Raw genomic sequence first — 230,008 nt, 5'->3', positions numbered from 1 at the left:
TAAAAAATGCCCGGCGAAATCTCGCCGGGCATTCTCACCACCGTCCGCTATCGGTTCAGCCGACTTTCACGTAAGCAAATTCGCGCGACACGTTCGGCGGGACATACGCGCCGCTGATCCGCACTCGCGGCGTCAATCGTTTCTTCTGATCCCACCAGCGACGGCGCTGTGCATGTGTCAGGAACCGCAAGTGCTTTCGGTAAGAAAAAATACTCATGTGAACCTCCCGAATCTGACTGCGAAACGAATTTACCCAGAAACAGCAACTGCAAAGCCGGCTTTCGGATGAAACGTCAGTAGAAGAAACGTCAGTAGAACGTGTTCAGAAGATTGTGAGCAGTTTCCAGGCCTACGAGTGCCGCGCCGCCAGATACCTGCCCGCAGCCGCCATATCGCCTGCAAATTGATCAGAGGAAATCGCGTGCCGTGACGCTGCCTGTTGCCGGATGCGCGATACTTCTGCATTCCCGTTCATCGGATATTCCGTCTGGAGCCGGTAATCATGTCCCAGTCCCCTTTGCCGCGCCTCGGTTTTATCGGCGCCGGGCGGCTCGCGCGGTGTCTTGCGCTGAGCTTTTCACGCGCCGGTTACCCGGTCACCGCCGTCGCGAGCCGCTCGGCGGCCTCGGCCAGCCGGCTTGCCAGTCAAATCGGGCATTGCGTGGCATTCGACGATCCACAACAGGTCGTCGACGCCGCTGATGTAGTGTTTTTAGCCGTTCCCGACGACAGCATCGGTACGTCAGCGCACACACTGCGGTTCGGCCCGGACGCCGCTGCGCACGAGCACGGCAAGGCGCTGGTGCACTGCAGTGGCGCGTCGCCGGTCGAACTGCTGGCGCCGGCTCGCGATCAGGGTGTTTCAATCGGTGGTTTCCATCCACTTTACCTGTTTAGCGGCGACCTCGCCGACCTCGACCGAATCGCCGGTTGCTCGGTGACGATCGAGGCCGACGGCGCGTTGAAAGACACGCTGACAGCGCTGGCCACGGCGCTGCGCTGCCATCCGCTGTCGATTCCGGCGGGCGGCCGCATGCTGTATCACGCCGCCGCGCACTATGCCGCAAGTTTCGCGCTGTGCAGCCTGGCCGAATGCGTCGCGTTATGGCGCACACTGGGTTTCGCCGAAGACGACGCGTTGCGCGCGCTGCTGCCGATGCTTTCCGGCACCATCGAAACCGCCCGCGACAAGGGTTTGCCCAACGCGCTGGCGGGTCCGGTGTCACGCGGCGACACAGGCGTGGTCGAAAAACAGTTGACGCTGCTGGAAGGCCTCGGCGGCGATCACGCGGCGCTGTACGGTTTGCTGACCCGCCGCGCGGTCGCACTCGCGGAACGTCGCGCGACACCGCCCTCGGCGATCGGCTCGATCGCGGAAGTGGTGGAAGATTCGCTCGCGCGCGCTCTGAATCAGGCTGCGGCAGGTGCAAGCGTCAAGTAAGCCGTGATAATGTGACGTCCGGCGCCGCGCGAGAATCCGCTGGCGCCGCGCTTCGGGACCAACAGACGAGAACGCACAATGATCAAGGTCAGCATCCTTTATCCGTATCGGGAAAACGGCCACTTCGACGTGGACTATTACTGCGTCACGCATATGCCGCTCGCGGCGAAGCTGTTCGGGCCGTCGCTGAAGGGCTGGTCGGTCGATGTCGGCATCAACGCCGGGCCGCCGGGAACACCGCCGCCTTACGTGGCCGCGGGCCACTTTCTGTTCGATAGCGCAGACGATTTCTACAAGGTGTTCAAGCCGGCGGCCGAGCAACTGACCGCCGATATCCCCAATTACACCGACGGCGGCAACGGAACGATCCTGATCAGCGAGATCAAGATTTCCGTGTGATGTCGCGCGGACAGAAGTGAAAATTCCGGCATGTAATTCAGTTAGCCGCTGACCGGGCCGCACCCCGCTTAGGCGGGACGGCGCGGCGGCCGGCTGATCGAGACGTCGTGTGACGCGCCTTTTCCCGGAAAAGGCGCACGTAACTCAAATGAAACCGCCGGCGCGCACCGATCGGTCACGCCGGCATCCCGCGGCCGGTCGACGGCCGTCATCAGAAGCATAAGGACACGAGATGTTTGGCGATATCGCCCGCTTTCTGCTCAATACCGTTTTCACGCTGTTCGGCGCGGCGCTGCTGCTGCGCGCCTGGCTCCAGGTGGTGCGTATGCCACCGTACAACCCGGTGACGAACGCCGTCCTGCAAGCCACGAACTGGATCGTGCTGCCGCTGCGGCGGATTTTGCCGAGCACCAAGAACATCGACTGGGCGAGCATTGTCGCGGCGTTGCTCGCGGCAATCGTCTATGTCGTGCTGATGGTGATGCTGACCGGCGCCGACCCACGGGCGCTTCTGCCGACGCTGATGATCGTCGCGGTGCTGACGGTCATTAAATGGGCGCTGAATCTGATTATCTGGATGACGATCCTGATGGCGCTGCTGTCATGGCTCAACCCGCGTTCGCCGGCCATGCCGATTCTTTATCAACTGACCGCGCCGTTCCTGAACCCGCTGCGCCGCGTAGTGCCGCAATTGGGCGGCATCGATCTGTCGCCGATTCTGCTGTTCGTGATCGTGCAGGTGCTGCTGATGGTGGTGACGCGCGCCGCTGTTCAACTGACCTACTTCGTGATCTGACGACACTGATCGATGCGTCTGCGGGAAAGCGGCGGGCGGCGTAGTTTGCGCTGTTCGCCCTTTCCCGAGTAGAATCGTGCGTTCTGCGGGCGTCGTATAATGGTAATACCCTAGCTTCCCAAGCTAGAGCCGTGGGTTCGATTCCCATCGCCCGCTCCAGTAACGCTTCCAGCCTCGGCCAATTGAGATTCTTCGGCGGGGTTTGCGAAAGTCGCTGTGCAGATCCCTCCGCTGTCGCCACATTCGCCGCTCCCGCTTTGCTGTACCGGGAAAACCGGCTCGTCGTGCATGTTGCGCGTCCATCTCAAAACAAAACGCCCGTCTGCATCGCTGCAACTGAAAACCGGCGATTAATCCGCAAAAAAACTGGCCAGGATTAGAGAAACGCGACCATTTCCGCCACGCTCCGCGCGGTTGTCCGTCTGGACGCACCCTTTTCGATTGTGCTACCTTACGCGCACTTGCAATGTCCGCTCCACCTTCCGCTGAATCTTGAGCGGATCCAGCATGAGCCGCCTCCATGAAGGCGGCTTTTTTGTAGTGGCGGCGGCCCGGCATAGCGAGTCGCGAGCAAGATGGCCCTGATCGGGTGAATCAACAACCCGATTGACAGCCCGGCCGCACCCACGCGAGCAGGCCGCATCCGGCACCACGCCACGCAAGCCGCAAAGCCCTCACTCATAGCAGCATCGACGATGATCCACGATCCAAACGACACCGGCCTGCCGGACGAACTTCCCGCGCCCTCCAGCGAAGCCGCTGACCAACCCGCCGCCGACGACGCCCCGCAAGGCGATGCCCTCCACCACCGTCGCATCCGCAGCTTCGTCACGCGCGCTGGCCGCGTATCGACCGGCCAGCGCCGCGCGATGGACGAACTCGGCCCCCGTTACGTCGTGCCCTACACGCCGGAGCAGCCCGACTGGAACACGGTGTTCGGCCGCCAGGCGCCCCGCGTGCTGGAAATCGGCTTCGGCATGGGTGCGACCACCGCTGAAATCGCAGGGCACCGTCCCGACGACGACTTTCTGGGCGTCGAAGTCCACGAACCGGGCGTCGGCGCGCTGCTGAAGCTGATGGGCGAGCAGTCGCTGTCGAACATCCGCATCATTCAGCACGACGCGGTCGAAGTGCTCGAACAGATGATCGCGCCGGACAGCCTCGACGGTGTGCACATTTTCTTCCCGGACCCGTGGCACAAGGCGCGCCACCACAAGCGCCGGCTGATCCAGCCGAAGTTCGTCGCGCTGCTGGTGTCGCGTCTGAAGCCGGGTGCGTATTTGCACTGTGCGACCGACTGGCAGAACTACGCCGAGCAGATGCTCGAAGTGCTGGGCGCCGACCCCGCGCTCGACAACACGGCTGACGGCTATGCGCCGCGCCCGGAATATCGTCCGGTGACGAAGTTCGAGCGACGCGGACTGCGGCTCGGCCACGGCGTGTGGGATCTGGTGTTCCGCAAACGCGCGGCGGCATAAGAACGCGCGCGCATCGGCGAATTGATCGCCGGAAGCAAAAAGGTCCGCTAATGCGGACCTTTTTTCATGGTGCGAAAAATCAGAGAGAAGGCCTCAATCGGCCCAGCTCAACGCGCCGCTGTAGCCAACCAGCAGGATCAACAGGCCAAAGCCGATGCGATACCACGCGAACACGGTGAAATCGTGCGACGCGATATACCGCAGCAACCAGCGCACGCAGATAAACGCGCTGACGAACGCCGCCACGAAACCGAGCGCGAAACTGCCGAGCGCGTCGGCGGAAAGCAGGTGCCAGTCTTTGTAAAGCTCGTAAGCGGTCGCGCCGAAGATGATCGGAATTGCGAGAAAGAACGAAAACTCGGTGGCGACCCGCCGCTCGAGTCCGAACAGCATCCCGCCGATAATAGTCGCGCCCGAGCGCGAGGTGCCCGGCACCAGCGCGAAACACTGGGCTAGGCCGACTTTGAGCGCGTCCAGCGGGCTCAGGTCGTCGACGTTGGTCACGCGCGCTTCGGTCTTGCCGCGCGCCCGCTGACGGGCCTCCGCCCACAAAATCACCACGCCGCCGACCACCAGCGCGAGCGCGACCGGCACCGGCGAAAACAGCGCCGCCTTGATGTTTTTTTCGAACAGCAGGCCGAGCACGATGGCCGGAATCGTCGCGATGATGACGTTCAGCGTGAAGCGCCGCGCTTCCGGTCTGGTCGGCAGGCCGATCAGCACCGTGCCGATGCGCCGCCGGAATTCCCAGCACACGGCGAGAATCGCGCCGAGCTGGATAACGACATCGAAAGTTTTTGCGTGCTGGTCGGTGAAATTCAGCAAACTCCCGACCACGATCAGGTGCCCGGTGCTCGACACCGGCAGAAATTCCGTCAGCCCTTCGACGACACCCAGAATCAGCGCCTTGCAAGCCAGTAGCCAGTCCATCCGTGACCCCATCGCGGTAGATTTGTCGGAAACGATCAGGGGTCGACACTCCAGGCGCGGCCCCGACGGCCGCGCACCACGTCATTTTTCGACGATTTGCACGCGTATGCCGTTTGTAAGGATTGTGATTGTACCGGGTTCGTAATTAACTCCGGCAAATTGAAGCTGTTCTGGCTTGAATGTGTAGATCGGGTAGTTGGTCAGCAGCTGCTGCGCGAGCACGGCGGCCGCCGCGTTGATCTGCTGCGTGTAGGCCTGCGCCTCGCCAGTCACGCTGACGTTATCGACATTCGGCGACCTCAGCACGATCGATTTGCTGGTCGCGTCGTACGCGAGTTCGCTCGACAGCGTGAACACGCCGTCGACCGGTTGCGGCATGAACGGGCTCGCAAAACGTGCGTCGAGCTTCACCGACACCCGGTTCGTATCGGGCAGAAAACCCACCACGGGATTCGTCAGCGCGACATTGAACACCTGCGAAACCGTGCGCTGATACGGGAATTTGCGCTGTACCGCGTCCTGCACCTGCTGATGCGAGAACGTGTAGTCCTTAGGAATAAACGGGAACATCGGCGTCGCACATGCCGCGAGCGAGGCGGTAATGCCGAGCGCGCTAAAACTTGTCAGCGCGGCGCGCAGAAAGCGGCGCCGGGTCGGCGCTGCGGGTCGAGTCATGCGGAATCTCCAGTGGAAGATGTTTCGGGCATGCGGTTGCGTTGGGTCATGTCGTTGCGGCGTCGCGTGGTTATGTCGTCGTGAGTGAGTGAATGAATAAGCGCACGCGGCGGCGACAGGTCGATGCGACTCGCGTTACTGGCCGGCTGCGACTTGTCCGGATTGCGGCCGAGTCATCACTTCCAGCTGCGTCAGCCACGCGAGCGCTTCCGTACGGTTCGAGCCGCACATCTCCGTCTGCGGTTGCAGGCCGGAACAGCACGCCGGCCGCTCCGGCTGGCCGAAAATCGCGCAGCGCAGATCGTCGCCGAGTTGCACGCAGCGCACGCCCGCCGGCTTGCCGTGCGGCATGCCCGGAATCGGACTCGAAATCGACGGCGCGATACAGCACGCGCCGCAATCGGGGCGGCACGCGTGATCGGCGGAATCGAATGGAGACGCGCGCTTCGTCACGCGATTCAGGACGCCCTCGGGCACACCCTGTGAACCGCTTTGAATACCGCTTTGGACAACATCACTCACGACATTTTTCCTGAACTCGAAAACAGGCAACGCATTGCCAGACCGGCATTGTGCCATCGCCTGCCTGGCTGATTTTTTGTGCGACCTTTTTACACAATCCGGCCAGCCGCCGCTCACTTAAACTCGAAAGCTCCGAAAGGCCATGTTCAAGAGACGTCTGCGCTGTTCGATCGGGTCCGGGCGATGCCGCCTGCTCTCGCCTCTTCCTCGGTGGCCGACTCATTCGAGCCACTCATGACCACCGCCAACACGCTATTTCGCCCCGACTTGCTCGCCAAGTACAACGCGAACGGTCCACGGTATACGTCCTATCCGACAGCGCTGCAGTTCCGCGAAACCTTCGACCCCGCCGATTATTTACGCGCCGCCGCCGACCCGGGCGAGTACGCAACCGACCTCTCGCTGTACTTCCACATTCCGTTTTGCGACACCGTGTGCTTCTACTGCGGTTGCAACAAGGTCGCCACGAAAAACCGCGCGCACGCGCGTCCGTACCTCGACCGGCTGAAGCGTGAAATGGCGTTGCAGGCCGCATGTTTCGACACACAGCGTCCGGTATCGCAATTGCATTGGGGCGGCGGCACGCCCACTTTTTTGTCGCACGATGAAATGGCCGAATTGATGGCCGCCACGCGCGAGCACTTCACGCTGCTGCCCGACGACGACGCCGAATATTCGATCGAAGTCGATCCGCGCGAAGCGTCGCCCGACACGATTGCGCATTTGCGCGAGTTGGGCTTCAACCGTTTGAGCCTAGGCGTGCAGGACTTCGATCCGGTCGTGCAGAAGGCGATCAACCGTATTCAGCCGCTCGAAATGACGACCTCGGTGATGCAGGCCGCACGCGACACGCACTTTCATTCGATCGGCGTCGACCTGATTTACGGACTGCCGCATCAAACGGTCGACAGCTTCACGCGCACACTCGACACAATGATCGAACTCGCGCCTGATCGTCTGTCGGTATTCGCGTATGCGCACATGCCGCAGCTCTTCAAGATGCAGCGTCAGATGGACCCGGCAACGCTGCCCTCGCCCACCGAACGGCTTGCGCTGCTGCAACGAGTGGTCGAACGTCTGACGGACGCGGGTTATGTGTACATCGGCATGGATCACTTCGCGCTGCCCACCGACGAACTCGCGCGTGCGCAGGCACAGCGCACGTTGCATCGCAATTTTCAGGGCTATAGCACGCGAGCCGAATGCGATCTGATCGGCTTCGGTGCATCGTCGATCGGCAAGGTCGGCGACGTGTACGCGCAAAATGCAAAGGACCTGCCCGCCTACGCCGACGCAATCGACTCGGGGCGCCTCGCGATCACACGCGGCGTGCGTCTTACCGCCGACGACCGTCTGCGCCGCGACGTCATCACGCAACTCATGTGCAACCTGGAATTGCGCTTCGATGAATTCGAAGCCGCGTATGGCATCCACTTCGCCGACACGTTCGCGCCGGAACTGGAGCGCCTGCGCAGCTTCGAGGACGACGGCCTGGTGTCGATTGGCTTCGGCCGTCTCGACGTGCTGATGGCCGGACGCATGCTCGTGCGCAACATCGCGATGGTGTTCGACCGCTACCTCGGACGGCAGACGCTCGAACGGTTTTCCCGTACGGTTTGACCGCTTCGACGGGCCCGAAGCAAAAGACCGGGGCAACTGGCTTGCCCGTCGCCGAATTTTCGGCCATAATCTGCGTCTTCGCTGCGCGCCGTGTTCTAGCGCGTACGCTGCAGGACCTGCCCAGGTGGTGAAATTGGTAGACGCAGGGGACTCAAAATCCCCCGCCGCAAGGCGTGCCGGTTCGATTCCGGCCCTGGGCACCATCAAAAATCTTTCGGACCTTCAACTATCCGGAAGACATCGCAAAATCCCTTCGCATCAAAAAATCTCAGTGGATGTCGCCGGCACCGCTCATGCAAGCCGCCGCACGTGATGAGATTTCCGTCGCCACGACTTCATCGACGGTGAAAAATATCGCGCGACGCAAAGCAGATAAATGATCATCGACGCGACCGTATAAGACACAAACCTCGCTGAGAAAAACAGCAACACCACGGCAACCGCGCCCAGAAGCATCTCCACTTTCAGACCTATCGCCGAAAGCCGCCCGGCTCGCGGCTCGAAAGCGCTCCCCAGCAGAATCAGCAGCGGGATCAGCGCCAGCACCATGTGGATCGATTCGAGTACCGGATACACCATCAACATCGTCATGCAGATGAGCGCGTAGTCCATCCGGCTGTCGCGATGGCGGCGAATTACCAGATACGCGGAAAACAGGCACACGGCCAGCACGAACACCGCGGAAATAATCGCGAGCATGCCGTCGGAGACCGGCATGCCGGCATTCGTCGACAGCGTCTGCAACGCGCCTCGCAACGAGTTGTTGCTCGGCGCGCCGCCCCCGCCCATCGCCATGGTCATGCCGTTCAGACGCGCCATGTCCGACATGAAGTAGTGCCACAAAACGCGCGAGCCCAACTGCGCAGCGGTAAGCAACGTCAGCACCGTGGACACGACGATCGTCACGATCACCACGCGCCATTCGCGGCGCAACAGCAGCAAGCCGGCGACCGCAACGGGCGTCAGTTTGATCGCGATCGCGAAGCCGAGAAAGAGACCGGCGGCATAGCGATTGCCTCGCTCGATCAGGAAAAACGTGGCGACCAGCAGAAAGAACAGCAATTCGTTCGACTGGCCGTCGTAGGTATCTTCGATCAGCGGAAAGCTCAGCAGCGCGATCGCAACCAGCAACACGCCGACACCGCGTTCGGTGCCACGGTAGGCCATTTTCACGAGCATCCACAGCCCGCCTGCAAACAGCAGGACCGATCCGCAGAACCAGACAAGTTTGGCGGCCAGCGGCGTCAGCAACGACAGGGGCGAGAAGAACAGCGCGAACTGCGGCGGGTACGCGTAGAACACGTCGTCGCCCGTGGAGCGCGCGCCGATCTGCTGCAGGAACGTCACGAGGCTGTCGTGATCGTAGAGGCTCGCCGGGTCGTCCAGCACAGCGTTGAATGCGTAGAGATAGAGGTTGAAATCGCTGAACGCATCGGCCGGATTCGCGCGGAACTTCGCGACGATGTGCACGACGTGCAGCGCGAGGCAGGCCACCGCGACCAGAAGCAGCAGCACGGCGCCCGCACTGAGGCTCAATCCCGACTTCGCGCGCACGGCGCTTGCATTGAACATGACGTCCCCTTGTTCGGTACACAGGATAAAACGTGCGAGTGATCGCGACTTCATGCCCGCGCAGGCGCGGGACGTACGGGAAACCGGATGACTGGCATTGGGAAGGCGGCGGCCCGAGCGGCAAGCCCGGCGTCGCATCGCCGGATAGCACGGCAATGCGAAGGGCTGTGCCGACACCCCCGCTTGAGCGTCTCACAACAGGTTTTAAGTATTTTTTGCCACGCCGCCGATGCTCAGGTCCCACGTTCGGACTGAGATTACCGGCTCCGCCAAATCAATCTGTGCGCTCGGGCACATCCACTTCGCCTATCGGGGAAATGCGGAGGGGTTTTCAGGCGCGTTTTCGCAGACTATTGCGCGCAGTCCTGGCCGCGCTTAAGGGGCCGTAAAGTGGCCGTAAACGGAAATCGGCGACATTGCGTCGCCGATAGTGTGATTGCCTGAATAAATGCGTCGGCCTGGGCAGGCCGAACGTAAAACTGCAGAAGCGGTGCATGTAGATGCCGCTTCGCTGCCGGGGGTGAGTGGTCCCGGCTGCCGAAGCCCGGAACCGCCCACACCAGCGCTATCACGCAGACATTTAATGCCCTGCCACGCCCGCGCCGCCGTGCGCGGCCGCGCGCCGGCGCTTGAACACATAGCCTGCCCACATCAGCAGCAGCCACACCGGCACGAGCCATACGGACACCGACAGACCCGGCGTCATCGCCAGAATCACGAGGATCAGCGCCATGAACGCGAGGCAGATCCAGTTGCTGACCGGGAACCAGAACGACTTGAACACGAGCTTCTCGCCCGCCGCGACCATCGCCCTGCGCGACTTCAGATGCGTCAGGCTGATCAGCGCCCAGTTCAACACCAGCGCGGCGACGACCAGCGCCATCAGCAGCCCGAGCGCTTCGGCCGGAATCAGATAGTTGATGATCACGCAGGTGAAGGTAGCCAGCGCCGACAAACCGATCGCCATATACGGTACGCCGCGCCGGTCGACCTTCATCAGCGCGCGCGGCGCATTGCCCTGCTCGGCGAGACCGTAGAGCATGCGGCTATTCGCGTAGACGCCGCTGTTGTAGACCGACAGCGCGGCCGTCAGCACGACCACGTTGAGCACGTTCGCGGTCAGCGTGGAGCCGATCTGCGAGAAGATCATCACGAACGGGCTGCCGCCCGCCGCCACCTGGTTCCACGGATACAACGACAGCAGCACCGCCAGCGAGCAGATGTAAAAAATCAGAATCCGGTAGATCACCTGATTCACGGCCTTCGGAATGCTCTTCTGCGGATCGGCGGCTTCAGCGGCGGTAATGCCGATCAGCTCCAGCCCGCCAAACGAGAACATGATCACCGCGAGCATCATGAACAGACCGTGGAAGCCGTGCGGGAAAAAGCCGCCGTGGCTCCAAAGGTTGGTGATCGACGCTTGCGGGCCGCCGTGTCCGCTAATCAGCAGAAAACCGCCGAACACGATCATGCCGATCACCGCCACGACCTTGATGATCGCGAACCAGAACTCGGTTTCGCCGTAAGCCTTGACGTTCGCGAGGTTGATCGCGTTGATCGCGGCAAAGCACACCAGCGCCGACACCCACGTGGGCACGCCCGGCCACCAGTAGTGAACATAGGTGCCGACTGCCGTCAGCTCGGCCATGCTCACGAGCACGTACAGCACCCAGTAATTCCAGCCCGACAGAAAGCCCGGGAAATCGCCCCAGTATTTGTACGCGAAATGGCTGAACGAACCGGCGACCGGCTCCTGCGCGACCATTTCGCCCAGCTGACGCATGATCATGAACGCGATGATGCCGCCGATCGCGTAGCCGAGAATCATCGACGGACCGGCTGCCTGCAACACGCTGGCCGAGCCGAGAAAGAGGCCCGTGCCGATCGCCCCGCCCAGCGCGATAAGCTGGATGTGGCGATTCTTGAGCCCGCGCTTCAGGCCCTCTTGCTGCTGTGCACTATTCAACTTGCGCCCCAGTGTTTGGATGTCAATCAGCCCGGCAGACTCGGAGGCCGTCCAGGCAAAACCGCAAATTTTACCTTGCCCGGTCATCACCTAAATACTGGGACCAACCCGCGTGAAATAGGGACCTGATTTGCGTTGCATTCCGTTGGTACTGCGCCGCACTTAACGGCGAGGATAGTGATTGTCACCCGGGCGGTGCTTCGGTATGTTGCCCTAGTCGAGAAGTCAGCCCCCGGAGATTCAACATGTCGCCCAAACGCCTGCTTTGCGCCGCTGTCTGGTCTCTGTGTTTCGCGGGGATGAATGCCTTCGCGCAAACCGCGGCTCCCGCAGCGGAACCGGCGGACCAGCCGGGCACCGAGGCCGTCACGCCTGCTGCGCCCGAACCCGTCACGCCGGCAGCGACGCCTGCCACACCCGCCCCCGCTGCCACCGCCGCCTCTCCCGCTAAGCCCGCCGCGACTTTGAGCGGCCCCGTGCGCAATATCGTGCTGGTTCACGGTGCTTTCGTCGACGGATCGAGTTGGAACGGCGTGGTAGCCCGCTTGCAGCAGAAGGGGTATCACGTGAGTTCGGTGCAGAACCCGCTCACCTCGCTCGCCGACGACGTCGCCGCCACGCGCCGCGTGCTCGCCCGTCAGGACGGCCCGACGATGCTGGTCGGTCATTCGTGGGGCGGCGTCGTGATTACCGAAGCGGGCGCCAGCGCGCCGAACGTCGCGGGCCTCGTCTACATTGCGGCGATTGCGCCGGACCTGCACGAATCGACGGTCGATCTGATGAAACGCGGCGCGCAGATGCCTGCGGGCCAGGCGATCAACGCGGACGCAAGCGGCTTCTTATGGCTGGACCGCACCCGCTATCACGCGGATTTCGCGGCGGACGTGCCCGAGAATCTGACGCGCGTGCTGTCGGTTGCACAGGTGCCGATCAGCGGGAAAGCGTTCAGCGAAACGGTGAGCCAGGTCGGCTGGAAGGAAAAGCCGTCGTGGTATGTGCTGACCACAAAAGACCGCGCGGTGTCGCCCGATGTGCAGCGATTCATGGCCGACCGGATGGGCGCGAAAATCGTGCCGATGGCGTCGAGCCACCTCGCGCCGGTATCGCATGCGGGAGCGATTGCCGATGTGATCGACCGTGCCGCGCGTGAATTGAGCCGGCAGCAGTGATCGCGCGCTGGATGATGCGTGAAGGTCGATCACGCATCTTCCAGCGTTGATTCAAAGCTCAGCGCAAATTGGTGGTCGCCAGTTCGACCACCTCGTCACCGCGACCATTCAGCACCGCCTTCAACATATACAGGCTGAAGCCCTTCGCCTGCGCCCACTGGATTTTCGGCGGCATCGCCAGTTCGTGCTTCGCCGTCACCACGTCGATCACCGCCGGGCCCGGATGCGCGAACGCTTCACGCAGCGCCGTTTCGATATTTTCCGAATGCTCGATCCGCACGCCGTAGATCCCCGCGCCGCGCGCGATCGCCGCGAAGTCGGTGGCGGCGAGATCGGTGCCGCTCTCGAGATAACCGCCCGCCTTCATCTCCATCGCGACGAAACCGAGCGTGCCGTTGTTGAACACGACGACCTTGATCGGCAGATCGAGCTGGCGCGCGGTGAGCAGGTCGCCGAGCAGCATCGACAGGCCGCCGTCGCCCGACATCGATATCACCTGACGCCCCGGGTCGGCCGCCTGTGCGCCGAGCGCCTGCGGCATCGCGTTCGCCATCGAGCCGTGATTGAACGAGCCGTGCAGACTGCGCTTGCCGTTCATCGTCAGATAACGTGCGGCCCATAACGTGGGCGTGCCGACATCGGCGCACAGCACCGCGTCTTCATTCGCCACCTTGTCGATGATGCTGGTCAAATACTGCGGATGAATCGCGCGCCCCGGGTCCGACGGCCGCGCGAGATCGTCGAGGCCCTTGCGGGTGTCTGCGTAATGTTTGCGCGCGTTCTCGAGAAAGCGCCGGTCGGTCTTGCGCTTGAGCTTCGGCAGCAGCGCCTGCAAGGTCGCCTTCACATCGCCGACCAGCCCGAGCTTCAACGGCGCGCGCTTGCCGAGCGCGGAGCCGCGCCGGTCGATCTGCACGACGTTGCCGTGCGACGGATAGAAGTTGCGATACGGGAAATCGGTACCGAGCATCACGAGCGTGTCGCACGACATCATCGCGTGATAGCCGGAGCTGAAGCCGATCAGCCCGGTCATGCCGACATCGAACGGGTTGTCCCACTCCACGTACTGCTTGCCGCGCAACGCGTGCACGGTCGGCGCGCCGAGTTGATCGGCGAAGGCGACGACTTCGTCGTGCGCGTCGGCGCAACCGCTGCCGCATAGCAGCGTCACGCCGCCCGCCTGGTTCAGCAGATCGGCGAGACGCTCGAGATCGGCGTCGGACGGCACCACCGTCGAGCGCTCCAGCGTCCCGGCCCACGCGGGCGTTTCTTCGGGCGCTTCGGCGAGCGCGACATCGCCCGGCAAAACGATGACCGCGACGCCGCGTTCTTCGATGGCGGTGCGCATTGCACGGGCCAGCACGCGCGGAAACTGCGACGGGTTCGTCACCAGTTCCACGTAATGGCTGCACTCCTTGAACAATTCCTGCGGATGAGTTTCCTGGAAGTACCCCAGCCCGATTTCCGACGACGGAATATGCGCGGCAATCGCCAGCACCGGCTGATGGTTCCGGTGACAGTCATACAGCCCGTTGATCAGATGCAGATTGCCCGGCCCGCAACTGCCCGCGCACACCGCGAGCTTGCCGGTCGCGGCGGCATCGGCGCCCGCTGCGAAGGCGGCGACTTCTTCGTGACGTGTGTGCATCCAGCGAATCGAGCCGACCCGCTGCAAGCTGTCGGACAGGCCGTTCAGGCTGTCGCCCGTGACGCCCCAGATGCGCTCGACGTCGGCTGCCGCCAGTGTCTTCGCCAGATAATCCGCAATCGTCTGCTTACCCATGCTGTACTCCGCTCAGTGAGAACTCAGTGACAAGGACAGTCGCTCCAGAATGCCAGAGCGTAACGCGTCCTCACTAAACGTGCCGTCTGGGTGCGCGTTTGCGGAGCGAAACGTAAGCGGAGTGAAATGGCCGCGTAGGCTTGGGCCTGGACTTGCGCTAGCCCTAACGCAGCATGAACGACATCGCGGAAAGACAGTTCAGCATCCGCACAGCATGTTCTGCCGATGCCGCGCTAAAGCGCAACGTCACGGCGTCGATGCGTGTGAGCGTCGGCCACTGACAGAACAGATCGGCCAGCGCGCTGGTCTGCACACGCAGTTCACAATCGACGGGCTTCGTTTGCGACAGGCGGACCGCATGCGGCCCGTGACCGCCGGCGATGTGCTGCCGCACCACGTCGCAAGCAGCACTGCGGATCGCCTCGCGCGCATTCGCCGGCGATTGCGTCACGCCGCTCGCGTGCCCGGTCGCACTCTTCGTGACGACAAAGCGTGCATCAGGAAAACGCGGCGCGGTTTCTTCGGCGAAAACGTCGTCGCCGGATAAAAGCGCTACACGTGCGCCATATTCTTCAGCCAGCGCGCCGTACACACCGGCTTCGCCCAACTCGACGCCGTCGAACGCGATCCGTGCGAACGCAAAACTGTTGATCGTGTGCGAGAGGATGCCGCGCGTTTGCGCCATCGCGTGATAGCCGATCATGAAGACCAGCGCCGCGCCGTATTCGAGCCCGGCCATCATGCCGAGCGTACGGGGTTTGCCGAGCACGACCTGCGCGCGCGGATCGAGCAGATCGGGCAGCAGGTTGCGAAAGCCGCCGTGCGAATCGTTGACCCACACTTGCGACGCGCCGCCCGCGAATGCGCCTTCGATTGCCGCGTTGGCTTCGAGCGTCATCCAGCGGCGCGCGGCTTCGTATTCGCCGTTGCCCGCGCGGGTTTGCTCAGGGTGGAATACGCCGGCCACGCCTTCGATATCGGCGGAAATGAGGACTTTCATGATTCGCTAGTCGGTGAGCTTCAGTAGTTGAGCGAGGTCGGGCACGCTGTCGTGCAACGACACACGTCGATGTCCGTCGCGACCCGTTACGGATGTCGCGCTCCACAACGCATCGATAATCGCCTGCTCGACGCTGTCGGCGCACGCGCGGAACAGCGGATCGAGACGCGCATCGGCGACGAGCGGCGGCAGCGTGATCGAATCGGCGTCGTGCGGCACCGTGTAGGCGGTTGAAAACGCCAGCGCGATATCGCCGCTGCCGTGACCGTACACGGAGCCGGTGCGTGCAAGACCGGCTGCCACGCGCAAAGAAAGGCGCTTCAGTTGACGCGCGTCGAGCGGCGCATCGGTGGCGACGATCATGATGATCGAGCCTTGCTCGGGTTTGGCGCTGAGCGCCGCTGCTTCAGACGTTGCTGCTTCAGCCGCGCGTTCGGTCAGCATGCGCCCGAGCGGCGTACCGTCGATCGTCAGCATCGGCAGACGCCCGAAGTTCGCGAGCACGAGCGCGCCGACCGTGTACCGCCGCCCCGCCACCTCGACCACGCGCGACGCGTTGCCGATCCCGCCCTTCAGATCGAAGCACGACATGCCCCGCCCGGCCCCGACCGAGCCACTCGCGACGTTGGTATCGGCGGAATCGAATGCGTCGTTGAAATGCTGTTCGGTGACGGCGAGCGCCTGGATATCGTTCAGGTAGCCGTCATTGCATTCGAACACCAGCGGATTCACCGTCGACCACTCGCGCCCGATCTGCGGATTCGCGCGGATCGCCGCGCGAATCTGCGCCTGCGCCACCGCGCCCACGCCGAACGTATTGGTCAACGCGATCGGTGTTTCCAGCGTGCCGAGTTCTTCAACCTGCACCAGCCCGATGCTCTTGCCGAAGCCGTTGATCACCGACACCGCAGCGGGCACCTTATGAACAAACGGATCGTCGCGATGCGGACGAATGACCGTGACGCCGGTTTGCAACGCATGCTGGTCGATCGTGCAATGACCGACCGTCACGCCGTCGACATCGGCGATCGTACCGAGCGGCCCGCTCGCCAGCGTGCCGATATGCGGTGCGGGGTTCATAGCCGGTCGAGCTTCGGATCGAGCGCGTCGCGCAGACCGTCGCCGAGCAGATTGAACGCCAGCACGGTCAGGAAAATCGCCAGGCTCGGAAACAGCGCGATATGCGGAGCGGTGACCATATCCGCGCGCGCTTCGTTGAGCATCGCGCCCCACTCGGGCGTCGGCGGCTGCGCACCGAGTCCGAGAAACGACAGGCTCGCCGCCGTGATGATCGACGTGCCGATACGCATCGTGAAGTACACCACCACCGACGAAATCGTCCCCGGCAGAATGTGCCGCACGATGATCGTCCAGTCCGACGCGCCGATGCTGCGCGCCGCCTCGATATACGTGAGCTGCTTGAGCATCAGCGTGTTGCCGCGCACCAGCCGCGCGAATGCGGGAATGCTGAAAATCGCCACCGCGCAGATCACGTTGATCATGCCGTTGCCGAGAATCGCCACCACGCCGATTGCCAGAAGAATGCCGGGAAACGCGAACAGCACGTCGGCCACGCGCATCGTGATGCGGTCCCACCAGCCTTCGTAGTAACCGGCGAGCAGGCCGAAGAACGTGCCGATCACCGCGCCGATCGCGACGGACAAAAAGCCCGCCTCAAGCGAGATGCGCGAACCCGCGAGAATGCGGCTGAAAATATCGCGGCCCAGCGAATCGACGCCGAACCAGTGCGCCGCGGACGGCCCCGCATTCAGCGCGTCGTAGTCGAAGAAATTCTCCGGGTCGTACGGCACGATATGCGGCGCGGCAATCGCGACCACGATCAGCAGCAGCACGAAAATGCCGGCGCCGAGCGCCACGTGCTGCTTGCGGAATTTGCGCCAGAACTCGCTCCACGGTGTACGGATCGCGCTTTCCACGATAGCGGCGCGCGCCGCATTCGCCTCGGTTGCAGAGATGCTCATGCGGGCCTCACTTGAAACGGATAGTCGGATTGATCACCGCGTACATCACGTCGACGATCAGATTGATGATGATGAATTCCAGCGAGAACAACAGCACTTCGGCCTGAATCACCGGATAGTCGCGCATCGACACGGCATCCACCAGCAGACGCCCGAGGCCCGGCCAGTTGAACACCACTTCGACCACGATCGAGCCGCCGAGCAGAAAGCCGAACTGCAAACCCATCATCGTGATCACGGGAATCATCGCATTGCGCAGGCAGTGCTTGACGATCACGAGCCGCTCGGGCACGCCCTTGGCGCGCGCCGTGCGTACGAAATCTTCGTGCATCACTTCGACGAACGACGCCCGCGTGAAGCGCGCCATCACCGCCGCGACCGCCGCGCCGAGCGTCAGCGACGGCAGCACGTAACTGCGCCACGAACCGTCGCCGACAATCGGCAGCCAGCCGAGCTTCACCGAGAAAATCTCCATCAGCAGCATGCCGAGCGCGAACGCGGGAAACGAAATGCCCGACACCGCGAGCGTCATGCCGAGCCGGTCGGGCCACCGGTTACGCCAGACCGCCGAGACGATCCCGAGCGCCATCCCGATCACGACCGCCCACACCATGCTGGCGAGCGTGAGCAGCAGCGTCGGCATGAAGCGTTCGGCGATCTCCTGACTCACGGGCCGCTTGCTGCGCGTGGAGATGCCGAAATCGCCGTGCGCGATACGCACGAAGAAATTGACGAACTGCTGCGGCATCGGCTTGTCGAGACCGAGATCCGAGCGCACCAGCGCGACGGTGGCTTCGTCCGCTTCGGGACCGGCGGCGAGACGCGCCGGATCGCCCGGCAGCAGATGCACGAACAGAAACACCAGCACGGCGACGATGAAGAGCGTCGGCAGCAGGCCAAAGAGACGTTTGACGAGGAAGTTCAGCATGAAACCCTATCCTGCAGTGATGCGGATTGCGAAGAATCGCGTGTGACGCCAATGCGGTGACGCGGTCCGCCGCGTTGAATCGTCAACGCAACGGACGCGGCACTCATCGGATTACTTGATCGCGATTTCGTCGAAATTGAACGAGCCGTCCGGCGCGACGTACGCACCCGACAGACGCTTGCTGCGCGCGTACACGACCTTCTCCTTCACGAGGAAGATCCACGGCGCGTCGGTCCAGATGCGCTTTTGCGCGTCGGTGTAGAGCGCGGTCTTCTGCGTGCGGTCGGTGGTTTCGAGCGCCTGCTTCAGATCGCTGTCGACCGTATCGTTTTTGTAGTACGCGGTGTTCATCATCTTCGGCGGGAACGACGCGGACGCGAGCAGCGGCGAAATCGCCCAGTCAGCCTCACCCGTCGACGACGACCAGCCGATGTAGTACATCCGCACCGGCGCCTTCGCCGGGTCCTGCGCGCTTTCCACCTTGGCGACGCGCTGCCCCGCCTCGAGCGCTTCGACCTGCGCCTTCACGCCGACCTGCGCGAGTTGCTGCTGCACGAACTGGATCACCTTCTGCGCGGTCGAGTAGTTATATGCGGACCACAACGTCGTTTCAAAACCGTTCGGATAACCCGCTTCCTTCAGCAGCGCGCGCGCCTTCGCCGGATCGTACGGCCATGGGCCGAGCTTCGTCGCGTAGTCGACGCCTTGCGGCACGACGCCTTCAGCCGGCGTCGCATAACCGGAGAACGCCACCTTGACCAGCGCGTCCTTGTTGATCGCGTAGTTCAGCGCTTCGCGCACCTTCGGGTTGTCGAACGGCTTCTGGTTCACGTTCAGGCTGATATAGCGCTCGATGATCGACGGCGCGGCGACCAGATCGACCTTCGGGTTCGACTGCAATTGCGCGGCCTGTTCGTACGGCACCTGGAACGCGAAGTCCGCTTCGCCGGTGCTCATCAGCGCGGCGCGCGTGTTGTTGTCGACCACCGGCTTCCAGTCGATCGCGTCGATCTTCGGGTAACCCTTCTTCCAGTAACCGGTGAACTTCTTCACTGTCAGATCGCCTGCCGGGTCCCACTTCACGAGTTCGAACGGACCCGTGCCGACCGGATGGAACGCGATGTCCTTGCCGTATTTCTTCATCGCGGCCGGCGAAATCATCACCGCCGACGGATGCGCAAGCACGTTGACGAACGCCGAGAACGGCGTCTTCAGCGTGACCTTTACCGTGTACGGATCGACCACTTCGGTTTTGTCGATACGGCTGAACATGTTGTAGCGCTTGAGCTTGTTCGCCGGATCGGTCACGCGGTCGAAGTTCGCTTTCACGGCCGCCGCGTTGAAGTCGGTGCCGTCCTGGAACTTCACGCCGTGGCGCAGCTTGAACGTAAAGACGCGCGCGTCGGGGCTCGCTTCATAGCTGTCGGCCAGCACGTTGATCAGCTTCATGTCCTTGTCGAAGCCGAACAGCCCTTGATAGAACGATTTGGAAACGGCTTGCGACAGCGTGTCGTTCGCATCGTACGGATCGAGCGTCGTGAAGGTCGACGCGACGGCCATCACGGCCTGGGTGTCGGCGTGCGCCGCATTGCCCGCGAGCATCGCGAACACCACCGCGCCGCCGCTAATCAGCGCGCGCAAACGAAACGGAGAAGACGGGACCAGCAGGTTCATGAGATTGGCTCCAGGCCGCTAGATAAATCAGGTTGAGAGGCTGCGAAAAAATCGTTTTGCTTTGGTTTTTTGCTTCAAGGTGCTTCGGATTGCTTCAGACTGCGTGGCTCGATCCACTTCAGTAAGCGCCGCCAATGCGATGCTGTGCGACGTAGTGATCCGATCCCACCGCGACGAGCGGCGCGACGACCGGCTCGTCGTCCAGTGCGCGAATCGGGCTGGGAATTTCATCCACGGCGAGTTGGCGTTTTGCGTGACGGCGCGCCGGGTCGGCCACCGGCACCGCGCCCATCAGCTTCTTCGTGTACGGATGCTGCGGCGCTTCGAACACCGCGCGACGCGGCCCGATCTCGACGATCTGGCCGAGATACATCACCGCCACGCGATGACTGACGCGCTCGACCACCGCCATATCGTGCGAAATGAACAGGTACGCGACACCGAGCTCGCGCTGCAGATCCAGCATCAGATTGACGATCTGCGCCTGCACGGACACGTCGAGCGCGGACACGGATTCATCGGCGATCACGACTTTCGGATTCAATGCGAGCGCGCGTGCAATCGCGATCCGCTGCCGCTGACCGCCTGAAAATTCATGCGGATAACGACGCGCCGCCTCGCGCGGCAAGCCGACCTTTTCGAGCAGCCATTCGACGCGCGCCTGCGCTTCTTCACCTTGCGCGACGCCGTGCACGAGCAGCGGCTCCATGATCGAGAAGCCGACCGTCAAACGCGGATTCAGCGACGCGAACGGGTCCTGAAAAATAAACTGGATATCGCGACGCAGCGCCTGCAACGCGGGGCCGGTCAGCGAACTGATTTCGCGGCCGTTGAATTCAATCGACCCGCTCTGACTTTCGACCAGCCGCAACAGCGAGCGGCCCGTCGTCGATTTGCCGCAACCCGATTCGCCGACTAGCGCAAGCGTTTCGCCAGGCCGCAAATCGAAGCTGACTTTTTCGACTGCATGCACACGTCCCGTCACGCGGCCGAGCATGCCGCTTCTGACCGGGAAGCGCGTCACGAGATCACGCACGCGCAGAATCGGCGGCGTGGTGTGCAGCACCAGCGGCTGTGCTTCTTTCGCCACCGCGGCGGCGGGGCGCACCGCCTGATCGGTCGTGCCGAGGCTCGCCTGTTCGACGGTGAGAATCGGAAAACGCGCCGGCTGATCGGTGCCCTGCATTGCGCCGAGGCGCGGCACCGCCGCCAGCAAAGCCTTCGTGTACGGATGCGACGGCGCGGCGAATAGCGCGTCCGACGCGCCCTCTTCCACCTTCTCGCCGCGATACATCACGAGCACGCGATCCGCCACTTCGGCGACCACGCCCATGTCGTGCGTGATGAAGATCACGCCCATGTTCATCTCGTCCTGCAAGCCGCGAATCAGTTGCAGGATCTGCGCCTGAATCGTCACGTCGAGCGCGGTGGTCGGTTCATCGGCGATCAGCAACGCGGGTTTGCACGACAGCGCCATCGCGATCATCACGCGCTGCCGCATGCCGCCCGACAGTTGATGCGGAAAGCGCGCCGCCACTCGCCGCGCTTCGGGAATCCGCACGAGTTCCAGCAGACGCAGCGTTTCTGCGTGCGCGGCGCTGCGGCTCTTGCCCTGATGCAGCGCAATCGCCTCGCTGATCTGATCGCCGACAGTGAACACCGGATTGAGCGACGTCATCGGCTCCTGGAAGATCATCGCGATGTCGGCGCCGCGAATCGAACGCATCGTACCGTTCGACGCTTTCGCGAGATCGAGCACGCTGCCGTCGCGGCGCCGGAACATGACGCTGCCGCCGGCAAGGCGCCCACCGCCCTGCTCGATCAGCCGCATCAACGCGAGCGAAGTCACCGATTTACCCGAACCCGATTCACCGACGATCGCCAGCGTCTCGCCGCGCTCGACCGTCAGCGACAGATTGCGCACCGCATTGAAGGTCGCGTCGCCGCGGCGAAACGCGACCGACAGATCGTCGACCGCAAGCACGCGCTGCGGCGGCATGGTGTCGATAGGCGAATGGCTGGTGGGCAATGCTGTAGGCACGGTGGTTCCTTGAATACGGACGCGACTGGCGTGAGCTAACGCGCACTCACGCGATGATTCGTTCGGGCGAGGTTCGATGGAAATGCAGGCAAGGACGCAGGCACGCGCCTCAGCGGTAAATCGCCGTCTCAGGTGTTTCGCCGAGCCGCGCGAAGCCGCGATACATGCCTTCGGTGTTGAACGGCAACGTGACGTTGCCCTGCGCGTCGACGGCGATCAGACCGCCGCGTCCGTCGATTTTCGGCAGCCGGTTCATCACCACGTCGTGCGCGGCGTCCTGCAACGACACCTGGCGATACGCCATCTGCGCGGCGACGTCGTACGCAGCGACCATGCGCATGAACATCTCGCCGGAGCCGGTCGTCGATACCGCGCAGGTGGCGTCGTCCGCGTAGCAGCCTGCGCCGATCAGCGGTGTATCGCCGACCCGGCCGACCTGCTTGTTGGTCACGCCGCCCGTCGACGTCGCAGCCGCGAGGTGTCCGTGAATGTCGAGCGCCACTGCACCCACCGTGCCGAACTTGCGGTTCGGATCGATCGGCTCGTGCGGCGTCGGTTCGTCGTTCGCTGCCGATGACGATGCGCCGGCAGCGAGCGTCGCGCCGTCGTGATCGAGCATTGCGCGTTGCTGACCGCGCGCCAGCATCCACTGACGATGCCGCGCTTCGGTATCGAAATAGGCGGGATCGACGAATTCGAGCCCTTGCGCGGCGGCGAATGCTTCCGCGCCTTCGCCGGTGAACATCACGTGCTCGCTGTGTTCGAGCACGCTGCGCGCCGCCAGAATTGGGTTGCGCACGCGCTTCACACAGCAGACCGCGCCGGCTTCCAGCGTGCTGCCGTCCATGATCGCGGCGTCGAGTTCGTGCGTGCCCGCTGCGGTGTACACCGCGCCGTGTCCCGCGTTGAACAGCGGACAGTCTTCGAGCAGACGCACGGCGACGCTGACGGCGTCGAGTGCGCTGCCGCCGTCGGCGAGCACGCGTTGCCCGGCGCTCAGCACCGCATGCAGCGCGGCGTGGTAGTCAGCTTCGGCGCTGGCCGACATCGACGCGCGCAGGATCGTGCCTGCCCCGCCATGAATGGCAATGACTGCGTTGGAATTCATTATTTCTTGTGGGGAGTGCGAGTTTTACGGGGAGTGGCTTGAGGTGCTGCGATCACCGGTTTATTGGCCGGGGCAGCCGAACCGGCTTGTGAACCGGCTTGTGAATCGACCAGCCACGGCAGCACGAATTCGCTGACTTCGGCAGCCGCCTGGACCGAACGCGTCGCGCGATACGCCACCGCGTCGCACAGCGCTTCGATCACGGCCAACACCGCGGAATCTGCATTCGACGCAAGCCGCCGGTCCGCGCGGATGTATAGCGAAAGGCTCGCGAATTGCGCGAGCGGAGAATGCGGGCCGTCGGTGAGCGCCAGCACGCGCGCACCCCGGCTGGCTGCGCGGCGCGCGAGTTCGATGGTGTCTTCGACATAACGGGGAAACGCAATGCCGATCACGAGATCGTCTTCGTTCGATGCAAACAGACGGCGCGCCGCATGCGTCGGACCGCCCATCAGCGCGAGCGACTGCACGTTGTCGTGATATGGCGTCAGCCCGTGCTCCATCAGCCCGGCGAGAAACGCGCTCGCGCCGTAACCGAGCACGAACACGCGACGAGCCGCGATGATCGCTTCGACGGCGGCATCGGCAGCGGCACGGTCGATCGCTGTGCGCGTCGCGTTCAGATTGCTGGCGGCCTGTTCGAGCGACGCGTCGACCAGATCGTCGCCGGGCGCCAGCGATTCCTGCGCGCTGCGCAAGCGCTCGACCGGTGCGAGCGTCGCTTCGAAACCGCGCACCAGCGCCTCGCGAAACTGCGGATAGCCGTCGAAGCCGAGCGCGCGGGCAAAGCGGTTGGCCGTCGCCACCGACGCGCCGACCACGCTCGCCAGTTCGTCGATCCGCATGGTGGCCGCGCGGAACAGATTGGCCAGCACGTATTCGCCCATGCGCCGGTGAATCGGCGTCAGCGTCGGCATCGCCTTCGCGATGTGCGCGGCGATGGCCTGTTCGGCGGGACTGGAAGCAGCAGACGGGCGATGGTTCATACGAGCGTGGCAGAGCCGTGGCTTGATCTGAATTGGATGAAATTATATTTACATAAAAACTCGTCGGACAAAAATACATTTTCATTTTTGAGGGTTTTCACCTAGCGGTACGAGTCTGGCGAAGCGTTGTCGAAACGCTGCGGGGCGGCGCCTGGCGGTGCCTTAAGCTGCGATCGGCAACACACGCGCCGCATGAAAATCCATTTTCAGCAGACTGCCGCGCCCTCCTCCGGGATGCTGGCAAGCCGCGCCGCCGGTGACGTGAAGATGATCAGCGCCTGCACCAGAAATGCCGCTGCCGCCGCGACCAGACACGCATCGACACTCCAGCGCGCGCTGATGACCGCGCCGAGCAGCGCACCCACCGGCCGCGCGCCGTAGGTGGCGGTGCTGATCAACGCCGACATGCGTCCCATCATCCGTTCGGGGGTGATCGCCTGGCGCAGCGTGGTGCTGCCGACCACCCACAGAATCGGGCCCGCGCCGAGCAGGAAGAAACTCGCCGCCGCTAGCCAGAACGACGGTGCGACGAGCGTCGCCACCATCACGAGCGATGCCAGCAATCCGCACGACGGCCCGATGATCAGCACACGCCCGAACGCCAGCCGTCGCGCGATGGCGGGCGCAGCCAGCGCACCGCACACCATGCCGACACCGTAAGCGCCGAGCGTCACGCCCACCGCCGACGCCGACAGCCCCAGCCGATGCACCGCATACGGCACATACACCGCCTGCAGGATGAAGAAGCCGAGGTTGAAAAACACCGCCGTTGCGAGCATCGGACGCAGTAGTGCGTCGCGCAGCACGAAGCGCGTACCGTCACGCAGTTCGAGCATGAAATGACGACGCGGCGCGACTGCGCGCTGCGGTTCGTGCAGCCCCGCCAGCAGCGCGACGGCCGTCGCCGACATCGCCGCAGCGCAGCCGTACGCCCAACCCGCGCCGATCCAGCCGACCAGTAGTCCGCCGAGCGCCGGTCCCGCCGAATACGCAACACTGCGCGCGAGTTCAAGCCGGCCGTTCGCGCTCGCGAAGGCTTCGCGCGGCACGATCGACGGCACCAGCGAAGGCGCCGCGACGTTGTACGCCACCGTGCCGGTCGCGGCGACAAAGCCGAGCGCGGCGAGCATCGGCAGAGACAGGGCATGGGTGAGCACGAGCAACAGCACGCAGAGCATCGCGACTACGCGCACGCTTTCGGCGAGCGTCATCAGCGTGCGGCGCGAGCGGCGGTCGGCCCATACGCCTAGCGGCAACGAGAGCAACAGGAACGGCAGCGTCTGCGCGGTTTGCAGAAGACCGGTATCGCGCGCATCGGCGCCGAGCGCGAACACGGCGACGAGCGGCGCAGCGGCGAGACTGATCTGCTCGGCGGATTGCGCGGCCAGATTCGACCACGCGAGCCGCCGGAACGCGCGCGGTAAACGGATCCTGGGCGAAGTGGACGAAGACGGCGAAGTCACCTGCATGATGGAATTCCTACGACGGGATGGAGCGACCATCGTCGTCCGTCCTGCGTCGCGGGGCGCCCCGCTTCTTGCGGTGTTATTCTTCGCTCGCCATGAATCTCGAAAGTCTCCTCTTCACCCAAGGTTTCGGCTCGCGACGTCAATGCCGCGCGCTCGTCGCCGGCGCTCGCGTGAGCATCGGCGGCAGCGTCTGCACCGATGCCGACGCCGACCTCCCCACCCTCGACGACGCGTTCCGCTTCAGCGTGGACGGTGTCGAGTGGCCGTTTCGCGAGCATGCGTATCTGCTGCTGAACAAGCCCGCCGGCTACGAATGTTCGCGCGATCCACAGCATCATCTGAGCGTGTTCAGCTTGCTGCCGCCGCAATTCGCCGAGCGCGGCGTGCAATGCGTCGGCCGGCTCGATCAGGACACCACCGGCCTGCTGCTGCTCTCCGACGACGGCAAGTTCGTGCACCTGTTCACGTCGCCGAAACGCAAGGTGCCGAAGGTGTACGTCGCGACCACGCGACACCCGATCGACGACGCGCAATTGCAGGCGTTGCGCGCGGGCGTGATGCTGCACGGCGAGACCAAACCGGTCGCCGCCGTCGACGCCGAAGCACGCGACGATCACTCGCTGGCGCTCACCGTGATGGAGGGCAAATACCACCAGGTCAAGCGGATGATCGCGGCCTCGGGCAACCGCTGCGAAGCGTTGCATCGCGAGCGGGTCGGCGGACTGGCGTTGCCGTCCACATTGGCGCCCGGCGCATGGCAATGGCTCGACGAAAACGACCTCGGTTCTTTACGGAGCGGGTAAACCGGTAGGCCCGCGCCGCGACCTTCGCAACACGTTGATGTGACAGGAAAAGCTTGCTGGTGGCGGCTCTGCGGCTGTCCGCGCGATGCGTCGACTGCTGCTTTGCAACATGCTTCTCCTTACAGCGCGCCCTATACTCATTTCATAAATGACTACAAAGGGTTTCAAGGAGGGGCGCCATGCATATCGACAGCACTACCGCGATCTCGCAGGTGATGATTGCTTTTATTTGTCTTGGACTGCTGCTCGTCGGCGGACTGGCAGTCGTCATGCGGATGCGGCACAAATATCATCCGAACCTGATCGGCGCGCTCATTGGCGGGATGCTGTGTTTCCTGCTGCTGGAATTTTTGCCGACGCTGACCTGAGCTTGAACGGAAGTCTGAGCTTGAGTCAGAGTCGGTAGGCCGTGCGAGGCCAATGCGTTGAAGCAGTGCGACGGGGCCACCAGACTGGACCACCATTAACCGGGTATGGCTCGGGACGCCGGGTTTTGTCGTGCTGATTTTTGCTGTTTCGCGGCGCGCGGGTTCAGCGGCTTCTTTGAGGAAGCAACGCGCCGCCGACCGTCATGGCTAAGACCACGGATATATCGCTGCCGAGCATGTCAGTCCTTGCGCCGGCCCTCGAATCAGCCCTTCCCACACTCGCGCAAAAAATCCTCCACGCTCGGAAACTGCAATTGCACGCGCAATTCGTCTTTCAGACGCCGGTTCGCGAGCCGCCTCGATTCGCGCATGAAAGACAGCAGGTTCGGATCGATCTGCTCCTCGGCCTGCGCGCGCGTGATACGCGGCGGACGCGCGAGGCCGAATGCGTCGGCCACTTCATCGAAGTATTCGCCCATTTTTAGCGACGAATCGTCGGACGCGTGGATCACCCGCGACGGCCTGCCGTGCGTGACGAGGCGCACGAGGATCGCGGCCAGATCGTCGGCATGGATGTGATTGGTGTAGACGTCGTCGGTCTCGCTCAGCGCCGGCGTGCGCTTTTCGAGCCGTGCGAGCGGCAGACGGTTGCGCGCGTAAATGCCGGGAATGCGCGCGATGCTGGCAACGATGCTCCCGCGCGCGGCCGCCCGCCGCAATTGCCGTTCCGCCGACACCCGCCGTTTGGCGCGTCCGTTGGCCGGCTGCACCGTCCGCGTTTCGTCGATCCACGCACCGCCGCAGTCGCCATAGACGCCCGTCGTGCTCGCGTAGACCAGCCTGACCGGTGCTGGCAAAGAGGCGGTCGGATACCCCCTGTCGGGTACAATACCGGCTGTCTCAGATTCCGCCCACGAGGCGCGAAAGTGAGCACGAACATGGCGCAAACGCCCTACCGGCGTGCTCCCGGATGCCGACGAGGCCCGCAACACGCCAGCGCGACGCGCGCCGAGCGTAGCGAGCAACGCACGGGTCCGGTTGTCGTCGTCGCCGGTTTTTTGCGGTGGCGCGAGGTGCAGCACTGTCGGCGCGAGGCCCGCTAGCCGTTTGAGGCTGCGGCGCACGTCGAGATCGCCGACCAGCGGCGTCGCACCCGCCGCGCGTAATTCGGCGCAGCGTGCGGCGTGGCTGGTCAGCGCAAAAACATGCGCGTGTGGCTGGAACAGGGGCACGCAGCGCATGCCGACATCGCCGCAACCTACGATTAACACGCGCGGCCGGCGGAAGTTTCGTGTCGCTTTCATGGTGGACGCATTGTAGCCGTCAGGCTCGCCAGGTATCAGCGCCCCGGGTATCGCGCGATGGATACGACGGCTGCGATGCTCCAATAACGATTCCCGACTTTACGATTTCGAACACTCTATGGCATTTAACGTCACGCTCCGGCAAAGCGGCCGGCAGTTTCAGGTAGAACAGGACGAACCGCTGCTGAGCGCCGCGTTGCGCCAGGGCATCGGCCTGCCGTACGGTTGCAAGAATGGCGCTTGCGGTTCGTGCAAGGGCGCCGTGGTCAGCGGCGAAATCGAACAGGGCGCGCATTCGTCGTCGGCATTGTCGAACGACGAAAAGACGCGCGGCCTCGCGCTGCTGTGCTGCGCGACCGCCTGCTCCGACCTCGAAGTGGACATCCGCGAAGTGGCCGGTGTCGGCGACGTGCAGGTCAAGAAGCTGCCGTGCCGCGTGAACGCGATCGAGCGCAAAGCCGACGACGTTGTGGTCGTGAAGCTGCAACTGCCCGCCAACGAGCGTCTGCAGTATCTGGCCGGCCAGTACCTCGAATTCATCCTGAAAGACGGCAAGCGTCGCAGCTACTCGATGGCGAACGCGCCGCATACCGAAGGCCCGATCGAACTGCATATCCGCCATATGCCGGGTGGCGCATTCACCGACCACGTGTTCAACACGATGAAAGAGCGCGACATCCTGCGCTTCGAAGCACCGCTCGGCACGTTCTTCCTGCGCGAAGATTCGGACAAGCCGATCGTGCTGCTGGCATCGGGCACGGGCTTCGCGCCGCTGAAGGCGATCGTCGAGCACGCGGTGTTCAAGAACCTGAATCGCCCGATGACGTTGTACTGGGGCGCGCGTCGCAAGAAAGACCTGTATCTGCTCGAACTCGCCGAACAATGGGCGCGTGAGATTCCGAACTTCAAGTTCGTGCCGGTGCTGTCGGAACCGGACGCGGGCGACGCATGGACCGGCCGCGTCGGCTTCGTGCATCGCGCGGTGATCGAAGATCTGCCCGATCTGTCGGCGTTTCAGGTGTACGCGTGCGGCGCGCCGGTGATGGTCGAGTCGGCGCAACGCGATTTCACGCAGCACCACCAGCTGCCGGAAGACGAGTTCTACGCGGACTCGTTCACCAGCGCAGCCGATCTCGCGAACGCGGTTTAAGCGCACGGGTCGAGTAAAGATTGCTCGACGCATGATCTTGGCCAGAGCAAAAAACGGCCTGTTCGAAGCACCGGACAGGCCGTTCGCGCAAAACGTGTCAGCCTGACGACAGGCGCGCAAAAATCCGCCCTGTCGCGCTTTTGTGCAAATTCGTGGTTTACACCGGCGCTTTTCTTGTCGTATTCTTTCGCGCATGAACCGCATCCAGTCCGAACTCCGACGTCGCCGCTCGCCGCTCCCCTAGGGACGCCGCTGGCTTCGTCACGGATTCGCGCTACACAAGGCGCAAGCTGTTCGAATCATGAAAGCCACGGCATGCCGTGGCTTTTCTGTTTTTCCGGCCGTTGTTTTTGTTGCAAGGCCAACCCGTCATCTACCCTTCACCCCCGTTGTCTGGAGCTTGCCGTCATGAATTTCAATGAGTATCCGATCGAGTCGCTGATGTACATCACGAACCGGCCCGAAATCGTTTTCACGCACGGCAAGGGCTCGTGGCTTTACGACAATACCGGCAAGCGATATCTGGACTTCATTCAGGGTTGGGCGGTCAATAGCCTCGGCCATTGCAACGACGGCATGATCGAAGCACTGAACACGCAATCGAAGCTGTTGCTGAACCCGTCGCCCGCCTTCTACAACGAGCCGATGGCGAAGCTCGCCGGTCTGCTCACGCAACACAGCTGCTTCGACAAGGTGTTCTTCGCGAACAGCGGCGCCGAAGCCAACGAAGGCGCGATCAAGCTCGCGCGCAAGTGGGGCAAGAAGTTCAAGGACGGCGCGTTCGAAATCATCACGTTCGATCACAGCTTCCACGGCCGCACGATCGCGACGATGTCGGCGAGCGGCAAGCCGGGCTGGGACACGATCTACGCACCGCAAGTGCCGGGTTTCCCGAAGGCGGATCTGAACGACATCGCGTCGGTTGAAAAGCTGATCAACGCGAAGACCGTCGCGGTGATGCTCGAGCCGATCCAGGGCGAAGGCGGCGTGATTCCCGCGACGAAAGAATTCATGCAGCAACTGCGCGAACTGACGAAGAAGCACAACCTGCTGCTGATCGTCGACGAAGTGCAGAGCGGTTGCGGCCGTGCAGGCACCCTGTTCGCCTACGAACTGTCGGGCATCGAGCCGGACATCATGACGCTCGGCAAGGGCATCGGCGGCGGCGTGCCGCTGGCAGCGTTGTTGTCGAAGGCTGAAGTGGCGGTATTCGAAGCGGGCGATCAGGGCGGCACCTACAACGGCAATCCGCTGATGACCGCCGTCGGCTACTCGGTGATCTCGCAACTGACGGCGCCGGGCTTCCTCGAAAGCGTGCGCGCACGTGGCGAGTATCTGCGCTCGAAGCTGCTGGAGTTGTCGGCGGAACGCGGCTTCAAGGGCGAGCGCGGCGAGGGCCTGCTGCGCGCGCTGCTGCTCGACAACGACAACGGTCCGCTGATCGTCGAGAAAGCACGCGACATGCAGCCCGACGGCCTGCTGCTGAACGCGGCGCGTCCGAACCTGCTGCGTTTCATGCCGGCGCTGAACGTCACGAACGAAGAAATCGACCAGATGATGACGATGCTGCGGTCGATCCTCGACTCGCTGTAATCCAACAGGACCACGCGTATGACGACAAACGCGACACTATCGATCCGCCGCTTCGACGCGAGCGACACCGATGCCGTGATCGCGCTGTGGCAACAGGCGTTCCCCGAGTATCGGGACCTGACGCGGCCGCAGCGTAATCCGCATCTGTCGATTGCGAACAAGCTGGCGACCCAGCCTGAACTGTTCTTTGTCGCTGTGTTTGACGAGCGTATCGTCGGCACGGTGATGGGCGGTTACGACGGGCACCGCGGCTGGATGTATTCGCTCGCGGTCGATGAGTCGCTGCGTCGTCATGGCATTGGCACACGTCTCATTGCCCATGTCGAGAAGACGTTGACCGGCCTTGGATGCCCGAAGTTGAACTTGCAGATTTTGTCGGCAAAAACGGATCTGATGGCGTTCTACGAGTCGCTCGGTTATCGCGCCGATCCGGTGGTCAGTCTTGGGAAGCGGCTGGGTGAACTGGCCGATCCGGTGGCGACGACCACGGCCACGGCCACGGCCTGATAAACCGCCGCTCGTACCCAGAAAGAAAAAGCCGCATGCGTTTCACACGCATGCGGCTTTTTTTCGTCAGTACCTCAGTGCAGCAGAACCGGCTTACTCGCCCAGATACGCCGCGCGCACCTTCGGATCGTCGAGCATCTGCTTCGCGTCGCCCGACATCGTGACCAGACCCGAGTCCATCACGTAGCCGCGATTGGCCGCCTGCAACGCGAGACGCGCGTTCTGCTCGACCAGCAGCACGGTCATGCCTTCAGCGGAAATCGCGCGCACCACTTCGAAGATCTTCTCGACCATGATCGGCGACAGACCCATCGACGGCTCGTCGAGCAACAACAGCTTGGGACGCGAGATGATCGCGCGCGCCATCGCCAGCATCTGCTGTTCGCCGCCCGACAACGTGCCCGCGTATTGCGCGGCACGTTCCTTCAGACGCGGGAAGAAACCGAACATGCGGTCGACGTCAGCCTTGATGCCGTCCGTATCCGTACGCAGATAGGCACCCATCTGCATGTTCTCGACGATCGACATCCGCGCGAAGATGCCGCGCCCTTCCGGCACCATCGCCAGGCCCTTCTTCAGCAGCACATGTGGCGGAATGCCCTTGATCGACTGGCCCATGTACTCGATGTCGCCAATCGTGTACGGCTTCAGGCCCGTGATCGCCTTCATCGTCGTGGTCTTGCCCGCGCCGTTCGCGCCGATCAGCGTGACCAGTTCGCCCTGCTCCACCTGCAGATCGATCCCCTTGACGGCCTGAATGCCGCCGTAGTTGACCTGCAGCCCCTTGATCTTGAGCATCGGGGTATTTGCACTCGTTGCCATAGTCGCAGCCATTAATGAACTCCCGCGCCGAGGTAAGCCTCGATCACCTTCGGATCCTTCTGCACGTCTTGCGGCAGACCTTGCGCAATCACCTTGCCGTAGTCGAGCACCGTCATCTGGTTGCACAGACCCATCACCAGCTTCACATCGTGTTCGATCAGCAGAATCGTCTTGCCGTCTGAACGGATCTTGTCGAGCAGCTTGGTCAGCTCGACTTTTTCCGTTGCGTTCATGCCGGCGGCTGGTTCGTCGAGTGCGAGCAGCTTCGGGTCCGTTGCCAATGCACGCGCAATTTCCAGACGACGCTGATGGCCGTACGACAGGTTGCGCGACGTGTAGTCCGCGTACTGCGCGATGCCCACGTAGTCGAGCAGTTCGATTGCGCGTTCCTTGATCTCGCGCTCTTCCTTGCGCTCGGCCGGTGTCTGGAACACCGCGCCGATCAGGCCGTGCTTCGTACGCACGTGACGGCCGACCATCACGTTTTCCAGCGCAGTCATGCCGCCGAACAGACGGATGTTCTGGAACGTCCGCGCAATGCCCGCCTGCGCCACCTGATAAACGGCAGTCGGCGTGTACGGCGTGCCGTCGAGTTTGAACTCGCCCGAATCCGGTACGTACAAGCCGGTAATCACGTTGAAGAAGGTCGTCTTGCCTGCGCCGTTCGGACCGATCAGGCCGTAAATCTGGCCCGACTTGATCTCAAGCCCAACGTCGGACAGAGCTTGCAGACCGCCGAAGCGTTTGTTGACGCCTTTCACCGAAAGTCGAATGTTGTCGCTCATAGTTATTCTCCTTTGGTGCCTTACGCGCGCACCGGCTTCTTGCCGCTGCGCTTCGACAGTTTCGCGATCTTGTCTTCGTGCTTCGGCGACGGCCACAAGCCTTCCGAGCGGTACAGCATGATCAGCACCATCGCGAGTGCGTAGACCAGCTGACGGATCACTTCCGTATCGACGATTTCATGGCCGAAGATCATGTTCTGCAACGGACCCATCGTCGAGCGCAGGAATTCCGGCAGCACCGCGAGCAGCACCGCGCCGAGAATCACGCCCGGGATGTGGCCCATACCGCCCAGCACCACGCAGGCCAGCACCACGATCGATTCCGGCAGCGTGAACGATTCCGGCGACACGAAGCCCTGGAACGAACCGAACATCGCGCCCGACAGACCGCCGAACGACGCGCCCATCGCGAACGCCAGCAACTTCACGTTGCGGGTGTTGATGCCCATCGCCTTCGCGGCGATTTCGTCTTCGCGGATCGCGGCCCATGCACGGCCGATACGCGAGTGCTGCAAACGCGTACAGATCCAGATCACCAGCAACGCGGCGATCACGAACAGGTAGTAGTACGAGTACACCGACGGGAACTGCATGCCGAACAGCGAGTGCGTCTGCGCGAGGCTGAAGTCGCCGACATGCACCGGGTCGATCGCCGTGATCCCCTTCGGGCCGTTGGTGATGTTCACCGGACGGTCGAGGTTGTTCATGAAAATCCGCACGATTTCCCCGAAGCCCAACGTCACGATGGCGAGGTAGTCGCCCCGCAGACGCAGCGTCGGTGCGCCGAGCAGCACGCCGAACAGCGCGGCCACCGCCATCGCGCACGGCACGATGATCAGGAACGGCACATGCAGCCCGTTCGGCGCGAGATGCGCGATCCACTCGAATTGCGTCGACAGATGCGGCGAGCTGAGCAACGCGGCAACGTAAGCGCCGACCGCGTAGAACGCGATGTAGCCCAGGTCCAGCAGGCCGGCGAAGCCGACCACCACGTTCAGGCCGAGCGCGAGCATCACGTACAGCATCGCGAAGTCGAGCACGCGGACCCAGTAGTTGCCGCCTGCCGTGCCGATGATCATCGGCGCCGCGATCACGAAGATCGCGGTGATGATGCCGACGGTCCACGTCTTCGTGCGGTTCTTTTCAGGGATGAGCGTCGTGGACGGCTCGATGGGTTGAATCGAAGTCATGTTTTTTTCTCCCTGGATCAGGCGCGATCCGCCACACGTTCGCCGAGCAGACCCGACGGACGGAACACCAGCACGATGATCAGCACGATGAACGCGAACACGTCCTGATAGTTACTGCCGAACACACCGCCGGTCAGATTGCCGATGTAACCCGCGCCGAGCTGTTCGATCAGGCCGAGCAGCACGCCGCCCACCATCGCGCCGCCGAGGTTGCCGATGCCGCCGAGCACCGCCGCGGTAAAGGCCTTCAGACCGGGGATGAAGCCCATGTAGAAGTGTGCGTTGCCGTATTCGGACGCGATCATCACGCCGGCGAGTGCGGCGAGCGCCGAGCCGATCATGAAGGTAGCCGAGATCACGAAGTTCGGGTTCACGCCCATCAGCGACGCATTGCCCGGGTTCTCGGCGATGGCGCGCATCGCGCGGCCGAGCTTGGTCTTGTGCACGAGCAGCAGCAGACCGCCCATCACGAGGAACGCGACCACGATGATGACGATTTCAGTCATCGAGATCACGGCGCCGGGTGTGGTGTCAGTGGCCTTGATCACGTTCAGCGGATCGGTCGGCAGAAGCTGCGGGAACGGCAGCGGGTTGCGCGACCAGATCATCATGGCCAGCGTCTGCAGCAGGATCGACACACCGATTGCGGTAATCAGCGGCGCGAGACGCGGCGCTTTACGCAACGGCCGGTAGGCCACGCGCTCGATCGTATAGCCGACCGCCGCGCAGACAACCGCCGCGATGATCAGTGCAATGATCAGCGTCGGCACGTTGCCGAGGCCGGGGAAGTGGTTCTGCAGCACGCCTATGGCTGACAGCGCGACCATCGCGCCGACCATCAACACGTCGCCGTGAGCGAAGTTGATGATGCCCAGAATGCCGTAAACCATCGTATAGCCCAGTGCGATGATGGCATAGACGCTGCCTAGCACCAGCCCGTTGAGGACCTGCTGGATGAAGATATCCATTTAATGCTCCTTAGCCCGTGCGACTGGATTCGCGTTCTTCATCAGCCGGTGGGCGGTGATGCTGCACGGAAACTCAATGGCACTGCGGGTACTGATGTAAAAGACCGGTAAGGGTTATCTGCTGCCGGTTTGCCCTGCAACCGTGATGCGATTGCCGGCTCGCCTTAAGCGGATGCAAAAACGGCACCGTTGGGTGGTTTCGGTGCCGTCAGGCTGAACGTTCCGTCATCACATCTTTACCACGTCGAGAACGGATTTCTTGCCGTCCTTGAAGTCGTAAAGCGTAATGGCGCCCTCTTTCAAATCACCCTTGTCGTCGAACGCGATGTGACCGATTACCCCGTTGTAGTCGGTCGACGGCATCGCAGCCAGCACCTTGGGCGCCTCGATCGAATTAGCGCGCTTCATTGCATCGACGATCACGTACACAGCGTCATACGTGAACGGCGCGTAAATCTGCACCGGCGTGTGGAAGCGGTCCTCGTACTTCTTCTCGAAGTCCGCTCCCCGGTCCATTTTCGAAAGCGCAAGTCCTGCCTCCGAACAGACCAGGTTTTGCACGGCGGTTCCCGCCAGCTCACCCACCTTGTCGGTACACACGCCGTCGCCGCCAAGGATTTTTGCCCTGATACCGAGCGCCGCCGCCTGTTTGGTGAACGGCCCGCCCGTCGCGTCCATGCCGCCGAACATGATCACGTCCGGCTGAACACTCTTGATCTTCGTGAGGATGGCCCGGAAATCCGTGGCCTTGTCGTTCGTCGCTTCCCGTGCGACGACTTTCGCTCCGCTAGCTTCTACGGTCTTCGCGAATTCGTCCGCGAGCCCCTTACCGTAGGCGGTTGCATCGTCGACTATCGCGATGCGTTTGGCGCCCAACGCCTTCGTGGCGTAATTGGCGAGCGCCGGTCCCTGTTGCGCGTCGGTCGCGACGACCCGGTAGGTCGTCTTGAATCCCTGTTGTGTATACGCGGGGTTCGTCGACGACGGCGAGATCTGCACGATGCTCGCGTCGCTATAAATCTTCGACGCCGGAATCGACACGCCCGAATTCAGATGCCCGACTACCGCGACCACGTGATCGTCAACGAGCTTCTGCGCGACTGCGGTGCCCGTTTTCGGGTCCGCCGCGTCGTCCTGCGCGTCGAGCTCCAGTTGAATCTTGTGGCCGTCGATCGTCAAACCCTGTTTGTTGATTTCCTCGACCGCGAGACGCGCGCCGTTTTCGTTGTCCTTGCCCAGATGCGCGATACCGCCCGTCAAAGGGGCAGCATGGCCGATCTTCACGATGGTCGCTTCACTCACGGGCGCCGGAGCCGATGCCGCCACCGCCGCCGATGCTCCCGCTCCCGCCTCGCCGTCCTGCTTCTTGCCGCACGCGGTCAACATCGCAACTGCGGCCGCGATCGACACGGCGTAAGCAAATTTGACTCGCATTAAGTAGGTCTCCCGCGCCTTGCAAAATCCATTGTTCGGGACCTTAAGGCCTTGAGAACGCGCGCATTGTAACTCCAATTTTGCGATGGGCAATATTGTTGAAACGACAGGGTTTTCCTGCATTGCAACCTTATTTTGGAAGCTAATTCCTCAAAAAGGCGCAACCGGGTTGCGACTGTTTTTCGTGCATCAGTTGCACCATGGTTGAACCCCGTCACATCAAGTGTTGCAGCGAATTCGCCCAATGCCCGATAACTGCGCGCTTTTTGTTAAGTAATACGTTTGCGGATTTATCGAAGACTACGCACTATCCTAGTGCATCAAAAATCGGTGCGACTTGTTTAGCTTGAATTAAACGGGGACCGACCAATAGAGATTTGATAAAAAGTTGAATGTCGATTCAAAATAATTTGTGCGCAAAGACACCAAAATCGGCACTCCGCCATGATCTGGCACTTTATTTATTATGCTTTTGCCAAATTGCGGACATAAAAAAAGCGCACCCTCAGGTGCGCTTTTCTTTCAGTTACGTTAGCTGATTGTCAGGCAATCAGACTCAGGCTGGCAGACCTAGCCCGCGCGGCAGCGGAAACGCGATGTTTTCCTCGATGCCTTCGAGCGCGCGAACATTACGCACGCCAAGCTCACGCAAACGGGCGATCACCGCCTGCGCCAGCACCTCCGGCGCCGAAGCGCCAGCAGTAACGCCAATACGCCGCTTACCCTCGACCCAGATCGGATCGATCTGATCGGGCGAATCCACCATATAGGCAGGCACGCCGAGTTTTTCAGCGAGTTCGCGCAGACGGTTGGAGTTCGAGCTGTTCGGGCTTCCGACCACGATTACCACATCGCACTGCGGCGCCATGAACTTGACGGCGTCCTGGCGGTTTTGCGTCGCGTAGCAGATGTCCTGCTTTTTCGGCTCGCGGATGGACGGGTACTTGGCCTTCAACGCGCCGATGATCTGCGCGGCGTCGTCGACCGACAGCGTGGTTTGCGTGACGAACGCGATGCGCTCCGGATCGGCCAACTGCAAAGCCTGCACGTCTTCGATGTCTTCGACCAGGTGCATGCCCTCGCCCGCCTGACCCATCGTGCCTTCGACTTCAGGATGACCCTTGTGGCCGATCATGACGATGTCGAAGCCGTCCTGACGCATCTTCGCGACTTCGATATGGACCTTGGTCACCAGCGGACACGTGGCGTCGTACACACGCAAACCGCGCGATTCCGCCTCCGAACGCACGGCCTTCGACACGCCGTGCGCACTGAAAATCACCGTATTGCCGGGCGGCACTTCTTCGAGCCGCTCGATAAAAATCGCCCCCTTCTTGCGCAAGTCTTCGACCACATACGCGTTATGGACGATTTCGTGACGCACGTAGATAGGGGAACCGTGCAGCTTGATGGCGCGCTCGACGATCTCGATAGCCCGATCGACACCGGCGCAGAACCCGCGCGGCTGTGCCAGCAGGATCTCGGTTTCGGCAAGAGTCGTGTCCGTGATGCTCATGTTTACAGAATCCCGATGATTTTCACTTCAAACGCCAGCGCCTGGCCGGCAAGCGGATGGTTGAAATCGAACAGGGCCGACGTCTCGCCGACTTCTTTCAGCACGCCGGCGTAACGGCCGCCACCTGGCGCGTTGAATTCGACCAGATCACCCGGCGAAAAATCCTCTCCGATCATGCTGTTTTCACGCAGCGTAGCCAGCGACACACGCTGGATCAACTCCGGATTACGCGGACCGAACGCCTGACCCGGCTCTAGCTGAAAGGTCGAATGGTGGCCGACCTTCAAACCCAGCAAAATGTCTTCCAGCGGCGGCGCCAGTTGACCGGCGCCGAGCAGCAGCGTGGCCGGCTTGTCGGTGAAAGTGTTGATGACTTCGGCGCCATCGGCAAGGGAAAGCCGGTAGTGAAGCGTCACGTGTGAACCCGGTTTCACTTCGGAAATGTCGATGATGCTCATGCAATGCTCGCTCAGTCGAAGCGCGCTGCACGCGTGCGCCGCTGGCGCAGTCGACGCGTGTGGCAAACCGTCGGGGGTGCCGTGCGCAAAGCGCCTATTGTAAGCCACATAGCGGGCGACGGCTTGGCTCCGTCGCGCGCGTAGGGGCATGTCCGCGGCATTGCGCTGCAGCCATGCCCACAGCGGAGGACTCTATATATATGCACGATCACAGCAGTACGATCGACCAGGCGCCAGCAGATACGGTGTTGCAGCAAGCGTTGCCGCCACAAGCGCCGCCGCCCCACACGCGGGCACAGACGAAGACATCCCTGCTACGCGGGAAATGGCATAAAAACGACATGCCGCGCGAACGGCTGATCAACCAAGGGGCGGGCGTGCTATCGGACACCGAGCTGATCGTGCTGGTCCTTGGCTCGGGACTGCCCGATCACGACGTTTTCAGCATCGCGCAGGTTTTGCTCGACCGTTTCGGCTCGCTGCGCGCCATGCTCGACGCGACTTACACGGATTTCGACGGCATCCGCGGCATGGGGCCAGCGAAAAAGGCGCAACTGCTCGCGATCATGGAAATGGCCCGCCGCTCGCTAGTCGATAAAATGCGCAAACGCGAGTTGATGAATTCGCCTGAAGACGTGGAAAACTACCTGCGCCTGCTAATCGGCGGACGTCCGCAGGAGGTTTTCGTGTCGCTATTTCTCGACGCCCGGCATCGGCTAATCCGGTGCGAGGAAAGCGCACAAGGCTCGCTGACGCGCATGGCGGTGTATCCGCGCGAAATTGTGCGGCGCGCGTTGAGCCTTAATGCGGCCAGCCTGATCGTTGCGCATAATCACCCTTCCGGCGCCGTGCAGCCAAGCGCAAGCGATTGCCGCCTGACGCATACGCTGCGCGACGCGCTTGCGTTGATCGACGTGCAACTGGTCGATCATCTCGTGATTGGAGCCGACGACGTTTACTCGTTCGCCCGCGCCGGCTGGCCTTGACGGGGACAGAACCGGGACCTCGGCTGCGTATCGTCGTATCCGGCATCGCAAATAAGGTTTGATTTTGCGGCTTTTTTTCCGCTATAATTCCGGTTTGCCTATTTCCAACCCCCTGTTCCGAAGCCATTAAGGCGTTCCGGAAAGGTCAAGCGTCTCTAGTTCTCACACTTAAGCGCGGCTCTTTTCGGGAAACTTTCACGGCGTTCGAACTCAGAATTAGCGTATTAGGAGTGCTCTCATGGCACGCGTATGCCAAGTAACTGGGAAAGCGCCGATGAGCGGCAACAACGTTTCCCACGCGAACAACAAAACCAAGCGCCGGTTCCTTCCGAACCTGCAAAGCCGCCGTATTTGGGTGGAAAGCGAAAACCGTTTCGTGCGTCTGCGCATTTCGAACGCCGGTCTGCGCTTGATCGACAAGAACGGTATCGACGCTGTGCTCGCAGATCTGCGCGCACGCGGTGAAGCCTAAGGAGTAAATCATGGCGAAAGGCGCACGCGACAAGATCAAGTTGGAATCGACCGCAGGTACGGGTCACTTCTACACGACGACGAAGAACAAACGCAACATGCCGGAAAAGATGCTGATCAAGAAATTTGATCCGGTCGTCCGTAAGCACGTTGACTACAAGGAAACCAAGATTAAATAATCTTGGCTCCAGCCAGACGAAGGCAAAAGACAACAGAGAAGCCTCGCATTTATGCGAGGCTTTTTTGTTTTCTGCCGGTGTTTGCGTTTCGGCCTCCCCCTTTGCTCTCGCGAATAGTCTTATGCCGTTCGGCCAGCTTTCGCTCGGACCTTGCGACGCGTATCCTTTCTCGTTTTAGCGGCGAGCGCATAGCGCGCCGTCATGGAAAAACGATAGACGGAGATGTGAGTAATGGAATTCGATGTGGCGATTGTCGGAAGCGGTCTGGCTGGCCTGAGCGTCGCGCTCAACCTGGCGGAGACGCGGCGGGTTGCGGTGGTCGCCAAGCGATCGATGACCGAAGGCGCGAGCGACTGGGCGCAAGGCGGCATCGCTGCGGTGCTGGACTCGGCAGACAGCATCGAAAATCACGTTCGCGATACGCTGATTGCCGGTGGCGGCCTGTGCGACGAAGCGGCAACGCGCTTTATCGTCGAGCACGGGCGTGCTGCGATCGAATGGCTGATCGGGCAAGGCGTGCCCTTTACCAAAGACGATGCCGCCGAACTCGGCTTTCATCTGACGCGTGAAGGCGGTCATAGTCATCGCCGGATCATTCATGCCGCGGACGCAACTGGCCACGCCGTGGTCGCCACGCTCAGTGAGCGCGTGCGCCGCCATCCGAACATCACACTCCTCGAAGATCACTACGCGATCGACCTGATCACGTCGGACCGCCTCGGTCTGCCGGGCCGTCGCTGCCATGGGCTTTACGCACTTGACCTGCAAAGCGGTCGTACCGTGACCATCGAAGCGCCGCACACCGTGCTCGCCACTGGCGGTGCGGGCAAGGTCTACCTCTACACCACCAATCCCGACACCGCGACCGGCGACGGCATCGCGATGGCCTGGCGGGCCGGCTGTCGCGTGTCGAACATGGAATTCATCCAGTTCCACCCGACCTGTCTGTTTCATCCGTATGCAGGTTCGTTCCTGATTTCGGAAGCGGTGCGCGGTGAAGGCGGCATCCTGAAGCTGCCCGACGGCACGCGTTTCATGCCGCAGCACGACGAACGCGCCGAGCTGGCACCACGCGACATCGTCGCGCGTGCGATCGATTTCGAGATCAAGAAGCGCGGTATCGATTGCGTGTATCTCGACATCAGCCATCAGTCGCCGGAATTTTTGCACGAGCACTTCCCGACGATTCTGGCGCGCTGCCTGGAATTCGGCATCGACATCACCAAAGAGCCGATCCCGGTTGTGCCGGCTGCGCACTACACGTGCGGCGGCGTCGTCACCGATCTGGCGGGTCGCACCGATCTCGCGGGCTTGTATGCCGTCGGCGAAACTTCGTGCACGGGCTTGCATGGCGCGAACCGGCTCGCCAGCAACTCACTGCTCGAATGCCTGGTGATTGGCCGCTCCGCCGCGCAGGCCATCGAGCAGGAAGGCTTCAGCGCCGCCGTCCACGCGCCGCTGCCGGACTGGGACGAAAGCCGCGTGTCCGACCCAGATGAAGAAGTCGTGGTCGCACACAATTGGGACGAACTGCGTCGGCTCATGTGGAATTACGTCGGCATCGTGCGTACCGACAAGCGGCTGGCGCGCGCAAAACACCGGCTGGCTCTGCTGCGCGACGAGATCCACGAGTATTACGCAAACTTCAAGGTGAGTCGCGACCTGCTTGAATTGCGTAACCTGGTCGATGTAGCGTCGCTGATTGTCGAAAGCGCGCGCTCACGGCGCGAAAGCCGTGGCCTGCACTTTAGCCGTGACTGGCCAGCCACCTTGCCTAAGGCGCTGCCGACGGTTCTATCACCCGAGTACGTACGCAATCGGAACGTGTGAGGCCAGTGAGCTAAAACGAAAAGGCCGTCGCCGAATGGATTCGGCGACGGCCTTTTGATTAACGTTAATCGCGGCCACCTACGGCCTACGGATCAAACGATCCGCATCGAGTAATCCGTAGCTCGCACGTCTTTGGTCAACGCGCCAATCGACACGCGATCGACCCCCGTTTCCGCGATCGTCCGGACCGTGTCGAAATTCACGCCGCCAGACACCTCCAGCACCGCCCGCCCTGCTGTGATGCGAACCGCGTCGCGCATGGCGTCGAACGAAAAATTGTCCAGCAGGATGGATTGCGCGCGATGCGCCAGCGCGATCTCCAGTTGCTCGAGCGTCTCGACTTCGATCTGGATAGACACGCCGGCATTCAACGCCAGCGCCGCGTCCATCGCCGCGCCCACGCCGCCGGCGGCCGCGATATGGTTTTCCTTGATCAGAATCCCGTCGTACAACGCGAGCCGCTGATTCGCCCCGCCGCCCACGCGAACCGCGTATTTCTGCGCGAGCCGCAAACCCGGCAAAGTCTTGCGCGTATCGAGAACGCGCGTTTGCGTATGCGCGATTGCATCGACGTACCGGCGCGTTGCGCTCGCGACGCCCGACAGCAATTGCATGAAATTCAGCGCATTACGTTCAGCGGTCAGCAGCGCGCGCACCGGTCCGCGAAGTTCGCAGACGGGGGTGTCGGCCGTCATCAGGTCGCCTTCGCGATAACGCCACTGCACGTCGATACGCGGATCGACCTCACGCATCACCGCATTGAACCAGGGCACGCCGCACAACACGGCATCCTCACGCACGATGATGCGCGCGTCGCGCACGTCGTCGGCGGGGACGAGGCGGCCTGTCTGGTCGCCTGCGCCAACGTCTTCAGCCAATGCGTCGGCGACGTTGCGCGCCAGAGCCGCGTCGAAGGCCGCTCCATACTGCGCGTGAATTTCAGCGAACAACGGCGAAACCGCGTCGAACTTATCCTGCACTACTGCGTCAACCGCCCCCATCACGCTGCTCCCACGTTCGAATACAGTTGCGCGTCGCGTGCGAGGTCACCGCTTGCCTGCACACGTTTCTTATGACGTGCGGCAAAATCCAGCATCCGGTCAATCGGCAGACGCGCTCGCTCGCCAATCGCGCGATCGACGAAAATCTCGTTGCGGCCTCGTTCGAGCACATCGGCCAGATTCGCGAGGCCGTTCATCGCCATCCACGGACAATGCGCGCAACTCTTGCACGTCGCGCTGTTGCCGGCCGTGGGCGCGGCGATCAGCGTCTTGCCCGGCGCGGCAAGCTGCATTTTGTGGAGAATGCCGAGATCGGTCGCCACAATGAAATGCGTGGCGTCGAGTTTCTGAGCGGCGTCAATCAGTTGCGTGGTCGAGCCGACCACGTCCGCCTGCTCAACCACATTGGCCGGCGACTCCGGATGCACCAGCACTTTCGCGCCGGGATATTCGGCGCGCAGCAGATCGAGTTCGATGCCTTTGAATTCGTCATGAACGAGACATGAGCCCTGCCACAGCAGCATGTCTGCGCCGGTCTTGTTCTGGATATAGCTGCCAAGGTGCCGATCCGGCGCCCAGATGATTTTCTCGCCGCGAGCATGCAGGTCGGCAACGATTTCCAGTCCGATCGACGACGTCACCATCCAGTCCGCGCGCGCCTTCACCGCGGCGCTCGTGTTCGCGTAGACGACCACCGTGCGGTCCGGGTGTGCGTCGCAGAAAGCCGAAAATTCATCGACTGGGCAGCCGAGATCGAGCGAACAGGTCGCATCGAGATCCGGCATCAGAATGCGCTTATTCGGACTGAGAATTTTCGCGGTCTCGCCCATGAAACGTACACCGGCAACGACCAGCGTTTGCGCCGAATGATCGCGCCCGAAACGCGCCATTTCCAGCGAGTCGGCTACACAGCCGCCGGTTTCGTCGGCAAGTTCCTGCAATTCTGCGTCGACATAATAGTGAGCGACAAGCACCGCCTTCTCGCGCTCAAGCAATGCGCGAATACGCGCCTTCAACGCCTGCTTTTCCTCCGCCGACGGCATGTCGGGCACCTTCGCCCACGCCTGCCCGATCCCACAGGACGTGCCCTGCGCTTGCGGCCGGTCGTATTCGACGGTCCTGATCGCCTGCTGATCCATGATCTCCTCTGCCTTCGCTCTGCCGCCGCGGACTGTCAATCGAAAGATGTTGCAGTTTCCGCGGCCCAAAAAGCAAAACCCCGCCAACGCGGGGTTTTGTGACGTAACGAAATTTTAATAGATTTCGCGATCAAGCATAACGGCGCAGGCGCGTCGCAAAGTCTTGAAGTGCCTTGATACCGCTCTGTTCAGCGCGGTGACACCAGTCTTGCAACTGCACCAGCAGCTGGTCGCGCGATGCATTCGAGCGCTCCCACATTGCCGCGAGTTCATTGCGCATGTCGATGTACGTTTTCAGCTTCTGGCTGTTCGCAAAGATCTGCGGCAACTGACGCTTCTGCGGCTCGTCGAGGCCCGCTTCTTCCTTGTGGAACCAGCTACGGGCACCGCGCATGACCAGATACTTTTCGCGCGCGCCGACTTCCTTCAAATGAGCCAATTCCTGACGATAAGCGCGCTTGAGCGCCTTGCCGTAACGGGCCATGACTTCGTAACGGTTAGCCAGCACGGCTTGCAGCGTGTCCTGATCGAGCACCAGCTTGCCGGTAGTCAGACGCGGCGTAGGTGCAACCTTCTTGACCTTGGCCAGACGGAACGCCGACATGATGCGGATATACATCCAGCCGATATCGAACTCGTACCACTTGTTCGACAGCTTGGCTGACGTTGCATACGTGTGGTGATTGTTGTGCAGCTCTTCACCGCCGATGATGATGCCCCACGGGAAGATGTTGGTGCTCGCATCTGTCGAATTGAAGTTGCGATAACCCCAGAAGTGCGCCAGACCGTTGACCACACCCGCTGCCCAGAAGGGAATCCACACCATCTGCACGGCCCAGATCGTCAGGCCCACAACGCCGAACAGTGCGACGTTCAGCACCATCATCAGGCTCACGCCGAGAATCGGGTACTTGGTGTACACGTTGCGTTCCATCCAGTCGTTCGGCGTGCCGTGACTGAACTTGCGCATCGTTTCTTCATTTTTCGCTTCAGCGCGATACAGTTCCGCGCCTTCGAGCAGCACCTTCCAGATGCCGCGCGTCTGCGGGCTGTGCGGATCTTCTTCTGTCTCGCACTTGGCGTGATGCTTACGGTGAATCGCAGCCCATTGGCCGGTCAGCATGCCCGTGGTCATCCACAGCCAGAAACGGAAAAAATGACTGACGACAGGGTGCAGTTCCAGCGCGCGGTGCGCCTGGCAGCGATGCAGATACACCGTGACGCCAATAATCGTAATGTGTGTCACGACCAGCGTGTACACGACGAGTTGCCACCACGAGAAGTGCAACAGACCGTGGGCAAGGAAATCGAGCAAAGAATTCAACAAGGCAATTTACCTGTGGAACGAGAGACACGAGGCACGCGCAAAATGCGCGTGTCAAGAAAGTGAAAGCATACAGCGGGATTGGACGATATTCTACTTGAAGCGTTCCAAGTGTTTGTAACAAATAGGGATTTTTTGTTCGGCATCAAGAGGATAGAGGTCGGCGGCGGCAAATAAAGTGTCCGCCGCCTCTCTCCGGACGCCTGTCAGTGGGCGCTGTCCGCCTGATTGGCCGCTGGAGCGGTCATTGTTACCGGCTGTGGCATTGCGTCACGCACGTTGCCGACAATCCGAACTTCGCGTTGCGCGAACGGGATGGCGATGTCGTGTTCCGAGAACAGTCGCCAGATATTTCGGTTCACGGCCGAGCGCACGCCCGACGTTCCGGTGGCTGCGTCCTCGATCCAGAAGCCGAGTTCAAGGTTGACGCCGTCCGGCCCGAAGCTCGCCAGATAAGGCGTCGGCGCCGGTTCACGCAACACACGCGGTACGCCTTCGGTGGCGCGGGCCAGCAAGGCCATCGCCTGCTCGACATCGCACGAATAGGCGACCTGCACCGCCAGTTTCGCGTAGCCGCGCGTCAGGTAGGACGACTGGTTCTGCACGACATCCGTGATCAGCTTTTCGTTCGGAATCAGCGTTTCGATGCCGTCCAGTCCGCGCACCACTGTGTAGCGCGTGCGGATCTGCGTGACCATGCCTTGCAGGCCGCTCACGTTGATCGTGTCGCCGATCCGCAGCGAGCGGTCGAGCAGAATGATGAAGCCCGACACGTAGTTGCTCGCGATTTTCTGCATGCCGAACCCGAGCCCAACGCCCAGCGCGCCGCCAAAAACGCCCAGCACGGTAATGTCGATACCGACCAGCGACAGGCTAATCAGCACCGCCGCCAGCACGAACGCCGCCCGGCCGACACGCGCCACGACCACCTTCAGATTGGCGTCGAGCGTGGTCGCGCGCATCAGGCGGTCTTCGAAGGTCGAGCCGAGCCACATCGCGACGATCATCGTGATCGCCACCCACAGCAGGCCCGTGGTCAGCGACAGCAGCGTCAGGCGCGCGTTGGCGATCCGGAAATGGACGCTGCCCATCCACGCGATCACGTCGTCCTGAATGCCCATCACGGTAAGCACCATGGCGACCCAGACGACCAGCGAAACGACCTTCTCGACGAGGAAGAGCCACGGGTGCACCTCTCCGTCGCGGCTGAAAACTCGTCGCGCGAAGAAAAATACGATGTAAATCAATGCGATGCCGAACAACGGCACGAGTGCCAGGTTCAGCAGCGCGGTATGCATGAACTGGCCGGTGATGGCTCGGGCGAGCCACACGAGCAGCGCGCCCAGCAGCGGAAACCAAGCGCGATTCAGGCTTTCCGCGCCGAAGCGCAAAGTCTGGTAACGCGTCTCACGGCGCGCGTCCAGCGTACGGCGCACCGCACGCGCAAGCAGCCACGCGATGCCGAGCGTCGCGAGCAGGATGCCGACCTGCCACAACATCACGGGCTGGCCGAAGTCGTGCACAAGGTCGCCGAACATGTGAGAAAAGATGCGTTCTTCCATGATGTTGCCGAAATCGCCGGCCCGCGCTGGTTCAACGAATGAACCCGGCGCGAGCCGGCAAACAGCCAGACGTGATGCTTAGCTCTGACGCTCGAGCACGGCGGCGAAGAAGCCGTCCGTGGCGTGGCGGTGCGGCCACAGCGACAGGTAGTCGCCCATTTCCAGTTCGATCCGCTGCTCGGCCAGCACGTCGCGCGCGGGCACCAGAGCGAAATCCGGGTGATCGGCGAGGAATTTCTGCACGACGCCTTCGTTTTCGGCTTCCAGAATCGAACAGGTCGCATAGACCAGACGGCCGCCCTTCTTCACGAGACGCGCCGCGCTCGCCAGAATCGACGACTGCTTCGGCGCCAGTTCCGCAACCGATTCCGGCGACTGACGCCACTTCAGGTCAGGATTGCGGCGCAGCGTGCCCAAGCCGCTGCAGGGCGCGTCGACCAGCACGCGGTCGATCTTGCCCGCAAGGCGCTTGATCTTCGCGTCATGTTCGCTGTCGATCAGCACCGGATTCACGTTCGACAGCCCGCTGCGCGCGAGGCGCGGCTTGAGCTTGGCGAGACGGCGCTCGGAGATATCGAATGCGTAAAGACGGCCCGTGGAACGCATTGCCGCGCCCAGTGCCAGCGTTTTGCCGCCCGCGCCCGCGCAGAAATCGACGATCATCTCGCCGCGCTTCGGCGCGACCAGCGAGCACAGCAACTGGCTGCCTTCGTCCTGCACTTCGAGCCAGCCGTGCTGGAACGCGTCGAGCTTGGTGAGCGGCGGCTTGCCGACCACACGCACGCCGAACGGCGCGAACGGCGTTGCGCCCGCCTCGATACCGGCCTTCGACAGCGCGTTCAGCACGTCGTCGCGGCTCGCCTTGATCGGGTTCGCGCGCAAATCCAGCGGCGCCGGGTAGTTCAGCGCGGCCGCCAGTTGCGCGAGTTCCGCAGGTTCGAAACGCTGACTCAGCGCCTCGCTGATCCAGCCGGGCAGGTTCAGGCGAATCCGCAACGGCAGGCTTTCCGGGTCGATCATCGCGACCTGTTCGAGCCACTTCGATTCGGCTTCCGTCACGAACGGCTTGAGCGCCGAGCGCCCCGCCGTCTGCATCAGACCCAGCAGCGCCATGCGGCGCGCCTGGCTGCCCGCGCCGCTTTCGGCGAGGTGAGCAAATTCCATCCGGCGACGCAGCACGGCGAAAACCGCCTCGGCGATCACGCCACGCTCGCCGTGCCCGAGCTTCGGATGCGCGCGGAAAAAGCGGCTGGTCGTCGCGTCGGCGGGACCGTTCAGTTTCAGGACTTCAGCCAGCAAAGTCTCAGTTTGTCCAATCAAAAAACCATGTAATCTCATGCGCCCTCTCCGGCGGTGTGACCGGCAAAGAGCCATTGCGGCTCTGACGGCGTAAGCGTGACACGCAGGCCATCAAGGGCAAGACGCCCTTCGACGAACCAGCGCACCGCGCGTGGATAAATAATATGTTCGGTTGCCAGCACGCGTTCAGCGAGCGTGGCGGGGGTGTCGCCCGCGATCACAGGAACCGCCGATTGCGCGACGATCGGCCCGTGATCCAGTTGCGACGTGACAAAATGCACGGACGCGCCATGCAGCCGCACGCCCGCGTCGAGCGCCTGCTGGTGGGTTTTCAGGCCCGGAAAGCTCGGCAGCAGCGACGGATGCACGTTCAGCATGCGCCCGGCGTAGTGATCGACGAAACCGGCCGTGAGCACGCGCATGAAGCCCGCGAGCACGACCAGATCCGGCGCGAAACCATCGATTTGTTCCGCCAGCGCAGCGTCGAAGCTGTCGCGGTCGGCGAACTGGCGGTGATCGACCACCGCCGTCGCAATACCGTGCGACGCCGCGAACGCAAGGCCCGCGGCATCAGGACGGTTGGCAATCACGGCGGCGATTTGCGCCGGCCAGCCTTCGTTCGAGCAGGCCCGAACGATCGCTTCCATGTTGCTTCCCCGCCCGGAAATCAGGATGACGAGTTTTTTCATTTGCGGATTTTATCATTCGGCAACACCTGAATCGCGACGCGCGAGCCGTCTGTTGCGCTGAGCGTTTATAATCGTTTGTTTTGCGGCACCTCAGCCGCCCTACTCCAACCCGCTATCGTGAGAGTCTTCCGCGGTCTTCCCAATGCCGAAAGCCGTGCGCCCTGCGCACTGACCATCGGCAACTTCGACGGTGTCCACCGCGGCCATCAGGCTCTGCTCGCCCATGTGCGCGCAGCAGCGGATGCGCGCGGCCTGCCCGTCTGCGTGATGACCTTCGAGCCGCACCCGCGCGAGTTCTTCAATCCGGCCGGCGCGCCGCCCCGCATCGCGTTGCTGCGCGACAAGCTGGAAGCGTTGCGCGCCAATGGTGTCGATCGGGTGGTGGTCGAGCATTTCAATCACACTTTTGCCAGCCAGTCGCCGGATGCGTTCGTCGAACGGATCATCGTCAACGGGCTGCATGCACGCTGGGTGATGATCGGCGACGATTTCCGCTACGGCGCGAAGCGCGCGGGCGATTTTGCGTCGCTGAAGGCAGCGGGCCAGCAATACGGCTTCGAAGTCGAGCAGATGGCGACGGTTGCCGATCCGACGGGTGCGCGCATTTCCAGCTCCGGCGTACGCGCGGCCCTGGTAGCGGGCGACCTCGACGCGGCCCGCTCTGCGCTGGGCCGCGATTATCTGATCAGCGGCCATGTCGTGCACGGCATGAAACTCGGTCGCGATCTCGGTTTCCCCACGCTCAACCTGCCGATCGCGCACAAGCGCCCGGCGCTCGCCGGCATTTTCGTCGTGCGCGTGCACGGTGTCGCCGCCGAACCGTTGTCGGGTGTCGCAAGCCTCGGCCTGCGTCCCACCGTCGACGATTCCGGCCGCGTGCTGCTCGAAGTGCACCTGCTCGACTGGCACGGCGACGCGTATGGCAAACTCGTGCGCGTCGAATTCCTGAAGAAGCTGCGTGACGAGGAAAAGTATGTCGACCTCGAAACGCTGACCAAAGCGATCGCGCGCGACGTCGTCAATGCGCGCGCGTGGTTCGCGGCCGCCGGCGCGGGTGCGCCGGGCAGCCGCTCCACCGGTTTCGCCACCTCGGCCACCGACCGAATTAGATAGCCGCCGCGGACGAGGCGTGCGTGCCAAACGCCGCCTCGTCCGTCGCTGCGCGCATCGAAAGGCGTCCGTGGATCACGACATGCCTGCCGGGCGCGCCCAACAACGCCCTCGCGCATCGTGCGCAACCCCGCGCCCTGCTGCGCATAGAACGAATTCACCGCGACCACATCATGAGCAACAAGAAAGCCGATTCGAAACCGCAGTCACGCTACCCGGTGAACCTGCTCGACACGCCGTTCCCCATGCGCGGCGATCTGCCCAAGCGCGAGCCGCAATGGGTCAAGGAATGGCAGGAACGCAAGATCTACGAAAAGATCCGCGCCGCCAGCAAAGGCCGCAAGAAGTTCATCCTGCACGACGGCCCTCCGTATGCCAACGGTGACATCCACCTCGGCCACGCGGTGAACAAGATTCTGAAGGACATGATCGTCAAGGCGCGCAACCTGGCGGGCTTCGACGCGGTCTACGTGCCGGGCTGGGACTGCCACGGCATGCCGATCGAAATCCAGATCGAAAAGCAGTTCGGCAAGTCGTTGCCGGCCGCCGAAGTGATGCAGAAGGCGCGCGCCTACGCGACCGAGCAGATCGAGAAGCAGAAGGTCGGCTTCCGCCGTCTCGGCGTGCTCGGCGACTGGGACAATCCGTACAAGACGATGAACTTCACGAACGAAGCCGGCGAAATCCGCGCGCTCGCGAAGATCATGGAAAAGGGCTACGTGTTCCGCGGCCTGAAGCCGGTCAACTGGTGTTTCGACTGCGGCTCGGCCTTGGCTGAAGCGGAAGTCGAGTACAAGGACAAGACCGATCCGACCATCGACGTGCTGTTCAGCTTCGCCGAACCGGAAAAGACCGCACAGGCGTTCGGACTGGCTGCGCTGCCGCGCAATGAAGGCGGCATCGTGATCTGGACCACCACGCCGTGGACCATTCCCGCCAACCAGGCGCTGAACCTGCACCCGGAAATCGTCTACGCGCTGGTCGACACACCGCGCGGCCTGCTGATTCTCGCTCAGGAGCGCGTCGAAGCCTGCCTGAAGCAGTACAAGCTCGAAGGCACGATCATCGCGACCACCACGGGCGAGAAGCTCGTGAATCTGCGCTTCAACCACCCGCTGGCATCCGCGCATCCGTCGTACAAGCGCACGGCGCCGGTCTATCTCGGCGACTACGTGACGACCGAATCCGGCACGGGTGTCGTGCACTCGTCGCCCGCGTACGGCGTGGAAGACTTCGTGTCGTGCAAGGCGCACGGCATGTCCGACTCCGACATCATCAACCCGGTGATGGGCGACGGCCGCTACATCGAATCGCTCGCGCTGTTCGGCGGACTGTCGATCTGGGCGGCGAATCCGCAGATCGTCGAAGCGCTGCAAAGCGCCGGCTCGCTGCTGCACACCGAGAAGTATTTGCACAGCTACATGCACTGCTGGCGCCACAAGACGCCGATCATCTATCGCGCGACGTCGCAGTGGTTCGCCGGCATGGACGTGAAGCCGAACGACACCGACAAGACCCTGCGCGAAACCGCGCTCGAAGGTATCGAAAACACTGCGTTCTATCCGGCGTGGGGCAAGCAGCGTCTGTTCAGCATGATCGCCAACCGCCCGGACTGGACGCTGTCGCGTCAGCGTCAATGGGGCGTGCCGATGGCGTTCTTCGTGCACAAGGAAACCGGCGAACTGCATCCGCGTACGCTTGAATTGCTCGAAGAGGTCGCGCAACGTGTCGAGAAGGCCGGTATCGAAGCATGGCAATCGCTCGATCCGCGTGAACTACTCGGCGACGACGCGAACATGTACGAAAAGAACCGCGACACGCTCGACGTGTGGTTCGATTCGGGCACCACGCACTGGCATGTGCTGCGCGGCTCGCACAAAGACGAGCTGCAATTCCCGGCCGACCTGTATCTGGAAGGTTCGGACCAGCATCGCGGCTGGTTCCATTCGTCGCTCTTGACCGCGTCGATGATCGACGGCCGTCCGCCGTACAACGCGCTGCTGACGCACGGCTTCACCGTCGACGGCGAAGGCCGCAAGATGAGCAAGTCGCTCGGCAACGGTATCGATCCGCATGAAGTGGCGAACCGGCTCGGCGCGGAAATCATCCGTTTGTGGATTGCATCGACCGACTACTCGGGCGAACTCGCGATCTCCGAAGAAATCCTGAAGCGCGTGACGGAAGGCTATCGCCGGATTCGCAACACGCTGCGCTTCCTGATGGCGAACCTGTCGGACTTCGACTTCGCGCAGCACGCGCGTCCGGTCGAAGACTGGCTCGAGATCGATCGCTATGCAGTCGCGTTGTCGGCGAATCTGCAGAACGACATCCTCACGCACTACGACAAGTACGAGTTCCACCCGGTGGTCGCGAAGCTGCAGACGTTCTGCTCGGAAGACCTCGGCGGTTTCTACCTCGACGTGCTGAAAGACCGCCTGTACACCACGGCGGCCGACTCGGTCGCACGCCGTTCGGCACAGACCGCGCTGTACCACATCGCGCACGGCCTGCTGCGTCTGATGGCGCCGTTCCTGTCGTTCACCGCCGAAGAAGCGTGGAAGGTGTTCCAGCCGAACAGCGAAACCATCTTCACCGAGACGTATCACGCATTCCCGGCCGTACCGGACGCAGGCGAACTGCTCGACAAGTGGACGCTCCTGCGCGCGGCACGCAGCGACGTGACGAAGGCGCTGGAAGAAGCGCGCGTCGCGAACCTGATCGGCTCGTCGTTGCAGGCCGAAGTCGAAATCCGCGCGAGCGGCGCGCGTTACGACGCGCTCGCGAGCCTCGCCGACGACCTGAAGTTCGTGCTGATCACGTCGGCGGCTAACGTCGTCAAGGTCGATAGCGAAGCGGACGAAGGCGTCGAAGTGATCGCGTCGAAGTATCTGAAGTGCGAGCGCTGCTGGCACTATCGCGCGGATGTCGGCGCGAACGCGGAACACCCCACGTTGTGCGGCCGCTGCTTCAGCAATCTGTTCGGAAATGGTGAAACGAGGAGCGCGGCATAATGGCGAGAAGCATGTCGAAAAGCCCGTCGAAAACGTCTGCAGCAAGCAGTTCGCTGGCACCCTGGCTGGGCATCGCGCTCATCGTCATCCTGTTCGATCAGTTGACGAAAATCGCGGTCCAGAAGGTGTTCGCGTACGGTGTTCCGCACGAGGTCACGCCGTTTTTCAACCTGATCCTCGTCTACAACCGCGGCGCGGCGTTCAGCTTCCTCGCGATGGCGGGCGGCTGGCAGCGTTGGGCGTTCACCGCGCTCGGCGTGGTAGCCGCTATCGTGATCTGCTATCTGCTCAAGCGGCATAGCGGGCAGAAAATGTTCTGCACGGCGCTCTCGCTGATTCTCGGCGGCGCGCTCGGCAATGTGATCGACCGGCTCGCGTACGGCCACGTCATCGACTTTCTCGATTTCCACCTGCGCGGTTCGCACTGGCCGGCGTTCAATCTCGCCGACAGCGCGATCACGATCGGCGCGATCCTGCTCGTGCTCGACGAATTGCGGCGCGTACGCGGCTCATCACGCTGACGCCGTTGGCTTGAGGCGGTGCGGTGCCTTTTCGGGTCCAGCCGCGCTTACGCCCTGGTTTGAAACACGCAGCGGCGCGGGGTGCATCATCGATACCCCGCCCCGCTGCCCGCCACCACGCTTTGTCGGAGGCTTTCGTTGGCAACCGCAGAACTCGCAGGAAAACACCTCGTCCTCGGCATGTCGGGCGGGATTGCCTGCTACAAGATCGCCGAACTCACGCGCCTCCTGACCAAGGCGGCCGCAACGGTCCAGGTCGTCATGACCGAAGCGGCCACGCAGTTCATCACCCCCGTCACCATGCAGGCGCTCTCGGGCCGTCCGGTCTACACGAGCCAGTGGGACGGACGCGTACCGAACAACATGGCGCATATCGATCTGTCACGTGAAGCGGACGCGATCGTGATCGCGCCCGCCTCCACCGATTTCCTCGCCAAACTTGCGCACGGCATGGCCGACGATCTGCTGTCGACGATGTGCGTCGCGCGCGATTGCCCACTGCTCGTCGTTCCGGCGATGAACCGTCAAATGTGGCAGAACCCGGCGACCCAGCGCAACGTCACGCAATTGCGCGCGGATGGCGTCGAAGTGCTCGGTCCCGATTCGGGCCCGCAGGCGTGCGGCGAAATCGGCGATGGCCGTATGCTCGAAGCAGCGGCGACCTACGAAGCGATCGCGTCGTTCTTCTCGCCGAAGATTCTGTCGGGCAAGCGTGTGTTGTTGACCGCCGGCCCGACTTTCGAGCCGCTCGATCCGGTGCGCGGCATCACCAATCGTTCGAGCGGGAAGATGGGGTTCGCGTTGGCGCGCGCCGCTCAACAGGCGGGCGCGGACGTGCATCTGATCGCTGGTCCCGTCGCGCTCGAAACGCCATGGGGCGTGTTCCGCGAAAACGTGCAAACCGCGCAGCAGATGCACGACGCGGTAATGCGCTCGGTGTCCGACGCCGACATCTTCATTGGCGTGGCCGCGGTGGCTGACTGGCGCGTCGATCACGTCAGCGAGCACAAGATCAAGAAGGCCGCCGACCGCGCGTTGCCGACCTTCTCGTTCGTCGAGAACCCGGATATTTTGGCCTCGGTCGCGAGGTTGCCGCATCCGCCGTTCGCGGTGGGTTTTGCAGCAGAAAGCGGCGACCTCGAAGTCCACGGCGAAGAAAAGCGTGTCCGGAAAAACGTGCCGCTGCTAATCGGCAACCTCGGCCCACTGACCTTCGGTCTCGACGATAACGAAGTGATTCTGTTCGAAGCAGCTGGTGCCACCAAGCTGCCACGCGCCGACAAGCAGACGCTCGCGCGCGCACTGATCGCGGAAATTGCGAAGCGTCTGCCCGATACGAGTCTGATTCGCTAAAGCCGCCGCTACGTGAAAAGCGTGTGCGTCAGTCCGCGCACGCTCAGCGAATTGAATCCTCAGGAGCAGTACTGACATGACGCTACTTTCCGTGCTCGATCAAACGCCCGTGATCGCCGGGCACTCGGTGGCGGACGCCATCGCCGCCACCGTCGAACTCGCACAACTCGCCGACAACCTCGGCTACACCCGCTACTGGTGCGCCGAACATCACGGCTTGCGCGGGGTCTCGAACCCATGTCCCGAAGTGATGCTCGCGCGCCTGGGCAGCGTGACCCGGCGCATCCGACTCGGCTCCGGCGGCGTGATGCTGCCGTACTACAGCCCGTTCAAGGTCGCCGAGCAATTCATGATGCTCGAGGCGCTGTTCCCGAATCGCATCGATCTCGGCGTGGGACGCGCGCCGGGCGGCGACATCCGCACGGCCCAAGCGGTTGCGGCCGGCGACTACAATCGCGGCGACATTTTTCCGCAGCAAGTGGCCGATCTGGTCGGCCTCATGCACGGCACGTTGCCGCCCGATCACATCGCGCAAGGCGTTTTGCTGCAGCCACAAATCGAAACGCGTCCGCAATTGTGGATGCTCGGTTCCAGCGAATTCGGCGGCTTGCTCGCCGCGCAACTCGGTATTCGCTTCGCGTTCGCGCATTTCATCAATGCGCATTTCGGGCACCAGGTGGCGCTCGCTTATCGCGAGCGCTTCAAGGCGAGCCAGGAATCGCAGCAGCCGTATCTGGCCGCCGCTGTTTTCGTCATTTGCGCGGACACGGAACAGGAAGCCGCTGACCTGGAAAAAGCCGTCGATCTGCGTCGTGTGCAAATGGCATATGGACTCAACGAGCCGATTCCGTCGATTGAACAAGGCGTTGCGCAGGAATACGGCGAGCGAGAAAAACTCGTGATCGCGCGCGAGAAACCCCGCAGCATCGTCGGCACGCCTGAAACGGTCACCGAACGGCTACATGCTTTGCAGGAACAGTTCCAGGCCGACGAATTGATGGTGCTGACGGTTGCCGGCAGCTACCGCGCGCGCTTGCGCTCCTACGAACTTCTCGCCGACGCGTTCCAGCTCGGCTCGAACACCACTCAGCCCTAACCCTCAAAAACATTTCCAATCTGCATGAAACTCGACCTGAAGATTCTCGATGCGCGCATGCGCGATCAACTCCCCGCCTACGCGACGACCGGCAGCGCGGGCCTCGACCTGCGCGCGTGTCTCGACGAACCGCTGACGCTGAAACCCGGCGAAACCGCACTGGTGCCGACGGGTCTCGCGATTCACGTCGGCGATCCGGGTTATGCGGCGCTGATCCTGCCGCGTTCGGGTTTGGGCCATAAGCACGGGATCGTGCTCGGCAACCTGGTCGGCCTGATCGACTCGGACTACCAGGGTCAACTGATGATCTCGACCTGGAATCGCGGTGAAACGACGTTCGTGCTGAATCCGATGGAGCGTCTCGCTCAACTGGTGATCGTGCCGGTCGTGCAGGCCGAGTTCAATATCGTCGACGACTTCGAGCAGAGCGAGCGCGGCGCGGGCGGGTTTGGCAGCACGGGCAAGCACTAAGCTATTGCTGCTTCGGCATCGTTCTTCGAACGACGCCGAAGCTTCCAAACCGGAGCGCAAAAAAAAAACGGCGCGGGTTTTTCAACCCGTGCCGTTTTGCTTTCTGGCGCAACCTGAGACGGCTTAAGCCTTACTCGACTTCCACCGCTTCCGGATTTGGATTGCGCGGCGCCGGATGTTCGTCGAAGGTCAACTGAACCTTGTCTTCCGCATCGACGTCGACCGTGACACGGCCGCCGTTCATCAGCTTGCCGAACAGCAGTTCGTCGGCCAGCGCACGACGGATCGTGTCCTGGATCAGACGCTGCATCGGCCGCGCTCCCATCAGCGGATCGAAACCGTGCTTGGCGAGATGCTTGCGCAACGCGTCGGTGAAGAGCGCGTCGACCTTCTTCTCGTGCAACTGATCTTCCAGTTGCATCAGGAACTTGTCGACCACACGCATGATGATTTCTTCATCGAGCGAACGGAAGCTGATCGTCGCGTCCAGACGGTTACGGAACTCAGGCGTGAACATGCGCTTGATGTCGACCATTTCGTCGCCGGTTTCCCGACGATTCGTGAAGCCGATCACCGACTTGCCCATTGCCTCAGCGCCCGCATTCGTCGTCATAATGATGATGACGTTACGGAAATCTGCCTTGCGACCGTTGTTGTCTGTCAGCGTGCCATGGTCCATGACCTGCAGCAGCACGTTGTAGATGTCCGGATGCGCCTTCTCGATTTCGTCGAGCAGCAGCACGCAATGCGGCTTCTTCGTGACAGCTTCGGTCAGCAGACCGCCCTGGTCAAAACCGACGTAGCCCGGAGGCGCGCCGATCAACCGGCTAACAGCGTGACGCTCCATGTATTCCGACATGTCGAAGCGGATCAACTCGATACCCAGCGTGAACGCCAGTTGCTTCGCCACTTCGGTCTTGCCGACACCGGTCGGGCCGGAGAACAGGAATGCGCCAATCGGTTTGTCCAGCTTGCCGAGGCCAGCACGCGCCATCTTGATCGCAGCCGACAGCGCGTCGATGGCCGGATCTTGTCCGAACACCACGCTCTTCAGATCGCGATCCAGCGTTTGCAGCTTGCTGCGGTCGTCTTGCGACACGCTTTGCGGCGGGACACGAGCGATCTTCGAGATGATTTCCTCGATCTCGTTCTTGCCGATGGTTTTTTTCTGCTTCGACTTCGGCAGGATGCGTTGCGCCGCGCCCGCTTCGTCGATCACGTCGATCGCCTTGTCCGGCAGATGACGATCCGTGATGAAGCGTGCCGACAACTCAGCCGCCGCCGACAGCGCACCCGACGAGTACTTCACGCCGTGATGCTCTTCGAAACGCGACTTCAGACCACGCAGGATCGCCACGGTCTGCTCGACGGTCGGCTCGGTCACATCGACCTTCTGGAAACGACGCGACAGGGCCGCGTCTTTTTCGAAGATGCCGCGATACTCGGTGAACGTGGTCGCGCCGATGCACTTCAGCGTGCCCGACGACAGTGCCGGCTTCAGCAGATTCGACGCGTCCAGCGTGCCACCCGACGCAGCGCCTGCGCCGATCAGCGTATGAATTTCGTCGATGAACAGGATAGCGTGCGGACGTTCCTTCAATTCCTTGAGAACCGTCTTCAGGCGCTGTTCAAAGTCGCCGCGATACTTGGTGCCGGCGAGCAGCGCGCCCATGTCGAGCGAATACACCTGCGCATCCGCCAGAATATCGGGCACTTCGCCGCGCGTAATTCGCCACGCCAAGCCTTCGGCGATCGCCGTCTTACCGACGCCCGCCTCGCCGACCAGCAGCGGATTGTTCTTGCGCCGACGGCACAGCACCTGGACCACGCGCTCGACTTCCGACTCTCGCCCGATCAGCGGGTCGATGCGGCCGTCTTTCGCCATCTGGTTCAGGTTCTGCGTGAACTGGGCGAGCGGCGTTTCTTTCTGCGCGGCGGCCTCGTCGGACTCGGCATTCGCGTCGCTCGCTTTCGCGGCGTCGGTGCTGCTCGTCTTGGCGATGCCATGCGAGATGAAATTGACCACGTCCAGACGCGTCACGCCCTGCTGTTGCAGGTAGTACACCGCGTGCGAATCCTTCTCGCCGAAGATCGCGACCAGCACATTCGCGCCGGTCACTTCCTTCTTGCCATTCGAGGTGGACTGAACATGCATGATCGCGCGCTGGATCACACGCTGGAAACCCAGCGTGGGCTGCGTGTCGACGTCGTCCGTGCCAGGCACGGTCGGCGTGTTGTCATGAATGAAGTTGCGCAGGTTCTGGCGCAGATCCTCGATATTGGCCGCGCATGCACGCAACACTTCCGCCGCCGTTGGGTTGTCCAACAGTGCCAGCAAAAGATGTTCGACCGTTATGAACTCGTGCCGCGCCTGGCGTGCTTCCATGAACGCCATGTGCAGGCTGACTTCCAGTTCCTGGGCAATCATGCTTCCTCCATCACACACTGCAGCGGATGCCCGGCCTGCCGTGCGTGGGTAACGACTTGCTCGACTTTGGTCGACGCGATGTCCCGCGTATAGACCCCACAAACTCCCCTGCCCTCGCGATGCACCTTCAACATTACCTGTGTTGCGGTTTCACGATCTTTATTGAAGTATTCCTGCACGATCATCACGACAAATTCCATTGGCGTGAAGTCGTCGTTCAACAGCACCACCTTGTACATGGCTGGCGGCTTGAGCTTCTTCTCCTGCCGCTCCAGTACGGTGCCGTCCTGCTTGTCCGGGATAATCGCCATACACCCATTCTAAACAACTAGGACAGGCCCGCAATCCTGTCAAAACCCGGCCAACCGGCCGATGAGCCCGTTCGCTACCGCCTGATGGGTGAAACTCCGTCATGCGTGCGATTCGACGAGCCGATTGCGGAGCCGGCCCCTATCCTGATGCAGCGCGGCCGTGTTGCACCGCAGTCGGATCGAGTATCGCACAACCTGCCGGAGCCGGTTGGGACGCTCGTCAAAGCCAGACCAGCCCGGCTGACCCTTAGCACAGCATGTGAGTCGATTATGCGACTTTTCAAGCGGTCCCGCTTGCGCAACCGCACATAACGGAAGCGGTAAAAACCCTGGAAACTGGCCTGTTTGCAACGCGACAACGGCATCTCAAAATTTTCTTGACACTCGAATAAAGAGCCTCAACAATCAAGCTGGCACTTTTTTCACTGAGCCATAATTCGAAAAAATGCCGATGGTGAGCTTGTGAGGAGGGAGTGGCTGCATAACGCGGTCACGGAGCTTTTCGAGGGCTCGTGGTAGTGACATGAGTTACAGGGGAAGTTGGAATGGCAACTGGTACGGTCAAATGGTTCAATGACGCAAAAGGTTTCGGATTTATCACGCCTGATGAAGGCGGCGAAGATCTGTTTGCACACTTCTCGGCCATCCAGATGAATGGGTTCAAAACCCTCAAGGAAGGCCAAAAGGTAACCTTCGAGGTCGTGCAAGGCCCGAAAGGCAAGCAGGCATCGAACATTCAGGCTCCCGCCTAAAACTGTTCGTTACCTGTCCTTTGAAACCCGGCTTCGTGCCGGGTTTCTTTTTTGGAGAAACGTTTCTAATTGCCGCCGATTTTTATCGACCGAACGCGACTCCCAATTATTGGGCACAGCTACGTCTAATACTCATTGCGCGATTTAAAATCGGTCGTAGAAACTACTACAACGCGCAAACAGCACCTGCATTAAAGACGGGTAAATACGTAGGCAAATCGGTGGACAAAAAAATAACCCCGCCGCCTTCCGACGCCGGGGTTATTTATGCGCAATAGATTAATTCAGCGCACAAGCCTTACATGTTTTCAATCATGACCTGACCGAATGCCGAACACGACACCTGAGTGGCGCCTTCCATCAGGCGCGCAAAGTCGTATGTGACGCGTTTTTGCAGAATCGATTTTTCCATCGACTCGATGATCAGGTCGGCCGCCTCGAACCAGCCGAGGTGGCGCAGCATCATTTCCGCCGACAGAATCTCCGAACCCGGATTCACATAGTCCTTGCCCGCGTACTTCGGCGCGGTGCCGTGCGTGGCTTCGAACATCGCGACCGAATCCGACAGATTCGCACCCGGCGCAATCCCGATCCCGCCGACCTGCGCCGCCAGCGCGTCCGAAACGTAGTCGCCGTTCAGGTTCAGCGTCGCGATCACGTCGTATTCGGCCGGGCGCAACAGAATCTGCTGCAGGAACGCATCGGCAATCACGTCTTTCACGACCACGTCGCCGCCCGTCCGCGGATTCTTGACCTTCATCCACGGACCGCCGTCGATCAGCTCCGCGTTGAATTCCTTCTGCGCCAGCGCATAACCGTAGTCGCGGAACGCGCCTTCGGTGTACTTCATGATGTTGCCTTTGTGCACCAGCGTGACCGAGCGGCGATCATTGTCGATCGCATATTGAATCGCCTTGCGCACCAGCCGCTCCGTGCCTTCGCGCGACACCGGCTTGACCCCGATCCCCGACGAGTCCGGAAAACGGATCTTCTTCACGCCCATCTCGTCCTGCAGGAACTTGATGATTTTCTTCGCCTGCTCGGATCCGGCCGGCCATTCGATACCCGCGTAGATGTCTTCCGAGTTCTCGCGGAAAATCACCATGTCGGTCTTCTCGGGTTCGCGCATCGGCGACGGCACGCCTTTGAAATAGCGCACCGGCCGCAGGCATACATACAGATCGAGTTCCTGGCGCAGCGCGACGTTCAGTGAACGGATACCACCGCCGACCGGCGTCGTAAGCGGTCCCTTGATCGACACGATGTATTCCTTGACCACCTGCAGCGTTTCTTCCGGCAGCCACACGTCCGGCCCGTACACCCTGGTCGCCTTCTCGCCCGCGTAGATTTCCATCCAGTGGATTTTCTTCTTGCCCGCGTAGGCTTTCTCGACCGCGGCGTCCACCACCTTGATCATCACGGGCGTGATGTCGATACCCGTGCCATCGCCTTCGATAAACGGAATGATCGGCTGGTCGGAAACGTTGAGCGAGAAATCGGCGTTGACAGTGATCTTGTCACCACCGGTCGGAACCTTGATGTGCTGATACGACATGATCGGACTCCAGTGAAGGCTATGCAGAAAGCTGATGGAAGACTGCGAAAATGGGTGCTCCTCGCTAAGCGCAATGCCGGACTGCCGCAAGCAGCTTGGCCGCTATTCTAGCCCACGCTCCCGCAGCGGCGCGGCCACGGCGGCTCGGGGTTTTCCAACATGGACCGGGGTCGGCGGAGGCGCGGCTCGCATCTTATGTTCTATATAAGAGTCAGGATTGGCCCGAATCGCGAATGCTTTATGATTCCGGCGTCCGCTTTTCGCTCAGCAGACGGCGCGGCACGTTCTGAACGACATCGGAGCGCTGCGCGCCGCGAGCGTTTTTCGCATCACTTCTATCCGTTTCTCTTATGCGCCTTCTCGCTCTGAACAAACCGTTCGGCACCATCTGCCAATTCTCGCCGCACGAGACGCGCGCGTCGCTGGCCGACTGGGTCAAGGTGCCGGATGTTTATCCTGCGGGCCGGCTCGATTCCGACAGCGAAGGCCTGCTCCTTCTCACCGACGACGGTGCCCTGCAAGCGCGCATCGCCGAGCCGCGTCACAAACTGGTCAAACGTTATTGGGCACAAGTCGAAGGCGCGGTCGATCAGGCCACGCTGAAAAAACTCGCGCGCGGTGTCGATCTCGGCGACTACGTGACACGGCCGTGTCGCGCGGAATTTGTCGAGCCAGGCGAATCGCTGTGGGCCCGCACACCGCCCATCCGTTTTCGCGCCGCGATACCGACGACGTGGATCGAACTGTCGATCACCGAGGGCAAGAATCGCCAGGTGCGTCGCATGACGGCAGCAGTCGGCTTTCCGACGCTGCGGCTCGTGCGTGTCGGTGTGGGCGCGCTCGATATTTTTTCGCTTGGACTTCAGCCTGGAGAAAGCGTCGAGTTGTCGTCGAAAGCACCTTGGGAAGGTGTCGTCTAACACTCCCTTACATTTAAAAACAATGCGACGGCCGCCCGGCCCGTCACGCACGAATAGTCACTACGTGTACGCGTTTTCTCTTCGCGACACGACCTAACCCGTTGTATCCGCAAACAAAAACACGCGTGAAACGAAGGTAAAAAAACGTGAAACACGAGCGCGCGCGATAAGCCTCGGGACGCTCATTCGCAGCGCATCGCCGTCTTATGAATTTTCCACAAAAATTACGTCAACCGCCGCGCAAGCTCACGCGTTATTCGACGCAGATGCCGCCCGAAGCTATCCGGCATTCAGCCTTAAGGGCCTTTGCACAAGCCGTTCTTGCGGTACGAGCAGGGAGTCTGAGCGCTAAACAGACGCACCGAAAATTTGTTCGATGCGGCTGTCAACCGAAAGGTGGATGGCACGTTTACCGACATGACTCTACATATAACCGGGTCATTTGGTTAATCAACTAAAGCTGAGGATTTACAAAATGAACAAACTGATCGCCGCTCTGGTCGCTGGCCTCTTCGCAACGGCAGCATTCGCACAAGCTTCGGCACCGGAAGCAGCTTCGGCAGCTCCGGCTGCAGCAGCTTCGTCGGCAAAGAAGACCACGAAGAAGGCTCACAAGAAGTCGCACAAGAAGGCAGCAGCTGCTGCAGCAGCTTCGGCAGCTTCGGAATAAGTTTGTAAAAACGCAGTCAAGAACTAGCTTCATTGCCGTTCTTACGGCGTTGAAAGGCAGATCACCGAAAGGCGATCTGCCTTTTTGTTTTTGACGCGCTCGCGTAACATTCGCTGATTAAATTCCAAGCAAGGAGTCTTGCCGTGCGATTTCCCCTGCGCTCGTTGATTGCGCGTTTCGCTGTTGCCGTTGCATTGCCGCTCGCTGCGTTGTCGTTCGTTGCAACTACTGCTGCTCCCGCTCACGCGCAGCAGATGCCGCCTGGCGCGAAGCAGCCCAGCGAATTCCCGCGCGTGAAGCTGACCGCCGGCATGTTCGTGATCGACGCCGCCGTTGCCGCGAACGATGCGGATCGCGAACAAGGTTTGATGTATCGCACGAATCTCGGTCCGAACGAAGGCATGCTGTTCGTGTTCAACGAACATGCCGTGCATTGCTTCTGGATGAAGAACACGTTGATCCCGCTGTCCATCGCGTTCATGCGCGCGGACGGCACGATCACCGACATCGACGAGATGCAGGCCGAGACAACCGACAATCACTGCCCGAAGAACAACGGCGAGTTTGCGCTGGAAATGCCGAAGGGCTGGTTCACGTCGAAGGGCATCAAACCGGGCATGAAGATTCAGGGTCTGCCGCCGCTGCAACAGCAATAAGCCGATCCGGTTTCAGCGGTCACGGAAAAAGCCGGTGCCTTTTGCGAGGCGCCGGCTTTTTTGCATTCGCGCGCCGCGGCAACGCGTGTTGCGGGATCAGGCGAAGTGCGCGCATCGCGTCATCGCGCGCCAGGTCAGCCCAACGCGGCCGCGTAGCCAAACCCCCGCCAGCAGGCGCTTGCGCCCCGCTGGCAAGATTCCTGCAAAAGACTAGCCGACGCGCTATCCTAGTAATCTTAGTAAAGCAGCACCCAGGCTCGCCGGGTAGCACAAACTGCCGTCCGGCCAGCGTTTCAGGCGCGCCATTCCAAGGAGGTTCACGTGCCCCGCAAGACTCCCATCGAGCGCTACCGGAATATCGGCATCAGCGCTCACATCGATGCCGGCAAAACCACCACCACTGAACGCATCCTGTTCTACACCGGCGTGACCCACAAGATCGGCGAGGTTCACGACGGTGCGGCGACGATGGACTGGATGGAACAGGAGCAGGAGCGCGGCATCACCATCACGTCGGCGGCGACTACCGCCTTCTGGAAGGGCATGGCCGGCAACTACCCCGAACATCGGATCAACATCATCGACACCCCGGGCCACGTCGACTTCACGATTGAAGTCGAGCGCTCGATGCGCGTGCTCGACGGCGCATGCATGGTGTACGACTCGGTCGGCGGCGTGCAGCCGCAATCCGAAACCGTGTGGCGTCAGGCGAACAAGTACAAGGTGCCGCGCATTGCGTTCGTCAACAAGATGGACCGCGTAGGCGCCGACTTTTTCCGCGTGCAGCGGCAGATCGGCGATCGTCTGAAAGGTGTCGCGGTGCCGATCCAGATTCCAATCGGCGCGGAAGAACACTTCCAGGGCGTGGTCGATCTGGTCAAGATGAAGGCGATCTACTGGGAAGAAGAGAACCAGGGCATCAAGTTCGAATATCGCGATATTCCAGCGGAACTCGCGGCTACCGCGAAGGAATGGCACGACAAGATGGTCGAAGCCGCCGCCGAAGCAAACGAGGAACTGCTCGACAAATACCTCGGCGGCGAAGCGCTGAGCGAAGAAGAAATCAAGCACGGCATTCGCGCGCGCTGCATTGCGAACGAGATCGTGCCGATGCTGTGCGGCAGCGCGTTCAAGAACAAGGGCGTGCAGGCGATGCTCGACGCGGTGATCGACTATCTGCCGTCGCCGGTCGACGTGCCCGCGATTACCGGTCACGACGAGCACGACAAGGAGATCGAGCGTCATCCGAACGACACCGATCCGTTCTCCGCGCTCGCGTTCAAGATCATGACCGACCCGTTCGTCGGCCAGCTGATTTTCTTCCGCGTCTATTCGGGCGTGGTGAATTCGGGCGACACCGTCTACAACGCGATCAAGGAAAAGAAGGAGCGCCTCGGCCGCATCCTGCAGATGCACGCGAACGAGCGCAAGGAAATCAAGGAAGTCTACGCGGGCGATATCGCCGCAGCAGTCGGCCTGAAAGAAGCGACGACCGGCGACACGCTGTGCGATCCGAACAACGTGATCATCCTCGAAAAGATGATCTTCCCGGAGCCGGTCATTTCGCAGGCCGTCGAGCCGAAGACCAAGGTCGACCAGGAAAAGATGGGCATTGCGCTGAACCGCCTTGCTCAGGAAGACCCGTCGTTCCGCGTGCAGACCGATGAAGAATCCGGCCAGACGATCATCTCCGGGATGGGCGAGTTGCACCTGGAAATTCTGGTCGACCGGATGAAGCGCGAATTCGGCGTCGAGGCCACGGTCGGCAAGCCGCAGGTCGCATATCGCGAAACGGTGCGCAACAAGGTCGAGGACGTCGAAGGCAAGTTCGTCAAGCAGTCGGGCGGTCGCGGTCAGTACGGTCACGCGGTCATTACGCTCGAACCGGCAGCGCAGGGCAAAGGCTACGAATTCGTCGACGCGATCAAGGGCGGCGTGATTCCGCGCGAATACATTCCGGCGGTGGACAAGGGCATCGTGGAAACGCTGAAGGCCGGCGTGCTCGCGGGCTATCCGGTGGTCGACGTGAAGGTGACGCTGACCTTCGGTTCGTACCACGACGTGGACTCGAACGAAAACGCGTTCCGCATGGCCGGTTCGATGGCCTTCAAGGAAGCGATGCGCAAGGCCAAGCCGGTACTGCTCGAACCGATGATGGCAGTCGAAGTGGAAACGCCGGAAGACTTCATGGGCAACGTGATGGGCGATCTGTCGAGCCGTCGCGGGCTCGTGCAGGGCATGGAAGACATCGCCGGCGGTGGCGGCAAGCTGGTGCGCGCCGAAGTGCCGCTCGCGGAGATGTTCGGCTACTCGACATCGCTGCGCTCGGCCACGCAGGGCCGCGCCACGTACACGATGGAGTTCAAGCACTACGCTGAAACGCCGAACAACGTCGCCGAAGCCGTGATCAACGCGAAGCAGAAGTAAGCCGCGGTCGAAGCATCGACGTTGCAATGCAGCGCAACGTCGATGCATCAGCACGGCGACCCCAAGCCCGTTCCTTGCGAACGGGCTTTTTTTCGTCCCTACGACCGCCGCCGCGCCTTATCCACACAGCACTTTTTGAACATGCAAAAATGCCAGACGGCGCCGACCTGAACACAGGAAGCGCCGAACAATGCCGGGACCGCCAGGAACCATGCTTGGGAGGAGACACCATGAGCCAGGATCACGAACACCCGCATTACCGCGACGATCAGCCCGCAGCGCCGGTCGACTGGCGTGAGCACGGCGTGAAGGTCATCAAGGGCGATCAGCTCGACAGCAATACCGCGCAGACGCCGGGCATGAACCGCGCGGCCGCGATCAACGCCGCGCGGGTCGGCGCGCAGAAAATCTGGGCCGGTACCGTGACGATCCACCCGAACGCGAAGACCGGCGCGCATCATCACGGCGCGCTCGAAAGCGTGATCTACGTGGTGCGCGGCCAGGCGCGCATGCGCTGGGGCGAGCATCTGGAATTCACCGCAGAAGCCGGTCCGGGCGACTTTATTTTCGTGCCGCCGTATGTGCCGCATCAGGAGATCAATGCGAGCACCGACGACCCGCTCGAATGCGTGCTGGTGCGCAGCGACAACGAAGCGGTGGTGGTCAACCTGAACATCGACGCGGTGGAGGCGCCCGAAACCGTGTTCTGGGTCGATCCGATTCACAAGCATCCGCACGACCATTAACTCCTTGCCACGCGACTCATGACGCCAACCGCTTCGCTGCGCCCTCGCCTGTTCACGCTGTATGCCGTGCTGATCGCCGCCAATCTCGGCGCCTGGGCATGGGCGTTGATCGCGTTTCGCCATTACCCGCTGCTGCTGGGCACCGCGCTGCTCGCTTATGGTTTTGGCCTGCGCCATGCCGTCGACGCGGATCACATCGCGGCTATCGACGCCGTCACGCGCAAACTGATGCAAACCGGCAAGAAGCCGCTCGGCGTGGGGCTGTCGTTTTCGCTGGGGCATTCGACCATCGTGATTCTCGCGACGATCGGCATTGCGTGGACCACGCATTCGCTGCATGGCCGCTTCGAGACTTTCAAGGCCGTGGGTGGCACGATCGGCACGCTGGTGTCGGCCACGTTTCTGCTGGTGCTGGCGGCCGTCAATCTGGTGATTCTGCGTGACGTGTGGCGTCGTTATCGCCATGTTCAACATGACGTCGAAACCGCTGTTCAGGCACCGGACGATGCGATCGCGCCCGCTGGCCTGCTGTCGCGTGCATTGCGCCCGCTGTTCCGGCTCGTGACGAAAAGCTGGCACATGTACCCGGTTGGCGTGCTGTTCGGCCTCGGCTTCGACACCGCCTCCGAAATCGGCTTGCTGGCGATCGCCGCGTCGCAGGCGGGCACGGGTCTGCCGCTGTATTCGATCCTCGTATTTCCCGCCCTCTTCACGGCAGGCATGACGCTGGTCGATTCGACCGACAACGTACTGATGGTCCACGCGTACGGCTGGGCCATGGACGACCCGAAACGCAAGCTGTACTACAACGCGAGCATCACGTTCGTGTCGGCGGTGGTGGCAATCGTGATCGGCGGCGTCGAGGCATTGGGATTGCTGTCGGACAAATTCGGCCTGAACGGCGGCCTCTGGGATGCGGTCGCCAGCGTCAACGACCGCTTCGGCGCGCTCGGTTACGGCATTGTCGCGGCGTTCATGGCGTGCTGGATCGGCTCGGTGCTGTTCCATCGCTGGCGTCGTCCGGATGCGCTCGTGCGGTAATTTCAACGCGTGATCATGCAGTGCCGCGCGGCGTAACCGGTAAGGATGCCAGCGGCGCGTGCGTGCAGTCGTCATGACCGCAAGACTCGCGTGGATCGTCGAGCCGCAACCGTTGTGATGGCGATACACAGCGGCTCTTTTATCCGCCAATCGACAATCGGTCGACGCTGCGAGCGTGCCGCATCGCAAGGCAATCGCTTACACTGAAGCGGCTTTGCGCAGGCTTTGATTTTTCGATGTCGCATGCCGACGTCGCCATTGCACTCGCGTTCGTCGCATGGCGTATTTTGCGTCGGCGACGCGACGCTTCAGAACCGGCAACAGAACGGACTGGACACTCCATCGATGAAAACTCCCGCGGACCGACTTCTCGCACTCGACGCAGCCCGCCTTGCTGCCGATGCTCACGGCACCCACGGCCACCACGCCATCGACGAATTCCTTGCCGGCCGCATCACGCGCCGCGAGCTGCTGCGCTATGCGAGCGTGATCGGTTTGTCGCTGGCGGGCGGCGGTTTGCTGAACGTGCCGCGCGCGCAGGCTCAGGCCGCGGCGGGTGCAGGCAACCAGACGATCCGCGTGGCTCATCTGACGCCTGCGGGCGCGGTCGATCCCCTCACCGTGACAGACGCCGCGAGTCTCGCGCTGCTGAACCAGACCGGCGAGTTCCTGATTGACGACGACGGCGAAAAGCTGATGCTGAAGCCCGCGCTCGCGTTGTCCTGGAAGCCGAACGACAAAGGCGACGTGTGGACCTTCACGCTGCGCCAGAACGTCAAGTTTCACGACGGCCAGCCGTTCGGCGCGAAGGATGTGGTCGCCACCTTCGACCGCCTCGCCGATCCTGCGAGCGGCTCGGCGGCGCTCTCCGTGCTCAAGGGCGTGCTGTCCAAAGGCGGCGCGAAAGTCGTGGACGAGCACACGGTCGCCTTCCATCTGGATGCGCCGAACGGCAACTTCCCGTACTACGTTTCCTCGGACAATTACAACGCCGTGATCCTGCCCGCGAACTACGCGGGCGGTTATGAAAAGACCTTCATCGGCACCGGTCCGTTCAGGTTCGAGAAGTATCAGCCGAAGGTCGGCGCGTCGTTCGTGCGCAATCCCGATTACTGGGGCGAGAAAGCGTTACCGCAACGCGTACAGTTCTCGTTCTACGCCGACGAACAGGCGCAATTGCTCGCGCTGCAGGGCCATCAGGCCGACGTGATGGGCACCTTCACCGTGCAGGGCGGCGCAGGCATTCTGAACAACCCGGAATACAAGGCCGTGGGAGTGAAGTCGAGCGCGCACCGGCAGATTCATATGCGCAACGACAATCCGCTGTTCAAGGACAAACGCGTACGCCAGGCGCTGGCGTTGTCGATCGATCGCGATGTGCTGGTGCGCGGCCTCTTCAAAGGCCGCGCGCAACTCGGCAACGACAGTCCGTTTGCGCCGGTGTTTCCGTCATCCGATGCAGGCGTCGCTCAGCGCAAGATCGATATCGCGAAGGCGAAGCAACTGCTCGCGCAAGCCGGTGTGCCGAACGGTTTCGACGTTACGCTCACCACCGAAAAGTACATGGAGATTCCCGATCTCGCGGTGGTCGTGCAGAACGCGGCCAAAGCCATCGGCGTGCGCATCAATCTGAAAATCGAGAGTCAGTCGCTGTATTACGGCGCCGGCACGCCGGGCAAATCCGACTGGCTCGACTCGCCGCTCGGCATTACCGATTACGGTCATCGCGGCGTGCCGAACGTGTTCCTGAACGCGCCGCTCACCAGCACCGGCACATGGAACGCCGCGCACTTCAAGAATCCGCAATACGATCAACTGGTCGCGCAATTCGTTGCGGCAATCGATCTGCCCTCGCAGAAGAAAATCTCCGGGCAGATTCAAACGCTGTTGCTCGACGAGACGCCCGTCATCATTCCGTTCTTCTACGATCAACTGATCGCGATGCGTAAAGGCGTGAACGGCGTGCGCTTCACCGCGCTCGCGCAACTGTATTTCGACCGCGCGGTGCTCAGCGCGTAAGCGCAGGCGATGCCTGGCAGGAGATCACGATGTCGTCCACGGTGACCCCTTCCACTTCCCGTCCGTCGAATGGCCATGCGGGCCGCGCCGTGCGTTTTCTGGCGACGCGCGTCGGACTGTCGTTGATCACGTTGTGGCTACTGTCGGTGATCGTGTTCGCGGGCGGTCAGCTGCTGCCTGGCGATATCGGCCGCGCGGTACTCGGTCCGCTCGCCGATGCGCGCGCGGTCGCCGCGCTCAATCATCAACTCGGCGCGGATCGTCCGTTGCTCACGCAGTACGTCGACTGGATTTCGCATTTCTTGCGCGGCGATATGGGGCTTTCGTATGCGTACCGCGAACCGGTTGGGCCGTTTATTGCCGCCGCGCTTGGCGCTTCGGCGAAGCTCGGCCTGCTCGCGTTTATCGTCGTGGTGCCGCTTGGGATTGCGGGCGGCGTGTGGTCGGCGATGCACGCGGGACGCTGGCTCGATCGCACGATCAGCATTGCCGGATTGTCGGCCACGGTGGTGCCGGAATTCGTGTCGTCGATCGTGCTGATTCTGGTGTTCGGCGTGTGGCTGCAATGGCTGCCGATCGAAGCGTCGTATCCACCCGAAGCCAGCGTGTTCGAACAACTCAGGCATCTGATTCTGCCGATACTGCCGCTGGTGTTCGTCTTCTTCGGCTATATCGCGCGGATGGCGCGGGCGGGCACCGTCGAGGCGCTCGATGCCGACTACACGCGCACCGCGATCCTCAAAGGCCTGCCGCGGCACATCGTGATCTGGCGACACGTACTGCGTAATGCGTTGCTGCCGACCATCACGGTCGCCGCAACTCAACTCGGCTATATGATCGGCGGACTCGTGGTGGTGGAGACGCTGTTCCACTATCAGGGCATCGGCTCGCTGATCTACAACGCCGCGAAGGCCAAGGATTTCCCGATGCTCGAAGCGGGCGTGCTGACTATCGGCGTGGTCTACACCGTCGCCAATCTCGTGGCCGATGCGCTGCATGTGCTGCTCAATCCGCGTCTGCGTGTGAGGAGCGCCGAATGAGCGCGACCACTCCGCAAGCCGCGCCGCCGGCTCAGGCTGCTTCGACAGAACCGCGCTTCGCGCAGTTGCGCGAATTGCTGCGCTCGCCCACATTCGTCGTGGGCGCACTCATCGTGTTGTGGTGGATCGTGTGCGCGCTTGGCGGCCAATGGATCGTGCGCATCGATCCTTACGCATCCGATCCGCTCAACTCGTTGACGCCGCCCGATCACACACACTGGTTCGGCACAGACCAATTGGGCCGCGACGTGTTCTCGCGCGTGATCGTCGGCGCGCGCGACATCCTGACCATTGCACCGCTGGCGACCGTGCTCGGCACGGCGGCGGGCACCGCCCTCGGGTTGATCGTCGGCTACTTCGAAGGCCGGGTCGACAGCATCGTGGGGCGCGTGATCGACGCCGTGCTTGCACTGCCGCTCGTGATCGTCGCGCTGCTCGCGCTGGCGGCGGTCGGTGCGTCGAACCTCACGGTGATTCTCGTGATCGGCATCACGTTCACGCCGATCACCGCGCGCACCGTGCGTGCCGCCGTGTTCGCCGAACGGCATCTGGACTACGTCGCCGCTGCGCAACTGCGCGGTGAGCACGCGCTGTACATCATGTTCGTCGAGATTCTGCCGAACGTATTGCCGCCGATCGTCGTCGAAGCCACCGTGCGGCTCGGCTACGCGATCTTCGCGGTCGCCACATTGTCGTTTCTCGGCTTCGGCATTCAACCGCCGTCCGCCGACTGGGGACTCGCGTTATCCGAGTCGTACACGCTGATGGCGGGCGGCGCATGGTGGACCGTGGTGTTCTCGGCGGCCGCAATTGCTTCACTGGTGGTCGGCGTGAATCTGATCGCCGACAGCGTGCAAGGCGTACTCGACCGATGAGCCAACCGACGCCCTCCTCTTCAGCCGCGTTCGCCGCCTTCGACGTATCGAAGAGCGACCGCACGGACGCACTGACCGTCGTGGGCCTGACCGTTACGTACCGGATTCGCGGACGCGACCGCGAAGTGCTTCAGGACATCTCGTTTCGCGTCCGACGCGGCGAAGCGTACGGACTGGTCGGCGAATCGGGTTGCGGCAAATCGACCGTCGCGATGGCGGCTGTGCGCTATCTGCCGCGCAACGGCAAGGTGAAGGCCGGCAAGATCCTCATCGCTGGCGACGACGTGCAGAAGCTCGATGCCGACGCGCTGCGCCATATGCGCGCGAATACGACGTCGATGGTCTATCAGGACCCGGGGCGCGCGCTGAATCCATCGCTGACTGTCGCGCGGCAGGTGTCCGAGGCGTTCGAAGCGACCGGCATCGCGCACGACGAAGCGTTGCAGCGCACGCTCGACATGCTCAAGCGGGTTCGCATCGCCGCGCCCGAGCGCGTGATGGACAGCTATCCTCATCAACTATCGGGCGGCATGCAGCAACGCGTGGTGATCGCGATGGCGCTGGCATCGAACCCGGCGCTGCTGATTCTCGACGAGCCGACGACCGGGCTCGACGCGACCGTCGAAGCGGAAGTGCTCGATCTGGTGGCGCAGTTGCGCGAGGAACTCGGCACCGCCGTGCTGTTCATCAGCCATAACCTTGCGGTGATCGGGCGAATGTGCGAGCGCGTCGGCGTGCTTTACGCCGGCAAGCTGGTCGAAGAAGGCGCGACTGAAGATGTGTTCGCGCGGCCGCGTCATCCGTACACGGTTGGGCTGTTGCGCTGTTTGCCGACCACCGGGCGCAGCAAGGACAGCGAGCGGCTCGACACGATTGCGGGCAGCCTGCCGTTGCCGGGTTCGGTCACGCAAGGCTGCATTTACGCGGACCGCTGCCGTCTCGCCGACGACCGGTGCCGTCGCGACGCGCCGCCGCCGCATCGTTTGAATGCGGCGCATGGCGATCAGATGTCGCGCTGCCACTACCACGAACGCGCGATCGAATTACCGCGCGCGACGCCGCAAGCGTTGCCTGTCCATGACGCTGCGGCTTTTGCTGCGGGCAAACCTGGCGAGCCGTTACGCCCCGTGCTGCGCGCGCAGAAACTCTCGAAGACATTCCACGTAGGCGGCACACCGCTCCTCGCCCTCGACGACATTTCAATCGATCTTGCCAGCGGCGAGACGCTCGGCCTCGTCGGCGAATCGGGCAGCGGCAAGACGACGCTCGCGAAGCTGATGCTCGGCCTGCTCACGCCCGACGCGGGCAGCGTGCTCGAACTCGACGGCGCGCCGCTCGCCGCGCGCGTCACGCGACGCAACGACGAACAGATCAAGTCAATGCAGATCGTGTTCCAGAATCCCGACTCGGCGCTCAATCGCGCGCATTCGGTGAAGCGCCTGATTGGCCGCGCGTTGAAGCGGCTCACGCCGTTGCGCGGCGCCGCCGTCGACGAACGGCTCGGCACGTTGACCGAGGCCGTGCGTTTGCCCGAACGTTATCTCGACTCGCGCACGCGGCAGTTGTCCGGCGGACTCAAGCAGCGCGTCGCGATCGCGCGCGCGTTTGCAGGCGAGCCGCGCGTGGTGGTCTGCGACGAGCCGACTTCCGCGCTCGACGTCTCCGTGCAGGCTGCGATCCTCAATCTGCTCGCCGATCTGCAACGAGAACGCGGCGTCAGTTACGTGTTCATCTCGCACGATCTGCATGTGGTGCGCTATCTGTCGGACCGGATCGCGGTGCTCTATCTCGGCAGATTGCTGGAAATCGGCCCGGCGGCAGCGGTGTTCGACGGACCGCATCATCCTTATACCGAGGCGCTGCTGTCGTCGGCTCCGGCGCTCGACGGCGAGAACAGGCAGGCGCGCATCCGTCTGTCCGGCGACCTGCCGAGCGCGGTCTCGCCGCCTTCCGGCTGCGTCTTTCATACGCGCTGTCCGCGCAAGATCGGCGCGATCTGCGAGCAGGAACCCCCGCCTTTCGTCGATGCCGATGGCGATGGCGATGGCGATGCCGTGCATCGAATCCGCTGCCATATTCCGGTGGAAGAATTGCGCGCGCTTAAGCGCGTCTCGCGTAAAAGCGCGAGTGGCGATGCGTCCGGGATCGTGTCCACGATGGCATCCAGGGCCGGCAAGGGTAACGAGTAGCGCGGTTCGTCCCAGCCCCGCGCCAGGCGATTCACGCGGCTTTCTGGCCGCGCGTTTCATCGCCGAAACGTTTTCATGCGTTTTTTCATCGTGCGCATCGCACATGCTCATCCGGTACCTGTCGCCGCAAGGCTTTGCGGCCAGTGGCATGGTTATCGCTAAGTATCGTCCAGACATTTGAAGCCGGACAGCGCGGAAGATCCGCGGCGGCATGCGTTTGTGCGCGTGCCGTTCAGCGCCACGCGATGCGGTAAAAGAGTCGGAAATCGTAGCGGTAAAAGAGGTAACGCAGGACTGACGCGCCGGGGCGCGCGTCGGCGAATCAGGCACCGTTTGGGTTGGCAGCAGTGAGCGAACAGACCCAAACGACCCGGGGGCGGCGAGGCCCGCAGTCAGACAGGTCCGCCGCTGCGGAATCAGCGTGAGAGAGGACGGTAACGAGGCACCGTTGTTCCCTCGGGAGAGACGTGATGAAGACCAGAAAATCCAATCGATATTATTTCGGGATCCTTCGGAGTACAGCTGTCGCGGCTGGCGTGATTGCGCTGGCGACGGGCGTGGCGTATCCGGCATCGACGGAGGTGATCCCCGAGTGGATGCTGCTCGCCGACACGCCGTTGCCTGGCGGCAGCCAGCAGGGCTCGACACAAGCCGCACCGGACAACGGCGCCGCGCCCGACGCGGTGGCCACGGGCGCGGCGCCCGGCGACACCACCGCCGCCGACGATGCCGCTGCACTATTCGCGCCGCGCGACTGCAATAGCGTCAACATCGGCGGATGCGCTCACCATGGCGGCGGCAGCGGCAGTAACGGCGCGGCGAGCGCGGGCGCGAGCGGCAACAGCGGCGGCGGAGCGGGTGCTGGGAACGGCGGCGGCAGCTCCGGTGCGGGAGCAGGAGCGGGAGCAGGCGCAGGCGGGAAAGGAAATAGCGGTGGCGGTAATGGGGGGAGTAGTGGAAGCAGTGGAAGTAGCGGAAGTAGCGGAAGTAGCGGCAGCAGTGGCAGCAGCGGAAGCAGCGGCAGCAGTGGCAGCAGCGGAAGCAGCGGAAGCAGCGGAAGTAGCGGAAGTAGCGGCAGCAGCGGAAGTAGCAGCGGCAGCAGTGGTAGCGCAGGCTGCGGTTGTGGCTCCAGCGGCGGCCCGGGCGGTGGCAAGAGCGGTGGCAAGAGCGGTGGCTTCGGTGGTGGTTTTGGCAGTGGCAAAGGCGGTGGTTTTGGCGGAGGCTTCGGTGGCGGCTTCGGCGGTGGCTTTGGCGGAGGCTTCGGCGGCGGTCACGGAGGTAAGGGTGGCGGCGGTAACGGCAGTGGCAATGGCGGAGGAAACGGGCACTAACAGTTGCCCGGTCTCCTGGCAGGGTGCCCCCGCGCCCTGCTCTCGCCGGCAACATGCCCGGCACTACCGTTCGCGATCCGCTGGCATCGGCGGTGATGTCTCGATCCCCCGGTCGAGCATCACCGCCCGAGGCCGGTCCGAGGTCCAGCGAGCATCCCGATTCGGGAATCCCCTTAAGCGCGCGGCAGCCGGCCTCCGGTAAGCTGTCGAACAGGCAATACGCGCAGGCGAAGCGGGCTCTCCAGCACTCACAAAACCGTCACATACCCCCCGCTCGCGAACAGCTGGAATACAAATCAACCGGTCGCGCACAACTGTTGTGGAACCAATCTGAGGCGACGAGCCTCATATCACATTCAACGTTCGATATGAGGGCCCACCACATGCAACGAAATGTCTCCCCGTCCGCAGCACGCGTGGCCAGCGGCCTGTTCATGACTGCCGCGCTGGGCCTGACCTTGGGCCTGACTTCGCTGGCTCAGGCGCAAACCCCGGCGCAACCTATGCAGCCCACCATGTCGCAAGCGGCTCCGCCCGTCGACCCCACCTTCTCCGCTTACTGGCTCGCCCAAACCTGTCAGAAGAAAAACGACAACGTCGCGCAAGGCCAATGTGTCGGCGCAATTCGCGGCATCATCCACGGTTATCAGTATGGGGTGCTGTTCCTCGGTCAGCGCGGCACGCTGCCGCCCAATGAAACACAGCGCGTGTCGCTGTGCCTGCCCAACACTCAAGTCTCGTCGATCATCGACGACTTCCTCGCAGACGCCGCCCAGGTCGACCCCGACGCACTCAAGCACACGTCGGCGGAAGTCGCGGTGCTCGGTTCCGTGCACCTCCACCACGCCTGTACCTGATCAGGTCGCGGCACAGCGAAATCACTGTGCCGTCGCTGTGCCTTCAACCCGCAGCTAACGCGGCGCTTACAGCATTTCGAGCGCCCGCTTGCTGCGCGGCGGCTTGAAGTACGTGTCGAGAGCCGCCAGTTCATCAGCCTGCAGCCGCAATTGCAACGCGCGATGGTTGTCGCGCACATGCTCGACGCTCCCCGCCTTCGGAATCGCGCACACGCCGGGTCTGAGCAACACCCACGCAAGCGCCACCTGAAACACCGACACGCCACGTGCATCGGCGATATCGTCGAGCGGCGAGCGTTTCGGCAAACGGGCGTGGTCGACCGGGCTGTAAGCCATGGCCGGCATCTTGCGCCCGGCCATCCACGGCAGCAGATCGAACTCCGGGCCGCGACGCGCGACGTTATAAAGAATCTGGTTGGTCGCGCACGCTTCGCCGCCGGGCATCGCGACGAGTTCTTCCATGTCGCCGGTGTCGAAATTGCTGACGCCCCAATGCCGGATCTTGCCCGCGTCGCGTAACGCTTCGAAAGCTTCGACGGTTTCCGCGAGCGACACCGAGCCTGGCCAATGCAGCAAATAGAGGTCGAGCCGATCCGTCTTCAGACGCTTCAGGCTGCGTTCACACGCTGCGATCGCGCCGCGCCGGCTGGCGTTATGCGGATACACCTTGCTCACGAGAAAGACCTGATCGCGCAAACCGGCGAGCGCTTCGCCGAGCAGCGATTCGGTCGCGCCGTCGCCGTACATTTCCGCCGTGTCGATCAGCGTCATGCCGAGTTCGATACCGCAGCGCAGTGCGTCGATTTCGGCCGCGCGCCGCGCCGGGTTTTCGCCCATCTCCCACGTGCCCTGCCCCAATGCGGGAACGCGCTCGCCGTCGGGCAGGCTCACGCCTGCGATATCGCTTGTCATGCTGACTCCTCGAAATGGCTCGATGCAAAACGACGCCGCGCGGAGCCTGTCCAGATGTTCTGGAACGTCCCGATAACCCGTCGCGCGGCGAAAATCATCACGAGGAGTTTAGTCGCTCGACGAGCATTCGACGGGGCACCTGGCAAAAGCCCGCTATAACGTGGCACGCCGATGTCATAGAATTGCCGCTTGCCCATCTTGCGTGAGCCCCATGACCTCTGCCTCGGAAGACCGTTGGCGCGATCTGCGCCCGGACCCGGAAAACGACACGCCGCTTTACCTGCAACTTGCTCGCAAGCTCGGCTCCGCCATCCACGAAAACCGCTGGAATGCCGGCGAAGCGCTGCCCTCGGAACGCGTGCTGTCCGAAGCGCTCGGCGTTTCGCGGATCACCTCGCGCAAGGCAATCGCATTGCTCGTCGAGCAAGGTTTGATTCGACGCACCCAGGGCGCAGGCAGTTTCATCACGCCGCGTTATGAAGACCCGCTGTCGCGCCTGTCGAGCTTCAGCGAAATGCTGCGGCGGCGTGGCTTCACGCCAAGTTCGAAGTGGTTGTCGCGCGAGATTTCGCCGGCCAATCGCGACGAGGTGATCCAGCTGGGCTTGTCGCCCGCGGCGGCGGTGACGCGGCTGCGTCGCTTGCGGCTGGCCGACGGCATCGTGATGGCGGTGGAAAATTCCACGTTTCCGTCTGCGGTGATTCCCGATCCGCAGGCCATTGGCGATTCGCTTTATACGTATCTGGAGAATCGCGGTCTTTCGATTGTTCGCGCGTTGCAGCATTTTCGCGCGGTCAACGCGAACGAGGAAATCGCGCAGCAGATGAGCATTGCGCCGAACGAGGCGCTGCTGCTGATCACGCGCGTCGGCTACACCGCCGACCAGCGGGCGATCGAATTGACGGATACATACTGCCGCAATGATTACTACGATTTTGTGGCGGAGTTGAGGAAGTAGTAGCGGTTGGCGCTGGCGACGCGGATGCAGGCGCGCAGAGGTTTGCAGAGGATGCGCGGCCTGCTTACGCGCGCTGGCGCATCCTGTCTCCGCTCAACAGCTAACGTGTAAGAGCCGCGCCGCCTCGAATCGTCACCACCACCTGGCCTCGTGCGCCCCCACCCTCGCCGGCGGCAACGAAAAGTACGCAGGCGTCTCACTGAGTTCCTCCGCAGGCTTCACCCCTGACACGCGCCCGAATTCGGAATCGACGGTCATGAGACAGTCACGCACGTCGTCGAGGGTGACATCCGGAGTTTGCCAGCCGTCAGGCATCGTTCCAAAAGACTGCAACCAGCGCCCGGTCTGCGCAAGCGACACGCGCACATGCCAGCTTCCGCCCTCGGTCGCGCGTCGCGCCAATGCGGCCATTGCGCCGAAAGCGGCCAGATAGCCGGTCGCGTGATCCAGCGCCTGACACGGTAAATGCCTCGGCGCGTCGCCGCCCGCCGCCTGCCGTTCGGTGAAAGCAATCCCGCTCGCCGACTGCACGAGGCTGTCGAATCCGCGCCGCTGCGCCCACGGCCCCTCGTATCCATACGCGCAGACCGACACATACACGATCCCCGGCCTGATCCGCGCCAGTTCCTCGGGACCCAAGCCGCGCGCCGCCAGCGCGCCTGGCCGATAAGCCTGCAAGAACACGTCGGCGCGTTCGGCCAGCCCGCGCAACGTCTCGCGCCCGCCTGCATCGCGCAGATCGACCACCGCCGAGCGCTTGCCGCGCCCGTTATCGATCACCAGCGGCGCAATGTTCGGCAGATGCGGACCGTTGATCATCAACACGTCCGCGCCATGCTGGGCGAGCGCACGTCCTGCCACCGGCCCCGCGATGATGCGGGACAGATCGAGCACACGCACGCCTTCGAGCGGCCGTTCTGCACCTGCCTGGCGCGGCGCCTCCGGCGGCGCATCGCCGATGCGTTCGATTTCGAACAGCGGCAAGCCCGCAATCGCCTGCGCCTGATCCAGCGCGGCCCATTCGTCGGGCGTGCGAATCAGCGCCGCGCAGAGGCCCGCATCGGCCAGCGTCTGGTCAAGCGTCGCGCCGTCCCATCCGCGAATGGCTTTGGCTACCGCAGCAGGATCGTTGTCGCAGCCAAGCACCTGCAGAACCCCGTGCAGATGATGCGCAAAATTCGTATGCAATTGAATCCAGCGGCCGTCGCGCGTCTCGTAAAAGCCGGTCACCGGATCGCGCAACACAGGCGGCGGCCCACCGTCGATCCGCAGATAACGCTCGCTGCGAAACGACGCCAGCGCGCGCCGCGTCTGCACCGTGACGTGTTGCCGGCGACCCGTGCGCAAGCGATGAAATTCGGCGGCCGCCAGCCCGGTCGCGGCGATCGTCGCCGAGGCCAGGTTGCCGACCTGATAGACCGACGGCAAGCCCGGATCGGCGCCGGAGAGCGTGACGGATCTCAGCGCAGTCGGGTCGCATCCGGCGACAGTCCAGATATGTTTGAGGGCAAGTTCAGGCGTCATGGCGATGATGTCGGCACAGGAGGAAAGTGAACCGAGTCTAGAATTCCGTTCAGCGCCAATCAATCTTGATTATGATAATCAACATATATTGATTTCTTCGGTTCTTAAGCGTTTTCATGCCAACTGCAAACTTCATGAACGCCACTGAAGCTGCCGCCGCGCTCGGCATCAGCCTGCCGACTCTGTACGCGTACGTGAGTCGCGGCATGCTGAGTTCGTCGGCGGATAGTCAGGGCAAGCACCGGCTCTACGATGCCGCCGAAGTGCGGCGTCTCGCGCGACGCAAGCAGGACGGCAAGCGCGCCGGCAAGGTCGCGCAAAAGGTGCTGGACTGGGGCGTGCCCGTGCTCGAATCGTCGATCACGCTGGTGGCGAAGGGGCGTCTGCTGTATCGCGGGCACGACGCGATGACGTTGGCGCGCACGGCTTCGCTGGAAGAGATCGCCGCGTTGCTGTGGGATTGCAGCGCACGCCGGATCGCCGATGCGCCCGCCGCGCCGCTCGCCGCCGCGCAATGGGCAGCTTGGCTCAAGCTGTGGAGCGACAGCACGCCGCTCGATCGCGCGCTCGTGCTGTTGCCTGCCGCGGCGGCGCACATGCCGCGGGTCTGGGCGCTCGGCCGCGATGCGCAACTCGATACCGCTTGCGCCGTCATGCGGCTGCTGGCGGCGGCGATGATCTCGGCGGCGCCGTCGAACGAACCGCTGCATCGGCAACTGGCTGCGGCGTGGAATGTGCGCAACCGCCAGCAAATCAGCCTATTGCGCGCGGCGCTGGTCGCGTGCGCGGATCACGAACTGAACGCATCGACCTTTACGGTTCGCTGCATTACGTCGACGGGAACGCATCTGTTCGGCGCGGTGGCGGGAGGGCTGGCCGCACTGGCCGGTCCGAAACACGGCGGCGAGACGACGCGCATTGCCGCGCTGTTCGACGAAGCGTCACGCGCGCCCGATCTCGATCGCTATCTGGCAAACCGTCTCGCGCTGCACGAACAGGGCTCTTATGGACCGGGGCTGTCGGGATTCGGCCATCCGCTTTATCCGGACGGCGACCCGCGCGCGCGGCTCCTGCTCGACCTGCTCGCGGACTGTGCGCCCGCGCGCTCGCCGATGGCCGAAGTCACGAAGCTCGCGCGCGCCGTGCACGACACGACCGGCGCGGAGCCGACCGTCGATTACGCGCTGGCGGCGATCGAACGCGTGCTTGGACTGCCGACCGGGGCCGCATTCACACTGTTCGCGGTGGGACGGGTGGTCGGCTGGATTGCGCATGCGATGGAACAGGCGAGCGATGGACGTTTGATCCGGCCGCGCGCGAGGTACATCGGGGAATACGAAGCGGACACTGACGGCTGACCGCGTGCTGCGCTTTGGCGTTATCTGGTCAGGTCAGGCGACGCCGAGCCAGCGCGGCAGCCGGCTCAGAGTCGACAATCCGAACATCGGCTTCGGCATCGTGCGCTCGGAACCGCTCGCCAACGCAAACCGCGCGCCGCATTGACTCGCGCTGATCCACGCAACCGATCCGCGCGGCAACTCGATCGATTCACCGGTACGCAGCCAGTGATCCTCGCTGCCACCCTCGACGGTCAGCCAGATCTCGCCCGAGATCACCTTGAAGGTTGACGGACGCGCGACACGCCAGGCCGCCACCGGCTCACCCTGTTCCAATTCGAAAATCCGGACTTCACGCATCGCTGTTCTCCTTCAAGGAATTTTCTTCTGTTGCAGGAATTATTGACGTGCGATGATCGGATACCCATGCACACTTCCGAACACTTTCATCGGAACTGTTCAGTCAAAAAAACGGACAGTTGGCGTGGGCAGGCGTCGTTGGGTGAAGGAAGGACAGGAAGGAACAAGCAGCATGAAACTCGAAATCCAGCTTGATCGTGAAAACGGCGTGCCGCTGACCGAGCAGATCGTCACAGGCGTCATGGGCTGGATCCGGTCTCGCGCGACACATCCGGGTTCGAAGCTGCCATCCATTCGCCAGTTCGCCGCCGATTTCAACGTGAGCCGTTTCCCCGTGATCGAGGCTTATGACCGGCTCGTGTCGCTGGGTTATGTCGATTCGCGCCACGGTTCGGGCTTCTATGTGGCCGACCGTCAGCCGGTTGGCCCGCACTGTCAGGGCACCTCGGACCCGCGCCGCGCCGAGGACGAATCGGGACATCTGCTGCAGCAGTTCAACCATCCGGGCGAGACGCTCAAGCTGTGCAGCGGGTTTATCCCCGAAGGCTGGCGTGACATGGAGAGCATTGCGCAGGCCATTCGTCACGTGTCGCGCACCGATCCGGCGAGCATGGTCGATTACGCTACGCCGCTGGGCAATCTGACGTTGCGCGAACACCTGCAAAGCCGCATCGGCCTGCTGGGAATTCAGGCCGACACCTCGCAGATTCTGATCACCAATGGCGCAAGCCAGGCGTTCGATCTGCTGATGCGCTACATGCTCAAGGCCGGCGACACGATCTTTGTCGAAGACCCTGGTTACTACAATCTGTACGGGCTGTTCAAGCTGCACGGCGTGAATCTGATCGGCATTCCGCGCACACGGAACGGTCCTGATCTCGATGTGCTGCAGACGCAACTCAAGCTGCACCGGCCCAAGCTACTGTTCATCAACACGGTGTTCCACAATCCGACCGGCACGACGGTCGCTCCGCAGGTGGCGTTCCGCATCCTGCAACTGGCGCGCGAGCATGGTTTCGCGATCATCGAAGACGATATCTACGCCGATTTCCAGACCGAACTCACCGACCGGCTCGCGACGCTCGACCAGCTCGAGCATGTGATTTACGTGGGCGGGTTGTCGAAGACGCTGTCGTCGTCGCTGCGAATCGGCTGCGTGGTCGCGAGCCACGCGATCATCAAGGATCTGGTCGACATCAAGATGCTGACCAGCATTGGCGGCTCGCGCTTTGCCGAAGCAGTGGCCGTGGCGATGCTGGAGCGCGGCGCCTATCGCAAATATCTGGAGCGCCTGCGACGCCGGATGCGCGACGCGCTGGGCTCGACCATCCGCACGCTCGAAGATGCCGGCTGGGAGATTTTCGACAAGCCGGTGGGCGGCAAGTTTGTGTGGGCGCGGGTGCCCCATGTCGGCAATGCTGAGCGGCTGGTGGAATGCGGTGCCCCCATGGGCGTGACCGTGGTGCCGGGCAGCCACTTTCGGCCGAACATGGAAGTCAGCCCCTGGATCAGGATTCATGTGGCGTTTGGGAATGATCCCAAGGCGCAAGCGTTTTTTCGCGCGGCGGCGGAGTTGGAAGGCGATTGACGCCAGTAGTTAACGTAGCTTGATTGAGCCGCAAGTCGGGCAAGCGGCCGAACCTGATCTGATGCGCGGCTTGTGTGGCCGGGGATTGACCCGGTTGGCATGGAATACCCTCCCCCACGCTGCGCGGCACCGCACTTTTCCCTAGAATACGAATCCCAGCCTGCCCGCACGCGCCCCGCGCCCTCCATGTCCACGCCGACTCCGCCTGCCGCCGCTTCCTCCGCCCCTCCGGCCCGCTCGCTCAGCGTGATGCTGTGGGTTGTCGCCACGGGCTTCTTCATGCAGACGCTCGATTCGACCATCGTCAACACCGCCCTGCCCGCGATGGCGACGAGCCTCGGCGAATTGCCGCTGCGTATGCAATCGGTGGTGATCGCCTATTCGCTGACGATGGCGGTCATGATTCCGGTGTCTGGCTGGCTCGCCGACAAACTCGGCACCCGGCGCGTATTCATGAGCGCGATCCTCGTGTTCACGGTCGGCTCGCTGCTGTGCGCAAACGCGCACACGCTGAACCAGCTGGTGATTTTCCGCATCGCGCAAGGCGTGGGAGGCGCGATGCTGTTGCCGGTGGGACGGCTCGCGGTGCTGCGCACCTTTCCGGCCGAACGCTATTTGCCCGCGTTGTCGTTCGTTGCGATACCTGGTTTGATCGGACCACTGATTGGCCCGACGCTCGGCGGCTGGCTGGTGAAAATCGCATCGTGGCACTGGATTTTTCTGATTAACGTGCCGGTGGGCATTATCGGCTGCATCGCGACGTTTATTTTTATGCCGGACAGCCGCAACGAGGACACCGGCAAGTTCGACCTGAAGGGTTACCTGCTGCTGATTGTCGGCATGATCGCGATCTCGTTTGCGCTCGACGGCCGCACGGAATTCGGTATTCAACACGCCACCGTGCTGGTACTGCTGATTCTGAGTCTCGGCTGCTTCGTCGCGTACGGTCTGCATGCACAACGCGAGCCCTCACCGATTTTCTCGCTGGATCTCTTCAAGATTCACACGTTCAGCGTCGGGCTGCTGGGCAATCTGTTCGCGCGAATCGGCAGCGGCTCGATGCCTTATCTGATTCCTCTGCTATTGCAGGTGAGTCTCGGCTATAGCGCGTTCGAAGCCGGCCTGATGATGCTGCCCGTCGCCGCCGCCGGCATGGCGTCCAAACGACTCGTGACGAAGTTGATCATTAAGTACAGCTACCGCAGCGTGTTGATCGTCAACACGGTACTGGTCGGCGTCGCCATGGCGAGTTTCGCGCTCACGAGCGCAAATCAGCCGCTGTGGCTGCGGCTGGTGCAACTCGCGCTGTTCGGCGCCGTCAACTCGATCCAGTTCACCGCGATGAACACGTTGACGCTCAAAGACCTGGGCACCGGAGGCGCCAGCAGCGGCAATAGCCTGTTTTCGCTGGTCCAGATGCTGTCGATGAGTCTCGGCGTGACTGTCGCAGGCGCGTTGCTCGCAACCTTCACGGGCCTGCTCCAGCGAGTGACGGCGATCAATTCTCTGCCTGCATTTCATGCGACCTTTTTGTGCGTTGGGATTATCACGGCGGGCTCGTCGTGGATCTTTGCGCAGTTGTCGCCGGATATCCGCACGCCGGTGAGGAAGACGGATCCGTCGGAGCGGACTTGAGGGGTGGGGGCCTGCTGGTTTGGGGTGACTGCTTCGAGGGGTGCCTTCAAGGGTTGCTGCTTCAAAGGTTGCTGCTTCAGGGCGGCTGGTTCCGGAGTGCTGGTTTGGGATGGCTGGTTTGGGGTTGCATTCGGGAGTTGCCTTCGAGGGTTATTGCTTCAAGGGGTGCTGCTTGAGGGTGCTGGTTCCGGGTCGAGTGGCGGACAGCCTAGGGCGTCACGCGCTTTCGCACCGCGCGCTCGACCCGTTTTCAAGCGACCTTCAGTCCACCCTGAGCGCTGCCCTTTGATCTGCGCGTTCGAACCGCCCTTTTAAACTCCCTTTTCTAGCGGCATCGTCCAGTCGCGCTTTCGCCCCGAACCTCCTCCCACTTCGACCCGCAACGGGGCGGGAACCGCACCAGCAAAGTGCGAACCTACTCCTCCTTGCCCACGCTCGCGCGCAATCGTCGTATCAGACTGCGGAACTTGCACGCTATGTTGTGTTTCCCGCTCGCGCACAGTTCTTGCTCGGCTATCCTGTAAACTCACGTTTTGCGCGTGCCGATCTGTGTCGAGCATGCAACCGCGCAGCACTTCCACACGACTGACATGATGAGCATGATCGAACTCGATCCTCCCGGCTTTCAGCCGCCGCGCCCGGTAGCAGGCGACGAAGGCTCCCGGCGCACCGTTCTATACGGCGGCTACACCGTATTCAGCGTGTTTCAGCCGGTTTTTTCGGTGTCGCACCGGCGTGCGATCGGGTACCACGCGTCGCTGCGCGCCCACGACGAACATGCGCAGCAGGTGCCGTCGCACGAAGTTTTCACGCAGGCCGCCCGACGCGGTGACCTGCTGGAACTCGGCCGGCTGGCCGAATCGCTGCATCTCGGCAATTTCAACGCCTTCGACAGCCACGACGAATGGCTCTTTCTGAGCCTGCACCCAGCGGCGCTGATGGACACGAGCTACGGCGATGCGCTGCTTGCCGGCCTCAAAGCCCTCGGCTTGCCGCCTCAGCGCGTGGTGCTGGAGGTGTCCGAACAGGCAGGTGGTGAAACCACGCGCTTCGCCGAAATCATCGATGCGCTGCGCAAATCCGGCTTTCTGATCGCGCTCGACGGCTTTGGCGCGAAGCATTCGAACATTGACCGCGTGTGGAATCTGCGGCCGGACATCGTCACACTCGATCGCTGCATTCTCGCGCAAGCCAGCGAACACTCGCATATCGAACGCGTGCTGCCTGGCCTCGTTTCGCTGCTGCACGAATCCGGACAACTTGTGCTGATGGGCGGCCTCACCACCGAGCGCGACGCGCTAATCGCGCTCGAATGCAACGTGGACTTTGTCCAGGGCGCATTCTTTGCGGGTCCGAGTGTCGAGCCGGTTAAACCGCAAGCGGCGGCCGGTTTGATGGACTCGCTTTCCGCAGCACTTCGCGAACGGGTCACCGCACGCGAACGCGCACAATCCACGCGACTCGCACCCTACGTCACCGCACTTGAAACCGCAGCCGCACAATTGGTTGCCGGGGACTCGATTTCAGCAGCAACCGCACCGCTACTTACGCTCGGCGAAACAGCCCGCTGCTTCGTACTGGACGGGTCAGGCCGCCAAATCGGCGATAACGTACTGCCACCGGGGCGCACTTCACAACGCGCCAAACGCTTCCGCCCGCTGCTGCATTCGGAAGGTGCGAGTTGGGAACGTCGACCGTACTTTATTCAGGCGATGCGCGTGCCCGGCCAGGTGCATCTCACTCCCCCCTATCTGTCGATCAATGAGGCCCACCTGTGCGTGACAGCTTCGATCGCGGCCCACACGCCGCACGGCACACAGGTGCTATGCGTAGACATCAACTGGGAAGTCGCCGCTCACCGGAATTGACGGAGCGGGATTTTGCTGGATTCGTGTGAGCAGTTGCGTGACTGCCGCACGACCCACCACGCGATTTAGCGCTTGCAGACGCTCCTCGCCGGTCACGATGCGCAACGAGATTATCTTCGTCGACCCCACCACGCCGTCTGTCCACACGTCGAGCAGACCGACCACGTCGCCTTCGAAGAACAGCACGACGCACATCGCTCCCTGCACAGATACCACCTCGGCCGTGTTCGCCTGCCGCGCAAGCGACGTAACGGTGTCCACCCACCCTGCCGAAGCCGGCTCGCGCGCGGACATAGCGGCGCAAACGGGCGCGTCGCTGACAATTTCAGGCGAGTCGCTAAAGAGCCGCAACAGATCTGTTCGATCCCGCGCCTCCAGCGCTGTGCGCAGCCGCTCTACGATCTGTGCATGCGCGGCAGGATCAGGGCGTTGTGACGGTGCACCCGCGCGTTGCAGACGCGCTTTGGCCCGATGGACGATCTGCCGGCAAGCGCCCGGCGTGCGCTCAAGAATGCTCGCAATCTCTGCGTAATCGCAGTCGAAAGCTTCATGCAGCACGAACGCAGCGCGTTCGTCGGGCTTAAGACGTTCGAGCAGCAGCATCACGCCATAAGACATCTCCGCCGCCCGCAAAGCCAACTCTTCCGCCGACGGCGCAACCTCATCGAGCCACGGCTCAGGTAGCCAACCCGAAGCCTGAGACGCGCGTTCGCGCTGCGCCTGCCGCAAACGGTCGATTGCCGTACGGGTGGTAAGCGTGGTGAGCCAAGCAGCGGGAGTTTGCACCGCTCGTGTATCGGCCAGATGCCACTTGAGCCAGACGTCCTGAACTACGTCTTCCGCTTCGGCGCGGCTGCCGAGCATTCGGTACGCCAGCGCAATCAGGCGGGCGCGCGCTGCCTCGAAACTGGATGCCTTGTCGTTTCCCTGTTCCATCATGCGTAGATCTCCAGATTCGTGGTGGTGAAAAATGCTGCCCGCTTGATTCGGTGCCGTCCTTTTGTTTCTGACTTTTGATGTTCTACCCAGCTTGACGATCTGGCTAGCGACGATGTGACAACAAACGAAAAAAATATTTCTGTCACATCGCAGCCCTCTCCTTCGTCAAATGAGCAATAACCGGCGCATGGGGCGCGTGGTTTCAAATCGGCCGCTGCTATCAGGCATTCGCGTCGCGCCGCTTATAACGAGGCACCTATGCATTCCAGCCATTCCTTTATCACCGGTCTCGGCCTTGTACCTACCGTGATCGAACAATCCGGCCGCGGCGAACGTGCGTACGACATTTATTCCCGTCTGCTGCGCGAACGCATCGTGTTTCTGGTCGGCCCGGTGAATGATCAATCGGCTAGTCTGATTGTCGCGCAACTGCTGTTTCTGGAATCGGAAAACCCCGACAAGGATATTTCCTTTTATATCAACTCGCCGGGCGGCTCGGTGTACGACGGCCTTGCCATTTACGACACCATGCAATTCATCAAGCCTGAAGTATCGACACTTTGCACAGGCTTCGCTGCGAGCATGGGCACCTTCTTGCTGACCGCGGGCCAACGCGGCAAGCGCTATGCATTGCCGAACGCCCGCATCATGATTCACCAGCCATCCGGCGGCAGCCAGGGCACGGCGGCAGACATCGAAATTCAGGCGAAAGAAGTGCTTTATCTGCGAGAGCGGTTGAATGCAATAACCGCCGAGCGCGCCGGGCGCAGCGTCGAAGAAGTAGCGCGAGACTCCGATCGCGACAACTTTATGTCCGCGCACGAGGCCAAGGAATATGGCTTGATCGACGACGTGCTGGAAACACGCGCTGCGCTCGGCGACCCCAGTCGTTATCGGGATATGTAGGGTTGGTGAGTCGCCGCGTCATGCCATGAAACTTGCGACAGTCAAGGAACGATGCTCACCGGCAGCACTGAAATTTCCACATGCTTTTGCTGAACCTGTCGGTGCGCAAGTGCCACAAATTCTGCTCACCTTCGCGGGAATCGCTATCATGGTCGCGATTCGTCGAGTTCGACGATCGCTTCAATGGAGATATACATGGCGTCATCCAACGAAACCGTCAGCATGGCGCTATTCTGCGACTTCGAAAATGTCGCGCTAGGCGTGCGCGACGCGAAGTACGACAAGTTCGATATCAAGCTGGTGCTCGAACGTCTGTTGCTCAAGGGCAGCATTGTCGTGAAAAAAGCCTACTGCGACTGGGACCGCTACAAAAGTTTTAAAGGCGCGATGCACGAGGCCAATTTCGAATTGATCGAAATTCCGCACGTTCGCCAATCGGGCAAGAATTCCGCCGACATCCGGCTCGTGGTCGATGCACTCGACCTCTGCTACACGAAGTCTCACGTCAATACGTTCGTGATTATCAGCGGCGATTCGGACTTTTCGCCGCTGGTGTCGAAGCTTCGCGAAAACGCCAAACAGGTGATCGGCGTGGGCGTGCAGCAATCCACGTCGGATCTGCTGATCGCGAATTGCGACGAATTCTTTTTTTACGACGACCTCGTGCGCGAAAGCCAGCGGGCGGTCGCCAAACGGGAATCCACGCGTCCGCCCAAAGATGCTCAGCAGGCGGCCAAACGCACGCCGGGCGAGGAGAAGCCCCGTCACAAAGACGACCTGGAAAAGCGGCGCACCAAAGCGGTCGAAATTGCAGTTCAAACATTCGACGCGCTTGCGTCGGAGCGCGGCGACAGCGGCAAGATCTGGGCGTCGGTGCTGAAGAACGCGATCAAGCGTCGGAAGCCGGACTTCAACGAGACGTACTACGGTTTCCGCGCGTTCGGCAATCTGCTCGAAGAAGCGCACGCGCGTGGGCTGCTCGAATTTGGCCGTGATGAGAAGTCGGGTGCGTATGTGTATCGGAGTAACGCTGCGAGTGCTGCGGGCGAGAATATGAATGAGCCGGTCGAGGCCGAATCGACCGAGCAGTTGTATGAAACGCAGGTTGCTGAGGCAGTGGTGGCCGAGACAGTTGCCAAGCATGAGCCTCGGCGCCGTGGCCGTGGCAATCGCAAGCAAGGCCGTGGCCAGCAGGAAGCCGTTCACGACGAGCGGACCATCGCCGAGCAGGCGATCGACGTTCAACCGGGGGAAAGCGAACGGTATGAGCAGGATTGGTCTACCAGCGAGCCTGTTTTCGAACAACCGGATGCGGCTTCGGTAGCGTCGGAAGCCTCTTCATTCGCGCCAGAACGAGGCGCGGTTGAATCGGAGAACGCCATCGCCGGAGCGCTCCCCGCTGGGAGCGAAGAGCACCAGGAAGCAGACGACAAGCCCGCTGAACGTCGCAAAACAAGAGCACCGCGCAAAACAGCCGCGAAGAAAGCGAAGAAAAGCGCGCCGCGATCAATCGATGAAATACCCGAGATCGCCGTGCCTGCTGAGCCGACCGCGCCGTCGAACGATGTGCAGGAGGCTCCGGTTGCCGCAAAGAAGGCCGCGCGAAAAGCCGCGCCGCGAAGCCGGCGTCCGCGCAAGGCAGCCACAGCGAGCGACTCATAGTAAAGCGGCTCACATTGCGTGATTTATGTCGACAGCAAGAGAAAGTCAGCGGCGGTCGTCGCAATGTGAGTGCGGAACTAGGGGCGGCATCAATAGGTAAGGCCCCATTCGCAATGAAGAGGGCTTGTACGGTCGGCCAAGGTGACGTGGGTCGTTGCTGAGTAAGCCGAACGGCATAACGGCTGGCGCTCGTGCGCTGCCCACCAGACCTTAGAAAACGTGGCAGCGAAGCATGTTTGCTTCGCCACCTCTGGCCTGCGCATCACCTGCTTGATGCTCATGTTGCGCGGTCCGGGCGACCAACTCCCTGCCCTCTCCCACCCGCTGCGATCCACTCCCGCCCTACAACCCTCACAACAATCCAAACACCGCCACCCCATTGGTCGCGCCCACATAAACCTTTCCTCGCGCGATCATCGGCGTAATGAATTTATTGCCCGCACCCCACTGATCCCGCGTTCCGGCCTGGTTGCTGTTGTACAACTCGCGTGCGAGATTGCTCGCTTCGTAAGCATGCAAAGCGCCGGTTGTGCCGTTTTCTGCGGCCCACACGATTGCGTTGCTCGCGCCGTTCGCCGACACCGCCGGCGTCGCACCGGGGTAGGCAAACGTCGTCGGACTTTTCGACGCGGCGGTCGTCGCCAACAGCGCCCCCGTGACCGGCAACGCCTTCAGGTTGTCGTTCAAGCCACCGTAATACACCACGCCCGCGTAGTAAGCCGGTGATCCCCAGATACCGCCCGCCAGCGTACCGATCAACTCCTGCCAGATATTGTTGGTGGTCGGATTGAATTTGCCCATCGAATCGCGATCGACAACATAGATCAGGTTGTCTTTACCCGCCGCCACCGCGAGATGTTTTACGACACCGTTCGCGGTCGTCTGATCCGGCAGCAACATCACGCCACCCGAGCCGAAGTCATTGTCGGCGGCGGCCTCGGCGACGACGTTGTCCATCGCGAAATAATCGGTCACCTGCAAATTGCTCAATGACAGCTTCATCAGCGAGTTGCCGTAGTCGCCATCGACGGGAAATCCTTGCGCATTCAGCGTGGTGCCGAACGTGCCGTTGCCGTCCACGACGTAGAGCGAGGTGCCATCCGATGCCATCCCCGAGCCCGCCATCCAGACCGATCCCTGGCTGCCGTTCGGCGCCACGTTCAGCACACTGGTCTGTTTGAGCGTGTCGGCGCTATATCCCATCAGCCAGCCGTTATATGCGCCCGACATACAGTGCGCCGTCCAGCCCATATAAACGGTTCCTCCGACCAGCGTGAGCGCGGCGCGCACCGAATGCAGCGACGGATTGAACGTGATCACACCGTTGACACTTCCCGCGCCATTGCCGGGGAAAGTGGCCGCGATTTCCGTCGGACCGCCAAGCACCTCGGCGCCGGTGGCGAGATCGAGCGCATGGAGTCGGTGGTGGTAGCCGCCGCTAGCGTCCTTCGTCATCGCGACGGCATAGAGCACGCCATTCGTGCCGCGATTGCGGTCGATCACCGGCGTCGACGTAATGCCGATTTCAGGCGTGATGTCCTGGCAGCCCCGGTCGTCACTCGGTGTTTCGCCGCTGCCGACCAGCGAGACCTTCCATAGCTGCGCGAAGGTGCTGGCGTCGTATGCGTAGACGCTATCGTGCTCGGTGACGACGTAGACCACATCGTGCGACGCACCGCCAATCGACAGACTGGTGACGAACAGCGGCTGTCCGTCGACCTTGCCGTCGGCGGCAAGAAACGCGACTTTACCGAAGCTGGCGGAATTGACGTTGGTAGGAGTCAGTGATGTCTCGGCGAGCATCTGACCGGTGCGTGCGAGATCGTTGTGATGCGTCAGAACATCGGTGGCAAAAACGATCGTTGACGTGGATGATCCGCCCGAACCGCCAGCGCTTCCGGAAGAACCGGTGCCAGTGCCGCTGCCCGTGCCGGTAGTCGTCCCGCTACCGCTGCGGCCGGAGCCCGTCGACGAGGTTCCTGTGCCGCTGGTCGACCCACCAGTGGGATTGCTGGCTCCGCTGCCACCTCCCGAACCCGACGACGAGCCGGCCGAACCGCCAGAACCCGAGCCGCCCCCGCACGACACGAACACTGAGACGATCAACGCTATGGACAGCCACGCGCACACCCGCGTCGCCACACTCGGATCAGATGTGCCGGTTCTGGGTCTCCACATAATCGCCTCGTTTTTTTGCACCGTGCCGGGCGCGCTCCGCGTCGAGTGGCGGAGTAAAAACGTCGCGTGCAGGCAGGGATAAGCTGGATGTTGCTGACCGTGCAAGACCGCCGACCAGCGGCGGTCACACACTCCATCCAAACCTACGCCCTTTGCTGACGGCGCTGTCGCCATCCTGTCGCGTGTTTACGCCAGAGATGACGGAATCTTTACAGCGCGTTGCCGGGCTTTCGAAACGGCGTACAGCGAAGCGAATATGCAGATCTTTCCGCTGACTAATTGCCAACTAATGCCGACAAATGCGGATCAATGCAGATTTAGTACGGATACGGCGCGTACATGACCGGCGGCGGCGGAGCGTAATACGGCTGCGGCGCAACATAAACCGGTTGCGGCGCGGCGTAGTAACCGCGCGGCTGGATCGTCTCACCCTTCGACGTCATGCATTGTGCGTAAGCGGTGTCGTAGCGGGATTGCAAGCCCGCTGCGGAATATTGCGCGCTGTTGGCGCCGTTCGAGCCGCCGATCAGCAAGCCGCTGCCTGCGCCGATTGCCGCTCCCGCACCCGCGTTGCCAGCGGCAGCGCCGATCAGCGCGCCGATTGCCGCGCCGCCGAGCGTACCGAGTGCCGCGCTGTTGACGCTGTTGGTGGTGGCTGCCTGCGACGCCGTGCCGTTCGGGTCCGTCGAGCGGTTCGCGTAGTCGCGGCATGCATAGTCGTTCTGCTGGAACTGGCCGAGCGTCTCGCCGCTGTGCGGCAGCGCGACAATGCTCGGACCGCTGGGCGGTGCCACCGCGCAGCCGCCGAGCGCGAGCGCAACGATGACGGCCGGTATCGCAAGACTGATGGATTTAGTGCTGGAAATCATACTGGTGCGCTTCAGAGGATCGGAATTCAAACGTTAGGCCAATCGGCCCGGTTCGTGGTTACTGGATCGTTACAGAAAGTTTATTGCTGCACCGCGCACGTGGGCCGCACGAGCCGCGAGCATACCCGAATCGCCGACGCTCTCGTTTGCGTTATATCGGGTAACGCTTGTAAGTGCGGCGGCAATCAAATTCTGCATCAGGCCGCCTAAACTCGCTGCGAGCCAGGTGGCAAAAAATGCTGCACGAACCGCTCGCCGCGACGCGCGAAACCCGATTTCCGACGACCTGTGCCATAAGCCGCCCATGCGTGTTGCGCCCCACGTCGGCGGCCGTCAACGAAACAAAGGATGACTCAATGAACCGGCTAGTTTTCGCTGTACGCGCGGCTTGCGTCGCGTCCTTGTCCTCCTTGATCTGTGCCTCGCCGGCTTTCGCCCAAGCGGATCAGGCCGTCCAGAGCGACGTGATCCAGCATCCGGCCACGAACTTCTCCAGCACCACCGCCGCCATCTCGGACAATTTCCAGTACATCAACCATCCGCCTGCACCCGCCGTGGCAGCAAGCTCGCCAAAGTCGAACGGCGGAGGCCGGGGGCATCGGCATGGAAAAATGTCGGGGACTCAGGATTCGGACGGCACGGCGTCTACGCAGCCCTGAACCGGCCAGACAGTACGCCTGCATAAACGGCCCCAAGCGCAAACAGCCAACCACGACTGCGGACGAATGGCTCAGTTACCAACTGTGACAAACTTTTGGTCAGGTGCAGGTCTGACGACACCGCCGCGCCCACACGTCGCGATACACCTTCTCCACATGCTCAGCAAAGCGCATGCCGTTCATCAACGGCGACGCTTCGAGGCGTGCGCGCAAGCCCGCTCGTAGTCCGCTCAATCGAGTTAGATCCCGCGCCAGTCCAACTGCGATCTCGACAAACCGTTCATCGCTTTCGGCAACCAGATCCCGCAGTCCCATATTTGCCGATTGGCTCAGCCCGGCGCGCCCGGCCGCCGTTTCGCCTACCCGCGTAACGACCGGCACGCCCATCCAGTACGAATCGAGGCTGGTCGTATGGCCGTTGTACGGGAACGTGTCGAGGCCGACATCGATCCGGTGATAGGTGCGCAGATACTCTGCGCGGCGCTGGAAGGGAGTGAAAGAGATTCGTCCGGCATCGATTCCCATTGCGCCGAGCCGCTCGATCAGACGCACGCGAGCCGGGCCATCCGGCGCCATCAGCAGCAGTCGCGCGTCCTTCACTTCGCGCATCACACCGCCCCACATCCTGAACGTCGCGTCGCTCAGCTTGCAGGGGTTGTTCAGACAGCCGAACGTCGGATACCCATTGGTTAGCGCGGGTAACGCGTTGACCGTCGGCGTGTCCGTCAGCGGGTCGTAGCACCAGAACGAATCAGGCAGACGGATCGAAGTTTCGCTGTACTGGTCATCCGTTCCGGTGGGATCGAGCCACGGATCGGTCAGCCGGTAATCGATTGAGCGCATGCCGGTCGTTCCAGGATAGGCCAGCCACGCAATCTGCACCGGCGCGGGTTTCCGCGCGAACAGCAACGGCCGGCCGTCCGCCATATGCATGGTCAGATCGATCAGGATGTCGATGCAGTCATCGCGGATAACTTGCGCGAGCCGCGCGTCGTCGAGTTCGCGCACATCGCGCCAAACGTCGGCGTGCGACGCGACGCGCTGTGTCAGATCGTCGGGCCGCGTCACGCTGGCATAACAGTAGATCTCGAATTGCGCGTGATCGTGATGCGACAGCAGCGGCAACGTGAACAACGTCTGACAATGGTCGCGGAAATCCGGCGACACGTAGCCGATACGCAAACGCCGCGACGGCGTTGCATCGTTCGCATGCGGTTGATGGGTGTCGAGATAACGCATCTCATGTTGCTCGGACCAGCGTAGGCATTCGTCCAGCACAGCCTGCGGATGCTCCGCCTGAAAACTCAGCCCATACGCGAGATTGCTGTGCGCGATCACGTTGTCCGGGTCGCTCGCGAGCGCTAGCCGATAGCTGTCGATACCATCGTCGAGCCGCCCCTGGTCCTTCAGCACATTGCCCAGATTGTTATGCGTGACGGAGTGCGTGGGATCGACACTCAACGCTTCTCGCAGATGAGCCTCGGCTTCAGCAACATGCCCAAGCGTGCGCTTGAGCGTCGCGGCATTGTTGAGCGCCGCCACGAAGCCGGGACGCAAGCGGATCGCCGTATCGAACGCGCGCTCCGCCTCGTCGTGCGCGCCCGATTCCTGATAGACGATGCCCAGATTGTTATGGGCATCCGCGTGCGTGGGTGTTTGCGCGATCGCCTTTTGATAGTGAAGCGCGGCTTCACGCCGCCTGCCGAGCGCGTGCAGCGCGTTGGCCAGGTTGTAGGCCGCTTCGGGAACCGCCGGGTCCAACTCCAACGCACGCGTGAGCAGTCCGGCAGCCTCTGCGGGGTCGCCCCGCTGCTGAAGCGCGACGCCAAGATTCACCAGCGCGTAAGCCGACGCGGGAGCCGCACGCACCGCCGCTTCCAGCAATGCAAGCGCTTCCTCCTGACGATCGCCTGATTCGAGCAGCGTACCAAGATTGGTGAGCGCATTGGCGTCGTCGGGATGCAATTCAAGCGCACGTCGATACGCAGCTTCAGCGGCCTTCGTGTCGCCCTGCTGACGGTGACAGTTGGCCAGATTGTTGAGCGCGTCGGCGTGCGCGGGTTCGAGTGCGAGCGCTGCCGTATAGGCTTCGATGGCGGCAGGATAGTCGGCGCTCGACTGCAACGCCGACGCCAATGCGCACAGCACGTCGGCGGAAGCCGGGTCGACTGCGAGCGATTGCCGGTACGCGCCAATCGCTTCGTCCAGACGTTGCGCAGCGGTCAGCACATGGCCGCGAACGAAGTGGTATTTCGCGTTATCGGGAACGAGCTTACACGCCTGGTCGAGCCAGCGGAGCGCGCTGTCGTGGGCACCCGTCTGCATGTCGAGCACGCCGAGACGGAACATCACATTGGCGTCGCCCGGTTCGATGGCGAGCGCGTTTTCGTACAGTTCGCGCGCTTCGCCGAACGCGCCCGCGAGGTGCCGTGCCATCGCGAGTTCCAGAATCTGATTGCGGTCCATCGTGTCCCTGACTGTGTTGCTATTAATCGACCAGGCGTCGCGCTACGGTTGACTCATCCAGCCATTATCGCGGACCAGAAAAACAGAAAGCCCTCACATGTGAGGGCTTTCTGTCGTACTACTGCTGTTGCCAGCCGTTGGCGCCTGCGTGAAAGTCAGCCGTCACGCGAGACACGCAACCGTCGATCTCACGCGAAGTTCTTCGACGCGAATTCCCAGTTGACGATGTTCCAGTACGCTTCAACAAACTTCGGACGCGCATTGCGATAGTCGATGTAGTACGCGTGTTCCCACACGTCGATCGTCAGCAGTGCCTTTGCGTCGGTGGTCAGCGGCGTAGCAGCGTTGCTCGTCGACACCAGGTCGAGCGAACCGTCAGCCTTCTTCACCAGCCATGCCCAGCCCGAGCCGAACGTGCCGACTGCGGTCTTGGCGAATTCTTCCTTGAACTTGTCGAACGAACCCCACTTGGCGTTGATCGCGTCAGCCAGTGCGCCGGTCGGAGCACCGCCACCTTGCGGCGACAGGCTGTTCCAGAAGAACGTGTGGTTCCACACTTGAGCCGAGTTGTTGAACACGCCACCCGACGACTTCTTGACGATCTCTTCGAGCGACAGGTTTTCGAACTCCGTGCCCTTGATCAGATTGTTCAGGTTGGTCACATAGGTCTGGTGGTGCTTGCCATAGTGAAACTCGAGCGTCTCTTCCGACATGTGCGGGACGAGAGCGTTTTTCGCGAACGGCAGCGGCGGGAGCGTATGTTCCATGGTGCTTTCCTTGTGTCTGTATCTGTTGTGGGGGAGTTTGCGGATAACGCTTTTGAGCACTCGATTGTAGGCGAGTTGGAATAACCCCGCAAACCAACGGACTTTATGCCCGGCATCGGTAAACGAGCCGTGCATGAAGCGTATTCGAGGGTATCCGCACGTCGTGTGCCTGCTTTGTCACGTGTGCGGATCGGGCGTGCTCAGGTCGTCGGCAAAGTGTCAGAAACCGTCGGTAAGACGCGCTTGCACGTCGGCCAGTGCGATGTCGGCCGAGCCCTCGGCGAGATGCACGGTCAGGCGCCGCCCCGGCTTCAACGACGACGGCGCGCGCACCGCGCGGCCGTTTTGCGCATCGAGCACGGCGGCGTAACCGCGCTCCAGCGTCCGCTGCGGACTCAGCACTTCAAGCCGTGCAGCAAGCGAGTCGACACGTGCAAGCTGACGTTCATGCTGGCGTAACAATGCCGCGTCGAGACGTTGCGCGAGATTGCCGAGCTTCGCCCGATGCGCGGCGAGATCGGGACGCCAGCGTTGCCAGCGCATCTGCAGCAGCGAAAACCGCGCTCTTGCATCGCGCACGGGACGCGCGCCGGCGGACCCGAGCCGCACGCTCAGTTGCTGCAAATGCGTGCGTTGTCGCGCGAGACGTTCCGCGGGCGACACGAGCCGGCGCGCAAGCCAGTCGAGTTGCTGCGCGCGCCGCTCCATCATTCGACCGAAACCGCGCGCGAGCGTGGCGTGCCGCTGGTCGAGTTCGCGCAACAGCAGCACGCGTTGCGGGCTGACGAGTTCGGCCGCGCCGGTCGGTGTCGGCGCGCGCACGTCGGCGGCAAAGTCGGCGATCGTGAAATCGGTTTCGTGACCGACGCCGCTCACTACCGGAATCGCACTCTCCGCAATCGCCCGCGCCAGCACTTCTTCGTTGAATGCCCATAAGTCTTCGATCGAGCCACCGCCACGGCATACGATCAGCACGTCGACTTCACGCCGCGCATTGGCTGCGTCGACCATCGCCGCGAGCTTGCCGCTGACGCCTACGCCCTGCACGGGCGCCGGATAAACGATCACCGGAATATGCGGCGCGCGGCGCGACAGCGTGGTCAGCACGTCGCGCAGCGCGGCGGCCTGCAGCGACGTGACAATGCCAATCGCTCGCGGATGCGTCGGCAGCGCGCGCTTGCGCTCGGCGGCAAAAAGCCCCTCGGCTTCGAGCTGCGCCTTCAGCCGCAGGAACGCTTCGTAAAGACGCCCTTGGCCCGTACGGCGCACCGCTTCCACATTCAGTTGCAATTCGCCGCGCGGCTCGTACATCGTGACCAGCGCGCGCACTTCGATGCGGTCGCCTTCGCGCGGCGTGAATTCGGCGTATTGCGCTCGTCCGCGGAACATCACGCAACGCATTTGCGCCTGCGCGTCCTTGATCGAGAAATACCAGTGACCGCTCGCGGCGCGCGTGAAATTGGACACTTCGCCCGCCACCCACACGAGCGGAAACGAGCGTTCGAGCATCGAGCCGATTGCGCGGTTGAGCGCGGAAACGGGAACGACGACTTCACCGCCGGGCGCGGCCGACGAAGCAAAAGGGCTTTCGGGATTCATGCGAGGGAGTATCTGTGACTGGCCGGACAGACGATAGACCGAGCGGCCATCCGCGTCCAGCTTGTCCGCTGAATTGTTAAAAGTGTCCACATGGCGGGAGTCGCCAGGCGAAGTCCGCCAAATCGCCCGCCAGGGCGCATGAATTCGAAGCATCCCATTGATTTATATGGAGTTTATATTCCGCCAATGAGAAGCCTTACCGATCCGGAGCGCCCGGAACGGCCCTCTCGGCCCCTCGAATGGGAGGTTCTCCACAAAGTTATCCACAGGCTGCGGTTAGCGCGGACAGTCCCGAAGCGCCGCGCCTCCTCTGTGCCACGACTTGCCGGGCCGGACGCCCGCGCGCTAGAGTGGCGGGTTCCACGGCATGCCAGACGCCCGCGAAACCTGCCATTGCGGCACACTGCATGCGAGCGTCGGGCGTCAAAATACCGACGTCCTCGTTCAAGCCCTGGTTGCCTCATTTTTCGCCCTACTTTTCGATTGTCCGGAGAACCGCGTTGATGCAGACCCCGCGTATTGCGCATGGCGCCTCCACGCCGGCGAGTTGTCCTTCTGTTTCGGCCCGAGTATCGGCCCGAAGTGCGCCGTCTGTTCGCATGGCTCGCCCATGAGCGAATTCAACGACCGCCTCGAAGCACGCCTCGCGCGTGAATGGCAACAGCGCGGACCGCTCGCGTGGGCGTTGTCGCCGCTCGCGTGTGTGTTCGGTACGATTGCCGCCGCGCGCCGCGCCGCGTTTTCGTTGGGCTGGCTGAAATCGGTGCGCGTTGGCGTGCCGGTGGTGGTGGTCGGCAACGTGACAGTCGGTGGCACCGGCAAGACGCCGACCGTGATCGCGCTGGTCGAGGCGTTGCGCGCCGCGGGCTTCACGCCCGGCGTGGTGTCGCGCGGCTACGGCGCGCGCGTGAAGGGGCCGACACCGGTCACGGCGACGTCGGCGGCGACCGTCGGCGGCGACGAACCCTTGCTGATCGCGCGGCGCACCGGCGCGCCTGTGTGGGTCTGCCCGGACCGCGTGGCCGCTGCACAGGCGCTACGCGCCAGGCATCGCGACGTCGACGTGATCGTCAGCGACGACGGCCTGCAACACTACCGCCTCGCGCGCGACGCTGAGCTGGTGGTGTTCGATCACCGGCTCGGCGGCAACGGTTTTCTGCTGCCGGCGGGTCCGTTGCGCGAGCCGCTGTCGCGCCGCCGCGACGCGACGCTGATCAACGATCCCTACGCGCGCTCGCTGCCCGCCTGGCCGAATACGTTCGCGCTGCAACTCGCGCCCGCCGAGGCGTGGCATCTGGATAACCCGGCGCTGCGCCGTCCGCTTGCGCAATTCAGCGGCGACCGAGTGCTAGCCGCGGCCGGCATCGGCTCGCCAGAGCGCTTTTTCGCGACGCTGCGCGCTGCCGGCCTCACCCCCGCTACGCGCGCGCTGCCCGACCACTACGCGTTCGAGCGCAATCCTTTCACCGACGTGGACGCCGACGCGATCCTGATAACGGAAAAGGATGCGGTAAAATTAGGGTCCTGGCACGATGCGCGCATCTGGGTTGTCCCGGTCGAAGCCGCGCTCGATCATCGCCTCATCGCATTAGTTGTGGAGAAAGTCCGTGGACGCTCGCCTGCTTGAAATTCTCGTCTGCCCGATCTGCAAGGGCCCGCTCAGCTACGACCGTTCCGCCCAGGAGCTGATCTGCAACGCCGACAAGCTCGCATATCCGATCCGCGACGGCATTCCCGTCATGCTCGTCGACGAAGCGCGGCAGACTGTCGAAGGCACGCCGGTCGACCTGAATCCGGGCTCGGTGGCCTGAGCCGGTCGATACGCGAGGCGATACGAAACGGCGTTCGCAGAAATGACGCGACGCCTCTTTCGCTTCGTTAAGCCGCGTGCGTTGATCCACCGTTCGTTTCTCCGTCGTTTGCCGTCGTAGCCGTACGCGCCCGCGCTGTCTGCCGGGTCGTTTGACACGGCTTCACCGCGATCCGTCTTTCCGCCGTTCTTCCCGATCACCTCCCTGCTCATCTCGCCGATGACTCAAGCCAACTCCACCACCGCCCCCCCGTTCATCGCCGTCGTACCGGCCCGGCTCGCTTCGACGCGTCTGCCTAACAAGCCGCTCGCGGACCTTGGCGGCAAGCCGATGGTGGTGCGGGTCGCCGAACGCGCACGCGAATCGGGCGCACAGCAGGTGCTGGTCGCGTCCGACGCGCAAGAAGTGCTCGACGCCGCCCGCGACCACGGCTTCGAAGCCGTGTTGACGCGCGCCGATCACCCGTCGGGCACCGACCGTCTCGCGGAAGTCGCCGCGCAGTTCGGCTGGAGCGACGACACGATCGTCGTCAACGTGCAGGGCGACGAACCGCTGATCGACCCGGCCCTCGTATGCGGCGTGGCGTCGCACCTTGCAGCCAGCAGCGGTTGCGCGATCGCTACCGCCGCGCACCCGATCGTCGACCCCGCCGAAATCTTCAACCCGAATGTCGTCAAGGTCGTGCTGGACGCTCGCGGCGTAGCGCTGTATTTCTCGCGCGCGCCGATTCCCTGGGCTCGCGACGCTTATCAGCCGCACTGGCCCAATGTCGCGTCGATGCCCGCGCCGCCTGCTCCGGCGGTGGTTCACCGGCACATCGGGCTGTATGCGTATCGTGCGCAATTTCTGCGCACGTACCCCACTCTCGCAATCTCGCCGATCGAGCAGGTCGAAGCGCTCGAACAGTTGCGCGCGATGTGGCATGGCGAGCGAATTGCCGTGCTTGTCACCCAGGACGTGCCGCTCCCTGGCGTCGACACCCCCGCCGATCTCGCGCGCGTAAGGGCTTTATTCGGGTCTTGACCGCAAAAACCCATGGCATAATCGGACGGTTGTGCGCGCCTCCTACAACAAGCGAGCGTCAGGGTTTGCCCCGGTCGCGCCGGTTTTCTCCTGCAGCGCCGTCGTGTTTCGACGTGCAGCGCGAGAGTCGAACGGCAGTCGATGCGGGTCCCTCGGCGAATCGCCGGATGGCTGCAGCGTCTTCAAAGAATTCACATAGATCTGGAGATATCACATGCGTTTGATCCTTTTGGGTGCACCCGGCGCGGGTAAGGGCACTCAGGCAAACTTCATCAAGGAAAAATTCGGTATTCCGCAGATTTCCACCGGTGACATGCTGCGCGCGGCCGTCAAGGCAGGCACGCCGCTGGGCCTCGAAGCCAAGCGTTTTATGGACGCCGGCGAGCTGGTCACGGACGAACTCATCATCAACCTGGTGAAGGAACGTCTGCAGCAGGCCGATTGCGCGAACGGTTATCTGTTCGACGGTTTCCCGCGCACCATTCCGCAAGCGGAAGCGATGAAGCAGGCGGGCGTTGCGATCGATTACGTGCTGGAAATCGACGTTCCGTTTGACGAAATCATCGTGCGTATGAGCGGTCGCCGCTCGCACGCAGCGTCGGGCCGCACGTACCACGTCAAGTTCAATCCGCCGAAAGTCGAAGGCGTTGACGACGTGACCGGCGAGCCGCTGATCCAGCGCGACGACGACAAGGAAGAAACGGTCAAGAAACGCCTGCAAGTCTATGAAGCGCAAACCAAGCCGCTGATCGACTACTACAACGGCTGGGCAAAGAACGGCGATACGGCGACTTCGTTGAAAGCACCGCAATACCGTCGCATTTCGGGCCTCGGCAGCGTCGACGAAATTCGTGAACGCGCTTTCGACGCGCTGAAGTAATCCCTCCGGTTTTGTTCGACAAAAAAACCCGCCCATGCTGGCGGGTTTTTTTATTGCCGCATGCGACAGGCGATGCACCTCAAATGCACGTGCCGCCATTTTTTGACGCCATAAGCTCAACTTTAATTAGACCTCCGTATCGGCAGCGCTCCGCATTCCGCGCTCCGATCGCTCGCTTTCTGCATCGCAACACAGCCGCTACAATCGACTATCGAAAAAATATTCGATCTGGCCACGACTGAACAACCGTAGCAAAGGAGAAGAGATGGAGATTCGTGACAATGTGTTCCTGATCACCGGCGGTGCATCGGGTCTCGGCGCCGCCACAGCTCGCCTGTTCGTCGAGAACGGCGGCAAGGTGGTGCTGGCCGACCTGAATCAGGACGCTGGCGAGGCGCTCGCGAAGGAACTCGGTGGCGTGTTCGTCAAATGCGACGTGAGCCGCGAAGACGACGCAACCCAGGCCGTGGAAGCCGCCGTCAAGCTCGGCACACTGCGCGGGCTGATCAATTGCGCGGGCATTGCGCCCGCGGTCAAGACGGTCGGCAAAGACGGCCCGCATCCGCTCGACTCGTTCGTGCGCACCATCTCGATCAATCTGATCGGCACCTTCAACATGATCCGGCTCGCCGCCGCGGCCATGTCGAAGAACGAGCCGAATGCGAACGGCGAGCGCGGCGTGATCGTCAACACGGCGTCGGTGGCGGCCTATGACGGGCAGATCGGCCAGGCGGCCTACGCGGCATCCAAAGGCGGCGTGGTCGGCATGACGTTGCCGATTGCACGCGACCTGTCGCGCAACGCGATCCGCGTGATGACGATCGCCCCTGGCATCTTCGAAACACCGATGCTGCTCGGCATGCCGCAGGAAGTGCAGGACGCTCTCGGGGCAATGGTGCCGTTCCCGCCGCGCCTAGGCAAACCAGCCGAATACGCAATGCTGGCCAAGCAGATTTTCGACAACCCGATGCTGAACGGCGAAGTGATTCGTCTGGACGGGGCGATACGGATGCAGCCAAAGTAATTGCCGTGCCCGCTCGGCTCGGCTCATAAGGCGCCAATGCAAAAACGCCTGCTCATGAATCGATCATGAGCAGGCGTTTCATTTTGGTGCGTGCGCGGCTTTGCGCGTTGAAAGCCTCGCGCGACTAGTCGCGATCGTCCTGCTGGGTCCGCTGACGCAACTCGTGCAATTGCGACTCCACCACCATCGCGTCTTCCGCATCGGGACGGTCGCCGAGATAGTTTTCGAGGTCTTCGAGCGCGGGCCGCAGATAATCGAGGCGCGCATACGCAAAACCACGATCGCGCACTTCTTCGATATTGTCCGGCAACAGAATTACGAGACGCTGCTGAACAGCCAGCAGGCGCTGCCACCGCTCGGTCTCGAGATAGGTCGCCTTGAGATTACCCAACATCCGCGTGAGGATTTCGCGACTCGTGGCCGGTTGCAGCAGCATCCGCAGCGCCCTGCTCACCGACTCCCCCGCCGACGCCACATACGGCTCCAGCATGTCGACCATCTCCGACTCGGACAGCGAATGACCGCTGGTCGGGTCGAGCATCACGTCGCCGTCGGGCGTCGTGACGCGCAACAGGAAATGCCCGGGGAACGACACGCCGCGTACCGGAATGCCGATCTGCTCGGCCATCTCCAGATACAACACCGCCAGCGAAATCGGAATGCCGCGACGACGCTTGAGCACGACATTCAGATGACTGTTATCGGGGTCGAAATAGTCGTTGAGATTGCTGGCAAAACCCAGCTCGCGGAAGAAGAACCGGTTCAGAATGCCGACCTTCTGCCTGGGATCGGCGTTCTCCGGGATGCGTCGTTGCAGGCGCAGCACGAGTTCGTCGATCTCGGCCAGCGTGGCTTGCAGATCGAGATCGGGATAAGCGTCCTGTGCGAGCGAAAGCGCCGCTTCGGTCAACGGCAGACTTTCGTCTTCGGCCACGAGCGTGCTGAAATAGTCGAGAACTCGCGTCATCGTGATCACTTCACTCGCCTTTTGAAATACGCGTACTTGAAGCCCATCAGCCAAAGCATACCGAAATATAGCGCGGCGAACAGCACGAGGCACGCGCCCAGCAGCACGATCCGGTTGAGCGGCTGATCGTGCATGGCGATCCAGTCAAAACTGATTGCCAGCCACCTCATCACGCCCGCCAGCACTAGACAGGCGCCCAGCAACTGCACGAAGAATTTCAGCCAGCCATTCGACGGCATATAGATGCCGCGCTTGCGCAGACCAAGAAACAGCAGCAACGCGTTGACGCAAGCGCCGAGCCCGACGCTCAGCGTCAAGCCCGCGTGCGCGAACATCGGCACGAACGCGTAGTTGCTCAACTGCGTCACGATCAGCACGCCGATGCCGATCTTCACCGGCGTCTTGATGTCCTGCTTCGCGTAGAAGCCCGGCGCGAGAATCTTGATCAGGATCAGGCCGATCAGCCCGACGCCGTAGGCGGCCAACGCGCGGCTTACCATCACGACCGAATGGCCGTCGAATTTGCCGTAGTGGAACAGCACGGCCGTTAGCGGCTCGGCAAAGAAGAACAGCGCGACCGCGCTCGGCGCGGCCAGCAGGAACGTCACCCGCAGCCCCCAGTCGAGCAGCGACGAATATTCGTGCGGATCGGCGTCGACGTGCGCCTTGGCCAGACTCGGCAGCAGGATCGTACCGAGCGCGACACCCAGCAGCGCGGTCGGGAATTCCATCAGACGGTCGGCGTAGTTAATCCACGAGACCGCGCCGGGGCCGATGCGCGACGCGATATTCGTGTTGATGATCAGGCTGATCTGCGCAACCGACACGGCGAACATGGCCGGCACCATCTTCGACAGCACCCGCTTGACGCCGCGATGCGCGAGCGCCCGCAAGGGATTCCAGCCGATGCGCGGCACCATGTCGATCTTCTTCAGCCCCGGCAACTGCACCAGAAACTGCAACAGCCCGCCGACGATCACCGCCCACGCGAGCGCGTAGACCGGCGTTTGCAGACGCGGCGCGACGAACACCGCAGCGAGGATGAACGCCACGTTCAGCAGCACCGGCGCGAACGCGGGCAACGAGAAGCTCTTGTACGTATTCAGCACGCTCGACGCCAGCGACGTCAGCGAAATGAAAATGATGTACGGGAACATGATGCGCGTCATCGTGACGGCGAGCGCGTACGCGTGGCCTTCATGCGCGAGCCCCGAGGCCACGATGAACACCACGCCGGACGCGCCCAGCACGCCGATCACCGACAGCACGGCCAGCGCCCAGGCCAGCACGGTCGAGGTGGCGTCGACGAGTGCCTTGGTGGCGTCATGACCCTGCTGGTTCTTGAACTCGGCGAGGATCGGCACGAAGGCCTGCGAGAACGCGCCCTCGGCGGAAATACGGCGCAGCAGATTGGGAATACGGAAGGCGACGTAGAACGCGTCAGTAAATTGACTGGCGCCGAACGCACGAGCGATCAGCGTTTCGCGGGCCAGTCCGGTCACGCGCGACAGCAGCGTGAAGCCGCTGACCGTCAGCAAGGCTCGGAGTAGATTCATGGGGCGCTTATTATACGGGTGCCGCAAGTGCGGACGACGAGCCGGGACGCGATTCGGACCGATTTGCTGCACAGACGTTCGATTGGATTTACGGTCTACGCCGTTTTTTGCGGCTTTTCGGGGATTGCCTCGGCAAGCGTACCAACCCAACCAGTGCTTGGGGGCATGATCAGCGCCTCGCCCGCACCACAGCGGCTCCCCACTCCTCTTGCACGTCGCTGGACCTCGCGCTACACGGGCGACGGAGCGGTCATCAAGCTTTCCCGTTGCCACGTGCCTGATTTTGTTGCTATAATCGTCGGCTTCGAAGAGCTCGCTCAATTTTCGGGCGGTGTTTTATGACATCGCGGACACCGCGGGTTGGCACCACGCCCCCTGCTAAATACCGTCCGGCACCAAGAAAATCCGAGCCCGCCTTCGCGTAGTTCGATCGATTTTTCGACACTTTTTGCGCTCTTGGGCAATCGCTTCCAAGAGTTCGGATCTAAAAGCAGCACCTCACCACTTGAAGGTCAGGTACTGGAAACAGGAACAGGATAAGGAACCGTCATGGCAAACTCCGCACAAGCACGCAAGCGCGCCCGCCAGGCCGCCAAGGCAAACTCGCACAACTCGGCACTGCGCTCGAAGTTCCGCACGGCTATCAAGGCTGTTCGCAAGGCGATCGACGCCGGCGACAAGGCTAAGGCCGCTGAAATCTTCCAGGCATCGTCGAAGACCATCGACATCATTGCCGACAAGAACATCGTTCACAAGAACAAGGCAGCTCGCCATAAGAGCCGCCTCGCTGCAGCCATCAAGGGTCTGCAAGCGGCCGCAGCTCAGTAATTCCGGTCGGCCCGCTTCGGTGGGCTAACTCCTGTTTCCGCTGCACAGAAAGGCCCGCCTCGGCGGGCTTTTTTGCTTGGGACTTTGCGCCCGCCTGGTCCACGAGACCAGTGGATTGCAGCTCAACAGACCGCCCACCTGGAGCCCTCGCTCCGGGCACAAAAAAACCCGCTTCTGGCGGGTTTTTGCTTTTGCAGATCCAACCGGGCGGACCCGGTTTAGATCACATGCCGCTTTTCCCGCGGCGCGACGTGCTCGAGCTCCAGCTCACACGCCTCGGTTACGACGAGGTCGTTGTCTTTTGCAAAATTGAGGACGAAATCGAAAGCCATGGGCTCGATATCGCGCAGGCGCGAATCGAGGATCACACACTTCAGGTCGCCGATCATGGTGGGCCGCACGTACAACGAATACTGCATGTAGGCGTTCGGCCCCTTTCTCGCGCCGGGACCAAAACACGCCATCACGCCCGCGAGCCGCTCCGACCAGTCGCTCGGCCGAAACTTTTTTCCTTTCGACGTGATGCCCTGAATGAAATATTCGGTTGGTGCTTCGGCCATGTAGGAATACCTGTGTGACTGCCCAGCGGATGACGGCAAAGCCGGCGGCAAGCCGGTTCAACTGCCTGAACTCGCCGCATACGCCACGATGGCGAATCGTGCCGCCAGAAACCGCCCGAGGCCAGCGGAACGCCGCCCCGGCGTTTGTCATGACGGCGCACCGCGAGCAGACTTTCCGAACCGCGCGAGCCGTGTCCCGCAAGCAAAATAGCTGCCTGCCGGGCTTTGAGATAACCGGCAGATTATAGCGCAGCGGACCCTTTTCCGCAGCGCACACAAGCCCCGGCCGACACACTTCCGAGGCTTTCACCCTGCTTACCCGGCCTTTTGGCCGACTCGTCAAACGGGGCAAAATCCTTTATGCTGCATTGAGTTACCACAAACGACGGCGGCGCCGTCCGGCAATCCTGCCGGGTGAGACCGCCGTATTTGTTTCATGACCGCCAAGAAAATTCGCCACTATCTGCAGTTCAAGGATTTCTCGCTGGAAGACTACGAATACGTGCTGGAACGAGCACGCATTCTCAAGCGCAAGTTTAAAAACTACGAGACCTACCACCCGCTGCACGACCGCACGCTGGCGATGATCTTCGAGAAAAATTCGACTCGCACACGCCTGTCGTTCGAAGCCGGCATCTTCCAGCTCGGCGGTCACGCCGTCTTCATGAGCACGCGCGACACGCAACTCGGCCGCGGCGAACCGATCGAAGACGCTGCGCAAGTCATTTCGCGCATGGTCGACATCATCATGATCCGCACGTATGGGCAGGACATCATCGAGCGCTTCGCCGAGAACTCGCGCGTGCCGGTCATTAACGGGCTGACCAACGAATATCATCCCTGCCAGGTGCTCGCGGACATCTTCACGTTCTTCGAACATCGCGGCCCGATTCGCGGCAAAACGGTCGCGTGGGTCGGCGACGCCAACAACATGCTGTACACGTGGATCGAAGCTGCGCAAATTCTCGGCTTCAAACTGCGCCTGTCCACGCCCCCGGGCTACAAGCTCGACCGCGCGATGGTCGCCGCCGAGAGCGCGCCGTTCTACGAAGAGTTCGACGATCCGAACGAGGCCTGCGCGGGCGCCGACCTCGTCACGACGGACGTCTGGACCAGCATGGGCTTCGAAGCCGAAAACGAAGCACGCAAGAAAGCCTTCGCAGACTGGTGCGTCGACGCCGACATGATGGCGCGCGCCAATTCCGACGCGCTCTTCATGCATTGCCTGCCCGCCCATCGCGGCGAGGAAGTCAGCGCTGAAGTGATCGACGGTCCGCAGAGCGTCGTGTGGGACGAAGCGGAAAACCGTCTGCACGTGCAAAAGGCGTTGCTGGAATTCCTGCTGCTCGGCAAGCTGAATCACTGAGCGAGCCCTTCCAGCACCTGCGTGAAGCGCGACGGGGCCTTGGTTACGAGGCAAGCGTCCACGTCAGCGCCATGCAGCGAGCCGGAGTCCACGGTTGCCAGTGAACCCGGCTTGCATCACCGCACTGTCCCAAAAACGCGGGCACCCGGCGGTTTAGTGTCAAAATAGCGTTTTTCCGCGCTCCGGACCCGCCGGTGCGCCTGATTTCCCGCTTTTTCCAGCTACGAGTTCACCATGAGCGATATCAAGAAAGTCGTGCTCGCCTATTCGGGCGGCCTCGACACCTCCGTCATCCTGAAGTGGTTGCAGGACAACTACGACGCCGAAGTCGTCACGTTCACGGCCGACATCGGCCAGGGCGAAGAGCTGGAGCCGGCGCGCAAGAAAGCCCTGCAACTCGGCATCAAGCAGGAAAACATTTTCATCGAAGACCTGCGCGAAGAATTCGTGCGCGACTACGTGTTCCCCATGTTCCGCGCGAACACGATTTACGAAGGCGAATACCTGCTGGGCACGTCGATCGCACGTCCGCTGATCGCGAAGCGCCAGATCGAAATCGCCCGCGCAACCGGCGCGCAAGCGGTGTCGCACGGCGCAACCGGCAAGGGTAACGACCAGGTTCGCTTCGAACTCGGCTACTACGCACTCGAACCCGGCATCAAGGTGATCGCACCGTGGCGCGAATGGGATCTGCTGTCGCGCGAAAAACTGCTCGCGTATGCAGAAAAGGCCGGCATTCCTATCGAAATGAAGCACAAGCAAGGCGGCGCGCCGTATTCGATGGACGCGAACCTGCTGCACATCTCGTTCGAAGGCCGTCACCTGGAAGACCCGAAGGCCGAGGCCGAAGCCGATATGTGGCGTTGGACCGTGTCGCCGGAACAGGCGCCGGACCAGGCTGAATACCTCGACATCGAGTACGAACACGGCGATCCGGTTGCGATCAACGGCAAGCGTCTGTCGGCAGCTGAAATGCTGACCGAACTGAACCGTTTGGGCGGCAAGCACGGCATTGGCCGTCTGGATCTGGTCGAAAACCGTTACGTCGGCATGAAGTCGCGCGGCTGCTATGAAACGCCGGGCGGCACGATCATGCTGAAGGCGCACCGCGGCATCGAGTCGATCACGCTCGACCGTGAAGTGGCTCACCTGAAGGACGACCTGATGGCCCGCTACGCGTCGCTGATTTACAACGGCTACTGGTGGAGCCCGGAGCGTCGCGCGATTCAGGTGCTGATCGACCACACGCAAGAAAAGGTCAACGGCTGGGTGCGTGTGAAGCTGTACAAGGGCAGCGTGTCGGTCGTGGCGCGTGATTCGAAGGAAACGCTGTTCGACAAGACGATCGCTACGTTCGACGACGACGGCGGCGCTTACAACCAGGCTGACGCTGGCGGGTTCATCAAGCTGAACGCGCTGCGTATGCGGATTGCTGAGAACGCACGCCGTCAGCGTGACTAAAGAAGTTGGTTTGAGATTGGGCTAACGTTGCGCGGCTGATCTCGAACGACAACGTGAAAAAGGCGCCGGGAGGAAACTCCCGGCGCCTTTTTCATTGCCGCCGCACAAATGTCTGGTCGGGAGCGGGCGGCTGCATGCCGATGCAGGCGCGCTGAGTCAGCATGCTCCCTCCGCTCTGCGAGGCACCGTTGTTAGCGACAACAAGGATCAGAACGACCACTGGGCGTCGCAGCGCCCGTTGGCACCGATTTCGTGCCTCTTGTATTCGGAACGCACATCACGGCGTCACCCATCGCGGCACAAAAGCGGCGTTGACACCCAAGCTCGAAGCCCCGCGCGCGCCGCCGGTTCGTTCCACGCCGCCCGCGCTGCAACTCACAAACAGACCGGCTCGGCTTCCAGCTCGACCCCAAATCGCGCCAGCACATCGCGCTGGACCGCTTTCGCAAGCGCCAAAACCTCCGCGCCGCTCGCGCCGCCGCGATTCACCAGCACCAGCGCCTGACGCTCATGCACCGCCGCCGCGCCCATCGCAAGGCCTTTCCAACCGCACCGGTCGACCAACCAGCCCGCCGCGAGCTTCACCCGGCCGTCCGGCTGAGGATAAGACACGACCTCCGGCTCCCGGAGCTTCAGCGCGTCGAACTGCGCGGCATCCACGACCGGGTTTTTGAAGAAACTCCCGGCATTGCCAAGCTCCAGCGGATCAGGCAGTTTCGCGCGACGCACGGCTACCACCGCATCGAAAATAGCCTGCGCGGTCGGCAGCGCGTCATCTGAACCCGGCGCAGCAGAGGCTGAAGCGCCTGCCGCCAGTGCTCGCGCCAGATCCGCATACCCGGCGCGTGGCTGCCAGACCTTTAGCAAGCGGAACGTCACTGACGTGATCACGAAGCGCTCGCGCCCTTCCCGCTTGAAGAAACTGTCACGGTAACCGAACTGGCAAGCCTGCGCGTCGAGTTCGACGACCTCGCCGGTGGCCAACTCCACGGCCCGCAGCGACGCGAACCGCTCGCACATTTCCAGCCCATATGCGCCGATATTCTGGATCGGCGCGGCGCCGACCGTTCCGGGGATCAGCGCAAGGTTTTCCAGGCCGGGCATGCCCTGCGACAAAGTCCACGCGACGAACTCGTGCCACGGCTCGCCGCCGGCTGCCTCGACGTACCACGCGTCGTCGTCCTCGCGTACGACCTCGCGGCCGCGCATCGCCATCAGCAGCACCAGCCCGCCGAAGTCGCCGGTCAGCACGACATTGCTGCCGCCGCCCAGCACGAGGCGCGGCAGGCCGGCGGCGCGCGGATCGCGCACGGCGACCATCAATTGCTCTTCGCGTTCGATCCGGCACGCAAACTGCGCACGGACATCGAAGCCGAAGGTGTTGTGCGCCTTCAGCGGATAGCCGGCAATGAACGCGGCGGAATCGGATTGGGACATCGGAATAAGAGCAATGAAACGACGAAAGAGACCACGAACGAGGCCAGGTCAGCCCTCGCCCGCGCGGCATTGCGCGGCGGTCTTGGGCAAAAGGGAGTGGCGTCGGTAAAATGACGTCCGGTCCGTGATTATAGCGAGTGCCCCGTGAGCAGCCGACCGGCCGCCTCACGCATCGCAGCACTATTGGGAGAATGCAATGCCATCGTTTGACGTCGTCTGCGAAGCAGACATGATCGAAGTCAAGAATGCGATCGAACAGTCCAACAAGGAAATCTCAACGCGCTTCGACTTCAAAGGGTCGGACGCGCGCGTCGAGCACAAGGAAAGCGAAATCACCGCATACGCGGACGACGATTTCAAGCTCGGTCAGGTAAAGGACGTACTGCTGTCGAAAATGGCCAAGCGCAACGTGGACGTGCGCTTCCTCGACTACGGCAAGATCGAGAAGATCGGCGGCGACAAGGTCAAGCAGGTCATCAAGATCAAGAAAGGCGTGTCGGGCGATCTGTCGAAGAAAATCGTGCGCCTCGTGAAGGACAGCAAGATCAAGGTCCAGGCGAGCATTCAGGGCGACGCGGTGCGGATTACCGGCGGCAAGCGCGACGATCTGCAAAGCGTGATCGCGATGCTGCGCAAGGACGTGACCGATACGCCGCTCGACTTCAATAACTTCCGCGACTGAGTCTGCGAGTTCTGCTGTATCTGCAACTGACAACGAGGGGCGCGCGGCGCCCCTCTACCGTCACAGATCGTTGCCTGCCGCTGGGGCGCTCGCCTTCTTTTTATCGCCGATCCGGCTTTCCTGCCCGCGCGCCAGCTTTGCAATGTTGCCGCGATGGCGCCAAACGAGCAGCGAACTCATCGCCACGATAGCCAGCGCGATGATGTGCGGACCAAACAGAAAGGCATCGAAAATCGGCGCAAACACGGCGGCAGCCAGCGCGGCCAGCGACGAATAACGCGTGAAGAACGCGACGATCAGCCAGGTCAGCAACGTAGCGACGCCGAGAATCGGGTTGATCGCGAGCAGCACGCCCGCCGCGGTCGCCACGCCCTTGCCGCCCTTGAAGCGGAAGAAAATCGGGTACAGGTGGCCCAGAAACACTGCGATTGCCGCAATCGCGACCGACGTGTCGTCGAGCCCGTAACGCGCGCCGAAGTGCACGACGAACCACACGGGCAGCCAGCCTTTGAACGCGTCGCCGAGCAGCGTCAGGATCGCCGCTTTCTTGCTGCCGCTGCGCAGCACGTTGGTGGCGCCGGGGTTGCCCGAGCCGTACGAGCGCGGGTCGTCGAGGCCCATCGCAGCGCTTACGACGACGGCGAACGAAATCGAACCGATCAGGTAGGCAACGACAGCAACGATCAGGTTTTGCATCTGGGGACTCTTATAAGGATCGGCGGTCCGACATTCGGAGAATCCCGACACGTCGACCGCAAAGGAAACGCCGACAGACAACAGGGCGCAAAGCGGCGCACATTCTACCCAACGTGCGCGCCCGGAAAACATTCAGACAAACGTCAATCGACGCTCGCGCACTGAACCGCCTTCGCCGCCAGCAGGTCGGTCAGCACCTTCGGCTGGATGCTGACCAGAAAGCCGCGCCGCCCGCCGTTCAGCCAGATCTTGTCCATCTCCAGAATGGTCGACTCGACATACACCGGCATTTGCTTGCGCGTGCCGAACGGCGAGGTGCCGCCGATCAGATACCCTGAGTGTCGGTTCGCGACCTCGGGCTTGCACGGCTCGACGCGTTTCGCGCCGATCTGCCGCGCGAGGTTCTTGGTGCTGACGGTACGGTCGCCGTGCATCAGCACGATTAACGGCTTGGCGTGCTCGTCTTCCATCACGAGGGTCTTGACCACATGATGTTCGTCCACGCCGAGCTGGCGCGCCGATTCCCCGGTGCCGCCGTGCTCGACATACTCGTAAGGATGCTCGCCGAAAGTGACGCCGTGACGGCGCAGGAACTGCGTGGCGGGCGTTTCGGAGACGTGTCTGGATTTGCTCATCGGCGCATTGTAATGGCGAGTTTGCGCAACGGCTATTTGCCGAACGGCCAATTGTGCGGGGTGGGCGCTTGTGGCACGATCGTTCGATAAATTTTCCGGCGCACTGTATGCCGGTATCGAATCGTAGCCGGAGAGGACCCGAGTAAGCGCTAAAGCGCTAACTCTGGGTCGACCGCCGGGGCATGGGACCCGAGTAAGCGCTAAAGCGCTAACTCTGGGTCGACCGCCAAGGGCATGGGACCCGAGTAAGCGCTAAAGCGCTAACTCGGGTCGACAAGGAGACAGCATTGAAGATTGATTCACGAACCCGTTCCACCATCGACATCCCCGCGCTGCTGGCCGGTCTGCCCGCGCGCATCGCAGACATTCCGGCATTCGCCGCCGCACGCGATCCGCAACACGTCGCGCTGATCGAGGACGCGCGCCGCCTGACCAGCGCGCAACTGCTGCAAGCCGTCGACGCCGCCACCGCGCTGCTGCGCGAATGGGGCGTGCGCGGCGGCGATCGCGTGATGATCGTCGCGGAAAACAGCATCGTGCAGATCGTGTTGCTGTTCGCGACCGCGCGGCTCGATGCATGGGCGCTGGTGTCGAACGCACGGCTTTCCGCAGCCGAACTCGATTCGATCCGGGCGCACGCACAACCTCGCGTGGTCGCGTATGCGGTGGAAAGCTCCGTCGATGCCCAGCAGCACGCGCAACGCCATCAGGCAACTCAAGCGCCCGCCATCACGCCGGACATCGGCGCATGGTCGTATTCGGTGGACGACGCCGTGCAGGCCGAGCCCGTCGAAGCCGCGAACGACCGCCAGTGCGCCGCGCTCATCTACACCACCGGCACCACCGGCGCGCCGAAAGGCGTGATGCTGTCGCACCGCAATCTGCTGTACATCGCGGCCGTGTCGAGCCGTCTGCGCAAAGTCGGTCCCGACGATGTCGTCTACGCGGTGCTGCCCATCTCGCACGTGTACGGCTTTGCATCGGTGTGCCTGGGCAGCCTGCATGCGGGCGCGACCTTGCGGCTGGCGCCGCGCTTCTCGCCGGAAGCCGTGCGCCGCGCGCTCGCAGACGAACGCGTGTCGATCTTCCAGGGCGTGCCGGCCATGCACGCCAAGCTGCTCGAACATCTGCAGACGCACGGCCACGCGTGGTCCGCGCCGCAGTTGCGCTTTGCGTACTCGGGCGGCTCACCGCTCGACGCCGCGCTGAAAGCGCAGGTCGAATCCGTCTACGGTCTGACGCTGCACAACGGCTACGGAATGACCGAGAGCAGTCCCACGGTTTCTCATACGATGCTCGACGCACCGCGCAGCGATTGCTCGGTCGGCGAAGTGATTCCTGGCGTCGACGTGAAGTTTGTCGGACTCGACGGTGTCGAAGCTGCGCCGGGCGAGATCGGCGAATTATGGGTGCGCGGTCCGAATGTGATGCTCGGCTACTACCGCAGTCCTGAGCAGACACGCGCGGCCGTAACCGAAGACGGCTGGCTGAAAACCGGCGACCTCGCGCGGCAGGATGCCGACGGCGCGCTGCATATCGTCGGACGTAGCAAGGAGTTGATCATCCGCTCGGGGTTCAACGTGTATCCGGCCGAAGTCGAACATGTGCTGAACGCGCATCCGCAAGTGGTGCAATCGGCAGTGATCGGGCGCGCGGTCGAGGGTAACGAAGAAGTGCTCGCGTTCGTCGAGTTGACCGCCGGGGCGACAGTCACGCCTGCTGAGTTGATCGCGTGGTGCGGCGAGCGGCTTGCACCGTACAAGCGGCCCGCCGAACTGAAGGTGCTTGCCGCGTTGCCGGCTGCGTCGACGGGAAAGATTCTCAAGCACCGGCTGCGCGAATTTATCTGAAGCCTGCGTCTGGAAGTGCGCGCATCATCCTCGCGGATGATGCATCGCATGCAGCGACTTCAGCCGCTCCCGCGCCACATGCGTGTAAATCTGCGTAGTCGAAATATCGGTGTGACCGAGCAGCAGTTGCACGACGCGCAAGTCGGCACCGTGATTCAGCAGATGCGTCGCGAACGCATGCCGCAACGTGTGCGGCGACAACGGCGCATGCACGTCGGCGGCCACCGCGTGTCGCTTGATGATGTTCCAGAACTGCTGACGCGTCATACCCTCGGCGCGGCTCGTCACGAACAGCGCATCGGTCGAACGCGCGCCGAGCAGCGCCGGGCGAGCCTCGCGCAGATAGCGTTCGATCCACCCGTGCGCTTCTTCGCCGAACGGAATCAGCCGCTCCTTCGAGCCCTTGCCCATCACACGCACTACGCCTTCGTTCAGGCCGACCTCCACCGTCTTCAGCGTGACGAGTTCGGTCACCCGCAGGCCGCTCGCGTACATCAACTCGAGCATCGTCCGGTCTCGCAGACCCAGCGGCGTGGAGATATCCGGCGCACCGAGCAACGCTTCGACTTGCGCTTCCGATAACGTCGACGGAAAACGCATGGGCTGTTTGGCCGAGCGGATGCGCAGCGTCGGATCGGCCTGCGCGCGATGCTCGCGCACCGCCCAACCGTAGTAGCGGCGAAACACCGAGAGCCGCCGGTTCGACGACGTCGATTTGTCGGCGTGCCGCGCGGCGGCATAGGCGTTGAGATCGGCTTCGCTGGCGGTGTCGAGCGACGCATTGCGGGTCTGCGCAAGCCATTCGCAAAAGAGCCGGAGGTCGCGGCGATACGCGTCGAGCGTGTTGCGCGACAGGCCGTGCTCGAGCCACAGCGCGTCGCAGAACGCATCGATCGAGGCGGCGCTTGCCAGATAAAGAGGAGACGCGACGACGCTCGTGTCGTCGGCCAGGGAATCGGTCGTGCCCATGCTCGTGCTCATGCGTACGGAATGCCTTCGTGCGCCAATAGCCAGCGCTTGACGTTGCGGAAAAAGCCGTCATCGCCGTGATGCGCGAATCCGCCGATGCCGCTCGAACTCACCACGCGATGACAGGGAATCACAATCGGGAAAAAATTGGCGCCGCACGCCTGACCGACCGCGCGCGGCGCGCTGCCGAGCTGCCTTGCCACCTGTCCGTAGGTCAGCACGACGCCCGTCGGAATATCGCAGATCGCCTGCCACACGCGCTGCTGGAATGCCGTGCCGACCGGCGCCAGCGGCAACTCGAATGTCGCGGACGCCCGCTCGAAATATCGCTCGATCTGCGCGGCGGCCTGCTTCGCCAGCGGCGAGTCGGGCGCAACGCTCGCCATCGAGTCCGGCAGATAGACGATCTCGCGCACTGCTTCGCCTTCGAGACGAATGCCGACCTTGCCGAACGGCGCGTGGATCACTGCATTGAACATGATGGCCTGCTCCTTACTATCGTGGCGGCTCGGTTGTGCGAGATGGCACCGCAGCATGCAGTGCTATTGCCTGCTCAACTTTACGCCGCTTCCAGCGCCCATTGCACGTGCTCGCGTACCAAGTCCGAAGCGTCGTCGGCGCGCTGTCGCAACGCGTGCACGATGGCGTCGCGCGCCTGCGTATTCAAACTCTCCGGCGATGCACGCAACGCATTGCCCATCCCCACTGCGAGATTGCGCAACCAGCTTTCGTAGCCGATGCGGCGAATCGCACTGCCCTGCATTCGCGTATCGAACTCGTCGGCGGTCCATGCGAACAGATCGACCAGCGACGCGCGATCGAGTCCGTGCCGCACGTCGAAATCGGCGACCGGCGCGGCCTGCGCAAACTTGTTCCACGGACACACGAGCTGACAGTCGTCGCAGCCATACACACGATTGCCGATCAGCGGCCGCATCTCGAGCGGAATGCTGCCCTTCAGTTCGATGGTGAGATAAGAAATGCACAGCCGCGCATCGACCTTATAAGGTGCGACGATCGCGCCGGTCGGACACGCGCCGATGCAACGCGTACAACTTCCGCAATGCGAGCCCGGCGTTTCAGGCGCGATGTCGGGCGACGTTTCGGCATCGGTCGGCAACGGTACATCGACGTAAATTTCGCCGAGGAAAAACAGCGAACCGGCGTCGCGTTGCAACAGCAACGTGTGCTTGCCGCGCCAGCCGATGCCCGCCTTCTGCGCAAGTTCTACCTCCAGCACCGGCGCCGAATCGGTAAATACGCGGTAGCCGAATGCACCGATCTCCGCTTCGATTTTCTCGGCGAGATGTTGCAGGCGATTACGCATCACCTTGTGATAATCGCGGCCGCGCGCATAGACCGACACCACCGCCGCCGACGGGTCTGCGATCCGCGCATACTCGGCTGAGCGCCAGTCTTGCGCGCTCAGGCCGCCGCCCGAGCCGCTTTCGTGCGCCGCTCCGTTCAACGTTTCGGCGGGCAAATAGGCGATGCGCGCGGTAATCACACGTCGCGTGCCGGCCACAAGCTCAGCGGGCCTCGCGCGTTTCATGCCGTGTTTCGCCATATAATCCATCTCGCCGTGGCACCCCGCTTCCAGCCAGGCTGCAAGCGGCGCTTCGGCCGCGGAGAGATCGGTATCGCTAATGCCGATCGCCCCGAATCCCAGTTCACGGCCCCAGCTTTTGATGTTCAGCGCGAGCGCATTCAGCGCTGCGTCATCGTAATGACGAGCGCTCTCCGCAGCGTTCGTCGCGATGGACGAATGCGCGCTGGTGACAGTGGACTCAGGGGACTCCGGACTTCGGTTCATCACGCCATTTTACGAGAATGCCTGCCAATCCCGATCACGCGATTCTGCCGTCCGCCAATCTTCTGCTCGAACGCAGCTTTGCGCTCGCAGACGAAGCCGCCACGCACGCGTTCGGCGAGCGCTTCGCACAGGCGATCGAAAGCGTTCGCGACGCTGCGCAGCATTCCCAACACGCGCCGGACGCGAACGGCGGCACGGCATTCCACGGGCTGCAAGTCCAACTCATCGGCGACCTCGGCGCCGGCAAAACCACCCTCGTGCGCGCGACCTTGCGCGGCCTCGGTCACACTGGCCGCGTGCGCAGTCCCACGTACACGCTCGTCGAACCTTATGCGCTAGAACGCCCTGCTGGGGAACTCGCGCTGTATCACTTCGATCTCTATAGATTCACCGATCCGGCCGAATGGGCCGATGCGGGCTTTCGCGAATACTTCGACAGCGGCGCTATCTGCCTCGTCGAGTGGCCGCAGCGCGCAGGGCCCCTTCTGGGAGTGCCGGATCTCGTCTTCTCACTCGATCTGGACAGCGAGAACGACGGACGCGTGCTCGTCGCACGGGCATACAGCGAATCAGGAAAGGCATGTCTCGAAAGATGTTGATCAAACCGTTCCGCTCGATCGAATCCGCGGCTACCGCCACGCATAACTGGCGGCGTCGGCAGATTCTGCGGGCGGGAGCGTCCACGCTCGTACTCGGACTCGTCGCGCCGCGTCTGGCCCTGGCCAGTTCGGTGCTCGGCGTGCGGGTCTGGCCCGCGCGCGACTACACCCGGGTGACGATCGAATCCGATCAGCCGCTGCAAAACACGCAGCAGCTGTTGCAGGCGCCAGACCGTCTGGTGGTCGATCTGAGCGGCCTCGATCTGGATCAGGCGCTGAAAGACCTGGTATCGAAGATCACGCCGAACGATCCGCAGATTTCGGCGGTGCGGGTCGGACAGAATCAGCCGCACGTGGTGCGCATGGTGTTCGATCTGAAGGGCTCGGTGAAGCCGCAGGTGTTCACGTTGCCGCCGGTCGGCGCGTACAAGTACCGGCTGGTGTTCGACCTGTATCCCGCAGTCGCGCCCGATCCGCTGATGGATCTGCTCGCGCAAACCGAACACAAGCAGCAGACTTTCAACGAAGAGAACGGCGTGCCGCCCGCCACGCTGAGCGGTCCCGGCACGACGCCGCCCGCCGCGGATAACAGCGAGGCTTTCTTCGAGCGTTACGCGCAGAACGGCAACGGCGGCGCTAACAGCGGCTCAGCACCTGCGCCGGGCGTGCCACGTCCACCCGTGCATGTCGCTCCCACGCCTTCGGCACCGATCATTGCCGGCAAGCCGGCTGTTCCGCTCTCGCCGCCCGCCGCGATTGCGCGCAACAAAGGCAGCAGCAAGCCGAACAACCTGGGCGGCGACAACGACGACAGCAGCGACGACACCTACGCGTTCTCCACGCCGAAGTCCGGCAAGAGCAACACGGTGCGCCTGCTGACCGTCGCGATCGATCCGGGTCATGGCGGCGAAGACCCCGGCGCGATTGGCGGCGGCGGAACTTATGAGAAGCACGTCGCTCTCGACATCGCGAAGAAGCTGCGCGCGAAGATCGACGCCCAGCCCAACATGCGCTCGATGATGACCCGCGACGCCGACTTCTTCGTGCCGCTGAACGTGCGCGTGCAGAAAGCGCGGCGCGTCGGCGCGGACCTGTTCGTGTCGATCCACGCCGATGCGTTCACGACGCCCGAGGCGAAGGGGTCGTCGGTGTTCGCGTTGTCGGACCATGGCGCGTCGAGCGCGGCGGCTCGCTGGATGGCGAACAAGGAGAACTCGTCGGATCAGATTGGCGGGATCAACATCAAGTCCGCCGATGCGACCGTCAACCGCGCGCTGTTCGACATGTCGACCACGGCGCAGATTCGCGACTCGATGCGCTACGGCAACTTCGTGCTGAAGGAAATCGGCGGCATCAACAAGCTGCACAAGGGCTCGGTCGAGCAGGCGGGATTCGCGGTGCTGAAGGCGCCGGACATTCCGTCGATCCTCGTGGAAACCGCGTTCATCAGCAACCCGGACGAGGAGCGACGCCTGAACGACGACGCCTATCGCGACAAGATGGCCGACGCGATCATGAACGGCATCAAGCGTTATTTCGCGGCAAATCCGCCGCTGGCGAAAAACCGGATGACTTGAAGCCGGCTTCTGATAACGCACGAGGCAAAGAAAAAACGGCCGCTCATCAGTGATGATGCGGCCGTTTTTTGTCGATGCGCGCTGCGGCATGATGCGCACGTCGCACATTGCAAGTTGCAAGCTGCACATCGCACGTTGCTCGCTACATGCTGCGCAGCAAAAAACTCAGCGTGCCGGTGTCAGCCTCTGCACGACCCATCCGCCGAACACGTTCACCGCCAGCCCCGCCATCACCAGCAACGCACCGCCGACCTGCGCCATCGACAATTGCTCACCCAGCAGCAACGACGCCGACGCCAGCCCGACAATCGGCACCAGCAGCGAAAACGGCGCGACCTGGCTCGCCGGATAGCGCGACAACAGACGGCTCCACAATCCATAGCCGATCAGCGTCGCGATAAACGCCAGATAGACGATCGCGAATATCGACATCGCGCTGATGCCGGACAAAGCGGCGGCGATCCGCTGCGGCCCCTCGAACGCATACGACGCCGCGAAAAACGGCAGCGGCGGAATCAGACTCCCCCACACCACCAGTCCGACGAGATCGACCTTGCCGACCTTCTTCGTGACGATGTTGCCGAGTGCCCACGAACACGCCGCGCACAAGGTCAGCGCAAAGCCTGCGGCGGTCATCGCGTGACCGCCTTGCAAACCGATTACAGCGAGACCGGCTGCCGCGATCAGCAGACCCACGAGGTTCGGCAAACGGAAGCGCTCGTGCAGGAAGATCGCCGCGAAAATCAGCGTGAAAAACGCCTGCGCCTGCAACACCAGCGAAGCAAGCCCCGCCGGCATGCCGACGTACATCGCCGAAAACAGGAACGCGAACTGGCCAAACGAAATCGTCGCGCCGTACGCGAACAACCAGCGCCATGGCAGATTAGGCTTCTTCACAAAAAACACCGCGGGCACAGCGGCGAGCGTAAAGCGCAGCGCGCCGAGCAGCATCGGCGGCACGCCATGCAGACCCACCTTGATCACGACGAAATTGACGCCCCACGCGATCACGACGATCAGCGCGAGCAGCAGATCCCTGGGCGACATCCCGGTCTCCATCCGATTGTTGAATCCGGCAGTTTAACGGAGCCTTACATCGGCGGTCATCGCCGTTGCCATCGATTCCGGAGCGCGGGCGCGGAGCGAGGCGTCGGCATTGTGCGCTGCGCAGTAGAATCGTCCATTCAGCAAGATTTCCACCCACCATTTCAGCCGAGCCTGCCATGTCCTCCTCGATCAAAGCCGTCCTCAAACCGCATCTGCGCGACGTCGGCAGCCTGACCGTGCGGCGCGTGCTGCCCGCCATGGCCGCGCGTCTGATCGGCCCGTTCATCTTCTTCGACCACATGGGCCCCGCCACCCTCGAACCCGGCGTCGGACTCGACGTGCGGCCGCATCCGCATATCGGCCTCGCGACCGTCACGTATCTGTTCGAAGGCTCGATCATGCATCGCGACAGCCTCGGCTCGGAGCAGAAAATCGTCCCCGGCGACGTCAACTGGATGACGGCCGGACGCGGCATCGTCCATTCGGAACGCACGCCCGCCGAAGATCGCGCGAGCGGGCTGACCATGCACGGCATCCAGACCTGGGTCGCGCTGCCGCTCGACGACGAAGAAGTCGAGCCGTCGTTCGCGCATCACGCTGCCCACACGTTGCCGGTGGTCGAGCGCAACGGCGTCACGCTGCGCGTGATCGCGGGCACGGCGTTCGGCGTGGAGTCGCCGGTCACGACGTTCTCCGGCACGCTGTACGTCGCCGCCGAATTCGCGCCGGGCGGTGCATTCGCGCTCGAACCGGAACACGAGGAACGCGGCGTCTATCTGGTGGACGGCGATCTGGAAATCGACGGCACGCCGCTCGAAGTCGGCCAGATGGCCGTGCTCGCGCTCGACGAAACCGTCACGCTGGCAAGCACGAACGGCGCGCGCGCGATGCTGCTGGGCGGTGAAAAACTGGACGGCGAGCGCTTTATCGAGTGGAATTTCGTCGCGAGTTCACGCGAGAAAATCGAAGCCGCGAAGCTCGCGTGGACCCATCAGGAAATGGGCCAGGTGACGGGCGAAACCGAATGGATTCCGCTGCCGGAGCGTAAATAACGAACCCGGGCACGAATCGCGCCGATTAACCCCGACGCTCGCGTGGGCAAGCGTGCGACGCATTGAACCCGCGCTGTTCGGCCCCATTTAGTGACAAACCGTTTTATCGACGAGGACGCAATGGACACCACTCTGGCCACTTTTGAACAGGACGTCATCGCGGCGTCGACACTGGCCCCCGTGCTGGTCGATTTCTGGGCGCCGTGGTGCGGCCCGTGCAAAAACCTGGGCCCGATGCTCGAAAAGCTCGAGGCCGAAGCCGCCGGCAAATGGAAGCTGGTGAAAGTGAACGTGGACGAAAATCAGGAACTGGCCGCGCACTTCCAGGTACGCAGCATTCCGCACGTGATGGCGTTTGCCGACGGCCGCCCGGTCGACCAGTTTGTCGGCGTGCTGCCGGAAGGCCAGTTGCGCGAATTCATCGAGCGGCTCGTGCCGCAAGGTGCAGATGCCGCGCGCCTCGAAGCGCAGACCGCATTGGCCGAAGGCCGTCGCGACGATGCGTACGACGCGCTGCAAGCCGCCCTCGCCTACGACCCGGGCTTCGACGAAGCGCGCCTGGATCGCATCGAACTGCTGCTCGAAGACAATCGTATCGACGAAGTCCGCAACGAAGTCGATCTGCTGTCGCCGAAAACGACGCAGGGTATCGACGCACGTTTCAACGCGATCAAAACGCGCCTCGACGCGCTGGATGCCGCCGCCGACCTGCCGCCCACGGACGCGCTCGAAGCCAGAGTCGCCGCCGCGCCCGACGATCTCGAAGCCCGCTTCGATCTCGCCAGCGCGCTGATCGCCCGACTCAAGTATTCGGAAGCACTCGAACATCTGCTGGCAATCGTGCAACGCGACCGCACGTTCCGCGACGATATCGGCCGCAAGACGATGTTGTCCGTGTTCGATCTGGCCGCGCATCAGCCGGAACTGGTGTCGCAATGGCGGCGCAAGTTGAGCGCATCGCTGTATTGATTCGCGTGCGGTCTGTCGGGAAGCGATAGCACGTAAAAAAGGCGGTGAAAGCGACATCATGTCGCTTTCACCGCCTTTTGCTTTTCATGGTCGCTTCGCTTGAAACGCCGGTTGGAACTTCGGCCGAACCGTCAACCGGCCGCCTGCTTCGCCAACGCCCGCAACACATGCGCGGCCGCGGCAAAGCCGAAACTCGCCGTCACGCACACGCTCGAACCAAACCCCGCGCAATTCAGACCGACCGGCCCCGTGTGTCCCGGCGACGTGCTCACGTGCTCCGCTTCTTCGTCGATATCGCAGACGGCCACTTCGGGGTAGATCAACGGCTCGTCGGAATACACCGCGCTCACCTTGAACTTCGCCTTCGGCCCGCGCGGAAAACCATGCTGCTTGCGCAACTGTCCGCGCACTTTCGACAGCAACGGATCCTGGATCGTCAGCGCGAGATCGTCGATGCGAATGCGCGTCGGGTCGAGTTGACCACCTGCTCCGCCCACTGTGATCAACGGCTGCTTGCGCTCGACACACCATGCGATCAGCGCGGTCTTGGTCCGCACGCTGTCGATGGCGTCGATCACATAATCGAAACCGCCGCCTAAGGTCGCGTCGAAATTATCCGCCTCGACGAAATCTTCGATCAGCCGCACGTCGCAGTACGGGTTGATCATCTTGATGCGCTCGGCCATGGCTTCGACTTTCGGTTTCCCGTAGCTGCCGTCGAGCGCGTGAATCTGCCGGTTCGTGTTGCTCTCGGCCACGTTGTCGAGATCGATCAGCGTCAGCGTGCCAACGGCGCTGCGCGCCAATGCTTCCGCCACCCACGACCCCACTCCGCCGATGCCGATCACCGCCACATGTGCGCCTTCGAACGCGGCGAGCGCGGGCGCGCCGTACAGGCGCGCAATGCCGCCGAAACGCCGCGCGTGGTCGGCGCTTTCACTCGCGTCGAGGCTGGTAGTAATATCGGCATACGCGTCGGACTGCGCGTCGGATTGCGCGGTGGTGCTGGACATGGTGGCGGGACTCGTTGAAGACTGGCAAAACGGAAATTGGCGGCGTCCGGGTCGATTCTGAATCGCCCCAAAACGCACTCAGACCGTATTTTGCCTGAACGCGCCGAGCCGCATCGCCGTACACGTTGCGGCGCACGAATCGGCGATCATCATCGGAGTACGCAGTATCCGTTCGTGCAAAGCGCAAGCGCTTGACCTGCCTGCGCGCAAAGAATTTTCTCCTTAGCTATACTTGCCTGACTGTAGCGTTCGCATAAGAACATGACCTCACTCGCCGAACTTCGAAAAAACTATTCGCTGGGTTCTTTGGACGTTGCCGATGTCGACCGCGATCCATTTCGCCAGTTCGACACCTGGTTTGAACAGGCGGTAGACGCCAAACTGCCCGAACCGAATACGATGACGCTGGCTACCGTCGACTCGCGTGGCCGGCCATCGGCGCGCATCGTGCTGATCAAGGGTGTCGACGAACGCGGCTTTGTGTTCTTCACCAATTACGAAAGCCGCAAGGGCCGCGAACTCGCAGCCAATCCGTATGCGAGCCTGCTGTTCTACTGGATCGAACTCGAGCGCCAGGTGCGAGTCGAGGGGCGCATCGTTAAAACCAGTGCAGAAGAAAGCGATACGTATTTCGCGTCGCGTCCGCTCGGTTCGCGTATCGGTGCGTGGGCATCGAATCAAAGTCAGGTAATTGAAAGCCGTTCGCAGCTCGAAACACGTGAACGCGAAATCAGCCTGCAATACGGCGACCAGCCACCGCGTCCATCGCACTGGGGCGGCTATCGTTTGGTCCCCGAAGCAATCGAATTCTGGCAGGGCCGGCCGTCGCGTCTGCACGACCGTCTGCTCTATACGCGCGAAACTGAAAACGGCGACTGGCAAATCTCCCGCCTATCGCCTTGAATCGGAATATAACGTCGGCAGCGCGCCGCCAACGCAGCAGCGCGCACCGGCAGGATTGCGTCTGCGGCATAGGAGTCGAGCCGCGCTGAGTCGCGATCCGCACAAGCTTTGCTTTAATTCAACGGACACGGAGAGATCACATGTTCTGGGAGAAGAAGCTGGCGCAGTGGGTAGAAGATGTAAAGACCAAGGCTAACCTGCCTGCACGACTCGTGCTGTGGGACGGTCAGCAACATGACTTTGGGCAGTTCGCCGCGCCTCAGGTCACGCTACACGTCAAAAGTGCGACGGCGCTGCCGTATCTGCTCGAACCGAGCCTCGACAATCTCGGCGAGGCTTACGTGCAGGGCAAGATCGACATTGAAGGCAAACTGTCGGACATCATCAATATCGGCTATCAGCTGGCGCGCAATACCGTCACCAGCGCGAGCAAGCTGGCGCGCGTGCGGCGCTACTTTCATCATTCGAAGGCGTCGGACAAGAAGGCCATCCAGTATCACTACGATGTCTCGAACGAGTTCTACAAGCTGTGGCTCGACGAGAACATGGTGTACTCGTGCGCCTACTTCGAGAACGGCGAAGAAGATCTCGCGACCGCGCAGATCAAGAAGATCGATCACATCCTCACGAAAATCCAGTTGCAACCGGGGCAGCGTCTGCTCGATATCGGCTGCGGCTGGGGTGCGCTCGTGCTGCGCGCGGCGCAGAAATTCGGCGCGAAATGCGTGGGCGTGACGCTGTCGCAGAACCAGTTCGATCTCGCCACCGCTCGCGTGAAAGCAGCAGGCCTCGAAGGCCAGATTGAAATTCGTCTGCAGGATTATCGCGATGTTCAAGGGCAATTCGACCGCATTACCAGCGTCGGCATGTTCGAACACGTGGGCCGCAAGAATCTGCCGGGCTACTTCGAAAAGATCCACGATTTGCTGGTCGATGACGGCGTGGCGATGAACCACGGCATCACATCGAGCGATTCGGACAGCGGCGAAACCGCACTCGGCGGCGGCGAGTTTATCGACCGTTATGTGTTTCCCGATGGCGAGCTGCCGCACATCAGCCTCGCGCTCGAAGCGATGCAGCGCGGCGGACTGGAAGCGGTCGACGTCGAAAGCCTGCGCCGTCACTACGCGCACACGCTGGATATCTGGGCGGAAAACTTCGAGGCGAACGCGGAAAAAGCCCGCTCGCTCGTCGACGACGAAAAATTCCGCATCTGGCGCGTGTACCTCGCCGGTTGCGCGTACGCGTTCGAAACCGACGACGTGTCGATCTATCAGGTGGTCTGCCGCAAAGCCGGCCGCAGCGCGAAAACCTTGCCGTGGTCGCGCCGCTATATGTACGAGAAGGCGCTGTGATACGGTTGCGCCGTCGTCGCGAACCGAGTGGGTGAAGCGGCGACATGGCGCAATCTTTTGAACAGCAGGTCGGATAGAGATGGATCAGAGCGGGGCAAACGAAACTGACGGGCCGCAAGGCGGCGATGGCGATGCTGTCGACGCCGGGCATGAGGCTGTGCAGGTCGATCTGTTTGGGATGCCGGTGGAGCGGGCGGAGGTGGCGGCCAGGCCGGCGACGGTGACGACGGTGACCGTGAAGCCGCAGCACGCGACATCTGTCGAGGCTAAAGCCGGAGGCCGTGCGGGGATTGTGGCGGCGGCCTCCGCCGACGCCGACGCGCAATCCACGGTTGCCGCGTCGACGCAGCCTGAAGCACGGCGTCAATCACGCGCAAAACCTGCCGCAGCGGCATCGCTCTGGCAGGAAGACGAAAGCGCCGCCACTGGAACCGAAGCACTCCCCTCTCCCGCCGATTCCCCGAAAAAGCGCCGCACGCGCGAAATCCTCGCTGCCCCGCCCTCGCCCGAACTGCTCGCGCTCGCCGCCGAACTGCCACCGCAAGTCCACCTCGGCACGTCGACCTGGTCGTTTCCAGGCTGGAACGGCATCGTCTACGGCGACGAATACAGCAACAGCAAACTGTCGCGTGAAGGCCTCACGGCTTATGGCGCGCATCCGCTGCTGAAGACCGTCAGCATCGACAGGTCGTTTTATCAGGCGCTGTCGGTCACCGAGTATTTGCGCTACGCGCAGCAGGTCCCGGAGCACTTCCGCTTCATCGTCAAGGCGCCCATGTCGATCACCGACGCGACCGTGCGCGCCGAACGCGGCGAGCCGGTATCGCTGAATCCATGCTTTCTGGACGCTCAGATGGCGATCGACGAGTTCGTCACGCCCTGCATCGAGGGACTCGGCGCGAAAGCGGGCGCGTTGGTGTTCCAGTTGTCGCCGCTACCGGATCAGATGCTCGCGCAGCCGGCAGTATTCATCGAACGGCTGGGCGAATTTCTGATGGCGCTGCCGACGCTGCCCAACGACACCCGCTACGCGATCGAAATCCGCGATGCGAGCCTGCTGACGCCGCGTTTTATCCGCACGCTGAAAGCGGCGGGCGTGCGCTATTGCGTGGGCATTCACGCGCGGATGCCGGATCCGCAGCGCCAGGCGGCGGCGCTCGCGCTGCTGGACGGCGAACCGGCGGCCGGCGATCCGGCGGCCGGCGCCCCGGCCGGACCGCTGATCGTGCGCTGGAGTCTGCACGGCGGCTTCAAATACGAGCAGGCGAAAGCCAAGTACGAACCGTTCAACCAGTTGATCGATCAGGACCCGGCCACGCGCGCGGCGTTGGCCGAACTCGCCGCGCGCTATGCGCTGGCTGGCCAGCCGGTGGTGATCGCGATCAACAATAAGGCGGAAGGATCGGCGCCGTTAAGCTGTCTGGAGCTGGCGCGCGCGATTATCGATGCGTATGCGCGGCTGGTTCGAGAGCGGGAGCAGGCTGAGGGGCGGCCGCAACAGGAAGACGCTGGCGACCGGGAAAGTGATGGAGAGCCCGGTGACGAACCGGAGTAAAGCGGAGCGGGACACGCGTTAAGGCAGGTTGCTGTGCGGCGGGCGCGATCATGTGCGATCGGATCGCGCCCGCCGCTTTGCGAGTGGGTGCTCGCGTCGTGTTTCGAGGACGGCGGGTGCCGTGCAGACAGCCGGGGGCGCCCACCATCGGCTTTTACCAAGGCTCATCCCATGCACGCCCTCGTCGTAGCGATCAGCGCCAGAATCGCACGCTGAAACCTACAACCCCAACCCCTACGCCTTAATCCGATGCGCGAACTTCTGACGAAACTTCGCCACTTTCGGCGCCACCACGAACGAGCAGTACCCCTGATTCGGATGCTGCGCAAAATAGTTCTGGTGATACGCCTCCGCCGGCCAGTAGTTGCCATCGAGCGGCAACACCTGCGTCACGATCTGACCGTCGTAAATGCGCTGCTCGCCAACTTCGCGGATTGCCTGTAACGCGGTCTCACGCTGCGCGTCGGAGTTCGTGAAAATCACCGAGCGATACTGCGTGCCCACGTCGTTGCCCTGCCGGTTCAACTGGGTCGGATCGTGGAGCGCGAAGAAAATGTCGAGAATCTCGCGGTAACTGATCTTCGACGGATCGAAGTCGACATTCACCACTTCGGCGTGGCCAGTCACGCCGTCACAGACCTGTTCGTAGGTCGGGTTCTGCGTCTGGCCGCCCGCATAGCCCGATTGCACCGAATTCACGCCATCGACGCTCAGATACACCGCTTCGAGGCACCAGAAACATCCGCCACCGAGGGTGGCGATTTCGCCTGTCTGACTCATGCTGCCTGCTCCTTGATCTTTGATAGTCGGCCATGCCGGTCCTGCTTTGCCGCAACGCTCGTGCCATCGGCAGGATTTTGCAGCTTAACGGGTTTCCCCTTCTCCGGCTGGGGTCACGGCCTGCGCGCCGCGATTGCAGTTAAAATTGGGGCTAATCGACGATTTTCACTATGACTTTCGAATCATTTGTTTTCAACCGCGCGCGCGGTGGGTTCAGCCCCGGTTTCACCCGACTGGCGCCAGGAACCTCCCCCCGATGAAGCACGCCAGCCCGCCCAATTTCGACCAGCCCGCCTTCAAACAGGCGCTCAGTCAGTTCGCCACCGGCGTCACCGTTATTACAACGCGTTCGGCATCCGGCCAGTTGATCGGCATCACCGCCAGTTCATTTAACTCGGTTTCGCTGAATCCGCCGCTGGTGCTGTGGAGTCTCGCCACCCGCTCGGCGTCGATGCCGGTGTTCCGCACCAATAGTCACTACGTGATCAACGTGCTGGCGGCGACGCAGCTCGATCTGTGCAAGCGCTTCGCGACCCTGAAGGGCGACCGTTTCGAAGGTGTGTCGCACGCGGAAGGCGATACCGGTATGCCCGTGCTCGATGGTGCGCTCGCGTGGTTCGAATGCCATAACCGCAGCCGTTATGAAGAAGGCGACCACGTGATTTTCGTCGGCGAAGTGGAGCGCTGCGGCGTGCATGAGAATGCCGCGGAGATTGCGCCGCTCGTGTTTCAGAACGGACAGTTTCACGGGCTTAAAACGCTGTGAAGGCGTTTGCGGGTGCCGCGTAATAGCGGGCACCCGTCAGTTCAGTGGCATGAGTCGCATCGGCGGCATTGGGATACTTGCGTCCAGCGAGGCTAGCCGCCCGCCGAGGCGCCCGCCTTCTCGGCCGGCGACGCCCACCCTCATCGATCGTTATGCGCCGCGCTATGCCCGCCGGTTTTCGCCACTAGCGACACCGGCACGCCAGAATCTTCCTTCAGCGTCTGCAGCACGATATTCGAACGGATATCCATCACGCCGGGCGCTTTATACAGCCGCTGCAGCACGAAATCAGAATAGTGTTTGAGGTTGTGTGCGAGCACGCGCAGCAAATAATGGCTCTCGCCAGTGACGACAAACGCGCCGGCCACTTCCGGCCAGTCACGCACTGCCTCTGCAAAGCGCTCGTGCCAGTTTTCCTGGTCGTTGCGCATCGACACCTGCACAAACGCTTCCAGTTCGAAACCCAGAACTTCGCGGTTCAGACACGCGCGGTAATGTTCGATGACGCCCTGCTCTTCCAGCAAACGCAGGCGCCGCAGACAGGCTGATGGCGAGAGCGAGATGCGCTCTGCGAGGTCGAGATTGCTGATCCGTCCTTCTTGCTGAAGCACCGTCAAGATACGGCAATCGGTGGCGTCGAGCGAGATCGCGTTCATATTCGGTCTCCCTTTCCGGTTTGAATCAAATTATGTTCCAAGACAGGGCTCAGAAGGTGATTTTTTCGCAATCACATTTCACGGCAAGACACCTATCATTCCCGGATAGACATATTCCGCAGATGGAGACATGCAAACACTCTGGGACATCACCCCCGCCGTCGATACCGCGACACCCGTCTGGCCAGGCGACACGCCGGTCACGATCGACCGCGTATGGCGCATGGAGGCGGGCTCGCCCGTCAACGTCGCGCGGCTGACGCTGTCGCCGCACACCGGCGCGCACACCGACGCACCGCTGCATTACGACGCAGAAGGCGCGGCAATCGGCGAGGTGCCGCTCGATATTTATCTCGGTTTATGCAGGGTGATTCACTGCATAGGGGTATCTCCTGTTGTGATGCCACAACACCTCGCCGGGTCGCTCGAGAACCTGCCGCCGCGCGTCTTACTGCGGACTTACAGAAATGCGCCGACTGCCGCCTGGGATAGCGCGTTTTGCGCGGTCGCGCCCGAGACGATCGACCTGTTCGCGTCGAAGGGAGTGAAGCTGGTCGGCATCGATACGCCGTCGCTCGATCCGCAGGAATCGAAGACGATGGACGCTCATCATCGAATCCGCGCGCACAACATGGCGATTCTCGAAGGCATCGTGCTCGATGCGGTCGCGCCCGGCGACTATGAGTTGATCGCGCTGCCGCTGAAGCTGACCACGCTCGACGCGAGTCCGGTGCGGGCGGTTTTACGCGCGTTGCCTGGGGCGCGGGCCGAGGCGCCGCCGGGGGCTTAGTGCCCGTGTTTAGGTCTGGGGCTTCGATCTGAGACTTAGGTCAGGGGCTTAGGTCGGAGGCCTGGCCCCGACGCTTAAGCCCGGCACGTCGCCCCGAAACGTATCAAGCGCCGCGCGCGCATTCCCAATCGAACTTTTCACCGAATCTGAACGAATTCACCCACGGAACCGCCATGAACCATCGTGACGAAGCACTGGCGCTCGATAGCGCCGATCCGCTCGCGCCGCTGCGCGCCCAATTTGCGCTGTCGCCGACCACCATCTATCTCGACGGCAACTCGCTCGGCGTGCCGCCTGCCGCCGCCGCGCAACGCGCGCAGACCGTGATCGCCGCCGAATGGGGCGAAGGCCTGATCCGCAGCTGGAATAACGCCGGCTGGTTCGAACTGCCGCGCCGTCTGGGCAACAAGCTCGCGCCGCTGATCGGTGCCGACGACGGCGAAGTGGTCGTCACCGATACGATTTCGATCAACCTGTTCAAGCTGCTCTCCGCAGCCGTACGGGTCGCGAATGCGCGCGATCCGAAGCGTCGCGTGATCGTGTCCGAGCGCTCGAATTTCCCGACCGATCTGTACATCGCGCAAGGCCTGATCGAGCAGCTCGACCGGGGCTACGAATTGCGTCTGGTCGACGATCCTTCCGAGTTGCCTGCCGCCATCGGCGACGACACGGCCATCGCGATGATCACGCATGTGAACTACCGCACCGGCTACATGCACGACATGGCCGCGCTGACCCAACTGATCCACGACAAGGGCGCACTCGCGCTGTGGGACCTCGCGCATTCGGCGGGCGCGGTGCCGGTCGATCTCAACGGCGTCAACGCGGATTACGCGGTCGGCTGCACGTATAAGTATCTGAACGGCGGACCGGGTTCGCCCGCGTTCGTGTGGGTGCCGAAGCGGCATCAAAACGATTTCGCGCAGCCGCTGTCCGGGTGGTGGGGACATCGCGCGCCGTTCAGGATGGAACCGGCGTATCAACCGGACGACGGCATCGGCCGCTTTCTTTGCGGCACGCAGCCGATGGTGTCGATGTCGCTGGTCGAATGCGGGCTCGACGTGTTCCTGCAAACCGACATGCAGGCGATTCGCCAGAAGTCGCTCGCGTTGACCAATCTGTTTATCGAACTGGTCGAAGCGCGTTGTAGCGAGTTTCCGTTGAAGCTGGTCACGCCGCGTGAGCATGCGCAACGCGGCTCGCATGCGAGCTTCGAACATCCGCATGGCTATGAGGTGATGCAGGCGTTGATCGCGCGTGGTGTGATCGGCGATTATCGCGAGCCGCATGTGTTGCGATTCGGTTTTACGCCGCTCTATACGCGCTTTGTCGATGTGTGGGATGCGGTTGAAACCTTGCGCGAAGTGCTCACGCAGGAAACCTGGCGTGCGCCTGAATTCGCCGCGCGCGGTGCGGTGACTTGAGGAGCCTGTCATGACCGATCACATGCAAACGCCGGGTTTGCCGGAAGAAAAAGCTGCGCAAGGCTGTCCGTTTGGACATGGACGTGAGGCAACGGCCGCCGACTCCTCTACCCGTTCAGTTGACGATGCCACTTCCGGCGATGGCTGGCACGACGCGCAACTCGATTTCTCGGAGTCGATGAGTTACGGCGATTATCTGTCGCTCGGGACGGTGCTGGATGCGCAGCATCCGTTGTCGCCGGATCACAACGAGATGCTGTTCATCATTCAGCATCAGACGAGCGAGTTGTGGATGAAGCTCGCGCTGTACGAGTTGCGTGCCGCGTTGAAGGCGGTGCATCGCGACGAGTTGCCGCCCGCGTTCAAGATGCTTGCGCGCGTGTCGCGGATCATGGAGCAACTCGTTCAGGCGTGGAGTGTACTCGCAACGATGACGCCGTCCGAATACACGGCCATGCGGCCTTATCTGGGAAGTTCTTCCGGGTTTCAGTCTTATCAATATCGGCAGATCGAGTTTCTGCTCGGCAATAAGAACGCGCAGATGTTGAAACCGCATGCGCATCGGGCGGATGTGTTTGCTGAGGTTAAGGCTTCGCTCGAAGCGCCGTCTTTTTATGATGAAGTGGTGAGGTTGCTGGCGCGGCGCGGGTTCGCGATTTCAGCCTCGCGGCTGGAGAGGGACTGGACGCAGCCTACTGTGCATGATGCTTCGGTTGAAGCGGCGTGGCTGGAGGTTTATCGGAATCCTTCGCAGCATTGGGAGTTGTATGAGATGGCCGAGGAACTTGTCGATCTCGAGGATGCTTTTCGGCAGTGGCGGTTCAGGCATGTCACTACCGTTGAAAGGATTATCGGATTTAAGCAGGGGACTGGCGGGACGAACGGCGCGGTTTATCTTCGGAAGATGCTGGATGTGGTTTTGTTTCCTGAGCTTTGGCAGGTTAGGACGATGTTGTAGGTTGGGTTCGCCTCGTGCGGTGGGTTCTGGTTTTGAATGTGGTGTTGGTGGTGTTGGCCTTTTCTTGTGATCACGGTGGTCTATTTGCACTGCCCCTGTGCGGGGCGGGGGCTGAGCTTTTTTGGGCTGCGCCCTTTGGTGGTGTGCTTCGTGGTGTTGGCCTTTCCTTGATATCACGGTGGTCTATTAGCGCTGCCCCTGTGCGGGGCGGCACTCACTTTCTTTGCCGCCGCAAAGAAAGTAAGCAAAGAAAGCGGGCTCACACCGTTAGCCTTGAAGCGGGTCCCCTGGCTTGGAGGGGGCAGTGGTGCATCTGGAATCAGTGCTTCCGCACACTCCGCCTTCGTGACAAAGCAGTCATTGTTCCGGCGGCGCTTCGCGCGCCGTCGCGGTAGTTATCAAACCCCCGCGCTCATGCTTCGTGCAACCTCGTTCTGAGGGCACGCTATCCAATTGAATTGTGGTTTATGCGCCCCCGCGTTTCGGCACGGGCGCACTGCGTTCCTGATCGAACAAGCATTCGGCAGAGCATCACGAGGCAACCCGATTGCACACCAACCAACGCGGGGACCGACCATTCCGGCGAGCACGTAGTGCGAGTCGGGAAGCATGACTGCCTTGTCACGAACGCGGAGTGTGCGAAGGCACCGATTCCAGATGCACCACTGCCCCCTCCAAGCCAGGGGACCCGCTTAATGGTTAGCGGTGTGAGCCCGCTTTCTTTGCTTACTTTCTTTGCGGCGGCAAAGAAAGTAAGTGCCGCCCCGCACAGGGGCAGTGCTAATAGACCACCGTGATCACAAGGAAAGGCCAACGCCACGAAGCACACCGCCAAAGGGCGCAGCCCAAAAAAGCTCAGCCCCGCCCCGCACAGGGGCAACGCTAATAGACCACCGTGACCACAAGGCCAACACCACAAAGAACCTACCCAAAACAAAAAACAAAAAATCACCTCGCCGTATACCCCCCATCAACCGGCAAAGCCACCCCACTCACCATCGAAGCTGCCTCACTCAACAAAAACAGAATCACCGCAGCCACCTCAGCCGACTCGGCAAACCGCCGCAAAGGAATCGCCGCCAAAGCAGGATCCCGCTTAACCGGATCACTCCACGCAAGCACCGCCATCGGCGTCAACGTAACCGTAGGATTAACGCTATTCACGCGAATCCCGAACGGCCCCAACTCGATACAAAGCGCGCGCGTCACCGCGTCCATAGCCGCCTTGGAAGCCGAATAACTCAAATGATCGTCCAGCGCGACAAGCGCGGCCTGACTCGACACGTTCACGATACTGCCCGCGCGCTTAGCTTCGATCATCCCGCGCGCGACATGCTTGGCAACCAGCACCGCGCCGCGCGTATTCACCGCCATCACCCGATCGAAACTCGCAGCCGTCGTATCCACCGCACGCTCCAGCAACGCAATGCCCGCGCAATTCACCAGGCCGTCGAATGCATCGAGCGAACCCAACGCATCGTCGATTGCAGCCTCGTCGCCGACGTCCAGCACCAGCGGCTCGCAACCGGTTTCCTCCGCGAGTCGTGCGAGTTCGTTCACGTTACGCGCTGCCGCCACGACATTCGCGCCCGCAGCGCACAGCGCTTCGACAGTCGCGCGGCCGATACCGCTCGATGCACCCGTCACGAGAATCGAGCGGCCAGAAAAATCGAAAGTAGCATTCATGATGATTGCAACCGATGCATGACCGGCTTCAACGCCGGATAGAGGTCCGTATAAACGCCAAAGCGCTGCTCGTATAACGTCATTCGCACAGCATCGGGTTGCGCGCGTTCGACCAACGTCACCCAGCCGCGCTGCGCGTCTTCACGCGAAACAAGGCCGACGCCTACCGCTGCAAGTAACGCCGCGCCCATCGCCGCTTCGACATCCTGCTCGATCGTGTAGACCGGATAGCCGGTGATGTCCCCGATAATCTGCATCCACAAATCGGAATGCGCGGCGCCGCCGACGACGATCAGTTTGTCATCGAGCGATTGCGCGCCTTTGCGCCCTGCCTCGATGTTGTGCTTCAACGCAAACGACACGCCCTCCAGCACCGCGCGGTACAGATGCGCGCGCGTATGAAAGAGGCTCAGGCCAACGAACGCGCCGCTCGCCTTTGCGTCCCACACAGGACTGCGTTCGCCCATCAGATACGGCAGAAACATCACGCCGTCCGAACCGGCCGGCACCTTGCCTGCGGACTCTTCCAGCAAACGATGCGCGTCGCCATGCGGCATCGCGCGCGCGGCTTCGATCTCGGCCTGGCAGAACTGCTCGCGATACCAGGTGACCGACGCGCCCGCCGTAATCGCACCGCCGAATACGTAGATATCGTGCTGGCCGTTGAAGACGTGCGGCATGCTGATCAACCCATGACGCGCATCGACGGATTGATTGATGTAGCCCCAGCACATGCTCGTGCCGATCATCGCGACATGCTGCCCTGCCCGCGTGACGCCGGCCGCAAACGTGGCCATCGCGGCATCCACGCCGCCCGCGACGATCGCCGTGCCCGTGTCGAGTCCGAGTTGCTCCGTCCACTGCGATAACAGGCCACCCACCACGTCCGATGAATCGACCAGTCGCTCCGGCATCATCGTCGCGGGAATGCCGAGCATGTCGAGCGCTTCGTCGGACCAGTCGCGTTTCGCGATGTCGTAGACGCCGCCGATGTTGCCCGCCGAACTATGATCGACCGCGACCTCGCCCGTCAGCATGTAGATCACGTACGCGTTCGGCGGCAGGAAATAGCGCGTTTTCGCCCATACGTCCGGCTCGTGATCGCGCAGCCACAACATCTTCGTATAGCCGTAGTAGCTGTCCACGCCGTTGCCGGTAATCGTGTAGAGCCGTTCGAGATCGACGTTTGCGCGCACCCACTCGACCTCGCGCGTCGCACGCCGATCCATCCAGATCAGACACGGCGCGAGCGGCCGCATTTCGTTATCGACCGGAATACCCGAGCCGCCGTACAGACTGCTCACGCACACCGCCTTGATCGACTTCGCCGCGACGCCCGCCTGCTTCGCTTTGCCCACGCAAGCGGCGATGCATTCCACCACCGCCTTCAACCACACGGCCGGCCATTGTTCAGCCCACAGCGGCTTGGGCGTATCCGGCTGATAGCCCGACGCATGTTGCGCGACGATCGTGCCATGCTGATCGACCAGCAGCGCCTTGGTGCTCTGCGTGCCGATGTCGATGCCGATCACGTAGTTCATACAGTCTCCGTTTTATAGTCCGCTGGTGCACGCGCTTTGTACCGCGCAAAAACTCACGCGCGCGGTTTCAGCAGCACCTTGATCGAATCGAGCGAATTCGCAATCCTGATCGCGTCGTCCCACTCTTCCAGCGAAAAGCCGTGCGTGACAATGCCTTTCGACGTGACGAGTCCGCGCGCCAGCAGATCGATTGCGATCGGATAGCAGTACGGCCCCAGATGCGCGCCGCGTACGTCGAGTTCCTTGCGGTCGCCGATCACCGACCAGTCCAGCGTCGTATCCGCACCGAACACTGAAAACTCCACGAAACGCCCGAGCTTGCGAATCAGGTCCATCCCCTGGTTGACGCCGATCGGCGCACCGGTCGTTTCAATATACACATCGCAGCCGTAGCCGTCCGTCAGCGAATGGATGATCGCGAGCGCATCCTGCTCTTTCGGATTGATCGTCACGTCCGCACCGTATTCGCGTGCCAGCGCGAGGCGCTCTTCCACCAGATCGATCACCACCAGTTTCTTCGGTGTCTTCAGATGCGCGACTTGCGTCATCATCAATCCGAGCGGACCGGCGCCTGCGATCACCACCACATCGTCGAGTTGCAGATCGCCGCGATTGACCGTGTGAATCGCGCACGCCAACGGCTCGATGATCGCGGCGTCTTCGAGAGAAATGCCGTCGGGAATCTTATGAACAATCGCGGTCGGCGGAATGCGCATGTATTCGGCCATGCCGCCATCCGCGACTTCGCGCTGGAAACCGAAAATGTTGTGCACTTCGCACATCCAGTACTTGCCGGATTTGCAATAACGGCACTTGCCACAAGGCACAATCTGTTCGGCGATCACGCGGTCACCCGGTTCGACGCCGAAATGGTCGGCTGCGCCTTCGCCGATTTCTTCGACATAGCCAAAGAATTCGTGCCCCGGAATCACCGGCGCTTTTACCCACGGGCTCGGGCCACCCCAGAACATTTTCGCGCCGGAATGGCATTTGCAATCGCTCGCGCAAATGCCGCACGCTGCAATGCGGATCACCAGTTCGTGCGTGCCGGCCTTCGGTTTCGACACCTGTTCGACGCGATAATCTTTCGGCGCGTGACAGACGATGGCGGTCATGTTCTCTTTGTCGGATTGTGTCGTCATTGCATGGTCCTGCTAAAAGGAGTCGAGGGGAATTTACTTTCTACGGTCGCGGCTAATGTAGATCGCGAGCAGAATGATTCCGCCCTTGATCACGTTCTGCACATACGGATTCACGCCGACCATGTTCAGGCCGTTGTTCAGCACGCCGAGCAGCAGCGCGCCGATCAACGTGCCGATGATCGAACCGCGCCCACCGGATATCGACGTGCCGCCCATCACCACAGCGGCAATCGCATCGAGTTCGAAGCCGACGCCCGCGTTCGGCTGGCCGCTCATCAAACGCGCGGTCAGAACGATGGACGCGAACGCGGACGTCAAACCCGCTATCGTGTAGACGATCAGCTTTACGCGCGCCACGCGTACGCCGGACAAACGCGTGGCCTGTTCATTGCCACCAATCGCGTAGACGTAGCGGCCGAACGGCATGCGTTCGAGCAGCACCCACGCGATCACGTAGATCACCGCCATGATCACGACGGGCGCCTGAATGCCGAGAATCTTGCCGCTGCCGAAGAAGCTGACCCAGTCGGGCAAGCCGTCAATTGGATAACCGCCGGTGTAGATCAGCGCAAGCCCGCGAGCGATGCCCATGGTCGCCAGCGTGACGATGATCGGCGGCATGCCCGCGAACGCGACGAAGAAGCCGTTGGCCGCGCCGAATCCCAATCCGACCGCGATGCCCACTGCCAGCGCGGCGACGGCGTTCATGCCGGCGACCATCAAACCCGCGGCGAGCGTGCCCGCCAATGCCATCACCGAGCCCACCGAGAGGTCGATGCCGCCGGTGAGAATCACGCACGTCATGCCGACCGCAATGATCGCGTTGATCGATACCTGGCGCAGCACGTTCTCGATGTTCGCCGCGGAGAGAAAGCTGTCGCTGGCAAAGACCATCACGATGCACACGACCAGCAATCCGATGAACGGATAGAACAACGTGGAGCGTTTCAACGCGGCCCAGGTGAAGCGCACAGGCGCACCCGGTGTGTCGCTACTCACCGTGGAAGTCTTCGGCGAAGAAGAAGGATTAGGCGTGTTCATGGGGTGCTCCAAGGGCGCCGGCAGTGGCATAAGTCATCACGGCGTTCGAGTCGATCGCGTCGCCTTCGAGCATCGCTTCGATGCGTCCCTGCCGGAACACGGCGACGCGGTCGCACATGCCGACGATCTCCGGCAATTCGGATGAGATCATGATGATCGAGTAGCCACGCCCGGTGAGTTCGCGCATCAGCAGATAGATTTCGGCTTTGGCGCCGACGTCGATGCCGCGCGTCGGTTCGTCGAAGATCAGGATGTTGGTGTGGTGATTCAGCCAGCGCGCAATCACGACTTTCTGCTGATTGCCGCCGGAGAGCGTTGCGACTTCGGTGTGCATCGTCGGCGCTTTCACGCCGACGCGTTTCATGATGTCGGCGGTCGCGCGCGCTTCACTGCGCTGGTCGATGAAAAACCGCATCGATCGATATTTGCCGAGGTTGTTGATCGAGATGTTCTGCTTGATCGAGAAGTCGGTAATCAACCCCTCGGTCTTGCGGCTTTCCGGCAGGATGCCGACGCCCGCACGCAAAGCGTCGGCGGGGTCGGACAACTTCGCGGACTCGCCGTTGATGCGAATCTCCTTCACGTAGGCCGGATCCGCGCCGATCACCGCGAGCGCGGTTTCCGTGCGGCCCGAACCGACGAGTCCCGCGAAGCCGAGAATTTCGCCTTCACGCAGCGTGAAACTCAACTCGGGGCTGTCCTTCAGTAATTGCAGCTTCTGAACATCCAGCACGATCTTCGCATCGGCCCGCAACGGCGGCTTCGGCGGAAAGCTGCTTTCGATCCGGCGTCCCACCATCATCTGCACGAGACGTCCCACGTCGGACTCCGCCACCTCGGTCATGCCGACATACTGGCCGTCGCGCAACACAGTAATGCGGTCGCACACTTCGAAAATTTCTTCGAGATGGTGCGAGATAAAAATCATCGCGACACCCTGCTTTTTCAGGTCGCGCATGATCGCGAACAGATGCTCCGCTTCGGCAGGCGTGAGCGTCGCGGTCGGCTCATCGAGAATCAGAATGCGCGCTTCCAGCGACAACGCCTTGCCGATTTCGACAAACTGCTGCTGCGCGACCGACAGCTCGCGAATCGGTACCGACAGATCGATCGCCACGCCGAGCCGCTGAAAAATCGCCGCCGCCGCGCGCCGCATCTTGCCGCGTTCTAGCAGACCCAAACCGTTCTTCATTTCGCGGCCGAGAAACATGTTCTCCACTGCGTTCAGATACGGAATCAGGCTGAACTCCTGAAACACGATGCCGACGCCCGCAGCGACTGCGTCGTGATAGTTCGTGAAGTGACGCGCCTCGCCTTCGATCGTGATCGTGCCTTCGTCCGGCTGATAAATACCGCACAGGATTTTCATCAGCGTCGATTTGCCCGCGCCGTTTTCACCGAGCAGTGCGTGAATCTCGCCGCGCGCGATTTCCAGGTGAATGCCTTGCAGCGCCTTCACACCCGGAAAGCTTTTGGTGATGTTGTCGAGTTTAAGAATGGTGTCCATCGGGTCCTCCTTTGCCGCCGGTTGCCATGCGTCAAACGACGCGCGGCAACCGGACTTCGCGTTACCAGCTAAAACCCTTGGCATTGCTCTTGTCGATCATCTTCACGTCGACGGGAATCGCTTTCGGCACATTGGCGCCCCACTTCTTCGCGAGCGCAATGCCGAGTGCAATACGCACCTGGTCAGCCGGAAATTGCGCGGACGTCTCGATGAATTTTGAATTCGGCTTCTGGATCGCGGCGATTGCTTCCGGCGCTCCGTCGACGCTCGTCAGCTTGATGTCCTTACCGGACGATTCGATTGCCGACAACGCGCCCATCGAGCCGCCGTCGTTCACGCTGAAAATACCCTTCAGATTAGGATGCGCCTGAATCATGTTCTCGGTGACGGACAACGCGGTCGCACGCTCCTGCTTGCCGTTTTGCGTATCCACGAGTTTCACGCCTGGCGCTTTCGCGAGCGCCGCTTTGCAACCGCGTACGCGTTCGAGAATCGGCACCACCGGAATGCCGTCGAGAATCGCGACTTCACCGCTGCCGCCAATCGATTTCGCGAGGTAATCGCAGGCCATTTCGCCCGCATCGTAGTTCTTCGAACCGACGAACGAATCGACCGGGCCGTTCGCGTTTGCGTCGACGGCAACCACAACCACGCCCGCTTTCTTCGCCGACGTCACCGCCGATTGAATGCCGGTCGTGTCGGTCGGATTCACGAGCAGAATGTCGATCTTCTTTTGCAGCATGTCTTCGACATCGCTGACCTGTTTGCTGACATCGTGATGCGCATCGGTGACGACCACCGTCGCACCGATCGATGCGGCCGCGTCGTTCAACGCCTTCTGCATCGTCACGAAATACGGGTTATTCAACTCCTGGAACGTCATGCCGATTTTCAGCGGCGCGGCTTGCGCAGCGGGCGCGGCGATCAACGAGAGGCCGAATGCGAGCGTCGCGAAAGCCGCCGTGTTGCGCGCGAAGCTCGTCAACGTGGCCCGCTGTGAAGGCAGTTGAGGGAATTGCGTCATGGTTTGTCTCCGTTATTAAGGTTGAACGCGTCCCTCACGCTGTCGTGGGACAGCGCGATACGTGTCGAACGCGAGGTGAGATAAAGCGCTTCGGCTACGGGCCAGACGCGCGAACTACGTGGACTACATGAATCAGTTAGTCGCCCGCTGCGCGCCCGTGGCGCGCTTCAGCGGCGGATACGCAGCGGCAACCGTGGGCGGCAGGCCGGGTGCGAGCACGATGGCCGGTGCATCGTCGATACCCGCGCCGCGCGCGGCGGCTTCTTCGGATGCATCCCGGCTCGCGTCGTTCAGTTGCTGATAGCGACGGAATTTCGACGGCGCCATCCCCTTCACCGCAAGGAACTGCCGGTTGAAATTGGACAGGTTATTGAAGCCCGCCTTGAAGCAGATATCGGTGACGCTGAGTTCGTCGTCGGTGAGCAACTGACACGCGAGATTGATGCGCATCCGGTTCACGTATTGCACGAACGGCAGACCGGTATGCCGCCGGAAATATCGCGAGAAAGCGCTCACGCTCTGGCCCGCGAGTTGCGCAAGATCGGACTCGCGCAGTTCATTCGCGAGATTCTTGCCGATATAGGAAAGCGCATGATTGATACGGGTCGATGCAAAGCCCGTCGGGTCCGCCTGATAAGCGGGGCTCGCCAGCGTCTCGCGGTCTTCCGCGTTCATCAGGATGTCGAGCATCGTCATGAACAGCGTGAGACGGCGCAATCCGCGCGCGGCCAGCAACTCGTGGAACAGCGGCAGGATCGCCGCGCTGGTCTGCGTGCCGAACGACAGCCCGCGCCGTGAATCCGCGAGCAGGGTGTCGACCTGCCGCCACTCGGGAAAGCTGTCGATACAGCTCGACACGAACTCCTGCCCGAATTGCACGACCAGATTGCGCTGCGCAATCGACTCGCCTTCCGGCACGTCGCTGACCCAGTTGTGCGGCAGGTTCGGGCCCATCAGCACGAGATTGCCCGGCGCGAAATTGCTGATGTGATCGCCGACGAACATCTTGCCGGTGGTCGCCACGATCAGATGAATTTCGTATTCCGGATGAAAATGCCAGCGCACCGTCCGGTACGGATAACCATGCGACCACACTTTGAATGATTCGTCGCGGCGTACGGCCACGATCTCGAGATCGGGTTGCACTGTCTGCCTCCATGATGCGGTTCGCCGGGGCGCCGCTGAGCTTCATCTTGTAGAGCGAAAAGTAACCTTCAAACGCGCGATCCACCACTAGAAATGAGACCGCGGACCAATACTTTTTTGCATTCGGGTTACTCCCGACGCGTCCAATGTCAATTTTGGTGCAATGCAATACGCTTAAATGCGCCCGTCGATGTACGCCCCATCTGGCGACCGGCGTCGCCGAACCCCGCTGCAAACCCCGCCACGCCGCGCTGCGCCACAAAAAAGCCCATGCACTCGCCTTGACATTCGTTTCAGCGGGTACGATCATTCGCTCACATGCAGAGCAAATGCTCCATCTTAAGAAAAAACGCACGCTCCGTGTCGTGCGAGACATTCAGGAGACGAACATGAACAGCGGGCAAAGCAGCGGCACGGCCGCCCACGTGATCCTGCACATCGGCGCGGGATCGTTTCATCGCGCGCACCAGGCGTGGTATCTGCATCGGCTGAACGAGGCGAAGGTGGCGGGCGAGCCGCACTGGTCGCTCACGGTCGGCAATATTCGCGGCGACATGAACGCCGTGCTCGACGCGCTCGCTGCGCAAAACGGCGTCTATACGCTCGAGACCGTCACGCCTCAGGGCGAGCGCGCTTACGAGACAATCCGCTCGATCGAACGCGTGGTTCCATGGACAGAAAGCCTCGACGGGCTGATCGAAGCCGGCGCCGATCCGGCCTGCAAGATCATTGCGTTCACGGTCACCGAAGGCGGTTATTACCTCGACGAGGAAGACGAACTCGATACCGCGAATGCCGACCTTGCCGCCGATCTGCAAGGCGGCCACACGACGATTTACGGTGCACTCGCGGCGATTCTCGACGCGCGCATGAAGCGCGGCGCGGGTCCGGTCACGCTGCAAACCTGCGACAACCTGCGCAGCAACGGCGAGCGTTTTCACGCGGGCATGAGCGAGTTTCTGGAGCGGCGCGGTGCTGACGAACTCGCGCAATGGTTCGACGACAACACCGCGTGCCCGAGTTCGATGGTCGACCGCATCACGCCGCGCCCTACGCCCGACGTGAGCGAGCGCGTGAAGGCCGCGACCGGTGTCGACGACGCGTGTCCGGTGATGGGCGAAGCGTTTATCCAGTGGGTGATCGAAGACCGTTTTATCGCTGGACGCCCCGCGTGGGAAAAGGTCGGCGCGGAACTGGTCGACTCGGTGATGCCGTACGAGGAAGCGAAAATCCGCATCCTGAACGCGACGCATAGCTGCATTGCGTGGGCCGGCACGCTGGTCGGGCTGAACTACATCCACGAAGGCACGCTCGACACCGACATCCAGAAATTCGCCTACGACTACGTGAGCGAAGACGTGATCCCGTGCCTCACACCGAGTCCGCTTGATCTCGAGCGTTATCGCGACGTGGTGCTGGAACGCTTCGGCAATCCTTATATCCAGGACACGAATCAGCGCGTCGCGGCGGACGGCTTTTCGAAGCTGCCTGGTTTCATCGCGCCGACGCTGTCCGAATGTTTCGAACGCGGCGTCACACCCGCTGCGACAGCGATGCTGCCCGCGCTGTTCTTCCGCTTTCTCGAACGCTGGCATCACGGCAAGCTGCCGTACAAGTATCAGGACGGCGTGATGGACGACAGCGTCGCGCACGCTTTCTTCGCGGCGCCCGATCCGCTGAAAGCTTTCGCCGCCGACCGGTCGCTGTGGGGCAGCATGGCGCAGACGCCCGAACTGGAATCCGCATTGGCGGGCGCGCTCGCGCGCGTCGACGTGTGGCTCGCCAAACGCGGCGCAGCCTGAGCGCGGCGCTTCAATTCACCTTGATTCACGCGCGCTGCCAGGCTTAATGCGCATGGCACCGCGCGTCATGTGCGGCTAAAGTAGTGCATCTCTAACGACGAAGGTTCCGCGCCCATGTATCTCGGCATCGACCTCGGCACGTCCGAAGTAAAAGTCCTGCTGCTAGCGTCCGATGGACGCGTGATCGGCACCGCAGGCTCCCCTTTTACCGTTTCGCGTCCGCATCAGCGCTGGGCCGAGCAGAATCCCGAAGACTGGTGGACCGGCACGCGCGCGGCGCTCGCCGCATTGCGCGCGAAGCATCCCGATGAGTTCGCGCAGATTCGCGGCATCGGCCTGTCCGGGCAGATGCACGGCGCCGTGCTGCTCGATTCGCAGGACCGCGTGCTGCGCCCTGCGATTCTGTGGAACGACATGCGCAGCGACAAGGAATGCGCCGAGCTGACCGAACGCGCGCCCGATCTGCACAGTGTGGCCGGTAATCTGGCGATGCCGGGTTTCACCGCGCCGAAGCTGTTGTGGGTCGCGCGTCACGAGCCGGAGATTTTTGCGCAGACCGCGTGCGTGCTGTTGCCGAAGGACTATCTGCGTCTGCAACTGACCGGCGGCAAGGTGTCCGATCCGTCCGACGCAGCCGGTACGTTGTGGCTCGACGTCGCTAAGCGCGACTGGTCCGACTCGCTGCTCGCCGCGTGCAACATGACGCGCGCGCAGATGCCGAGCCTCGCCGAAGGCAGCGCGCCGTCGGGCACATTGCTGCCCTCGGTCGCGCGCGAATTCGGTTTGAGCGACGGCGTGATCGTCGCGGCCGGCGGCGGCGACAACGCGACCAGCGCGATCGGCATCGGCGCGACGCAGCCGGGCGACGGCTTCGTGTCGCTCGGCACGTCGGGCGTGCTGTGCGTGGTCGGCGACAGCTTCAGGCCGAATCCGGCGTCCGCTGTGCACGCGTTCTGTCACGCGATTCCCGACCGCTGGCATCAGATGAGCGTGGTGTTGTCGGCGGCGAGCTGTTTGCGCTGGGTCTGCAAGCTCACGTCCACCGACGAACCCACGTTGCTCGCCGAAATCGAGGCGCTTCCCGCCGATGCGTTGACCACCGCGCCGCTGTTCCTGCCGTATCTGTCGGGTGAGCGCACGCCGCACAACGACCCGTACGCGCAAGGCGTGTTCTTCGGCATGAATCACGCGACCGACCGCGCCTTACTCGGCTACGCGGTGCTCGAAGGCGTGACGCTCGCGCTCACCGACGGCCTCGACGCGTTACGCGCCGCCGGCACCGAAGCGAAGGCGCTGTCGCTGCTCGGCGGCGGTGCGCGCAGCGACTACTGGGCGCAATTGCTGGCCGACGCGCTCGACACCGCCACCCGCAAACACGGCGGCGGCGAAACCGGCGCAGCACTCGGCGCGGCGCGTCTCGGCTGGCTGGCAGCGGGCGGCGATCCGGCCACCGTGCTGACCAAACCGCCCATCGAAAAGGAGTTCACGCCGAATCCGCGCCGTCATGCGGAATTGCGCACGCGGCTCGAAGCGTATCGCGCGCTTTATCGCCACGTGCGTCCGTTATTCGACCCGGCGCGAGCCCCGCTCGCCTGACCGGTCAGCGCAGCCGGCCCCGTTGAGAGTCGGGACCGGCTGCTATCATCGGCGCACTTCAAGCGAACCGTTACCGTGCCCAAGTCCACAGAAAAACTAGATCTTGCAACCCGTGCGGCGTGGCTTTACTACGTCGCCGGCAATACCCAGAACGAAATCGCCGAGAAGCTGCAGGTGTCGCGCCCGGTCGCACAACGGCTGGTCGCATTCGCCGTCGAAAAGAACCTGATCCGCGTGCGGGTCGATCACAAACTCGCCGACTGCCTCGCACTCGCCGATCAACTGTCGAAGCGCTACGGCCTCACCATGTGCGAAGTCGTGCCGATCGACGGCGATGCCGCCGAAGAGGTCGACCGCAAGCTGGCCGTGGCCGGCGCGCAGGTGATGGAGCGCTACCTCGGCGCGGAAAAACCGATGGTGGTCGCCGTGAGCAGCGGCCGGACGCTGAAGGCCGCCGTCGATCAGATCGCGCAACTGGACCGTCCGCAGCACCGGTTGGTATCAATGGTCGGGGCGATCGCCCAGGACGGCTCCTCGAACCGCTACGACGTCGCGCTGCACATTTCCGAGAAGACCGGCGGCAAGCATTTTCTGCTGCCCGCGCCGCTGCTCGCCGATAACGAGGCCGAGCGCGCGCAATGGTGCAATCACCGGCTGTACCGGATCGTCGAATCGCTGTCGGCAGAGGCCGATGTCGCGTTCGTCGGGATCGGCAATATCGGGCCGAAATGTCCGCTGCACGAAGACGGCTTCATCACGTCGGCGGAAGTGAAGGAGTTGATGCAGAACGGCGCGGTGGCCGAAATGCTTGGCCTGCCGATCGACTCGGCGGGCGCGCATGTCGAATCGCCTACAGGCCGCCGCGTGACGAGCATTGCGCTCGACACGCCGCCGCGCCGTCCGACGATTGGTTTTGCTGGTGGACAGCGCAAGCGCGAAGCGTTGATCGCCGTGCTGAAAGGCGGCTGGCTGTCGGGGCTGGTGACCGATGAACTGTGCGCGCGGGCCGCGCTGGAAGCCTGAGCCACGCGCCGGGTGTGAAACCCTAAACCAGCGGCAACCCTTCGGTGATGATGATCCGGTAATCGCCGCCCTGCAGCCGCGTCTGACTCACCTGCTGATACGCGGGACTGCGATACCAGGCGAGCGCCTCGTCATAGCCGGTGAATTCGAGAATCAGAATCTCCTCGATGGCCGGCCCTTCCACCACTTCCTTGCGCCCGTGGCTCGCGAGCATCATCACCGGATGTTGTTCGAACACAGCGGGCGCGACCTGTTTGTACTCTTCGAGCTTGGCGGGATCGAGCGTCTTCTCGCGCGTAATGACGACGTAGGCGGGCATGAGCGTTTCCTGAGCATGATGTGGAGGAAAGCTAAACAGAAAGCTGCGTGCCCGCCGCCTGGTTCATCGTTACGCGGCCAGCACCTCGACGATCTTACGCTGGAATGCTTTCCCTTCGCTGTCGAACAAATGGCAGTGTTCGGGCGTGGCGCCGAGCTTTTGCGTCTCGCCTTTGGTATGACGTTCGAGCGGCGGAATCCGCGCGATCAGACCGTCCGGCGCAACGCCCGATTCCGCGTACAGATACGCTGCATCGCCAAGCGATTCGATCGCCATCGTGCGCGCCGAAATGCCGTCGTCGGTCGTGCCCACATGCAGATGCTCGGGGCGAATCCCCACCGTCACCTTGTCGCCCTGCTTGACCGCGCCGGGTTCCACCGCGACGCGCTGCGTCTCGCCGGTTTCGTAGCGCACCGTCACGCCGTCGTGCGTGACCGACTGCACCACGCCTTCCATGAAGTTCATTTTCGGCGAACCGATGAAACCCGCGACGAAGCGATTGGCCGGCGCGTGATACAGCATCGTCGGGCTACCCACCTGTTCGAGATTGCCCGCCGACAACACGACGATCTTGTCGGCCAGCGTCATCGCTTCGACTTGATCGTGCGTGACGTAGATCATCGTGGTCTTCAGTTCGTCATGCAGACGCGCGAATTCGAGGCGCATTTTCACGCGCAAAGCAGCGTCGAGATTCGACAGCGGTTCGTCGAACAGGAACACCTTCGGCTTACGCGTAATCGCGCGGCCGATCGCCACGCGCTGACGCTGCCCGCCTGACAGCTGCTTCGGCTTGCGGTCGAGCAGATGGTCGATGTGCAGAATCTTCGCGGCATTGCGCACCGCCGCGTCGATCTCCGGCTTCTTGGTGCCCGCGAGTTTGAGGCCGAACGCCATGTTGTCGTACAGCGTCATGTGCGGATACAGCGCGTACGACTGGAACACCATCGCGATGCCGCGCTTGGCGGGTGCAACGTCGTTCACGCGCACGCCGTCGATGGTCAGATCGCCGCCGCTGATGTCTTCGAGGCCGGCAATCATCCGCATCAAGGTCGATTTACCGCAACCGCTCGGGCCCACGAACACGACGAATTCGCCGTCCGCGATGTCGAGGTTGATGTCGCGCATCACTTCGTTGTCGTCGTAAGCCTTCCTGATGTTGCGCAGAGTTACGCTTGCCATGATGTGTCTCCGTATGTTGCTCTGTACTGTGCTTTGCTGAGTGCTGCTTCTGAGTGCTGCCTGCCAGATGCTTCAGCGATATGAACTGCTTATGTGCTTATGTTGGCCCCGCCACCCACTTCGATGCGCCTACTTGTGTCGCCGCACTCACCGCGTTCACGGCGCGGCGGCCGCCGTGCTCAACGTCCATTGCGCGACGAGATCCGGCAACTGGCGCATATCGTCGAAGACGTGGCGTGCGCCTGCTGCATGCAGCTTATCGATCTGCGCGTCGCTCGCATGACCACCGCCGATAAAACCCAGCACCGTCATACCCGCAGCCGTCGCTGCCGTCACGCCCGTCACGCTGTCTTCGACGACGAGGCACAAGGCCGGCGCGAGGCCGAGACCCTGTGCCGCCGCGAGATAGACATCGGGCGCAGGCTTTGGATTCGGCACGGCATCCGCGCAAAACAGCCGGTCATCGAAAAACTGCACGAGGCCGGTGCGCTTCAGCACAGTCTCCACGTACGGCCGAAAGCTGTTGCTCGCGCAGCCTTTCACCAGCGGCACCTGGGCAAGCGCGGCCTCGATGCCGTCTACCGTCGGCGCTTGCATCGCGGCGGCTTCCACCGCGCGGCGGATCGCGTCGATATCGTCGGCGCTGAGGCTCTTGCCGAGTTGCGCCGCCGTGCCCTGCAACACCATTTCGATGCGCAGGCCAAGCAGCGGCAGCACGACCGGCTCGACATCGGTGTCGGGCCAGCGTGCTTCCAGTTCATGCACCAGCATGCGCGCTGCCACGGCTTCGCTGTCGATCAGCACGCCGTCGCAATCGCAGATCAGCGCGAGGTTGCGTGCATTCGTCCCTGCGGTCATTTCACCGCCCCGAATGTAAGGCCGCGCACCAGTTGCTTCTGCGACAGCCAGCCGACGATCAGGATGGGCGCGACCGCCAGCAGCGAAGCCGCCGACAGCTTGGCCCAGAACAACCCTTCAGGACTCGAATACGACGCGATGAACACGGTCAGCGGCGCGGCGTTCGAACTCGATAGGTTGATGCTCCAGAACGCTTCGTTCCACGACAGGATCACCAGCAGCAGCGCGGTGGATGCAAGCCCCGGCAGCGACATCGGCATCAGCAGATAGACGATTTCCTGCCACGTCGCCGCACCGTCGATGCGCCCCGCTTCGAGAATATCGCGTGGAATTTCGGCGAAGTACGTGAACGACATCCACACCGCAATCGGCAGATTGATCAGCGTGTAGACGATCACCAGACCCGACACCGTGTCGAGCAGCCCGCTGTTTTTCCACAGCAGATAGATCGGCACCAGCACGCCGACCGACGGCATCATCTTGGTGGACAGCATCCACAGCAACACTTTCTGCGTGCGGCGCGTCGGGAAGAACGCCATCGCGTAGGCAGCGGGCACGGCGAGAATCAGGCACAGCACCGTAACGCCCACGGAAATCAGAATCGAGTTCCACGCGAACGAAAAGTAGTTACTGCGCGCGAACACTTCGCGGAAGCTATCGAGCGTTGGAATAAAAAACAGCGACGATGAATAGGCCTGCTGCTCGGTCTTGAATGCGGTGATCGTCATCCAGAAGATCGGGAAAAACAGCAGCAGCGCGACGAGCCACGCAATCACGCCAGGAATGCCACGGCGGATCACATCGAACGGCGACTTGGCCGGCACGGTCATGGGCGTCGTCGACGACGCCGGAGTGGAGGCAACGTGGCTCATTTTTCGTACTCCCCTTTGAGGTTCTTCGCGAGCATCCGCACGAGGAAGAACGACACGATGTTAGCCAGCACGACAGCGAGAATGCCGCCCGCCGACGCAAGACCGACGTCGAACTGTTGCAGGCCCAGCGAGAAAATCAGGTACGACAGATTGGTGGTCGCGGTGCCCGGACCGCCGCCCGTGGTCGTGTAGATTTCGGCGAAGATCGACAGCAGGAAAATCGTTTCCATCATCACCACCACGGCGATCGCGCGCTTCAGGTGCGGCAGCGTGATGTAGAAGAACATCGAGAACGGCCCCGCGCCGTCGATCTTCGCAGCTTCCTTCTGCTCCTGGTCGAGCGACTGGATCGCCGTGAACAGGATCAGGAACGCGAACGGCAGCCACTGCCACGCGACGATCATGATGACCGCGATCAGCGGGTAGTCGGCGAACCAGTCGATCGGCTGCATGCCCATCGCGCGCATGCCCTGCGCGATCAGGCCATACACCGGGTGCAGGATCATGTTCTTCCAGATCAACGCGCTGACGGTCGGCATCACGAAGAACGGCGCGATGGCGAGCAGCCGCGCAACGCCCTGGCCGTAAAACTTGCGGTCGAACAGAATCGACATCAGCACGCCGCCGACCACCGTGATCACCAGCACGGAGATGATCAGTTCGAGCGTATGCGCGATCGACGGGAGAAACGAAGGATCGGTGGCAAGGAACCGGTAGTTGTCGAAGCCGGCAAAACCGCGAATATCCGGATTCAGCAGGTTGTAGCGCGAGAACGAAAACCAGATCGTCATCGCGAGCGGGATCGCCATCCACAACACCAGCACGGCGACCGACGGCGTGGCTAGCCAGCGTGCTGAATTGGCCTTGCGGGCTTCACGTTCTTTTTCTGTCTGGGGATGGGCATGCATGAGAGGTAGGCGCAAAGGACGCATGATTGACCACCTGTTCGGTAATGCGCGGACTGTTTGCATCGGCCGCGCGAACTGCTGCGGCATCTGGCGACGCCACAACGTCCGCACGCGGCGGAACAGGTCCGCTGTGCTGCGTGGGCCGGCTGACGGGCGTCAGCCGGCGCGTGCCACATTAACCGTGTGGCGGGTTTCCCGATCCGGGCGGCTTACTTCTGATAGCCGGCCTGCTTGACCGCGCGATCCGCGGTGGCGTTGCCTGCTGCCAGCGCCTGATCGACCGTCATCTGACCGGCAATCGCACCGGAGATGCTCTGACCGACCACGGTGCCGAACGACTGGAACTCAGGAATCCCGACGAACTGCACACCGGTGTACGGCACCGGCTTGAGCGTCGGATGATCCGGGTCCGCTGTTTCGATCGCCTTCAGCACGAATGCGCCGAACGGTGCGGCCTTCTGGTACTCGGGGCGCGCGTAAGTCGACTGACGCGTTCCCGGCGGCACCGAGGCCCAGCCTTCGTCCTTCGCGACCAGTTCGATGTATTCCTTCGAGGTCGCCCACGTGATGAACTTCTTCGCCGAATCAGCCTGCTTCGACGACTTCGGAATCGCGAGCGCCCAGGCCCACAACCAGTGCGAACCCTTCGGCGTGACCGCGATCGGCGCGGCCGCGAAGCCGACCTTGTCCGCAATCTGCGACTGGTTCTTGTTGTAGAGCATGCCCGCTGCAACCGTCGCGTCGATCCACATCGCGCACTTGCCCGACGACATCAGCGTGAGGTTTTCGTTGAAGCCATTCGAGCTGGCTCCCGGAGGGCCGTCCTTGCGCAGCAGATCGACGTAGAACGTCATCGCCTTCTTCCATTCCGGCGACGTGAGCTGCGCATTCCACTTCTCGTCGAACCAGCGTCCGCCGAACGTGTTCACGACCGTCGTGCCATACGCCATGTTTTCGCCCCAGCCCGCCTTGCCGCGCAGGCAGATGCCGTACTGGCCGTTGGCCTTGTCGGTGAGCTTGTCGGCGAATTGTGCGATCTGGTCGTAGGTCGGCTGATCCGGCATCTTGAGGCCGGCCTTGTCGAACAGGTCCTTGCGGTAATACGTCATCGAGCTTTCGACGTAGAACGGCAGCGCGTACAACTGACCACCGCTAGACAAGCCGTCGCGGGCCGTCTTCACGACGTCGTTCAGATCGTAATCGGCGGGGAGATTCGTGAGCGGCGTGAGCCAGCCGCGCTTGCCCCATTGCGGCGTTTCGTACGCGCCGATCGTCATCACGTCGAACTGGCCGCTGCCAGTGGTGATGTCGGTCGTCGCGCGTTGACGCAACACGTTTTCTTCGAGAATCACCCAGTTCAGCTTGATGTCCGGATTCGCTTTTTCGAATGCGGGCGAGAGCTTTTTCAGCTCGATCATGTCCGGGTTGTTCAACGTGGCGATGGTCACCGTCGCCGCGGATGCGCTCAACGCGAAGCACGCGACAGCGCCGGCACTCGCCGCTTTCAGCGCGGATTTGAAGGCTGGTTTCATGTGATGTCTCCTTTTTCTCGTACGTTATGTGGTGCTGCGTCTGTTTTACGAAAATGACGGTGAAATGAGCAAGGCTCGCGCCTGCAATCAACTCATCCAGTTACCGCCGTCGACGTTCAAGGTTTGTGCGGTGATGTAATCAGCGTCCGCCGATGCGAGGAACAATGCAGCGCCGGTCAGATCGTCGGGCACACCCATGCGCCCGAGCGGCACCGCTTCGCCGACCAGGCGTTTCTTCTCGCCGAGCGGCCGGTTTTCATACTGCGCGAACAGCGCGTCGACCTCTTTCCACATCGGCGTATCGACGACGCCCGGCGCAATGCCGTTCACGTTGATCTTGTGCGGCGCGAGCGCCAGTGCCGCCGACTGCGTATAGCTGAGCACGGCGGCCTTGGTCGCGCAGTAGTGCGACACGAGCGCCTCGCCGCGCCGCCCGGCTTGCGATGACATATTGATGATCTTGCCGCCATGTCCCTGCTCGACCATTTTTCGCGCGACGGTTTGCATCAGGAAGAACATGCCCTTCACGTTGACCGCGAACAGGCGGTCGAACACGTCCCAGGATTCGTCGAGGATCGGGCGCATGTCGAACAGCGCCGCGTTGTTGAACAGAATGTCGACCTGACCGAAACGCTCCAGCGTGCTCGCCAGAATGCGTTCGATATCGTCGCGGCGCGTGACGTCAGCGCTGACGGTCAGCACGCGGTCGCCGTGAGCGGCACGCAGCGCGTCGCCGAAACTGTCGGCCGGTTTCACGTCGACCAGCACGCAACGCGCGCCTTCGTCCAGATACCGTTTGGCCACCGCCTCGCCGATTCCGCTTGCCGCGCCCGTCAGAATCGCCACCTTGTCTTGCAATCGTGCCGCCACTGCCTGTCTCCGGTTCGTTCTGCTTGTCGAGATTCTTGAGTCGCGGTGAGCGAACGCTCATTGCGCGAACAATTGCTCTGCTTGTGGTCGAATGATCGGATACGGACCGGGTCATGTCAAGGCGCTCTGACAGATTTCGATGGTGCAGCGCGGAAGGCCTCCTACGCGCATTGCATGCCCTCAGCCAAATTAGTACGAGAAATCGCGGACTGCCAATCCGCATTTCTGCGCGACCCGCTGACAAAAAATCGAGATACGTTATATCATTCCGACCTTGCTTCGATTGGGCAGCCAGCGAAGCGTCCGTTGCTCACTCATTGCCGCTTGCCGGGGAGGCCCACGCCGATGGCCATGTCGATTGCAGAACACCGCGCCGTGCGGCTCGCGCACGCCGAAGCGCACGCCGCGTTGCATGGGCTCGCGCTGACGCCGCTGCGTCGTCAGGTATACGCGGCGATCGTGGCGAGCGAGCGGCCCATCGGCGCCTACGAATTGATGGACACGCTCGAACCGCAGCGCGGCCGGATGCCGCCCACCACGGTGTATCGCGCGCTCGAGTTTCTGCTCGCGCACGGCTTCGTCCACCGGATCGAGTCGAAGAATGCGTTCGTGGCCTGTTGCGAGATCGGCGTGCCGCATCGCAGCCAGTTTCTGATGTGCGACGGTTGTGGCGCGACCGTCGAGATTCCCGGCGACGACCTCGCCGATCAGTTGTCGCATAGCGAACCCGCGCATGGATTCGAGGTACGCCGGCAGGTGATCGAACTGAGCGGTTTGTGTGCGCTGTGCGCGCGGGCGGAACGGGCTGCGGGGGCGTCGGCATGACGGGAACGTGGCGAAAAATGACGCGCCCGGCGGTCTGCATCGCGGCACGCTCGGCAGCGAGCCTGAACGAAGGGCCGCCGCCGCTTTGGGCGGCCACTACCGCGCACAAAACCGCGCGTCGATCCACGCACCCGGACCGCGCAATCGCCCGCCTTCGCCGCGGCCCGGGCGCCCCATTTCAACCTCTGTGATTCATTCAACTCTCACGCAGCAGGAAACAACGATGAAAAAGATCGGCTCGAAGTGGATCGGGGCGCACCGTGCGCTGAAACTGTCGAAGTATCTGGCCGCAGGCGCGGCGGTGTTCGCGCTCGCTCACAGCGCGTTCGCGGCGGACCCGAAAATCCCGGTGGTCGCCGCGGAAAACTTCTATGGCGACGTGGTCCAGCAACTGGGCGGCGATCGCGTGGACGTGACGAGCATCCTCAGCAACCCCGACCAGGACCCGCATCTGTTCGAAGCCAGCCCGAAGACCGCGCGCGCGTTGCAGCATGCGAGCCTTGTGGTCTACAACGGCGCCGACTACGATCCGTGGATGGCAAAATTGCTGGCCGCGTCGAAGGGAGCGAAGCGCACGGTCATCGTCGCCGCCGACCTCACCGGCAGGAAAGGCGGCGATAATCCGCACCTCTGGTACGACCCGGCGACCATGCCGAAAGTGGCGCGCGCGGTGAGCGACGCACTGGTCGCGGCTGACCCGGCGCACAAGTCGGCGTACGATGCGAACCTCGCGAAGTTTCTCGACTCGCTGAAGCCGATCGACGCCAAAGTCGCTGATCTGCATGGCCGCTATGCGGGCCTGCCGGTCACGGCGACCGAACCGGTGTTCGGCTACATGTCGGACGCGATCGGGCTGAGCATGCGCAACCAGCGCTTCCAGCTCGCGGCGATGAACGACACCGAAGCCAGCGCGAGCGATATCGCCGCGTTCGAACGCGATCTGCGCGAGAAGCAGGTGCGCGTTCTGATCTATAACAGCCAGGCAACCGAGGCCCTGACCCAACGTATGTTGAAGCTCGCGCAGCAATCGAAGGTGCCGACGATGAGCGTCACCGAAACCCAGCCGGCCGGCAAGACCTATCAGACGTGGATGCTCTCGCAGCTCGACGCGCTGGGCACGGCGCTGGCTGCGGGCGACGCGAACGGTGCAAAAGCGGCGGCCACGGCTCCGGGCGTAAAAGGAAAAACCCAATGACTTCGACTGGCCGCATCGCGCCAGCTAATCCGGCAGCCAGCGCGGCCGCCAATGCGCCTACGGGCGCAGCAGACCGGGCTTCCAGCGGAGCGCCCGTGCTCGAACTCGACCACGTGACCCTCGAACTCGGCGACCGCACGATCTTGCGCGACACTGGCTTCTCGGTGAATCAGGGCGAATTTATCGGCGTACTCGGGCCGAACGGCGCGGGCAAGACCACGCTGATGCGCGCCGTGCTCGGCCTCGTGCCGGCAGCGCACGGCTCGATCCGCGTGCTCGGTCAGCCGGTGGAGCGCGGCAACGCGTCGATCGGCTATATGCCGCAAACGCGCAGCGCGCTCGCGGGACGGCGCGTGCGCGGCCGCGATTTCGTCGCGATGGCCGCCGACGGTCATCGCTGGGGCCTGCCGCACGCCGACGCGACGACCCGCGCGGACGTCGAGCGCGTGCTGGATCTGGTGGGTGGTCTGAAGCTGGCCGAACGGCCTCTGTCGGAACTGTCGGGCGGCGAACGTCAGCGGCTGCTGCTCGCGCAGTGTCTGCTCGGCAATCCCAAGCTGCTGCTTCTGGACGAACCGCTGATCAGCCTCGACCCGCATCATCAGAAGAGCGTGGTCGAACTGGTGCGGCGCGTGCAGCGGGAACTCGGCATTGCCGTGCTGTTTTCCGCACATGAACTGAATCCGCTGCTGAACTCGCTCGACCGCGTGCTGTATCTCGGCAGCGGCGTGGCGGCGCTCGGCACCGTCGACGAGGTGATCACGCGTCCCGTGCTGTCGCGCCTCTACGGCTCGCCGATCGACGTGATGCGCGTGAACGGCCGCATCTTCGTGATGTCGGGCGACGTCGAAGTGGAAAAACACGATCACGAGCACGAACACGACGAAGCCGGCGGCCACTCGCATTCACATTCCCACGGGCATTCGCACGACCACGGCCAGTCGCACGGCCACTCACACCACGACTCACGCGACGGACACAAGCACGATGTTTGAATACGATTTCATGGTGAACGCATTCGCGGCGTCGGGGATCGTCGCGGTGCTGGCGGGCGTGGTCGGCTATTTTCTGGTGATGCGCGGACAGACCTTCGCGGGCCACGCGCTGTCGCACGTCGGCTTCACCGGCGCGACCGGCGCAGTGCTGATCGGCATCTCCCCGATCTGGGGGATGATCGGCTTCACGCTCGCGGCGGGCATCGGCATGGGCGCGCTCGGCGAGCGTCTCGCGGGGCGCGACGTGGCGATCGGCGTGATCCTGTCGCTGTCGCTCGGCTTCGGCTTGCTGTTTCTGCACTTCTTCACCGCGTACGCGACCCAGGTCACGGCGCTGCTGTTCGGCAACGTGCTCGGCGTGAATTCGTCGACGCTGGTCGTGCTCGCGGCGTTGGGCGTGGTCAGCCTGGGCGCGCTGGCCGTGATCATGCGGCCCTTGCTGTTCGCGTCGTTGCAGCCGGAACTGGCCGAGGCCAAAGGCGTGTCGCTGCGCCGCGTGTCGGTGCTGTTTCTCGCGATCGCCGCGCTGGCTGTCGCCGCCTGTACGCAGATCGTCGGCGTGTTGCTGGTGTTCACGCTGATGGTCGGCCCAGCTGCGGCCGCACAGAACATGACGACGCGTTTGTCGACCGGCCTCGTGCTTGCTGCGGTATTCGCGCTGGTGCAGGCGTGGCTGGGTCTGACGCTGGCTTTCTATACCGACTGGCCGACGAGCTTCTGGATCACCGTGCTGTCGGCGGTGGTGTATGGCGGGAGTTTGTTGCGGCGGCGCTAGGCCGCGAGTGAGGTTTTCCGATAACGGCGGCTGATGCATCTGCGCGCCGCCGTCGTCGGTCTACCCGGTCCTAGAGCAGCACCTTCGCGTGATGCGCGAGGTGATCCTCGATGAACGTCGAGATGAAGTAATAGCCGTGGTCGTAACCCGCGTGACGCCGTAACGTCAGCGGCTGACCGGCGGCCTGGCAAGCGGCTTCGAACACATCCGGATTCAGTTGCTCGGCGAGGAATTGATCCGCGAGACCCTGATCCACCAGAATCCCTTCTGCGAACTTGCGCGACGCGCGCGCGACCAGTTCGCTCGCGTCGTACTGCTTCCACGCTTCGCGGTCGTCACCCAGATAACCGCCGAACGCCTTCTCGCCCCATGGGCAGCGCGTCGGCGCGGCAATCGGCGCGAATGCCGACACCGACCGGTAAATCTCCGGATTCTTCAGCGCCAGCATCAACGCGCCGTGACCGCCCATCGAATGCCCGAAGATGCCGAGCCGCGCGCCGTCCACCGGCAGATTCGCGAGCACCGTTTCGCGCAGTTCGTCCCGCACGTAGGAGTACATCCGGTAGTGCTTCGACCAAGGTTCCTGCGTGGCATCGACATAGAAACCCGCGCCCACGCCGAAGTCCCACGCCGCGCTTTCGCCCGGCACGCCCGCACCGCGCGGACTCGTGTCCGGCGCGATCAGCGCGATGCCGTGCTGCGCGGCGAAGCGCTGCGCGCCGCCCTTCATCGGAAAGGTTTCTTCGGTGCAGGTCAAACCCGCGAGGTAGAACAGCGCGGGCACGTTCGCGTTCGGCTGCAAAGCCTGCGGCGGCAGGTACACCGAGAAACGCATCGGCAGACCGATGGTCTGCGATGCGTGCCGGTAGAAGCGCTGCTCGCCGCCGTGGCTCGCGTGCGACGACAATAATTCAAGCATCGCTACGCTCCTGGTTTAGTACAGCACGACCGAGCGGATCGACTCGCCCTTCTTCATCAGATCGAAGCCTTCGTTGATGCGTTCGAGCGGCAGACGGTGCGTGATCAGATCGTCGATATTGATCTTGCCTTCCATGTACCAGTCGACGATCTTCGGCACGTCGGTGCGGCCACGTGCGCCGCCGAATGCGGAGCCCTTCCACTCGCGGCCGGTCACGAGCTGGAACGGACGCGTGCTGATTTCCTCGCCCGCCGCCGCCACGCCGATGATGAACGACTGGCCCCAACCCTTGTGCGTGCATTCGAGCGCCTGACGCATCACCTTCGTGTTGCCGATGCATTCGAACGAGTAGTCCGCGCCGCCATCGGTGAGTTGCACGATATGGTCGACCACGTTCTCGACTTCGTTCGGGTTGATGAAGTGCGTCATGCCGAACTTCTTCGCCAGTTCGACGCGGCCCGGGTTCAGATCGACGCCGATGATCTTGTCCGCGCCGACCATCTTCGCGCCCTGGATCACGTTCAGCCCGATGCCGCCGAGACCGAACACCACCACGTTCGCGCCCGCTTCGACCTTCGCCGAATACACGACCGCGCCGACGCCGGTCGTCACGCCGCAGCCGATGTAGCAGATCTTGTCGAACGGCGCGTCTTCACGCACTTTCGCGACCGCGATTTCCGGCACGACGATGTAGTTCGAAAACGTGGACGTGCCCATGTAGTGAAACAGCGGCTTGCCGTCGAGCGAGAAACGCGAGGTTGCGTCGGGCATCAAGCCCTTGCCTTGCGTCGAACGGATGGCCTGGCACAGGTTGGTCTTGCGCGACAGACAGAACTTGCACTGGCGGCATTCCGGCGTGTACAGCGGAATGACGTGGTCGCCCTTCTTCAACGTGCCGACGCCCGGACCCGTGTCGACGATCACACCGGCGCCTTCGTGGCCGAGAATCGCCGGGAAAATGCCTTCGGGGTCTGCGCCCGACAGCGTGTAGTAGTCGGTATGACAGATGCCCGTTGCCTTCACTTCGATCAGGACTTCACCGGCACGCGGCCCTTCGAGATCGACTTCCTCGATCGTCAACGGGGCGCCGGCTTTCCATGCAATTGCTGCTTTCGTTTTCATCGTGAATGCTCCTGTGAGTCTGTGAATGCAACGCGTCGCGGGCGATTGCCGCGCGGCGCGTGGGTGTCGGGCTGTTGCTGCGTTCTACGTGCGCCTGCTTCGCACGCTGGCATCTGACGCCGGGCTCGCACGCTGTTCGCCGCTCGCGTAAAGCCAGGCGATGACGGCTCAGTGATCGACATAGGCAGCGTACCTCCCCATGCCGCCGATACCTCCGCGCTTCAACTTAACGTGCGAAAAGCGTAATGGTATTGCAAAGTGCGTCACGGCATTGTCCATCCCGGACATTGCGCAGGCTAGCGCGGCGATGTGTCGCCGAACCAGCTTTCTACCCGGCCATAAAGATCGAGGAAACGTGCGTAACGCTCGGCAAGCTGCGCATCGTCTCGCGGACCGGCGACACGCGTCGCGCCTGGCGCAAGCGTGGCGAGATCGTCCGCGTGCCAGTGTCCGCTTGCGAGACCGCCGAGAATGGCAGCGCCGCGTGGCGCGGCATTCGGACAATCCACCGCATATAGCTCGACGTTCAACGCATTGGCGAGCAACTGACGCCAACGGGGATCGACGGAACCGCCGCCCGCGAGCTTCAGCATTGTCACCGACGCGCCGCTCGCGCGGATCGCGTCGAGCCCGGCACGCAGTGAAAATGCGACGCCTTCGAACGCGGCACGCATCATCGTGCCGGGCGTGTGGTCGAGCGCGAGGCCGAGCCAGCCGCCACGCGCGCTCGGGTTGAGCCATGGTGTGCGTTCGCCGGTGAGGTACGGGAGAAAGGTCAGGCTGGCGCTGGCGTCGGCATCGTCGAATGCATCCCGGTAAGCATCAGTCCATTCATACGATAGCCATCCGCGGACACGCTCCAGTGCAATGCCGACGTTCTGCATCGCCGCCATCCGGTACCAGTGATCGCTCGCCGCCCGATAGCGATGCAAGCCGCGCACCGCAGTGGGCGATTGTGCGGACAGCACGACGATCTGGCCGCCAGTGCCGGTGGTCAGCAACGCGTCGCCGTCGTGCGCGAGGCCGCTGCCGAGCGCGGCGCACGGCGTATCCGCGCCGCCGGTCGCGAGCACGATTCCCGCGCGCAGACCCAACGCGCGCGCCGCTTCGTCCGACAACACGCCGCCCGCTGCATAAGATGGCGCCAGCGGCGCGAACCATTCACGCGGAATGTCGAGCCGCCCCAGCAGCGCCGCGTCCCACACGCCGGCGGGATCGGCGAGCGCGGTTGCACAGGCGTCCGACGGATCGGTGGCCACCGCGCCGCCTAACGCGACGCGCAGCCAGTCTTTCGGCTGCAACGCCCAGCGCGTACGGCTCGCCGACTGCGGCTCGTGCAGCACGATCCAGCGCAACAGCGGCCCCGCCATGCCGGGCGCGACCGGATTCGGCTGCGGCTCGGGCCATTGCGCGAGCAGATCCAGAGCGCGCGTGTCGGGCCACAGCATCGCGGGCCGCACTGCTTCGTGCTTTTCATCGATCAATACGACGCCGTGCATCTGCCCGGAGAAACCAATGGCCTGCACGTCGCCGCGCAAATCGTCCGGCAGACGCGCCATCGCATCGCACAACGCGCGCCACCAGGTTTGCACCGATGTCTCGGCCCAACCCGCATGCGGTGTTTCGAGTGCGTACGCGACGCTCGCGACGGCCTGCTCGCGCCCTTGCCGATCGACGATTGCCACTTTGAGGGAACCGGTGCCGAGATCGATGCCGAGAAAACTCATGAGCGATGTGTTGAAAGTGAGGTAAGCGTGAATCAACGAAAACGGAGCGATGAAAGGCCACGCGACAGGCGGAAAATCATGCGTGCCGTCACACGAAAAAACATCGGGAAAATGCCCGCAAAACGCGTCGGTTTTCACATGCGCGCCGCCCTTTGCAAAGTCTCCCGAACGCCCGCCGAAAAAGCAGAATAGCGGGTTAACCCCGTCACCGGACGAGCCACCTCAAAACAGGACTATGCGCTGAGCGGGATACACCTCATTGATTCTCACACATATCCCATCGGCGAGGACATACGGGGCGGCCAACGCTGAATCGCCGCTGCAAGGGGCTGAGCGGGTCGGCGAGATTCACGCACCTTTAAATCCCCTTTCAATCGACGCCCACGCATATCGTCACCGGGAATGCCGGAATAGGCCCCAGTGGTCTTGTTGCACATTTTCGTCCCCGATACCTTGGAGTCATTCCCAAAACAGATTGGTGGAGACAGAGATATGCAATCGAACACGGTTCACCCGTGCGACGAGAGACTGCCCGCAGCCCAGTTGCTCACCCTCGGCATTCAGCACGTTCTGGTGATGTACGCCGGCGCGGTCGCGGTGCCGCTGATCATTGGCGCCGCTCTCAAGTTGCCGAAAGACCAGATCGCGTTCCTGATCAGCGCCGACCTGTTTTCCTGCGGCATCGCCACGTTGATCCAGACCCTCGGGTTGTGGATCTTCGGCATCCGTTTGCCCGTCATCATGGGCTGCACGTTCGCCGCCGTCGGTCCGATGGTCGCGATCGGCACAAATCCTTCGCTCGGCATTCTCGATATCTTCGGCTCGACTATCGCGGCCGGTGTGGTCGGCATCATCCTCGCGCCGATGGTCGGCAAATTGCTGCGCTTCTTCCCGCCGGTGGTGATCGGCGTGGTGATCTCGGTGATCGGTCTGTCGCTGATGGAAGTCGGCATCAACTGGGCGGCGGGCGGTGTGGGCAATCCCGATTACGGCAACCCGATCTACCTCGGTCTGTCGCTGGTCGTGCTGATGCTGATCCTGCTGATCAACAAGTTCGCCAAAGGCTTTCTCGCCAACATCTCGGTACTGCTCGGGATCGTCGCGGGCTTCGTGATTGCGCTCGCGCTCGGCCGCGTCAACATGGACGGCGTCACGCACGCTCCGTGGGTCGGCTTCGTGATGCCGTTCCACTTCGGCCTGCCGCACTTCGACCCGCTGTCGATCGCGACGATGGTCACCGTGATGTTCGTCACCTTCATCGAATCGACCGGCATGTTCCTCGCGGTCGGCGACATGGTCGATCGCCCGGTCGATCAGAAGACGCTTGTGCGCGGCTTGCGTGTTGACGGTCTGGGCACGCTGATCGGCGGCATCTTCAACTCGTTCCCGCATACGTCGTTTTCGCAGAACGTCGGCCTGATCGGCGTGACCGGCGTGAAGAGCCGCTTTGTCTGCGCGATGGGCGGCGTGATTCTGGTGCTGCTCGGCCTGTTCCCGAAGATGGCGCAGGTGGTCGCGTCGGTGCCGGCGTTCGTGCTCGGCGGCGCGGGTATCGTGATGTTCGGGATGGTCGCGGCGAACGGCATCAAGGTGCTGTCCAAGGTCGACTTCGTGAAGAACCACCACAACCTGTTCATCGTCGCGGTGAGTATCGGGCTGGGTCTGGTGCCGGTGGTGTCGCCGCACTTTTTCTCGAAGCTGCCGCCTGCGCTGTCGCCGCTGCTGCATAGCGGGATTCTGCTGGCTTCGGTGTCGGCGGTGGTGCTGAATCTGATCTTCAACGGCGTGAAGAGCGAGAAGAAGGCGCGCTGCGAGATTCGCAGCGCGGGGCATGATTTCGACGGACGTGGAGGGAATGAAGCGCAGGGAGATCAGATGCTGCGCGCGGTGGATTTGCATTAACGACGCACGGTAGCGCCGCTGCGAATTGCGGCGTCACGCATACCCGTATGGCGGCAGAAATAGAAAAAGCCACGGCATGCCGTGGCTTTTTCTATTTCTGCTCCGCTTCAGCTAACTGCGCAGAACGGTTTCGTTAAAACTGAACCCACTCCGCGCAGCCGCCCGCGCAAGACTTACCTTAACTCAACCCGCCGTCGCCGCCGAAGCCGCCACCGGCGCGCTCGCTGCGCCGTAGTCGACCGGTGCATCGGCCGGACGCGGTTGATCGCCGGTATGCTCGATCCACCCGCCGCCCAGCGCCTGGTACAGCGTGACCAGGTTCTGCAGACGTTCCATCCGTGCCGTAATCAGCGACGTCTGCGACGTGTACAGATCGGTCTGCGCCGTCAGCACCGACAGATAGCTGTCGACACCGTTCGTATAGCGCAGATTCGACAGATCGAGGCGACGCTGTTCCGCAAACGTATTGCGCTCCAGCGACTGGATCTGCTGATCGTACGTGCCGCGCGCCGCCAGTCCGTCCGCCACTTCGCGGAAGGCCGTCTGGATCGCCTTTTCATACGTGGCGATCTGGACGTTCTTCTGGATGTTCGCGACGTCGAGGCTGGCCTTCAACTGGCCGCCCTCGAAAATCGGCACCGTGATCGACGGCGCGAAACTCCACGCAGCCGAACCCGGCTTGAACAGACCGCCCAACGTCGGGCTCAACGTACCGACACTGCCCGTCAGCGTGACTTGCGGGAAGAACGCTGCCCGCGCCGCGCCGATATTCGCGTTGGCCGCGAGCAGATTCTCCTCGGCCTCCATGATGTCCGGACGACGCGTCAGCAGATCGGACGGCAGACCCGCCGGAATATCCGTGAGCAGATTCTGGTCGTTCAGCTTCAGACCCGGCGCCAGGTCAGCCGGCAACGGCTCGCCCAGCAGCAGCACCAGCGCGTTCTCGGCCTGAGCCCGCAAACGCGCCTGCGCCTGCAGATTCGCGCCGGCCGTTTCGACCACCGTCTGCGCCTGACGCAGATCGAGTTCCGAACCCGTGCCGTTGTCGAACTGCAGCTTGGTGATGCGGTACGAGTCCTGCGCGGTCTTCAGCGTGTCCTGCGTGACCTTCAGCAGATCGTCGAGCTCGAGCACCGTCAGGTACTGGTTCGCCACCTGCGAGACGAGCGCGATTTCCGCTGCCTTGCGCGCCTGGGTCGTGCCCAGGTAGGTCGCCAACGCCTGATCCTTCAGGCTCTGAACGCGCCCGAAGAAGTCGATTTCCCACGACGCATTCAGACCGACCGAATACGTGCTGGTAATCGTCTCAGGAACCGACGACAGATCCAGCGGCGTACGCTGCCGGGTTCCCGAGCCCGCGGCTTCGAGCGTCGGCAGCAGGCCGGCGCGAACGATCCGGTACTGCGCCTGCGACGCCTGCATGTTCAGCACCGACACACGCAGATCGCGGTTGTTTTTCAGCGCGATCTCGATCAGCTGCTGCATGCGCGGATCGACGAAGAAATCGCGCCAGCCGATGTCGGCGGCGGCCTGACCATTGGCGCTGCGCGCCGTGCTGGTCGAGCCGGGCTGTTGCTGCTGACCCGGCTGGGTCGCGCCCGGCTGCGTGTCGTACACACCGCCGCTCGGGAAGGTCGACGTCACGGGTGCATCGGGGCGCTGGTAGTGCGGCGCCATCGTGCAACCCGTGGCGAACAACGCGACCGCCACTGCAATCAAAGAGTGTTTTTGCATCTCAATGTCCGTCCTTGCCCGAGCCCTCATCAGCCGCCGAGCCGCCAGCTTGCGGATCATGCGGATGGTGCTGGTTGTAGTGTGCGAGCGCCGCATCCGGGTCTTCCTTGTCACCGCCGAATTTCGCGCGGATCACGACGAAGAACATCGGGATCATGAAAATCGCGAGGAAGGTCGCCGTCAACATCCCGCCGATCACGCCGGTACCGATTGCGTGCTGGCTCGCCGAACCTGCGCCGTTACTGATAGCGAGCGGCAACACGCCGAGAATGAACGCGAGCGAGGTCATCAGAATCGGACGCAACCGCAGACGCGCCGCTTCCAGCGCGGCCTCGACCGGCCCCATTCCTTCACCCTGCTGCAGTTCGCGGGCGAATTCCACGATCAGAATCGCGTTCTTCGCCGACAACCCGACCGTCGTCAACAGACCCACCTGGAAGAACACGTCGTTCTCGAGCCCGCGCAGCGTAGCGGCCAGCAGTGCGCCGATCACGCCGAGCGGCACCACCATGATCACCGAGAACGGGATCGACCAGCTTTCATACAGCGCCGCGAGACACAGGAACACGACGAGAATCGAGATGCCGTACAGAATCGGCGCCTGCGAACCCGACTGGCGTTCCTGCAGCGACAGGCCGGTCCATTCGTAGCCGATACCCGCCGGCAGTTTCGCCACGAGCGCTTCCATGGCCGTCATGGCCTGACCGGTCGACTTGCCCGGTGCCGCTGCGCCCTGGATTTCGACCGACGAAATACCGTTGTAGCGCTCGAGCTTCGGCGAACCGTAGATCCACTCCGTGTTGGCGAAAGCCGAGAACGGCACCATCGCGCCCGCGCTGTTACGCACGAACCACGCACTCACGTCTTCCGGTTTCATCCGGAAAGGCGCGTCGCCTTGCAGGTAGACCTTCTTGATCCGGCCGTCGGTATCGAGGAAGTTGTTCACGTACGCCGAGGCCCACGCAATCGAGAACGTCGTGTCGATATCGGACACGGAAACGCCGAGCGCCTGTGCCTTCTCCCGATCGATATTCACCTTGAACTGCGGCGTATCGTTCAGGCCGTTCGGACGCACCTGAGCCAGCGTCGGATCTTTCGCAGCCATGCCCAGCAGCATGTTCCGTGCTTCCATCAGCTTTTCATGGCCGATACCCGCGCGGTCCTGCAACTGGAAGTCGAAGCCCGCTGCCGTGCCGAGTTCAGGAATCGACGGCGGATTGACCGGGAACACGATCGCGTTCTTGTAGCCGGCGAAATGCATGTACAGACGACCCACCAGCGACTGGACCTTCTGGTCCGAGTGCTGACGCTGCGCGTAGTCCTTCATCCGCACGAACACGAGACCCGCATTCTGACCACGACCGGCGAAGCTGAAGCCGTTCACCGTGAAGGTGGATTCGACAATCGACTTCTCGTCGTTGAGCAGGTAGTCGGACACGTCTTTCAGCGCGTGCGCGGTGGTTTCCTGGGTCGAACCCGACGGCGTCTGCACCAGCACGAACATCGTGCCCTGGTCTTCGTCAGGCAGGAACGACTTCGGCAGCTTCACGAACAGCAGACCCACCGCGAAGATCACCACCATGTAGATGATGAGCCAGCGGCCCGAGCGCTTGATCACGTGGTGAACGCCCGAGTGATACTTGTCGCGGCTCTTGTTGAACGTGCGGTTGAACCAGCCGAAAAAGCCGGTGGTCTTTTCCGAGTGCCCCTTCGGAATCGGCTTCAGAATCGTCGCGCACAGTGCCGGCGTCAGAATCAACGCGACCAGCACGGACAACACCATCGCCGCCACGATCGTCAGCGAGAACTGCCGGTAAATGGCGCCGACTGAACCGCCCGAGAACGCCACCGGCACGAACACCGCCGACAGCACGAGCGCCACGCCGACCAGCGCGCCGGTGATCTGGTCCATCGCCTTGCGGGTTGCGTCGCGAGGCGATAAGCCCTCCTCCTGCATCACCCGCTCGACGTTTTCCACCACCACGATCGCGTCGTCCACCAGCAGGCCGATGGCCAGCACCAGCCCGAACATGGACAGCGTGTTGATCGAGAAGCCCACCAGGCCCATGACCGCGAACGTGCCCAGCAGCACCACCGGCACGGCGATCGTCGGGATCAGCGTGGCGCGCAGGTTCTGCAGGAACAGGTACATGACCAGGAACACCAGCACGATACCTTCGAGCAGCGTCTTGACCACTTCTTCGATCGACAGGCGCACGAACGGCGTGGTGTCGTACGGATACTGGACGACCAGGCCGTGCGGGAAGTACTTCGACAGTTCAGCGACCTTCGCGCGTACCGCCTTCGCCGTGGCCAGCGCGTTTGCGCCGGTGGCGAGCTGGATACCGAAGCCGGCCGTCGGCTGCCCGTTGTACTTGGTGTCGAAGTTGTAGTTTTCGCCGCCCAGCTCGATGTGCGACACATCGCGCAGACGCACCTGCGAGCCGTCCGTGTTCACCTTCAGCAGGATGTTGCCGAACTGTTCAGGCGTGTTCAGCAGCGTGGCCTGCGTGATGGTGGCCTGCAGCACCTGACCCGGCACCGACGGCGTGCCGCCGAGCGAACCGCCCGCGACCTGCACGTTCTGCGCGGTCAGTGCGGTTTGCACATCGACAGGCGTCAGGCCGAAGTTATTCAGCTTGTTCGCGTCGAGCCAGATCCGCATCGCGTACTGCGAGCCGAACAGCGTCACCGTACCCACACCGTCGATCCGGCTGACCGGATCCTGGATGTTCGACGCGACGTAGTTGGCCAGGTCGTACTTGCTCATGCTGCCGTCTTCGGACACGAAAGCCATGACCAGCAAGAAGCTGCTGCTCGACTTCGTGACCTTGGTGCCCAACTGCTGCACGGCTTGCGGCAACAGCGGTGTGGCGAGCTGCAGCTTGTTCTGCACCTGCACCTGCGCGATGTCAGGATTGGTGCCGGCCGCGAACGTCAGCGTGATGGTTGCAGTACCCGAGTCGTCCGACGTGGACGCCAGGTACAGCAAGTGGTCGAGACCACTCATCTGCTGCTCGATCACCTGCGTGACGGTGTTTTCCACCGTCTTCGCCGATGCGCCCGGGTACGTTGCGCTGATCTGCACGGCCGGCGGCGCGATGGTCGGGTATTGCGCGATCGGCAACGTAAAGACCGACGCGATACCCGCGAGCATCAGAATAATGGCGATCACCCATGCAAAAATCGGGCGATCAATGAAGAACTTTGCCATGAGGCGGGCTCCCTGTTATTACGCGCCCGATGCAGCAGAGGCGGGTTGAGCCGTCTGCGCAGCACCGCTGGCGGCCGGCGCACCCTGAGCGGCTGCGTCGGAAGCGGGGGTGGCGGGAAGTTGCGCGGCAACTGGCTTGACCTGCATACCCGGGCGTGCCTTGTCGGTGCCCTGAACGATCACGCGCTCACCTGACTTGAGGCCGCTTGCGACCACCCAGTTGTTGCCGTACGTACCGTTGGTCACGAGCTGACGCAGCACCACCTTGTTGTCGTCACCGACGACCAGCGCGGTCGGCTGACCCTTCTGGTCATGCGTGATGCCGATTTGCGGCACGACGATCGCATTCTGGTTGACGCCTTCGTCGATGCGCGCACGCACGAACATGCCCGGCAGCAGCACCTTGTCGGCGTTCTTGAAGATCGCGCGAACCGTGACCGAGCCGGTGCCCTGGTCGACCGTCACGTCGGTGAACTGCAGCTTGCCCTTTTCGGAGTAAGTGCGGCCGTCTTCGAGAATCAGCGAGACTTGCGCGGCGTTCGGACCGGTCGTCTTCAGACGCCCTTCCTGCACTTCACGGCGCAGCTTCAGACCGTCGAGGCTCGATTGCGTCAGGTCGACATAGACCGGATCGAGTTGCTGGACGGTTGCCAGCAGCGTCGCGGCGCTCGCCTGCACGTAAGCGCCCGGCGTGACTTGCGACACGCCGATCTGGCCGGTAACCGGCGAGGTCACGTCGGTATAGCCGAGGTTGATCTGCGCGGTGTCGACGGCTGCCTTGCCCGCTGCGACGTCGGCGACCGCCTGGCCTTGCGAGGCGACGGCGTTGTCGTAGTCCTGCTTGCTGACTGCGTTTGCCGCGACCAGCACCTTATAGCGGTTGGCCTGCGCGGTGACCGACACGAGGTTCGCCTGCGCCTTCGCGAGGGTTGCCTTCGCGTTGTTCAGCGTGGCGATGTACGGCGCCGGGTCGATCTTGTACAGCCGCTGACCGGCCTTGACCTGGCTGCCTTCCGTGAACTCGCGGCGCAGCACGATGCCGTCGACCCGCGCGCGCACTTGCGCCACGAGGAAGGCACTGGTGCGGCCAGGCAGCTCGGTGACCACTGACACCGTGGTCGGCTGGAGAGTGACGACGCCGACTTCGGGCGTTTGTGGCGGCGGGGCAGATTGTTTTTGTCCGCACGCTGCCAGCAATACGGCAGCCGTCGCGGCACTGATTAAGCGGAATGGAACCCGTTCGACGCGCATGGAGCGACCTCTGTCTAAGACTGAGAATGAAAAAGTGCGCGCATCCCTACCCCGGGGACGACAGCGCACACATGCGTCTTGCGACGCTCGACCGGAAGCCCGTGGATGCGAACCGCACCTGCAGGGGCATCCTTATGTGAATGCGCCAAACCGGGAAATGCCGCGCGGCGCCGCCGTTCAGGCACGGCGCAAAGCGTTTGAAAGGCAACAGTGACGGATATTAACCGGTCGTCACGGCTTGGGCTATCCGATCGTGGGCTGCTATTATATATACGTTCATGAATGCACGTAAAAGTGCATTTATTATTCTTGCAGGCGGGGACCCGCAAGATCACAACGCTATTTGCCCATTTAGCAGACAGATTGTCATCGGATTGACTTAATAACGCTCATCCGGCAAAAACCCCACCGTCAGGGCAGGTCTTACCAACATGGTCAGAAGAACCAAAGAAGAGGCGCAGGAGACCCGCGCGAGCATTCTCGATGCGGCCGAACAGGTTTTCTTCGAGAAAGGGGTGTCACGCACCTCGTTAGCCGACATCGCCCAGGCTGCCGGTGTCACGCGCGGCGCCATTTACTGGCATTTCGAGCACAAAAGCGATCTCTTCACCGAAATGTTCGACCGCGTGCTGCTGCCGCTGGACGAACTCAAGGCCGCGTCGCAGGACCCTAACGAGCCCGACCCGCTTGGGCGGTTGATGGAAATCTGCGTGGTGTGTCTGCGCGATACGGCTAACGACCCGCGTCGCCGGCGCGTATTCGACATCCTGTTTCTGAAGTGTGAGCTGGTCGAGGAGATGGGACCGGTGATGGTGCGCTATCAGACCAATATGCGCGAAGGGCTTCTGAAGATCGAAGGGGGTCTGCGCAACGCGATCTCCAGGGGGCAGCTGCCCGCCGATCTCGATACGAAGCTGGCGGCCGCAATGGTGCATGCGTTTGTCAGCGGATCGCTCCGCGACATGCTGTTTCTTCCCGATGCCACCGATTTCGGCGCGCACGCGCAGCAGATGCTGGAAGGGATTTTCGATTCGCTGCGGTTGAGTCCGGCGTTGCGCAGGAAGACGGCGTAGTTGGCTGCGCGGTTTGCCACGCCGTTACCAACAACGCGACGCGTCGTCAGTGCTCGCTGATCCAGCGCGCCACGTACAACAGCAGCGCGACCACGAAGATCATCGCGGCCCACGCCCAGTTCGGCACCGCGCCGGGTCCCGTCGACCGGCGCGACACGCCCGGCAATACACCACGCGAGACACCGTGCGATGCGCTAGCCGTCCGTCCGGCCAGCGCGTTGTCGTGCTCGGTGCGCGAGCGGCGCGCGATGCCGCCCAGCGTGATCGGTCGCAGGAACACATGCTGCCGACGCCCCGCCGATCCACGCGCCCGGTTCGGACCTTGTCCATGCTTGGCCCGCACGACCGCGTTGAATTCGGTGAAAAAATCCTCGGCCAGTTGACGCAGCGCGTTCTCCAGCTGACGCGTCGGGAGTTCGGCAAGCGGCCCGGACGCCGTCGCCCAGACCGTGTACTCGATGCGCGTGCCACGCTCCCGACCCGCGCCGTGCGCGCCCTCTTCCGCGCGCAAACGCATTTCAATCTGACCGCGCAACGCACCGATGCCCTCGGCACGGGCCTTGAAGTTGATCGTGCGGCGCTGCGCATCGGCGGGACCGGAATCCTGACCCGCCACATGAGCGCGCACGTCGTAACGCGCGCGCAGCGGACCGAGCGGCACGGTCATGGTCAGCGTGTATTCGCCGTGGGAAAGACGGGTGAACGACTCGCAATTGTCGAGGCTGGCGCGCAACAGCGCGAGATCCTGCAAAGCCGCCCAGACGTCGGACGGCGCAAGCGGAATCCGTAATACGTCGTTCAGCTCCATACCAGCCTCCCCGATAAACGCGCGACCACGGGATCAGGATGTCTGATCGATGCGGTCGACGCGCGATGAGTAAAACGCGAGATACCCTTTGATTTGCATAGCCGGTTCGAGCGGCGCTTCGTAGCTCCACACGGCGTTTTCGATCAAACCGTCTTCGGTACGCAGATGAAAGTACGACGCGTCGCCTTTGAACGGGCAATGCGACGTATGTGCAGAACGTTCGAGCCGGGCCATGTTCACGTGTTCGCGCGGAAAATAGAACACATCCGGCAGACCGGTTTCGGAAAGCGTCAAACCTGCCTGCGTGTCGGCCATGGTCACGCCGCCGTGTATCACGCGCACCCGGTGACTATTGCCGCTGATCGAGATGGAGTGGCCGCCCGTGCTCGCGCCGGTACTACCGTGAGGGGTCTGGGCATCGCTCATGTCTCGCTCCGTGATGGTGTGCGGCAGGTTGCGTGTGATCCAACAGAAAAGCCACGGGACGCGCCCGTGGCTTCATTATCGGCCAAACTTCCGCCGATTGCGCGGCAGCGCTGCACGGCGTTCCGCGGCGGCCGCAGCGTCGCCGGAACGTTCAGCCGCTTACTTCGCGCCCCAGTAGAACGCGGCCTTGGTGTTGCCGCTGGCCGGGACGGTCACGGATTTCGACTGGTCGCGATCCTTGTATTGCGCGTGCACGGTGTAGTGGCCGGGATGCAGCTTGACCAGCATATAGGGCCCGCGCGACGACGTGTTCAGCACCTCGGTGTTGTGCGCGTCGACCACGCGTACCTTGACGTCGGCGACGAACTCGGAACCCGGTCCGGTGAAGCGCAGCGATAGCGGCCAGTGGCTTTGCGCCTGCTGCAGCGCCTTCGACTCGTCGAGGCCGACGCCGCCCGACACGAACGAGACATCGCCTTGCTGCTGGGTTTGCGGCATGCCGCCGCCGTTGTCGTTGCCCGCGCTGCTTTGGTCGGTGGTGCTGCCGCCAGTCGTGTCGCTTGCCTGTTGTGCATACGCGCCGCCCGCCAGACCGAGCGTGAGCGCTGCGCATACCGCAGCGGCTACGATCCTTCGCTGATTGCGTTGGGTTTTCATCGGTTCGCTCCTTGTTAAGGTCCTTGTCGTCCGGTATGCCTCGATGGGCCCGGATCAAGGCAGACGCAACCTGCATGCCAGGCGGTCTGCGGAACGGGGCGCTGGTTGGAAACGCTGGCGCGTCGCGGCTTGCGGCCAGCGAAGCCGCCGCTGCCCCCGGTTTTCGTCCGCCCAAAAGAAAACGGTCCGTTTGCAGTAAGTGCAAACGGACCGGCAAGCGTTACTTCAATCGCGGGCTGAAACGGGTGATGCGTCGGTCAAACTGCCATTGATGCGGCCGGCCGCACCGCCTGTTCAGCGCGGTGTCATCAGCCGAGATCGACCGGCACGAAGATTTGCGCGTTGTCACGCTGGATCAGCAGCGCGATGCTGTTACCGGCGCTGGAAATCATCTGCTTGAGCTGATCGACGCTCGCGACCGGCCGGCCGTTGACCGCCAGAATCACGTCGCCCGGCTGGATGCCGGCGCTTTCCGCCGCGCCGCCCGACTGCTGCACCAGCAGACCATGCGACACCGACGCGCCGCTCTTCTCTTCCGGCGTCAGCGGACGCACGGCCACGCCGAGACGGCCTTGCAACTGCGTCGGCTCATCGGCCTTGTTCGACGCGACCTTCGCATCCGACAACGAACCGATCGTCACCTTCAGGTCCTTCGTGGCCTTGTCGCGCCACACCTGCACCGTGGCCGAACTGCCCGGAGCCAGACCCGCAACCTGCGCCGGCAGATCCGACGAATCGTTGACCGGATCGCCGTTCACCGACAGGATCACGTCGCCAGGCTGCAAGCCGGCCTTCGCAGCCGGGCCACCCGGATCGACCGAGCTGACCAGCGCGCCGTTCGGCTTCTGCATGCCGAACGAGTTGGCGAGTGTCTGGTTCATCCCCTGCACGGCGACGCCGAGACGGCCGCGGCTCACATGGCCGGTCTTGACGATGTCGTCCTTGACCTTGATCGCTTCGTTGATCGGAATCGCGAACGACAGGCCCTGGAAGCCACCGGTCTGCGAATAGATCATCGAGTTGATGCCGATCACTTCGCCTTGCAGATTGAACAGCGGCCCGCCCGAATTGCCCGGATTCACCGGCACATCGGTCTGGATGAACGGCGTGTAGTTTTCGTTCGGCAGCGAGCGCGATTTCGCGCTGATGATGCCCGAGGTCACGGTGTTGTCGAAGCCGTACGGCGAACCGATCGCGACCACCCACTGACCGACCTTGCTCTGACGCGGATCGCCGATCTTCACGGTCGGCAGATTGCCCGCGTCGATCTTCAGCACGGCGACGTCGGACTGCTTGTCGGCGCCGACCACTTTCGCCTTGAATTCGCGCTTGTCGGTGAGCTTCACGGTGACGACGTTCGCGCCGTCCACCACGTGCGCGTTGGTCAGGATGTAGCCGTCGCTGCTGACGATGAACCCCGAACCCAGGCTCGCGCTCGGCTGATCCTGAGCGTCGCCACCGCCGTCGCCGCCCTGCATGCCCGGTACACCGCCGAAGAAGTGCTTGTAGAACTGATAGAACGGATCGCTCGGATCGATCGGCAACTGGTTGCCGCCAGCGCTCGGGCCGTTACCACCATTGCCGCGCAGCGCCGCCTGTTTGACCACGTGCTTCGCGCTGATGTTGACGACGGCTGGGCCGTACGTTTCGACCAGACCGGAGAAGTCGGGAATACCGGTTTTGGCGGCGGCTTCGGCTGGCATCATGGCGGCCTGCACGGGCGAGATCACCTGCGGCGCGGGCAGATCGCGATGACCCGCCACATAGCCGGCGGAAAGCGCAACGGCAATAGCCACTGCAACAGCGCTGCGGGACAAGGTTTTCGCGTTCATCGTGCACTCCTGACTGGAGAAAAGAGACTTTGGGGATGTCAAGGAGCGTACGTGCTGTCACTTAAAAGAGTCTTAAGCAATCGGAGGAACCTTATTTGCGATAGAGCGTCGCCTTTAATCAAGGTTTTTTACGGCTTTTGCGTGAGAAACAGCATCGTTTTTCAGAAGCGAATGGTGACCTGCAATCCACCCGCCGACGATTCATCGAGCGAGACGGTTGCGTGGTGCTGCGTGGCGATCCGGCGCACGATCGCCAACCCCAGCCCGCTACCGGCAACGTCCGTGCGCGCGCGATTGGCACCCGCGCCCGCACGATAAAACCGGTCGAACACGCGATCGCGGTCGGCGGGTTCGATCCCCGGGCCGCTGTCGGCGATGCGCACCACCGGACGCCCGCCCTCCGCCCGCAGACTGACGTCGACGCGCCCGCCGTGCGGCGTGTACTTGGCGGCGTTATCGACGAGATTATTGAACATCACGCGTAGCGCGTCGGCGTCACCGGTAACGGTCGCGGCGTCGCTCGTCTCGATGCCCAGATCCACTCCGCGATTCTCCGCAAGCGGCGCGTAAGCCACCACGCACTCCTGCAGCAGCGCGCGCAAATCGATCGGGTTGGCTACCGCCAGGCCGTCCGGTTCGGAACGCGCGAGCGCGAGCAACTGCTCGGCAAGCCGCGTGGCCCGCGTGACGCCGGCCTGAAGATCGGCGAGCGCATCGCTACGGGCGGCATCGTCCTTTGCGCGACCGACGAGTTGCGCCTGAATCTGCACGGCGGCAAGCGGCGTGCGCAATTCGTGCGCGGCATCGGCGACAAAGGCTTTCTGGATATCCAACGCGGTCGCGAGCCGATGCAGAAGGCCGTTCAACGCGCGCACCAGCGGCTGCACTTCGAGCGGCAGACGCTGATCCGGCAACGGATCGAGCGCTTCGGGATGACGCGCGTCGAGCGCGCTGGTGACGCGCCGCAACGGCCTGAGCCCGCGCCCGACGATCACCCACACCGCCATGCCCATCAGCGGCAGCAGCACGATCAGCGGCCACAGCGTCCGCAACGCGACGTTGGCCGCGAGCCGGTTGCGCACCGACACCGGCTGCGCAAGCTGCACGACGTTATCGCCGACGATCGCGCCATACACGCGCCACTCGCCGCGTTCGGTATGTTCCGTCGAAAACCCCAGCTCGGCGCGCGGCGCGAGCGGCGCGCTCGGCCGCGAGTAGTACATGAGCACGCCATTGCGATTCCAGATTTGCAGCACGATGCCTTCGTCGCCGGTATCGCGCGAACCGAGCACCTGCGAGAACGGTTCGGACGGCAGCGCGGCGGCGATCTGCTCCAACTGGTAATCGAAGAGTTCGTTGGCTTCGGCGAGCGCCTGCCGGTAAATCAGCCATCCTGCAATGCCGACGCCGAGCAGCACGAGCGCCAGCAACCAGACCAGCAACTGTCGGCGAATCGAACGCATCGGCTCAGGCGTCCTTCGCGATCATGTAGCCCAGGCCGCGCACATTGCGGATCAGTTCCGCGCCGAGTTTTTTGCGCAGCGCGTGAATATAGACTTCGACGGTATTGCTGCCGATCTCCTCGCCCCAGCCATACATTTTTTCTTCGAGCTGGCTTTTCGACAGCACCGCGCCGGGCCGTGCGAGCAGCGCCTCGAGCAACGCGAATTCGCGCGCGGACAACGCGACCGGCGCGCCGTCGAGCGTGACCTGATGCGACGCGGGATCGAGCGTGAGATTGCCGTGGCGGATCGTCGAATCGCTGCGGCCCGACTGACGGCGAATCAGCGCGCGCATCCGCGCACCGAGTTCGTCGAGATCGAAAGGTTTGACGAGGTAATCGTCGGCACCCGCATCGAGCCCTTTGACGCGATCGGCAATCGCGTCGCGCGCGGTGACGATCAGCACCGGCAGCGCATGGCCGCGCGCGCGCAAGGTGCGCAGCACGTCGAGGCCGTCGCGTTTGGGCAGGCCGAGGTCGAGCAGAACCAGATCGTAAGGTTGCCCGGACGCCGCGCGGATCGCCGATTCACCGTCTTCCACCCAGTCGACCGCGAAACCCTCGCCGCGCAACGCCTTGCGCACGCCTTCGGCGATCATCCGGTCGTCTTCGACTAGCAAAATGCGCATGGTTGTCCGTTCCGAAACATTTGATGATGCCGCATTCTAGCGCCCGCCCCCGCCATCCGCGGCGCGTGCTGCTTTTTTCACCTCAGCCTGGCGGCATGTCACTACAATGGGCGCTTTGCGTCGCGCGGCGGCGATTGCGGTTTGCGAGTGCTGCTCGCGTATGCGAAATGCGTCATTTCTTCGACGCGTCGGCGCGTTGGCCAATACCACTTGCGCACGATGCAGCCGCTGAACTGACGCGTCCCGCCATGCGCCGACACAACCCGGATGGCCGCGTGCCCCACGCCCCGACATTTTGCTTGTTCGCCCGTTCATGACGCACGCTTTTCTGTTCTCTATCGCACGCCGCCTGGCGCAGCGTCCACGTCGCTCTTCTGCCTCCACCGTTCCCGCGTCCGCACAGATTGCGCCGCATGCGGCGGCATGGCTGCTCGCCTGCGCCACGCTCACGTCGGGCGCTGTGCTGCCGCTTGCCGCGCAGGCTCGTGTCAAGGCTGTGCATCCCAGCGTCAACGTTACGACGGTGTTGCCGCAACCGGTCATGGCAGGCTTGCAGCGCGCGCATGTGCCGTTGTCGTCGATCAGCGTGGTGGTGGAAAAAGTCGGCGACCGTACGCCGCTGCTCGCGCTGAACGCGGGCAAGCCGATGATGCCCGCGTCGACGATGAAGCTCGTCACCACTTATTCCGGCCTGTCGATTCTCGGCCCCGACTACCGCTGGCGCACCAGCGCGTACGCGGACGGCACGCTCGACGGCAACGGCGTGCTGCACGGCAATCTGTACATTCAGGGCACCGGCGATCCGAAGCTCGTGCCCGAAGAACTGATCGATCTCGTTCAGAAGATCCACAAGGCGGGTATCAACGGAATCGACGGCGCGCTGGTGCTCGACAAGCGCTACTTCGATCCGTCCACTCGCGACCTGCCGCCGTTCGACGACGACGCCACCGCGCCTTACAACGTCGGCCCCGATCCGCTGCTCTACGCGTTTAAATCGCTGTCGTTCACGCTGACGCCGTCGCCCGACGGCAAGGTCACGATCGACGTGCTGCCCGCGCTGTCGCAATTGCAGATCGACAACCAGATGCGCGCAGTCAACGGCCCGTGCCGTGGCGACGCAGCCTCGGTTTCGCCGACCGTGACGCCGCAGCCGAACGGCACCGTGGTCGCATCGTTCACCGGCGACTACTCGATGCGCTGCGATCCGCGCACGATCAACGTGGCGGTGCTCGATCACTCGGCATTTTTTGCAGGCGGTTTCCTCGCGCTGTGGCAGCAGACCGGCGGCACCTTCACCGGCGCGACGCGCGAAGGCGCGGTGCCGTTCGGCGCGAAACTCGTGGCGACGCACGAGGGGCCGGTGCTGTCCGACATCGTTCGCGACATCAACAAGTTCAGCAACAACACGATGGCGCGCAATCTGTTCCTGACGATCGGCGCAGCCGAAGAAAAACCGCCGGCGACGCCGGCCAAATCGGCTCGTGCAATCGAGGCGTTTTTGCGCCGCGATGCCGTCGACATGCAATACCTGTCGCTCGACAACGGCTCGGGTCTGTCGCGCGACGAACACGTCACCGCGCTGTCGCTCGCCGATCTGCTGCAGCGGGCCAACGCGAGCCCGGTCGCGCAGGTATTCGTGGAGTCGCTGCCGATTGCGGGTGTCGACGGCACGATGCGCAACCGCCTGACCAATCGCGGCGCGGGCGGCAATGCGCACATCAAGACCGGCACGTTGCGCGACGTGCGTGCAATTGCAGGCTATGTGGCATCGGCGGACGGTAACAGTTACGTGGTCGTGAGCCTGATCAACGATCCGCATTCGGAAGCCGCGCGCGCCGCGCACGACGCGTTGCTCGAATGGGTCTATGAAGGGCCGTCGCAAGGTTTTACCAAGGTCGCCGATCCCGTCGAAGAGCCGCGCAGCAAGCCCAGGAAAAACCCGCGCAAGCGCGCGAGCCACTGAGGATTCATTCTAGCGAAGGCGCGCGCGGCAACGTCCTGAGCGTGTACGCTGTCGGGCAGTGTTTGACACGCGTGTGAAACGCGCGGCAAACACGCAACATGCAGCATAAGCCGCGCAAACGCAGGGCATCGCGCGGCACACTCGAACGACAACGACACCACCCGCTGCGACCACGCAGCGGTCAGGGACCACGGAGGAAGACACCATGCAATTCGATGCCGAATTGCTGCTGCTCGCCATGGCGCCAGTCTTTCTCGCATGCATCGGCTGGGAGGCGTGGCACCTGCGGCGCACACGGCCGGGCGCGCAGCTTTATAGCTGGCGCGACACGCTGTGCAACGCTGCGCTCGCCCTCATGCAGCAGGCCGCCGACAAGCTCGCGTGGCTCGCCATCATCCCCGTCTACGCTTTCTTCTACGAGCACTACCGCATCCACACATGGCCGGCGACGTGGGTGTCGTTCATCGTGCTGTTCGTTGCGCAAGACCTGCTCTACTACGTGTTCCATCGATGCAGCCATCGGGTGCGCTGGCTGTGGGCCGCACACGTCGTGCATCACTCGTCGGAGCGGATGAATTTTTCGACCGCGTTCCGTCAGAGCCTGATGTATCCGGTCGCCGGCATGTGGCTGTTCTGGATCCCGCTTGCCGTGCTCGGCTTTCCACCGAAGCAGATCGTCGCGATCGTGCTGATCAATCTCGGCTTCCAGTTTTTCGTGCATACGCAGGCCATCGGCAAGCTCGGCTGGCTCGAATACGTGTTCAATACGCCGTCCATTCATCGCGTGCACCACGCGCGCAACGACCGTTATATCGACCGGAACTATGCGGGCGTGCTGGTGCTCTGGGATCGCCTGTTCGGCAGCTATGTCGACGAAGATTCACACGACGCGCCGGTGTACGGCATCGTCGAGCCGCTTCACACCTATAACCCGCTGAAGGCGACGTTTCACGAATGGGCGTCGATGGCCGCCGATTTCGCGAGCGTGCGCGGCTGGCGCAACAAGTGGCGCGCGCTGTTCGCGCCGCCCGCGTGGGCAGCGAATTATCATGCGCGCCGCGCCGCCGGCTCGCCGCTGATGAATCCTGCATCGAGCGACCAAACGGGTGATCAATCCGGCATCGGTGAAAACCATCAAGCTGCGTTTCAAACGCCGCGCAGACCGTGAAAAATTCTGTAAGCTGCGCTCACGCCGCCGACGCGGTGGACGCTGCCTGCAACACATGGCGCAAAGGCCACACATACGAGGAGATGTAGTCAACATGAAGCAAACAGCATCGAAGAAACAGCAATGGTTGCGTGTCAAACAGATCGCCGTGGCAAGCGCCGCGTTCGCGATGCTCGCTGCCTGCGGCGGCGGTAGCGACAACAACAATTCGAGCAGCAGCACGCCGGCAGGGGGCGTCAAATTGCAGGTGGTGTCGTTCGGCGACAGCCTGTCGGACGTCGGCACCTATGCACCGGTGATTCAGGCGAGCTTCGGCGGCGGCCGCTTCACGACCAACCCAGGCGAAGTGTGGACGCAGAAGGTCGCCGAATACTACGGCGACACGCTGACGGCGGCGTACCTCGGCGGCTTCGGTCAGCCGCTGACCGCAACGGGCGGCCTGGGCTACGCGCAGGGCGGCTCGGATGTCGTCAATGCTGAAGGCGAAGGTTGGGCGCCGAACAATGCGGCGGCCACGACGGTGCCGGTCGTGACTCAGGTGCAGAACTACCTGAGCGCGCATACGAGCTTCAATTCGAACCAGCTCGTGCTGATCAACGGCGGCGCGAACGACATCTTCCAGTTTGCCGATACCACCGGAAGCCTGGCTGCCCTCGGCGCAGCGCTGCAGACGCAATACCCGCTGCTGGTGCAGGCCGGCACGTTGCCGAACACGCAGGCAGGTCAGGTGACGTTCATCGCCGGCTACCTGCAGCAATTGGCCAACCCGCAGATCGCGCAAGCCGCTGCCGCGCTCGCTGCGCAAATCAATACCATCGTTGCTTCGGGTGCAACCCACGTGGTGGTGTCGACGGTGCCGGACATCGGCAACACGCCGCTCGGCGTCGCCGCCGAAGCAGCAACGCCTGGCGCGGCTGCGCTGTTGTCAGGGGTCACTGCGGCTTACAACGGCATTCTGATTCAGGCCCTGACGGCCTACGGCCTCCTGGGAACCGGCAAGGTGATCGTCGCCGACGCGTTCACGTGGCTCGATCAGCAGTTGCCGAACTACAAGGCGCTGGGCTTCACGGTGTCGAACACCGGCACGGCATGTAACCTCACCACCATGGTCGCGAACGCAACGGCCTACGGTACGGCGAATCCGGCGGCGACCAACGGTCTTACCCCGGCCGAGTACGGTGCGCAGTTCGGTTCGTCGCTGTTCTGCTCGCCGCAAACCTACACGGTGGCCGGCGCCGACCAGACCTACATGTTCGCCGATACGGTGCACCCGAGCACGCACACGCACGCGCTGTTCGCGCAGTACGTTCAGACGCAGATTGCTGCGAGCGGTTTGGGTAAGTAACGGAATGAGGGACGCGCGCCTGATGGCGCGCAGTACCTGGTGTATCGAAAGCGCCTGGCATAGTTATGCCGGGCGTTTTTTATTGCGGTGGACGGTTAGTGCGAATGTCGCGGGAATGCCTGGTTGCGTGTATGGCCAGTCGGCTACCAGTGGCCCACTAACGACTCATTTGAAAAAACGAATCGCCGCCAGCCATCACGAGCGATGAAACCCAACGCCGTCAGCTCTGCGCCTCGAAAGCCGCTGCCGCACGTCCCAAACGATCGTTCACCGCGATCCATTCGATCGTATCCGGTAACTTCTCGATCAGAATCTGCGTGACGTTCGCTCGATCCAACGCGCGCAGCAAGCCATACAACTCACGCGCGTAGACGTGCGGATCTTCGGGCGCGGCAATGAAATGCACGCCTTCGGCATCGGCCCAATGACCGGCACGCGACGCGCGCGCCACCAGCGCCACGCGCTCGCCCGCATCACGCGCGATCAGCAACGGCTCCAGCGCGTTGAAGGGCAACAGCGCCAACGGCGTGCGCGGCGCGTAATGCGCTTTCAACGTGCCGGAAGCACGCGGTGCGGTTGCATCCGAACCATCGGGTAGACGCGGCGCTTCGCCGAGGACGTCGGCGATATCTTGCGGCGTCACGCGGCCCGGTCTCAATAGCGCGGGAAAACCGCGCGACAAATCGAGAATGGTCGATTCGATGCCGACATCGGACGCGCCGCCGTCGAGCACGTGAATCGAACTGCCGAACTCGTCGCGCACATGCTGCGCCGTGGTCGGGCTCACATGCCCAAAGCGATTCGCCGACGGCGCGGCCACGCCGCCATGTCCGCCGCGCAAAGCACTGAACGCTTCCAGCAGCGCTTGCGCCACCGGGTGCGACGGGCAACGCAGCCCCACGGAATCCTGCCCGCCACTGACCGCTGCCGGAATTCGCGCGGCTCGCTTCAGAATCAACGTCAGCGGGCCGGGCCAGAACGCGTCGATCAGACGCTGCGCTTCAGCGGGCAGATGCTCGACCCAGTAATTCGGATCACCCTGCGGCGCCAGATGCACGATGACGGGATGATTCGCCGGTCTGCCCTTCGCCGCGTAAATGCGCGCGACGGCATCGGGACTCTCGGCGTCGCCGCCGAGTCCGTACACGGTCTCGGTCGGGAATGCGACCAGACCACCCGCGTCGAGCAACGCAGCCGCGTGCTCGATCTGCGCGGCGCTCACAGGCAATGCGCTCGCGGCGCCTTCAGCGGGTTTCTGTTGATCCGGCATGGTGCTCGCGTCAGCTCGTGATGATGTGCAGAAGCCGCGCGCAATCGCGCCCAGCCGTGCGGGCTTCTTCGAGCGATGCCGCCGTGAAGTTGATATGACCCATCTTGCGGCCACAGCGGGCTTCTTCCTTGCCGTATAGATGCAGACGCGCCGCCGGCATCGCCGCGACTTCGTGCCATGGCGGCGTGACCGCCGCGCCCTTCGGGCCGTCCGGGAACCACACGTCGCCGAGAATGTTCAGCATGACTGCCGGCGAGTGCTGACGCGTGTCGCCGAGCGGCATGCCGGTCATCGCGCGAACCTGCTGTTCGAACTGGCTGGTCGCGCAGGCGTCGACGGTGTAATGGCCGGAATTGTGCGGACGCGGCGCCATTTCGTTGGCGACCAGCGAACCGTCTTCGAGGATGAAAAACTCCACGCACAGCACGCCCACGTAGCCAAGCTTCTCGGCGATTTGCAGCGCGGCTTGCTGGGCCTGCTCGACCAGCGTCGGGCTTGCGTCCGGCGCGGGGACGATGGTGTGCGACAGCACACCGTCGCGGTGCGTGTTCTGCGCCAGCGGATACACCACCGACGCGCCGCTCGAAGCGCGCGCGATCAACGCGGACACTTCGAACTTCAGCGGCAGGCGTTTTTCCAGCACGCAGGCAACACCGGCGAGCGACGCATGCGCCTCGCGCACTTCTTCGGCATTGCGTACGCGAATCTGGCCTTTGCCGTCGTAGCCCATGCGGGCCGTTTTGAGGATGCCCGGCAGCACGGCTTCGAGTGCGGCGTCGTCGAGCGCGGCGAGCGCGTCCGACGACTCGATCACTACGTGCGGCGCCACCGTCACGCCCGACGACGCGATAAATCGCTTCTCGGCAATCCGGTCCTGGGCGACGGCCACGCAGCGGCCCGCCGGGCTCACGAACGTGGTCTTCGCGAGAAAGTCGAGGCTCGCGGCCGGCACGTTCTCGAATTCGGTCGACACCGCCGCGCACAGCCGCGCGAGTTCGGTCAACGACGCTTCGTCGTCGTAAGCCGCGCGCAGATGGCGATCGGCGACGGCGCCCGCCGGACTGTTTTCGTCCGGGTCGAGTACGGCGACGCGATAGCCCATGGACTGGGCGGCAAAACAGAACATGCGGCCGAGCTGGCCGCCACCGACCATGCCAAGCCATGCGCCTGGCAGAATCGGTGAAACCGGTGTGTTGTCTGGGTTCATCTTAGTGGTCGGTCGCGGCCGGGTGGGCCTCGAGAAAGCAGGCACCCGGCCGGGGGTCAGACAGGGGACGTCTTATATCAATCAGCCCGCGCGATTACAGCGCCGGCAATACCATTGCGTGAGCCGCTTCGTTCTGGCGCACGCGGAACGCAGCCAGTTTCTCCGCGTATTCGTCGCTCGTGCCGGCGAGCAGCGACACCGCGAACAGCGCAGCATTCGCCGCACCCGCTTCGCCGATCGCAAACGTCGCAACCGGCACGCCCTTCGGCATCTGCACGATGGAGTGCAACGAATCGACGCCCTTCAGATACTTGCTCGCGACCGGCACGCCGAGCACCGGCACCGTGGTCTTCGCGGCCAGCATGCCCGGCAGATGCGCCGCGCCGCCCGCGCCCGCGATGATCGCGCGGATGCCGCGCTCACGCGCACTTTCAGCATAGGCGAACATTTCGTCGGGCATACGGTGCGCCGACACAACCTTCGCTTCGTACGGCACGCCGAATTCCTGCAAAATCGCCACGGCGTTCTTCATGACTTCCCAGTCGGAACTGGAGCCCATCAGCACGCCGACGACCGGCGCGCCATGCGTATGGGCAGTTTGAGCTTCACTCATCTTACGGCTTCCCTGTTTCTCGAACGGTACTGATACGACAAGCGCGTAGTCAGGCGAGCTTCTGACCGGTCAGACGTTCGAGCGCTTCCTGATACTTTTCGCCCGTCTTCGTGACCACGTCGTCCGGCAGCTTCGGCGCCGGCGGTTCTTTCGCCCACGCCTGCGTTTCGAGCCAGTCGCGCACGAACTGCTTGTCGAACGACGGCGGGTTGGTGCCGACCTGATACTGGTCAGCCGGCCAGAAGCGCGACGAGTCGGCGGTCAGCGCTTCGTCCATCAGGTACAGCTTGCCGTGGTTGTCCAGACCGAATTCGAACTTCGTGTCCGCGATGATGATGCCGCGGGTCGCAGCGTAGTCTGCCGCTTCCTTGTACAGCCTGATCGAGATGTCGCGGATCGTCGCCGACAGTTCGGTGCCGATGCGGCGCTCCATGTCGTCGTACGTGATGTTTTCGTCGTGATGGCCCATTTCGGCCTTGGCTGCCGGCGTGAAGATCGGCTCAGGCAGCTTCTGTGCGTTTTGCAGACCCGGCGGCAGTTCGACGCCGCACACCGAACCGGTTGCCTGGTAGTCTTTCCAGCCGCTGCCGGCCAGGTAGCCGCGCACCACCGCTTCGACCAGAATCGGCTCGAGGCGCTTGACGACTACCGCCCGGCCCTTCACCTGCTCGACTTCGTCGGCCGCGACCACGGATTCGGGCGCGACGCCCGTCAGATGGTTCGGCACCACGTGCGCGAGTTTGTCGAACCAGAAGTTCGCCATTTCGTTGAGCACGCGACCCTTATTCGGAATCGGCTCGCCCATGATGACGTCGAACGCCGACAGACGGTCGGTCGTGACGATCAGCAACCGGTCGTTGCCCACCGCATAGTTGTCGCGGACTTTACCGCGGCCGAGCAGCGGCAGCGAGTGGAGCGTAGATTCGTAGAGGGTAGACATCGTCGTGGTTCGCTAAAAGTGAGGCAAAAAGTGTGACCGGAACAAAAGGGAAACGCCGTTCCCCCGATGATGCGGGAACGGCGATCTAACGACAACCTGGCCGGATGGCCAGGTGTAGAGCCTGTTACAGCTTAACGGACGACCTGCGCCAGCTCGCCCGACTTGTACTTCTCCGCGATTTTATCAAGCGAGAGCGGCTTGATCTTGCCAGCCTGGCCTTCGCAGCCGAATTGCATGTAACGGTCGATACAAACCTTCATCGCCGCTTCGCGCGCCGGCTTCAGATAATCGCGCGGATCGAACTTGCCCGGGTTGGTCGCCATGTAGCGGCGGATCGCGCCGGTAATCGCCAGACGCAGGTCGGTGTCGATGTTGACCTTGCGCACGCCGTTACGGATGCCTTCCTGAATTTCTTCGACCGGCACGCCGTAGGTTTCCTTCATATCGCCGCCGAATTCGCGGATTTCAGCCAGCAATTCCTGCGGCACCGACGACGAACCGTGCATCACCAGGTGCGTGTTCGGAATGCGCTGGTGAATTTCCTTGATGCGCTGAATCGACAGAATGTCGCCCGTCGGCTTCTTGCTGAACTTGTACGCGCCGTGCGACGTGCCGATCGCGATGGCCAGTGCGTCGCACTGCGTCAGCTTGACGAAGTCGGCTGCCTGCTCCGGGTCGGTCAGCAATTGCTCGCGGGTCATCTTGCCTTCCGCGCCGTGGCCGTCTTCCTTGTCGCCCTGCATGGTTTCGAGCGAACCGAGCACGCCCAGTTCAGCCTCGACCGTGATGCCGATGGAGTGCGCCGCTTCAACAACCTTGCGCGACACGTCCACGTTGTACTCGTACGATGCCACCGACTTGCCGTCGGCCTCGAGCGAACCGTCCATCATCACGCTGGTGAAACCGCTGCGAATCGCCGCCATACAGACCGCCGGCGACTGCCCGTGGTCCTGGTGCATCACGACCGGAATATGCGGATACGACTCGACCGCTGCTTCGATCAGATGACGCAGGAACGCTTCGCCAGCGTACTTACGTGCGCCCGCGGACGCCTGCATGATGACCGGGGCATTGACCTTGTCGGCCGCTGCCATGATGGCCTGCACCTGCTCCAGATTGTTCACGTTGAATGCCGGAAGGCCATAACCGTTTTCGGCGGCATGGTCCAGCAGTTGACGCATTGATACGAGAGGCATGCTTTAACTCCATAGATTGAAACGAATTCTTGTGCCGTCGGCATCTATTTGGCGATTTTTCCGCGGTGCAAACTGCATGCCCGTCACACGATGGCTTAAAACGTCGAGCGTTCCTGGCGCTTCCAGACGCAATTGAAGCCTGTGTGCCGCCTCTCGCGGGGCATGTCAGTCTGCACCGCTCAATCGACCCTGCGCCGATCAAGCAGTCACTTCTCAATACGGCTCGCCGACCCGCACAATTTTCAGCGTATTGGTGCCGCCAGCCTGACCCATCGGCTCGCCGACGGTCAGCACGACCATGTCGCCGTGCGACGCGTAACCCTTCTTCACCACGGTTTCCAGCGCCTGTTGCAACGCGGTGTCGCGGTCGGTGTTGGTGTCCAGATGCAGCGAAGTCACGTTGCGGTACAGCGCCATAGCCCGCTCACTGCCGATTCGCGGCGTGAGCGCGAAGATCGGCACGTGGGTCCAGTGACGCGACATCCACAACGCGGTCGAGCCGGATTCGGTCAACGCGACAATCGCCTTCGCGCCGAGGTGGAACGCCGTGAACAGCGCGCCCATCGCGATCGACTGGTCGATGCGGGTGAACGTGCGGTCGAGGAAATCCTTGTCCAGTTCCGACTGTTCCGACTTCTCGGCTTCGACGCAGATCGCCGCCATCGTCTCGATGGTCTGCACCGGGTATTTGCCCGCCGCCGATTCCGCCGACAGCATCACCGCGTCCGTGCCGTCGAGCACCGCGTTCGCGACGTCCGACACTTCGGCGCGGGTCGGCACCGGCGCGTAGATCATCGACTCCATCATCTGGGTCGCGGTGATCACGAACTTGTTCGACTCGCGCGCCATGCGGATCATCCGCTTTTGCAGCGCCGGCACTGCGGCATTGCCCACTTCCACCGCCAGATCGCCGCGCGCGACCATGATGCCGTCCGACGCGTCGAGAATGCCTTGCAGCGCCGGAATCGCTTCGGCGCGCTCGATCTTCGCGATCATCTTCGGCTTGATGCCGTACGGCGCACCGGCGATGTTCGCCAGTTGCCGGGCCATTTCCATGTCGGTCGCGTTCTTCGGGAACGACACGGCCACGTAATCGACACCGAGCGACATCGCCGTGCGGATGTCTTCCATGTCTTTCGCGGTCAGCGCGGGGGCCGTCAAACCGCCACCCTGACGGTTGATGCCCTTGTTGTTCGACAGCTCGCCACCGATCTTCACGATCGTGTGAATCTCGCTGCCAATTACGCGTGCGACGTTCAGGACGATCAGGCCGTCGTTGAGCAACAGCACGTCGCCTGCTTTCAGATCGCGCGGCAGGTCCTTGTAATCGAGACCGACGCGTTGTTCGTTGCCGAGTTCGCATTCGGCGTCGAGGATGAACGGCTCGCCGGCAACGAGCATGATCTTGCCGTTTTCAAATTTGCCGACCCGGATTTTCGGGCCCTGCAGGTCCGCCATGATGGCGACTTCGCGGCCGGCCTGACGGGCCGCCTCGCGCACGAATTCGGCGCGTTGGCGGTGGTCGTCGGCGGTGCCGTGCGAGAAATTGAGCCGCACCACGTCCGCTCCTGCCTGAATCATTTGCAGCAGGACTTCCGGCGTGCTGGAAGCCGGTCCGATGGTAGCGACAATCTTGGTAGCGCGATGCATGAGTCTCCTCGTCTGGATGGGATCGCTGGGAAAAGCGCTGCGAGTCGGATGCGGAGGCTGCGCACCGAAAGATGATGCGAGGGGTTGCGCGCCGGTTGAAACCAGCGTCGCTTTATTGGTAAAGGCGGTGTTCGAGACCAGCACGGGGGGTGCCGGTGGGGGCGCGAGCTCTGCGTGTTCGTGCGGGAGTTCAGCCTGCGACGGCGCGTTCTGCGCAACAGGGTCAGCGGACGATTCCGCTGCTTCGTCGATGGTGGCCGTGGTCAACTCCGCGAGCGCGAGAGACGAGCCGGATTGTTCTGCTTCAACTGACGCTGCAGACGCCGCCGGAGTGGCGGCGGAGCGCACTGCGCGCTCCCCTGCCGTCGTTGCTGCGGTGCCGCGCGCCGGTTTGGCGCCGCGCGTTTTAGCAGACTTTGTCGAGGGGGAGCGCGTCGTCACGTTAAGCCCGCGATTCCAGGATTTCGACAGCCGGCAACTTCTTGCCTTCGAGGAACTCGAGGAAGGCGCCGCCGCCCGTCGAGATGTAGCTGATTTTTTCCTGGATGCCGTACTTGGCGATGGCCGCGAGCGTGTCGCCGCCGCCTGCAATCGAGAACGCGCCCGACTTGGCGATCGCGTCTGCCAGCGTCTTCGTGCCGTTGCCGAACTGGTCGAATTCGAACACGCCGACCGGTCCGTTCCACACGATCGTGCCGGCCTTTTCGAGCTGCGAGGCGAGCGTTTTCGCGGTTTCCGGTCCGATGTCGAGGATCATGTCGTCGTCTTGAACATCGGCGACTGCCTTGATTTCGGCCTTGGCGGTGGGCGAAAACTCTTTCGCAGTCACCACGTCGACGGGGATCGGCACCGAGGCGCCACGGGCCTTCGCGGATTCGATAATGGCTTTGGCTTCTTCGAGCAGATCGGCTTCGGCCAGCGACTTGCCGATCTTCAGGCCGGCAGCCAGCATGAACGTATTGGCAATGCCGCCGCCGACGATCAACTGATCCACCTTGTCGGCGAGCGACTTCAGAATGGTCAGCTTGGTCGACACCTTCGAGCCGGCGACGATCGCCACCAGCGGACGCTTCGGCGCGCCGAGCGCCTTGCCGAGCGCTTCGAGTTCAGCCGCGAGCAGCGGACCGGCGCAAGCGACCGGCGCGTACTTCGCGATGCCGTGGGTGGTGGCTTCGGCGCGGTGTGCGGTGCCGAACGCGTCGTTCACGTAGATGTCGCAGAGCTTCGCCATTTTCTGCGCGAGCTCGTCGGAATCTTTCTTTTCGCCCTTGTTGACGCGGCAGTTTTCCAGCAGCACGACCGAACCCGGCGCCACGTTCACGCCGTTTTCGACCCAGTTCGCCACCAGCGGCACGTCGCGGCCGAGCAGGTCGGCGAGGCGCCTGGCGACCGGTGCGAGCGAGTCTTCCGGCTTGAAATCGCCCTCGGTCGGGCGGCCCAGGTGCGAGGTGACCATCACGGCCGCGCCTGCGTCGAGCGCCGCCTTGATAGCCGGCACGGAGGCGCGGATACGGGTGTCTTCGGTGATGTTGCCTTGATCGTCCTGCGGCACGTTCAGATCGGCGCGGATAAACACGCGTTTGCCGGACAACTTGCCTTCGGCGATCAGATCGGAGAGACGCAATACCTTGTTCATGGGCGTGTGTGTGCGAGTTGATGAGAAGGCGGTGACGGGCGACGCGCGCGCTTCAAGCGCGGCAGACTCCAGCGCTTTTGCACAACGGCGGCTCCACAGGATCGGGCGCGGGCGGCATGGCCGCAGTTCTCGCGCCCTGCACCGGCGCGCTCAACCCGGAAACGAGCATTTTAACCGATCCAAACTGCCTTCTGACCCGCAACTGGGCGAATGACGCGTATTTGAAGATAAGCCTGCCGTGGTGCGACGCAACATTTTCAATCGTTCCAATTACATGAAGACGCGCAACAGAGTGAACACGACCATTCCGGTGACAATCGTGCCGAGCATGGTGCGCCGCCACAAAAACCAGCCGAGACCAGCCAGCGTCGCGTAAAACTCGTGATTGGACGGCGCGAACGACAGGCCGTCGGGCGTCGCCAGCACGTCGGGCAACACCACGGCGGCCAGCGCCGCGGCCGGGGCGTAGCGCAGCATCCGTTGCACACGGCCCGGCAAAACCGTGCGCTCGCCGCCGATTAGAAACATCGCGCGTGTCAAAGCGGTGACGAAGGTCATGCCGAAAATGGCGAGCCAGATTTGCGTGGATGTCATCGGGAATCTCCGGCGCTGTTGCGGATGCGGCGCAGATCGGCGCGCTCGACCATCAGGTCGGCGGCGCTGCCGGCCACGATCGCCGCAATCACCGCAAGCGGCAGCGCGAGCCGGTACGGCAGGTCGAAAGCGAGCAGCGAGACGACGCCCGCAATCGCGACCGCCACCAGCGTGGAACGCGTCGCGATCGCCGACACCATGATGGGCAGCAAGGCCAGCGTGCCCGCCAGCGCCAGCCCCCAGTTATCGGGGATCAGGCTCGCGAGCAGGATGCCCGCAATCGACGACACCTGCCACGACAGCCAGCTCGACAGCGCCATGCCCCAGTAGTAAGCCTCCTTGCCCGGCACGTAGCCCGGCGCGAAGCTCTTCTTCTGGAACAGCAGATAGATGACGTCGCCGTTGAAATAGCCGAGCACGATGCGCCGCCACATCGGCAAATAGGAGAAATGCGGCGCGAGGCCGACGCTGAAAATGACGAAACGCGTGTTGACCATGGCCGCTGTGAGCAGCACGGTCCAGATCGGCAGTTTGGCGGCGAGCAGCGGCAGCACCGCCAATTGCGACGAGCCGGCGTAGCACAGCAGCGACATGGTGAGCGACTGCGGCAGCGTCAGCACCGACTTGCTCATCGCGATGCCGGTGACCAGCCCCCACGAGAAAATCGCCATCAGCGTGGGTGCGTAGTCGCGCGCGCCCTGACGGAAGGCACGGCGATCGAGATCTGACAGACGAGCAGGCATCAGGCGTGGCGCGCCCGCGCAAGGCGCGGCAACGAAGGGAGGTCGACGCCAGGAAAGTCAGACACCCGCTGGCGTATCCGGATTTGATTTATGCGTGCGCCGGATTATAGCGCCGGGCCTGCGGCCAAATGCCCGTTCCGTGTGCAAAAGACGCTAAAATAACGCTCTTGATTAGGCCCCGAAGAAAGTCTCCCTTGGGCAGCACGCCGCACGGGAAACCAACGGGCCACCCCGGTTTTCTTGCTCCACGGGGAGCCTGCGCGCAGCGTCAGGTCTGAGGGCACTCATAACGCACTGCTGGAGAATCGTATGTCAATGGCCGACCGCGACGGCAAGATCTGGATGGATGGCAAGCTCATCGACTGGCGCGATGCCAAGGTCCACGTGCTTACCCACACGCTGCACTACGGCATGGGCGTCTTTGAGGGCGTGCGCGCCTACAAGACGGCCGACGGCGGCACCGCGATCTTCCGTCTGCAGGAGCACACCAAGCGTCTGCTGAACTCGGCCAAGATTTTCCAGATGGACGTGCCGTTCGACCACGAAACGCTCGCCGCCGCGCAGTGCGAAGTGGTCCGCGAAAACAAGCTCGAATCGTGCTATCTGCGTCCGATCATCTGGGTCGGCTCGGAAAAGCTCGGCGTGTCGGCCAAAGGCAACACCATTCACGTGGCAATCGCCGCGTGGCCGTGGGGCGCTTACCTCGGTGAAGACGGCATCGCGAAGGGCATCCGCGTGAAGACGTCGTCGTTCACGCGCCATCACGTGAACGTGTCGATGGTCCGCGCGAAGGCGTCGGGCTGGTACGTGAACTCGATCCTCGCCAACCAGGAAGCCATCGCCGACGGCTACGACGAAGCGCTGCTGCTCGACGTCGACGGCTACGTGTCGGAAGGTTCGGGCGAGAACTTCTTCCTCGTGAATAACGGCAAGCTGTACACGCCGGACCTGTCGTCGTGCCTCGACGGCATCACGCGCGACACGGTCATCACGCTGGCGCGCGACGCGGGCATCCAGGTCATCGAAAAACGCATCACGCGCGACGAGGTTTATACCTGCGACGAAGCGTTCTTCACCGGCACTGCTGCCGAAGTCACGCCGATCCGCGAACTCGACAACCGTACTATCGGCTCGGGCTCGCGCGGTCCGATCACCGAGAAGCTGCAGTCGGGCTTCTTCGACATCGTGAACGGCAAGAGCGACAAGTACGCGCACTGGCTCACCAAGATCTAACGCGCGCTGCGCCGGTTTTTCTGCCTGGCCTCACGGCTGGTGCCGGATCCCGGCGCAACGCCCGCACCCTGCATACAACGAGAAAGTCCCATGAGCGAAATCAAGGAAATGCCGCTGGTCGAACTGTCGGCAAAAGACCTTCCGGCCTACTGCCCGAACCCGAACATGCCGCGTTGGAGCGCACATCCGCGCGTCTTTATCGACGTCACGCACGGCGAAGCGAAGTGCCCGTATTGCAGCACGCGGTACAAACTGCGCGACGGCGAAGTGGTCCGGGGTCACTGAACCCGGCTCATCGTGCGTTGTGACTGGCGGCGCTGTTTGTCGAGCGGTGAGGTTTCGGCCTCGATTTGAAGTGCGTGGGTTGTCAGGTCGGCGGGTTACTGCCGGATGAGCGGAGCGATGTCTGGTTCGACATTGACTTCGTAGTTCGTGTCGTCGCCCGTCTGTTCCGTTGTCCGATTCAGCTTTATACGAATCGGCCTCGAACACGCCCCGACCGCCGGCACGCCCACGCTAGAACACACTCGACGTCACGCGCACCACAGCAGCAAAGCCGCAGTCGCGGTGCCACCGGCATGGCCGGAATGGCATCACGCGGCAAGCGGTTTTTCCCCTTTTACCTATCCGAACGCCACGCGCACTGCGCGCGCAGCGTTTCGTTTCGACACCGGACACTCACTCTGATGCGTCGCGCGTTGGTTATCGCACCGAACTGGATCGGTGACGCATTGATGGCGCAGCCGCTGTTTGCGCGCCTCGTGAAATTGCATCCCCGCATCGTCATCGACGCGGTCGCGCCCTCGTGGGTCGCGCCCGTGCTCGAACGCATGCCGGAAATCCGCGACGTCTACGCCACCGACCTCGCGCACGGCAAACTGCAAATGCTGCGCCGCTGGCAACTGGCGAGCGATTTGCGCGACGTCGGCTACGACGCGGCTTACGTGCTGCCGAACTCGCTCAAATCCGCGCTGATTCCGTGGATGGCGGGCATTCCGCTGCGCATCGGCTACACCGGCGAAAGCCGCTACGGCCTGTTGAACGTACGTCACGCGAATCCGCGCAAGGACGAGCGCCCGCCGATGGTCGGCCAGTACGCCGCCCTCGCCTACGCGCCCGGCGCGAAGATTCCCGACGACCTGCCGATGCCCCGGCTCGACGCGGACCTGAACGAAGCGTCGCGCGTGTCGGCGCGCTTCAATCTGGACACGCGCGTGCCGCTGCTGGTGTTCTGCCCCGGCGCCGAATATGGCCCGGCCAAGCGCTGGCCGCCTGAGCATTTCGCGGCGCTCGCGCAGATGGTCGGCCAGTCGTTCCCATACACGCAGATCGTCGCGCTCGGTTCACCGAAAGACGCGCCGCTCGCGCAGGCCATCGCCGAGAAAGCGCCCAACGTGCGCAACCTGTGCGGGCAAACCGCGTTGGGCGAAGCTTGCGCGCTGATCTCGCGAGCCAACGCCGTGGTCACGAACGACTCCGGCCTGATGCACGTGGCAGCCGCGCTGCGCCGCCCGCTGGTGGCCGTGTACGGATCGACCGATCCGCGCCACACCCCGCCCCTGTCGGAGCTTGCGAAGGTACAATGGCTTCATCTCGAATGCAGCCCCTGTTTTGAGCGCGAGTGTCCGCTCGGTCATCTGAACTGCCTCAAGCAACTGAGCGCCGAACAGGTATTCGGCGATTTGCGCGGCATGCTGCTCGCGCAACGCTGAGCCGATCAACCACACTCGCTGCTTGCAGTACCGCACGCCCCTTAAGCGCGTCGCGTCATGTTCGTGCCTCACGGCGCGAACATGCTGGCGCCGGGGGGCGACAAGTCCGGTGCGCCGGACTGTTCCGCTGACCGCTGCCCCGCAACCGCGCGCCGCGCACAAGAGACTGACGAGCCATGCCACGTTTTGCCCATATCTTCGAAGCCGCCGCCGATACCCTGAACGCCTACTATCAGGCCATCGCCGAGGTCAATATCGACAGCTTGATGGGCCTGTGGATCGACGAGGAGTTCGTTAGCTGCATTTGCGCCGACGGCTCCCACCTGCACGGCCTGGAAAGCATTCGCGCCGGCTTGCAGATCCAGCTCGAAACCGCGCCCGTTTCGATCGAACCGCTCGATATTCGCGTGTACGACAGCCTCGGCACCGTCGTCTATGCGATTGCCGAAGCGCATCGTCCGGCCGACCCGAAAGCCACGCCCAACATGGTGTTTACGACCTACGTGATGGTCCACGAACGCGGCGAGTGGCGCATCGCGCACATTCACGCGAGCCCGATGCCGAACGAAGCCGCCAGCCAATTCGCCACCAAGATGCGGCATGGCCAGGGTTCGCTGCACTGATGCGGGGCCGCGTTTCCGGCTCGCGTTTTCATTTTTTGCTCCAACGCCGGCATGAGTTCGACGCCCAATAAACCTCTCTCCTCCGGCACGGCCCGCGCCGTCGCCGAGGCTGCCGTCGAGGCAACCGTCGATCTGCTATACCGCGCGCCGCTCTGGCTGCCGAACCGGCATGTGCAGACCATCGTTCCGTCGCTGTTCGCGCGCCGGCCATCGGTGTCGTTCCGACGTGAACGCTGGGACACGCCCGACGGCGACTTCATCGATCTCGACTGGGTCGTGCATGACAGCCAGGCTGTGTCCGCGCCGCCGGTTCCCGCGTCCGACGCTCCCCTTTTCGTGCTGTTTCACGGTCTCGAAGGCAGTTCGGCGTCGCATTATGCTGCGTCGTTGATGTCGGCCGCGCAGCAGTACGGCTGGCACGGCGTCGTTCCGCACTTTCGCAGTTGCAGCGGTTCGCTAAACCGCCTGCCGCGCTTCTACCATCTCGCCGACAGCGCCGAAGTCGATTGGGTGCTGCGACGCCTGCGCGCCATGCATCGCGGGCCGATCGTCGCGGCAGGCGTATCGCTCGGCGGCAACGTGCTGCTGCGCTGGCTTGGCGAGCAGCGCGACGGGGCCGCGTCGGTGGTCTCGGCGGCTGCCGCGATTTCGGCGCCGATCGACGTGCATGCCGGTGGCCGCGCGTTGTCGCAGGGCTTTGGCCTCGTCTACACACGCAGTTTCCTGAAAACGCTCAAACGCAAAGCCGAGCAGAAGCTGGCCCAGTTTCCGGGTCTGTTCGACCGTGACGCGATGCTGGCGAGCCGCACGATGTACGAGTTCGACAACGTCGTGACCGCGCCGCTGCACGGTTTTCGCGATACCGACGATTACTGGAGCACCGCGACTACGCGCCCGTTGCTGCCGCACATCGAAGTGCCGACGCTCGTGCTGAACGCGCGCAACGACCCGTTCCTGCCGGCCGAGGCGTTGCCGTCGCCGCGGGAGGTGTCGGCGGCGGTGGAACTCGATCAACCCGAGCACGGCGGCCACGCCGGCTTTATGACCGGGCCGTTCCCGGGCCGTATCGACTGGCTGTCGCGGCGCGTGCTCGGTTATCTGGAGCGGCACATCGATCATGGATGACATCGTCAGGCAGGCATTGGCCAAGTGGCCGAACGTTCCCAGTTGCACCGGCTGGCTGATGCTGGACCGGCGCGGCAACTGGCGCATGCGCGACGAAGCGGCTCAGGCGAGCGGCTCGCCGGGTACGCCGATCCGGCACGACGCATTGCTCGGCTTCATCAACCGGAATTACGATGCCGACGAGCATGGGCAGTGGTATTTCCAGAATGGACCGCAGCGGGTGTATGTCGAGTTGGGGTACACGCCGTGGGTGGTGCGACTGTCGGCGGATGCCGATGGCGCGCTCACGTTGCGGGACCAGGCGGGCGGCGCGTTCGAACCGGCCGCCGTGTTCGTCGATGAAGAAGGCGGGATTCTGTTTGGCGACGCTCAGGCTCCAGCCAGAATCGCCGTGCTGCACGATCACGATCTGGACATTTTCTCCGAACACGCCACGCTTGCCGACGATTCGTTGAGCGGCGAATTCCACTGGAACAGGCGCACCAGCCTGCCGCTGACTTCCGTGCGGCGTGCCGACGTCGCCGCGCGGTTCGGCTTCGTGGCGAGTCCGGCAGCGCGGGTGTGAGGTTTTGTCGGCACTTTACGCGGCGCTGGCCAGCCGAACCGGTGCCGACAACCTCAGTCAATAGCAGAACCCGCTAGCTCTTTTCGTCGAGCCGCTCCTCCTTATAACGGCTCTCCATCTCGTGAAGTCTTGCGTCGACGGTCGCGAGGTCGTAGTAGGCGATTGTCTTCAGGTCACGTGCGTCCTTCAGTTGCCGGATCGCCGACGGCCACGCTCCCTCCAGCGCAAATTTTTCCGCCATCGCCCGATGCTGCGTCAACGCATCGCCGCTGCCCGCGCTGGCCTGCGCCAGATAGAGCCACCACGCCGGCTGGTCGGGGTGCGCGCGCGTTTCCTTTTGCGCGAGCACCTGCGCATCGGCGTAGCGCTTCAAGGTCAGTAACGTGCGGATATGCATGTCGATCGCGGCGTTCGACTGCGGCCAGCGCTGCTGCGCGAATTCGGCGAGACGGGCGGCTTCGTCCGCGTGGCCCGCACGACGCGCGATGTCGGCGGCCAGCACGTCAAGGCTCGGCGAACTGCGCACGGGCTCGCCCTCGCTCCGCTCGCCGCTGGCGAAAACCGCACGCGATGCCGCGAGCGACGCCGCCGCGTCGTCGTATCGTTCGAGCAGCATCTGACCGAACGCGATCCCGTACCAGTTGGCCGCGACGTTGAGCGCCGTGCGGTCGTCGATTTCGGTGCGCATCCGCGAAATCTCGTCGGCGTATTCGCTGCGCGAGCGATCCTGCAGCAGTCGCGCACGCGCGCGCACAAAACCGTATTCCGGCGACTGATGCGGCTGCCGGTACGCCGCCCGTCGCGCGCGGTCTTCCATGTCGGCGATCCGCTCGCCAGTCAGCGGATGGGTGCGCGCGTAGGCCGGCACGCCCATGTCGCTCATCGCCGCCCGATCGAGGCGGCCGAAGAAGGCGCTCATCGCGTAGGGATCGTAGCCCGCGCCTGCAAGCAGCAGAAAGCCGACGCGGTCGGCCTCCTGCTCGGCGGAACGCGAGAAACGCAACTGGTTGTCGACCGCGTACGCCTCGCTGCCGAGCGCGATCGCGCTGCCGAGGTCACCGCTGTGCGCGAGCACGCCCGCCAGCACCGCGAACAGCATGCCGGCGAGCGCGGCGTAGGTGCTGTGCTCGCCGGCGGTGATCATCCGCGAGATGTGACGTTGCAGTACGTGTCCCATTTCGTGACCGAGGACCGACGCCAGTTCCGACTCGGTTTGCGTCGTCACGATCAGGCCCGTGTTCACGCCGATAAAGCCACCGGGTAGCGAGAAGGCGTTGATCTGCGTGTCGCGCACCGCGAACAGATCAAAGTCCGGCCGATAGCCGCCGATATAAAGCGCGCTCGCCGCCGCAGCCAGTTTCGCGGCGACGGAGTTCAGATAGTCGCGCACCAGCCAGTCGTCGAGGTAGTCGGGATCGCGGCGCACGTCGCGCATGACGCGTTCGCCGAGCTTGCGCTCGGCTTGCGGCGTGAGCGTGCCGGCGCCGCCGCTGCCGAGGTCGGGCAACTGTTGCGTGGCGACCGGGTTGCGCCAGTTCGTAACGCCGGAATTGCCGGAGAAGCGGCTCTGCGCGCCGCCGTAGACGCCGAATACGCCCTGCGCGATGTCGGGCGGCACGATAGGATCGACGTGGGGATCGGCATAGGAACCGGTTGGGCCGCTCACCAGCGGGGAGTCGGCGGATTGCGCGGCGGGCGTGTTGAGCGCGATGCTCGAAGCGGAATACGATTGGGCGAACGCGCCCGGCGGGGTCGCGAGCGCGACTGACAATAACGCAGTAAGAAACCGTTTCGGACGCATCGCAGGGTCGGTAGCACGGAGTCAAAAGGCGACGCCCGCCGCTCGGACTAAGATAGCGGGCATGAGGCAATTGTAGTCAGTCGTGTGCGCGATTCGGCGGGCTTGTTGCGTGACTGTTGCGGGCTTTTTGCAAGACCGTTGCACTGCCTGCCGCTTTGGTTGCTGCAGGGCTGCCGCTGCGGTTTCCGGTTTGCGGTTTCCGGTTTGCGGTTTCCGGTTTGCGGTTTCCGGTTTGCGGTTTCCGGTTTGCGGTTTCCGGTTTGCGGTTTGCGGTTTGCGGTTTGCGGTTTGCGGTTTGCGGTTTGCGGTTTGCGGTTTGCGGTTTGCGGTTTTGCGCGTACCACGGGAACGCGCTCGTGGCACGCCGCGACCGCGCTGCTATGATAGGCGCCCTCTTAAGGAGCCCAACCATGCCTGAACTCACTCATTTCGACGCTGCCGGCCAGGCGCATATGGTGGATGTCGGCGGTAAAGAGGAAACGCGGCGCATCGCGATTGCGCGCGGCTCGATCCGCATGCTGCCCGAAACGTTCGCGCTGATCCGCGACGGCAATGCCAAAAAGGGCGACGTGATCGGCATCGCGCGAATCGCGGCGATCCAGGGATCGAAGCGCACCGCCGATTTGATCCCGCTATGTCATCCGCTCGCGCTGACGCGCGTCAAGGTCGACTTCGAACTCGACGAAACGCTGCCCGGCGTGCACTGCACGGTTCAGGTCGAAACGCTTGGCCGGACCGGCGTGGAGATGGAGGCGCTAACCGCCGTGCAAGTCGGCCTGCTGACGGTGTACGACATGTGCAAGGCAGTCGATCGCGGGATGACGATCACCGATGTGAAAGTGCTGGAGAAGCACGGTGGGAAATCGGGGGATTGGGTCGCGGGTTGATGACCGCTTAAGTCATCGCCCCGCTCGCCTGTTACCGCCTGCTCTTTATATTTGCGGTGCAGATAGCGACAACTCAATCGTCGTCGCTGTCGTCGTCCTGATTCACGTTGGACGGCGGCGTGCCAAAGCGCTTGACCAGTTCGTCCTTGAAACCGGCCAGCGATTTCTGTTCGTCCACGAGCTCGTACAGAAAGCCCAGCTGCGACGGCCAGTCCTTCAACTCTTCAGAAAAAATCTTCAGACGGTCGACCGTGTCGAGCGCGCCCGCCGTATCGCCGCCCAGCGCCTGCAGCACCGCATAACGTCGCAGCACGGTTTCGCCCGGCAGCAGCGCAATCGCCTGCTTGTGCATGTCGAGTTTGTGTTGCAGGTTCATGCCGTTCATCGGCTGAAGCGTCGCCATACCGTATTCGCCCCACGCGCGGAACAGGAACGACGGATCCGCCGCATATTGCTCGGCGGGACGCGAACCGTAATACAGCACCTCGGCACGCGCGTAATCGCGATACACCGGATACAGCGCCGCCAGCCCGCCAAACACCACCACCGCAAACGCACCGAACGACAGCCGCGCGGGCACGAACCGCAACGGCCGCGTTTCGAGCACGCCGAACACGAACATCGCGGGCAACAGAAAGAACATGTACTGCTGCGGATATTCGACCAGCGCATGCATGGTCAGCACGCCGATCAGCGCGATGCCGAATACACGCGCCGCGCTTTGCGGAGCGCGCACCACGCGCACAAGCCACGCCACCAGCCCCAACAGCACGATCGCGACGCCGATCAGGCCGGTTTTCGCGAGCAGGTCGATGAAAATATCGTGCGAGTTATTAGCGATCTCGACACCACCGAGTTTCTTCACGTACTCGAACTGATAGCTCGGAAACTCGCCCCAACCCACGCCTAGCAGCGGATGCGTCTTGAACATCGTCCAGCCGTACTTCCACAGCGCGAGACGCGGCGCGATCTGACTCGCGTCCTTCATGCGCTCTGCGGCCGACTGCCCGAGTTCGAGGTGATAGCGCACGTTAGCCCAGCGGATCACCGCGTTGACCACGAAGAACAGCACTGCAAGCGCGATCGGAATGATCCACTCGCGGTTGCTGCGGCGAAGCAGCGGCTCGTTGCGGGTCTGCGCGAATGCCATCCAGAAACCCGCCACCACGATCACGCCCATTTGCAGCCACGGTCCGCGCGACACGGTAAGCGCGAGGCCAACGGCGAAAATCGTCGAGACGAGCAGCCAGATGCTGACGGCGAGGCGGCGTGTCTGCACGAGGAACAGAGCGCCCGCCATCGCAAACGCAATGTAGGTAGCGAGGTGGTTCGCCTGTGCCATATTGCCGAACGGCCGACGCTCGACGGTCACGTTATAGGCCACCACGAGCGGCGACACGCGCGTCTCGAGGTGAAACAACTGGATCACCTGACTGAACACCGCAAACAGCCCGCCGACGATCAACGCCCCGGCCGCCCAGCGCAACGCCGTATCGCCGAGCTTGACGCGCGTAAAGCCGTAACCGGCATGCGTCGCCATGAAGGCCGCCAGCAGGAAACCGCCGCCGAGCCAGTTCATCGACGGTTGCGTTACCGGCAACACGATCGATTGCGTGATCAGCAACAGCCCGAACAGCAACGGCACCAGCGCAACAACCGGCGACGCAAACGCAACGCGCGGCTTCGCGGTCGCGACCAGCAGCACGACGCCCGCCCCCGTCAGCAGATACAGCGCGAGTGCGGTGAATTCGGCGTAGAAGGTCGGAATCGGATACGTGTGGTTGACGACTGCATAAGGCAGCACCAACGCGAGAGCCAACAGAATGAGAGACAGGTACCGCGCGAAAGGGGTGGGCATCGATTAACCGGAGGGCGTCAGCAACCGGCGCACTATACAAAAAATTCCTCCTGCTGTGCGCCGGCCGGGCTGAAATAGGCCAAAAATCAGCGCTTTACGTTCTTCCTACGACGTTCCGCCCTCTCGCATGTCATCCGGCATCATCTGCCGCCTCCGGTCACGAACGGCATTCCGGCGGGGCGAGATTCGACGCGAGGGTGGGCGCATCGGCGGGAGCGGGTCCTGCACCAGGCGCAGGCAGCGAAGACGCGGTTTTGCCGCCCGCGAAACACTCCCACGTGAGTGCGCCGCCCTGGGCCGCATCCTTGCTCAAGGCGACCCGTGCGGTGGGCGCGTCCGCGTTGTCGGGCACTGACGGCACGAGCGTCAGCGTGTTCGATCCGGCGGGGGCCACGCGCGTCGTGAAGGCAATCGTGATCTGGCCGGTGGTGTCGTCGACCTGGATCGACTCGACGTTGCGCGTGGAGGGCGGCGACGCGAAACCGCCGCTGAACACATTGCCGCTCGCGGCATTCTCAGCCACCGCAATTCGCGCCGCCGACGCCAGCGACAAGCCCTCGCCCACCCGGCTGCGCGCCAGATAGTCCTGATACGCGGGAATCGCGTATGCGGCAATCACGCCGACAATCGCCAGCACGATCATCAGTTCGATCAAGGTGAAGCCGACGCCGAAGCGGCGAAACGCGCTCGCCAGTCGCGCGGGCCAGTTTGCTCGCCGGAAGGCGGAGCGCGCGGAAAGCGTGGCGTGGGAATAAGGGGAATACGGCAAGGTGACGATCATCGGCTGGCTCCTGAAACGAAAAACGCCTGGCCCGCGGTGTGGGGACAGGCGTTTCAATCGTAGCCAGCGAGGCTCGCAACCGACAGTCAGCCGAATGGCTAATGTTGTGAATCTCGCGGCAGTATCAAGCTGCCGCGCGATTCGCGTTCCGTCGCTTGAGCAGATAGCCGACGATCAGCACGAACAACGCACACGCGACGCTCATTCCATATTCGGCGACGGGCGTGTCGAGAATCGGCCAGCGATCGCCAGCCGGATCGTTGATGATCAGGCCGCCCGCGATCCAGCCGAGCAACGCCGCGCCCAACATGATGACGACTGGAAAGCGATCGAGCAGCTTGAGCACCAGCTGACTTCCCCACACGATCAGCGGAATGCTCACCACCAGCCCGAAAATCACCAGCGCCAACCTGTGCTCGTGCTCAGCCGCTTCCGCCGCACCGGCGATTGCGATTACGTTGTCCAGGCTCATCACCGCATCCGCGACGATGATGGTCTTGACCGCCGAGATCAGCTTGTCGGCCGGCTTGACGTTTTCATGCGCGTCGTGTGCCGGGGCCAGCAGCCGCACGCCGATCCACAACAGCAGCAGACCGCCCGCGAACTTCAGCAGCGGCACGTCGAGCAGCACCACCGCAAACGCAATCAGCGCCACGCGCAGCACAATCGCGCCCGCCGTCCCCCACAGCACGCCTTTGAAGCGTTGCGACGGCGGCAGGTTGCGGCAGGCCAGCGCGATCACGACGGCGTTATCGCCACCTAGCAGGATGTCGATGACAATGATCTGAAAGACCGCGCCCCAGTGCAGGGTGGCAAAGAATTCGAGCATGACTGAAAGAATAGGAAGGAATCTGACGCGCGGACGAAAAAAAGCGGGGGAGTTTGCACTCCCCCGCTTTTCAGACCGCACGTTCACGAAAGGACTTCGTAAGCGTATCAAAAAACGCGCCGGTATCGCATGCAGATAACGCGCGCGAATTCAGATTTACAGCATCGCCTTCAGAAGACGCGCCATTTCCGACGGGTTCTTCGTGACCTTGATACCGCATGCGTCCATGATTTCCAGCTTGGCATCAGCCGTGTCTGCACCGCCCGAGATCAGCGCGCCGGCGTGGCCCATGCGCTTGCCCGGAGGCGCCGTGACACCGGCGATAAAGCCAACCACCGGCTTCTTCATGTTGTCCTTGATCCACTCAGCAGCATTCGCTTCGTCCGGACCGCCGATCTCGCCGATCATGATGACGGCGTCCGTATCCGGATCGTCGTTGAACATCTTCATCACGTCGATGTGCTTCAGACCGTTGATCGGGTCGCCGCCGATACCGACTGCCGACGATTGGCCGAGGCCGATTGCCGTCAGTTGGCCGACTGCTTCGTACGTCAGCGTGCCCGAACGCGACACGACGCCGATGCGGCCCTTGCGGTGGATGTGACCCGGCATGATGCCGATCTTCAGTTCGTCCGGCGTGATCGTGCCCGGGCAGTTCGGTCCGAGCAGCAGCGTCTTGCTGTTCTTCGCGCGCATACGTGCCTTGAGCTCGATCATGTCACGGACAGGAATGCCTTCCGTGATACAGATTGCGAGATCCAGGTCGGCTTCGACTGCTTCCCAGATGGCAGCAGCAGCGCCTGCCGGCGGAACGTAAATCACCGACACGGTCGCGCCCGTTTCAGCCTTGGCTTCAGCGACGCTTGCGTAGATAGGAATGCCTTCGAAATCTTCGCCGGCCTTCTTCGGGTTCACGCCTGCAACGTACGCTTCGCGGCCGTTTGCATATTCACGGCAAGCACGCGTATGGAACTGACCGGTCTTGCCGGTAATGCCCTGCGTGATGACCTTGGTGTCTTTGTTAATCAGAATCGACATGTATAAACCTCTGTTCGTTTGGCGTCACGCGGTGGCACCGCGAGGGCGGAATATTCTCGCCCGCGTCGCTATTGCGCCACTCACGCGCCGCCATTCGTAATCCTGGTAAACGCGCTCGGGGTTGACTTACGCCTTGCCCGCAGCAGCCGCGACGACCTTTTGAGCCGCTTCTTCCATGCTGTCAGCCGCGATGATCGGCAGACCGGATTCAGCGAGCATCTTCTTGCCGAGGTCTTCGTTCGTGCCCTTCATGCGGACGACGAGCGGCACCTTCAGCGACACGGCCTTCGACGCCGCGATCACACCTTCCGCGATCACGTCGCAGCGCATGATGCCGCCGAAAATGTTGACCAGAATCGCAGTCAGGTTCGGGTTCTTCAGCATGATCTTGAACGCTTCCGTGACCTTCTCGGTCGTGGCGCCACCGCCCACGTCCAGGAAGTTCGCCGGTTCGCCGCCGAACAGCTTGATGGTGTCCATCGTTGCCATGGCGAGGCCTGCGCCGTTCACGAGGCAGCCGATGTTGCCGTCGAGCGAGATGTACGCGAGGTCGAACTTCGACGCTTCGACTTCAGCCGGATCTTCTTCGTCCAGATCGCGATACGCGACGATTTCCGGGTGACGGAACAGTGCGTTCGAATCGAAGTTGAACTTGGCGTCGAGTGCGATGACCTTGCCGTCGCCGGTCAGGATCAGCGGGTTGATTTCGGCGAGCGATGCATCGGTTTCCCACGTTGCCTTGTACAGGCCTTGCAGGATGGCGCGTGCTTGCGGCAGCGAAGCGGCGGGCACGCCGATCTTCGTGGCGAGCTCGTCGGCTTCTGCGTCTTTCAGACCCGTTGCCGGATCGACGGCGATCTTGTGGATCAGCTCAGGCGTCTTTTCCGCGACTTCTTCGACGTCCATGCCGCCTTCGCTCGATGCCATCACGACGACCTTCTGCGAGATGCGATCGATCACCAGGCCGACATACAGTTCCTTCTTGATGTCAGCGCCTTCTTCGATCAGCAGACGGTTGACCTTCTGGCCTTCCGGACCGGTCTGGTGCGTGACGAGCTGCATGCCGAGGATCTGTTCCGAGTACTCGCGAACCTGTTCCAGCGACTTGGCAACCTTCACGCCACCGCCCTTACCACGGCCACCCGCATGGATCTGAGCCTTCACGACCCATACCGGGCCGCCGAGCTCTTCCGCGGCCTTGACCGCATCATCCACCGAGAAGACCGGCTTGCCGCGCGGTACCGCGACGCCGAATTTCCGCAGGATTTCCTTACCCTGGTACTCGTGAATCTTCATGCGTGATTCCCTTCAGTCTGAGAGTTGGGTTGAACATCGTTTCCGCTGCCGTCGTTCATGCCGGACGCGTCGCCGCCTCGTGTTGCATGGCGGACTGCCCCGTCGCCTGACGATGCCGCGCGTTCCGTGGAATACGGTGCGTGGCCATACCAGCGCGGATAAAACTGTTGCACCGCCTCGCCGTCGAAACGCAGCGCGTGGCAGCGTCCCAGCTGGAATGGCGGTTTGTCGTTGGAATGATCGCCTGTGCTGTTAGACGATTCGTCTCCTGAACCTCCGCCCGCGCCCGACGTGCTGTCATTGGTGTTCCACACGTCGCCGGCGAATGCCTGAATCGCGGCGGTCGGCAGGATTGCGCACAACTCGGTGAGATGGGTGCAACCAGCCGTGCCGCCGAGCAAACGGGCAGCATCGCGACGAAAGTTATGGAGCAGATTGAGCCCGATGAGGGCACGGTAGGCGGGATTGTTGACTTGGCACAAACCAGGATAGGGCACCCAGTCGGATGACGCTTCGGCGTCGACGACATTGAGTTTGCGATCGATGGTGATGCGAAGCCAGAGTTCATGGATCGGCTGACCATTGGGCCGGACGCCCGACGCAAGGGCCACATCGCGTGGCTTTTCGTCGGTCAAGCACGCTTCCACATCCCACAGACCATCGGCTCGCTCAAAAGCTTCCGCTCTGATTGCGCGACGATGGCGCAACTGACGGGACACTGGCGTGGAGAGCGGCATGCGGGAAGGAAAGGCCGGATTGGAAAACCCAAGAATTTTAGCATACTGGGTATTTGGGACAGGTCGGAATGCGCAATGACTCACTCCTACCTCGCCAAAAGTCAACGCGGCGATTCGTCGCCCTACTGGCCGTCCTACTCGTCTTCGATGCCCTTAAGGATTTTTCCGATCGTTGAACCGGAAAAACCGCGCGATGCTAGGAAGCGCATTTGCTTGGCGCGCTCGGCGGGTGTCTGGGGGAGTTCGCCGAACTTTTTGCTCCAAACGGCTTGAGCACGCGCAAGTTCGGTGTCGCGCAGTTGGGCCTTGGCGTCTTCAACCAGCGTCTGGTCGAGCGCGTGCTGTTTCAGTTCGCCGAGAATCCGGCTGGCGCCCAGTTTCGACGAACGCCGGTGGATCAGGCTTTCCGCGAAACGTGAGTTGGAAAGCCAGTTCTCCGTTTCCAATGTATCGAGCACCGTTTCGAGGGAATCGGTTTCTTCGACGTATGGCTTCAGTTTGCGGGCGAGTTCGGCGCGACTATATTCGCGGCGCGACAGATAGCCGAGTGCGCGTCCTTTTAGCGAACGTGCCGGGCGTTGGGATTTTTTGGCTTCGTCTTCGCCCAGCTTGGCTGCGCCAGGCTCGCGACGCGAGCGGGTGTAAGTGGTTTCGGATGGGTCCGAAACTGATGCTGAAGTGGATTCAGACTGGGCGCGCTGCGGGCTATGGCCAGCAGCGCGATCATGTGCGTCGAACGATTCGAACGGGTCGAACGAATCGTCCTCTTCATCACGCGGGCCTTCCGAGTGGCGTCCTGTGTTGGACAACGGCCGGCCCTTGCGTATCACGTGATGGTTACTCTTCTTCGTCCGCGACTTCGGCGCTTGCACCGCCGGCTACGGCTTCTGCCATGGCATTCACGCCCAGCGATTCGCGGATACGGTTTTCGATCTCGCGAGCGATGTCCGGATTTTCGCGCAGGAATTCACGCGCGTTGTCCTTGCCCTGACCAATCCGTTCGCCGCTGTAGCTGTACCACGCACCGGCCTTGTCAACGATCTTGGCTTGCACGCCCAGATCGATGATTTCGCCCTGACGCGAAATACCCTCGCCGTACAGAATGTCGAAAATCGCTTCACGGAACGGTGGCGACACCTTGTTCTTCACGACCTTCACGCGAGTTTCGTTGCCGATCACTTCGTCGTTCTTCTTGATCGAACCGATACGGCGAATATCGAGACGCACCGACGCGTAGAACTTCAGCGCGTTACCGCCCGTGGTGGTTTCCGGGTTACCGAACATCACGCCGATCTTCATACGGATCTGGTTGATGAAGATGACCAGGCAGTTCGTACGCTTGATCGTGCCGGTGAGCTTGCGCAGCGCTTGCGACATAAGACGCGCCTGCAGACCCGGCAACGAGTCGCCCATTTCGCCTTCGATTTCAGCCTTCGGCACGAGTGCCGCGACCGAGTCGATCACGATCATGTCGATCGAACCCGAACGCACGAGTGCGTCAGCAATTTCGAGCGCCTGTTCGCCGGTGTCCGGCTGCGAGACCAGCAGGTCGTTCACGTTCACGCCGAGCTTGCGCGCGTACTGGATGTCCAGCGCGTGTTCCGCGTCAATAAACGCCGCCGTGCCGCCGATCTTCTGCATTTCAGCGATGACCTGCAGCGTCAGCGTGGTTTTACCCGACGACTCCGGACCATAGATTTCGACCACACGGCCACGCGGCAAACCGCCGACGCCCAGCGCGATGTCGAGGCCGAGCGATCCGGTTGAAACCACCTGGATGTCTTCGACTACCTCACCTGCGCCGAGCCGCATGACCGACCCTTTGCCGAACTGCTTTTCGATCTGCGCAAGCGCGGCAGCCAATGCCTTGCTCTTTTCAGCAGTCAGTCCAGCCGAGCCTTTCTTGCTTTCTTCCATGAATCGTCCTTTGCTATGATGAACGGCGTCTGAGGCAGGTGTGCGGCCCCGAGTTTCAACCCACTCGGAAAGGACAGCACACGAAACTCAGACACTGTATAAAAAAACAGTAGTTTTGGCAAGCGCGATTCTCATGCGAACGCGCATTTTTACTGTCTCGCTGCCCAGACTACCCACAAAAATCTTTGGAGACCGCCGCGCCTGGAGCTATCCATGGTGCCGGCAACGCCAGGTTGGCGAATCATGCGAATTCTGATTGCCGAAGACGACAGCATACTCGCGGACGGTCTGGTTCGATCACTCCGCCAATCGGCCTATGCCGTCGATCACGTGAAGAACGGAGTCGAGGCCGATACCGCCCTTTCCGTGCAAAGTTTTGACCTGCTGATCCTCGATCTCGGCCTGCCGCGCATGTCCGGGCTCGAAGTGCTGCGTCGCCTGCGTGCGCGCAACTCCAACCTGCCGGTGCTGATCCTGACCGCCGCAGACAGCGTCGACGAACGCGTCAAGGGACTCGATCTCGGCGCGGACGACTACATGGCCAAGCCCTTCGCATTGAACGAACTCGAAGCGCGGGTGCGCGCACTGACGAGGCGCGGCGCGGGCGGTGGCCCGACCGTCGTGCGGCACGGCTCGCTCGCGTTCGACCAGGTTGGCCGGATCGCCTATATCAACGAGCAGGTGATCGACCTGTCGGCGCGCGAACTCGGTTTGCTCGAAGTGCTGCTGCAGCGGATCGGCCGGCTGGTGTCGAAGGAACAGCTCGTCGACCATCTTTGCGAATGGGGCGAGGAAGTCAGCAACAATGCGATCGAGGTTTATGTGCACCGGTTGCGCAAGAAAATCGAGCCGAGCGGCGTGCGCATCATTACCGTGCGCGGTCTTGGGTACTGCCTCGAAAAAGCGGCAGCCGCGAGTGCCTCCAACGCCGCGGCAATGACGGAACCCGCCGCGCCGGAAACGTCCGAGCCGCCCGCGTCGTCGCCGTCCGTCGCGATGCCCGCGAGCCACCACTACAAATAGAAGGCGCCCATGTCCGCACGCGCAGACCGCGCTCCGGCGCACGCGGCGGATCTCGACGAGGCGCGCGACGAGCGCTACGCCAACCCGTTCGCCCCGCCCGACGAAACCGAAGCCGCCGCCGAAGCCCGTCCCCGCTCGCTGTTCGGCGAGATTCTCGACTGGATGCTCGCGCCGCTGCTGCTGCTCTGGCCGATGAGCCTGGCCATCACCTATCTGGTGGCGAAATCGATTGCGAACGGGCCGTTCGACCGCGCGCTCGAAACCGACGCGTACGTGCTCGCCCGCCAGATTCACCCGATCAACGGTGTGGCGGAATTGTCGCTGCCCGACTCCACCCGCGATTTTCTGCGCGCCGACAATGTAGACAGCGTGTTCTATCAGGTGCTCGGCACGCGCGGCGAACTGGTAAGCGGCGAGCGCGACATGCCGCTGCCGCACGAAGAGGACCGGCCACAGCCGGGCATCGTCGAATTCCGCGACGATGTGCTGCGCGGCAACGACATCCGCGTTGCCTACACGACCGTCGAGTTTCCGCAGACGCCCGGCGCGCAGCCCGTGCTGGTGCAGGTCGCCGAAACGCTCGACAAGCGCAGCGAGCTTGCCAACGACATCATCAAGGGCGTGATCCTGCCGCAGTTCGTGATCCTGCCGCTCGCGATCCTGCTCGTCTGGTTCGGCCTTTCGCGCGGACTGGCGCCGCTGCACGCGCTACAGGCGCACATCCGCGCACGTCGGCCGGATGACCTGTCGCCGCTCGAAGCGCGCCGCGCGCCGCCGGAAATCGAGCCGCTGGTGACGTCGTTCAACGATCTGCTGACGCGCCTCGAACAGAACATGGAGTTGCAAAAGCGTTTTATCGCCGATGCCGCGCATCAGATGAAAACGCCACTGGCCGGTTTGCGCACGCAGGCGGAGTTGGCGCTGCGCCAGGATGCGTCGGCGGAAGTGCACCGCTCGCTCGAGCAGATCGCCACCAGTTCGGAACAGGCGGCGCGGCTCGTCACGCAGTTGCTGGCGCTGGCTCGCGCGGAAAACCGCATGTCCGGGCAGATTTTCACGCCGGTCGAAGTGACCGAGGTGGCGCGCAGCGCGGTACGCGAGTGGGTGCCGGCAGCGCTCGCGAGGCAGATGGATCTCGGCTACGAAGCTCCCGACGAGCCGGTCGAGGTGGACGGCAACCCGGTCATGCTGCGCGAAATGCTGTCGAACCTGATTGACAACGCGATCCGCTACACGCCGCCCGGCGGGCGCATCACGGTCCGGGTCCGGCATGACGCGGCGGCTCGGCTCGTGCATCTGGAAGTCGAAGATACCGGCTTGGGCATTCCGGTCGCCGAGCGCTCGCGGGTGATCGAGCGTTTCTACCGGATTCTCGGCCGCGAAGGGGATGGCAGCGGACTGGGACTCGCGATCGTCCGCGAAATTGCGACGATGCACGGCGGTGAGCTGACCATCGACGATAACGTCTACCAACAGTCGCCGAGGCTGGCCGGAACGCTCGTACGCGTCAGTTTGCATGAACACCAGCGGGGCGGGACTTACCCTAACGGCGGCTGACGGACCAACTCCAGCACACCGACTTTGAGACAACATAGCAGAAGGTTAGCGACTTTTTGCAGTCAACTTAGCGACAATTGACAGAAAACCAACTTCATTAGCCCGCGCACCTTTTCACCCCGACACGTCAGTACGCCGTAAGTTTCCACTCCAATAATCGGCTTCACGGGAACGCCTTCACCGGCGAACCGCGTGCATATCAATATTGGAGACGACATATGGCTACCGTTGGCGGGCAAATCTCGCACGTGCCGATGACGCACGATGAGAAGCGGGTGATCTTCGCATCGTCGCTGGGTACGGTTTTCGAGTGGTACGACTTCTATCTGGCCGGCTCGCTCGCGGCCTTCATCAGCAAGAGCTTCTTCTCGGGCGTCAATCCGACCGCCGCGTTCATCTTCACGCTCCTCAGCTTTGCCGCGGGTTTCGCGGTCCGGCCGTTCGGCGCGATCGTGTTCGGGCGACTCGGCGACATGGTCGGACGCAAATACACGTTCCTCGTGACGATCGTGATCATGGGTCTTTCGACCTTCCTGGTCGGCTTTCTGCCGGGTTATGCGTCGATCGGCATTGCATCGCCGGTGATCTTCATTGCAATGCGGATGCTGCAAGGCCTCGCGCTCGGCGGCGAGTACGGCGGTGCTGCAACCTACGTGGCCGAACACGCGCCGCCGGGACGCCGCGGCTTCTACACCGCGTGGATCCAGACGACCGCCACGCTCGGCCTGTTCCTGTCGCTGCTGGTGATTCTCGGCGTGCGCACGGCCATGGGCGAAGATTCGTTCGGCGCATGGGGATGGCGCATTCCGTTCATCGTGTCGATCCTGCTGCTGGCGGTGTCGGTGTGGATTCGTCTGCAACTGCATGAATCGCCGGTGTTCGAGCGCATCAAGGCTGAAGGCAAGACGTCGAAGGCGCCGCTGTCTGAAGCGTTCGGACAATGGAAGAACCTGAAGATCGTGATTCTTGCGCTGATCGGCCTGACCGCCGGCCAGGCCGTGGTCTGGTACACGGGTCAGTTCTACACGCTGTTCTTCCTGACGCAGACGCTGAAGGTCGACGGCAGCAGCGCCAACATCATGATCGCGATCGCGCTGCTGATCGGCACGCCGTTCTTCCTGTTCTTCGGCTCGCTGTCGGACAGGATTGGCCGTAAGCCGATCATCATGGCGGGCCTGCTGATCGCCGCGCTCACCTACTTCCCGCTGTTCAAGGCGCTCACGCACTTCACCAACCCGGCGCTGGAAGCCGCAACCGCGCGCGCCCCGATCGTCGTGATCGCGGATCCGGCCGAGTGCTCGTTCCAGTTCAACCCGGTCGGCACGGCGAAGTTCACGAGTTCCTGCGATATCGCCAAGGGCGCGCTGTCCAGAGCCGGCCTGAACTACGAGAACGTCGCGGCGCCAGCCGGGACGATTGCGCAGATCAAGGTCGGCGACACGGTGGTCAACACGTTCAACGGCCGCGCCGCCGACGCGAAGGAGCAAGGCAAGGCGTTCGACAAAACCCTCGCCGCGACGCTGAAGGGCGCCGGCTATCCGCCAAAGGCCGATCCATCGCAGATCAACTGGCCGATGAGCGTGGTGATCCTGACGATCCTCGTGATCTACGTGACGATGGTCTACGGGCCGATAGCGGCGATGCTGGTGGAAATGTTCCCGACGCGAATCCGCTATACGTCGATGTCGCTGCCGTATCACATCGGCAATGGCTGGTTCGGCGGCTTCCTGCCGGCCACCGCGTTCGCGATTGTGGCGACCAAAGGCAACATCTACTCAGGGCTGTGGTATCCGATCGTGATTGCGCTCATCACCTTCGTGATCGGCATGCTGTTCGTCAAGGAGACCAAGGACTCGGACATCTACGCGAAGGACTGACACCCCTCGCGCGCCTGATGGCCGAAGCATTTTAAAAAAATTGCGAACTGGGGGTTGACGACCCTCAGTTCGCCCTGCATAATCTCGCTTCTTTCGGCGAATTAGCTCAGTTGGTTAGAGCGACGGAATCATAATCCGCAGGTCCGGGGTTCGAGTCCCTGATTCGCCACCAGTTGCAAGAAAAAGCCGCTGATCCGCAAGGTTCAGCGGCTTTTTTGTTTTGGCCGTCCGGCTGTCGAAAACCGCAACGACTCTGCAACTTCAAGGAGGTTTCTTGATGACGTTCCGCACCGCCGCGCTTGCCGCGGCTACCGTCTCGATCACGCTGTTCGGCGCGGCTTCCGCGCTCACCGTCCACGCGCAGTCCACGGCTGACAACCAGTGGCGCAGTTCGCCGCTTACGTTGTCGACGTTGCTTCAGGATGGCTACAAGATCGTCGCCGTGGTGAACAACGCGCAAAGCAGCAGCGGACCGGGCGACACGATTTTCGTCCAGCGCGATCAGAGCGCGTTCAAATGTATCGACCCGCAGCAAACGGATGCGAAGGCGCGAGCCGCGGCGTCGCCCGCCTGCTATGAACTGGTTCCGCCGTCAGGGGCAGCTTCGGGCGCGGATTCGAAATAACGGCCTGGCGGCATTGGTTTGCCTTGGCCGCACGACCTGCGCCCCGAGCGGCGCAGGCAACGAAACGCACGCGCATCGATCGACGCGTCACCTGTCGACAAGACGGCTCAAATTCCCGCGCACGCGCTGCAATAGCGCGATCAGCTGCTTCGCTTCTTCATCGCTGAAACCGTCGAGCGCTTCGAGCGCAACCTCGTCGCCCACCTTGCGCGCCGTGCCGAGCGTCCGCTCGGCCTTCGGCGTCATCCGCACCTGATGTTCCCGGCGATCCTGCGGATTCGCCACCCGCTCGATCCAGCCACCCTCCACCATCCGGTCCACCAGACGGCCCGCCGAAATCGGCGCGACTTCGAGTAAATCAGCGAGACGCGCCTGGTTGACGTCGCCGTAATGCGCGAGGTAGGCCAGCACGCGGCACTGCGCGCGCGTCAGATCGACCGAGGACTTCGCGAGATCGTCGAAACGCTTGCCAGTCAGGCGGCCGACGTCGGAAATCAGAAAGCCGAAGCGCTCTTCGAGTTGGGTTTTCATGCGCGAATTATACGAGCGCGCTCCGAACCGTCAGCATCGGAGCATGCGTTATTCAGTCTCCGCATAAATCCCGATTGCGAGGATTTGCAGCGCTCATATACTAAGCATGCTTACTATATCGACGACCCCGCCCAGCCATGTCATCCGCCACCACGCCTGCGAGCGCAACCGCGCCCCTCAACCGGCCGATGATCACCCTCTCGATCATGCTCGCGACGCTGATCCAAACGCTCGACAGCACGATCGCCAACGTCGCGCTGCCGCACATGCAGGGCACGCTATCCGCGTCGCAGGATGAAATCACCTGGGTTCTCACGTCGTACATCGTCGCCGCGGCCATTGCCACGCCGCTCACGGGCTGGCTGTCGGACCGGCTCAGCGTCAAGCGGCTGCTGATCGTCGCGATCGGCGGCTTCACGGTGTCGTCGGCGCTGTGCGGTTTGTCGGAAACGCTGACGCAAATCGTCGCGTCGCGTTTGCTGCAAGGCGTTTTCGGGGCGTCGCTGGTGCCGCTGTCGCAGTCGATCCTGCTCGACATCAATCCGCGCGAAAAGCAGGGCCAGGCGATGGCCGTGTGGGGTATGGGCGTGATGGTCGGGCCGATTCTCGGGCCGACGCTCGGCGGCTGGCTGACCGACAGCTACAACTGGCGCTGGGTATTCTTTATCAACGTGCCGATCGGTGCGTTCGCGCTGTTCGGCGTGGCGACCTTCCTGCCGAGCCGCGAGCCGAAACACGACGTGAAGTTCGACGCGTTCGGCTTCATCACGCTCGGCCTGGCGATCGGCGCGTTGCAGGCGATGCTCGATCGCGGCGAGCAGCTCGACTGGTTCAGTTCGACCGAAATCGTCATCGAGGCGCTGCTGGCGTCGCTCAGTTTTGCGTTTTTCCTCGTGCACACGGCGACGGTCGGCGAAAAGTCGTTCTTCAAATACAAGCTGCTGAAGGACAGCAATTTCGCGACCGGCACGTTCTTCATCTTCGTGATCGGGGCGGTGATGTACGCGACGCGCGCGCTATTGCCGCCGATGCTGCAGAACCTGATGAACTATCCGGTCGCCACTACCGGCCTCGTCACCGCGCCGAGCGGCGCGGGCACGATGATCGCGATGCTGTTCGCGGGGCGCCTGCTGAAGCATGTCGACGCGCGGCTGCTGTTGCTGTCCGGCTTCGTGATTTCGGCGTTCGCGCTCTGGCAAATGATGCATTACACGATCGTGCTGTCGGCATCGGATATCGTGTGGCCCGGCGTGATTCAGGGCTTCGGGCTGGGTCTGGTTTTCGTGCCGCTGAGCGCGCTCACGTTCTCGACGCTCACGCCCGCGTTGCGCGCGGACGGCACGGCGACGTATAGCCTGATGCGCAATATCGGCAGCAGTATCGGCATTTCGATCGTGCAGACGCTGATGACGCGCAACACACAGATTTCGCATGCCGACCTTGCCGCGAACATCACGCCGTTCAATCCGGCGGTCCAGCCGATGCTGAACAGCGGCTCGAATTACGACCTCGCGGTACTGAACGTGTCGATTACGCAGCAGGCGTCGATGATCGCGTATCTGAACGACTTCAAGCTGATGTTCCTGGCGACGCTTCTGGTGATTCCGCTATTGCTGCTGATCCGGCCCGCGCATAGGGCGCCGGATGCATCGGTGGCGCATGCGGCGATGGATTGAGCGGAGGAAGCGAGCCGTGGGGAAAATCCGGGATTGGCGGCGTGTGGCCCGGTTTTGCCTGGCACGCTTTGCCTGGCTCGCTTCAATAGCCCGACCGACGTCAGCGCTGCTGTCCTTCCCTACCCCTCGATCCGCCCACGCGTCACACCTAATAACCCCGCCATTGCCGCCCTCGCCGCGTCCGCATCCCGTGTGCGAATCGCTTCGAACACCGCCGTATGCTCAGCCAGCGACGCATTGAACACATCCGCGCGCTTCGCATTCAACCGAAGTTGCGCCTCCAGCGTTCGCTCGATCAGCGTACCCAACGGAATCAGCAACTCGTTGCTGCACGCGGTGAGCACGCTCAAATGGAATTGCAGATCGGCACGCACCCATTCGTCGACGTTGCGCGCGCCGACCATCGCAGCATGGGCGGACTCCAGCGCGCGGAACGTGTCGTCCGAGTACGAGGACGCAGCCAGCCCCGCTGCGTAAGGCTCGATCATCTCGCGCATTTCCTGCAGCTTCAGCGCAAACGCCATCGGCTCGGCCACCCGCGAATACCAGTCGAGCACGTCAACATCGAGCAGATTCCACGCGGGCTTCGGCCGCACGCGCGTACCCACCCGCGGACGCGATTCGATCAGCCCTTTCGACGTCAGCGTGCGCAGCGCCTCGCGCAACACCGTGCGACTCACGCCGAATGTCTCCATTAACTCCGCCTCGCGCGGCAGGATCGACTCGGGCGCGTAGTCGCCGCGCAGAATCGCGGTGGCCAGCAAATGGGCGACGCGCCCATGCAGATCGTGCTGAATAGCTTTCTCCCGGCGTACCGATTTGGGGGTTGGTCTGAGATTGGAGGCAGCGTGTGCTGGCCACTATTTGGCGAATAATACTATTAATAGTATTTATGGGGGGTTTTGTTGTAGCATAAGAATCCTCGAATCTTCGCAGGCGCGAAGCGCCGACTCTTATCAACCGGCCATAGCCATGGGGCCGGAATTAGCGCTGAAGTGCTAACTCTGACCGACTTGCCACAGGCATGGGGCCGGAGTAAGCGCTAAAGCGCTAACTCCGGCCGACTTACCACAGGCATGGGGCCGGAGTAAGCGCTAAAGCGCTAACTCCGGCCGACACAGGAGACATACACCATGAAAATCACCAAGCTCGAAACCTTCATCGTCCCACCGCGCTGGTGCTTCCTGAAGATCGAGACTGACGAAGGCATCGTCGGCTGGGGCGAACCGGTCGTCGAAGGCCGCGCGCATACAGTCGCGGCGGCGGTCGAAGAACTGTCCGATTATCTGATCGGCAAAGACCCTCTGCTGATCGAAGACCACTGGCAGGTCATGTACCGCGCCGGCTTCTACCGTGGCGGCCCGATCACGATGAGCGCAATCGCCGGCGTCGACCAGGCACTGTGGGACATCAAGGGCAAGCACCACGGCGTGCCGATTCACGCGCTGCTGGGCGGCCAGGTGCGCGACAAGATCAAGGTGTATTCGTGGATCGGCGGTGATCGTCCGAGCGACGTCGCAAACAACGCGCGCGCCGTGGTCGAACGCGGCTTCAAGGCCGTGAAGATGAACGGCTCGGAAGAATTGCAGATCATCGACACCTTCGACAAGGTGCAAGGCGTCATCAACAACGTGGCGGCGGTGCGCGAGGCCGTGGGCCCGAACATCGGCATCGGCGTGGACTTCCACGGCCGTGTGCACAAGCCGATGGCGAAGGTGCTGGCCAAGGAACTCGACCCGTACAAGCTGCTCTTCATCGAAGAGCCGGTGCTGTCGGAAAACGCGGAAGCATTGCGTGACATCGTGAATCAGACCAACACGCCGATCGCTTTGGGCGAGCGCCTGTATTCGCGCTGGGACTTCAAGCACATCCTGGCGGGCGGTTACGTCGACATCATCCAGCCGGACGCGTCGCACGCGGGCGGCATTACCGAGTGCCGCAAGATCGCGTCGATGGCCGAAGCGTACGACGTCGCGCTCGCGCTGCACTGCCCGCTCGGGCCGATCGCGCTCGCCACCTGCCTGCAGATCGATGCGGTGAGCTACAACGCGTTCATCCAGGAACAGAGCCTGGGCATTCACTACAACCAGGGCAACGACCTGCTCGACTACATCAAGAACCCGGAAGTCTTCAAGTACGAAGACGGCTTCGTGTCGATTCCGCAAGGCCCGGGCCTTGGGATCGAGGTCAACGAAGAGAAGGTGCGCGAGATGGCCAAGGTCGGCCATCGCTGGCGCAATCCGGTGTGGCGCCATGAGGACGGCAGCGTCGCCGAATGGTAATCGCCTGAACCAACGCCGCCTGCGGGCGGCGTTTCGCTTTTATCGCGCGAGGCGGTTGGCAACACGCTTCGCACCGCGTTTCAACCCGCGAGCGATTCCGTTTGCAGCGGCCGTGAGCGCCGCCAGAAATAACATCAAGAGGCTCACCTCAGTGGAGACAACCCACATCCAGATGCAGGCGACCGGCAAGCGCCATCGCCTGCTCGCCATGCTGTTCATCACCGTGGTCATCACGTATCTCGACCGCAGCAATCTGTCGATCGCCGCCACCGCCATCGCGCAAGACCTGCAACTCGACCCTGCGCAAATGGGCCTGGTGTTCTCCGCGTTCGGCTGGTCGTATGCGCTGCTGCAGATTCCCGGCGGCATGCTGGTCGACCGGACGCGTCCGCGGCTTCTGCTCGCGCTGGTCATCGGACTCTGGTCGCTCGCGACGATCCTGCAAGGCTTCGCGAGCGCGTTCGCGGTGCTGCTGTCGCTGCGCGTGCTGCTCGGTGCACTCGAAGCGCCCGCCTATCCGACGCTCAACCGCGTCGTCACGACCTGGTTTCCCGATAGCGAGCGCGCCCGCGCCATTGCCAGCTATACGTCCGGCCAGTACGTCGGCCTGGCACTCCTGACGCCTGCGCTCGTGCTGACACAGCAACATTTCGGCTGGCAAGGCGTGTTCTTCCTGACGGGCGCGATCGGCGTCGTATGGGGGCTGGTCTGGTATGCGCTGTATCGCGAGCCGTCTGAAGCCAGCGGGATCAACGAGGCCGAACTCGACATGATTCGCGCGGGCGGCGGCCTGGTCGACCTGAGCGGATCGGGCGCGTCGGGCAACCCGCGTCAAGGCCGCACCCGCTACACCGCCGCCGACTGGCGTGCCGTGCTCGGCAACCGCAAGCTGTGGGGCGTGTACATCGGCCAGATCGCAGTGACGTCGACGCTCTGGTTCTTCCTGACCTGGTTCCCGACTTACCTGGTCAAGTACCGGCACATGGACTTCCTGAAGGTCGGCTTCATGGCAGCCGTGCCTTTTCTCGCCGCGTTCGTCGGCATCCTCGGTTCGGGGCTGCTGTCGGACTGGATGATCCGGCGCGGCGTGTCGGCCACGGTCGCGCGCAAGGTGCCGATCGTGACGGGGCTGCTGCTGTCCACGGCGATCGTCGGCGCGAACTATGTCGAGACGCCGGCGATGGTGATCCTGTTCATGGCGATCGCGTTCTTCGGCAGCGGCTTCTCGTCGATCACGTGGGTGCTGGTGTCGTCGATGGCGAAGAAGGAGTTGCTCGGCCTCACCGGCGGCATGTTCAACCTGATGGGCAATCTGTCGTCGATCTGCGTGCCGGTGGTGATCGGCTTCATCGTCAGGAATAGCGACTTCAAGCCCGCGCTGATGTTCATGAGCGCGGTCGGCGTGGTCGGCGCGCTGTCGTATCTGTTCCTCGTGGGCAAGATCGAGCGGATTCGCTGAGGGCGTTTTTCGGCTCCATTTGCGAAGTTTTAAGACCCCTCGCACGCGTTACGGCGACGTGACGCGCGGGGGCTCGCAGTAACGTAACATCCCGGACCAAAGCCGCTGGAACAGCCGTTTCACGGCCTTCTCCGAGGTTCGCACCACTCCTCGCAAAGCCTTATCTACAAAGGCTTTCGCGCCGTTTGTTCGGCATCAGACATACACATGGCCCACTCCTTGCTCAAATGGATGCAAACAACATGTATCCGGGGAACATCATGGGCGAATTCCTTCCTGACTATCTGATCCGCGAACAGGCCGCTGTCGGCGCACTGGTGATGTTCGGCGTTCTGCGCATACTCGGCGCGGTGCTGGCATACGAACGCGGCTGGCGCATCTCGGTAATCGAGAAATGCTTTATTGCGGCCGCGGTGGTGTACTGCCTGCCGCAGCTTTTCGATCTGCTCACGCATATGTATGGCTCGCGCGCCGCCGGCGCCGAACTGGAAGGCAAGGCCGCTGGCTGCGCGGTCGCGCTGTTCTGCGCGCCGATCGTCGGACATCGGCTCGGCGTCGAGTAAGCGCGGTAAGCGCGTCGCCACGCGAAGCCGATCATGCGATTGACCGACTTTTTCGCCCGACGGACCAAACCGGTGTTTCGGCCCGGCGAAATTCTGAAGCTCCGGTCCGGCGGGCATCCGATGACCGCGACATGGAGCGGACCGGTGCTATTCGCGCCGGGCAACTGGCTGATCTGCCAATGGTTCAGCGACGCAGGCGAACTGCAACAGGAAATGTTTCCGGAGGAGACTCTGGAACGGGTGAGACGCGACGTGCGCGCCGCCTGAAGAGGCAGTAACGGATGCTGGCCACCGCCAGGCGACCGTGTGTATTGCGCCGCCGGCTTTTGCCGTGCGGCGCTTTTTTTTTGGCTTGTGGCTTCTGCGGTGAATGGGATGAGCAGGTTTGTCGCGCGGCGTGGCCGAAGCGAGCGCCGCGCCAGTTGCAGAATTGATGCATGTCGGACGCATGCGCGAGGCAGCGCGCGGTCTTCGCAGCATGCGAGGCAGCGCGCGGTCTTCGCAGCATGCGATGCAGCACACGCCACGGCACGCCCGTCACGTCACGCCGGCGAACTACTCCTACCCCAACGACGCAAACGCCGGCACGCTGTGCGACAGCACAGCCGCCGCGACGAACACGCCGATCATCGCCAGTGCTTCGAGGTACAGCACGTTGACGAACGTGTGCGCGTCCATCGTCGATGCCGTGCGGCGCAGGCGCGGCAGCGCCGAGAAACGGTTCAGACCGCCAAGCACAAGCGCCAGCGCGACCAGCGCGAGCTTGAGCGTCAACACATGTCCCCAGGTGCTGAACTGGATCGCTTCGAGCGATCCACCCGAACCACGCAGCGCGTTGAAGACGCCCGACACCAGCACCAGCACGACCGCCACCACCGACACGTTCGACACCTGCGTCGCCGTGCGGATCAACATGCCGCGCGCCGTCGACGTACCGAGCGCGGGCAGCACCGTCAGCCCCGCCGCGATTGCCAGGCCGCCCCACACGCTCGTGACCAGCACGTGCAGCGTTTGCATGCCGATCGCCGCCGAGGCGATCCCGGCATCGGCCGCGTGACCGAGCGATGCCTTGCCCGCCGCGACCACGATCACCGCCAGCCACAGCAGCGCGTTGCGCAACATGCCCGTGTGGCTTGCCATGGCCGTGCCGAGCAACATCAGCGCACCGACGAACGCAACGGTCCAGCCATAGCCGACGTGCGTTTGGGTCAGCACGGTGGGCAGCACGCCGAAAGCGGCGGGCAACGCGACGCCGGCCATCGACGCCGCCTGATACAGCAGCCAGCCGAGATCCGCGAGCACTAGGACGACGGTGGCGATCAGCATGGAACGTTGCGCCCGCAACCACGCGAGGCGCGCGGGCGAGACCTTCTGCTGCGCGTCCTTGGCGAGCCACGCGGCCAGCAGCGCCGAACCGACGGCGAACGCAAACGCGATATTCATGAGCGCGGCCATGGCGACCTGCCCGATCCAGAGTCCGTCGAAGCTCATTTGATGTTGAAAGCGAAGTCACCCTGAGTACGGTGGCCGTCCGTGGCAACCGCAACCCAATGCACCGCGTAGCGGCCCGCAGTCAACTGCGGCAATGCGAGGCGCATAACCTTCGCGTCCTTCGCATCGACTTCAGATGCATTGGGCACCGCTTCCTTGCCGTTGGCATCGTCGAGAGTGATCTTGCTGAAAGCCGGTTCGAGCGGCTCGGTGAAATGAATCGTGACGGCCGCGGGGGCCGCGACTTCGGCGTTCGCAGCCGGCTCGCTCGACATCAGATGCGCGTGCGCAAAAGCCGTGGACGTCACAACCAGCGCCGCGGCGCCGAGCATCAACGCACGCAGCGCCGAACGGGAAAATTGGAATAGCTTCATGTAATACCGATAGCTGATGAACAGGGGAACAGTGAGTGTCGACGCGGGCTGACCCGCACCGGTGAGCGGCCGGCGAGCCCGGAAGTGTACGCTTCGATAGCGCTCGCGGGCATCGGTTCAACCCGCATTGTTGAGAACGGCAAAAGGCACGACCATTGCAACATGGATCGCGTGGACAAAATTGAGACTGTGGGTGTACCGTTGCAGCGACACTTGGCTGCAAACTGTTCACGCGACAATCTGTCGCATGGTTGTAACAGCCGGGGCATTCTCTCCTGCGGCAAATAGTCACTATTAGTCGCCAATGATAGAATGCTGCGTCGCCGCAGCGCCGGCTGCCCTTAACACCGAACCGCCTCGAAGTTCGGTCAGGTCCCCGTTCTGATGGAGTTACGCGTGTCTTCTAGACGCCTTTTCCGCCCGCTGCTGGCCCTGTTGCTGATCGGCTCTGCGGGTGTCTATAGCGCTGCAAAAGCGCAGACTCAACCGAAGGCCCCTGACACGATGGCAGCGCGCGTGCAAGGGTGTACGGCCTGCCACGGCACTCACGGTCAAGGCACCGACAACGACTACTTCCCACGCCTCGCGGGCAAGCCGGCCGACTATCTGTTCAACCAGTTGCAGAACTTCCGCGAAGGGCGTCGCAAGTACCCGCCCATGAATTACCTCGTCACGTACCTTTCGGACGACTATCTTCATCAGATCGCCACTTACTTCTCGCAACAGCGTCCGCCCTACCCGCCGCCGGCCAAACCGACGGTGTCGTCGGCCACGCTGGCGCGCGGCCAGCAGATCGTGCTGAACGGCGACGCAGGAAAACAGATTCCGGCCTGCGCGGCTTGCCACGGCAAGGCGCTCACGGGTATGGAGCCGGCTATCCCGGGTCTGGTTGGCCTGCACGCCGACTACATCAGCGCGCAGCTCGGCGCGTGGCGCTCGGGCTCGCGACATGCCATCGCGCCTGATTGCATGCACACCATCGCCACCCGCCTCACCGACGACGACGTGAACGCCGTCGCTTCGTGGCTTGCCACGCAGCAGGCTCCACAGAACCCCGTGCCGGCTCCGGCTCGCTCGATGAAGACTCCGCTTGCCTGCGGCAGCGAACCTCAATAAGCCGCCGGGAGAGACATTCAAATGAAACGCAAGTCTTTGTTCGCCCTCTCGGCAGTCGTGGTAGTCGCGGCCGCCGCACTCGTTCCCGTCCTGTGGTCGGGCGGCGACCACATGCACAGCGGCGAGGCCATGGCGGCAGCGCCCGCCGACCAGGCCGACCTGATCAAGAAGGGCGAGTACCTCGCGCGCGCCGGCGACTGTATCGCCTGCCACACGGTTCGCGGCGGCAAGCAGTTTGCCGGCGGTCTGCCCATGGCCACGCCGTTCGGCACGATGTTCACGCCGAACATCACGCCCGACGACCAGTACGGCATCGGCAAGTGGACCCAGGACGACTTCTACCGCGCGATGCACACCGGCCGCTCGAAAGACGGCAGCCTGCTGTATCCGGGCTTCCCGTTCACCAGCTACACGAAGGTCACGCGCGCCGACGCGGACGCGATCTACGCGTACCTGCGCTCGGTCACGCCGGTCAACGTGCCGAGCCGTCCGCATGAACTCAAATTCCCATTCAACCAGCGCAACATGCTGATCGGCTGGCGCACGCTGTTCTTCCGTGAAGGCGAATTCAAGCCGGACCCGACCAAGTCGGTCGAGTGGAACCGTGGTGCATACCTGATCGAAGGCCTGGGCCATTGCGGCATGTGTCACACGTCGATCAACGCAATGGGTGGTCCGGTCAGTTCGGCGGCGTTCGCCGGCGGCCTGATCCCGCTGCAGAACTGGTACGCACCGTCGCTTACGTCGAACCGTGAAGCCGGTCTCGGCGACTGGGAACTCCAGGACATCGCCGACCTGCTGAAGACCGGCGTGTCGAACCGCGGCGCGGTGTTTGGTCCGATGGCTGAAGTGGTTCACAACAGCCTGCAATACATGACGGACGAAGACATCAAGGCGATGGCGACGTATCTGAAGACGATTCCGCAGAAGAGCGAGGCGCCGGAGCCGCTGCAGCTCGAAACGTCGGAAAAGTTCGGCGGCGAACTGTTGAAGCAAGGTCAGAAGATCTACGCTGACAACTGCGCGAAATGCCACGCGGAAAACGGCCTCGGCCAACCGCCGGCGTTCCCGCCGCTCGCGAACAACCAGTCGATCCAGATGCCGTCGGCGGTCAACCCGATCCGCATGGTGCTGAACGGCGGTTATCCGCCGAGCACGGAAGCCAACCCGCATCCGTACGGCATGCCGCCGTTCGCGCAAGCGTTGTCGAACACGGAAGTGGCGGCGGTTGTGACGTACATCCGTATGTCGTGGGGCAACCACGGCACGCCTGTTTCGCCGCAGCAAGTGTCCGATCTGCGTTCGGCGCCGCTCGACTAACCAGCGCCAGTTGCACCTGGGGCGCGGCCTGCGGAAACGCGGCCGCGCCCTTCGTTTTTTCAGGACCGTCGCGGGACCGGTATCATGTGGGTATTTACCCTTATGAAATCGCGCAGGAGGATGAGCCGTGCATGTCGGTGAGCGTTTCAACAGCATTACCCACCTCGTCGGCGCCGTGCTGTCGGTGGCTGGGCTTGTTGCGCTCGTCACGATGGGCGCGCTCGCCGGCGACGCGTACAAGGTGGTCAGCTTCAGCGTGTACGGGGCGATGCTGTTCGTGCTGTATGCTATCTCGACGCTTTACCACAGCGTGCGCAGCCCGCGTCTGAAAGCGGTTCTGCAGAAATGCGACCATTCGGCGATCTACCTGCTGATCGCCGGCAGCTACACTCCGTTCACGCTTGTCACGTTGCGCGGGCCATGGGGCTGGTCGTTATTCGGCGTAAGCTGGGGGCTCGCAGTCCTCGGTATCGTGCAGGAACTGACGCTCGGGCGACGCACCCGCAGCGTTTCGATGGTGCTGTATGTCCTGATGGGATGGCTCGCGCTCGTTGCCGTCCACCCTCTGCTGCATGCCTTACCGGCAGCGGGTACCGCCTGGCTCGTGGCCGGCGGGGTCATCTACAGCGCCGGCATCTACTTCTTCATCAACGACGAGCGCATCCGGCATGGACATGGTATCTGGCACCTGTTCGTTCTGGCAGGCAGTCTGTGTCAATTCGTCAGTGTTGCGCGCTATGTCGCGTGACACCCCCACGGCGGCGAAATGCAACTTAACGCCAGTCAACGTGTCTGCATAGCGCGTTGAAGCATTCGGCACGCATTTGCGCGTGCCGCCGATTTCTCAGCGAACGGAACTGGGTTTTGGCCTCGAACACGCCGTACAGGCGTGTTCATGCGGCATCGATGCCGGCCAGCACCCAGATGTGCCATTCGCGAAACTGCATTGCAAAGAGCATTTATGTCTTTTGATTCCCTCGGCTTGTCCGAACCGTTGGTCCGCGCTGTAAACGAACTCGGCTACACCACTCCGACTCCGATCCAGACGCAGGCAATCCCGGCTGTGCTCAACGGCGGCGATCTGCTGGCCGGCGCGCAGACCGGCACCGGCAAGACCGCCGGTTTCACGCTGCCCATCCTGCAGCGTCTCCATTCGATGCCCGCCGTCGCCACGGCTTCGGGCAAGCGCGCAGTGCGCGCGCTGATCCTCACGCCGACGCGTGAACTCGCCGCGCAGGTCGAGGAAAGCGTGCGCGCATATGGCAAGTATCTGAAGCTGAAGTCGACGGTCATGTTCGGCGGCGTCGGCATCAATCCGCAGATCGGCGCATTGCGCAGCGGCGTGGACATCGTCGTCGCGACGCCGGGCCGTTTGCTCGACCACATGCAGCAGAAAACCATCGACCTGTCGCATCTCGAGATTCTCGTGCTCGACGAAGCCGACCGGATGCTCGACATGGGCTTCATCCACGACATCAAGCGTGTGCTGGCCAAGCTGCCGCCGAAGCGCCAGAACCTGCTGTTCTCGGCCACCTTCTCCGACGAGATCAAAACACTCGCCGACAACCTGCTCGACTCGCCGGCGCTGATCGAAGTGGCGCGCCGCAATACGACGGCGGAAACGGTCGCGCAAAAGATTCACCCGGTCGACCGCGACAAGAAGCGCGAGCTGCTCACGCATCTGATCAAGCAGCACAACTGGTTCCAGGTGCTGGTGTTCACGCGCACGAAGCATGGCGCGAACCGGCTTGCCGAGCAGTTGAGCAAGGACGGTATCAGCGCGCTTGCGATTCACGGCAACAAGAGCCAGTCGGCGCGTACGCGCGCGCTGGCCGAGTTCAAGGACGGCACGCTGCAGGTGCTGGTCGCGACCGACATCGCGGCTCGCGGGATCGATATCGATCAACTGCCGCACGTGGTCAACTTCGATCTGCCGAACGTGCCGGAAGACTACGTGCACCGTATCGGCCGTACCGGTCGTGCCGGTGCGACGGGCGAGGCGGTGTCGCTGGTTTGCGTCGACGAACTGCAGTTGCTGAAGGACATCGAGAAGCTGATCAAGCGCCCGGTGCCGCAAGAAGTGATCGCCGGTTTCGAACCGGACCCGACCGCGAAGCCGGAGCCGATTCTGCGTCGCGGCCAGGGCGGCGGCGGTGGCGGTGGTGGCGGTCGTTCGCCGCGTCAGGGGCAAGGTGCGCCGAAGCGTGATGGCGCTGCGGCTGCAAAGCCCGCGCAACGTTCGGGACAACGTCCGTCGAATGGTCAGCAGCCGCGTCCGCAGGGTGCGAAGCCGGCAGGTCAGGGTGGCAATGGTGGCCAGGGTGGTCAAGCTCGCCGCGACGGTCAGCGTCATGACGATCGGCCGCGTGCTGTCGCCCACGAAGGCAGCGCTGCGCAACATGCGCCGCGCAAGCCGCAGGGTGGCAAGCCGCAAGGCAGCAATCCGGGTGCGTTGCTGGGCGGTGCGAAGCCGCGTAACGACGCGCCGCGTGGTGGTCAGCCGACCCGCAGCGGTCAGCGCGGGCGGTAAGTCTCTCAAAGGCGTTGCCGGGACGCTTAGGCCCGGCAACGTCTGCTTTTAAGCCGTCGCCGTTCAACCTGGCGTTACCGGCCAGCCGCAGCAGCGGCTTGTTTCAGGTGCTCGATCTGCCGTTCCCATCGATCGAGCACCGCCTTCCTCTCCCCTTCCAGCTCAAACGTCACACCACTCGTCAGACGCGCATATCGCACGCTCTGCGCCTCCGCTGTGTCGATCGAACCGGCCAGATAGACCAGTCCACTGTCGTCGCCAGTCACCGCCGCGAGCGGCGTAACTCGCAGTTGCACCTGATAGAAAGCCTCATCGCAAACGAAGCTCAGCGCGGCTCGGCCGTGTTGTGTAATCGCGCGCGTCGCACGTGCCTGCGGCCACAAAGCGAAGCACAGCGTGCGCGAATCGGGCGCGTACAACTCGCCGACACCCAGCAGCGACGTCCGCACATGACCGTTCGCATCCACCGTCAGCAGCGACGCCGTGAAGCCCGTCTTGCTTTCAAGCGACGATCCGTCGAATAACGCGCGTACGGCGTCGGGCCATTCATCGAACACATGCCGATCGAGCGGACGTTGGGGGGCGGGAGAATCGCTCATGCTATCGATCCGGTTTGAAATTGACGAAGCTCAATCATGCCTCGAAAAAACAATGGCCCGCGAAGAAGCGGGCCATTGTCATTCATCTTCGCGTTTAAATCGAAAGCTCAGCGGAAGAACACATGCTGCGTAATCTTCGCGAGCGGATAGTGCACGCCCGGTTGAATCCGCGCCGGCAGATCAAGCGGCTTGAGCAGCATCTTCACGCACATATCAGCGGACAGATTGCGCCGCACCAACGCATTGATTCGCGCCGCGCGGTCGCGGTTATACGCCGAGTCGTTGATTCGTTCAGGATAGCGAACCGCGAACACATGCCGCAACGCGATCTCCGAATCTTCGTTCTTGATTTCCATGACACGGCGCATCAACGCGCCGAGCACCGCGAGCCGGCCATTGCCTTCGATCTTGTTGTACTTCTTGAAGAACTTGAAAAAGTGCTTGTAGTGACGGACTTCGTCAGTGCGGATGTTGTCGGTGATCTGCTTGAGCACCGGGTCGTCTGAACATTCGCCGATCGCGCGATACAACGTGGCCGTGCCGGTTTCCACCACGCAGCGCGCGACCATTTCGAGCGCCCGGGTCTTTTCGAAATCTTCCACCGAGCAGGTCAGCGAATACTCTTCCATGAATTGACTGAACGCAGTGTCCCAGTCGAATTCGGGCCACACGTACGCGATATATGTCTTCAGCGCGCGCCCGTGCTGCATTTCTTCCGGCTCCCATTCGTGATTGAGCCAGGCAGAAACTTCAGGGTCGTCGTGGAAAAAAGTGCTCAGATTGCTGGTGTAAAGATCAGTGCCGCTTTCAATAAACGAAGACGCGCAAAGCAGTAAAAGCAGGTCTTCATTCGCGACAGCCTTCTGCCGATCAATGCGGGTGAGGTCGATGTCCTCGATCCGCCAGGGCATGACATGGTTCAGCTCTGTGTGCATCGTGTCTTGCTCCGAAAACCGTACCGACTCGTGGAGCGCGTTCGTGACGCCCGCTCGCACGAAGGCGTTTCGCCATGTCGGATACAGCGCCTTGAATTAGAGTTAACCCCTTGTATCTTGCATCTTAGCCGGTGTTTCACAACTCTGCAGATAACCCAGCACAGACCATGCCGGAGGGTTCCAGTTCCAATTTGCAAGTAGGAGAAAGCTTCGGTTGGCGCCACACGTCGCGCGCGGCAGGCAAAAAAAAGCCAGCTCGGAAGCTGGCTTGAGTCTGGTTTGTCACACCCCGTAATGATTGTGGTGCGAACTGCGGCCTTCGTCTTCAGGCAGGCTGGGCGCCTCGCGTCACGCGCACACCGCGCATGCGCCACGCGACGATGATCAGCGAGATGCCCGACAGCACCGCCGCCAGCAGTACGTAATAACTTGGCGCGAGTTTGTCGCCGGTCAAATGGATGAAGGTTTCGACAATCGTCGGCGCAAAGCCGCCGAAGATCGTCACGCCGATGCTGTAACCAATCGAAAGACCGGTCGAGCGCACTTGCGTCGGGAAGATTTCGGACATCAATGCGGGCATCGGTCCCGAGTAAGCGGCCTTGAAAATACCGGCGACAGCCTGGAGCAACATCAGCGAGCCGATCGTCGGATGAGACTGGAGCCACGCGAACATCGGATAAATCAGCACGCCCATCAGGATCGACGTGGTCAGCATGATGCGAATCCGGCCGATGCGGTCGGACAACGCGCCCATCACCGGCGACAGGATGAACTGCAGGCTGCCGTTGAGCACGACCACGGCGAACGACGCCGCCGCCGACATATGCAACTGTTTGACCGCATACATCGGCATATAAAGCTGCAACACGTACACGCCGACCGTCGACTGCGCGACGATGCCGATCGCGAGCAGCAGGTTGACCCACTGGTTCGCGAACGAAGCGTCCTTCACCTCACTCGCGGCTGGCCGCTCGCCGGCCGCTTCGCGACCTTCTCGCGCCTTTTGCATCGCGAGGAATTCCGGCGTTTCGTCCAGATGCGAGCGGATGTAGTAACCCACCGGCCCGACCAGCAAACCGAACACGAACGGAATCCGCCAGCCCCAGCTATTGAGTTGCTCGGGCGGCAGCCACGCGGTCAGCAGCGAGCCAAAAGCGGCGGCGGTGATCGCCGCCAGCCCCTGGCTAGCAAACTGCCAGCTCGCGTAATACCCGCGACGCGACGCGCTGTGTTCGACCATGAACGCCGTCGCGCTGCCGAACTCGCCGCCCACGGCGAAGCCTTGCACGAGACGCGCGAGCAGGATCAACAGCGGCGCGGCAAGACCGATCGACGCATACGGCGGCATCACCGCCATCGCGAAGGTGCCGACCATCATCAGCGCGATGGCGAGCGTCAGCGCTGCCTTGCGGCCCTTGCGGTCGCCGTAGATGCCGAGCACCACGGCGCCGAGCGGGCGCATCAGGAATGAGATGCCGAAGGTCGCGATGGCGAGCAGCGTCGAGAGCCACTCGTCCTGCATCGGGAAAAACTGTTTGGCGATGATCGTCGCGAAATAGCCGTAGACCAGAAAGTCGAACCATTCGAGCGCGTTGCCGACCGACGATGAAAACACGATCCGCCGCACTACCGCTTTAGAAAGCGTTGCGGCCGACGCGGCATGAGGGGAAGCGGTCGCCAGTGGCGACGGGGGGGTTTGCATGATGTCTCCTGCTTTTATCTGATGCTTGATGCCTGATGACGCGTGCGAGCGCCCGGCTGTGGCTTGGGTGACAAGCGGTGAACCTGGAGCACGGGGTCGCGCTCCGGGTTTGTTTTTCGTGCAATAGGGGCGCTTTGGGTCGAAGTTCGGTAGTGCGCTTGTGAGCGCCGGCGGGTTGAACTGCTGCATCAACCGCGCTCGGGCAGCCTTGGCGCGCGTGGCTCTGGAGAGACGCAGCCGTCGCGTAACAGTTCTGAGCGCCCCGCTACCTGCAAGCGACACCCAACCGGAAGCAACCGCGCAGCCGCCGAATGCGGACGAAGGCAGCGAGCCCAATCAACCCTCTCACCCGCCATCGCCGCAACCGCACCCGCACCACGCGAATCGCTTAAAACCCAGCCGCCAGCCCATCACGACGACTATCGCTAGCCGCCACATAGCCACGCTCCGGCTCGTTGCGATCGAGCTTCCAGATGTATTGGCCCGAGCCGAAATCCATATACGGATCGTCGACCGACTTGATCACGTGGCCCAGCTTCTGCAGCGCCTCGGCCGTCTTCGGATTGAGCGTCGATTCGATGTCGATCGTGAAATCGCGGTTGACCTTCCAGCGCGGCGCGTCGCATGCGGCCTGCGGCTGCTGACCGTAGTCGAGCATCCGCACGATGGATTGCAAGTGCCCTTGCGGCTGCATGTCGCCGCCCATCACGCCGAAGCTCATTACCGCTTCCTGCTGGCCGTTCACCTGCTGCGTCAGGAACGACGGGATGATCGTGTGGAACGGCCGCTTGCCGCCTTCCACCACGTTCGGCGACTTCGGGTCCATCGAGAAGCCGCAGCCACGGTTCTGCATGGCGATGCCGCTATCCGGCACGACGATGCCCGAGCCGAAGCCCATGTAGTTCGACTGGATGAAGCTGACCATCATGCCGCGCTCGTCCGCCACCGACATGTAGATCGTGCCGCCCGCCTTCGGCATGCCGAAATCGAACTGCGTCGCGCGCTTGTGGTCGATCAGCTTCGCGCGCGACGTCAGGTACGCGTCGTCGAGCATCTGCTCGGGCGTGACGTCCATCGAACGCGGGTCGGCGACGTAGCGATACACGTCGGCGAACGCCAGCTTCATTGCTTCGATCTGCAAATGCTGCGACTCGACGTTATCGACGGTCATTTCCTTCACGTCGAATTTTTCGAGGATGCCCAGCGCGATCAGCGCCGCGATGCCCTGCCCGTTCGGCGGAATCTCATGCACGGTGTGGCCGCGATATTCCTTGCCGATCGGCTCGACCCAGTCCGCGCGATAGTTGCGCAGATCGTCGAGCGTCAATGCCGCGCCGCCTTCGCGCGCAAATGCGGCGATCTGCTCGGCGATCTCGCCTTCGTAATACGCGCGCGGGCCTTGTTCGGCGAGCTTGCGCAGCGTCTTCGCGTGACCGGGGAAGCGCACGAGTTCGCTCACTTCCGG

203 protein-coding genes and 3 tRNA genes (1 of these 206 only partly in view) are annotated in these 230,008 nt (G+C 62.6%); 99 read left to right on the top strand and 107 right to left on the bottom strand.

Translation table 11 applies throughout. The features are described from left to right. Positions 1-55: 55 nt before the first annotated feature. The gene (locus ABH945_RS01825) at positions 56-217 is read right to left on the bottom strand and encodes a hypothetical protein (protein ID WP_171910228.1); all 162 of its coding nucleotides are present in this window, start codon (positions 215-217) and stop codon (positions 56-58) included. Between the two features lie 285 nt (positions 218-502). Here ABH945_RS01825 and ABH945_RS01820 point away from each other — a divergent pair, with 285 nt between their 5' ends. The 5 genes from ABH945_RS01820 (at position 503) to trmB (ending at position 4,114) form a co-directional block, all read left to right on the top strand. Beyond that, positions 503-1,441: a Rossmann-like and DUF2520 domain-containing protein gene (locus tag ABH945_RS01820; RefSeq protein ID WP_429249539.1), complete on the top strand. Its 939-nt coding sequence runs from the start codon at positions 503-505 to the stop codon at positions 1,439-1,441. 78 nt (positions 1,442-1,519) lie between these two features. Further along, positions 1,520-1,840 (top strand): EthD family reductase, encoded by a 321-nt coding sequence (locus ABH945_RS01815; RefSeq protein ID WP_074765282.1) that lies wholly within the window; start codon positions 1,520-1,522, stop codon positions 1,838-1,840. A gap of 232 nt (positions 1,841-2,072) precedes the next feature. Next, positions 2,073-2,636 carry a YggT family protein gene (locus tag ABH945_RS01810; protein ID WP_429249538.1) on the top strand — a complete coding sequence of 188 codons (564 nt, stop codon included), beginning with the start codon at positions 2,073-2,075 and terminating at the stop codon, positions 2,634-2,636. Positions 2,637-2,721: 85 nt separating this feature from the next. Then, positions 2,722-2,795: transfer RNA gene (locus ABH945_RS01805), tRNA-Gly, on the top strand. A 536-nt stretch (positions 2,796-3,331) separates the two neighbouring features. Then, positions 3,332-4,114 carry a tRNA (guanosine(46)-N7)-methyltransferase TrmB gene (trmB, locus tag ABH945_RS01800; RefSeq protein WP_429249537.1) on the top strand — a complete coding sequence of 261 codons (783 nt, stop codon included), beginning with the start codon at positions 3,332-3,334 and terminating at the stop codon, positions 4,112-4,114. A 93-nt stretch (positions 4,115-4,207) separates the two neighbouring features. Here the strand turns inward: trmB and ABH945_RS01795 are convergent, their stop codons facing one another. The 3 genes from ABH945_RS01795 to ABH945_RS01785 all read right to left on the bottom strand — a co-directional run bounded on the left by ABH945_RS01795 (position 4,208) and on the right by ABH945_RS01785 (position 6,172). Then, on the bottom strand, positions 4,208-5,044 hold the full coding sequence (locus ABH945_RS01795) for an undecaprenyl-diphosphate phosphatase (protein ID WP_074765287.1): 837 nt from the start codon (positions 5,042-5,044) through the stop codon (positions 4,208-4,210). A gap of 81 nt (positions 5,045-5,125) precedes the next feature. After that, a complete protein-coding gene (locus tag ABH945_RS01790; protein WP_074765289.1) occupies positions 5,126-5,719 on the bottom strand; it encodes a DUF1439 domain-containing protein in 594 nt (197 codons plus the stop codon). A gap of 135 nt (positions 5,720-5,854) precedes the next feature. Next, a complete protein-coding gene (locus ABH945_RS01785; RefSeq protein ID WP_083379992.1) occupies positions 5,855-6,172 on the bottom strand; it encodes a YkgJ family cysteine cluster protein in 318 nt (105 codons plus the stop codon). A gap of 303 nt (positions 6,173-6,475) precedes the next feature. Here ABH945_RS01785 and hemN point away from each other — a divergent pair, with 303 nt between their 5' ends. Both hemN and ABH945_RS01775 read left to right on the top strand, forming a co-directional pair. Continuing rightward, a complete protein-coding gene (gene hemN / locus ABH945_RS01780) occupies positions 6,476-7,861 on the top strand; it encodes an oxygen-independent coproporphyrinogen III oxidase (RefSeq protein ID WP_429249536.1) in 1,386 nt (461 codons plus the stop codon). A 118-nt stretch (positions 7,862-7,979) separates the two neighbouring features. Beyond that, positions 7,980-8,064, top strand: a tRNA-Leu gene (locus tag ABH945_RS01775). 88 nt (positions 8,065-8,152) lie between these two features. Here ABH945_RS01775 and ABH945_RS01770 read toward each other — a convergent pair. Together ABH945_RS01770 and ABH945_RS01765 are read right to left on the bottom strand one after the other, a co-directional pair. After that, entirely contained in the window at positions 8,153-9,433 is a 1,281-nt protein-coding gene (locus ABH945_RS01770; RefSeq protein WP_429249535.1) for a glycosyltransferase family 87 protein, read from the bottom strand. A 580-nt stretch (positions 9,434-10,013) separates the two neighbouring features. Next, the gene (locus ABH945_RS01765) at positions 10,014-11,399 is read right to left on the bottom strand and encodes an amino acid permease (RefSeq protein WP_074766528.1); all 1,386 of its coding nucleotides are present in this window, start codon (positions 11,397-11,399) and stop codon (positions 10,014-10,016) included. A gap of 245 nt (positions 11,400-11,644) precedes the next feature. Here ABH945_RS01765 and ABH945_RS01760 point away from each other — a divergent pair, with 245 nt between their 5' ends. Continuing rightward, positions 11,645-12,568, top strand: coding sequence for an alpha/beta fold hydrolase (locus ABH945_RS01760; protein WP_429249534.1), 924 nt, complete (start codon positions 11,645-11,647; stop codon positions 12,566-12,568). A 58-nt stretch (positions 12,569-12,626) separates the two neighbouring features. On the opposite strand, the gene poxB is transcribed toward ABH945_RS01760, so the two are convergent. The 10 genes from poxB to ABH945_RS01710 form a co-directional block, all read right to left on the bottom strand. Then, the gene (gene poxB, locus ABH945_RS01755; RefSeq protein WP_429249533.1) at positions 12,627-14,351 is read right to left on the bottom strand and encodes a ubiquinone-dependent pyruvate dehydrogenase; all 1,725 of its coding nucleotides are present in this window, start codon (positions 14,349-14,351) and stop codon (positions 12,627-12,629) included. Between the two features lie 163 nt (positions 14,352-14,514). Beyond that, entirely contained in the window at positions 14,515-15,351 is an 837-nt protein-coding gene (locus ABH945_RS01750) for a M55 family metallopeptidase (RefSeq protein ID WP_429249532.1), read from the bottom strand. A gap of 6 nt (positions 15,352-15,357) precedes the next feature. Further along, positions 15,358-16,431, bottom strand: a complete 1,074-nt coding sequence (locus ABH945_RS01745; protein WP_429249531.1) for a P1 family peptidase — start codon at positions 16,429-16,431, stop codon at positions 15,358-15,360. Continuing rightward, positions 16,428-17,333 carry a glutathione ABC transporter permease GsiD gene (gene gsiD, locus ABH945_RS01740; protein ID WP_074765305.1) on the bottom strand — a complete coding sequence of 302 codons (906 nt, stop codon included), beginning with the start codon at positions 17,331-17,333 and terminating at the stop codon, positions 16,428-16,430. Before gsiD ends, ABH945_RS01745 begins: the two co-directional genes overlap by 4 nt. A gap of 7 nt (positions 17,334-17,340) precedes the next feature. Beyond that, positions 17,341-18,261, bottom strand: a complete 921-nt coding sequence (gsiC, locus tag ABH945_RS01735; RefSeq protein ID WP_074765307.1) for a glutathione ABC transporter permease GsiC — start codon at positions 18,259-18,261, stop codon at positions 17,341-17,343. Positions 18,262-18,372: 111 nt separating this feature from the next. Further along, positions 18,373-19,935: a glutathione ABC transporter substrate-binding protein GsiB gene (gsiB, locus tag ABH945_RS01730; protein WP_429249530.1), complete on the bottom strand. Its 1,563-nt coding sequence runs from the start codon at positions 19,933-19,935 to the stop codon at positions 18,373-18,375. A gap of 118 nt (positions 19,936-20,053) precedes the next feature. Next, the gene (locus tag ABH945_RS01725; RefSeq protein WP_429250349.1) at positions 20,054-21,934 is read right to left on the bottom strand and encodes a dipeptide ABC transporter ATP-binding protein; all 1,881 of its coding nucleotides are present in this window, start codon (positions 21,932-21,934) and stop codon (positions 20,054-20,056) included. Between the two features lie 151 nt (positions 21,935-22,085). After that, positions 22,086-23,084 (bottom strand): isoaspartyl peptidase/L-asparaginase family protein, encoded by a 999-nt coding sequence (locus tag ABH945_RS01720; RefSeq protein WP_429249529.1) that lies wholly within the window; start codon positions 23,082-23,084, stop codon positions 22,086-22,088. Continuing rightward, entirely contained in the window at positions 23,084-24,070 is a 987-nt protein-coding gene (locus tag ABH945_RS01715) for a MurR/RpiR family transcriptional regulator (protein WP_429249528.1), read from the bottom strand. The genes ABH945_RS01720 and ABH945_RS01715 overlap by 1 nt, the downstream gene beginning before the upstream one ends. A gap of 206 nt (positions 24,071-24,276) precedes the next feature. Next, positions 24,277-25,539 carry an MFS transporter gene (locus ABH945_RS01710; RefSeq protein WP_429249527.1) on the bottom strand — a complete coding sequence of 421 codons (1,263 nt, stop codon included), beginning with the start codon at positions 25,537-25,539 and terminating at the stop codon, positions 24,277-24,279. 92 nt (positions 25,540-25,631) lie between these two features. On the opposite strand from ABH945_RS01710, the gene ABH945_RS01705 reads away from it, so the two are divergent. Beyond that, positions 25,632-26,342: a pseudouridine synthase gene (locus ABH945_RS01705; protein WP_429249526.1), complete on the top strand. Its 711-nt coding sequence runs from the start codon at positions 25,632-25,634 to the stop codon at positions 26,340-26,342. A 179-nt stretch (positions 26,343-26,521) separates the two neighbouring features. Continuing rightward, positions 26,522-26,710: a hypothetical protein gene (locus ABH945_RS01700; protein WP_074765321.1), complete on the top strand. Its 189-nt coding sequence runs from the start codon at positions 26,522-26,524 to the stop codon at positions 26,708-26,710. A gap of 263 nt (positions 26,711-26,973) precedes the next feature. Here ABH945_RS01700 and ABH945_RS01695 read toward each other — a convergent pair whose 3' ends face one another. Continuing rightward, positions 26,974-28,014, bottom strand: a complete 1,041-nt coding sequence (locus ABH945_RS01695; protein ID WP_429249525.1) for an SDR family NAD(P)-dependent oxidoreductase — start codon at positions 28,012-28,014, stop codon at positions 26,974-26,976. Positions 28,015-28,132: 118 nt separating this feature from the next. Between ABH945_RS01695 and ABH945_RS01690 the strand changes: the two genes are divergently transcribed. From ABH945_RS01690 to ABH945_RS01680, 3 genes are all read left to right on the top strand, one after another. Beyond that, positions 28,133-29,164, top strand: coding sequence for a CDP-6-deoxy-delta-3,4-glucoseen reductase (locus tag ABH945_RS01690; RefSeq protein WP_074765325.1), 1,032 nt, complete (start codon positions 28,133-28,135; stop codon positions 29,162-29,164). Between the two features lie 408 nt (positions 29,165-29,572). After that, positions 29,573-30,757, top strand: a complete 1,185-nt coding sequence (locus ABH945_RS01685) for an acetylornithine transaminase (RefSeq protein ID WP_429249524.1) — start codon at positions 29,573-29,575, stop codon at positions 30,755-30,757. Between the two features lie 18 nt (positions 30,758-30,775). Further along, positions 30,776-31,264, top strand: a complete 489-nt coding sequence (locus ABH945_RS01680; RefSeq protein WP_429249523.1) for a GNAT family acetyltransferase — start codon at positions 30,776-30,778, stop codon at positions 31,262-31,264. A 93-nt stretch (positions 31,265-31,357) separates the two neighbouring features. On the opposite strand, the gene ABH945_RS01675 is transcribed toward ABH945_RS01680, so the two are convergent. From ABH945_RS01675 to ABH945_RS01645, 7 genes are all read right to left on the bottom strand, one after another. After that, positions 31,358-32,062 (bottom strand): ABC transporter ATP-binding protein, encoded by a 705-nt coding sequence (locus ABH945_RS01675; RefSeq protein ID WP_074766530.1) that lies wholly within the window; start codon positions 32,060-32,062, stop codon positions 31,358-31,360. Positions 32,063-32,097: 35 nt separating this feature from the next. Continuing rightward, entirely contained in the window at positions 32,098-32,871 is a 774-nt protein-coding gene (locus ABH945_RS01670; protein ID WP_074765332.1) for an ABC transporter ATP-binding protein, read from the bottom strand. Positions 32,872-32,891: 20 nt separating this feature from the next. Further along, on the bottom strand, positions 32,892-34,061 hold the full coding sequence (locus tag ABH945_RS01665; RefSeq protein ID WP_074765334.1) for a branched-chain amino acid ABC transporter permease: 1,170 nt from the start codon (positions 34,059-34,061) through the stop codon (positions 32,892-32,894). Positions 34,062-34,078: 17 nt separating this feature from the next. Next, on the bottom strand, positions 34,079-35,029 hold the full coding sequence (locus tag ABH945_RS01660; protein WP_074765336.1) for a branched-chain amino acid ABC transporter permease: 951 nt from the start codon (positions 35,027-35,029) through the stop codon (positions 34,079-34,081). Between the two features lie 228 nt (positions 35,030-35,257). Beyond that, entirely contained in the window at positions 35,258-36,463 is a 1,206-nt protein-coding gene (locus tag ABH945_RS01655; RefSeq protein WP_074765338.1) for a branched-chain amino acid ABC transporter substrate-binding protein, read from the bottom strand. 556 nt (positions 36,464-37,019) lie between these two features. Further along, entirely contained in the window at positions 37,020-37,979 is a 960-nt protein-coding gene (ispH, locus tag ABH945_RS01650; RefSeq protein ID WP_429249522.1) for a 4-hydroxy-3-methylbut-2-enyl diphosphate reductase, read from the bottom strand. Between the two features lie 2 nt (positions 37,980-37,981). Further along, positions 37,982-38,437, bottom strand: coding sequence for an FKBP-type peptidyl-prolyl cis-trans isomerase (locus ABH945_RS01645; protein ID WP_074765342.1), 456 nt, complete (start codon positions 38,435-38,437; stop codon positions 37,982-37,984). Positions 38,438-38,610: 173 nt separating this feature from the next. On the opposite strand from ABH945_RS01645, the gene radC reads away from it, so the two are divergent. The 4 genes from radC (at position 38,611) to nadB (ending at position 41,903) form a co-directional block, all read left to right on the top strand. Continuing rightward, a complete protein-coding gene (radC, locus tag ABH945_RS01640) occupies positions 38,611-39,423 on the top strand; it encodes a RadC family protein (RefSeq protein ID WP_429249521.1) in 813 nt (270 codons plus the stop codon). 238 nt (positions 39,424-39,661) lie between these two features. After that, entirely contained in the window at positions 39,662-39,895 is a 234-nt protein-coding gene (gene rpmB / locus ABH945_RS01635; RefSeq protein ID WP_064268656.1) for a 50S ribosomal protein L28, read from the top strand. Positions 39,896-39,905: 10 nt separating this feature from the next. Continuing rightward, positions 39,906-40,073: a 50S ribosomal protein L33 gene (gene rpmG / locus ABH945_RS01630; RefSeq protein WP_006050116.1), complete on the top strand. Its 168-nt coding sequence runs from the start codon at positions 39,906-39,908 to the stop codon at positions 40,071-40,073. Positions 40,074-40,304: 231 nt separating this feature from the next. Further along, a complete protein-coding gene (gene nadB / locus ABH945_RS01625) occupies positions 40,305-41,903 on the top strand; it encodes an L-aspartate oxidase (RefSeq protein ID WP_074765346.1) in 1,599 nt (532 codons plus the stop codon). A gap of 92 nt (positions 41,904-41,995) precedes the next feature. Here nadB and nadC read toward each other — a convergent pair whose 3' ends face one another. The 6 genes from nadC to purN form a co-directional block, all read right to left on the bottom strand. Then, complete coding sequence (gene nadC, locus ABH945_RS01620; RefSeq protein WP_429249520.1) at positions 41,996-42,904, bottom strand: carboxylating nicotinate-nucleotide diphosphorylase; 909 nt, start codon at positions 42,902-42,904, stop codon at positions 41,996-41,998. Next, the gene (gene nadA / locus ABH945_RS01615) at positions 42,904-44,043 is read right to left on the bottom strand and encodes a quinolinate synthase NadA (RefSeq protein ID WP_429249519.1); all 1,140 of its coding nucleotides are present in this window, start codon (positions 44,041-44,043) and stop codon (positions 42,904-42,906) included. The genes nadC and nadA overlap by 1 nt, the downstream gene beginning before the upstream one ends. Before the next feature lie 130 nt (positions 44,044-44,173). After that, positions 44,174-45,370 carry a DesA family fatty acid desaturase gene (locus ABH945_RS01610; RefSeq protein ID WP_074765353.1) on the bottom strand — a complete coding sequence of 399 codons (1,197 nt, stop codon included), beginning with the start codon at positions 45,368-45,370 and terminating at the stop codon, positions 44,174-44,176. Positions 45,371-45,573: 203 nt separating this feature from the next. After that, entirely contained in the window at positions 45,574-46,929 is a 1,356-nt protein-coding gene (locus ABH945_RS01605; RefSeq protein WP_429249518.1) for a mechanosensitive ion channel family protein, read from the bottom strand. A gap of 78 nt (positions 46,930-47,007) precedes the next feature. Next, on the bottom strand, positions 47,008-48,267 hold the full coding sequence (locus tag ABH945_RS01600; RefSeq protein ID WP_429249517.1) for an RsmB/NOP family class I SAM-dependent RNA methyltransferase: 1,260 nt from the start codon (positions 48,265-48,267) through the stop codon (positions 47,008-47,010). Further along, positions 48,264-48,917 carry a phosphoribosylglycinamide formyltransferase gene (gene purN, locus ABH945_RS01595; RefSeq protein WP_074765359.1) on the bottom strand — a complete coding sequence of 218 codons (654 nt, stop codon included), beginning with the start codon at positions 48,915-48,917 and terminating at the stop codon, positions 48,264-48,266. The genes ABH945_RS01600 and purN overlap by 4 nt, the downstream gene beginning before the upstream one ends. A 117-nt stretch (positions 48,918-49,034) precedes the next feature. Between purN and ABH945_RS01590 the strand changes: the two genes are divergently transcribed. The 6 genes from ABH945_RS01590 (at position 49,035) to dut (ending at position 56,479) form a co-directional block, all read left to right on the top strand. Next, positions 49,035-50,030 (top strand): bifunctional riboflavin kinase/FAD synthetase, encoded by a 996-nt coding sequence (locus tag ABH945_RS01590; RefSeq protein ID WP_429249516.1) that lies wholly within the window; start codon positions 49,035-49,037, stop codon positions 50,028-50,030. Positions 50,031-50,200: 170 nt separating this feature from the next. Next, entirely contained in the window at positions 50,201-53,038 is a 2,838-nt protein-coding gene (gene ileS / locus ABH945_RS01585; RefSeq protein ID WP_074766532.1) for an isoleucine--tRNA ligase, read from the top strand. A gap of 11 nt (positions 53,039-53,049) precedes the next feature. After that, complete coding sequence (gene lspA, locus ABH945_RS01580) at positions 53,050-53,559, top strand: signal peptidase II (RefSeq protein ID WP_429249515.1); 510 nt, start codon at positions 53,050-53,052, stop codon at positions 53,557-53,559. A gap of 138 nt (positions 53,560-53,697) precedes the next feature. After that, entirely contained in the window at positions 53,698-54,912 is a 1,215-nt protein-coding gene (coaBC, locus tag ABH945_RS01575; protein WP_429249514.1) for a bifunctional phosphopantothenoylcysteine decarboxylase/phosphopantothenate--cysteine ligase CoaBC, read from the top strand. Between the two features lie 76 nt (positions 54,913-54,988). After that, positions 54,989-56,008, top strand: coding sequence for an LLM class flavin-dependent oxidoreductase (locus ABH945_RS01570; RefSeq protein ID WP_074765368.1), 1,020 nt, complete (start codon positions 54,989-54,991; stop codon positions 56,006-56,008). 24 nt (positions 56,009-56,032) lie between these two features. Beyond that, entirely contained in the window at positions 56,033-56,479 is a 447-nt protein-coding gene (gene dut / locus ABH945_RS01565) for a dUTP diphosphatase (protein WP_429249513.1), read from the top strand. A 130-nt stretch (positions 56,480-56,609) separates the two neighbouring features. On the opposite strand, the gene clpA is transcribed toward dut, so the two are convergent. Continuing rightward, positions 56,610-58,907 carry an ATP-dependent Clp protease ATP-binding subunit ClpA gene (clpA, locus tag ABH945_RS01560; RefSeq protein ID WP_074765373.1) on the bottom strand — a complete coding sequence of 766 codons (2,298 nt, stop codon included), beginning with the start codon at positions 58,905-58,907 and terminating at the stop codon, positions 56,610-56,612. Further along, positions 58,904-59,218, bottom strand: coding sequence for an ATP-dependent Clp protease adapter ClpS (clpS, locus tag ABH945_RS01555; RefSeq protein ID WP_074765375.1), 315 nt, complete (start codon positions 59,216-59,218; stop codon positions 58,904-58,906). Before clpS ends, clpA begins: the two co-directional genes overlap by 4 nt. Before the next feature lie 545 nt (positions 59,219-59,763). On the opposite strand from clpS, the gene ABH945_RS01550 reads away from it, so the two are divergent. After that, positions 59,764-59,970, top strand: coding sequence for a cold-shock protein (locus ABH945_RS01550; protein ID WP_007180614.1), 207 nt, complete (start codon positions 59,764-59,766; stop codon positions 59,968-59,970). 298 nt (positions 59,971-60,268) lie between these two features. Here the strand turns inward: ABH945_RS01550 and icd are convergent, their stop codons facing one another. Continuing rightward, positions 60,269-61,525 (bottom strand): NADP-dependent isocitrate dehydrogenase, encoded by a 1,257-nt coding sequence (icd, locus tag ABH945_RS01545; protein WP_074765378.1) that lies wholly within the window; start codon positions 61,523-61,525, stop codon positions 60,269-60,271. Positions 61,526-61,875: 350 nt separating this feature from the next. Between icd and ABH945_RS01540 the strand changes: the two genes are divergently transcribed. The 12 genes from ABH945_RS01540 (at position 61,876) to ABH945_RS01485 (ending at position 76,296) form a co-directional block, all read left to right on the top strand. Continuing rightward, positions 61,876-62,445: a pseudouridine synthase gene (locus ABH945_RS01540; protein ID WP_429249512.1), complete on the top strand. Its 570-nt coding sequence runs from the start codon at positions 61,876-61,878 to the stop codon at positions 62,443-62,445. Between the two features lie 475 nt (positions 62,446-62,920). Further along, the gene (locus tag ABH945_RS01535; RefSeq protein WP_074765382.1) at positions 62,921-63,115 is read left to right on the top strand and encodes a hypothetical protein; all 195 of its coding nucleotides are present in this window, start codon (positions 62,921-62,923) and stop codon (positions 63,113-63,115) included. A 143-nt stretch (positions 63,116-63,258) separates the two neighbouring features. Then, a complete protein-coding gene (locus tag ABH945_RS01530; protein ID WP_074765384.1) occupies positions 63,259-63,771 on the top strand; it encodes a DUF192 domain-containing protein in 513 nt (170 codons plus the stop codon). Positions 63,772-64,092: 321 nt separating this feature from the next. Continuing rightward, entirely contained in the window at positions 64,093-66,198 is a 2,106-nt protein-coding gene (gene fusA, locus ABH945_RS01525) for an elongation factor G (protein WP_074765386.1), read from the top strand. A gap of 230 nt (positions 66,199-66,428) precedes the next feature. Continuing rightward, positions 66,429-66,944 (top strand): cupin domain-containing protein, encoded by a 516-nt coding sequence (locus ABH945_RS01520; RefSeq protein ID WP_074765388.1) that lies wholly within the window; start codon positions 66,429-66,431, stop codon positions 66,942-66,944. Positions 66,945-66,962: 18 nt separating this feature from the next. Then, positions 66,963-67,985 carry a HoxN/HupN/NixA family nickel/cobalt transporter gene (locus tag ABH945_RS01515; RefSeq protein WP_429249511.1) on the top strand — a complete coding sequence of 341 codons (1,023 nt, stop codon included), beginning with the start codon at positions 66,963-66,965 and terminating at the stop codon, positions 67,983-67,985. A 345-nt stretch (positions 67,986-68,330) separates the two neighbouring features. Beyond that, positions 68,331-70,004 (top strand): ABC transporter substrate-binding protein, encoded by a 1,674-nt coding sequence (locus ABH945_RS01510; protein WP_429249510.1) that lies wholly within the window; start codon positions 68,331-68,333, stop codon positions 70,002-70,004. Between the two features lie 29 nt (positions 70,005-70,033). Beyond that, entirely contained in the window at positions 70,034-71,044 is a 1,011-nt protein-coding gene (locus ABH945_RS01505; protein ID WP_429249509.1) for an ABC transporter permease, read from the top strand. Continuing rightward, on the top strand, positions 71,041-71,919 hold the full coding sequence (locus tag ABH945_RS01500; RefSeq protein WP_429249508.1) for an ABC transporter permease: 879 nt from the start codon (positions 71,041-71,043) through the stop codon (positions 71,917-71,919). The genes ABH945_RS01505 and ABH945_RS01500 overlap by 4 nt, the downstream gene beginning before the upstream one ends. Further along, positions 71,916-74,108 (top strand): ABC transporter ATP-binding protein, encoded by a 2,193-nt coding sequence (locus ABH945_RS01495; RefSeq protein ID WP_429249507.1) that lies wholly within the window; start codon positions 71,916-71,918, stop codon positions 74,106-74,108. The genes ABH945_RS01500 and ABH945_RS01495 overlap by 4 nt, the downstream gene beginning before the upstream one ends. 470 nt (positions 74,109-74,578) lie before the next feature. Next, positions 74,579-75,439, top strand: a complete 861-nt coding sequence (locus tag ABH945_RS01490; RefSeq protein WP_429249506.1) for a hypothetical protein — start codon at positions 74,579-74,581, stop codon at positions 75,437-75,439. Positions 75,440-75,822: 383 nt separating this feature from the next. Beyond that, positions 75,823-76,296: a hypothetical protein gene (locus tag ABH945_RS01485; RefSeq protein ID WP_429249505.1), complete on the top strand. Its 474-nt coding sequence runs from the start codon at positions 75,823-75,825 to the stop codon at positions 76,294-76,296. Positions 76,297-76,362: 66 nt separating this feature from the next. Here the strand turns inward: ABH945_RS01485 and ABH945_RS01480 are convergent, their stop codons facing one another. Then, positions 76,363-77,208 (bottom strand): aldo/keto reductase, encoded by an 846-nt coding sequence (locus ABH945_RS01480; RefSeq protein WP_074765401.1) that lies wholly within the window; start codon positions 77,206-77,208, stop codon positions 76,363-76,365. Between the two features lie 211 nt (positions 77,209-77,419). Between ABH945_RS01480 and ABH945_RS01475 the strand changes: the two genes are divergently transcribed. Beyond that, the gene (locus ABH945_RS01475; RefSeq protein ID WP_074765403.1) at positions 77,420-78,166 is read left to right on the top strand and encodes a GntR family transcriptional regulator; all 747 of its coding nucleotides are present in this window, start codon (positions 77,420-77,422) and stop codon (positions 78,164-78,166) included. A gap of 132 nt (positions 78,167-78,298) precedes the next feature. Here the strand turns inward: ABH945_RS01475 and ABH945_RS01470 are convergent, their stop codons facing one another. Beyond that, the gene (locus tag ABH945_RS01470; protein ID WP_429249504.1) at positions 78,299-79,690 is read right to left on the bottom strand and encodes a CoA transferase; all 1,392 of its coding nucleotides are present in this window, start codon (positions 79,688-79,690) and stop codon (positions 78,299-78,301) included. A gap of 134 nt (positions 79,691-79,824) precedes the next feature. Between ABH945_RS01470 and ABH945_RS01465 the strand changes: the two genes are divergently transcribed. Continuing rightward, positions 79,825-81,048 carry a citrate/2-methylcitrate synthase gene (locus ABH945_RS01465; protein ID WP_429249503.1) on the top strand — a complete coding sequence of 408 codons (1,224 nt, stop codon included), beginning with the start codon at positions 79,825-79,827 and terminating at the stop codon, positions 81,046-81,048. Between the two features lie 33 nt (positions 81,049-81,081). Here ABH945_RS01465 and ABH945_RS01460 read toward each other — a convergent pair whose 3' ends face one another. Beyond that, entirely contained in the window at positions 81,082-81,387 is a 306-nt protein-coding gene (locus tag ABH945_RS01460; protein ID WP_429249502.1) for a DUF2917 domain-containing protein, read from the bottom strand. Positions 81,388-81,559: 172 nt separating this feature from the next. On the opposite strand from ABH945_RS01460, the gene ABH945_RS01455 reads away from it, so the two are divergent. From ABH945_RS01455 to ABH945_RS01445, 3 genes are all read left to right on the top strand, one after another. Beyond that, complete coding sequence (locus tag ABH945_RS01455) at positions 81,560-82,975, top strand: PLP-dependent aminotransferase family protein (protein ID WP_429249501.1); 1,416 nt, start codon at positions 81,560-81,562, stop codon at positions 82,973-82,975. Between the two features lie 186 nt (positions 82,976-83,161). Next, a complete protein-coding gene (mdtD, locus tag ABH945_RS01450) occupies positions 83,162-84,610 on the top strand; it encodes a multidrug transporter subunit MdtD (protein ID WP_429249500.1) in 1,449 nt (482 codons plus the stop codon). 593 nt (positions 84,611-85,203) lie between these two features. After that, positions 85,204-86,478: an EAL domain-containing protein gene (locus tag ABH945_RS01445; RefSeq protein WP_074766536.1), complete on the top strand. Its 1,275-nt coding sequence runs from the start codon at positions 85,204-85,206 to the stop codon at positions 86,476-86,478. Here ABH945_RS01445 and ABH945_RS01440 read toward each other — a convergent pair. Next, positions 86,434-87,417 carry a sigma-70 family RNA polymerase sigma factor gene (locus ABH945_RS01440; RefSeq protein ID WP_074765415.1) on the bottom strand — a complete coding sequence of 328 codons (984 nt, stop codon included), beginning with the start codon at positions 87,415-87,417 and terminating at the stop codon, positions 86,434-86,436. The two genes, ABH945_RS01445 and ABH945_RS01440, sit on opposite strands and share 45 nt — an antisense overlap. A gap of 258 nt (positions 87,418-87,675) precedes the next feature. Between ABH945_RS01440 and clpP the strand changes: the two genes are divergently transcribed. Both clpP and ABH945_RS01430 read left to right on the top strand, forming a co-directional pair. Further along, complete coding sequence (clpP, locus tag ABH945_RS01435) at positions 87,676-88,323, top strand: ATP-dependent Clp endopeptidase proteolytic subunit ClpP (RefSeq protein ID WP_074765417.1); 648 nt, start codon at positions 87,676-87,678, stop codon at positions 88,321-88,323. Positions 88,324-88,518: 195 nt separating this feature from the next. Continuing rightward, positions 88,519-89,985: an NYN domain-containing protein gene (locus tag ABH945_RS01430; RefSeq protein WP_429249499.1), complete on the top strand. Its 1,467-nt coding sequence runs from the start codon at positions 88,519-88,521 to the stop codon at positions 89,983-89,985. Positions 89,986-90,336: 351 nt separating this feature from the next. On the opposite strand, the gene ABH945_RS01425 is transcribed toward ABH945_RS01430, so the two are convergent. Together ABH945_RS01425 and ABH945_RS01420 are read right to left on the bottom strand one after the other, a co-directional pair. After that, positions 90,337-92,163, bottom strand: a complete 1,827-nt coding sequence (locus ABH945_RS01425) for a pyrrolo-quinoline quinone (RefSeq protein WP_429249498.1) — start codon at positions 92,161-92,163, stop codon at positions 90,337-90,339. A 317-nt stretch (positions 92,164-92,480) separates the two neighbouring features. Beyond that, positions 92,481-93,032: a glycine zipper family protein gene (locus ABH945_RS01420; RefSeq protein ID WP_074765423.1), complete on the bottom strand. Its 552-nt coding sequence runs from the start codon at positions 93,030-93,032 to the stop codon at positions 92,481-92,483. Positions 93,033-93,388: 356 nt separating this feature from the next. Between ABH945_RS01420 and ABH945_RS01415 the strand changes: the two genes are divergently transcribed. Then, positions 93,389-93,691, top strand: coding sequence for a hypothetical protein (locus ABH945_RS01415; RefSeq protein WP_429249497.1), 303 nt, complete (start codon positions 93,389-93,391; stop codon positions 93,689-93,691). Between the two features lie 99 nt (positions 93,692-93,790). Here ABH945_RS01415 and ABH945_RS01410 read toward each other — a convergent pair whose 3' ends face one another. The 3 genes from ABH945_RS01410 to xseA form a co-directional block, all read right to left on the bottom strand. Beyond that, the gene (locus ABH945_RS01410; RefSeq protein WP_429249496.1) at positions 93,791-96,157 is read right to left on the bottom strand and encodes a tetratricopeptide repeat protein; all 2,367 of its coding nucleotides are present in this window, start codon (positions 96,155-96,157) and stop codon (positions 93,791-93,793) included. A gap of 188 nt (positions 96,158-96,345) precedes the next feature. Continuing rightward, positions 96,346-96,924 carry a superoxide dismutase [Fe] gene (gene sodB / locus ABH945_RS01405; protein ID WP_074765429.1) on the bottom strand — a complete coding sequence of 193 codons (579 nt, stop codon included), beginning with the start codon at positions 96,922-96,924 and terminating at the stop codon, positions 96,346-96,348. A gap of 219 nt (positions 96,925-97,143) precedes the next feature. After that, entirely contained in the window at positions 97,144-98,523 is a 1,380-nt protein-coding gene (gene xseA, locus ABH945_RS01400; protein ID WP_429250348.1) for an exodeoxyribonuclease VII large subunit, read from the bottom strand. A 610-nt stretch (positions 98,524-99,133) separates the two neighbouring features. On the opposite strand from xseA, the gene lpxK reads away from it, so the two are divergent. From lpxK to ABH945_RS01375, 5 genes are all read left to right on the top strand, one after another. After that, the gene (gene lpxK, locus ABH945_RS01395; RefSeq protein WP_429249495.1) at positions 99,134-100,150 is read left to right on the top strand and encodes a tetraacyldisaccharide 4'-kinase; all 1,017 of its coding nucleotides are present in this window, start codon (positions 99,134-99,136) and stop codon (positions 100,148-100,150) included. Continuing rightward, entirely contained in the window at positions 100,131-100,334 is a 204-nt protein-coding gene (locus ABH945_RS01390) for a Trm112 family protein (protein WP_006050060.1), read from the top strand. The genes lpxK and ABH945_RS01390 overlap by 20 nt, the downstream gene beginning before the upstream one ends. A 219-nt stretch (positions 100,335-100,553) precedes the next feature. Then, positions 100,554-101,357 carry a 3-deoxy-manno-octulosonate cytidylyltransferase gene (kdsB, locus tag ABH945_RS01385; RefSeq protein WP_074765433.1) on the top strand — a complete coding sequence of 268 codons (804 nt, stop codon included), beginning with the start codon at positions 100,554-100,556 and terminating at the stop codon, positions 101,355-101,357. A gap of 214 nt (positions 101,358-101,571) precedes the next feature. Beyond that, positions 101,572-102,237: an adenylate kinase gene (gene adk, locus ABH945_RS01380; RefSeq protein ID WP_074765435.1), complete on the top strand. Its 666-nt coding sequence runs from the start codon at positions 101,572-101,574 to the stop codon at positions 102,235-102,237. A 265-nt stretch (positions 102,238-102,502) separates the two neighbouring features. Continuing rightward, positions 102,503-103,261, top strand: coding sequence for a 3-hydroxyacyl-CoA dehydrogenase (locus ABH945_RS01375; RefSeq protein WP_429249494.1), 759 nt, complete (start codon positions 102,503-102,505; stop codon positions 103,259-103,261). A 124-nt stretch (positions 103,262-103,385) separates the two neighbouring features. Here ABH945_RS01375 and ABH945_RS01370 read toward each other — a convergent pair whose 3' ends face one another. Both ABH945_RS01370 and murJ read right to left on the bottom strand, forming a co-directional pair. Continuing rightward, the gene (locus ABH945_RS01370; protein ID WP_429249493.1) at positions 103,386-104,228 is read right to left on the bottom strand and encodes a SirB1 family protein; all 843 of its coding nucleotides are present in this window, start codon (positions 104,226-104,228) and stop codon (positions 103,386-103,388) included. A 5-nt stretch (positions 104,229-104,233) separates the two neighbouring features. Next, a complete protein-coding gene (murJ, locus tag ABH945_RS01365) occupies positions 104,234-105,784 on the bottom strand; it encodes a murein biosynthesis integral membrane protein MurJ (protein ID WP_074765439.1) in 1,551 nt (516 codons plus the stop codon). Positions 105,785-106,333: 549 nt separating this feature from the next. Between murJ and rpsT the strand changes: the two genes are divergently transcribed. Next, a complete protein-coding gene (gene rpsT, locus ABH945_RS01360) occupies positions 106,334-106,612 on the top strand; it encodes a 30S ribosomal protein S20 (RefSeq protein ID WP_074765441.1) in 279 nt (92 codons plus the stop codon). A gap of 218 nt (positions 106,613-106,830) precedes the next feature. On the opposite strand, the gene ABH945_RS01355 is transcribed toward rpsT, so the two are convergent. Beyond that, on the bottom strand, positions 106,831-107,172 hold the full coding sequence (locus ABH945_RS01355) for a DUF3579 domain-containing protein (RefSeq protein WP_074765442.1): 342 nt from the start codon (positions 107,170-107,172) through the stop codon (positions 106,831-106,833). A 436-nt stretch (positions 107,173-107,608) separates the two neighbouring features. On the opposite strand from ABH945_RS01355, the gene argF reads away from it, so the two are divergent. Both argF and ABH945_RS01345 read left to right on the top strand, forming a co-directional pair. Further along, positions 107,609-108,538, top strand: a complete 930-nt coding sequence (gene argF / locus ABH945_RS01350; RefSeq protein ID WP_074765444.1) for an ornithine carbamoyltransferase — start codon at positions 107,609-107,611, stop codon at positions 108,536-108,538. A gap of 234 nt (positions 108,539-108,772) precedes the next feature. Then, positions 108,773-109,999 (top strand): argininosuccinate synthase, encoded by a 1,227-nt coding sequence (locus tag ABH945_RS01345; RefSeq protein ID WP_074765447.1) that lies wholly within the window; start codon positions 108,773-108,775, stop codon positions 109,997-109,999. 375 nt (positions 110,000-110,374) lie between these two features. Here ABH945_RS01345 and murB read toward each other — a convergent pair whose 3' ends face one another. Then, complete coding sequence (gene murB, locus ABH945_RS01340) at positions 110,375-111,436, bottom strand: UDP-N-acetylmuramate dehydrogenase (RefSeq protein WP_429249492.1); 1,062 nt, start codon at positions 111,434-111,436, stop codon at positions 110,375-110,377. Between the two features lie 196 nt (positions 111,437-111,632). On the opposite strand from murB, the gene ABH945_RS01335 reads away from it, so the two are divergent. After that, positions 111,633-112,118 carry a YajQ family cyclic di-GMP-binding protein gene (locus tag ABH945_RS01335; RefSeq protein ID WP_028197943.1) on the top strand — a complete coding sequence of 162 codons (486 nt, stop codon included), beginning with the start codon at positions 111,633-111,635 and terminating at the stop codon, positions 112,116-112,118. A 60-nt stretch (positions 112,119-112,178) separates the two neighbouring features. Here ABH945_RS01335 and plsY read toward each other — a convergent pair whose 3' ends face one another. Beyond that, complete coding sequence (gene plsY / locus ABH945_RS01330; RefSeq protein ID WP_074765451.1) at positions 112,179-112,814, bottom strand: glycerol-3-phosphate 1-O-acyltransferase PlsY; 636 nt, start codon at positions 112,812-112,814, stop codon at positions 112,179-112,181. Between the two features lie 143 nt (positions 112,815-112,957). Continuing rightward, positions 112,958-113,449 (bottom strand): Cys-tRNA(Pro) deacylase, encoded by a 492-nt coding sequence (gene ybaK, locus ABH945_RS01325; protein ID WP_429249491.1) that lies wholly within the window; start codon positions 113,447-113,449, stop codon positions 112,958-112,960. 287 nt (positions 113,450-113,736) lie between these two features. Here ybaK and ABH945_RS01320 point away from each other — a divergent pair, with 287 nt between their 5' ends. Beyond that, positions 113,737-115,299 (top strand): class I adenylate-forming enzyme family protein, encoded by a 1,563-nt coding sequence (locus tag ABH945_RS01320; protein WP_429249490.1) that lies wholly within the window; start codon positions 113,737-113,739, stop codon positions 115,297-115,299. Between the two features lie 24 nt (positions 115,300-115,323). On the opposite strand, the gene xerD is transcribed toward ABH945_RS01320, so the two are convergent. The 3 genes from xerD to queG all read right to left on the bottom strand — a co-directional run bounded on the left by xerD (position 115,324) and on the right by queG (position 118,081). Beyond that, entirely contained in the window at positions 115,324-116,280 is a 957-nt protein-coding gene (gene xerD / locus ABH945_RS01315; RefSeq protein WP_429249489.1) for a site-specific tyrosine recombinase XerD, read from the bottom strand. Beyond that, positions 116,277-116,747: a methylated-DNA--[protein]-cysteine S-methyltransferase gene (locus tag ABH945_RS01310; protein ID WP_429249488.1), complete on the bottom strand. Its 471-nt coding sequence runs from the start codon at positions 116,745-116,747 to the stop codon at positions 116,277-116,279. Before ABH945_RS01310 ends, xerD begins: the two co-directional genes overlap by 4 nt. Before the next feature lie 80 nt (positions 116,748-116,827). Beyond that, positions 116,828-118,081, bottom strand: a complete 1,254-nt coding sequence (queG, locus tag ABH945_RS01305; protein WP_429249487.1) for a tRNA epoxyqueuosine(34) reductase QueG — start codon at positions 118,079-118,081, stop codon at positions 116,828-116,830. A gap of 17 nt (positions 118,082-118,098) precedes the next feature. On the opposite strand from queG, the gene tsaE reads away from it, so the two are divergent. Continuing rightward, a complete protein-coding gene (tsaE, locus tag ABH945_RS01300; protein ID WP_074765465.1) occupies positions 118,099-118,680 on the top strand; it encodes a tRNA (adenosine(37)-N6)-threonylcarbamoyltransferase complex ATPase subunit type 1 TsaE in 582 nt (193 codons plus the stop codon). Beyond that, complete coding sequence (locus tag ABH945_RS01295) at positions 118,662-120,257, top strand: N-acetylmuramoyl-L-alanine amidase (RefSeq protein WP_074765467.1); 1,596 nt, start codon at positions 118,662-118,664, stop codon at positions 120,255-120,257. The genes tsaE and ABH945_RS01295 overlap by 19 nt, the downstream gene beginning before the upstream one ends. Before the next feature lie 165 nt (positions 120,258-120,422). Here the strand turns inward: ABH945_RS01295 and ABH945_RS01290 are convergent, their stop codons facing one another. Continuing rightward, positions 120,423-121,304, bottom strand: a complete 882-nt coding sequence (locus tag ABH945_RS01290; RefSeq protein ID WP_074765469.1) for an EamA family transporter — start codon at positions 121,302-121,304, stop codon at positions 120,423-120,425. A gap of 176 nt (positions 121,305-121,480) precedes the next feature. Between ABH945_RS01290 and ABH945_RS01285 the strand changes: the two genes are divergently transcribed. Next, on the top strand, positions 121,481-122,356 hold the full coding sequence (locus tag ABH945_RS01285) for a pirin family protein (RefSeq protein ID WP_429249486.1): 876 nt from the start codon (positions 121,481-121,483) through the stop codon (positions 122,354-122,356). Between the two features lie 120 nt (positions 122,357-122,476). Further along, a complete protein-coding gene (trxA, locus tag ABH945_RS01280; RefSeq protein WP_429249485.1) occupies positions 122,477-123,325 on the top strand; it encodes a thioredoxin in 849 nt (282 codons plus the stop codon). 131 nt (positions 123,326-123,456) lie between these two features. Here trxA and tcdA read toward each other — a convergent pair whose 3' ends face one another. Next, complete coding sequence (gene tcdA, locus ABH945_RS01275; RefSeq protein WP_429249484.1) at positions 123,457-124,338, bottom strand: tRNA cyclic N6-threonylcarbamoyladenosine(37) synthase TcdA; 882 nt, start codon at positions 124,336-124,338, stop codon at positions 123,457-123,459. A 261-nt stretch (positions 124,339-124,599) separates the two neighbouring features. On the opposite strand from tcdA, the gene pdxH reads away from it, so the two are divergent. The 3 genes from pdxH (at position 124,600) to ABH945_RS01260 (ending at position 128,151) form a co-directional block, all read left to right on the top strand. Further along, on the top strand, positions 124,600-125,241 hold the full coding sequence (gene pdxH / locus ABH945_RS01270; RefSeq protein WP_074765477.1) for a pyridoxamine 5'-phosphate oxidase: 642 nt from the start codon (positions 124,600-124,602) through the stop codon (positions 125,239-125,241). Positions 125,242-125,381: 140 nt separating this feature from the next. Continuing rightward, on the top strand, positions 125,382-126,596 hold the full coding sequence (locus ABH945_RS01265) for a class I SAM-dependent methyltransferase (protein ID WP_429249483.1): 1,215 nt from the start codon (positions 125,382-125,384) through the stop codon (positions 126,594-126,596). 79 nt (positions 126,597-126,675) lie between these two features. Next, positions 126,676-128,151, top strand: coding sequence for a DUF72 domain-containing protein (locus tag ABH945_RS01260; RefSeq protein WP_429249482.1), 1,476 nt, complete (start codon positions 126,676-126,678; stop codon positions 128,149-128,151). Between the two features lie 234 nt (positions 128,152-128,385). On the opposite strand, the gene msrA is transcribed toward ABH945_RS01260, so the two are convergent. Continuing rightward, on the bottom strand, positions 128,386-128,931 hold the full coding sequence (gene msrA / locus ABH945_RS01255; protein WP_429249481.1) for a peptide-methionine (S)-S-oxide reductase MsrA: 546 nt from the start codon (positions 128,929-128,931) through the stop codon (positions 128,386-128,388). A 256-nt stretch (positions 128,932-129,187) separates the two neighbouring features. Here msrA and ABH945_RS01250 point away from each other — a divergent pair, with 256 nt between their 5' ends. After that, positions 129,188-129,697 carry a flavin reductase family protein gene (locus tag ABH945_RS01250; protein ID WP_429249480.1) on the top strand — a complete coding sequence of 170 codons (510 nt, stop codon included), beginning with the start codon at positions 129,188-129,190 and terminating at the stop codon, positions 129,695-129,697. A 140-nt stretch (positions 129,698-129,837) separates the two neighbouring features. Here ABH945_RS01250 and ABH945_RS01245 read toward each other — a convergent pair whose 3' ends face one another. Next, positions 129,838-130,353, bottom strand: coding sequence for an Lrp/AsnC family transcriptional regulator (locus ABH945_RS01245; protein WP_074765489.1), 516 nt, complete (start codon positions 130,351-130,353; stop codon positions 129,838-129,840). 130 nt (positions 130,354-130,483) lie between these two features. On the opposite strand from ABH945_RS01245, the gene kynB reads away from it, so the two are divergent. The 3 genes from kynB (at position 130,484) to kynA (ending at position 133,525) form a co-directional block, all read left to right on the top strand. Continuing rightward, positions 130,484-131,143, top strand: a complete 660-nt coding sequence (gene kynB / locus ABH945_RS01240) for an arylformamidase (RefSeq protein WP_429249479.1) — start codon at positions 130,484-130,486, stop codon at positions 131,141-131,143. Positions 131,144-131,316: 173 nt separating this feature from the next. Beyond that, positions 131,317-132,567, top strand: a complete 1,251-nt coding sequence (kynU, locus tag ABH945_RS01235) for a kynureninase (protein WP_429249478.1) — start codon at positions 131,317-131,319, stop codon at positions 132,565-132,567. 10 nt (positions 132,568-132,577) lie between these two features. Further along, positions 132,578-133,525 (top strand): tryptophan 2,3-dioxygenase, encoded by a 948-nt coding sequence (gene kynA, locus ABH945_RS01230; RefSeq protein WP_429249477.1) that lies wholly within the window; start codon positions 132,578-132,580, stop codon positions 133,523-133,525. Between the two features lie 948 nt (positions 133,526-134,473). Here kynA and ABH945_RS01225 read toward each other — a convergent pair. The 7 genes from ABH945_RS01225 to ABH945_RS01195 form a co-directional block, all read right to left on the bottom strand. Continuing rightward, positions 134,474-135,211 carry an SDR family oxidoreductase gene (locus ABH945_RS01225; protein ID WP_429249476.1) on the bottom strand — a complete coding sequence of 246 codons (738 nt, stop codon included), beginning with the start codon at positions 135,209-135,211 and terminating at the stop codon, positions 134,474-134,476. Beyond that, complete coding sequence (locus ABH945_RS01220; RefSeq protein ID WP_429249475.1) at positions 135,208-136,752, bottom strand: FGGY-family carbohydrate kinase; 1,545 nt, start codon at positions 136,750-136,752, stop codon at positions 135,208-135,210. Before ABH945_RS01220 ends, ABH945_RS01225 begins: the two co-directional genes overlap by 4 nt. Positions 136,753-136,805: 53 nt before the next feature. Beyond that, complete coding sequence (locus ABH945_RS01215) at positions 136,806-137,894, bottom strand: alcohol dehydrogenase catalytic domain-containing protein (RefSeq protein ID WP_429249474.1); 1,089 nt, start codon at positions 137,892-137,894, stop codon at positions 136,806-136,808. A 33-nt stretch (positions 137,895-137,927) separates the two neighbouring features. Next, the gene (locus tag ABH945_RS01210; protein ID WP_074765504.1) at positions 137,928-138,935 is read right to left on the bottom strand and encodes an ABC transporter permease; all 1,008 of its coding nucleotides are present in this window, start codon (positions 138,933-138,935) and stop codon (positions 137,928-137,930) included. Further along, a complete protein-coding gene (locus tag ABH945_RS01205) occupies positions 138,922-140,442 on the bottom strand; it encodes a sugar ABC transporter ATP-binding protein (RefSeq protein WP_074765506.1) in 1,521 nt (506 codons plus the stop codon). The genes ABH945_RS01210 and ABH945_RS01205 overlap by 14 nt, the downstream gene beginning before the upstream one ends. Before the next feature lie 61 nt (positions 140,443-140,503). Further along, positions 140,504-141,466, bottom strand: coding sequence for an ABC transporter substrate-binding protein (locus ABH945_RS01200; RefSeq protein ID WP_074765508.1), 963 nt, complete (start codon positions 141,464-141,466; stop codon positions 140,504-140,506). A 132-nt stretch (positions 141,467-141,598) separates the two neighbouring features. After that, the gene (locus ABH945_RS01195; protein ID WP_429249473.1) at positions 141,599-142,612 is read right to left on the bottom strand and encodes an AraC family transcriptional regulator; all 1,014 of its coding nucleotides are present in this window, start codon (positions 142,610-142,612) and stop codon (positions 141,599-141,601) included. A 389-nt stretch (positions 142,613-143,001) separates the two neighbouring features. On the opposite strand from ABH945_RS01195, the gene dalD reads away from it, so the two are divergent. The 3 genes from dalD to ABH945_RS01180 all read left to right on the top strand — a co-directional run bounded on the left by dalD (position 143,002) and on the right by ABH945_RS01180 (position 147,033). Further along, a complete protein-coding gene (gene dalD, locus ABH945_RS01190; RefSeq protein WP_429249472.1) occupies positions 143,002-144,414 on the top strand; it encodes a D-arabinitol 4-dehydrogenase in 1,413 nt (470 codons plus the stop codon). Between the two features lie 114 nt (positions 144,415-144,528). Next, positions 144,529-146,010, top strand: a complete 1,482-nt coding sequence (gene xylB, locus ABH945_RS01185; RefSeq protein ID WP_074765514.1) for a xylulokinase — start codon at positions 144,529-144,531, stop codon at positions 146,008-146,010. Positions 146,011-146,085: 75 nt separating this feature from the next. Beyond that, positions 146,086-147,033 (top strand): sugar-binding transcriptional regulator, encoded by a 948-nt coding sequence (locus ABH945_RS01180; RefSeq protein WP_074765516.1) that lies wholly within the window; start codon positions 146,086-146,088, stop codon positions 147,031-147,033. A gap of 22 nt (positions 147,034-147,055) precedes the next feature. Here the strand turns inward: ABH945_RS01180 and ABH945_RS01175 are convergent, their stop codons facing one another. The 7 genes from ABH945_RS01175 to ABH945_RS01145 form a co-directional block, all read right to left on the bottom strand. Continuing rightward, positions 147,056-147,352, bottom strand: a complete 297-nt coding sequence (locus ABH945_RS01175) for a DUF1330 domain-containing protein (RefSeq protein WP_074765518.1) — start codon at positions 147,350-147,352, stop codon at positions 147,056-147,058. A gap of 69 nt (positions 147,353-147,421) precedes the next feature. Continuing rightward, positions 147,422-148,531, bottom strand: coding sequence for an ABC transporter ATP-binding protein (locus tag ABH945_RS01170; RefSeq protein WP_074765520.1), 1,110 nt, complete (start codon positions 148,529-148,531; stop codon positions 147,422-147,424). A 156-nt stretch (positions 148,532-148,687) separates the two neighbouring features. Further along, on the bottom strand, positions 148,688-149,389 hold the full coding sequence (locus ABH945_RS01165; protein WP_429249471.1) for an HAD family hydrolase: 702 nt from the start codon (positions 149,387-149,389) through the stop codon (positions 148,688-148,690). Next, on the bottom strand, positions 149,386-150,219 hold the full coding sequence (locus ABH945_RS01160) for a carbohydrate ABC transporter permease (protein WP_171910250.1): 834 nt from the start codon (positions 150,217-150,219) through the stop codon (positions 149,386-149,388). Before ABH945_RS01160 ends, ABH945_RS01165 begins: the two co-directional genes overlap by 4 nt. 38 nt (positions 150,220-150,257) lie before the next feature. After that, on the bottom strand, positions 150,258-151,193 hold the full coding sequence (locus tag ABH945_RS01155) for a carbohydrate ABC transporter permease (RefSeq protein WP_074765526.1): 936 nt from the start codon (positions 151,191-151,193) through the stop codon (positions 150,258-150,260). Between the two features lie 185 nt (positions 151,194-151,378). Beyond that, positions 151,379-152,701, bottom strand: coding sequence for an ABC transporter substrate-binding protein (locus ABH945_RS01150; RefSeq protein WP_074765528.1), 1,323 nt, complete (start codon positions 152,699-152,701; stop codon positions 151,379-151,381). An 87-nt stretch (positions 152,702-152,788) separates the two neighbouring features. After that, positions 152,789-153,571, bottom strand: coding sequence for an L-iditol 2-dehydrogenase (locus tag ABH945_RS01145; RefSeq protein ID WP_074765530.1), 783 nt, complete (start codon positions 153,569-153,571; stop codon positions 152,789-152,791). Between the two features lie 345 nt (positions 153,572-153,916). Between ABH945_RS01145 and ABH945_RS01140 the strand changes: the two genes are divergently transcribed. The 4 genes from ABH945_RS01140 (at position 153,917) to ABH945_RS01125 (ending at position 157,361) form a co-directional block, all read left to right on the top strand. Next, entirely contained in the window at positions 153,917-154,396 is a 480-nt protein-coding gene (locus ABH945_RS01140) for a Fur family transcriptional regulator (protein WP_074765532.1), read from the top strand. 223 nt (positions 154,397-154,619) lie between these two features. Continuing rightward, on the top strand, positions 154,620-155,591 hold the full coding sequence (locus ABH945_RS01135; protein WP_429249470.1) for a metal ABC transporter solute-binding protein: 972 nt from the start codon (positions 154,620-154,622) through the stop codon (positions 155,589-155,591). After that, positions 155,588-156,586, top strand: coding sequence for an ABC transporter ATP-binding protein (locus tag ABH945_RS01130; protein WP_074765536.1), 999 nt, complete (start codon positions 155,588-155,590; stop codon positions 156,584-156,586). Before ABH945_RS01135 ends, ABH945_RS01130 begins: the two co-directional genes overlap by 4 nt. Beyond that, positions 156,579-157,361 (top strand): metal ABC transporter permease, encoded by a 783-nt coding sequence (locus ABH945_RS01125; RefSeq protein ID WP_429249469.1) that lies wholly within the window; start codon positions 156,579-156,581, stop codon positions 157,359-157,361. Before ABH945_RS01130 ends, ABH945_RS01125 begins: the two co-directional genes overlap by 8 nt. Before the next feature lie 70 nt (positions 157,362-157,431). Here ABH945_RS01125 and fghA read toward each other — a convergent pair whose 3' ends face one another. From fghA to ABH945_RS01110, 3 genes are all read right to left on the bottom strand, one after another. Further along, positions 157,432-158,280 (bottom strand): S-formylglutathione hydrolase, encoded by an 849-nt coding sequence (fghA, locus tag ABH945_RS01120; protein ID WP_429249468.1) that lies wholly within the window; start codon positions 158,278-158,280, stop codon positions 157,432-157,434. 15 nt (positions 158,281-158,295) lie between these two features. Continuing rightward, entirely contained in the window at positions 158,296-159,402 is a 1,107-nt protein-coding gene (locus tag ABH945_RS01115) for an S-(hydroxymethyl)glutathione dehydrogenase/class III alcohol dehydrogenase (RefSeq protein WP_042321278.1), read from the bottom strand. Positions 159,403-159,698: 296 nt separating this feature from the next. Then, on the bottom strand, positions 159,699-161,129 hold the full coding sequence (locus tag ABH945_RS01110; protein WP_429249467.1) for a xylulokinase: 1,431 nt from the start codon (positions 161,127-161,129) through the stop codon (positions 159,699-159,701). 492 nt (positions 161,130-161,621) lie between these two features. Here ABH945_RS01110 and ABH945_RS01105 point away from each other — a divergent pair, with 492 nt between their 5' ends. After that, positions 161,622-163,031: a nucleobase:cation symporter-2 family protein gene (locus ABH945_RS01105; protein WP_074765542.1), complete on the top strand. Its 1,410-nt coding sequence runs from the start codon at positions 161,622-161,624 to the stop codon at positions 163,029-163,031. A 183-nt stretch (positions 163,032-163,214) separates the two neighbouring features. On the opposite strand, the gene ABH945_RS01100 is transcribed toward ABH945_RS01105, so the two are convergent. The 3 genes from ABH945_RS01100 to ABH945_RS01090 are packed head-to-tail and all read right to left on the bottom strand — an operon-like array spanning position 163,215 to position 169,230. Then, on the bottom strand, positions 163,215-164,765 hold the full coding sequence (locus ABH945_RS01100) for an efflux transporter outer membrane subunit (protein ID WP_074765544.1): 1,551 nt from the start codon (positions 164,763-164,765) through the stop codon (positions 163,215-163,217). Position 164,766: 1 nt separating this feature from the next. Continuing rightward, entirely contained in the window at positions 164,767-167,979 is a 3,213-nt protein-coding gene (locus ABH945_RS01095; RefSeq protein WP_074765546.1) for an efflux RND transporter permease subunit, read from the bottom strand. An 18-nt stretch (positions 167,980-167,997) separates the two neighbouring features. Continuing rightward, the gene (locus tag ABH945_RS01090; protein WP_429249466.1) at positions 167,998-169,230 is read right to left on the bottom strand and encodes an efflux RND transporter periplasmic adaptor subunit; all 1,233 of its coding nucleotides are present in this window, start codon (positions 169,228-169,230) and stop codon (positions 167,998-168,000) included. A 431-nt stretch (positions 169,231-169,661) separates the two neighbouring features. Between ABH945_RS01090 and ABH945_RS01085 the strand changes: the two genes are divergently transcribed. Then, positions 169,662-170,303 carry a TetR family transcriptional regulator gene (locus tag ABH945_RS01085; protein ID WP_074765550.1) on the top strand — a complete coding sequence of 214 codons (642 nt, stop codon included), beginning with the start codon at positions 169,662-169,664 and terminating at the stop codon, positions 170,301-170,303. Positions 170,304-170,349: 46 nt separating this feature from the next. Here the strand turns inward: ABH945_RS01085 and ABH945_RS01080 are convergent, their stop codons facing one another. The 6 genes from ABH945_RS01080 to ABH945_RS01055 all read right to left on the bottom strand — a co-directional run bounded on the left by ABH945_RS01080 (position 170,350) and on the right by ABH945_RS01055 (position 176,156). Continuing rightward, entirely contained in the window at positions 170,350-171,111 is a 762-nt protein-coding gene (locus ABH945_RS01080) for a CoxG family protein (protein ID WP_074765552.1), read from the bottom strand. 33 nt (positions 171,112-171,144) lie between these two features. Next, complete coding sequence (locus ABH945_RS01075; protein WP_074765553.1) at positions 171,145-171,537, bottom strand: DUF427 domain-containing protein; 393 nt, start codon at positions 171,535-171,537, stop codon at positions 171,145-171,147. Positions 171,538-171,696: 159 nt separating this feature from the next. Further along, positions 171,697-172,194 (bottom strand): hypothetical protein, encoded by a 498-nt coding sequence (locus tag ABH945_RS01070; RefSeq protein ID WP_074765555.1) that lies wholly within the window; start codon positions 172,192-172,194, stop codon positions 171,697-171,699. A gap of 308 nt (positions 172,195-172,502) precedes the next feature. Further along, positions 172,503-174,026 carry a DegQ family serine endoprotease gene (locus ABH945_RS01065; protein WP_074765557.1) on the bottom strand — a complete coding sequence of 508 codons (1,524 nt, stop codon included), beginning with the start codon at positions 174,024-174,026 and terminating at the stop codon, positions 172,503-172,505. Between the two features lie 161 nt (positions 174,027-174,187). Then, positions 174,188-175,489 (bottom strand): ATP-binding protein, encoded by a 1,302-nt coding sequence (locus ABH945_RS01060; protein ID WP_074765559.1) that lies wholly within the window; start codon positions 175,487-175,489, stop codon positions 174,188-174,190. 4 nt (positions 175,490-175,493) lie between these two features. After that, on the bottom strand, positions 175,494-176,156 hold the full coding sequence (locus tag ABH945_RS01055; protein ID WP_429249465.1) for a response regulator: 663 nt from the start codon (positions 176,154-176,156) through the stop codon (positions 175,494-175,496). A 313-nt stretch (positions 176,157-176,469) separates the two neighbouring features. On the opposite strand from ABH945_RS01055, the gene dacB reads away from it, so the two are divergent. From dacB to ABH945_RS01040, 3 genes are all read left to right on the top strand, one after another. Then, a complete protein-coding gene (gene dacB / locus ABH945_RS01050; protein ID WP_429249464.1) occupies positions 176,470-178,119 on the top strand; it encodes a D-alanyl-D-alanine carboxypeptidase/D-alanyl-D-alanine endopeptidase in 1,650 nt (549 codons plus the stop codon). A gap of 205 nt (positions 178,120-178,324) precedes the next feature. Next, a complete protein-coding gene (locus tag ABH945_RS01045; RefSeq protein WP_074765567.1) occupies positions 178,325-179,287 on the top strand; it encodes a sterol desaturase family protein in 963 nt (320 codons plus the stop codon). Between the two features lie 94 nt (positions 179,288-179,381). Beyond that, the gene (locus tag ABH945_RS01040; RefSeq protein WP_429249463.1) at positions 179,382-180,632 is read left to right on the top strand and encodes an SGNH/GDSL hydrolase family protein; all 1,251 of its coding nucleotides are present in this window, start codon (positions 179,382-179,384) and stop codon (positions 180,630-180,632) included. A 220-nt stretch (positions 180,633-180,852) separates the two neighbouring features. Here the strand turns inward: ABH945_RS01040 and ABH945_RS01035 are convergent, their stop codons facing one another. The 7 genes from ABH945_RS01035 to ABH945_RS01005 form a co-directional block, all read right to left on the bottom strand. Beyond that, complete coding sequence (locus ABH945_RS01035; RefSeq protein WP_429249462.1) at positions 180,853-181,902, bottom strand: L-threonylcarbamoyladenylate synthase; 1,050 nt, start codon at positions 181,900-181,902, stop codon at positions 180,853-180,855. A 10-nt stretch (positions 181,903-181,912) separates the two neighbouring features. After that, positions 181,913-183,109: a 5-(carboxyamino)imidazole ribonucleotide synthase gene (locus tag ABH945_RS01030; protein ID WP_074765575.1), complete on the bottom strand. Its 1,197-nt coding sequence runs from the start codon at positions 183,107-183,109 to the stop codon at positions 181,913-181,915. Positions 183,110-183,203: 94 nt separating this feature from the next. Then, positions 183,204-183,722, bottom strand: coding sequence for a 5-(carboxyamino)imidazole ribonucleotide mutase (gene purE, locus ABH945_RS01025; RefSeq protein WP_074765577.1), 519 nt, complete (start codon positions 183,720-183,722; stop codon positions 183,204-183,206). Positions 183,723-183,771: 49 nt separating this feature from the next. After that, positions 183,772-184,662, bottom strand: coding sequence for a phosphoribosylaminoimidazolesuccinocarboxamide synthase (locus tag ABH945_RS01020; protein WP_429249461.1), 891 nt, complete (start codon positions 184,660-184,662; stop codon positions 183,772-183,774). A gap of 131 nt (positions 184,663-184,793) precedes the next feature. Beyond that, positions 184,794-185,858, bottom strand: coding sequence for a class II fructose-bisphosphate aldolase (gene fba, locus ABH945_RS01015; RefSeq protein WP_074765580.1), 1,065 nt, complete (start codon positions 185,856-185,858; stop codon positions 184,794-184,796). A gap of 213 nt (positions 185,859-186,071) precedes the next feature. Beyond that, positions 186,072-187,508, bottom strand: a complete 1,437-nt coding sequence (pyk, locus tag ABH945_RS01010; RefSeq protein WP_074765582.1) for a pyruvate kinase — start codon at positions 187,506-187,508, stop codon at positions 186,072-186,074. 442 nt (positions 187,509-187,950) lie between these two features. Then, positions 187,951-189,144: a phosphoglycerate kinase gene (locus ABH945_RS01005; RefSeq protein ID WP_074765584.1), complete on the bottom strand. Its 1,194-nt coding sequence runs from the start codon at positions 189,142-189,144 to the stop codon at positions 187,951-187,953. Between the two features lie 116 nt (positions 189,145-189,260). On the opposite strand from ABH945_RS01005, the gene ABH945_RS01000 reads away from it, so the two are divergent. Then, positions 189,261-189,422 (top strand): hypothetical protein, encoded by a 162-nt coding sequence (locus ABH945_RS01000; protein WP_171910229.1) that lies wholly within the window; start codon positions 189,261-189,263, stop codon positions 189,420-189,422. Here ABH945_RS01000 and ABH945_RS00995 read toward each other — a convergent pair. Both ABH945_RS00995 and ABH945_RS00990 read right to left on the bottom strand, forming a co-directional pair. Beyond that, the gene (locus tag ABH945_RS00995) at positions 189,415-189,738 is read right to left on the bottom strand and encodes an AzlD domain-containing protein (protein ID WP_074765586.1); all 324 of its coding nucleotides are present in this window, start codon (positions 189,736-189,738) and stop codon (positions 189,415-189,417) included. The two genes, ABH945_RS01000 and ABH945_RS00995, sit on opposite strands and share 8 nt — an antisense overlap. Further along, complete coding sequence (locus ABH945_RS00990) at positions 189,735-190,481, bottom strand: AzlC family ABC transporter permease (RefSeq protein WP_074765588.1); 747 nt, start codon at positions 190,479-190,481, stop codon at positions 189,735-189,737. The genes ABH945_RS00995 and ABH945_RS00990 overlap by 4 nt, the downstream gene beginning before the upstream one ends. 309 nt (positions 190,482-190,790) lie before the next feature. On the opposite strand from ABH945_RS00990, the gene ABH945_RS00985 reads away from it, so the two are divergent. The 6 genes from ABH945_RS00985 (at position 190,791) to ABH945_RS00960 (ending at position 195,739) form a co-directional block, all read left to right on the top strand. Continuing rightward, a complete protein-coding gene (locus tag ABH945_RS00985; RefSeq protein ID WP_074765590.1) occupies positions 190,791-191,714 on the top strand; it encodes a branched-chain amino acid transaminase in 924 nt (307 codons plus the stop codon). Between the two features lie 90 nt (positions 191,715-191,804). After that, the gene (locus tag ABH945_RS00980) at positions 191,805-191,999 is read left to right on the top strand and encodes a zinc-finger domain-containing protein (RefSeq protein ID WP_074765593.1); all 195 of its coding nucleotides are present in this window, start codon (positions 191,805-191,807) and stop codon (positions 191,997-191,999) included. A gap of 401 nt (positions 192,000-192,400) precedes the next feature. Further along, the gene (gene waaF / locus ABH945_RS00975; protein ID WP_074765596.1) at positions 192,401-193,426 is read left to right on the top strand and encodes a lipopolysaccharide heptosyltransferase II; all 1,026 of its coding nucleotides are present in this window, start codon (positions 192,401-192,403) and stop codon (positions 193,424-193,426) included. A 176-nt stretch (positions 193,427-193,602) separates the two neighbouring features. Beyond that, entirely contained in the window at positions 193,603-194,049 is a 447-nt protein-coding gene (locus ABH945_RS00970; protein ID WP_074765598.1) for a nuclear transport factor 2 family protein, read from the top strand. Positions 194,050-194,100: 51 nt separating this feature from the next. Beyond that, entirely contained in the window at positions 194,101-195,174 is a 1,074-nt protein-coding gene (locus tag ABH945_RS00965; protein ID WP_429249460.1) for a hydrolase, read from the top strand. After that, positions 195,167-195,739, top strand: coding sequence for a DUF2946 family protein (locus ABH945_RS00960; RefSeq protein ID WP_429249459.1), 573 nt, complete (start codon positions 195,167-195,169; stop codon positions 195,737-195,739). The genes ABH945_RS00965 and ABH945_RS00960 overlap by 8 nt, the downstream gene beginning before the upstream one ends. 73 nt (positions 195,740-195,812) lie before the next feature. On the opposite strand, the gene ABH945_RS00955 is transcribed toward ABH945_RS00960, so the two are convergent. Beyond that, positions 195,813-197,540 carry a M48 family metalloprotease gene (locus ABH945_RS00955; protein WP_429249458.1) on the bottom strand — a complete coding sequence of 576 codons (1,728 nt, stop codon included), beginning with the start codon at positions 197,538-197,540 and terminating at the stop codon, positions 195,813-195,815. Positions 197,541-197,950: 410 nt separating this feature from the next. On the opposite strand from ABH945_RS00955, the gene moaC reads away from it, so the two are divergent. Continuing rightward, positions 197,951-198,427 (top strand): cyclic pyranopterin monophosphate synthase MoaC, encoded by a 477-nt coding sequence (gene moaC / locus ABH945_RS00950; RefSeq protein WP_074765606.1) that lies wholly within the window; start codon positions 197,951-197,953, stop codon positions 198,425-198,427. Positions 198,428-198,500: 73 nt separating this feature from the next. Here moaC and ABH945_RS00945 read toward each other — a convergent pair whose 3' ends face one another. The 8 genes from ABH945_RS00945 to recA form a co-directional block, all read right to left on the bottom strand. After that, the gene (locus tag ABH945_RS00945; RefSeq protein WP_429249457.1) at positions 198,501-200,285 is read right to left on the bottom strand and encodes a PglL family O-oligosaccharyltransferase; all 1,785 of its coding nucleotides are present in this window, start codon (positions 200,283-200,285) and stop codon (positions 198,501-198,503) included. 157 nt (positions 200,286-200,442) lie between these two features. Further along, complete coding sequence (locus ABH945_RS00940; protein WP_429249456.1) at positions 200,443-201,066, bottom strand: pilin; 624 nt, start codon at positions 201,064-201,066, stop codon at positions 200,443-200,445. A gap of 124 nt (positions 201,067-201,190) precedes the next feature. Further along, positions 201,191-201,895, bottom strand: coding sequence for a TerC family protein (locus tag ABH945_RS00935; protein ID WP_429249455.1), 705 nt, complete (start codon positions 201,893-201,895; stop codon positions 201,191-201,193). A gap of 156 nt (positions 201,896-202,051) precedes the next feature. Further along, the gene (gene sucD / locus ABH945_RS00930; protein ID WP_074765614.1) at positions 202,052-202,933 is read right to left on the bottom strand and encodes a succinate--CoA ligase subunit alpha; all 882 of its coding nucleotides are present in this window, start codon (positions 202,931-202,933) and stop codon (positions 202,052-202,054) included. A gap of 126 nt (positions 202,934-203,059) precedes the next feature. Continuing rightward, positions 203,060-204,229 carry an ADP-forming succinate--CoA ligase subunit beta gene (gene sucC, locus ABH945_RS00925; protein ID WP_074765616.1) on the bottom strand — a complete coding sequence of 390 codons (1,170 nt, stop codon included), beginning with the start codon at positions 204,227-204,229 and terminating at the stop codon, positions 203,060-203,062. After that, complete coding sequence (locus tag ABH945_RS00920) at positions 204,226-204,966, bottom strand: DUF2889 domain-containing protein (protein WP_074765618.1); 741 nt, start codon at positions 204,964-204,966, stop codon at positions 204,226-204,228. Before ABH945_RS00920 ends, sucC begins: the two co-directional genes overlap by 4 nt. 134 nt (positions 204,967-205,100) lie before the next feature. Then, on the bottom strand, positions 205,101-205,796 hold the full coding sequence (gene recX / locus ABH945_RS00915; RefSeq protein ID WP_429249454.1) for a recombination regulator RecX: 696 nt from the start codon (positions 205,794-205,796) through the stop codon (positions 205,101-205,103). 7 nt (positions 205,797-205,803) lie between these two features. Beyond that, complete coding sequence (recA, locus tag ABH945_RS00910) at positions 205,804-206,883, bottom strand: recombinase RecA (protein WP_074765620.1); 1,080 nt, start codon at positions 206,881-206,883, stop codon at positions 205,804-205,806. A 243-nt stretch (positions 206,884-207,126) separates the two neighbouring features. Here recA and ABH945_RS00905 point away from each other — a divergent pair, with 243 nt between their 5' ends. The 5 genes from ABH945_RS00905 (at position 207,127) to ABH945_RS00885 (ending at position 211,965) form a co-directional block, all read left to right on the top strand. Continuing rightward, the gene (locus tag ABH945_RS00905) at positions 207,127-207,906 is read left to right on the top strand and encodes a response regulator (RefSeq protein ID WP_429249453.1); all 780 of its coding nucleotides are present in this window, start codon (positions 207,127-207,129) and stop codon (positions 207,904-207,906) included. Between the two features lie 9 nt (positions 207,907-207,915). Next, a complete protein-coding gene (locus ABH945_RS00900) occupies positions 207,916-209,463 on the top strand; it encodes a sensor histidine kinase N-terminal domain-containing protein (protein ID WP_429249452.1) in 1,548 nt (515 codons plus the stop codon). A gap of 218 nt (positions 209,464-209,681) precedes the next feature. Next, positions 209,682-211,340 (top strand): MFS transporter, encoded by a 1,659-nt coding sequence (locus ABH945_RS00895; RefSeq protein WP_074765624.1) that lies wholly within the window; start codon positions 209,682-209,684, stop codon positions 211,338-211,340. A 95-nt stretch (positions 211,341-211,435) separates the two neighbouring features. Further along, positions 211,436-211,512, top strand: a tRNA-Met gene (locus tag ABH945_RS00890). A gap of 105 nt (positions 211,513-211,617) precedes the next feature. Continuing rightward, positions 211,618-211,965, top strand: coding sequence for a hypothetical protein (locus ABH945_RS00885; RefSeq protein WP_429249451.1), 348 nt, complete (start codon positions 211,618-211,620; stop codon positions 211,963-211,965). Between the two features lie 87 nt (positions 211,966-212,052). Here the strand turns inward: ABH945_RS00885 and ABH945_RS00880 are convergent, their stop codons facing one another. Then, complete coding sequence (locus ABH945_RS00880; protein WP_074765628.1) at positions 212,053-212,496, bottom strand: MarR family winged helix-turn-helix transcriptional regulator; 444 nt, start codon at positions 212,494-212,496, stop codon at positions 212,053-212,055. 137 nt (positions 212,497-212,633) lie between these two features. Here ABH945_RS00880 and ABH945_RS00875 point away from each other — a divergent pair, with 137 nt between their 5' ends. Next, positions 212,634-214,172, top strand: coding sequence for a DHA2 family efflux MFS transporter permease subunit (locus ABH945_RS00875; RefSeq protein ID WP_074765632.1), 1,539 nt, complete (start codon positions 212,634-212,636; stop codon positions 214,170-214,172). Positions 214,173-214,291: 119 nt separating this feature from the next. Here ABH945_RS00875 and ABH945_RS00870 read toward each other — a convergent pair whose 3' ends face one another. Continuing rightward, positions 214,292-214,969 carry a FadR/GntR family transcriptional regulator gene (locus tag ABH945_RS00870; protein ID WP_074765634.1) on the bottom strand — a complete coding sequence of 226 codons (678 nt, stop codon included), beginning with the start codon at positions 214,967-214,969 and terminating at the stop codon, positions 214,292-214,294. A gap of 336 nt (positions 214,970-215,305) precedes the next feature. Here ABH945_RS00870 and dgoD point away from each other — a divergent pair, with 336 nt between their 5' ends. The 4 genes from dgoD (at position 215,306) to ABH945_RS00850 (ending at position 218,743) form a co-directional block, all read left to right on the top strand. Next, positions 215,306-216,454 carry a galactonate dehydratase gene (gene dgoD, locus ABH945_RS00865; RefSeq protein ID WP_429249450.1) on the top strand — a complete coding sequence of 383 codons (1,149 nt, stop codon included), beginning with the start codon at positions 215,306-215,308 and terminating at the stop codon, positions 216,452-216,454. 151 nt (positions 216,455-216,605) lie between these two features. After that, a complete protein-coding gene (locus ABH945_RS00860) occupies positions 216,606-217,913 on the top strand; it encodes an MFS transporter (RefSeq protein ID WP_429249449.1) in 1,308 nt (435 codons plus the stop codon). 260 nt (positions 217,914-218,173) lie between these two features. Continuing rightward, positions 218,174-218,476, top strand: a complete 303-nt coding sequence (locus tag ABH945_RS00855) for a hypothetical protein (RefSeq protein ID WP_429249448.1) — start codon at positions 218,174-218,176, stop codon at positions 218,474-218,476. Between the two features lie 33 nt (positions 218,477-218,509). Then, the gene (locus ABH945_RS00850) at positions 218,510-218,743 is read left to right on the top strand and encodes a YodC family protein (RefSeq protein WP_429249447.1); all 234 of its coding nucleotides are present in this window, start codon (positions 218,510-218,512) and stop codon (positions 218,741-218,743) included. A gap of 294 nt (positions 218,744-219,037) precedes the next feature. Here ABH945_RS00850 and ABH945_RS00845 read toward each other — a convergent pair whose 3' ends face one another. Together ABH945_RS00845 and copC are read right to left on the bottom strand one after the other, a co-directional pair. Then, on the bottom strand, positions 219,038-219,967 hold the full coding sequence (locus ABH945_RS00845; RefSeq protein WP_074765644.1) for a CopD family protein: 930 nt from the start codon (positions 219,965-219,967) through the stop codon (positions 219,038-219,040). Beyond that, positions 219,964-220,341, bottom strand: a complete 378-nt coding sequence (gene copC / locus ABH945_RS00840) for a copper homeostasis periplasmic binding protein CopC (protein ID WP_429249446.1) — start codon at positions 220,339-220,341, stop codon at positions 219,964-219,966. The genes ABH945_RS00845 and copC overlap by 4 nt, the downstream gene beginning before the upstream one ends. Before the next feature lie 384 nt (positions 220,342-220,725). On the opposite strand from copC, the gene ABH945_RS00835 reads away from it, so the two are divergent. The 4 genes from ABH945_RS00835 (at position 220,726) to ABH945_RS00820 (ending at position 225,307) form a co-directional block, all read left to right on the top strand. After that, positions 220,726-221,457 (top strand): c-type cytochrome, encoded by a 732-nt coding sequence (locus ABH945_RS00835; protein ID WP_074765648.1) that lies wholly within the window; start codon positions 220,726-220,728, stop codon positions 221,455-221,457. Between the two features lie 21 nt (positions 221,458-221,478). Further along, complete coding sequence (locus tag ABH945_RS00830; protein ID WP_074765650.1) at positions 221,479-222,777, top strand: c-type cytochrome; 1,299 nt, start codon at positions 221,479-221,481, stop codon at positions 222,775-222,777. Positions 222,778-222,904: 127 nt separating this feature from the next. Further along, positions 222,905-223,525: a PAQR family membrane homeostasis protein TrhA gene (trhA, locus tag ABH945_RS00825; RefSeq protein ID WP_074765652.1), complete on the top strand. Its 621-nt coding sequence runs from the start codon at positions 222,905-222,907 to the stop codon at positions 223,523-223,525. 213 nt (positions 223,526-223,738) lie between these two features. Continuing rightward, positions 223,739-225,307, top strand: coding sequence for a DEAD/DEAH box helicase (locus tag ABH945_RS00820; RefSeq protein WP_429249445.1), 1,569 nt, complete (start codon positions 223,739-223,741; stop codon positions 225,305-225,307). A gap of 74 nt (positions 225,308-225,381) precedes the next feature. On the opposite strand, the gene ABH945_RS00815 is transcribed toward ABH945_RS00820, so the two are convergent. From ABH945_RS00815 to ggt, 4 genes are all read right to left on the bottom strand, one after another. Then, positions 225,382-225,906, bottom strand: coding sequence for a pyridoxamine 5'-phosphate oxidase family protein (locus ABH945_RS00815; RefSeq protein ID WP_429249444.1), 525 nt, complete (start codon positions 225,904-225,906; stop codon positions 225,382-225,384). Positions 225,907-226,013: 107 nt separating this feature from the next. Next, positions 226,014-226,841, bottom strand: a complete 828-nt coding sequence (locus tag ABH945_RS00810) for a ferritin-like domain-containing protein (protein WP_074765658.1) — start codon at positions 226,839-226,841, stop codon at positions 226,014-226,016. 325 nt (positions 226,842-227,166) lie between these two features. Further along, complete coding sequence (locus ABH945_RS00805; RefSeq protein WP_429249443.1) at positions 227,167-228,543, bottom strand: MFS transporter; 1,377 nt, start codon at positions 228,541-228,543, stop codon at positions 227,167-227,169. Positions 228,544-228,931: 388 nt separating this feature from the next. After that, on the bottom strand, positions 228,932-230,008 hold the 3' portion of the coding sequence (gene ggt, locus ABH945_RS00800; RefSeq protein WP_074765661.1) for a gamma-glutamyltransferase. Its footprint extends 561 nt past the window's final position; only the last 1,077 of its 1,638 coding nucleotides appear in the window; the start codon falls outside the window, past its right edge — the gene reads right to left on this strand; the stop codon is at positions 228,932-228,934.

The organism is Paraburkholderia sp. GAS333 (assembly GCF_050435665.1).
GTDB lineage: Bacteria > Pseudomonadota > Gammaproteobacteria > Burkholderiales > Burkholderiaceae > Paraburkholderia > Paraburkholderia fungorum_A.
Note: the sequence above shows the minus strand (reverse complement) of the source record. Positions and strands in the feature narration are given on the sequence as shown.

Coding starts and splice junctions, on each gene's coding strand:
- ABH945_RS01825 (WP_171910228.1), bottom strand. CDS start 217: ATGAGTATTTTTTCTTACCGAAAGCACTTGCGGTTCCTGACACATGCA.
- ABH945_RS01820 (WP_429249539.1), top strand. CDS start 503: ATGTCCCAGTCCCCTTTGCCGCGCCTCGGTTTTATCGGCGCCGGGCGG.
- ABH945_RS01815 (WP_074765282.1), top strand. CDS start 1,520: ATGATCAAGGTCAGCATCCTTTATCCGTATCGGGAAAACGGCCACTTC.
- ABH945_RS01810 (WP_429249538.1), top strand. CDS start 2,073: ATGTTTGGCGATATCGCCCGCTTTCTGCTCAATACCGTTTTCACGCTG.
- trmB (WP_429249537.1), top strand. CDS start 3,332: ATGATCCACGATCCAAACGACACCGGCCTGCCGGACGAACTTCCCGCG.
- ABH945_RS01795 (WP_074765287.1), bottom strand. CDS start 5,044: ATGGACTGGCTACTGGCTTGCAAGGCGCTGATTCTGGGTGTCGTCGAA.
- ABH945_RS01790 (WP_074765289.1), bottom strand. CDS start 5,719: ATGACTCGACCCGCAGCGCCGACCCGGCGCCGCTTTCTGCGCGCCGCG.
- hemN (WP_429249536.1), top strand. CDS start 6,476: ATGACCACCGCCAACACGCTATTTCGCCCCGACTTGCTCGCCAAGTAC.
- ABH945_RS01770 (WP_429249535.1), bottom strand. CDS start 9,433: ATGTTCAATGCAAGCGCCGTGCGCGCGAAGTCGGGATTGAGCCTCAGT.
- ABH945_RS01760 (WP_429249534.1), top strand. CDS start 11,645: ATGTCGCCCAAACGCCTGCTTTGCGCCGCTGTCTGGTCTCTGTGTTTC.
- poxB (WP_429249533.1), bottom strand. CDS start 14,351: ATGGGTAAGCAGACGATTGCGGATTATCTGGCGAAGACACTGGCGGCA.
- ABH945_RS01750 (WP_429249532.1), bottom strand. CDS start 15,351: ATGAAAGTCCTCATTTCCGCCGATATCGAAGGCGTGGCCGGCGTATTC.
- ABH945_RS01745 (WP_429249531.1), bottom strand. CDS start 16,431: ATGAACCCCGCACCGCATATCGGCACGCTGGCGAGCGGGCCGCTCGGT.
- gsiD (WP_074765305.1), bottom strand. CDS start 17,333: ATGAGCATCTCTGCAACCGAGGCGAATGCGGCGCGCGCCGCTATCGTG.
- gsiC (WP_074765307.1), bottom strand. CDS start 18,261: ATGCTGAACTTCCTCGTCAAACGTCTCTTTGGCCTGCTGCCGACGCTC.
- gsiB (WP_429249530.1), bottom strand. CDS start 19,935: ATGAACCTGCTGGTCCCGTCTTCTCCGTTTCGTTTGCGCGCGCTGATT.
- ABH945_RS01725 (WP_429250349.1), bottom strand. CDS start 21,934: ATGCCGCCGCAGCGCGTGCTTGCGGTCGACGATCTGTCGGTCGCGTTT.
- ABH945_RS01720 (WP_429249529.1), bottom strand. CDS start 23,084: ATGAATTCCAACGCAGTCATTGCCATTCATGGCGGGGCAGGCACGATC.
- ABH945_RS01715 (WP_429249528.1), bottom strand. CDS start 24,070: ATGAACCATCGCCCGTCTGCTGCTTCCAGTCCCGCCGAACAGGCCATC.
- ABH945_RS01710 (WP_429249527.1), bottom strand. CDS start 25,539: ATGCAGGTGACTTCGCCGTCTTCGTCCACTTCGCCCAGGATCCGTTTA.
- ABH945_RS01705 (WP_429249526.1), top strand. CDS start 25,632: ATGAATCTCGAAAGTCTCCTCTTCACCCAAGGTTTCGGCTCGCGACGT.
- ABH945_RS01700 (WP_074765321.1), top strand. CDS start 26,522: ATGCATATCGACAGCACTACCGCGATCTCGCAGGTGATGATTGCTTTT.
- ABH945_RS01695 (WP_429249525.1), bottom strand. CDS start 28,014: ATGAAAGCGACACGAAACTTCCGCCGGCCGCGCGTGTTAATCGTAGGT.
- ABH945_RS01690 (WP_074765325.1), top strand. CDS start 28,133: ATGGCATTTAACGTCACGCTCCGGCAAAGCGGCCGGCAGTTTCAGGTA.
- ABH945_RS01685 (WP_429249524.1), top strand. CDS start 29,573: ATGAATTTCAATGAGTATCCGATCGAGTCGCTGATGTACATCACGAAC.
- ABH945_RS01680 (WP_429249523.1), top strand. CDS start 30,776: ATGACGACAAACGCGACACTATCGATCCGCCGCTTCGACGCGAGCGAC.
- ABH945_RS01675 (WP_074766530.1), bottom strand. CDS start 32,062: ATGCTCAAGATCAAGGGGCTGCAGGTCAACTACGGCGGCATTCAGGCC.
- ABH945_RS01670 (WP_074765332.1), bottom strand. CDS start 32,871: ATGAGCGACAACATTCGACTTTCGGTGAAAGGCGTCAACAAACGCTTC.
- ABH945_RS01665 (WP_074765334.1), bottom strand. CDS start 34,061: ATGACTTCGATTCAACCCATCGAGCCGTCCACGACGCTCATCCCTGAA.
- ABH945_RS01660 (WP_074765336.1), bottom strand. CDS start 35,029: ATGGATATCTTCATCCAGCAGGTCCTCAACGGGCTGGTGCTAGGCAGC.
- ABH945_RS01655 (WP_074765338.1), bottom strand. CDS start 36,463: ATGCGAGTCAAATTTGCTTACGCCGTGTCGATCGCGGCCGCAGTTGCG.
- ispH (WP_429249522.1), bottom strand. CDS start 37,979: ATGAGCATCACGGACACGACTCTTGCCGAAACCGAGATCCTGCTGGCA.
- ABH945_RS01645 (WP_074765342.1), bottom strand. CDS start 38,437: ATGAGCATCATCGACATTTCCGAAGTGAAACCGGGTTCACACGTGACG.
- radC (WP_429249521.1), top strand. CDS start 38,611: ATGCCCACAGCGGAGGACTCTATATATATGCACGATCACAGCAGTACG.
- rpmB (WP_064268656.1), top strand. CDS start 39,662: ATGGCACGCGTATGCCAAGTAACTGGGAAAGCGCCGATGAGCGGCAAC.
- rpmG (WP_006050116.1), top strand. CDS start 39,906: ATGGCGAAAGGCGCACGCGACAAGATCAAGTTGGAATCGACCGCAGGT.
- nadB (WP_074765346.1), top strand. CDS start 40,305: ATGGAATTCGATGTGGCGATTGTCGGAAGCGGTCTGGCTGGCCTGAGC.
- nadC (WP_429249520.1), bottom strand. CDS start 42,904: ATGGGGGCGGTTGACGCAGTAGTGCAGGATAAGTTCGACGCGGTTTCG.
- nadA (WP_429249519.1), bottom strand. CDS start 44,043: ATGGATCAGCAGGCGATCAGGACCGTCGAATACGACCGGCCGCAAGCG.
- ABH945_RS01605 (WP_429249518.1), bottom strand. CDS start 46,929: ATGGAAGAACGCATCTTTTCTCACATGTTCGGCGACCTTGTGCACGAC.
- ABH945_RS01600 (WP_429249517.1), bottom strand. CDS start 48,267: ATGAGATTACATGGTTTTTTGATTGGACAAACTGAGACTTTGCTGGCT.
- purN (WP_074765359.1), bottom strand. CDS start 48,917: ATGAAAAAACTCGTCATCCTGATTTCCGGGCGGGGAAGCAACATGGAA.
- ileS (WP_074766532.1), top strand. CDS start 50,201: ATGAGCAACAAGAAAGCCGATTCGAAACCGCAGTCACGCTACCCGGTG.
- lspA (WP_429249515.1), top strand. CDS start 53,050: ATGTCGAAAAGCCCGTCGAAAACGTCTGCAGCAAGCAGTTCGCTGGCA.
- ABH945_RS01570 (WP_074765368.1), top strand. CDS start 54,989: ATGACGCTACTTTCCGTGCTCGATCAAACGCCCGTGATCGCCGGGCAC.
- dut (WP_429249513.1), top strand. CDS start 56,033: ATGAAACTCGACCTGAAGATTCTCGATGCGCGCATGCGCGATCAACTC.
- clpA (WP_074765373.1), bottom strand. CDS start 58,907: ATGATTGCCCAGGAACTGGAAGTCAGCCTGCACATGGCGTTCATGGAA.
- clpS (WP_074765375.1), bottom strand. CDS start 59,218: ATGGCGATTATCCCGGACAAGCAGGACGGCACCGTACTGGAGCGGCAG.
- ABH945_RS01550 (WP_007180614.1), top strand. CDS start 59,764: ATGGCAACTGGTACGGTCAAATGGTTCAATGACGCAAAAGGTTTCGGA.
- icd (WP_074765378.1), bottom strand. CDS start 61,525: ATGTCGTATCAGCACATCAAGGTTCCGACCGGTGGTGACAAGATCACT.
- ABH945_RS01540 (WP_429249512.1), top strand. CDS start 61,876: ATGCGCCTTCTCGCTCTGAACAAACCGTTCGGCACCATCTGCCAATTC.
- ABH945_RS01535 (WP_074765382.1), top strand. CDS start 62,921: ATGAACAAACTGATCGCCGCTCTGGTCGCTGGCCTCTTCGCAACGGCA.
- ABH945_RS01520 (WP_074765388.1), top strand. CDS start 66,429: ATGAGCCAGGATCACGAACACCCGCATTACCGCGACGATCAGCCCGCA.
- ABH945_RS01515 (WP_429249511.1), top strand. CDS start 66,963: ATGACGCCAACCGCTTCGCTGCGCCCTCGCCTGTTCACGCTGTATGCC.
- ABH945_RS01510 (WP_429249510.1), top strand. CDS start 68,331: ATGAAAACTCCCGCGGACCGACTTCTCGCACTCGACGCAGCCCGCCTT.
- ABH945_RS01505 (WP_429249509.1), top strand. CDS start 70,034: ATGTCGTCCACGGTGACCCCTTCCACTTCCCGTCCGTCGAATGGCCAT.
- ABH945_RS01500 (WP_429249508.1), top strand. CDS start 71,041: ATGAGCGCGACCACTCCGCAAGCCGCGCCGCCGGCTCAGGCTGCTTCG.
- ABH945_RS01495 (WP_429249507.1), top strand. CDS start 71,916: ATGAGCCAACCGACGCCCTCCTCTTCAGCCGCGTTCGCCGCCTTCGAC.
- ABH945_RS01490 (WP_429249506.1), top strand. CDS start 74,579: ATGAAGACCAGAAAATCCAATCGATATTATTTCGGGATCCTTCGGAGT.
- ABH945_RS01485 (WP_429249505.1), top strand. CDS start 75,823: ATGCAACGAAATGTCTCCCCGTCCGCAGCACGCGTGGCCAGCGGCCTG.
- ABH945_RS01480 (WP_074765401.1), bottom strand. CDS start 77,208: ATGACAAGCGATATCGCAGGCGTGAGCCTGCCCGACGGCGAGCGCGTT.
- ABH945_RS01475 (WP_074765403.1), top strand. CDS start 77,420: ATGACCTCTGCCTCGGAAGACCGTTGGCGCGATCTGCGCCCGGACCCG.
- ABH945_RS01470 (WP_429249504.1), bottom strand. CDS start 79,690: ATGACGCCTGAACTTGCCCTCAAACATATCTGGACTGTCGCCGGATGC.
- ABH945_RS01465 (WP_429249503.1), top strand. CDS start 79,825: ATGAACGCCACTGAAGCTGCCGCCGCGCTCGGCATCAGCCTGCCGACT.
- ABH945_RS01460 (WP_429249502.1), bottom strand. CDS start 81,387: ATGCGTGAAGTCCGGATTTTCGAATTGGAACAGGGTGAGCCGGTGGCG.
- ABH945_RS01455 (WP_429249501.1), top strand. CDS start 81,560: ATGAAACTCGAAATCCAGCTTGATCGTGAAAACGGCGTGCCGCTGACC.
- mdtD (WP_429249500.1), top strand. CDS start 83,162: ATGTCCACGCCGACTCCGCCTGCCGCCGCTTCCTCCGCCCCTCCGGCC.
- ABH945_RS01445 (WP_074766536.1), top strand. CDS start 85,204: ATGAGCATGATCGAACTCGATCCTCCCGGCTTTCAGCCGCCGCGCCCG.
- ABH945_RS01440 (WP_074765415.1), bottom strand. CDS start 87,417: ATGATGGAACAGGGAAACGACAAGGCATCCAGTTTCGAGGCAGCGCGC.
- clpP (WP_074765417.1), top strand. CDS start 87,676: ATGCATTCCAGCCATTCCTTTATCACCGGTCTCGGCCTTGTACCTACC.
- ABH945_RS01430 (WP_429249499.1), top strand. CDS start 88,519: ATGGCGTCATCCAACGAAACCGTCAGCATGGCGCTATTCTGCGACTTC.
- ABH945_RS01425 (WP_429249498.1), bottom strand. CDS start 92,163: ATGTGGAGACCCAGAACCGGCACATCTGATCCGAGTGTGGCGACGCGG.
- ABH945_RS01420 (WP_074765423.1), bottom strand. CDS start 93,032: ATGATTTCCAGCACTAAATCCATCAGTCTTGCGATACCGGCCGTCATC.
- ABH945_RS01415 (WP_429249497.1), top strand. CDS start 93,389: ATGAACCGGCTAGTTTTCGCTGTACGCGCGGCTTGCGTCGCGTCCTTG.
- ABH945_RS01410 (WP_429249496.1), bottom strand. CDS start 96,157: ATGGACCGCAATCAGATTCTGGAACTCGCGATGGCACGGCACCTCGCG.
- sodB (WP_074765429.1), bottom strand. CDS start 96,924: ATGGAACATACGCTCCCGCCGCTGCCGTTCGCGAAAAACGCTCTCGTC.
- xseA (WP_429250348.1), bottom strand. CDS start 98,523: ATGAATCCCGAAAGCCCTTTTGCTTCGTCGGCCGCGCCCGGCGGTGAA.
- lpxK (WP_429249495.1), top strand. CDS start 99,134: ATGAGCGAATTCAACGACCGCCTCGAAGCACGCCTCGCGCGTGAATGG.
- kdsB (WP_074765433.1), top strand. CDS start 100,554: ATGACTCAAGCCAACTCCACCACCGCCCCCCCGTTCATCGCCGTCGTA.
- adk (WP_074765435.1), top strand. CDS start 101,572: ATGCGTTTGATCCTTTTGGGTGCACCCGGCGCGGGTAAGGGCACTCAG.
- ABH945_RS01375 (WP_429249494.1), top strand. CDS start 102,503: ATGGAGATTCGTGACAATGTGTTCCTGATCACCGGCGGTGCATCGGGT.
- ABH945_RS01370 (WP_429249493.1), bottom strand. CDS start 104,228: ATGACGCGAGTTCTCGACTATTTCAGCACGCTCGTGGCCGAAGACGAA.
- murJ (WP_074765439.1), bottom strand. CDS start 105,784: ATGAATCTACTCCGAGCCTTGCTGACGGTCAGCGGCTTCACGCTGCTG.
- rpsT (WP_074765441.1), top strand. CDS start 106,334: ATGGCAAACTCCGCACAAGCACGCAAGCGCGCCCGCCAGGCCGCCAAG.
- ABH945_RS01355 (WP_074765442.1), bottom strand. CDS start 107,172: ATGGCCGAAGCACCAACCGAATATTTCATTCAGGGCATCACGTCGAAA.
- argF (WP_074765444.1), top strand. CDS start 107,609: ATGACCGCCAAGAAAATTCGCCACTATCTGCAGTTCAAGGATTTCTCG.
- ABH945_RS01345 (WP_074765447.1), top strand. CDS start 108,773: ATGAGCGATATCAAGAAAGTCGTGCTCGCCTATTCGGGCGGCCTCGAC.
- murB (WP_429249492.1), bottom strand. CDS start 111,436: ATGTCCCAATCCGATTCCGCCGCGTTCATTGCCGGCTATCCGCTGAAG.
- ABH945_RS01335 (WP_028197943.1), top strand. CDS start 111,633: ATGCCATCGTTTGACGTCGTCTGCGAAGCAGACATGATCGAAGTCAAG.
- plsY (WP_074765451.1), bottom strand. CDS start 112,814: ATGCAAAACCTGATCGTTGCTGTCGTTGCCTACCTGATCGGTTCGATT.
- ybaK (WP_429249491.1), bottom strand. CDS start 113,449: ATGAGCAAATCCAGACACGTCTCCGAAACGCCCGCCACGCAGTTCCTG.
- xerD (WP_429249489.1), bottom strand. CDS start 116,280: ATGAGCACGAGCATGGGCACGACCGATTCCCTGGCCGACGACACGAGC.
- ABH945_RS01310 (WP_429249488.1), bottom strand. CDS start 116,747: ATGTTCAATGCAGTGATCCACGCGCCGTTCGGCAAGGTCGGCATTCGT.
- queG (WP_429249487.1), bottom strand. CDS start 118,081: ATGAACCGAAGTCCGGAGTCCCCTGAGTCCACTGTCACCAGCGCGCAT.
- tsaE (WP_074765465.1), top strand. CDS start 118,099: ATGCCTGCCAATCCCGATCACGCGATTCTGCCGTCCGCCAATCTTCTG.
- ABH945_RS01295 (WP_074765467.1), top strand. CDS start 118,662: ATGTCTCGAAAGATGTTGATCAAACCGTTCCGCTCGATCGAATCCGCG.
- ABH945_RS01290 (WP_074765469.1), bottom strand. CDS start 121,304: ATGTCGCCCAGGGATCTGCTGCTCGCGCTGATCGTCGTGATCGCGTGG.
- ABH945_RS01285 (WP_429249486.1), top strand. CDS start 121,481: ATGTCCTCCTCGATCAAAGCCGTCCTCAAACCGCATCTGCGCGACGTC.
- trxA (WP_429249485.1), top strand. CDS start 122,477: ATGGACACCACTCTGGCCACTTTTGAACAGGACGTCATCGCGGCGTCG.
- tcdA (WP_429249484.1), bottom strand. CDS start 124,338: ATGTCCAGCACCACCGCGCAATCCGACGCGCAGTCCGACGCGTATGCC.
- pdxH (WP_074765477.1), top strand. CDS start 124,600: ATGACCTCACTCGCCGAACTTCGAAAAAACTATTCGCTGGGTTCTTTG.
- ABH945_RS01265 (WP_429249483.1), top strand. CDS start 125,382: ATGTTCTGGGAGAAGAAGCTGGCGCAGTGGGTAGAAGATGTAAAGACC.
- ABH945_RS01260 (WP_429249482.1), top strand. CDS start 126,676: ATGGATCAGAGCGGGGCAAACGAAACTGACGGGCCGCAAGGCGGCGAT.
- msrA (WP_429249481.1), bottom strand. CDS start 128,931: ATGAGTCAGACAGGCGAAATCGCCACCCTCGGTGGCGGATGTTTCTGG.
- ABH945_RS01250 (WP_429249480.1), top strand. CDS start 129,188: ATGAAGCACGCCAGCCCGCCCAATTTCGACCAGCCCGCCTTCAAACAG.
- ABH945_RS01245 (WP_074765489.1), bottom strand. CDS start 130,353: ATGAACGCGATCTCGCTCGACGCCACCGATTGCCGTATCTTGACGGTG.
- kynB (WP_429249479.1), top strand. CDS start 130,484: ATGCAAACACTCTGGGACATCACCCCCGCCGTCGATACCGCGACACCC.
- kynU (WP_429249478.1), top strand. CDS start 131,317: ATGAACCATCGTGACGAAGCACTGGCGCTCGATAGCGCCGATCCGCTC.
- kynA (WP_429249477.1), top strand. CDS start 132,578: ATGACCGATCACATGCAAACGCCGGGTTTGCCGGAAGAAAAAGCTGCG.
- ABH945_RS01225 (WP_429249476.1), bottom strand. CDS start 135,211: ATGAATGCTACTTTCGATTTTTCTGGCCGCTCGATTCTCGTGACGGGT.
- ABH945_RS01220 (WP_429249475.1), bottom strand. CDS start 136,752: ATGAACTACGTGATCGGCATCGACATCGGCACGCAGAGCACCAAGGCG.
- ABH945_RS01215 (WP_429249474.1), bottom strand. CDS start 137,894: ATGACGACACAATCCGACAAAGAGAACATGACCGCCATCGTCTGTCAC.
- ABH945_RS01210 (WP_074765504.1), bottom strand. CDS start 138,935: ATGAACACGCCTAATCCTTCTTCTTCGCCGAAGACTTCCACGGTGAGT.
- ABH945_RS01205 (WP_074765506.1), bottom strand. CDS start 140,442: ATGGACACCATTCTTAAACTCGACAACATCACCAAAAGCTTTCCGGGT.
- ABH945_RS01200 (WP_074765508.1), bottom strand. CDS start 141,466: ATGACGCAATTCCCTCAACTGCCTTCACAGCGGGCCACGTTGACGAGC.
- dalD (WP_429249472.1), top strand. CDS start 143,002: ATGAACAGCGGGCAAAGCAGCGGCACGGCCGCCCACGTGATCCTGCAC.
- xylB (WP_074765514.1), top strand. CDS start 144,529: ATGTATCTCGGCATCGACCTCGGCACGTCCGAAGTAAAAGTCCTGCTG.
- ABH945_RS01175 (WP_074765518.1), bottom strand. CDS start 147,352: ATGCCCGCCTACGTCGTCATTACGCGCGAGAAGACGCTCGATCCCGCC.
- ABH945_RS01170 (WP_074765520.1), bottom strand. CDS start 148,531: ATGGCAAGCGTAACTCTGCGCAACATCAGGAAGGCTTACGACGACAAC.
- ABH945_RS01165 (WP_429249471.1), bottom strand. CDS start 149,389: ATGACCGCAGGGACGAATGCACGCAACCTCGCGCTGATCTGCGATTGC.
- ABH945_RS01160 (WP_171910250.1), bottom strand. CDS start 150,219: ATGACCGTGCCGGCCAAGTCGCCGTTCGATGTGATCCGCCGTGGCATT.
- ABH945_RS01155 (WP_074765526.1), bottom strand. CDS start 151,193: ATGCGTCCTTTGCGCCTACCTCTCATGCATGCCCATCCCCAGACAGAA.
- ABH945_RS01150 (WP_074765528.1), bottom strand. CDS start 152,701: ATGAAACCAGCCTTCAAATCCGCGCTGAAAGCGGCGAGTGCCGGCGCT.
- ABH945_RS01140 (WP_074765532.1), top strand. CDS start 153,917: ATGGCCATGTCGATTGCAGAACACCGCGCCGTGCGGCTCGCGCACGCC.
- ABH945_RS01135 (WP_429249470.1), top strand. CDS start 154,620: ATGAAAAAGATCGGCTCGAAGTGGATCGGGGCGCACCGTGCGCTGAAA.
- ABH945_RS01130 (WP_074765536.1), top strand. CDS start 155,588: ATGACTTCGACTGGCCGCATCGCGCCAGCTAATCCGGCAGCCAGCGCG.
- ABH945_RS01125 (WP_429249469.1), top strand. CDS start 156,579: ATGTTTGAATACGATTTCATGGTGAACGCATTCGCGGCGTCGGGGATC.
- fghA (WP_429249468.1), bottom strand. CDS start 158,280: ATGCTTGAATTATTGTCGTCGCACGCGAGCCACGGCGGCGAGCAGCGC.
- ABH945_RS01115 (WP_042321278.1), bottom strand. CDS start 159,402: ATGAAAACGAAAGCAGCAATTGCATGGAAAGCCGGCGCCCCGTTGACG.
- ABH945_RS01110 (WP_429249467.1), bottom strand. CDS start 161,129: ATGAGTTTTCTCGGCATCGATCTCGGCACCGGTTCCCTCAAAGTGGCA.
- ABH945_RS01105 (WP_074765542.1), top strand. CDS start 161,622: ATGCAATCGAACACGGTTCACCCGTGCGACGAGAGACTGCCCGCAGCC.
- ABH945_RS01100 (WP_074765544.1), bottom strand. CDS start 164,765: ATGCAAAAACACTCTTTGATTGCAGTGGCGGTCGCGTTGTTCGCCACG.
- ABH945_RS01095 (WP_074765546.1), bottom strand. CDS start 167,979: ATGGCAAAGTTCTTCATTGATCGCCCGATTTTTGCATGGGTGATCGCC.
- ABH945_RS01090 (WP_429249466.1), bottom strand. CDS start 169,230: ATGCGCGTCGAACGGGTTCCATTCCGCTTAATCAGTGCCGCGACGGCT.
- ABH945_RS01085 (WP_074765550.1), top strand. CDS start 169,662: ATGGTCAGAAGAACCAAAGAAGAGGCGCAGGAGACCCGCGCGAGCATT.
- ABH945_RS01080 (WP_074765552.1), bottom strand. CDS start 171,111: ATGGAGCTGAACGACGTATTACGGATTCCGCTTGCGCCGTCCGACGTC.
- ABH945_RS01075 (WP_074765553.1), bottom strand. CDS start 171,537: ATGAGCGATGCCCAGACCCCTCACGGTAGTACCGGCGCGAGCACGGGC.
- ABH945_RS01070 (WP_074765555.1), bottom strand. CDS start 172,194: ATGAAAACCCAACGCAATCAGCGAAGGATCGTAGCCGCTGCGGTATGC.
- ABH945_RS01065 (WP_074765557.1), bottom strand. CDS start 174,026: ATGAACGCGAAAACCTTGTCCCGCAGCGCTGTTGCAGTGGCTATTGCC.
- ABH945_RS01060 (WP_074765559.1), bottom strand. CDS start 175,489: ATGCGTTCGATTCGCCGACAGTTGCTGGTCTGGTTGCTGGCGCTCGTG.
- ABH945_RS01055 (WP_429249465.1), bottom strand. CDS start 176,156: ATGCGCATTTTGCTAGTCGAAGACGACCGGATGATCGCCGAAGGCGTG.
- dacB (WP_429249464.1), top strand. CDS start 176,470: ATGACGCACGCTTTTCTGTTCTCTATCGCACGCCGCCTGGCGCAGCGT.
- ABH945_RS01045 (WP_074765567.1), top strand. CDS start 178,325: ATGCAATTCGATGCCGAATTGCTGCTGCTCGCCATGGCGCCAGTCTTT.
- ABH945_RS01040 (WP_429249463.1), top strand. CDS start 179,382: ATGAAGCAAACAGCATCGAAGAAACAGCAATGGTTGCGTGTCAAACAG.
- ABH945_RS01035 (WP_429249462.1), bottom strand. CDS start 181,902: ATGCCGGATCAACAGAAACCCGCTGAAGGCGCCGCGAGCGCATTGCCT.
- ABH945_RS01030 (WP_074765575.1), bottom strand. CDS start 183,109: ATGAACCCAGACAACACACCGGTTTCACCGATTCTGCCAGGCGCATGG.
- purE (WP_074765577.1), bottom strand. CDS start 183,722: ATGAGTGAAGCTCAAACTGCCCATACGCATGGCGCGCCGGTCGTCGGC.
- ABH945_RS01020 (WP_429249461.1), bottom strand. CDS start 184,662: ATGTCTACCCTCTACGAATCTACGCTCCACTCGCTGCCGCTGCTCGGC.
- fba (WP_074765580.1), bottom strand. CDS start 185,858: ATGCCTCTCGTATCAATGCGTCAACTGCTGGACCATGCCGCCGAAAAC.
- pyk (WP_074765582.1), bottom strand. CDS start 187,508: ATGCATCGCGCTACCAAGATTGTCGCTACCATCGGACCGGCTTCCAGC.
- ABH945_RS01005 (WP_074765584.1), bottom strand. CDS start 189,144: ATGAACAAGGTATTGCGTCTCTCCGATCTGATCGCCGAAGGCAAGTTG.
- ABH945_RS01000 (WP_171910229.1), top strand. CDS start 189,261: ATGGCCGCAGTTCTCGCGCCCTGCACCGGCGCGCTCAACCCGGAAACG.
- ABH945_RS00995 (WP_074765586.1), bottom strand. CDS start 189,738: ATGACATCCACGCAAATCTGGCTCGCCATTTTCGGCATGACCTTCGTC.
- ABH945_RS00990 (WP_074765588.1), bottom strand. CDS start 190,481: ATGCCTGCTCGTCTGTCAGATCTCGATCGCCGTGCCTTCCGTCAGGGC.
- ABH945_RS00985 (WP_074765590.1), top strand. CDS start 190,791: ATGTCAATGGCCGACCGCGACGGCAAGATCTGGATGGATGGCAAGCTC.
- ABH945_RS00980 (WP_074765593.1), top strand. CDS start 191,805: ATGAGCGAAATCAAGGAAATGCCGCTGGTCGAACTGTCGGCAAAAGAC.
- waaF (WP_074765596.1), top strand. CDS start 192,401: ATGCGTCGCGCGTTGGTTATCGCACCGAACTGGATCGGTGACGCATTG.
- ABH945_RS00970 (WP_074765598.1), top strand. CDS start 193,603: ATGCCACGTTTTGCCCATATCTTCGAAGCCGCCGCCGATACCCTGAAC.
- ABH945_RS00965 (WP_429249460.1), top strand. CDS start 194,101: ATGAGTTCGACGCCCAATAAACCTCTCTCCTCCGGCACGGCCCGCGCC.
- ABH945_RS00960 (WP_429249459.1), top strand. CDS start 195,167: ATGGATGACATCGTCAGGCAGGCATTGGCCAAGTGGCCGAACGTTCCC.
- ABH945_RS00955 (WP_429249458.1), bottom strand. CDS start 197,540: ATGCGTCCGAAACGGTTTCTTACTGCGTTATTGTCAGTCGCGCTCGCG.
- moaC (WP_074765606.1), top strand. CDS start 197,951: ATGCCTGAACTCACTCATTTCGACGCTGCCGGCCAGGCGCATATGGTG.
- ABH945_RS00945 (WP_429249457.1), bottom strand. CDS start 200,285: ATGCCCACCCCTTTCGCGCGGTACCTGTCTCTCATTCTGTTGGCTCTC.
- ABH945_RS00940 (WP_429249456.1), bottom strand. CDS start 201,066: ATGATCGTCACCTTGCCGTATTCCCCTTATTCCCACGCCACGCTTTCC.
- ABH945_RS00935 (WP_429249455.1), bottom strand. CDS start 201,895: ATGCTCGAATTCTTTGCCACCCTGCACTGGGGCGCGGTCTTTCAGATC.
- sucD (WP_074765614.1), bottom strand. CDS start 202,933: ATGTCGATTCTGATTAACAAAGACACCAAGGTCATCACGCAGGGCATT.
- sucC (WP_074765616.1), bottom strand. CDS start 204,229: ATGAAGATTCACGAGTACCAGGGTAAGGAAATCCTGCGGAAATTCGGC.
- ABH945_RS00920 (WP_074765618.1), bottom strand. CDS start 204,966: ATGCCGCTCTCCACGCCAGTGTCCCGTCAGTTGCGCCATCGTCGCGCA.
- recA (WP_074765620.1), bottom strand. CDS start 206,883: ATGGAAGAAAGCAAGAAAGGCTCGGCTGGACTGACTGCTGAAAAGAGC.
- ABH945_RS00905 (WP_429249453.1), top strand. CDS start 207,127: ATGCGAATTCTGATTGCCGAAGACGACAGCATACTCGCGGACGGTCTG.
- ABH945_RS00900 (WP_429249452.1), top strand. CDS start 207,916: ATGTCCGCACGCGCAGACCGCGCTCCGGCGCACGCGGCGGATCTCGAC.
- ABH945_RS00895 (WP_074765624.1), top strand. CDS start 209,682: ATGGCTACCGTTGGCGGGCAAATCTCGCACGTGCCGATGACGCACGAT.
- ABH945_RS00885 (WP_429249451.1), top strand. CDS start 211,618: ATGACGTTCCGCACCGCCGCGCTTGCCGCGGCTACCGTCTCGATCACG.
- ABH945_RS00880 (WP_074765628.1), bottom strand. CDS start 212,496: ATGAAAACCCAACTCGAAGAGCGCTTCGGCTTTCTGATTTCCGACGTC.
- ABH945_RS00875 (WP_074765632.1), top strand. CDS start 212,634: ATGTCATCCGCCACCACGCCTGCGAGCGCAACCGCGCCCCTCAACCGG.
- dgoD (WP_429249450.1), top strand. CDS start 215,306: ATGAAAATCACCAAGCTCGAAACCTTCATCGTCCCACCGCGCTGGTGC.
- ABH945_RS00855 (WP_429249448.1), top strand. CDS start 218,174: ATGGGCGAATTCCTTCCTGACTATCTGATCCGCGAACAGGCCGCTGTC.
- ABH945_RS00850 (WP_429249447.1), top strand. CDS start 218,510: ATGCGATTGACCGACTTTTTCGCCCGACGGACCAAACCGGTGTTTCGG.
- ABH945_RS00845 (WP_074765644.1), bottom strand. CDS start 219,967: ATGAGCTTCGACGGACTCTGGATCGGGCAGGTCGCCATGGCCGCGCTC.
- copC (WP_429249446.1), bottom strand. CDS start 220,341: ATGAAGCTATTCCAATTTTCCCGTTCGGCGCTGCGTGCGTTGATGCTC.
- ABH945_RS00835 (WP_074765648.1), top strand. CDS start 220,726: ATGGAGTTACGCGTGTCTTCTAGACGCCTTTTCCGCCCGCTGCTGGCC.
- ABH945_RS00830 (WP_074765650.1), top strand. CDS start 221,479: ATGAAACGCAAGTCTTTGTTCGCCCTCTCGGCAGTCGTGGTAGTCGCG.
- ABH945_RS00820 (WP_429249445.1), top strand. CDS start 223,739: ATGTCTTTTGATTCCCTCGGCTTGTCCGAACCGTTGGTCCGCGCTGTA.
- ABH945_RS00815 (WP_429249444.1), bottom strand. CDS start 225,906: ATGAGCGATTCTCCCGCCCCCCAACGTCCGCTCGATCGGCATGTGTTC.
- ABH945_RS00810 (WP_074765658.1), bottom strand. CDS start 226,841: ATGCACACAGAGCTGAACCATGTCATGCCCTGGCGGATCGAGGACATC.
- ABH945_RS00805 (WP_429249443.1), bottom strand. CDS start 228,543: ATGCAAACCCCCCCGTCGCCACTGGCGACCGCTTCCCCTCATGCCGCG.